The 223,611-nt window shown below is 60.1% G+C and carries 220 protein-coding genes, 1 tRNA gene and 5 pseudogenes (2 of these 226 running past the window's edge); 123 read left to right on the top strand and 103 right to left on the bottom strand.

All coding sequences use genetic code 11. From position 1 onward, the window contains the following. The 3 genes in view from K1X80_RS16950 to K1X80_RS16940 are tightly spaced (at most 11 nt apart) and all read right to left on the bottom strand, a layout consistent with a single transcriptional unit that may run on beyond the window. Positions 1 to 771: the 5' portion of a tyrosine-type recombinase/integrase gene (locus K1X80_RS16950; protein ID WP_220172361.1), read on the bottom strand. The gene continues 294 nt to the left of window position 1, outside the view; only the first 771 of its 1,065 coding nucleotides appear in the window; it begins with the start codon at positions 769 to 771; its stop codon lies off the left edge, out of view. A gap of 4 nt (positions 772 to 775) precedes the next feature. Beyond that, positions 776 to 1,012 carry a DUF4224 domain-containing protein gene (locus K1X80_RS16945; protein ID WP_220172360.1) on the bottom strand — a complete coding sequence of 79 codons (237 nt, stop codon included), beginning with the start codon at positions 1,010 to 1,012 and terminating at the stop codon, positions 776 to 778. Between the two features lie 11 nt (positions 1,013 to 1,023). After that, positions 1,024 to 1,254: a hypothetical protein gene (locus tag K1X80_RS16940; protein ID WP_220172359.1), complete on the bottom strand. Its 231-nt coding sequence runs from the start codon at positions 1,252 to 1,254 to the stop codon at positions 1,024 to 1,026. A gap of 115 nt (positions 1,255 to 1,369) precedes the next feature. On the opposite strand from K1X80_RS16940, the gene K1X80_RS16935 reads away from it, so the two are divergent. Beyond that, positions 1,370 to 1,612 carry a hypothetical protein gene (locus tag K1X80_RS16935; protein ID WP_060772936.1) on the top strand — a complete coding sequence of 81 codons (243 nt, stop codon included), beginning with the start codon at positions 1,370 to 1,372 and terminating at the stop codon, positions 1,610 to 1,612. Positions 1,613 to 1,647: 35 nt separating this feature from the next. Here the strand turns inward: K1X80_RS16935 and K1X80_RS16930 are convergent, their stop codons facing one another. The 5 genes from K1X80_RS16930 to K1X80_RS16910 form a co-directional block, all read right to left on the bottom strand. Then, positions 1,648 to 2,004: a hypothetical protein gene (locus tag K1X80_RS16930; protein WP_220172358.1), complete on the bottom strand. Its 357-nt coding sequence runs from the start codon at positions 2,002 to 2,004 to the stop codon at positions 1,648 to 1,650. A gap of 49 nt (positions 2,005 to 2,053) precedes the next feature. Further along, complete coding sequence (locus K1X80_RS16925) at positions 2,054 to 2,794, bottom strand: hypothetical protein (RefSeq protein ID WP_057959997.1); 741 nt, start codon at positions 2,792 to 2,794, stop codon at positions 2,054 to 2,056. Between the two features lie 83 nt (positions 2,795 to 2,877). Continuing rightward, entirely contained in the window at positions 2,878 to 3,372 is a 495-nt protein-coding gene (locus K1X80_RS16920) for a hypothetical protein (RefSeq protein ID WP_220172357.1), read from the bottom strand. Continuing rightward, positions 3,369 to 3,680 (bottom strand): DUF4406 domain-containing protein, encoded by a 312-nt coding sequence (locus K1X80_RS16915; protein ID WP_220172356.1) that lies wholly within the window; start codon positions 3,678 to 3,680, stop codon positions 3,369 to 3,371. Before K1X80_RS16915 ends, K1X80_RS16920 begins: the two co-directional genes overlap by 4 nt. Beyond that, positions 3,677 to 4,273 carry a hypothetical protein gene (locus K1X80_RS16910; RefSeq protein WP_220172355.1) on the bottom strand — a complete coding sequence of 199 codons (597 nt, stop codon included), beginning with the start codon at positions 4,271 to 4,273 and terminating at the stop codon, positions 3,677 to 3,679. Before K1X80_RS16910 ends, K1X80_RS16915 begins: the two co-directional genes overlap by 4 nt. A gap of 264 nt (positions 4,274 to 4,537) precedes the next feature. Here K1X80_RS16910 and K1X80_RS16905 point away from each other — a divergent pair, with 264 nt between their 5' ends. Then, positions 4,538 to 4,771, top strand: coding sequence for a hypothetical protein (locus K1X80_RS16905; RefSeq protein ID WP_220172354.1), 234 nt, complete (start codon positions 4,538 to 4,540; stop codon positions 4,769 to 4,771). A gap of 60 nt (positions 4,772 to 4,831) precedes the next feature. On the opposite strand, the gene K1X80_RS16900 is transcribed toward K1X80_RS16905, so the two are convergent. Beyond that, positions 4,832 to 5,611, bottom strand: a complete 780-nt coding sequence (locus tag K1X80_RS16900) for a DUF2786 domain-containing protein (RefSeq protein ID WP_220172353.1) — start codon at positions 5,609 to 5,611, stop codon at positions 4,832 to 4,834. Between the two features lie 50 nt (positions 5,612 to 5,661). Here K1X80_RS16900 and K1X80_RS16895 point away from each other — a divergent pair, with 50 nt between their 5' ends. Then, positions 5,662 to 6,093: a hypothetical protein gene (locus K1X80_RS16895; RefSeq protein ID WP_220172352.1), complete on the top strand. Its 432-nt coding sequence runs from the start codon at positions 5,662 to 5,664 to the stop codon at positions 6,091 to 6,093. Here K1X80_RS16895 and K1X80_RS16890 read toward each other — a convergent pair whose 3' ends face one another. Next, positions 6,094 to 6,951 (bottom strand): phosphoadenosine phosphosulfate reductase family protein, encoded by an 858-nt coding sequence (locus K1X80_RS16890; protein ID WP_220172351.1) that lies wholly within the window; start codon positions 6,949 to 6,951, stop codon positions 6,094 to 6,096. Between the two features lie 81 nt (positions 6,952 to 7,032). On the opposite strand from K1X80_RS16890, the gene K1X80_RS16885 reads away from it, so the two are divergent. Then, a complete protein-coding gene (locus K1X80_RS16885; protein WP_220172350.1) occupies positions 7,033 to 7,302 on the top strand; it encodes a hypothetical protein in 270 nt (89 codons plus the stop codon). Between the two features lie 50 nt (positions 7,303 to 7,352). On the opposite strand, the gene K1X80_RS16880 is transcribed toward K1X80_RS16885, so the two are convergent. The 3 genes from K1X80_RS16880 to K1X80_RS16870 all read right to left on the bottom strand — a co-directional run bounded on the left by K1X80_RS16880 (position 7,353) and on the right by K1X80_RS16870 (position 8,952). Then, positions 7,353 to 8,168, bottom strand: coding sequence for a DUF2303 family protein (locus tag K1X80_RS16880; protein ID WP_220172349.1), 816 nt, complete (start codon positions 8,166 to 8,168; stop codon positions 7,353 to 7,355). 43 nt (positions 8,169 to 8,211) lie between these two features. Then, positions 8,212 to 8,559 carry a hypothetical protein gene (locus tag K1X80_RS16875; RefSeq protein WP_169955978.1) on the bottom strand — a complete coding sequence of 116 codons (348 nt, stop codon included), beginning with the start codon at positions 8,557 to 8,559 and terminating at the stop codon, positions 8,212 to 8,214. 108 nt (positions 8,560 to 8,667) lie between these two features. Beyond that, positions 8,668 to 8,952, bottom strand: coding sequence for a hypothetical protein (locus tag K1X80_RS16870; RefSeq protein WP_092239125.1), 285 nt, complete (start codon positions 8,950 to 8,952; stop codon positions 8,668 to 8,670). A gap of 338 nt (positions 8,953 to 9,290) precedes the next feature. On the opposite strand from K1X80_RS16870, the gene K1X80_RS16865 reads away from it, so the two are divergent. After that, positions 9,291 to 9,521, top strand: a complete 231-nt coding sequence (locus K1X80_RS16865; RefSeq protein WP_102618002.1) for a hypothetical protein — start codon at positions 9,291 to 9,293, stop codon at positions 9,519 to 9,521. Between the two features lie 562 nt (positions 9,522 to 10,083). Continuing rightward, positions 10,084 to 10,401 carry a DUF1654 domain-containing protein gene (locus tag K1X80_RS16860; RefSeq protein ID WP_220172348.1) on the top strand — a complete coding sequence of 106 codons (318 nt, stop codon included), beginning with the start codon at positions 10,084 to 10,086 and terminating at the stop codon, positions 10,399 to 10,401. A 54-nt stretch (positions 10,402 to 10,455) separates the two neighbouring features. Here K1X80_RS16860 and K1X80_RS16855 read toward each other — a convergent pair whose 3' ends face one another. The 6 genes from K1X80_RS16855 to K1X80_RS16830 all read right to left on the bottom strand — a co-directional run bounded on the left by K1X80_RS16855 (position 10,456) and on the right by K1X80_RS16830 (position 14,208). Then, on the bottom strand, positions 10,456 to 10,866 hold the full coding sequence (locus K1X80_RS16855) for a VOC family protein (protein ID WP_220172347.1): 411 nt from the start codon (positions 10,864 to 10,866) through the stop codon (positions 10,456 to 10,458). An 87-nt stretch (positions 10,867 to 10,953) separates the two neighbouring features. Next, positions 10,954 to 11,169, bottom strand: coding sequence for a hypothetical protein (locus tag K1X80_RS16850; protein ID WP_220172346.1), 216 nt, complete (start codon positions 11,167 to 11,169; stop codon positions 10,954 to 10,956). Positions 11,170 to 11,358: 189 nt separating this feature from the next. Beyond that, positions 11,359 to 11,925 (bottom strand): hypothetical protein, encoded by a 567-nt coding sequence (locus K1X80_RS16845; protein WP_220172345.1) that lies wholly within the window; start codon positions 11,923 to 11,925, stop codon positions 11,359 to 11,361. Between the two features lie 3 nt (positions 11,926 to 11,928). Further along, complete coding sequence (locus K1X80_RS16840; RefSeq protein ID WP_220172344.1) at positions 11,929 to 12,921, bottom strand: hypothetical protein; 993 nt, start codon at positions 12,919 to 12,921, stop codon at positions 11,929 to 11,931. Between the two features lie 206 nt (positions 12,922 to 13,127). Then, the gene (locus K1X80_RS16835; protein WP_220172343.1) at positions 13,128 to 13,355 is read right to left on the bottom strand and encodes a hypothetical protein; all 228 of its coding nucleotides are present in this window, start codon (positions 13,353 to 13,355) and stop codon (positions 13,128 to 13,130) included. A 4-nt stretch (positions 13,356 to 13,359) separates the two neighbouring features. Further along, a complete protein-coding gene (locus tag K1X80_RS16830; protein ID WP_220172342.1) occupies positions 13,360 to 14,208 on the bottom strand; it encodes an XRE family transcriptional regulator in 849 nt (282 codons plus the stop codon). Positions 14,209 to 14,296: 88 nt separating this feature from the next. Here K1X80_RS16830 and K1X80_RS16825 point away from each other — a divergent pair, with 88 nt between their 5' ends. From K1X80_RS16825 to K1X80_RS16620, 41 genes are all read left to right on the top strand, one after another. Next, positions 14,297 to 14,476, top strand: coding sequence for a Cro/CI family transcriptional regulator (locus K1X80_RS16825; protein ID WP_128876632.1), 180 nt, complete (start codon positions 14,297 to 14,299; stop codon positions 14,474 to 14,476). 83 nt (positions 14,477 to 14,559) lie between these two features. After that, positions 14,560 to 14,982 carry a phage regulatory CII family protein gene (locus K1X80_RS16820; protein WP_220172341.1) on the top strand — a complete coding sequence of 141 codons (423 nt, stop codon included), beginning with the start codon at positions 14,560 to 14,562 and terminating at the stop codon, positions 14,980 to 14,982. A 68-nt stretch (positions 14,983 to 15,050) separates the two neighbouring features. After that, the gene (locus K1X80_RS16815) at positions 15,051 to 15,794 is read left to right on the top strand and encodes a phage regulatory protein/antirepressor Ant (protein WP_258571522.1); all 744 of its coding nucleotides are present in this window, start codon (positions 15,051 to 15,053) and stop codon (positions 15,792 to 15,794) included. A gap of 11 nt (positions 15,795 to 15,805) precedes the next feature. After that, complete coding sequence (locus K1X80_RS16810) at positions 15,806 to 16,582, top strand: helix-turn-helix domain-containing protein (protein ID WP_220172967.1); 777 nt, start codon at positions 15,806 to 15,808, stop codon at positions 16,580 to 16,582. Further along, complete coding sequence (locus K1X80_RS16805) at positions 16,579 to 17,268, top strand: replication protein P (protein WP_220172340.1); 690 nt, start codon at positions 16,579 to 16,581, stop codon at positions 17,266 to 17,268. The genes K1X80_RS16810 and K1X80_RS16805 overlap by 4 nt, the downstream gene beginning before the upstream one ends. A 198-nt stretch (positions 17,269 to 17,466) precedes the next feature. Then, positions 17,467 to 17,784, top strand: coding sequence for a DUF1364 domain-containing protein (locus tag K1X80_RS16800; RefSeq protein WP_220172339.1), 318 nt, complete (start codon positions 17,467 to 17,469; stop codon positions 17,782 to 17,784). Further along, positions 17,781 to 19,076 carry a site-specific integrase gene (locus K1X80_RS16795; RefSeq protein WP_220172338.1) on the top strand — a complete coding sequence of 432 codons (1,296 nt, stop codon included), beginning with the start codon at positions 17,781 to 17,783 and terminating at the stop codon, positions 19,074 to 19,076. Before K1X80_RS16800 ends, K1X80_RS16795 begins: the two co-directional genes overlap by 4 nt. 5 nt (positions 19,077 to 19,081) lie before the next feature. Beyond that, positions 19,082 to 19,405 (top strand): hypothetical protein, encoded by a 324-nt coding sequence (locus K1X80_RS16790; protein ID WP_220172337.1) that lies wholly within the window; start codon positions 19,082 to 19,084, stop codon positions 19,403 to 19,405. Positions 19,406 to 19,408: 3 nt separating this feature from the next. Further along, positions 19,409 to 19,762: an antiterminator Q family protein gene (locus tag K1X80_RS16785; RefSeq protein WP_220172336.1), complete on the top strand. Its 354-nt coding sequence runs from the start codon at positions 19,409 to 19,411 to the stop codon at positions 19,760 to 19,762. 36 nt (positions 19,763 to 19,798) lie between these two features. Beyond that, positions 19,799 to 20,671: a DUF2971 domain-containing protein gene (locus K1X80_RS16780; protein WP_220172335.1), complete on the top strand. Its 873-nt coding sequence runs from the start codon at positions 19,799 to 19,801 to the stop codon at positions 20,669 to 20,671. A 241-nt stretch (positions 20,672 to 20,912) separates the two neighbouring features. Beyond that, positions 20,913 to 21,248 (top strand): phage holin, lambda family, encoded by a 336-nt coding sequence (locus K1X80_RS16775; protein ID WP_220172334.1) that lies wholly within the window; start codon positions 20,913 to 20,915, stop codon positions 21,246 to 21,248. A 316-nt stretch (positions 21,249 to 21,564) separates the two neighbouring features. Continuing rightward, entirely contained in the window at positions 21,565 to 21,744 is a 180-nt protein-coding gene (locus K1X80_RS16770) for a hypothetical protein (protein WP_220172333.1), read from the top strand. After that, positions 21,744 to 22,070 carry an HNH endonuclease gene (locus tag K1X80_RS16765; protein ID WP_220172332.1) on the top strand — a complete coding sequence of 109 codons (327 nt, stop codon included), beginning with the start codon at positions 21,744 to 21,746 and terminating at the stop codon, positions 22,068 to 22,070. The genes K1X80_RS16770 and K1X80_RS16765 overlap by 1 nt, the downstream gene beginning before the upstream one ends. Positions 22,071 to 22,223: 153 nt before the next feature. Beyond that, complete coding sequence (locus K1X80_RS16760; protein WP_220172331.1) at positions 22,224 to 22,712, top strand: terminase small subunit; 489 nt, start codon at positions 22,224 to 22,226, stop codon at positions 22,710 to 22,712. Continuing rightward, a complete protein-coding gene (locus K1X80_RS16755; protein ID WP_220172330.1) occupies positions 22,713 to 24,401 on the top strand; it encodes a terminase large subunit in 1,689 nt (562 codons plus the stop codon). Positions 24,402 to 24,551: 150 nt separating this feature from the next. Next, on the top strand, positions 24,552 to 25,853 hold the full coding sequence (locus K1X80_RS16750) for a phage portal protein (protein WP_138739187.1): 1,302 nt from the start codon (positions 24,552 to 24,554) through the stop codon (positions 25,851 to 25,853). 2 nt (positions 25,854 to 25,855) lie between these two features. After that, positions 25,856 to 26,719 carry a head maturation protease, ClpP-related gene (locus K1X80_RS16745; RefSeq protein ID WP_220172329.1) on the top strand — a complete coding sequence of 288 codons (864 nt, stop codon included), beginning with the start codon at positions 25,856 to 25,858 and terminating at the stop codon, positions 26,717 to 26,719. Between the two features lie 70 nt (positions 26,720 to 26,789). Further along, the gene (locus K1X80_RS16740) at positions 26,790 to 27,986 is read left to right on the top strand and encodes a phage major capsid protein (RefSeq protein ID WP_220172328.1); all 1,197 of its coding nucleotides are present in this window, start codon (positions 26,790 to 26,792) and stop codon (positions 27,984 to 27,986) included. Between the two features lie 184 nt (positions 27,987 to 28,170). Continuing rightward, complete coding sequence (locus K1X80_RS16735; RefSeq protein WP_220172327.1) at positions 28,171 to 28,530, top strand: hypothetical protein; 360 nt, start codon at positions 28,171 to 28,173, stop codon at positions 28,528 to 28,530. 141 nt (positions 28,531 to 28,671) lie between these two features. Beyond that, positions 28,672 to 29,013, top strand: coding sequence for a head-tail connector protein (locus K1X80_RS16730; protein WP_220172326.1), 342 nt, complete (start codon positions 28,672 to 28,674; stop codon positions 29,011 to 29,013). Next, a complete protein-coding gene (locus K1X80_RS16725) occupies positions 29,013 to 29,345 on the top strand; it encodes a head-tail adaptor protein (protein WP_220172325.1) in 333 nt (110 codons plus the stop codon). The genes K1X80_RS16730 and K1X80_RS16725 overlap by 1 nt, the downstream gene beginning before the upstream one ends. A 9-nt stretch (positions 29,346 to 29,354) precedes the next feature. Continuing rightward, the gene (locus K1X80_RS16720) at positions 29,355 to 29,525 is read left to right on the top strand and encodes a hypothetical protein (RefSeq protein ID WP_220172324.1); all 171 of its coding nucleotides are present in this window, start codon (positions 29,355 to 29,357) and stop codon (positions 29,523 to 29,525) included. 3 nt (positions 29,526 to 29,528) lie between these two features. Then, complete coding sequence (locus K1X80_RS16715) at positions 29,529 to 30,032, top strand: HK97-gp10 family putative phage morphogenesis protein (protein ID WP_220172323.1); 504 nt, start codon at positions 29,529 to 29,531, stop codon at positions 30,030 to 30,032. After that, the gene (locus K1X80_RS16710) at positions 30,025 to 30,411 is read left to right on the top strand and encodes a DUF3168 domain-containing protein (protein ID WP_220172322.1); all 387 of its coding nucleotides are present in this window, start codon (positions 30,025 to 30,027) and stop codon (positions 30,409 to 30,411) included. The genes K1X80_RS16715 and K1X80_RS16710 overlap by 8 nt, the downstream gene beginning before the upstream one ends. 55 nt (positions 30,412 to 30,466) lie before the next feature. After that, positions 30,467 to 30,967 (top strand): hypothetical protein, encoded by a 501-nt coding sequence (locus K1X80_RS16705; protein ID WP_220172321.1) that lies wholly within the window; start codon positions 30,467 to 30,469, stop codon positions 30,965 to 30,967. 39 nt (positions 30,968 to 31,006) lie between these two features. Beyond that, positions 31,007 to 31,333 (top strand): hypothetical protein, encoded by a 327-nt coding sequence (locus K1X80_RS16700; protein ID WP_220172320.1) that lies wholly within the window; start codon positions 31,007 to 31,009, stop codon positions 31,331 to 31,333. Between the two features lie 41 nt (positions 31,334 to 31,374). Next, on the top strand, positions 31,375 to 31,584 hold the full coding sequence (locus K1X80_RS16695; RefSeq protein WP_220172319.1) for a hypothetical protein: 210 nt from the start codon (positions 31,375 to 31,377) through the stop codon (positions 31,582 to 31,584). Between the two features lie 54 nt (positions 31,585 to 31,638). Beyond that, positions 31,639 to 31,896, top strand: coding sequence for a hypothetical protein (locus K1X80_RS16690; protein ID WP_220172318.1), 258 nt, complete (start codon positions 31,639 to 31,641; stop codon positions 31,894 to 31,896). A gap of 61 nt (positions 31,897 to 31,957) precedes the next feature. Then, entirely contained in the window at positions 31,958 to 35,395 is a 3,438-nt protein-coding gene (locus K1X80_RS16685; protein ID WP_220172317.1) for a tape measure protein, read from the top strand. Beyond that, positions 35,395 to 35,745, top strand: coding sequence for a phage tail protein (locus K1X80_RS16680; protein WP_220172316.1), 351 nt, complete (start codon positions 35,395 to 35,397; stop codon positions 35,743 to 35,745). The genes K1X80_RS16685 and K1X80_RS16680 overlap by 1 nt, the downstream gene beginning before the upstream one ends. Before the next feature lie 48 nt (positions 35,746 to 35,793). Then, positions 35,794 to 36,498: a phage minor tail protein L gene (locus K1X80_RS16675; RefSeq protein ID WP_220172315.1), complete on the top strand. Its 705-nt coding sequence runs from the start codon at positions 35,794 to 35,796 to the stop codon at positions 36,496 to 36,498. Between the two features lie 2 nt (positions 36,499 to 36,500). Beyond that, positions 36,501 to 37,283: a C40 family peptidase gene (locus tag K1X80_RS16670; protein ID WP_220172314.1), complete on the top strand. Its 783-nt coding sequence runs from the start codon at positions 36,501 to 36,503 to the stop codon at positions 37,281 to 37,283. Next, positions 37,280 to 37,867, top strand: coding sequence for a tail assembly protein (locus K1X80_RS16665; protein WP_220172313.1), 588 nt, complete (start codon positions 37,280 to 37,282; stop codon positions 37,865 to 37,867). Before K1X80_RS16670 ends, K1X80_RS16665 begins: the two co-directional genes overlap by 4 nt. 53 nt (positions 37,868 to 37,920) lie before the next feature. After that, a complete protein-coding gene (locus K1X80_RS28250) occupies positions 37,921 to 42,819 on the top strand; it encodes a DUF1983 domain-containing protein (protein WP_258571520.1) in 4,899 nt (1,632 codons plus the stop codon). Positions 42,820 to 42,909: 90 nt separating this feature from the next. Continuing rightward, entirely contained in the window at positions 42,910 to 43,305 is a 396-nt protein-coding gene (locus K1X80_RS16650) for a hypothetical protein (protein WP_120731913.1), read from the top strand. A gap of 1 nt (position 43,306) precedes the next feature. Next, complete coding sequence (locus tag K1X80_RS16645; RefSeq protein WP_120731915.1) at positions 43,307 to 44,032, top strand: hypothetical protein; 726 nt, start codon at positions 43,307 to 43,309, stop codon at positions 44,030 to 44,032. 38 nt (positions 44,033 to 44,070) lie between these two features. Further along, positions 44,071 to 45,147, top strand: a complete 1,077-nt coding sequence (locus tag K1X80_RS16640; protein WP_220172312.1) for a hypothetical protein — start codon at positions 44,071 to 44,073, stop codon at positions 45,145 to 45,147. Positions 45,148 to 45,149: 2 nt separating this feature from the next. Next, positions 45,150 to 45,518, top strand: a complete 369-nt coding sequence (locus K1X80_RS16635; RefSeq protein WP_220172311.1) for a hypothetical protein — start codon at positions 45,150 to 45,152, stop codon at positions 45,516 to 45,518. A 67-nt stretch (positions 45,519 to 45,585) separates the two neighbouring features. Further along, positions 45,586 to 45,798 (top strand): hypothetical protein, encoded by a 213-nt coding sequence (locus tag K1X80_RS16630; RefSeq protein WP_220172310.1) that lies wholly within the window; start codon positions 45,586 to 45,588, stop codon positions 45,796 to 45,798. A 60-nt stretch (positions 45,799 to 45,858) separates the two neighbouring features. Next, positions 45,859 to 46,284 carry a cell wall hydrolase gene (locus K1X80_RS16625; RefSeq protein ID WP_220172309.1) on the top strand — a complete coding sequence of 142 codons (426 nt, stop codon included), beginning with the start codon at positions 45,859 to 45,861 and terminating at the stop codon, positions 46,282 to 46,284. Next, complete coding sequence (locus K1X80_RS16620; RefSeq protein WP_220172308.1) at positions 46,284 to 46,781, top strand: DUF2514 family protein; 498 nt, start codon at positions 46,284 to 46,286, stop codon at positions 46,779 to 46,781. The genes K1X80_RS16625 and K1X80_RS16620 overlap by 1 nt, the downstream gene beginning before the upstream one ends. Positions 46,782 to 46,993: 212 nt before the next feature. Here the strand turns inward: K1X80_RS16620 and K1X80_RS16615 are convergent, their stop codons facing one another. From K1X80_RS16615 to K1X80_RS16565, 11 genes and pseudogenes are all read right to left on the bottom strand, one after another. Beyond that, positions 46,994 to 47,287 (bottom strand): hypothetical protein, encoded by a 294-nt coding sequence (locus K1X80_RS16615; RefSeq protein WP_220172307.1) that lies wholly within the window; start codon positions 47,285 to 47,287, stop codon positions 46,994 to 46,996. Between the two features lie 746 nt (positions 47,288 to 48,033). Then, positions 48,034 to 48,183, bottom strand: a pseudogene (locus K1X80_RS16610) (hemerythrin domain-containing protein); the annotation flags it as partial. Positions 48,184 to 48,220: 37 nt separating this feature from the next. After that, positions 48,221 to 49,440, bottom strand: a protein-coding gene (locus tag K1X80_RS16605; protein ID WP_197884037.1) for an IS3 family transposase whose coding sequence is annotated in 2 segments (ribosomal slippage) — positions 48,221 to 49,095 and positions 49,095 to 49,440 — 1,221 coding nt in all. Because the reading frame shifts where the segments join, the coding sequence is not laid out codon by codon here. 481 nt (positions 49,441 to 49,921) lie between these two features. Further along, positions 49,922 to 50,428, bottom strand: coding sequence for a hypothetical protein (locus K1X80_RS16600; RefSeq protein ID WP_220172306.1), 507 nt, complete (start codon positions 50,426 to 50,428; stop codon positions 49,922 to 49,924). A gap of 310 nt (positions 50,429 to 50,738) precedes the next feature. Then, positions 50,739 to 51,023, bottom strand: a complete 285-nt coding sequence (locus K1X80_RS28570; protein ID WP_220172305.1) for a helix-turn-helix transcriptional regulator — start codon at positions 51,021 to 51,023, stop codon at positions 50,739 to 50,741. 40 nt (positions 51,024 to 51,063) lie between these two features. Continuing rightward, positions 51,064 to 51,297: a hypothetical protein gene (locus tag K1X80_RS16590; RefSeq protein ID WP_220172304.1), complete on the bottom strand. Its 234-nt coding sequence runs from the start codon at positions 51,295 to 51,297 to the stop codon at positions 51,064 to 51,066. 201 nt (positions 51,298 to 51,498) lie between these two features. Continuing rightward, positions 51,499 to 51,726, bottom strand: a complete 228-nt coding sequence (locus tag K1X80_RS16585) for a hypothetical protein (protein ID WP_220172303.1) — start codon at positions 51,724 to 51,726, stop codon at positions 51,499 to 51,501. Positions 51,727 to 51,889: 163 nt separating this feature from the next. Further along, positions 51,890 to 52,576: pseudogene (locus tag K1X80_RS16580) on the bottom strand (SOS response-associated peptidase family protein). 22 nt (positions 52,577 to 52,598) lie between these two features. After that, complete coding sequence (locus K1X80_RS16575) at positions 52,599 to 52,946, bottom strand: hypothetical protein (RefSeq protein ID WP_220172980.1); 348 nt, start codon at positions 52,944 to 52,946, stop codon at positions 52,599 to 52,601. Between the two features lie 96 nt (positions 52,947 to 53,042). Beyond that, a complete protein-coding gene (locus K1X80_RS16570; RefSeq protein ID WP_220172302.1) occupies positions 53,043 to 53,261 on the bottom strand; it encodes a hypothetical protein in 219 nt (72 codons plus the stop codon). Positions 53,262 to 53,761: 500 nt separating this feature from the next. Continuing rightward, positions 53,762 to 54,124: a ligand-binding protein SH3 gene (locus K1X80_RS16565; RefSeq protein WP_128593582.1), complete on the bottom strand. Its 363-nt coding sequence runs from the start codon at positions 54,122 to 54,124 to the stop codon at positions 53,762 to 53,764. Positions 54,125 to 54,474: 350 nt separating this feature from the next. Here K1X80_RS16565 and K1X80_RS16560 point away from each other — a divergent pair, with 350 nt between their 5' ends. Next, complete coding sequence (locus K1X80_RS16560; protein WP_220172301.1) at positions 54,475 to 55,728, top strand: ferric reductase-like transmembrane domain-containing protein; 1,254 nt, start codon at positions 54,475 to 54,477, stop codon at positions 55,726 to 55,728. A 141-nt stretch (positions 55,729 to 55,869) separates the two neighbouring features. On the opposite strand, the gene K1X80_RS16555 is transcribed toward K1X80_RS16560, so the two are convergent. From K1X80_RS16555 to K1X80_RS16540, 4 genes are all read right to left on the bottom strand, one after another. Further along, on the bottom strand, positions 55,870 to 56,433 hold the full coding sequence (locus K1X80_RS16555) for a histidine phosphatase family protein (RefSeq protein WP_057959918.1): 564 nt from the start codon (positions 56,431 to 56,433) through the stop codon (positions 55,870 to 55,872). 256 nt (positions 56,434 to 56,689) lie between these two features. Then, positions 56,690 to 56,872 (bottom strand): hypothetical protein, encoded by a 183-nt coding sequence (locus K1X80_RS16550; RefSeq protein WP_057441024.1) that lies wholly within the window; start codon positions 56,870 to 56,872, stop codon positions 56,690 to 56,692. Positions 56,873 to 56,932: 60 nt separating this feature from the next. Then, on the bottom strand, positions 56,933 to 57,757 hold the full coding sequence (locus tag K1X80_RS16545) for an endonuclease (RefSeq protein ID WP_258571519.1): 825 nt from the start codon (positions 57,755 to 57,757) through the stop codon (positions 56,933 to 56,935). 83 nt (positions 57,758 to 57,840) lie between these two features. Next, positions 57,841 to 58,308 carry a helix-turn-helix domain-containing protein gene (locus tag K1X80_RS16540; protein ID WP_057959916.1) on the bottom strand — a complete coding sequence of 156 codons (468 nt, stop codon included), beginning with the start codon at positions 58,306 to 58,308 and terminating at the stop codon, positions 57,841 to 57,843. Between the two features lie 71 nt (positions 58,309 to 58,379). Here K1X80_RS16540 and K1X80_RS16535 point away from each other — a divergent pair, with 71 nt between their 5' ends. Beyond that, the gene (locus tag K1X80_RS16535; RefSeq protein WP_057959915.1) at positions 58,380 to 58,901 is read left to right on the top strand and encodes a DUF2938 domain-containing protein; all 522 of its coding nucleotides are present in this window, start codon (positions 58,380 to 58,382) and stop codon (positions 58,899 to 58,901) included. Here K1X80_RS16535 and K1X80_RS16530 read toward each other — a convergent pair. The 3 genes from K1X80_RS16530 to K1X80_RS16520 are packed head-to-tail and all read right to left on the bottom strand — an operon-like array spanning position 58,854 to position 60,334. Beyond that, positions 58,854 to 59,102 carry a DUF6434 domain-containing protein gene (locus tag K1X80_RS16530; RefSeq protein WP_057959914.1) on the bottom strand — a complete coding sequence of 83 codons (249 nt, stop codon included), beginning with the start codon at positions 59,100 to 59,102 and terminating at the stop codon, positions 58,854 to 58,856. The two genes, K1X80_RS16535 and K1X80_RS16530, sit on opposite strands and share 48 nt — an antisense overlap. A gap of 54 nt (positions 59,103 to 59,156) precedes the next feature. Then, positions 59,157 to 59,678: a GNAT family N-acetyltransferase gene (locus K1X80_RS16525; RefSeq protein ID WP_057959913.1), complete on the bottom strand. Its 522-nt coding sequence runs from the start codon at positions 59,676 to 59,678 to the stop codon at positions 59,157 to 59,159. Between the two features lie 50 nt (positions 59,679 to 59,728). Then, positions 59,729 to 60,334, bottom strand: a complete 606-nt coding sequence (locus tag K1X80_RS16520) for a hypothetical protein (protein ID WP_220172299.1) — start codon at positions 60,332 to 60,334, stop codon at positions 59,729 to 59,731. A 145-nt stretch (positions 60,335 to 60,479) separates the two neighbouring features. Here K1X80_RS16520 and K1X80_RS16515 point away from each other — a divergent pair, with 145 nt between their 5' ends. Together K1X80_RS16515 and K1X80_RS16510 are read left to right on the top strand one after the other, a co-directional pair. Beyond that, entirely contained in the window at positions 60,480 to 60,683 is a 204-nt protein-coding gene (locus K1X80_RS16515; protein ID WP_057959911.1) for a hypothetical protein, read from the top strand. Between the two features lie 214 nt (positions 60,684 to 60,897). Next, the gene (locus K1X80_RS16510; RefSeq protein ID WP_057959910.1) at positions 60,898 to 61,230 is read left to right on the top strand and encodes a DUF2790 domain-containing protein; all 333 of its coding nucleotides are present in this window, start codon (positions 60,898 to 60,900) and stop codon (positions 61,228 to 61,230) included. A 313-nt stretch (positions 61,231 to 61,543) separates the two neighbouring features. Here the strand turns inward: K1X80_RS16510 and proP are convergent, their stop codons facing one another. Continuing rightward, positions 61,544 to 63,046 carry a glycine betaine/L-proline transporter ProP gene (proP, locus tag K1X80_RS16505; RefSeq protein WP_057959909.1) on the bottom strand — a complete coding sequence of 501 codons (1,503 nt, stop codon included), beginning with the start codon at positions 63,044 to 63,046 and terminating at the stop codon, positions 61,544 to 61,546. Between the two features lie 273 nt (positions 63,047 to 63,319). Here proP and K1X80_RS16500 point away from each other — a divergent pair, with 273 nt between their 5' ends. From K1X80_RS16500 to K1X80_RS16480, 5 genes are all read left to right on the top strand, one after another. Continuing rightward, entirely contained in the window at positions 63,320 to 64,654 is a 1,335-nt protein-coding gene (locus K1X80_RS16500; protein ID WP_057959908.1) for an EAL domain-containing protein, read from the top strand. 381 nt (positions 64,655 to 65,035) lie between these two features. After that, on the top strand, positions 65,036 to 65,701 hold the full coding sequence (locus K1X80_RS16495; protein ID WP_057959907.1) for a response regulator transcription factor: 666 nt from the start codon (positions 65,036 to 65,038) through the stop codon (positions 65,699 to 65,701). A gap of 113 nt (positions 65,702 to 65,814) precedes the next feature. After that, a complete protein-coding gene (locus tag K1X80_RS16490) occupies positions 65,815 to 66,480 on the top strand; it encodes a response regulator transcription factor (protein WP_057959906.1) in 666 nt (221 codons plus the stop codon). After that, positions 66,477 to 68,864, top strand: a complete 2,388-nt coding sequence (locus tag K1X80_RS16485; protein ID WP_081044264.1) for an ATP-binding protein — start codon at positions 66,477 to 66,479, stop codon at positions 68,862 to 68,864. The genes K1X80_RS16490 and K1X80_RS16485 overlap by 4 nt, the downstream gene beginning before the upstream one ends. Further along, the gene (locus tag K1X80_RS16480) at positions 68,861 to 71,209 is read left to right on the top strand and encodes an ATP-binding protein (protein WP_220172298.1); all 2,349 of its coding nucleotides are present in this window, start codon (positions 68,861 to 68,863) and stop codon (positions 71,207 to 71,209) included. Before K1X80_RS16485 ends, K1X80_RS16480 begins: the two co-directional genes overlap by 4 nt. Before the next feature lie 14 nt (positions 71,210 to 71,223). Here K1X80_RS16480 and K1X80_RS28235 read toward each other — a convergent pair whose 3' ends face one another. Next, positions 71,224 to 71,358 carry a hypothetical protein gene (locus tag K1X80_RS28235; protein ID WP_258571518.1) on the bottom strand — a complete coding sequence of 45 codons (135 nt, stop codon included), beginning with the start codon at positions 71,356 to 71,358 and terminating at the stop codon, positions 71,224 to 71,226. Positions 71,359 to 71,610: 252 nt separating this feature from the next. Between K1X80_RS28235 and K1X80_RS16475 the strand changes: the two genes are divergently transcribed. The 4 genes from K1X80_RS16475 to K1X80_RS16460 all read left to right on the top strand — a co-directional run bounded on the left by K1X80_RS16475 (position 71,611) and on the right by K1X80_RS16460 (position 76,733). Beyond that, entirely contained in the window at positions 71,611 to 72,159 is a 549-nt protein-coding gene (locus tag K1X80_RS16475) for a fimbrial protein (RefSeq protein ID WP_057959903.1), read from the top strand. A 153-nt stretch (positions 72,160 to 72,312) separates the two neighbouring features. Next, positions 72,313 to 72,978, top strand: coding sequence for a fimbria/pilus periplasmic chaperone (locus tag K1X80_RS16470; RefSeq protein ID WP_307830297.1), 666 nt, complete (start codon positions 72,313 to 72,315; stop codon positions 72,976 to 72,978). A gap of 171 nt (positions 72,979 to 73,149) precedes the next feature. After that, a complete protein-coding gene (locus K1X80_RS16465) occupies positions 73,150 to 75,609 on the top strand; it encodes a fimbria/pilus outer membrane usher protein (RefSeq protein WP_309500895.1) in 2,460 nt (819 codons plus the stop codon). Then, positions 75,606 to 76,733: a fimbrial protein gene (locus K1X80_RS16460; protein WP_057959900.1), complete on the top strand. Its 1,128-nt coding sequence runs from the start codon at positions 75,606 to 75,608 to the stop codon at positions 76,731 to 76,733. Before K1X80_RS16465 ends, K1X80_RS16460 begins: the two co-directional genes overlap by 4 nt. Positions 76,734 to 76,753: 20 nt before the next feature. On the opposite strand, the gene K1X80_RS16455 is transcribed toward K1X80_RS16460, so the two are convergent. The 5 genes from K1X80_RS16455 to K1X80_RS16435 are packed head-to-tail and all read right to left on the bottom strand — an operon-like array spanning position 76,754 to position 83,216. Beyond that, complete coding sequence (locus tag K1X80_RS16455; RefSeq protein WP_220172297.1) at positions 76,754 to 78,025, bottom strand: FAD-binding oxidoreductase; 1,272 nt, start codon at positions 78,023 to 78,025, stop codon at positions 76,754 to 76,756. A 2-nt stretch (positions 78,026 to 78,027) separates the two neighbouring features. Then, positions 78,028 to 79,599: an aldehyde dehydrogenase (NADP(+)) gene (locus K1X80_RS16450; protein WP_220172296.1), complete on the bottom strand. Its 1,572-nt coding sequence runs from the start codon at positions 79,597 to 79,599 to the stop codon at positions 78,028 to 78,030. Between the two features lie 55 nt (positions 79,600 to 79,654). Then, positions 79,655 to 80,602 (bottom strand): dihydrodipicolinate synthase family protein, encoded by a 948-nt coding sequence (locus K1X80_RS16445; protein ID WP_057441006.1) that lies wholly within the window; start codon positions 80,600 to 80,602, stop codon positions 79,655 to 79,657. A gap of 44 nt (positions 80,603 to 80,646) precedes the next feature. Next, the gene (locus tag K1X80_RS16440) at positions 80,647 to 81,573 is read right to left on the bottom strand and encodes a 4-hydroxyproline epimerase (protein WP_057959897.1); all 927 of its coding nucleotides are present in this window, start codon (positions 81,571 to 81,573) and stop codon (positions 80,647 to 80,649) included. A gap of 26 nt (positions 81,574 to 81,599) precedes the next feature. After that, positions 81,600 to 83,216: an APC family permease gene (locus tag K1X80_RS16435; RefSeq protein WP_120733440.1), complete on the bottom strand. Its 1,617-nt coding sequence runs from the start codon at positions 83,214 to 83,216 to the stop codon at positions 81,600 to 81,602. Between the two features lie 200 nt (positions 83,217 to 83,416). Between K1X80_RS16435 and K1X80_RS16430 the strand changes: the two genes are divergently transcribed. Then, the gene (locus tag K1X80_RS16430; protein ID WP_169960901.1) at positions 83,417 to 84,184 is read left to right on the top strand and encodes an AraC family transcriptional regulator; all 768 of its coding nucleotides are present in this window, start codon (positions 83,417 to 83,419) and stop codon (positions 84,182 to 84,184) included. Between the two features lie 208 nt (positions 84,185 to 84,392). Here the strand turns inward: K1X80_RS16430 and K1X80_RS16425 are convergent, their stop codons facing one another. Then, a complete protein-coding gene (locus K1X80_RS16425; protein WP_076965387.1) occupies positions 84,393 to 85,355 on the bottom strand; it encodes an IS110 family transposase in 963 nt (320 codons plus the stop codon). 1,057 nt (positions 85,356 to 86,412) lie between these two features. Next, a complete protein-coding gene (locus tag K1X80_RS16420; RefSeq protein ID WP_169989991.1) occupies positions 86,413 to 87,249 on the bottom strand; it encodes a 5'-nucleotidase, lipoprotein e(P4) family in 837 nt (278 codons plus the stop codon). Between the two features lie 126 nt (positions 87,250 to 87,375). Between K1X80_RS16420 and K1X80_RS16415 the strand changes: the two genes are divergently transcribed. The 6 genes from K1X80_RS16415 to K1X80_RS16390 all read left to right on the top strand — a co-directional run bounded on the left by K1X80_RS16415 (position 87,376) and on the right by K1X80_RS16390 (position 94,961). Continuing rightward, the gene (locus K1X80_RS16415) at positions 87,376 to 89,523 is read left to right on the top strand and encodes a TonB-dependent receptor domain-containing protein (RefSeq protein ID WP_220172295.1); all 2,148 of its coding nucleotides are present in this window, start codon (positions 87,376 to 87,378) and stop codon (positions 89,521 to 89,523) included. Positions 89,524 to 89,691: 168 nt separating this feature from the next. After that, positions 89,692 to 90,234 carry a sigma-70 family RNA polymerase sigma factor gene (locus tag K1X80_RS16410; protein ID WP_057959224.1) on the top strand — a complete coding sequence of 181 codons (543 nt, stop codon included), beginning with the start codon at positions 89,692 to 89,694 and terminating at the stop codon, positions 90,232 to 90,234. Then, positions 90,234 to 91,178: a FecR family protein gene (locus K1X80_RS16405; RefSeq protein ID WP_220172294.1), complete on the top strand. Its 945-nt coding sequence runs from the start codon at positions 90,234 to 90,236 to the stop codon at positions 91,176 to 91,178. Before K1X80_RS16410 ends, K1X80_RS16405 begins: the two co-directional genes overlap by 1 nt. A 102-nt stretch (positions 91,179 to 91,280) precedes the next feature. After that, complete coding sequence (locus K1X80_RS16400; RefSeq protein WP_198792209.1) at positions 91,281 to 93,758, top strand: TonB-dependent siderophore receptor; 2,478 nt, start codon at positions 91,281 to 91,283, stop codon at positions 93,756 to 93,758. A 162-nt stretch (positions 93,759 to 93,920) separates the two neighbouring features. Next, positions 93,921 to 94,250, top strand: a complete 330-nt coding sequence (locus tag K1X80_RS16395) for a hypothetical protein (RefSeq protein WP_057959227.1) — start codon at positions 93,921 to 93,923, stop codon at positions 94,248 to 94,250. 462 nt (positions 94,251 to 94,712) lie between these two features. Then, entirely contained in the window at positions 94,713 to 94,961 is a 249-nt protein-coding gene (locus tag K1X80_RS16390; protein ID WP_057440802.1) for a DUF1652 domain-containing protein, read from the top strand. A gap of 3 nt (positions 94,962 to 94,964) precedes the next feature. On the opposite strand, the gene K1X80_RS16385 is transcribed toward K1X80_RS16390, so the two are convergent. Next, positions 94,965 to 95,327: an NUDIX hydrolase gene (locus K1X80_RS16385; protein ID WP_057959228.1), complete on the bottom strand. Its 363-nt coding sequence runs from the start codon at positions 95,325 to 95,327 to the stop codon at positions 94,965 to 94,967. A gap of 138 nt (positions 95,328 to 95,465) precedes the next feature. Between K1X80_RS16385 and K1X80_RS16380 the strand changes: the two genes are divergently transcribed. The 8 genes and pseudogenes from K1X80_RS16380 (at position 95,466) to K1X80_RS16345 (ending at position 107,416) form a co-directional block, all read left to right on the top strand. Next, on the top strand, positions 95,466 to 96,434 hold the full coding sequence (locus tag K1X80_RS16380) for a Gfo/Idh/MocA family protein (protein ID WP_198792210.1): 969 nt from the start codon (positions 95,466 to 95,468) through the stop codon (positions 96,432 to 96,434). A 79-nt stretch (positions 96,435 to 96,513) separates the two neighbouring features. Continuing rightward, positions 96,514 to 97,131, top strand: a complete 618-nt coding sequence (gene lexA / locus K1X80_RS16375) for a transcriptional repressor LexA (RefSeq protein ID WP_057440807.1) — start codon at positions 96,514 to 96,516, stop codon at positions 97,129 to 97,131. Further along, positions 97,131 to 97,741, top strand: a pseudogene (gene imuA, locus K1X80_RS16370) (translesion DNA synthesis-associated protein ImuA). The gene lexA and the pseudogene imuA overlap by 1 nt, the downstream one beginning before the upstream one ends. Positions 97,742 to 97,748: 7 nt before the next feature. After that, positions 97,749 to 99,164, top strand: coding sequence for a DNA polymerase Y family protein (locus K1X80_RS16365; RefSeq protein ID WP_220172293.1), 1,416 nt, complete (start codon positions 97,749 to 97,751; stop codon positions 99,162 to 99,164). Next, a complete protein-coding gene (locus K1X80_RS16360) occupies positions 99,140 to 102,238 on the top strand; it encodes an error-prone DNA polymerase (RefSeq protein ID WP_220172292.1) in 3,099 nt (1,032 codons plus the stop codon). The genes K1X80_RS16365 and K1X80_RS16360 overlap by 25 nt, the downstream gene beginning before the upstream one ends. Before the next feature lie 135 nt (positions 102,239 to 102,373). Next, a complete protein-coding gene (locus K1X80_RS16355; RefSeq protein ID WP_220172291.1) occupies positions 102,374 to 104,503 on the top strand; it encodes a PAS domain-containing hybrid sensor histidine kinase/response regulator in 2,130 nt (709 codons plus the stop codon). A 57-nt stretch (positions 104,504 to 104,560) separates the two neighbouring features. Then, positions 104,561 to 107,098, top strand: coding sequence for an excinuclease ABC subunit UvrA (locus tag K1X80_RS16350; protein ID WP_186625639.1), 2,538 nt, complete (start codon positions 104,561 to 104,563; stop codon positions 107,096 to 107,098). Positions 107,099 to 107,176: 78 nt separating this feature from the next. Then, positions 107,177 to 107,416 (top strand): DUF465 domain-containing protein, encoded by a 240-nt coding sequence (locus K1X80_RS16345; protein ID WP_032857259.1) that lies wholly within the window; start codon positions 107,177 to 107,179, stop codon positions 107,414 to 107,416. 147 nt (positions 107,417 to 107,563) lie between these two features. Here the strand turns inward: K1X80_RS16345 and K1X80_RS16340 are convergent, their stop codons facing one another. The 3 genes from K1X80_RS16340 to K1X80_RS16330 form a co-directional block, all read right to left on the bottom strand. Next, entirely contained in the window at positions 107,564 to 108,934 is a 1,371-nt protein-coding gene (locus K1X80_RS16340) for a VOC family protein (protein ID WP_198817454.1), read from the bottom strand. A gap of 179 nt (positions 108,935 to 109,113) precedes the next feature. Further along, a complete protein-coding gene (locus K1X80_RS16335) occupies positions 109,114 to 109,428 on the bottom strand; it encodes an SCP2 sterol-binding domain-containing protein (protein ID WP_057440819.1) in 315 nt (104 codons plus the stop codon). Between the two features lie 56 nt (positions 109,429 to 109,484). Beyond that, entirely contained in the window at positions 109,485 to 110,195 is a 711-nt protein-coding gene (locus K1X80_RS16330; protein ID WP_198831214.1) for a histidine phosphatase family protein, read from the bottom strand. Between the two features lie 361 nt (positions 110,196 to 110,556). Here K1X80_RS16330 and sohB point away from each other — a divergent pair, with 361 nt between their 5' ends. Continuing rightward, entirely contained in the window at positions 110,557 to 111,579 is a 1,023-nt protein-coding gene (gene sohB / locus K1X80_RS16325) for a protease SohB (protein ID WP_120733419.1), read from the top strand. Between the two features lie 34 nt (positions 111,580 to 111,613). On the opposite strand, the gene K1X80_RS16320 is transcribed toward sohB, so the two are convergent. Beyond that, entirely contained in the window at positions 111,614 to 113,140 is a 1,527-nt protein-coding gene (locus tag K1X80_RS16320) for an MFS transporter (protein ID WP_057440823.1), read from the bottom strand. A gap of 150 nt (positions 113,141 to 113,290) precedes the next feature. Here K1X80_RS16320 and K1X80_RS16315 point away from each other — a divergent pair, with 150 nt between their 5' ends. After that, positions 113,291 to 114,166 carry a LysR family transcriptional regulator gene (locus K1X80_RS16315; RefSeq protein ID WP_170059287.1) on the top strand — a complete coding sequence of 292 codons (876 nt, stop codon included), beginning with the start codon at positions 113,291 to 113,293 and terminating at the stop codon, positions 114,164 to 114,166. Positions 114,167 to 114,176: 10 nt separating this feature from the next. Here K1X80_RS16315 and dhaL read toward each other — a convergent pair whose 3' ends face one another. The 7 genes from dhaL to K1X80_RS16280 form a co-directional block, all read right to left on the bottom strand. Then, positions 114,177 to 114,824 carry a dihydroxyacetone kinase subunit DhaL gene (gene dhaL, locus K1X80_RS16310; protein ID WP_115128449.1) on the bottom strand — a complete coding sequence of 216 codons (648 nt, stop codon included), beginning with the start codon at positions 114,822 to 114,824 and terminating at the stop codon, positions 114,177 to 114,179. A gap of 3 nt (positions 114,825 to 114,827) precedes the next feature. Then, positions 114,828 to 115,829 carry a dihydroxyacetone kinase subunit DhaK gene (locus K1X80_RS16305; protein WP_128592937.1) on the bottom strand — a complete coding sequence of 334 codons (1,002 nt, stop codon included), beginning with the start codon at positions 115,827 to 115,829 and terminating at the stop codon, positions 114,828 to 114,830. A gap of 54 nt (positions 115,830 to 115,883) precedes the next feature. Then, the gene (locus K1X80_RS16300; protein WP_057959239.1) at positions 115,884 to 116,999 is read right to left on the bottom strand and encodes a zinc-binding dehydrogenase; all 1,116 of its coding nucleotides are present in this window, start codon (positions 116,997 to 116,999) and stop codon (positions 115,884 to 115,886) included. A gap of 26 nt (positions 117,000 to 117,025) precedes the next feature. After that, on the bottom strand, positions 117,026 to 117,781 hold the full coding sequence (locus tag K1X80_RS16295; RefSeq protein WP_198817458.1) for an SDR family oxidoreductase: 756 nt from the start codon (positions 117,779 to 117,781) through the stop codon (positions 117,026 to 117,028). Positions 117,782 to 117,917: 136 nt separating this feature from the next. Further along, on the bottom strand, positions 117,918 to 118,925 hold the full coding sequence (locus K1X80_RS16290) for a substrate-binding domain-containing protein (protein ID WP_057959241.1): 1,008 nt from the start codon (positions 118,923 to 118,925) through the stop codon (positions 117,918 to 117,920). Between the two features lie 55 nt (positions 118,926 to 118,980). Further along, positions 118,981 to 119,958 (bottom strand): ABC transporter permease, encoded by a 978-nt coding sequence (locus tag K1X80_RS16285; RefSeq protein WP_057959242.1) that lies wholly within the window; start codon positions 119,956 to 119,958, stop codon positions 118,981 to 118,983. Beyond that, on the bottom strand, positions 119,955 to 121,442 hold the full coding sequence (locus K1X80_RS16280) for a sugar ABC transporter ATP-binding protein (RefSeq protein WP_220172290.1): 1,488 nt from the start codon (positions 121,440 to 121,442) through the stop codon (positions 119,955 to 119,957). Before K1X80_RS16280 ends, K1X80_RS16285 begins: the two co-directional genes overlap by 4 nt. Before the next feature lie 282 nt (positions 121,443 to 121,724). On the opposite strand from K1X80_RS16280, the gene rpiB reads away from it, so the two are divergent. The 3 genes from rpiB (at position 121,725) to K1X80_RS16265 (ending at position 125,228) form a co-directional block, all read left to right on the top strand. Further along, positions 121,725 to 122,186: a ribose 5-phosphate isomerase B gene (gene rpiB, locus K1X80_RS16275; protein ID WP_057959243.1), complete on the top strand. Its 462-nt coding sequence runs from the start codon at positions 121,725 to 121,727 to the stop codon at positions 122,184 to 122,186. A gap of 63 nt (positions 122,187 to 122,249) precedes the next feature. Then, positions 122,250 to 123,230: a sugar-binding transcriptional regulator gene (locus K1X80_RS16270; RefSeq protein WP_029293725.1), complete on the top strand. Its 981-nt coding sequence runs from the start codon at positions 122,250 to 122,252 to the stop codon at positions 123,228 to 123,230. 435 nt (positions 123,231 to 123,665) lie between these two features. Next, complete coding sequence (locus K1X80_RS16265) at positions 123,666 to 125,228, top strand: TerC family protein (protein ID WP_057959244.1); 1,563 nt, start codon at positions 123,666 to 123,668, stop codon at positions 125,226 to 125,228. Here K1X80_RS16265 and K1X80_RS16260 read toward each other — a convergent pair. Further along, positions 125,225 to 125,587 (bottom strand): co-chaperone YbbN, encoded by a 363-nt coding sequence (locus tag K1X80_RS16260; RefSeq protein ID WP_057959245.1) that lies wholly within the window; start codon positions 125,585 to 125,587, stop codon positions 125,225 to 125,227. The genes K1X80_RS16265 and K1X80_RS16260 overlap by 4 nt on opposite strands. Positions 125,588 to 125,893: 306 nt before the next feature. Here K1X80_RS16260 and K1X80_RS16255 point away from each other — a divergent pair, with 306 nt between their 5' ends. From K1X80_RS16255 to K1X80_RS16220, 8 genes are all read left to right on the top strand, one after another. Next, positions 125,894 to 126,739, top strand: coding sequence for a transporter substrate-binding domain-containing protein (locus K1X80_RS16255; protein WP_057440842.1), 846 nt, complete (start codon positions 125,894 to 125,896; stop codon positions 126,737 to 126,739). Between the two features lie 52 nt (positions 126,740 to 126,791). Further along, a complete protein-coding gene (locus tag K1X80_RS16250) occupies positions 126,792 to 127,454 on the top strand; it encodes an amino acid ABC transporter permease (RefSeq protein ID WP_057440843.1) in 663 nt (220 codons plus the stop codon). 12 nt (positions 127,455 to 127,466) lie between these two features. Next, on the top strand, positions 127,467 to 128,117 hold the full coding sequence (locus K1X80_RS16245; RefSeq protein ID WP_057440845.1) for an amino acid ABC transporter permease: 651 nt from the start codon (positions 127,467 to 127,469) through the stop codon (positions 128,115 to 128,117). Continuing rightward, a complete protein-coding gene (locus K1X80_RS16240; RefSeq protein ID WP_057440847.1) occupies positions 128,114 to 128,881 on the top strand; it encodes an amino acid ABC transporter ATP-binding protein in 768 nt (255 codons plus the stop codon). Before K1X80_RS16245 ends, K1X80_RS16240 begins: the two co-directional genes overlap by 4 nt. 15 nt (positions 128,882 to 128,896) lie before the next feature. Beyond that, complete coding sequence (locus K1X80_RS16235; RefSeq protein WP_200659689.1) at positions 128,897 to 129,286, top strand: RidA family protein; 390 nt, start codon at positions 128,897 to 128,899, stop codon at positions 129,284 to 129,286. Positions 129,287 to 129,466: 180 nt separating this feature from the next. Beyond that, positions 129,467 to 130,231: an IclR family transcriptional regulator gene (locus tag K1X80_RS16230; protein WP_057440989.1), complete on the top strand. Its 765-nt coding sequence runs from the start codon at positions 129,467 to 129,469 to the stop codon at positions 130,229 to 130,231. 17 nt (positions 130,232 to 130,248) lie between these two features. Continuing rightward, positions 130,249 to 131,457 carry an amino acid deaminase gene (locus K1X80_RS16225; RefSeq protein WP_120733410.1) on the top strand — a complete coding sequence of 403 codons (1,209 nt, stop codon included), beginning with the start codon at positions 130,249 to 130,251 and terminating at the stop codon, positions 131,455 to 131,457. A 117-nt stretch (positions 131,458 to 131,574) separates the two neighbouring features. Then, on the top strand, positions 131,575 to 132,483 hold the full coding sequence (locus tag K1X80_RS16220) for a sugar kinase (protein ID WP_120733408.1): 909 nt from the start codon (positions 131,575 to 131,577) through the stop codon (positions 132,481 to 132,483). Between the two features lie 37 nt (positions 132,484 to 132,520). On the opposite strand, the gene K1X80_RS16215 is transcribed toward K1X80_RS16220, so the two are convergent. The 13 genes from K1X80_RS16215 to K1X80_RS28230 form a co-directional block, all read right to left on the bottom strand. Then, complete coding sequence (locus K1X80_RS16215) at positions 132,521 to 132,796, bottom strand: peptidylprolyl isomerase (RefSeq protein ID WP_057959249.1); 276 nt, start codon at positions 132,794 to 132,796, stop codon at positions 132,521 to 132,523. Between the two features lie 41 nt (positions 132,797 to 132,837). Then, a complete protein-coding gene (locus K1X80_RS16210) occupies positions 132,838 to 135,387 on the bottom strand; it encodes a PAS domain-containing protein (protein WP_057959250.1) in 2,550 nt (849 codons plus the stop codon). 145 nt (positions 135,388 to 135,532) lie between these two features. Continuing rightward, positions 135,533 to 137,485: an acetoacetate--CoA ligase gene (locus K1X80_RS16205; RefSeq protein ID WP_057959251.1), complete on the bottom strand. Its 1,953-nt coding sequence runs from the start codon at positions 137,483 to 137,485 to the stop codon at positions 135,533 to 135,535. A 100-nt stretch (positions 137,486 to 137,585) separates the two neighbouring features. Continuing rightward, positions 137,586 to 138,359 carry a 3-hydroxybutyrate dehydrogenase gene (locus K1X80_RS16200; RefSeq protein ID WP_057959252.1) on the bottom strand — a complete coding sequence of 258 codons (774 nt, stop codon included), beginning with the start codon at positions 138,357 to 138,359 and terminating at the stop codon, positions 137,586 to 137,588. Positions 138,360 to 138,366: 7 nt separating this feature from the next. After that, complete coding sequence (locus tag K1X80_RS16195) at positions 138,367 to 139,758, bottom strand: GntP family permease (protein ID WP_057959253.1); 1,392 nt, start codon at positions 139,756 to 139,758, stop codon at positions 138,367 to 138,369. A gap of 286 nt (positions 139,759 to 140,044) precedes the next feature. Beyond that, positions 140,045 to 141,451, bottom strand: a complete 1,407-nt coding sequence (locus K1X80_RS16190; protein ID WP_220172289.1) for a sigma-54-dependent Fis family transcriptional regulator — start codon at positions 141,449 to 141,451, stop codon at positions 140,045 to 140,047. 49 nt (positions 141,452 to 141,500) lie between these two features. Further along, a complete protein-coding gene (locus K1X80_RS16185; protein WP_057959320.1) occupies positions 141,501 to 143,078 on the bottom strand; it encodes an ABC transporter ATP-binding protein in 1,578 nt (525 codons plus the stop codon). 14 nt (positions 143,079 to 143,092) lie between these two features. Further along, positions 143,093 to 144,115 carry an ABC transporter permease gene (locus K1X80_RS16180; protein WP_057959255.1) on the bottom strand — a complete coding sequence of 341 codons (1,023 nt, stop codon included), beginning with the start codon at positions 144,113 to 144,115 and terminating at the stop codon, positions 143,093 to 143,095. After that, the gene (locus K1X80_RS16175) at positions 144,115 to 145,176 is read right to left on the bottom strand and encodes a microcin C ABC transporter permease YejB (RefSeq protein ID WP_057959256.1); all 1,062 of its coding nucleotides are present in this window, start codon (positions 145,174 to 145,176) and stop codon (positions 144,115 to 144,117) included. The genes K1X80_RS16180 and K1X80_RS16175 overlap by 1 nt, the downstream gene beginning before the upstream one ends. Further along, a complete protein-coding gene (locus K1X80_RS16170) occupies positions 145,176 to 147,035 on the bottom strand; it encodes an extracellular solute-binding protein (RefSeq protein ID WP_186625652.1) in 1,860 nt (619 codons plus the stop codon). Before K1X80_RS16170 ends, K1X80_RS16175 begins: the two co-directional genes overlap by 1 nt. A 135-nt stretch (positions 147,036 to 147,170) precedes the next feature. Beyond that, complete coding sequence (locus K1X80_RS16165; protein WP_128592944.1) at positions 147,171 to 147,452, bottom strand: peptidylprolyl isomerase; 282 nt, start codon at positions 147,450 to 147,452, stop codon at positions 147,171 to 147,173. A gap of 80 nt (positions 147,453 to 147,532) precedes the next feature. Next, positions 147,533 to 148,603, bottom strand: coding sequence for a 3-deoxy-7-phosphoheptulonate synthase (locus K1X80_RS16160; protein WP_220172288.1), 1,071 nt, complete (start codon positions 148,601 to 148,603; stop codon positions 147,533 to 147,535). Between the two features lie 339 nt (positions 148,604 to 148,942). Beyond that, complete coding sequence (locus K1X80_RS28230) at positions 148,943 to 149,077, bottom strand: hypothetical protein (protein WP_258571517.1); 135 nt, start codon at positions 149,075 to 149,077, stop codon at positions 148,943 to 148,945. Between the two features lie 147 nt (positions 149,078 to 149,224). Here K1X80_RS28230 and K1X80_RS16155 point away from each other — a divergent pair, with 147 nt between their 5' ends. Next, positions 149,225 to 149,974: a carbon-nitrogen hydrolase family protein gene (locus K1X80_RS16155; protein ID WP_220172287.1), complete on the top strand. Its 750-nt coding sequence runs from the start codon at positions 149,225 to 149,227 to the stop codon at positions 149,972 to 149,974. Between the two features lie 19 nt (positions 149,975 to 149,993). After that, a complete protein-coding gene (locus K1X80_RS16150) occupies positions 149,994 to 150,443 on the top strand; it encodes a GNAT family N-acetyltransferase (RefSeq protein ID WP_120734439.1) in 450 nt (149 codons plus the stop codon). Positions 150,444 to 150,479: 36 nt separating this feature from the next. Here the strand turns inward: K1X80_RS16150 and K1X80_RS16145 are convergent, their stop codons facing one another. After that, positions 150,480 to 150,719: a DNA-binding protein gene (locus tag K1X80_RS16145; RefSeq protein WP_057440874.1), complete on the bottom strand. Its 240-nt coding sequence runs from the start codon at positions 150,717 to 150,719 to the stop codon at positions 150,480 to 150,482. Positions 150,720 to 150,800: 81 nt separating this feature from the next. On the opposite strand from K1X80_RS16145, the gene K1X80_RS16140 reads away from it, so the two are divergent. From K1X80_RS16140 to K1X80_RS16120, 5 genes are all read left to right on the top strand, one after another. Then, entirely contained in the window at positions 150,801 to 151,166 is a 366-nt protein-coding gene (locus tag K1X80_RS16140) for a helix-turn-helix domain-containing protein (RefSeq protein ID WP_057959260.1), read from the top strand. 151 nt (positions 151,167 to 151,317) lie between these two features. Continuing rightward, positions 151,318 to 151,959, top strand: coding sequence for a UvrY/SirA/GacA family response regulator transcription factor (gene uvrY / locus K1X80_RS16135; RefSeq protein ID WP_029293774.1), 642 nt, complete (start codon positions 151,318 to 151,320; stop codon positions 151,957 to 151,959). Between the two features lie 16 nt (positions 151,960 to 151,975). Beyond that, positions 151,976 to 153,799: an excinuclease ABC subunit UvrC gene (gene uvrC, locus K1X80_RS16130; RefSeq protein WP_120734438.1), complete on the top strand. Its 1,824-nt coding sequence runs from the start codon at positions 151,976 to 151,978 to the stop codon at positions 153,797 to 153,799. Between the two features lie 32 nt (positions 153,800 to 153,831). Continuing rightward, positions 153,832 to 154,392: a CDP-diacylglycerol--glycerol-3-phosphate 3-phosphatidyltransferase gene (pgsA, locus tag K1X80_RS16125; protein ID WP_057959261.1), complete on the top strand. Its 561-nt coding sequence runs from the start codon at positions 153,832 to 153,834 to the stop codon at positions 154,390 to 154,392. Positions 154,393 to 154,455: 63 nt separating this feature from the next. Further along, positions 154,456 to 154,531, top strand: a tRNA-Gly gene (locus tag K1X80_RS16120). A 325-nt stretch (positions 154,532 to 154,856) separates the two neighbouring features. Here K1X80_RS16120 and K1X80_RS28565 read toward each other — a convergent pair. Then, on the bottom strand, positions 154,857 to 155,186 hold the full coding sequence (locus K1X80_RS28565; RefSeq protein ID WP_408980310.1) for a phage integrase central domain-containing protein: 330 nt from the start codon (positions 155,184 to 155,186) through the stop codon (positions 154,857 to 154,859). A gap of 577 nt (positions 155,187 to 155,763) precedes the next feature. Between K1X80_RS28565 and K1X80_RS16115 the strand changes: the two genes are divergently transcribed. Next, positions 155,764 to 157,890, top strand: a complete 2,127-nt coding sequence (locus K1X80_RS16115) for a TonB-dependent siderophore receptor (protein ID WP_220172286.1) — start codon at positions 155,764 to 155,766, stop codon at positions 157,888 to 157,890. 238 nt (positions 157,891 to 158,128) lie between these two features. Here K1X80_RS16115 and K1X80_RS16110 read toward each other — a convergent pair whose 3' ends face one another. The 4 genes from K1X80_RS16110 to K1X80_RS16095 all read right to left on the bottom strand — a co-directional run bounded on the left by K1X80_RS16110 (position 158,129) and on the right by K1X80_RS16095 (position 161,337). Continuing rightward, on the bottom strand, positions 158,129 to 158,287 hold the full coding sequence (locus tag K1X80_RS16110) for a YeeE/YedE family protein (protein WP_178118094.1): 159 nt from the start codon (positions 158,285 to 158,287) through the stop codon (positions 158,129 to 158,131). Positions 158,288 to 158,363: 76 nt separating this feature from the next. After that, positions 158,364 to 159,647, bottom strand: a complete 1,284-nt coding sequence (gene dctM, locus K1X80_RS16105; RefSeq protein ID WP_057959263.1) for a C4-dicarboxylate TRAP transporter large permease protein DctM — start codon at positions 159,645 to 159,647, stop codon at positions 158,364 to 158,366. Further along, positions 159,644 to 160,276 carry a TRAP transporter small permease gene (locus K1X80_RS16100; protein WP_057959264.1) on the bottom strand — a complete coding sequence of 211 codons (633 nt, stop codon included), beginning with the start codon at positions 160,274 to 160,276 and terminating at the stop codon, positions 159,644 to 159,646. Before K1X80_RS16100 ends, dctM begins: the two co-directional genes overlap by 4 nt. A 65-nt stretch (positions 160,277 to 160,341) precedes the next feature. Beyond that, on the bottom strand, positions 160,342 to 161,337 hold the full coding sequence (locus K1X80_RS16095) for a TRAP transporter substrate-binding protein (RefSeq protein WP_057959265.1): 996 nt from the start codon (positions 161,335 to 161,337) through the stop codon (positions 160,342 to 160,344). A 775-nt stretch (positions 161,338 to 162,112) separates the two neighbouring features. Here K1X80_RS16095 and K1X80_RS16090 point away from each other — a divergent pair. After that, a complete protein-coding gene (locus tag K1X80_RS16090) occupies positions 162,113 to 163,993 on the top strand; it encodes a DUF294 nucleotidyltransferase-like domain-containing protein (RefSeq protein ID WP_057959266.1) in 1,881 nt (626 codons plus the stop codon). Then, complete coding sequence (locus tag K1X80_RS16085) at positions 163,990 to 164,712, top strand: 3'-5' exonuclease (RefSeq protein WP_057959267.1); 723 nt, start codon at positions 163,990 to 163,992, stop codon at positions 164,710 to 164,712. The genes K1X80_RS16090 and K1X80_RS16085 overlap by 4 nt, the downstream gene beginning before the upstream one ends. Positions 164,713 to 164,940: 228 nt before the next feature. Here K1X80_RS16085 and K1X80_RS16080 read toward each other — a convergent pair whose 3' ends face one another. Both K1X80_RS16080 and K1X80_RS16075 read right to left on the bottom strand, forming a co-directional pair. Then, positions 164,941 to 166,608: a BCCT family transporter gene (locus K1X80_RS16080; protein ID WP_057959268.1), complete on the bottom strand. Its 1,668-nt coding sequence runs from the start codon at positions 166,606 to 166,608 to the stop codon at positions 164,941 to 164,943. Between the two features lie 410 nt (positions 166,609 to 167,018). Continuing rightward, a complete protein-coding gene (locus K1X80_RS16075) occupies positions 167,019 to 167,936 on the bottom strand; it encodes a LysR family transcriptional regulator (protein ID WP_057440882.1) in 918 nt (305 codons plus the stop codon). A 126-nt stretch (positions 167,937 to 168,062) separates the two neighbouring features. Here K1X80_RS16075 and K1X80_RS16070 point away from each other — a divergent pair, with 126 nt between their 5' ends. The 6 genes from K1X80_RS16070 to K1X80_RS16045 all read left to right on the top strand — a co-directional run bounded on the left by K1X80_RS16070 (position 168,063) and on the right by K1X80_RS16045 (position 173,820). After that, a complete protein-coding gene (locus K1X80_RS16070) occupies positions 168,063 to 168,821 on the top strand; it encodes a 5-oxoprolinase subunit PxpA (protein ID WP_169960879.1) in 759 nt (252 codons plus the stop codon). 95 nt (positions 168,822 to 168,916) lie between these two features. Continuing rightward, positions 168,917 to 169,162 carry an acetyl-CoA carboxylase gene (locus K1X80_RS16065; protein ID WP_057440886.1) on the top strand — a complete coding sequence of 82 codons (246 nt, stop codon included), beginning with the start codon at positions 168,917 to 168,919 and terminating at the stop codon, positions 169,160 to 169,162. Positions 169,163 to 169,172: 10 nt separating this feature from the next. Beyond that, complete coding sequence (locus K1X80_RS16060) at positions 169,173 to 170,546, top strand: acetyl-CoA carboxylase biotin carboxylase subunit (RefSeq protein WP_057959270.1); 1,374 nt, start codon at positions 169,173 to 169,175, stop codon at positions 170,544 to 170,546. Then, positions 170,543 to 171,415, top strand: a complete 873-nt coding sequence (locus tag K1X80_RS16055) for an allophanate hydrolase subunit 1 (protein ID WP_057440888.1) — start codon at positions 170,543 to 170,545, stop codon at positions 171,413 to 171,415. The genes K1X80_RS16060 and K1X80_RS16055 overlap by 4 nt, the downstream gene beginning before the upstream one ends. Then, positions 171,412 to 172,386, top strand: a complete 975-nt coding sequence (locus K1X80_RS16050; protein ID WP_057959271.1) for a biotin-dependent carboxyltransferase family protein — start codon at positions 171,412 to 171,414, stop codon at positions 172,384 to 172,386. Before K1X80_RS16055 ends, K1X80_RS16050 begins: the two co-directional genes overlap by 4 nt. A gap of 231 nt (positions 172,387 to 172,617) precedes the next feature. Further along, complete coding sequence (locus tag K1X80_RS16045; protein WP_390897818.1) at positions 172,618 to 173,820, top strand: purine-cytosine permease family protein; 1,203 nt, start codon at positions 172,618 to 172,620, stop codon at positions 173,818 to 173,820. 287 nt (positions 173,821 to 174,107) lie between these two features. On the opposite strand, the gene K1X80_RS16040 is transcribed toward K1X80_RS16045, so the two are convergent. After that, on the bottom strand, positions 174,108 to 174,335 hold the full coding sequence (locus tag K1X80_RS16040; RefSeq protein ID WP_081044215.1) for a helix-turn-helix transcriptional regulator: 228 nt from the start codon (positions 174,333 to 174,335) through the stop codon (positions 174,108 to 174,110). 10 nt (positions 174,336 to 174,345) lie between these two features. Beyond that, entirely contained in the window at positions 174,346 to 174,906 is a 561-nt protein-coding gene (locus K1X80_RS16035; RefSeq protein ID WP_057959273.1) for a DUF2975 domain-containing protein, read from the bottom strand. A 207-nt stretch (positions 174,907 to 175,113) separates the two neighbouring features. Here K1X80_RS16035 and K1X80_RS28225 point away from each other — a divergent pair. Both K1X80_RS28225 and K1X80_RS16030 read left to right on the top strand, forming a co-directional pair. Further along, a pseudogene (locus K1X80_RS28225) lies at positions 175,114 to 175,349 on the top strand (IS3 family transposase); the annotation flags it as partial. 342 nt (positions 175,350 to 175,691) lie between these two features. Beyond that, positions 175,692 to 177,203, top strand: a complete 1,512-nt coding sequence (locus K1X80_RS16030; RefSeq protein WP_120733383.1) for a serine protease — start codon at positions 175,692 to 175,694, stop codon at positions 177,201 to 177,203. Positions 177,204 to 177,279: 76 nt separating this feature from the next. Here the strand turns inward: K1X80_RS16030 and K1X80_RS16025 are convergent, their stop codons facing one another. Further along, on the bottom strand, positions 177,280 to 177,798 hold the full coding sequence (locus tag K1X80_RS16025) for a GNAT family N-acetyltransferase (protein ID WP_057959275.1): 519 nt from the start codon (positions 177,796 to 177,798) through the stop codon (positions 177,280 to 177,282). 311 nt (positions 177,799 to 178,109) lie between these two features. Here K1X80_RS16025 and K1X80_RS16020 point away from each other — a divergent pair, with 311 nt between their 5' ends. The 6 genes from K1X80_RS16020 (at position 178,110) to K1X80_RS15995 (ending at position 187,273) form a co-directional block, all read left to right on the top strand. Then, entirely contained in the window at positions 178,110 to 180,683 is a 2,574-nt protein-coding gene (locus tag K1X80_RS16020) for a heavy metal translocating P-type ATPase (RefSeq protein WP_057959276.1), read from the top strand. Positions 180,684 to 180,848: 165 nt separating this feature from the next. Then, the gene (gene cueR / locus K1X80_RS16015) at positions 180,849 to 181,349 is read left to right on the top strand and encodes a Cu(I)-responsive transcriptional regulator (protein WP_120734437.1); all 501 of its coding nucleotides are present in this window, start codon (positions 180,849 to 180,851) and stop codon (positions 181,347 to 181,349) included. Between the two features lie 50 nt (positions 181,350 to 181,399). Next, positions 181,400 to 181,615, top strand: a complete 216-nt coding sequence (locus tag K1X80_RS16010) for a heavy-metal-associated domain-containing protein (protein WP_057959277.1) — start codon at positions 181,400 to 181,402, stop codon at positions 181,613 to 181,615. A 361-nt stretch (positions 181,616 to 181,976) separates the two neighbouring features. Continuing rightward, entirely contained in the window at positions 181,977 to 183,695 is a 1,719-nt protein-coding gene (locus tag K1X80_RS16005) for a hydrogenase maturation protein (protein WP_198817478.1), read from the top strand. 147 nt (positions 183,696 to 183,842) lie between these two features. Further along, positions 183,843 to 186,215: a DUF3772 domain-containing protein gene (locus tag K1X80_RS16000; RefSeq protein ID WP_370693740.1), complete on the top strand. Its 2,373-nt coding sequence runs from the start codon at positions 183,843 to 183,845 to the stop codon at positions 186,213 to 186,215. 11 nt (positions 186,216 to 186,226) lie between these two features. After that, positions 186,227 to 187,273 (top strand): DUF2931 family protein, encoded by a 1,047-nt coding sequence (locus tag K1X80_RS15995; RefSeq protein WP_220172285.1) that lies wholly within the window; start codon positions 186,227 to 186,229, stop codon positions 187,271 to 187,273. A 36-nt stretch (positions 187,274 to 187,309) separates the two neighbouring features. Here K1X80_RS15995 and K1X80_RS15990 read toward each other — a convergent pair whose 3' ends face one another. From K1X80_RS15990 to K1X80_RS15980, 3 genes are all read right to left on the bottom strand, one after another. Next, positions 187,310 to 188,536: an MFS transporter gene (locus K1X80_RS15990; protein WP_220172284.1), complete on the bottom strand. Its 1,227-nt coding sequence runs from the start codon at positions 188,534 to 188,536 to the stop codon at positions 187,310 to 187,312. 281 nt (positions 188,537 to 188,817) lie between these two features. Next, the gene (locus tag K1X80_RS15985; protein ID WP_120733374.1) at positions 188,818 to 189,741 is read right to left on the bottom strand and encodes a LysR family transcriptional regulator; all 924 of its coding nucleotides are present in this window, start codon (positions 189,739 to 189,741) and stop codon (positions 188,818 to 188,820) included. Positions 189,742 to 189,828: 87 nt separating this feature from the next. Continuing rightward, positions 189,829 to 190,746: a LysR substrate-binding domain-containing protein gene (locus tag K1X80_RS15980; RefSeq protein ID WP_220172283.1), complete on the bottom strand. Its 918-nt coding sequence runs from the start codon at positions 190,744 to 190,746 to the stop codon at positions 189,829 to 189,831. A gap of 122 nt (positions 190,747 to 190,868) precedes the next feature. Between K1X80_RS15980 and K1X80_RS15975 the strand changes: the two genes are divergently transcribed. The 3 genes from K1X80_RS15975 (at position 190,869) to K1X80_RS15965 (ending at position 194,330) form a co-directional block, all read left to right on the top strand. Beyond that, positions 190,869 to 192,098, top strand: a complete 1,230-nt coding sequence (locus K1X80_RS15975) for a CaiB/BaiF CoA-transferase family protein (protein WP_220172282.1) — start codon at positions 190,869 to 190,871, stop codon at positions 192,096 to 192,098. After that, positions 192,095 to 192,889 carry a methylmalonyl-CoA decarboxylase gene (gene scpB, locus K1X80_RS15970; RefSeq protein WP_057959285.1) on the top strand — a complete coding sequence of 265 codons (795 nt, stop codon included), beginning with the start codon at positions 192,095 to 192,097 and terminating at the stop codon, positions 192,887 to 192,889. Before K1X80_RS15975 ends, scpB begins: the two co-directional genes overlap by 4 nt. An 88-nt stretch (positions 192,890 to 192,977) precedes the next feature. Next, the gene (locus K1X80_RS15965) at positions 192,978 to 194,330 is read left to right on the top strand and encodes an SLC13 family permease (protein ID WP_057440912.1); all 1,353 of its coding nucleotides are present in this window, start codon (positions 192,978 to 192,980) and stop codon (positions 194,328 to 194,330) included. A gap of 3 nt (positions 194,331 to 194,333) precedes the next feature. Here K1X80_RS15965 and K1X80_RS15960 read toward each other — a convergent pair whose 3' ends face one another. Both K1X80_RS15960 and K1X80_RS15955 read right to left on the bottom strand, forming a co-directional pair. Beyond that, positions 194,334 to 194,954, bottom strand: coding sequence for an FMN-dependent NADH-azoreductase (locus K1X80_RS15960; protein ID WP_057959286.1), 621 nt, complete (start codon positions 194,952 to 194,954; stop codon positions 194,334 to 194,336). Next, entirely contained in the window at positions 194,951 to 195,397 is a 447-nt protein-coding gene (locus tag K1X80_RS15955; RefSeq protein ID WP_120733364.1) for a GNAT family N-acetyltransferase, read from the bottom strand. The genes K1X80_RS15960 and K1X80_RS15955 overlap by 4 nt, the downstream gene beginning before the upstream one ends. A gap of 87 nt (positions 195,398 to 195,484) precedes the next feature. Here K1X80_RS15955 and K1X80_RS15950 point away from each other — a divergent pair, with 87 nt between their 5' ends. Continuing rightward, on the top strand, positions 195,485 to 196,888 hold the full coding sequence (locus tag K1X80_RS15950) for a PLP-dependent aminotransferase family protein (protein ID WP_169989965.1): 1,404 nt from the start codon (positions 195,485 to 195,487) through the stop codon (positions 196,886 to 196,888). Positions 196,889 to 197,000: 112 nt separating this feature from the next. Next, the gene (locus tag K1X80_RS15945) at positions 197,001 to 197,495 is read left to right on the top strand and encodes a DUF2165 family protein (protein WP_169989964.1); all 495 of its coding nucleotides are present in this window, start codon (positions 197,001 to 197,003) and stop codon (positions 197,493 to 197,495) included. Positions 197,496 to 197,643: 148 nt separating this feature from the next. Here the strand turns inward: K1X80_RS15945 and K1X80_RS15940 are convergent, their stop codons facing one another. Then, the gene (locus tag K1X80_RS15940) at positions 197,644 to 198,168 is read right to left on the bottom strand and encodes a ClbS/DfsB family four-helix bundle protein (protein WP_198799333.1); all 525 of its coding nucleotides are present in this window, start codon (positions 198,166 to 198,168) and stop codon (positions 197,644 to 197,646) included. 344 nt (positions 198,169 to 198,512) lie between these two features. Here K1X80_RS15940 and K1X80_RS15935 point away from each other — a divergent pair, with 344 nt between their 5' ends. After that, a complete protein-coding gene (locus K1X80_RS15935; RefSeq protein ID WP_057959291.1) occupies positions 198,513 to 199,370 on the top strand; it encodes an SDR family oxidoreductase in 858 nt (285 codons plus the stop codon). A gap of 154 nt (positions 199,371 to 199,524) precedes the next feature. On the opposite strand, the gene K1X80_RS15930 is transcribed toward K1X80_RS15935, so the two are convergent. Further along, a complete protein-coding gene (locus tag K1X80_RS15930) occupies positions 199,525 to 199,779 on the bottom strand; it encodes a hypothetical protein (protein ID WP_115128397.1) in 255 nt (84 codons plus the stop codon). A gap of 178 nt (positions 199,780 to 199,957) precedes the next feature. Continuing rightward, on the bottom strand, positions 199,958 to 200,899 hold the full coding sequence (locus K1X80_RS15925) for a LysR substrate-binding domain-containing protein (protein WP_057959292.1): 942 nt from the start codon (positions 200,897 to 200,899) through the stop codon (positions 199,958 to 199,960). Positions 200,900 to 201,148: 249 nt separating this feature from the next. Here K1X80_RS15925 and ycaC point away from each other — a divergent pair, with 249 nt between their 5' ends. Next, positions 201,149 to 201,775 carry an isochorismate family cysteine hydrolase YcaC gene (gene ycaC / locus K1X80_RS15920; RefSeq protein ID WP_032861405.1) on the top strand — a complete coding sequence of 209 codons (627 nt, stop codon included), beginning with the start codon at positions 201,149 to 201,151 and terminating at the stop codon, positions 201,773 to 201,775. A 198-nt stretch (positions 201,776 to 201,973) separates the two neighbouring features. On the opposite strand, the gene K1X80_RS15915 is transcribed toward ycaC, so the two are convergent. The 11 genes and pseudogenes from K1X80_RS15915 to K1X80_RS15865 all read right to left on the bottom strand — a co-directional run bounded on the left by K1X80_RS15915 (position 201,974) and on the right by K1X80_RS15865 (position 215,572). Then, complete coding sequence (locus K1X80_RS15915; RefSeq protein WP_057440923.1) at positions 201,974 to 203,311, bottom strand: cation:proton antiporter; 1,338 nt, start codon at positions 203,309 to 203,311, stop codon at positions 201,974 to 201,976. Positions 203,312 to 203,335: 24 nt separating this feature from the next. Beyond that, positions 203,336 to 204,666, bottom strand: a pseudogene (locus K1X80_RS15910) (amidase). Positions 204,667 to 204,812: 146 nt separating this feature from the next. Beyond that, positions 204,813 to 206,483: an NAD(P)/FAD-dependent oxidoreductase gene (locus tag K1X80_RS15905; protein ID WP_057959293.1), complete on the bottom strand. Its 1,671-nt coding sequence runs from the start codon at positions 206,481 to 206,483 to the stop codon at positions 204,813 to 204,815. Between the two features lie 63 nt (positions 206,484 to 206,546). Next, the gene (locus K1X80_RS15900; protein WP_120733354.1) at positions 206,547 to 207,188 is read right to left on the bottom strand and encodes a peroxiredoxin-like family protein; all 642 of its coding nucleotides are present in this window, start codon (positions 207,186 to 207,188) and stop codon (positions 206,547 to 206,549) included. A gap of 19 nt (positions 207,189 to 207,207) precedes the next feature. After that, on the bottom strand, positions 207,208 to 207,972 hold the full coding sequence (locus tag K1X80_RS15895; protein ID WP_057440929.1) for a hypothetical protein: 765 nt from the start codon (positions 207,970 to 207,972) through the stop codon (positions 207,208 to 207,210). 11 nt (positions 207,973 to 207,983) lie between these two features. After that, complete coding sequence (locus K1X80_RS15890; RefSeq protein WP_186625219.1) at positions 207,984 to 209,606, bottom strand: FAD-binding oxidoreductase; 1,623 nt, start codon at positions 209,604 to 209,606, stop codon at positions 207,984 to 207,986. Beyond that, the gene (locus K1X80_RS15885) at positions 209,596 to 210,462 is read right to left on the bottom strand and encodes a class I SAM-dependent methyltransferase (protein WP_057440933.1); all 867 of its coding nucleotides are present in this window, start codon (positions 210,460 to 210,462) and stop codon (positions 209,596 to 209,598) included. The genes K1X80_RS15890 and K1X80_RS15885 overlap by 11 nt, the downstream gene beginning before the upstream one ends. 34 nt (positions 210,463 to 210,496) lie before the next feature. After that, positions 210,497 to 211,426: a GNAT family N-acetyltransferase gene (locus K1X80_RS15880; protein ID WP_057959296.1), complete on the bottom strand. Its 930-nt coding sequence runs from the start codon at positions 211,424 to 211,426 to the stop codon at positions 210,497 to 210,499. 50 nt (positions 211,427 to 211,476) lie between these two features. Then, positions 211,477 to 211,989, bottom strand: a complete 513-nt coding sequence (locus K1X80_RS15875) for a MarR family winged helix-turn-helix transcriptional regulator (protein ID WP_057440936.1) — start codon at positions 211,987 to 211,989, stop codon at positions 211,477 to 211,479. Positions 211,990 to 212,108: 119 nt separating this feature from the next. Then, on the bottom strand, positions 212,109 to 213,854 hold the full coding sequence (locus tag K1X80_RS15870) for an ABC transporter ATP-binding protein (RefSeq protein WP_186625216.1): 1,746 nt from the start codon (positions 213,852 to 213,854) through the stop codon (positions 212,109 to 212,111). Beyond that, positions 213,851 to 215,572 (bottom strand): ABC transporter ATP-binding protein, encoded by a 1,722-nt coding sequence (locus K1X80_RS15865; protein WP_169989776.1) that lies wholly within the window; start codon positions 215,570 to 215,572, stop codon positions 213,851 to 213,853. Before K1X80_RS15865 ends, K1X80_RS15870 begins: the two co-directional genes overlap by 4 nt. Before the next feature lie 440 nt (positions 215,573 to 216,012). Here K1X80_RS15865 and K1X80_RS15860 point away from each other — a divergent pair, with 440 nt between their 5' ends. The 4 genes from K1X80_RS15860 to K1X80_RS15850 are packed head-to-tail and all read left to right on the top strand — an operon-like array spanning position 216,013 to position 222,172. Beyond that, positions 216,013 to 216,897, top strand: coding sequence for an ABC transporter ATP-binding protein (locus tag K1X80_RS15860; protein ID WP_029300575.1), 885 nt, complete (start codon positions 216,013 to 216,015; stop codon positions 216,895 to 216,897). Next, positions 216,894 to 219,722, top strand: a complete 2,829-nt coding sequence (locus K1X80_RS15855; RefSeq protein ID WP_258571516.1) for an ABC transporter permease — start codon at positions 216,894 to 216,896, stop codon at positions 219,720 to 219,722. Before K1X80_RS15860 ends, K1X80_RS15855 begins: the two co-directional genes overlap by 4 nt. Further along, complete coding sequence (locus K1X80_RS28215) at positions 219,674 to 219,997, top strand: hypothetical protein (protein WP_258571515.1); 324 nt, start codon at positions 219,674 to 219,676, stop codon at positions 219,995 to 219,997. Before K1X80_RS15855 ends, K1X80_RS28215 begins: the two co-directional genes overlap by 49 nt. A gap of 33 nt (positions 219,998 to 220,030) precedes the next feature. Beyond that, a complete protein-coding gene (locus K1X80_RS15850) occupies positions 220,031 to 222,172 on the top strand; it encodes a TonB-dependent receptor (protein WP_169989778.1) in 2,142 nt (713 codons plus the stop codon). 119 nt (positions 222,173 to 222,291) lie between these two features. On the opposite strand, the gene K1X80_RS15845 is transcribed toward K1X80_RS15850, so the two are convergent. Then, a protein-coding gene (locus tag K1X80_RS15845) for a TonB-dependent receptor (RefSeq protein ID WP_258571514.1) crosses the window boundary here: on the bottom strand, positions 222,292 to 223,611 show its 3' portion. 708 nt of this gene lie beyond the right edge of the window; the window shows 1,320 of its 2,028 coding nt (coding positions 709–2,028); its start codon lies beyond the right edge, outside the window; it ends in the stop codon at positions 222,292 to 222,294.

Raw genomic sequence — 223,611 nt, 5'->3', positions numbered from 1 at the left:
ACGCGAGCGCCGCTGCTCTATTAGTCGCTCGACCAGTGTGCCCAGGTCATTAAGGTCTCCGGCAGCGGTAAGGCGGATCCGGAGCTTCTTGGCCGTCTTGCCTTGCGACACCTGCAGGAATTCATTCACCGCATCAGCCTCGCGCATCGAAAGCACATCTGCGGTGCGCTGTCCGGTCAGGTAGGCCAAGTCCATAGCATCGCGAAGCTCCAAGGCTGCGACTGCGTACACGGCACTCCAGATCTCCTCAGTTGCGTAGAAATCCCTAGGCGCCTCCTTGTTCTTGCGCACGCCGGCGGCAGGGTTGTTCTCGGTGAGCCCCCACTCCCGCGCAATATTGTAGATGTGCGACAGCAGTGATATTTCCCGGTTGGCTCTTACCTTGGCGGTCCGGCTATCCCTGTACTGCGCGATGATCTGTGGTGTAACCGCATCAATAGGGGCGTCGCTGAACGCTTTGCGCAGTTGCTTCAGGCTCAGGAGATTATCGCTCTGTGTCTTAGGCGCCTTGCCCGGGATGATCTCTCGCTCGTAACGGTCAAGCACCTGGCCCAGCAGGGCTTCTTTCTTCGGTACCGGCTTGCAGTCGAGCTTTGCCCATTCTGCCTTCGCAATTTCCAGGTCACCCCCGAGCGGTATCTCCACCCGCTTCCCGTCTTCATTCCTCCCGTCGTAGTAATACCCAACCCACTCTTTACCGCCTTTCATCGTGCGCACACGCCGAATCATTCGCGGCGGCAGGTCCCTGTTTGCCGCCTTTTTTGCTCGCATGTCTTTATCCTACGTTTGAAAGATTCAGTGACCAGGCTTCGGCCGCGACGTTTTCTGCTGATGGTTTCACGCCGGCCAGTTTCATCCTGGCGTAAACGCGGCCCACCACTGGTCGGCGCGAGCGAGTCAGTACGTATTTCCAGCCGTTGTTGTTGAGCCACTCGATCTGCCTGGACGGGATCATGTAGCCCGTTATTGCCGCGAGCTCTTCCTCGGCAAGCGTTTCGCTTTGCATTTCCATGGTGTGCACCTCTATGCCCGGGGATTGTCATGCGGGCCAGTAGGCCGTGCTGTTTTGATGATGTGGATGATGAAACCGAAGGTGAGCAGCATCCAGGCGACGGTGCCTGCGAATGCTGCGACCAGGGTCTGGTCGGTACCGGTGGAGAGCAGCTCCGGCACCTGCCAGAAAAACCAGAAGGTGGACCCCGCCACGTACAGCACGATGGCTGTCAGGAGTAGGGTGAGTTTCGTTGCGTACATGGGGTGTCCTTACCGCGCTGGGCAGTAGAAAATGATGGCGAAGTGCTGCCATGGTGAAGGGAGTGAATAAGAGTTACAAATACTGTTCAACTTGCTTATGTGTCAGGGAGGGCGCGTGTCACACAATCTCGATGTTCCAGTCGTTCACGCCTATCGGGGGCATACGTTGTTTCTCAAGTTCGAATGGAGGCGACCAAACGATGACGTACCCGCATTTGCGAGAATCATCGAGCCGGCCGCCGTTGCTGGGTTGGGCGAAGTCGCCGCCGAGCTGACGGGTCCATGGCCTGACTATCCGGCGGCACTGGGTGACGCGATGGCAGCTGCGGAGCGATGGATCGACAGCCAGTTACCGTGAGTTCGCTCACCGGCAGGCATGTAGGGGGATTGGGGTTAGGGCTTGGCTTTCGAGGCCCGCTCGCAGTCGGCGGCCAGCTTTAACAGGTTGCGGGTAGTCGGCTTGAACCCTTCGGTGTTGGGGTAGCGCGCGAGCTGGTGGTCGTGCGGGTATTCCTCAAAGGGGCCATGCCACGGCCAGTTCGATTTCCAGTCAGCCCAGACCGTGTAGGCATCCTGGCCGTCGCCCCAGTAGTCCGTGCCAACGCCAACTGAAGGCACGTTGCTCACACGCGTGTTTTGCTCATAAGCCAGTTCGGACGGCTCGTCCTTGTCGATCCAGGCGCGTCGGTACAAAGAGGGATGGGTCCGTACCAGGAGCTTGCTCAGCTTCTTTTCGGTGCGGGCTTTCATTGCCTCGGCCCCTTGTAGATGAAGACGTAGGCGAACCAGAGGGTGGCGATCACGACTTCCTGCTCCGGGTGACATCCTCTTCGGTGACGATATGCGGCGTAACGTCCTTGATCGTGAAGAACTCCGGCTGGCAATGCTTGCGAGCCCACGCCATAAGTGGCCGCATCGCCCGTTCCAGATCCGCCTTCGCCGTTGCGTCGAGTGTTGGGTAGTTGTCCGCCCACTCGCCCGCGTCGCTGTCGTAAGCGCGCTCGCTCATGTGGTCGAGCAATTCACTTTGGTCTGGCAGAAAGGCCGCCGGATCGTCCTTGCATTCGGTTCCGCGATAGACCGTGCCGCCTTCGTACAAGCCCAGGCTGAAGCTGGCCGGGTGTCCATCTCCATCGCTGTCATGGCCATAGTTGTCCTTCAGCAATTCATCAAGGCTGTCGTAATCCCAAGAACCATTCTCACCTGTGAGCGACCACTTCTCGCCGGTTGCGGGCGCTTCATAGTCAGGAATCGCGTTCGCAGCGGCGAAAGGCAGGGCAGCCCGGAACTGTTCCAGGTACTCGCTCGGCTTCGATCCCCAGCGATTAACCAGGCACTCAGCATCAACCGCTGAACCTTCGTCTTCAGGCTCTACAGACGGTTCACCCGGCACCATGAAGAACTCGCGCTCGACATCGTGCAGAAGATCGGAGAAACGTTTGGTGTTTTCGATGTTGGCCAACAGTGTCGACAGTTCGTGGTTTGAGCTGAGGCCGAACACGTTGTAGATGGCGGCCAACTCTGGCTTATGCTTGGGCATGACTTCGTCCTTGCCGCTATAGCGGCTGACTTTGAAGGGGGAGGGGTTACGGGTTTTGCGGTTGGAGTACGGATGTACTCCTGTCAGGTTTTGGCGCTACGCTTGCGAAACTCGTAAACCATGCTGCGCAGACCCACCAGAGACTCCTGCAGGTCACCGCGAGTGGAGTCGATATTCTCAAACAGCTCATCTTCTCCGTCGTCACCGCCCTCATCGGCGGCCAGCAGAGCCAGGCCGTATGCCTGGAATTTCGCCAACACATCATCGGCTGACTGGGCCATGTACTCGGCATGCTCGATGGCATAGTCCTGTGGCGACCGATCAGGCAGCAACAATGCTGCCGGTGCGGGCTGCACGATTACGCGGTCTAGGTCGGCTTGCTGCGGAACAGGGGCGGCGGCGAGCATGGCGGCCCAGCAGAGTTTTGCGCGGAACGCCGCTTGCTGGCAGCCGCTCATCTCTTGGTATGCGTCCCAAACCTTGTAATCGGTGAAGCATTCATTTGGGGCCGACTCAAAACCGTGTATCACCATGTCTTCGGTCGGCTCAACCGGAACCAGTTTCCATTGATTGCTCATACAACCTCCCTCGTTACCAGATCATGGGCATTCACAACCGTCATGCCGAGGTGCTGGGCAATCAGGACTTCGAGCTGGGCGCCCTTCGATTCTTTCCAGCCGGGCAGGGTGGCCACGGTGTCGCAGTCCATCAGGGCTGCAATGTCGCGGCGCATGCAGTCGTTCCAGGTTCCTCCGTCTGGGTTCAGTTCGGCGGGGTTGGTGACGGTGTGGCCGCCGGCGCGCAGGTTGGTGGTCATGGCGTGGAAGGCGGCGAAGTTGAGGCCGGGCAGGCCGGTCATGGGGCCGCTGAGGTAGATGCGTTTCATGCGACCTCCTTCGGCGTGTAGGTCAGCGTGCCGTCGAGGATCGCTTCCTTGATGGCGTTGAACTCCCAGGCGTAATACTGGGATTCGACGTAGACACGCATCCCGTCGCGGTAGTCGTGCTTCTTGCGCCTGATGAATGCTTCGGCGGCTGCGTGGGTGAAGTGGGCGTTGACGTATTCCCAGCGGTCGTCCCAGCCGGTGACCGTGTGGTCTTCCAGTTCGCCAAGGACGTACCACTGATCAGACTCGTCGCCCTTCATAAACTGGCACTCAGACCAGGCCTGCATCTTTTTATTGAGCTGGCTTTTCTGGTGGCTGGACAAACCGTCCCAGTACTCCTTGACCGAGTAGGCCACCGACTCGCCACTGTCCCAATGCACCAGGCGCTTGTCGGTGTAATCCATGTCCACCCCGCAGACGATGCGCCGAGCCTCAACAATGAAGATGGCATCAGCAGTGCAGTGATCGTGGACCCGCTTCCCCTTGCAGTCATGATGCAGGCGCTGGACGAAGTCTGCCCAAGTCGCAGCGTCGAGGTTGTGGCCGGTTGCCAAGCTTCGTGTCGGTTCGGCGATTTGGTTTTCTGTAGGCATGGGGAGTCCTTGCCGGGCCATGCCCGGGCGGTGGAGTGGGGGAGCGGAAAAAGCCCAAGAGGAAAGCTAGGGGGAAGCGGCAGAACATCGAGCATTACCGTCAGCGCACCGTGTTCTGGCTGACCAATATCGAGGGCTCTACCGCATGAAACGACTGACCGATTGGATAAACCTGTTCGCCGCCATCCTTCGCCTGATCGCCGTCATCATCCGTACCGGCTGGCTTTGAGCTACGATGGCCCCTCACTTCAAATGGGCAGGACCATGACCAAGCACGATATTTACGATGAGATCGAAGGCTTTCAGGTTTGGAACTACATGGAGTGCGACAAGGACGAGGAAGGCCGGGAGACCTGGCGTATCAACGTCGAGATAAAGCGCGGTGGTGAAGTGGTGGTTCCGGTTGTTGCCGGTGACCGAACCTATGTTGACCGTGGCCTGGCGCAGGTCGCTGGGCGTGAGGTCGGGGCCCGGTTGATTGCTGGGGCAGGCCTATAGGTTTCTGCGGGTATGGTGAGTTCCGGCCTGGCCATCCCCTGGCGGTTGAGGGGAGGGGTATCAGGCGATTGCGGATAGCGCGAGGACATCCTCACCACCACGCGCGATGCCGGCGTGTAGTTCCACCTTGCTGCCAGCAAGCATCCCGGCGATCTGGGCGTTTAGGTCCAGCTCTACCGCCTTGCCTTTCCTGGACTTCCCGATTTCCTGGGTAGCGAGATATTCGCTGATCAATGCCTTGTCCTGCGCCTGAATCGCGACAAGGCCTTGGCCGGTGGCTGAGTGCCCGAGCGGATCATCTTCGCCTTGAGGCACAAGAGCTTTCAGCTTCGACTGGACCTCCCAAACCCACGCCAGCGCAAAGTGATCGCCGGCAGTTTCTGCCGAATACCGGCTGCGATGGACTCCCGACCTGACGGCCGAGCAGTACTCTTTGCGCGCCTGAGTAAGCTTGGTGTGCAGTGCCTCATACGCGTACAGGGCGATGTTCTGGGCGGGAGAAACGCCGACGAATGTCGCGCACTCAATGATCTGGCCTTTTGCGGAACACCACGTCCGGCGCCGCAGGGTAGTGCAGCTGAATGCATCCGCTACAGCGATGCTTAGCTGCTGATCCCAAGCTGGTCGACGCCTGGCGCGGAACAGGGCTGACTCAACTTCACCGACGTCGCTCAACTTCACATCCATCTCGGTCAGCCGGTACTCGCGCATCAATGCCTGGGCCTGCCGGAGTGCCGTTGCGGCTTCGTTCTCGTTGGCGCTTTGTGCCAGTGCCAGGCAGTGTTTGATCTTGCGGATTGCGCGCTCTAGCTTCTTTTCGTCGGTCTGTTGTGCGGACATAGGGGATCCTCGCCGGGTATATTGCGGATTCATTGAAGAGGGAAACAGGGATGTGGCAGCTACCGAATTACGTTCAGTACCGTCTCGAATTGGCCAAGCAGAGCAAGGCGCAAAAAGAACTCGATAAAAAGAGACCCGCTGAGTCACGACAATCGCATGAGAGCGGAGAGCAGCAATACTACGACCAGCAGGATGAGGAACTGTATGAGTGGAAGCGGCTCATTCAGACTCGTTACTACAGAAACAAAGCGGACAGTCTGTTGGTGCAAATGCCGGGTTTTGATGAAGAGGGTACTTACGAAAGAGTTGAGTGGGACAAGGATAAAAAACGGCCGAGATATTTGACTGACAAGGGATTGAGGCTGGTCCGCTCTGCTATTCGGGAAGAGCAAAAACATCGCAGAGAGGCTGTAGGTTATTGGTTCGGTATATCCGTCGGTGTGATTGGTGCTTTGACTGGTCTTGTCTCAGTGTTTAAATAATTAATCGCCGCAGAAGCAGTCAATGGCTTCGTCGTGGTCGGCGAACATGTCGAATTGAGCGTCGGAGTAGTCGAGCATCTGCTGGTAGCTCGGGCGGTCACTGCGGAATCTGTCCCCATCACCGGTGAACTTGCCGCCGGACACCACCGAGCTTTCCATGCGTGCCCACCATTCGGCCTTGGGCCTGTCGCTGGCGATGATCGAATAGACCTGCTTGGCACCTTTCAGGAAGCAAAGGTCGCAGTTACCTTCGAGCGTGCGGCCGTTGATCGTCGGCAGCATCAGGTCGAATGGCTGACAAGCCCAGAAGTCGGTCACGTCCTGGACGCCTACACCGGCATCGGCCAGAGGCATAACCATGGCGGCCCACTTGCTCTCGCTGGTACTTTTTCGGTGCCGGATCTTCACGACGCGGCGCGGCTCATCGGCGCGGATGCCAGTCATCATGTCCACCGGTGCTTCCTCGGTCGAAAGCCCCAGGCTGCGCAGGTACTTGTGGATGATGCGGATCTTCAGGTCGATGGTGCAAAACCGGGTGACCGGGTTGGGCAGGTACTTGCGTTTGCGGATCAGGGCCTCGAACGGCTCGCCCTGGCGGCTTGCAGTGTCGTAATCCACCACCGCAAATCCCGCGTCATCGTCGCGAAACTCCAACCAGACAATGGGCACCGACCATCGCTCGGCGCACTCCCTAACAAACTGCAGGGTGGCTGGGTGCTCCTTCCCGGTGTTGGCGAAGGTGACGACCAGATCGCTCAAGTCATCGTTGTCGTCCAGCACCTGGCGCAGCATGTAGGCGCTGGTGCGTCCGCCGGAAAAGCTGACGACCGTCGTCCCGGACAATTTGTAGGAAGACATAGGGGATCCTCGCCGGCTGGCGTGATTTGTTGATATGGGGTATTACGGGTGACCGGCATGGAGCCGGATCAAGGAGAGAAAATGATTCAGCGTTCAACAGCGTTTGAGCAGTGGGCTCCACAGCAAGGCGACAAGCTCATTGAGTACGGCCATGAAAACGGATGCTTTTCAGAGATCCGACTGCGCCGCACTCACAATGGGCTCATAGGGCACATGTTCATCGGGGTGTATTGCGAGGACGGGAGAATGATCACTGAGCAAATTCTCGATATTTCCGACGAGACTGATGATCAGGCCTCGGAATTGGCCATGGCGGAAGCGCGTCGCTGGGCACTGAATCCACGACACTAAACAGTATCCGGTGCTGCAAGTAGGAAGGCCGGTCTCCCGGCCTTTGTTTTTTACTTTGGATCGAACGCGCCAAGCGACAAGACGGCGGCCTCGCCGATCTTTTCCTGCAGCACGGATTTGAACTCCTGAGCGATGTCTTCGCGCTGTACCTCTTCGCCCACCCAGCGCAATTTCAACACCGGCTGCGAGCCGCTGGTGATGACCGAAAGCCGAAGGGTGATGACTTGCTCGGTCAGCCCCTCGAATGGGATGGTGCTGAACTGCAGCGACACCGGCAGGGTTTCTTTGCTGCGCGCCTCGATCTGGTCCATTGCACTGCGGCTGGCGCTGGTTTCGCCTACCGTGGTTTCCGATTCGCTCGACGCCTTGATGGTGATGGTGCGCACTGCAGCAATGGCCTTGGCCACCGCGATTGCATTGCCTGCCTCATCAACAGGGGTGAGGTATTGGTGCCAGTCTTCGATCCAGTCGCTCAGGTCTTTTTGGCTAATGCCGCGCCCGCCGATTTGCTGGGCTGCGGTGTAGCCGGCGGTTGGCTTCAGCTTGAGGACGGCGCGGTCATCGGCGTGGCCGGGTTCTGCGGTGGTGCCCAGGTTGAACAGCAGGGCACAGCTCATTGCGTCTTGGTCGATGAAGCCGCGCGCGCCTGGTTCTGCACGTTCAACAACATAGGTGCCGAAATCTGCCAGCGAGTGGGTGCTGTAGGTGCCACGGAAGCGGCTACGGCCGGCCTGGAACTTCTCCAGGTCGATGACTTTCGAGCTTTCCGGCAGCACCACGGTAGGGACCACTGTTTCCAGCTTCTTGCCGTTGGCTTCCAGCGCCGTATCGGTGATGAGCTGAATTGCATCTTTGGTAAGTGACATCGCTTAATTCCTTGGATTGCGGAGGGAGGGTGAGCGGGGTGAATCAGGTGCGTTTGGGAATTGGTGCGTCATCGCGGCTGAACAGTTGGTCATGCTTTTCCGCGAAGAGGGTCACGCGGCCGCCGGTACCCACGTGCATGGGCGTGTCGAGGCTGGTGTTTTCGCTGCGGGTGCCACGCTTGGTCGGCACTTTGTATTCGAGCTTGTGCTTGATCTTCACCTGGTGCGATTCGCCGATTTGGCTGAAGTCCAAGGTGATAACCACCTTCCCGGTCTTGCCGTGGTCAACAACCCCGGCGGCTACTTCGGAAAGGGCGTGGCCGATCTGGCTGGCGAAGGCGCCGCCGTTGAGCTCTTCAAGGAACTCGGCTGTATCGGTTGCAACTGACATGGCTGATTCTCCGGGATGGCCAAGAGGCCGCTGGGTGGAAGGTTGAATTGGGTTTGCCGAAGGCGTTGTCGCACCTGGTTGCTGATGCGCTTCACGGAGTTACGCTGATCACTGCGACCACCCCTCAATGTTGATTTTCTTGCCGTCTGCGCGAGCTTCCAGCACCTGGGCGCGATTGATCGCAGCCTTCCAGGTGAAGCACATGCCCATGACCTTGCCGGTGGAGCGCTCGACGACGTGATAGGCGCCTTTGCCCTTGTTGATCACCTGGTAACGAATCTCTTGCACTGGCTGCTCCTTGCCGATCAAGGCGAACAGGGCGCTGGTGGCGATGGATGCTCGGACACGGAGGGCCGCAAGCCCTTCGGACCGTTGTTGAATTGATGGATGCATGGCTCGACCCTCGATATTGGTTGGCGTGTATTCGTCAGCACCCTGACCGCCTGGCGGGTGCCGGTGGGCCCAGGGGAGGGTGCTGACGGGTAAACACGAGATGTAAAAAAGCCCGAGGATTTCCCGGGCTTTAGGTGCGCTTCGTAGACCTCCCTACGTCACGCAGGCAGACGCTTTGGCGTCTAGGGTGTGTTGTGTTCACATGGCTGCCAATCCTCCGTGCTGGGTGGGTTGTATTCTGGTAGCCATCGGCTAGGTCACCACTGCCCAGGTGACGGGCTTTGCGATAGGCTGAGCGCTCTCACACAACGCAGCCTGCAAAGGAGGGCGAACTTGCTATGCGCAAATTCAAACTGAAGTACGGATTTGACTTTGATGATTCCTGCCCGAAGACCTACGAGAGCGACGAGCCGATCAAGATTGGTGATGCGATCTTCGTGGCGAACGGCTTCTGGCACGCAGTCACGGACATTCGAATTCTGAAAAGAGATATTCAGTTAACTCTTTCGAAATCTTCTCAATCGCCGGAGGAGGCAAAGCTTGTAATGAAGCAGCTATCGTCCGGCTGAGAACGATCGTTGCAAATTTCAAGCAGCTTTGTTTTTCGATGTCCGGGCTAGGGTGCATCAGGCTGAGCTTTGTCCGTAGCCCTGGGTCGCCCTGGCAAGCCAGCGTCATGAGTGCCGCTTCTATGCGGACTTGCAGTGAAGGCGATTCTATTTTCGGTAGATCTTCAGCGCCGCTTTTCATATTCCTATCCTCTCTGTCATCCCAAAGCACCCTCGCAAGAAGGTGCTTCAGTGATGCTGTCCGTCCTATTGCCGCCGGAAGGGGCGGGGCGCATTGCTTGCCGGGTCACTCACTCAGTTCTGGCGTTTCACCATCGAGCAGCCGTACAAGGTTTTCCCTGTCGTTGGCAGGCTTTCGGGCCTGTCTGCTCGCCGGTCGCCGGTAGAGGCAATGCGGTCTGTTGTTTGTTGCGCTGACTGTTAAAGAGCGGTGGCCGTCGTGTACTTGCTCAGAAGCACAAGTCGGCTTGCATTTATAAAAGCATGCTTGTGCATTGAATACAAGCACGCTTGTGTTTATTTTGCTTACTGTATGCATATACAGCATTTTAAGGAGGTGGTTATGGCTAAGCAGAAGAGAAGTCCAGCAGACTCGCCACGGTCAGAAATGACGGGCATGGAGCGGCTGGGTTTGAGGGTGTCATCGATGATCAACCACCCAGTGGCTCAGGCTCAGCGCTGGGTGACGATTCATCGCCTGGACACTGATGGAGATAGGGAGTGGGAGGAGGTTCTGGGCGTGATCGCCGAAACCGACGAGCTTGAGTTGACACTCAATGACGACGGTAGCGTGACGGTGAGGTGGGAGCAGCAAGAGGTCGAGGCGGCGGGCAGGGGAGAGGTTGAGTTTGAGCAGGAAGAGGAGGCAGCGCCGTTCTGATAGGCATGAAAAAGCCCGCTCAGTGCGGGCCTGAATCAAGCAGGGGAGCCGTGCCTACACCGGCAAGTGCAAATCGCCACGGTGAACTATATGCACTTTATTACCATCCGGATCATGCAGGTACGCGCCATAGTAGCCGTCCCCATAGTGTGGGCGTGGCCCTGGTGCTCCGGCATCAGCCCCGCCAGCATTAAGACCTGCGGCATAGGCTTCGTTCACAGCTTCCGCATGTGGTGCGGAAAAAGCCACCATGCTGCCATTCCCTGCTGCGGCGTCGTTGCGGTCAAAAGGGCAGTACACGTAAAAGCGAGGGAGAACGCTATCAGGCTTAATCCAGCATGCCGAAGGCGGTCCACCATCAGGAGTTACAACTCTACGGCACAGGCCCAGGGGGATCAGCACCGCGTCATAAAAGGCGGCGGCCTGATCAAGATCGTTTGTTCCAACGGTGATGTGACTGAACATCCGTGACTCTCCATCACTTTTGATGCGGGAACTCTATCGTGCCATTTTGCTGCTAGAGGCGTACAGCCACCATTGGCGGACAGATCATTAATCAGAGCGTTGCGCGCGCGGCCTAGCCAAGCCCTGCTTGATGTGCCCTGCGTTCTCGCCAATGGTCTCCAGGGCGCCACGCACGTTACCACCGGCCTTGACGCTGCCCTGGCTTTCGACCAGTAGCGTCAGCTCCATAATCGCGGCCTCGAGGGCGAGTTGGTTCTCGTAGATTCGTTCGAGCGTATCGGGGAGGGAGTAGGGGGAGGGCATGGTTTCGTCTCCAATTGAGGGTCTAGAGAGCGTAGACCACGGAATTGAAGGCAAAGAAAAGCCCGCGATGGGGAGTGGCGGGCTTAAAGGTGTTCATAAGGAGCCTGGGTAACCATAGGCGCTCGATTGTGAAAGGGGTGTGAAGGGCAGCTAAGGGAAGCCAGATAGTGAACCGCGCCTAGAAACCCATTACTCCATGAGTTTGTAACCAAGATAGTAGAGTCCCCAAAAAGTGGCTACAGTCATCTGGTAAAACATCAAAAAGTAAGCTAATAAAATAACACCGCTTAGATAGATCCCAACAGGAAATTCCGCATATGAGAATACATAAATTGCCTTCCCATAGCTAAGGAGAAATATTGAAAGTATAACAATTACAATACTTTGGGCTGTAAGAAAAGCAAACAGCATTGCGAGGAATCTCCTCCTCGTTAGGTCCACGATGTTTGTGGTACCCCTGAATCGCACTATGACTTTTGGTGTAGGCTCCGGGATTATATTATCAATGTCCGTCCTTCCAAAGGTAGCAATTGCTGCAAGAGCCGCAATGTAAAATCCTGGTAGTGATTGAACGAACGAAAGTATCAAAGATATTAAATTCCCTGAGCCGTATGCAGCAGCCTGACTTCCTGCCAAGCAAACAGCTGAAACTGTAATGGCAGACAAAACAAGTGGATACAACCAATCAACTATCCATTTATATGGATGTTGTATTGAAAGGTAGCCAAACGGACGAAGTAGCTGTCCTATTAACATTATCTACTCCATTAGCTTGTTAATTTCCCTCAGTATAAACGTATTTATCTTTTCAAAGCTACTGGTATTTACTAGCGGCGTGCTTATTGGATGTCTCTTGACGTACTTTTCACTTGCAACTAAATTCCCGGTACTTGTGGCGATGGTGGCATCCTTCTGAATCCCTGCCTCTGTCTTGAACTTTATTCTGATATGTTTGTATTCAACATCTGACTTGGATACGTTTGCCCTTAACTGTCTAATGGATGAGGCGAGAGTCCCAATCATATCTGGTTTCGGCCTGAGATCCACTGTGCGTTGCCGCTCAATAATACCGCCCTGTTCATCCCATACCGCACCTTCTTTAGAGAAGTTCAATAGTTGAATAGCGGACAGAGTTCCCCCTTCTAAATCATTTTTGAAATCGTCAGATGGGTGGCCTTGCAGCTCTATGTCATGCAGCAGGTGTACAAGCAAGGCATTTCCGTTAGAGTCGCGAGCGCCGTTGTTGTTCGCGATCATATATTCGTTTGGAAAGTCCTTTTTGCACTTCCTGATCAGATGCTTCAAGTATTTCAATATGCTAGTCAGGTGTAGGCCAGAACCATAAACCGCTTCAATTATACAAAGATAGTAGTTATCACCCTTTTCAGGAAGAAGATTGATAACAACGTGAGCCGAGTGCTCCCCGCCATGGCCTGGGGGTTTCTGGTGTACTACTCTACTTTTATTTTCCGGGTCTGATGATACAGAGTCAGGAGCTGACGGATCGCTAATATTGACCAGCATTATAAGCTGCTTATCTGTCAGCCTCAAATCAGACATAAAGTACTTTGGAGAAGTACTAATTCTTCCCTTTAGCAGTAATCTATCTCCGGTTTCGAAAAGCTGCTTTAACTGCAGCGAGATTGCAGTTAGCGTTTTGGGAGTAGCAACGAAGTGCGCAGTATTGCCTTCCGCTCGGGATACACCGAAGGCATTGATTTTCAGATCGTAAAATGTCGCATTCCTGTGCACTTGTTATTCCCTAAAATAATAATTTTTAAAATGTCTTTATATTGTTTTATCTGAAAAATTGTTTGATGCTGTTTCCTGTTTCCTGTTTCCTGTTTCCTGTTTCCTGTTTCCTGTTTCCTGTTTCCTGTTTCCTGTTTCCTGTTTCCTGTTTCCTGTTTCCTGTTTCCTGTTTCCTGTTTCCTGTTTCCTGTTTCCAGCTTCGCAGCCTACTCAGCCTTCCCCCGCGCGATCCTCCCCACCCTCACGTCTTCCGCATAACCCACCAGTCTATCTGCCTCCTCATAAAGAGTACCCACCAGCCCCATTAAGGCTATGGCGTCTGCATCGCTGAGCTTTTCCGCGAGCTTGACTAGGTCGATACAGGACTGCTCAAGGTTGAAGGCAATAGCCTTGAGATCGCGGCGCAGTTGCTGATTGGGTTTGGTCAGAGCCATGGCGTTATACCGGTTGTCCGTTCCACACGTAGAGCACCCGGGCCAGGATATGTGTGTCATCCACACGGATGTCCTCTGGGTCGTGGTGCTTGTTATCCGAGATCATCTTGAAGCGATCTTTGCCTTTCTTCTGCAGGCGCTTCACGTACAGCATCTCGTCGTGCGAGAAGAGGTATATGCCATCCCCAGTGAACTCCCGGATCGTAATATCTACCAGCAGTGGGTCGCGATCCTTGATCGTCGGCGCCATTGACTGCCCCCATCCGGTGATCATCTTGAGGTGGAAGTGCTCTTTGAAAGAAACTCCCATCTCCCTCAAGTGTTTGGGGCTGACCCGTATATCCTGAAGCATCTCTGGGAATTCGTGCGGGATCTGGCCGCCGCCCATCGCTGCGCGCACGTCGTAGTGGGCAATCCATACTTCGTCACCGACTTGGCCCGCCCTGGTGAAGTCGACTTTCACTACATTGGTCGACTTCGACTCAAGCGCCACCTCTTCTACTACCTCGGCGATTCGCGCTCTTGCTTCTTCCGATAGGCCTCGGCCGTGCTTCGCGAGCATCTGCTTGACCAAATCCGCCGAAGAATAATTACCGGCTTTTGGAGCATCCGCGGCCTTTCGGCTCGGCGGCTCACCCTTACCTGACAGCAGCCAGTCGACCGTCGTGTCATAGCCTTCAGCGATCGCGACCAGGTTTTCGTTCTTTATGTTGCCGGTATCACCGGCAAACCACTGACGAACAGCTTCGTAGCTGACCCCGCAGGTGGTCGCTATATCCCTTTTGAATCCTCGCGGCCCGATCTCTGGCTTTCGCGCCAGGACAAGTTTCGCAATTCGATCAGTAATTTTCATGCAAGCAATCTACAAGTTAGCTTGGCAAGCATGCTTGCTTAGTAAACACAAGCATGCTTGAATTGCCGTATACCCAAAGGAGTCAGCCATGAACCGTGCCGACGCAATTAAACATTTCAAAGGGATCGCTCCCCTCGCCAAAGCGCTCGGCATCACATACGAGGCAGTCCGGCAGTGGGGTGAGGAGATCCCCGAGCTACGTCAGTACCAACTTGAACTTGTAACCGACGGCCAATTGAAAGCCGACAAAAAGAAAACCGCTGCATAAGCCGTCCTTGTCATTGATCTGTTGAGCGAATGATCGCCGGGGCTGGCTCCTGCTACCACGGAAACAAATTTGAGGTTTTACGAATGGAAGATTTCTTGAGGGCTTGCCACACCACCATCAAGGAAAGTGGGGCGGAGGAGCTGGCCGGGAAGATGTGTCTTGCGCATGTGAGCCTGCTTCAGCGCTCGAACCCTGATAACTCGGCTCACCACCTGACGATTGAGCATCTGTTCGGCGTCCTACTGCACACCGGGGACATGCGCCCGCTGATGGCCCTCGCTGACAAGTTTGGTTATGACCTGGTCGCCCGCGAGAAGCCGGTAGCCAAGCCATTGATGGTTGCACTCGGCCACCTGTCCGCCGAGTGCGGTGACGTTGGTCGATTGATCTTCGATGCAGCCGCTGACAACCACATCAGCCAGCACGAGAAAGCACAGGGCGAGAAAGCAATTCAGGAGGCAATCGACGCGCTGCACATTCTGCGCGAGTCGCTGAAGGCTGCCTGAATCGCAGGCATAAAAAAACCGCCTGGCAGGGCGGTCCTTTCAACGGCAATGTAACTTGTGGGGCCATTATGAACACCAATACCGCTCCAGGCAATACCCCCCATGTCGCGACACTTTTTCGACATGAACAAAACGTGTCGCGACACACGATGTCGTCACGCGAAATCGCCGAGCTGACCGGCAGCACGCACGACAACGTGCTGAAAACCGTCCGGGCCTTGGTTGCCAAGGGTGTCGTTTCTTCAAACGACACCCCCTACATCCACTCGCAGAACGGTCAGGTCTATCGGGAGTTCCTGCTTTCCCAGCGCGACACCCTGGTGGTGGTCTCCGGTTACAGCGTCGAACTGCGCGCCCGGATCATAGACCGGTGGCAGGAGTTGGAGGCGAGGGCGGAACAGTTCCAGATTCCAGCCAACTATGCTGAGGCTCTGCAAGCGGCGGCCGACCAGGCCAAGGAAAACCAAGCCCTTCGCTTGGTGATACTGGATCAAGAGCCGAAAGTCTCCGCCATCAAACGATTGGCGGCCTCCGGTGGCGCGATCTGTATCAGTGATGCTGCCAAACAACTTCAGGTTCCACCCTCAAAGCTTTTTCAGTGGCTGGAGAAAAACCGGTGGATCTTTCACCGCGGCGGCTCCAAGCGCTGGACCGCCTACCAGCCGCGCATTACTTCCGGCTATCTGGTTCACAAGGTCACCGCGCTGAAGAGCGACCCGGAGACCGGCGGGGACCGTGCTGCCTTCCAACCTCTTGTTACGCCGAAAGGCCTGGCCTACCTGGCCGAAAAGAATATCGGAGCCTCGCTGTGAGTGTTCAAGCAATGTCCTGGGCGCTCTCTCTGCCCACTGAAACCCTGAAAGACTCGAGCGCGCGTCACGTGCTGCTGTGCCTAGCCAACTACGCCGGTTCGAACGGTACAGGTGCCTTTCCGTCCGCTTCTACCCTGGCCCAGGACACAGGGCTTTCCGAACGCACTGTCCGTTACAAGCTAGACGACCTGGAGCAGTCCGGGCTGATCAAGAAAGGCAACCAGGCGATCGCCGCGGTTCACATCGATCGCCATGACCGCCGCCCGGTCGTTTATGACCTTCAAATATTACGGGGTGCAAATACTGCACCCCGTACAAAACGGGGTGCAGATGGCGCAACGGGGTGCAACTCACAACAGAACGGGGTGCAGTCTGGAACAGAACGGGGTGCAGCCACTGCACCCAATCCATCACTTAACCATCAAGGAACCGAAAAGCAGCAGCAGCGCGAGATTGACGAGTTGATCGCTGAGCAAGATCGCCAGGCTCTGGAGCCTCAGGATGATCGCCAGCGCTTCGCCATGTTCGCCGACTTCGTTCCGCCGGAAGACGCGCTGCAGACTCAGCTGAAAATCGCGGGCCTGCCAGTCGACTCGATGACCGACGAACTGCTGGCTGGCTTCAAAGGATTCTTCGTCGCCAAAACATCCGTACTCGATACCGCTGCTGGTTGGTGTTTCAAGTTGGTCGGCTGGATCAAGCGCGAACGAGCCCAGGCCGCCGGATCCTACTCGGTGGAAGAGGGCCCTGCCGGTGAAGACTGGGCATCGAAAGGAGTACGGCTATGAACCGAGCCAAAAAACCTTTGATGGCAAGCCAGTTGGTTGCTCGCCGTCAATGCGATCCAACCTACCAGGGCCCTGACCAGGCTCGGGCCGTTGTTCCTGTCGACCCATCCACCCAGGCTGTCATCGACGACCTGTTCCTTCGGTTGCGTGGGGCATGCGGCGCTTGGCGACAGTCCTGGCCCACCGAGGCCGTCATGAACGCCTCTAAGCTTGAGTGGCTCGGCGAGTTCATGCGCTCAGGCATCAGCCGTATGGAGCAGATCGACCATGGCATGCGGGTAGTGAGTGCGAGCAAGTCAGCTTTTGTGCCGGCGCCCGGTGTTTTTGTCAGTTGGTGCTTTGCCCCTGAAGGCTTGGGCCTTCCGAGTGTCGAATCTGCTTACGCGCAGGCGCTCCGCAACTGTCATCCCGCCATGCGCCATTGTTCCAAGTGGTATCACCCAGCCGTCTACCACGCAACGGCTGCCGCCGGCTTCCACAGCCTGCCTCTGCTCTCCCGTGAGCTGGGCCTGGCGAGCTTCGAAAAGCAGTACCTAAACCAATGCCGTCGAATCTGGCAGGGCGAGAGTCTTACGCCCGTTCCGGTTGCCGAGCTTGCTGCGCCTAAACCAAAAATTACCCCCGATGTAGGCAATAGGGCCTTGGCCGAACTGCGCGCATGCCGCGCCGGAGGTTCCCGTGGTTGATCGTCTGCTGGCAACGCCCGACCCTCACCTGTACCCATACGCGGTCTTTTGCTGCTCGTTCAAGTTCGACCTTGGTGACACCCCAGACCACGCCATGGCGCTTTTCGCTGACCGCAACATGGCTGCTCGATACGGCTGCGGGATGTGGCCTGAGACGTACCAAGTGATTGATTTGCGTACCTCCCAGAGGGTTGCCCCATGACCCGCCAGACCAAGCTGACCAAGCTGACCAAGGCCGCGCGCGGGCGAGATTGCCAGGTCCGCCTTCCTGGTTGCCCAGGCGACACCGAAACCGTTGTGTTGGCCCATTACCGCCTGGCAGGGATTTGCGGAACAGGCATGAAGCCGCCTGACCTGATTGGGGCCTGGGCCTGCGAGTACTGCCACAGCCTGAGCGATGGCCGCACCAACCGAAACATCCTGGGCATGAGTTACGACGAGATCCGCCTCTATCACGCCGAGGCCGTCCTGCGGACTCAGGCCATTTTGATCAAAGAAGGAAAGGTGAGCGCTTGAGCACCCAAATCAAAACCCTGACGGTGAAGCTGTCGGATGCCGAGATCGCCCGGAATGCCAAGCTTGTGCATGTGCGCGACCTGCGGGACGCCGGCCACCCGGCGCTGCACTTCCGTTTTGCCAAGAATCGCACGCGCGGCTCCTGGTACCTGCTCAACAAGCGCAAATGGCATCGCATCGGCGGCTTTCCCGACCTGAACACCAAGCAGGTGATCGCCGCACTGCCGGCGGTGCGCCTGCGGGTTGCTGCCGACTGCGCAGCCAGTGTTTCCGGCTGGGTGACTGTGGGCGAGCTGCTCGATTGGTTCGGTGATCGCATGGCCAAGTCGCGTGCGCTCTCCGACAAGCGCCGGGCTGCGGGCAAGTCGGCCATCAGTTGCCAGCTCAAGCCGCGCCTGGACGATCTGCTGCTGCGCGACGTGAGCGCCCAGACCCTCGACAAGCTGCTGATGTGGCCAGCCCAGGCCGAACTATCGCTGTCCTACGTGCAGCAGCTGTACCGCCTGCTCGCGGTGGCGTTCCGTCAGGCCCGCAAGCTGGACCTGATCCCGGTCAACCCGATGGCGGAAATGAAGTTCGTCAACTTCACCACGGCGCGGATCCTGCCCAAGCCGGCGCGGTTGCGTGACGTGCAGTTGCAGGACCTGGTGAGCCTGCTGGCCGAGCGCTTCGACAGCGCGCCGGGTGACGCCATGCTGGCCTTGATGATGCTGTGCCACGGCACCCGGATCGGCGAGACCCGCCAGTCCCGCTGGGCTGATATCGCGCTGCCAGAGCGCGAGTGGTTCATCCCGGCAGAACACACCAAGACCAAGACTGAGTTGCGGGTGCCGCTGACTGATCAGGTGTGTTCGCTCCTACAGCTGTACCGCACCCGACAAAACGCCCAGGGCTACGAGGGGCCGCTCCTGTTCCCGTCACGCCGTGGCAAGGCACTCAGTGACAACCAGGCGAGCGCGGTATTCACGCGGCTAGGGCAGGGTGCCTGGACCAGTCACGACCTGCGCAAGGTGGCCCGAACCGCATGGACCGACCTCGGCGTCGACGGGCACATCGGCGAGATGCTGCTCAACCACTCCCTGGGCAAGATCGCCTCCACCTACATCAACACCCAGGCCAAGGAGCAGCGCCGCCTGGCCCTGGTGAAGTGGCACAACTGGTTAGATCAGCGCGGCTTCAAGGCGATTCACGCGCAGACAGGCGTTAGATATGAAGATTCGCAAAACCTCGTAGACGCCTTGAACGGCGGGGTCTGCGAGCCGGAACCACAATTTGTTAAGGGCGAGGTTTAAAAATGATGAAAAAGCAGCATGGCCCCGCCTTCAGGGCCACCCCAATCCCGTTGAAGTGGTGCCCGATATGCAAGGGTAAGGCGGTCACCTCGGGAGTTTTTCACGACCTGGCCTGTACTGAATGCCACGCCTCCGGCTGGGTATCTGCGGAGACGGGTGAACCGCTGCCGGTCGATGTATTGGTGACCCAGTTGGGGCTCATGCTGAACATCTACCAGAAGCGCCTCATTGCCGCTGGCAACCGAGTCAATCAGCAGTCAGGCGCACAGCAGCAATACAACGAGAACAACCGCCGTGGCCCAGGTGCCACCAACTTCACAGGGGATTGAACCATGGCCCTCACACCGACCTTTAAAGAACGTACCGCCGAGGATCTGCTGGAGCACTGGGGCCGCTGGGTTGTCCTGGGCTCGGGTGTGTCTTGCTGCGCCTCTCGCGAGAACACAGTGCTGTCGCCGATGATCACCGACGACGACGCACTGCTGATCGATGGACTGATGGGACGCCTGCTAAAGCGATACCCCGAATGCGGCCAGGTGCTGATGAAGTACTACACCAGTCGCGACACGTCGCTTATGGAAGTTGGCAAGAAGATGAAGTTCGGCGAGGAGAAGACGCGTGGGCTCTGGAAAGCCGGCATCGCTTGGATTGATGGGGCTTTAGATATTCGTCGTCAAGCAGCGTAAAAGTAGGGTTTGAGTGCGTCTAGGCATGGTGGCACAATGCTCCTGTTGCGATTTTTCTACCTATTTAGATTTGGAATTTCAATTTTGAGCAATGTTTATAAATATCTTCCTTCAGACCGAATAGGTTTTCTAACTGATTCTCTTATTCGGTTTACACCGCCAGCCGATCTAAATGATCCATATGAATGTTTGCCGGCATTTACGGAATCTAGATTGCAAAATTTAAGTGATAGTCTTAAACGCCGTTTAGACGAGTTGCTGGAACCGCCAAGTGGCAGTGAAGAGTCAAAAGCATTTGCTCGGAAGATCTTTGAACCGATGAAAAATGAAGCATTGGCAAAGTTTGATACGCTCGAGAAGCTGATGGGCCTAAGCTACGATGCGGCTTTGAAGAATATTAACGCTGGGTTGGGTATCCTTTCTCTATCTCGGCGCTGGAATAGTGCTTTAATGTGGTCGCATTACACCTCTTCTTATACGGGGTTTTGTATTGGTTTTCATAGGGGGCATGAATACTTCAGTGGTTTCAAAAGTAAGTCGGGCGATAGATCGCGACTGATGCCGGTTCAATACAGTAATAAGAGATACTATTTGCCGGAAACAGATCTTTCTGATGCAGATATTGATAATGTTCTTTTGGCTAAGTCATCGGACTGGGATTATGAGCAAGAGGAGAGGTTGATAAGTGTTCTCCATCTTGCAACTAAACGGGTCGAGAAGTCTCCCTACCCAGTCGACCTTTTCGAAATCCCATCTGACGCTATATCCGAAATTATAGTTGGCTCTCGAGCAAGTGAGGATCTGGTGGGGAAGGCGCGCTTAGCTGCGAAAAGACTCAATGTAAACCTATACAAAACACAAACATCAATGTCGTCTTATGACGTGGAGAGGGTTGAATTAGCTGTTTAGCTTAGGGCTCGGTATCCAATGAGTTGACAAGCCCGGTCCCTGGATATAGATTTCTCGTTACTTTGCGGTTTTTCCGCGAGCAAAGCCCGACCCTGAGTTGGGTTTTTTGCTTTCTACAGTTCACTGAGCCTCGGCATTTGCCGGGGCTTTTTCGTTTTCGGCTCCACCACGCCCATTGCTCCGAGCTGGGAGTGCTGCTGGAGCCGGACCTAATCGCCCCCCAGATCGGGGAGGACAGCGGATGCCCAACATGCCAGACAAACCGGACACCTGGCTCATCGTGCTTGCATGGCTGAGTCAGCACTCGCCGACGCTTTATGCGGCAGGCCTATCTGCCTTGATGGCTGGTATCAGGATCATTTATGGCGGCGGTACCCGGCGCCAGGCTCTGCTTGAGGCGGCGATCTGCACCTTGATCACGATTGGCCTGATCCCTGTCCTTGAGTACTTCGGGCTCCCGCAGAACCTTGCGACGGCTGCCGGTGTGTTTATCGGGTTTCTGGGCGTTAAGAAGCTGGCCGACTTTGCTGATCGGGTCGCCGACTTCAAGTTTCCTCGGCGCGGTGCGGGACAGTAATCCGCGCCACGTTTTCGAAGGCTGGAGGATGGTTATGCGGTACCGAGATTTGTTTCGCCGGACAGCAAGCGACCTGAAGGTTTGTATCAAGTCCGGCGCGCCGCAGTGGTTGATAGCGTATGCCAAGGCGTCGATGACCAAGGCTGATTACTACCACGCCAGGCGCAGAAACCGCACCTGCCCATTACGAGCGCGGGCAATGAATGAGCTGCTGCAGCTTGGCGACTTGCTGCGGCACTGGAGGCGGTGGGCCTGATGGCTTGCAGTGGATGCGCCGCCCGGCGTGAATGGATCAACAAGATGAAGAGGCTGGCATATGAGCGAGCAAGCGAACTGTTTGCAGGTCGAGATGCTGGCCGAGCTAAAGAAGCAAACCGCGCTGTTGGAGCGAATGGAGAAACAGCAAAGCCTGCTGATCCAGTCTCTGGCAGATGATCAGGGTGAAGATCCTGATGCACCGCCACTCACCTACATGGATGGGAGCAAGGTGAGCTGATGGGTAGGCTATCTACCATCAAACCACGCATGAGCGCGGCACAAGGCAGACCCTTCGCCTTGCCTGCTCCGCCTGAAGGTGTTGACGGCTGGGGTTCTGGCCGTGGTGGTCGGCCATGGAGGCGCATTCGTGCGGCGATCCTTCTTCGCGACAACTACACCTGCCAAGCGTGCGGCCTTATCACTCAGCAGCTTGAGGTTGACCACATCGTCAACAGAGCAAGGGGCGGTTCGGATGATGACGCGAACCTCCAGGCTCTCTGCATCCCCTGCCACAAGCTGAAGACTGCTTCTGAGTCGGCTGAGGGCTCGGGCCGAGCGGTCTGACTGAGCGACGCGCGCCAAAGAGAATCGATGTCGTTTGCGCGCTTGTGGCACGCCAGAACCCTACGGGGCGGGTCTAAACCGTGGAGCCTTTTCCACAGGACACCGCCCCCGACCTCATTTAGAGATTTTTTCCCCCTCACAGGTTTTTTGTTAATGGCTTTAACAACCAAACAGCGCGCATTTGTCGAGGCTGTTAGGAGAGGTGCGTCCAATCGTGATGCAGCGATAGCCGCAGGATACGCGGCCTCCAGCGCTTCGGTCGCAGGTTCGAGGCTGGCAAAACATCCGATGGTGATGGCCGCATTGGTCGGCGCTCCCGTTAACAAGAATGTTAAAGGCAGTGCTCCTGCTCAGACACCTAGGCAGGCACCTCTCGATCTGGAGGAGGGGGCCGAAGCGTTCTCATTCGATGCAGCCAGAGTGCTGTCATTCTCCGATCCGAAAGACTTTCTGCTGGCCACCATGAACGACTTCAGCACTGAGCCGAAGTTGAGAGTCGATGCCGCCAAGGCTTTGATGCCTTTCGTACATCAGCGCAAAGGCGAGGGCGGGAAGAAGGAAGAAAAGGACCAGGCCGCTAAATCAGCGAGCAAGGGTAAATTCGGTGCTGCCGCACCGCCTCAACTGAGATCGGTAAAATAAATGAGCGAGCCCGTCTGGAGTACCAGTTGCCCAGATTGGGAAACGAAGATCGTGAATCGCCAGTCGCTTGTGCCCTTTGCTCCGCTGTTTCCTGAAGAGGCGCGGGCTTGTATGCAGGTCATGGGCGACCTTCGCATTGTGGATGCGCCAGGTAGTCCGCTGATCAGTGAGTCATGCGCCCCTTGGATCGATGATCTGGGGAGCGCCATCTTCGGTGCATACAACGCGGATACCGGAGAGCGCCTCATCAAGGAGTTCTTTCTGCTCATCAGCAAGAAGAACGCTAAAAGCACGATTGCCGCTGCAATCATGCTGACCGTATTGATCCGCAACTGGCGACAGTCCGCAGAGTTCATCATTTTGGCACCCACCATTGAGGTGGCAAATAATGCATATGCCCCAGCCCGGGATATGGTCAAGCACGACGAGGAGCTGAGCGCGCTGCTGCATGTTCAGGATCACGTCCGAACGATCACACACCGCGAATCGGGAGCGACCTTGAAGGTGGTTGCCGCTGACCAGAACACAGTTGGCGGCAAGAAGGCGGCTGTTGTCCTGGTTGACGAGTTGCACCTGTTCGGCAAGAACCCGCACGCAGCGAACATGCTTCGAGAAGCGACGGGTGGATTGGCTTCTCGGCCAGAAGGTTTCGTGATCTACCTCACGACCCAGTCGGACCAACCGCCGGCGGGTGTTTTCCGTGAAAAGCTGATGTACGCCCGTGGCGTGCGAGACGGCACGATTGTTGACCCGAACTTTCTTCCGATCATCTATGAATTTCCGAAGCGGATGCTCGATGCAGGAACACATCGGTCGCCGGAGAACTTCTACGTTACCAACCCAAATATGGGGTACTCGGTCAGCGAAAAATTCCTAATTCGGGAGATGAGCAAGGCGGAGGAAGCGGGGGAGGCCGAGGTGCTTGGGTTTATGTCCAAGCATTTGAACGTCGAAATTGGTCTTGCGCTGCGCTCTGACCGCTGGGCCGGTGCTGATTTTTGGGCTGCTGCGGCCATCCCTGTTTTGACCCTGGACAAGCTGATCGAAATGTCCGAAGTGATTGCGGTGGGGATCGATGGCGGGGGCCTTGATGACCTTCTTGGATTTGCTGCCGTGGGCCGTGACAAGCGAACACGCGATTGGCTGGTCTGGACTCATGCCTGGGCTCATCCGTCAGTGCTTGAGCGGCGAAAGGCAGAGGCACCACGCTTTAGGGATTTCGAGAAGGATGGGAATCTGACTTTGTCTGAGCGCATTGGTGACGACGTTGCCGACGTGGCTGACTTGGTGGAGCAGGTAGAGGCGTCTGGTCTTCTCGATAAGGTAGGTTGCGACCCGGTCGGCATTGGGGCGATTTATGACGCAATGATTGAGCGAGAGATTCCTCCGGAAAAGATCGTTGCGATCAGTCAGGGCTGGAAGCTAGGCGGGGCAATCAAGACCGCTGAGCGCAAGCTGGCCGAGGGAGGAATGAAGCACGGAGGGCAGGCAATGATGGCCTGGTGCGTAAGTAACGCAAAGGTTGAGCCCAGGGCCAACTCCATCCTGATCACAAAGCAAGCCAGCGGGTCGGCCAAGATCGACCCCTTAATGGCTCTATTTAACGCCGTGACCCTGATATCTCTGAACCCTGAAGGCCGGGGCAATGACGACTTCATGGCTGCCATTCGGAACCCGATAATCGTATGAATCCATTGCACGTATTTGTAGCCGCTGCTCTGTGCGGGTTCGCCCTGGCCGTGGCGGGGGTATACGTTCTTGCCGGCTTAGGCTGGTCACTGCTAGCGGGATCGGTGTCCTTGCTTCTCATCGCTGGTTTCGTGCGCAAGGGGCTAACAGATGGCTAAGACTCTTTCGTCAGTCATTGGAAGCGCAGCGCGAAAGCCAAGCGCCTCGGTTGCTGACTGGATCGGCAAGACGATTAAGTTGACGGATGGCGGCTTCTGGGGGCAGTTCCTAGGGGGGCAATCCAGTTCTGGCAAGACGGTAACGGTCGATAACGCGATGCACCTGTCGGCCGTCTGGGCGTGTGTTCGTATTATCTCCACCTCTGTTGCTGGTCTACCTCTAGGGGTCTATCAAAGGGATGCTGATGGCGGGAGAAAGGACGCCCGGGACTTCGCCATTTATGACGTTATCCATAACAGCCCCAACGAGGATATGACGGCCTTTCAGTTCTGGCAGGCCATGGTTTCGGCAATGCTGCTGCGTGGGAATGCCTACGCAGAGATTCTGAGAATTGGTGGCCGAGTGGTTGCTCTGGACTTTCTGTTGCCTTCGCGGGTCGATTTGGATCTGGATGGCGACGGCAGAATTGAGTATTGGTATTCGCCTCGCAAAGGGCCACGTCGCAAAATTGAACGCGCCGATATGCTGCATATTCCAGCATTCAGCCTTGATGGCCGAGTGGGGCTTTCGGCAATTCGTTACGGTGCCGATGTATTCGGTTCAGCAATGTCTGCTGATGATGCCGCCAACGGCACCTTCAAGAATGGGTTGCTTCCCGCAGTAGCTTTCAAGATCGACCGGACGTTGAAGCCTGAGCAGCGCGAAGAGTTTCGCGATTACGTCAAGCAGGTGTCCGGCGCCCTAAACGCCGGCAGATCGCCAGTGCTTGAGCAAGGCATCACGCCAGAAACGATCGGCATCAATCCTGTGGATGCGCAGCTCCTGGAGTCGAGGGCCTACAGCACTGAAGAAATCTGCCGCTGGTTTGGTGTTCCGCCCTGGATGGTTGGCAAGACTGATTCGGGCAGCAACTGGGGTACCGGTCTTGAACAACAGATGATCGCATTCCTCACGTTCAGCATCAGTTCGGTCACCAACCAGATTCAGCAATGCATCAACAAGCGCCTGCTGACGCCGGTCGAGCGGCGCACCTATTACTCCGAGTATGCGCTGGAGGCTTTCCTGAAGGCTGACAGTACAGGGCGTGCTGAGTGGTACAGCAAGATGACCCAGAACGGCGTAATGACCCGAGACGAGTGCAGGGTCAAAGAGAACCTGCCTCGCCACGGAGGAAACGCCGCCGTGTTAACGGTGCAAACCAACTTGGCGCCGATTGATCAACTCGGCAAGACAACCGATGGCCAAGCCGCGCAGGCCGCCTTAAAAAGCTGGCTCGGCCAGAGCGAGGAGTAAACATGCCGAAAGACATCAAGGCGAACAGCATGCGTTGTGAGATTACACCGCGGGCACTTGAGCTGTGGAATCCAGGCATTCAAGCCGCCCTTGAGGCTGACACAGACACAATCACCATCTATGGCATTATCGGTGAGGACTGGTGGGGCGAGGGTAATACGGTGAAGCGCGTAGATGCCGCGCTTCGCGCCATTGGCGACAAACCCGTCACCGTCTACATCAACTCCCCTGGCGGCGATATGTTCGAGGGGATTGCGATATACAACCGCCTTTTGGAGCATTCTCAGGAGGTCACCACGAAAGTGCTGGGGCTTGCCGCCTCTGCCGCCTCGGTGGTTGCAATGGCCGGCGCAAAGCGGGAAATCGCCAAGAGCGCTTTCTTGATGATCCATAACTGCTGGACCTACTATGCCGGTAATCGCCACGCGATCCGCGAGCTCGCCGATACGATGGAGGAGTTCGACCAAGCGATGACCGGTGTTTATGCCGATACGAGCGGGCTGGATGAGAAGGATATCGAGAAAATGCTCGATGCCGAAACCTACTTGAGCGGCCCCACCGCCCTGGAAAAGGGCTTTGCCACGGGGTTGATTTCTGCAGCAGAAGTCAAAGAAACAACGGATGAGTCCCAGGCTCAGGCGCAGGCTGCGCGCAAACTCGATGCAGCCTTGGCTAAGTCAGGCATGCCCCGTAGCGAGCGCCGAAAACTAATTTCCGAGATCAAGACCGGCATGCCCAGCGCTGCTGGCGGCGACACGCTTCGCGCTGTCGTGTCGGGTAAGCCTCGCGCTGCCCTTGATGTATCCGCGTTTGAAGAAACCGCAACCCAGGCGTCAGCACTACGGGATCTCCTCCCCATTCGCTAGACGACTGCATCAGCAACCCGATTATCAACCGCCCAAGTGGCGGTTTTTTCATTTCTGAAGGAAACAAACCATGCCAGTAGATCTGTCCCAAATCGAAGCTTCTCAGAAGCAAACCCAGGCAGACCTGAAAGCCGTTGGCGATCAGATCAAGACTTACGCCGAGCGCACTGAGAAGGAAATCAAAGCCTCCGGCGAAATGCAGACTGAAACCCGAGCCAAGGTTGATGAGCTGCTGACCAAGCAGGGTGAGTTGCAGGCTCGTATGCAGGACGCCGAGCAGAAGCTGGTCAATGCAGGCAAGCAGCACGAGCCAGAGACTCAGCAGTCTGCCGGCCAAATGGTTGCAGCCAAGATGCAGGAGGAGGGCGTAAGCAGCTCTTTCCGTGGCTCGCGCCGTGTGGAGGTGCCGCGTGCAGCAATTACCTCGGCGCCGGCGTCGGGTGGCGCTCTTGTCCCGACTGAACGAGTTGGTGTGATTTTGGCTCCCCAGCGCCGGCTCACCATTCGTGACCTGGTTGCCCCCGGTACCACAGGTGCAAACGCTGTTGAGTACGTCCGCGAGACGGGCTTCACCAACAATGCTGCCATCGTTGGTGAGGGCTTGGCCAAGCCTTACAGCGAACTGACCTTTGGTCTCGAAAACGCGAACGTGCGCACTATTGCCCACTTGTTCAAAGGCAGCCGTCAGATTCTCGATGATGCGGCGGCCCTGCAGAGCTACATCGATGCGCGCGCTCGTTACGGCTTGCTGCTGGCTGAAGAGGCCCAGCTGCTTTACGGCAACGGTACCGGCAATAACCTGCACGGCATCATCCCTCAGGCTCAGGCATATGTAACGCCGGCAGGTATCACGGTAGCTGCTGAGCAGCGTATTGACCGCATTCGCCTGGCATTGCTGCAAGCCACCCTGGCCGAGTTCCCATCTACAGGCATTGTGCTCAACCCAATTGACTGGGCGGCGATCGAGCTGCTGAAAGACGGCGAAAACCGCTACATCATCGGCAAGCCCCAGGAAGGCACTTCGCCACGCCTGTGGAATCTGCCAGTGGTTGAGACCCAGGCAATTGTCCAGGGGCAGTTTCTCACCGGTGCTTTCAGCTTGGCTGCACAGATCTTTGACCGCATGGGTATCGAAGTCTTGGTTTCGACTGAGAACGACAAGGACTTCGAGAACAACATGGTCACCATCCGAGCCGAGGAGCGATTGGCCTTCGCGGTCTATCGTCCTGAAGCTTTCGTGACCGGTCCTCTGGTTGCCGCCCCTTAACTTACTGCCGGCTCAGGTCTCTCTGGGGAGGCCTGAACCGATTGGAGAAACGTTATGAGTCGAGCAAAAAAGAACGAGCCAACTACTGTTTTGCCTCTAGCAACTCAGCAACAAAATGAATCGGAAAAGACACTGACAGCAGGCCAGGAAGTTGTTGCCAGCCAGGCGGCGACCGCCCAGCCTTTTGCTGCTGACGCTGCTGACGCTGCTGACGCTGCTGACGCTGCTGACGCTGCTGACGCTGCTGACGCTGCTGACGCTGCTGACGCTGCTGACGCTGCTGACGCTGCTGACGCTGCTGACGCTGCTGACGCTGCTGACGCTGCTGACGCTGCTGACGCTGCTGACGCTGCTGACGCTGCTGACGCTGCTGACGCTGCTGACGCTGCTGACGCTGCTGACGCTGCTGACGCTGCTGACGCTGCTGACGCTGCTGACGCTGCTGACGCTGCTGACGCTGCTGACGCTGCTGACGCTGCTGACGCTGCTGACGCTGCTGACGCTGCTGACGCTGCTGACGCTGCTGACGCTGCTGACAGCTTGATCACCATCTATCCGCTGAGAAGCTATCTGGACGGTAAGGAAATTCGCAATGCTGGAGGTGACGGCTATAAGTCACCAAAGCATGAAGCCAGCCTTCTGGTTGCCAAGGGATTGGCTACAACACTCAACCCGAAGGCCTGACATGAATGTCATTCCGACCGATGAAGTGATGCGACATCTGCGGGCTGAAGAGGATGATCGTGCGGATGTTGAGTTGTACTTGGCTGCGGCTGAGGACAGTGCCGCTCAGTTCATGAATCGTCGTTTCTTCACTGATCAGACTGCCTTGGACGCGGCGATTGCGGATGGGTCTGCAGGTGATCGCCCGATTCTGATCAACCCAACCATTCGCGCCGCCTGCCTGCTCATTGTCGGCAACCTGTATGGAAACCGTGAGGATGTTGTCGTGGGCACGATCTCCTCCGAATTGCCTGGCGGATCCCGATCATTGCTTATGCCATATCGTATTGGCTGGGGGGTTTAATGCGCGCTGGACGATTGCGCCACTCTTGCACGATGTTCAAGCCTTTACTGACCAAGAACAAATCCGGCGGCTTCGATACCACCTGGACCGAGATCGGCAAGCTGTGGGCAGAGATCGCAATGCCGACTGGGCGTGTATCGCCCATTGCCGAGCAGCTGAAGGCTGTGATCACCGCCGAGATTCGCATCCGGCCCCGGGCTGACGCTATCGCGGGCAACCGCCTTGTGCACACGGTGAAAGGAATCACCACCACTTACTTGATCGGTGCAGCGCTGCTCAACAATGAGCGCGACATGCTTCGATTGCTTTGTTCAAACGTACCCAACCCATAGAGGTGAATCATGAAGGTAATTGCCCTGGGCTCTTTGTCCGGCGCCACTGGCGACCGGGAGAAGGGTGAAGATTTTACGGTCGACGCCAAGCTTGGCGCTGACCTGGTAGCTCGCGGACTTGCAGAGGAAGTGCCAGAGCCTGCCCCAGTTGCTGAAAAGGCCTTCAAGGCCAGGGAGTAGGCCATGGCCAGTCGCCGCTCGCGTATGTCTGGTGACTTCAAGCTTCGCCGAACGTTGCGCACACTCCACCAATCCATGGATAACGAGTTGGCGCCGGTGATGCGTGATAGTGCCGAGCGGATTCTTTCGACGATGAAGAACCTGATCCCGAAAGATACTGGAGCCGCTGCTGCCGCGCTGACGGTGTTTGTTTCCCAAAGTGGCCTTGACGCCCAGATCGGTATCCGTGGCAAGAAGAACAAACAACGGTTCTTCTACCTTCGGTTTGTCGAGTATGGGACCAAGGGATACACCGGCAACAAGCGCGCAGGCGGTCGAGCCCGCCGGCCGACGAACAAGGCAGACGGCTCGCACTTCTTCGGTAAGTACCCAGACATTCCTGCACGGCCTGCTCATCCCTGGCTTCGCCCAGCGAAAGACGTGAATCGGGAGTATGTCGTGGCCAACATCAAGGCAGCCATCGGTCGAACGTTGAGCAAAGCAAGCAAGGGGCTTTCCAATGGCTGACCCATCTGTTGCGTTGCAGGAAGCAATGTTCGCTCGGCTGGAGGCCGAAGTGTCGTGTCCAGTCTTCGACGGCGCGCCCATGGACACCGATATGCCGTATGTATCGTTTGACCGGGAGATCAGCACCAACATCTCGCCTATCGCCGGCCGGAAGCGTCAACAGCGCCTGATCTACCTTTCGGTGTGGTCGGATGCCCACGGCCAGGCCGAGGTGAAGCAGATCCTCGGCGAGGTTGTGGCGGCTCTGGATGAGCGCCGCTTGCCGTTGACTGTTGGTCGGGCCGTATCGGTCAGGGTCGAGCAGGCCGACGCCCACCGCGATGCTGACGGCGTCACGTACCAAGGATCGATCACGGTCCGCGTTATCACCACCCACTAAACCCAACACCCGGCCGCACCGCGGCTTTATCCAATGTGCCCTTGGAGGAACCCCCATGGCCGAAGACAACCTCAACACAGCCGCCGGCTGCCGGATCGGCATCGGCAGCAAGAACGGCGCGGACACCGAAGCGCTCTATAAGGCTGACACCTATGTCGATATCGGCGAAGTGGAAGACCTGGGCGAGTTCGGCGATACGTTCAGCTCTGTGACCTTCACGTCGCTGCGCAATGGCCGCGTGCGCAAGTATAAGGGCACCGCCGATGCAGGTGACCTGACTCTGGTTGTCGGCCTCGACAACGGTGACCTGGGCCAGGCCAAGCTGAAGATCGCTCACAAGGATCGCAGCAAGGGCGACTACAACATCAAGATCACCCTGAACGATGGTGACCCTGATGCAGCCCCGGCGATTTTGCCGACCACGTTCTACCAGCGCGGCAAGGTGATGAACAACACGGTCGCCCCCGGCGCCGCTGACAACGTGGTTCGCCGCAACGTCACCATCGCCATTAACTCCGACATCCTGGAAATCCTCCCGGCACCGGTCACCCCTTAACCCTAGGGGCTTCGGCCCCGACCCCCAAGGATTCGAAACATGAGCAAGACTCTTCACGGTACCGTCGACATCAAGCTCGATGACGAGACGTACATGCTCCAGCCTACGCTTGGGGCGGTTCGGGCGATTGAGGCTCACTTCGGCGGGCTGCGCGGCGCCTCTCAGGCAATCAACGCCCTGAGCATCGACGGTTGCGCGGTGATCATCGCAGGCGGTGCGGGCTTGACCGGCAAGGCCGCAGAGGCTGTCGCCGAACAGGTTTGGCAGGCTGGTGTGCTGGAGGTGTCAGTGCAACTGAATGCTTACCTGGTGGCGCTGTACAACCCGAAAGGCCCGGCTACGGGAAAGTCCAGGCCGGCGGCGTAAGTGCCGTAGAAGACGGCAGCTATGTTGACCGGCTCTACGCGGTGGCCACGGGGTGGCTTGGCTGGCCTCCCGATCTGGCGTGGCGCACGCCAATGCCTGAGCTGTTCCTGGCCATGGACGCCAAGATCGAGTGGGCGCAGATGACGAACCCATTTGGCGGCGGCAAGACGAAACCCAAAGAAGGTAAGCCTTCACCTTCGGCAGTGGCGGATAAGCTGCGGCAGGCGCTGACTGGGCGGCAGCCAGCATGATTGGGCATCAGGAGCTTATTTGATAGGCTGTCGGTTTGAATGGAGGCAAATCAAATGCAAGTCCTGATAGTCGTGCTACTCCTCGTCATAGCCGTTGTATTGGCTCCAGGCTTTTTCCTTGGCCTTGCTGCTGTGGTGATGTCCGCTGGAAACGTTGCTCTGTTTTCACTGGTCGTAGTCGCGATCATTTTGGCCGGCGTCTACTTTTGGCAAAGGCTATCAAACGATCCAGTCAGGCAGCAGGCCAGAGAGGAACGGAGGATTCGCAAGATCACAGATGCCGCCAACAGGAAAAACTCTAATCAGGGATGACTTTCCATTCATTACTAAATTGAACCCGCCACGGCGGGTTTTTTAATGCCCGGAGAAAAACATGGCTGATACCGACGTTCAGGGAATGCTCGTTCGCATCGAGGCCACCACGGCGCAGTTGCGCCAAGAGATGGCCAGGGCAGACTCCAGCGTCGGCCAGGCATCCACCAAGATCGACAAAAGTCTCGGGCGTGTCGACGCTGCTTTTGATCGGGCCGGGGAGAGCGCCCAGGATGCGGCGGGCCTAATAAAAAGCGCGCTGGCGGTTGCAGTTGGGGCCGCCTCGGTCGGCAAGATCATTGAGACTGCCGACTCATTCAGTCAGATGTCCGACCGAATCGGCATGGCCACCAGCAGCGTGGGCGAGTACAACCTGGTGCAGGATCGCTTACTCGACACCGCCAAGCGTACCTATCGACCTTTGGCCGAAGCCCAGGAGCTTTACATCCGCACTGCGGACAGTTTGAGGTCGATGGGTTACAACACCAGCCAGGCGCTGGACGTAATGGACAGCTTCAGCTTTTTGCTGGTGACCAACTCGGCATCGGCGGAAAAGGCAAGCTCGGCAATCGACGCCTACTCTAAAGCCCTCCAAACCGGCAAGGTTGAGGCTGATGGTTGGCAGTCCATCCTTGCAGCGATGCCGACTGTGGTTGATACAATTGCCAAGTCCACCGGGAAGACTGCCGAAGAAATTCGCAGTCTCGGGGCTCAAGGGAAGTTGAGTCTCGATATCCTGACCGAGGGGTTGCAGAAGTCCGCTGAAGCCAACGGGCTGTTGGCTGACAGCATGGGCGTCGCGGTACGCGATGCAATGCAAAACCTCAACAATGCCTTCTCGGTTTACGTTGGGCGGTTGAACGAGACTACTGATGGCACTGGCGTTCTGGCCAAAGGCATCGGCGCGCTCGGGGACAACTTCGAAACTCTCGCCGATATCGCCGGGGTGATCGCAGTGGGTGCGCTAGCAGGCTACGGTCGCCAGCTTGCGGGCTCTGTCGCAGCCTCAGTTTCCGCGACCAGGGCCGCCGTTGCTGATGCGGTCGCTCGCAAGGCCCAGGCCGCCGCCGTTCTGCTTTCGGCTCAGGCCGAGCAACAAAAAGCCCAAACTTCCGTTTTTCTCGCTGAGAAAGAGGCAGTTGCCGCGCGCGGTACTGCCGTGCAGACGCAGATGTCGCTGCAGCTCGCCGAAGCCAGAATGGTGGAGACCCGGGCAACCAATGCGGTGGCTGCGGCTCAGGCGGCCGCAAGTCGTGCATCACTGAGCGTAATGGGTGTTCTTGGCGGGCCTGCTGGTATCGCAGTTCTGGCAATTGGAGCCGCCACTGCGTTCCTCACTTTGCGCGACAACACCAGTGTTTTGGAGCAGAAGCTGGGTGATCTCGGCGACCCTATCGACAAGCTTGTTGAGCGATTCAACAAGCTTAATAGGGCGACACAGTCCGTCACCCTCCGGGAGTTGAAGGCGTCTATTGAGGATGCCGAGGGCGATCTGACCACGGCGGCAGGCTCAATCGCCTTCGAGTTTCAGAGCAGCCTGACAAACGCTGGCCTTGCTGGCGCATCCGGTTTCATGGGGGGTATCGCTCCGTTACCGGCTGAGTTCCGGTCGGCAATGGACATCATCAAGAAAGCATCGGCAGATCAATCATCTGGGATGGTTGTTGACTGGAAGGCAGTGGCTGACCAGGTGCGAGAAGTCCCTGGTGTCACAGCCGAAATGGCTAACGCCCTTGAGAAGAGTGGTGGCGCTGCGGCCGAGAAGGCTGAAGTCATCGCTAAGCTCAAAACCGCGATGGCCGAACTGACCGGGGAGACGGATGCCAACACCCGGGCAGAGCGTGACAATGCTGCCGCCCGGGCGGGCGCTGCCCAGGCCGGCCAGAAGTACCTGGATCAGCTACTAAAGCAGTTGGCCACGGCCCAGGACAAAACCAATCTTGAGGCGGCCAACAGGTTCATCCGTGAGAACACTTTGCTCACTGAAGGGGAGATCGTTGCAATCCGCTCGGCCGCTGCTGCGAAAGATGCGCAGAAAGCATCCGATGACGCAGCTGCCAAGGCCAGCCGGAAGAACGCCACCGAAGGGCAGTCTGCCGCCAAGCAGCAGCTCAAGTCGTTTGAAACCGCCGAGGAAGGCTACAAGCGTCAGATCGAGCTGATCAACACCACGGGCGACAAGCAGAAAGACGCCACCGAGGTGATGAAGCTGTCCTTCGAGCTCCAAGAAGGAAAGCTCGGCAAGCTGAGTGAGGCGCAAAAGAAAAAGCTCCTGGGCATGGCTGCCGAACTGGATGCGCTGAACAAGCTGAAGAAGGCCAACGAGGATGACCTAAAGCTGATGGCGTTCAAGAATGCCCAGGCGCTGACCACCCAAACTACGAAGGACGGGTTTGAGCAGGAGCTGGCGGGCGTGGGGATGGGCGACAAGGCCCGAGACCGGATGCGGGCTGACCTTGCAATGCGGCAGAAGTACGCCGCTGACGTCAACGAGCTGGTTAAGCAGCGCAACAGCGGCGAGATCACGCCCGAGCTTTATCAGAGCGAAACGGCGGTACTGCAGGCCGAGCTCGACAAGCGCCTTCAGGCTCAGCAGGACTTCTACGCTGCCACGGACGAGCAGCAAACCAACTGGATGAATGGCGTCAACGAGGCGTGGGCGAACTATGCCGATGCCGCTCGTGACTATTCGGCCCAGGCGGCGGACATCACCAACACAGCGCTGCAAGAAGGCACCAGCGGACTTGGCACTTTCTTCTCGGATGTGGCCAGCGGCGCCGAGGATGTCGATGACGCGCTGGGCGACATGATCGGCAACTTTGCCAAGTCGATGTTGAAGGCGCTGGGGGATATGGCGGCGCAGTGGTTGATCTATCAGGGCATTCAAATGCTGGTAGGGAAAACAACGCAGTCGAGCGCGGCTGGGATGATGGGCGCGAACGCTCAAGCCATGTCTTTAACGGCAGGCCTCAATGCCTTTGCGTCCACTGCGGCTATTCCGATCATAGGGCCAGCGGCCGCGCCTGCGGCAATGGCTACTGCCATGGCGGTGACTGGCCCCTTGGCCTCGGCCGTGGGCATGACCGCGCTGGCAGGTATGGCGCACGACGGTATCGACTCGGTTCCTGAAGACGGCAGCTGGTTTCTGCAAAAGGGCGAGCGGGTCACCACTGCTCAAACCAGCGCGAAACTTGATGCGATGTTGTCTCGGATCGATAACAGCCTGAGCGGTTCCCAACCCCACGCGCAGATTGGTGTTGGCAGTTTGGAATCGGCGGGCGATGGTCGGGCTGCGCTGGTTGGTTCATCGTCGGACTCTGCGCCGAGCGGCCCTTCGCAAATCATCTTTAGCGCACCAGTTACCGTTCAGGCCCAGCAGGGCATGAGTAGCCAGGAGGCGCAGATGCAGGGTGACTCAATTGGCTCGGCGCTGGAAGCGCGTATGGGCAAATTCCTGGATGCAGAAATGCGCCAGGGTGGCCGGCTTTGGAGGCGATGATGGCTGAGACATTTACCTTTGATGTCGAAGTCGGTACCGACGGAGATATCAGCCAGCGAACGTGGGAGAACGAGTTCGGCGACGGGATTGTCCAGGCCGGGGGCATCGGGATCAACACAAAGAGCCAGGCGTGGAACCTGGTGCACACCGGTGAGGATCTGCCGGGCGAGGAGTTGCCCGAGTTGCTGGCGTTTCTGGATCGGCACGAAGGCTACAAGGCCTTTCGCTATGCGCCGCCAGGCGAGCCGGAAGGCTGGTACCGGGCGAACGGCTACAAGAAAAAGGCACTCGGCGCGAAAATCTACACCGTTACCTTCACCGTTAAGCAGGTGTTCAACCCCCGACCTTAACCCTCACCAAGCCCCGCCAAGTGCGGGGTTTCTTGTTTCTGGGGCGATATGAATTACAACACCGATCTTCAAAAGCTCGAGCCTGGTAACCAGATCAGGCTCTACGAGCTGGATGCCACGCGCCTGGGCGCCACGCTCTGGCGCTTCCATGGTCACGCCCACGAAGGCGACATCATCTGGCAGGGGCAGCTTTACTCGCCGCTACAGATCGAGGCCAAAGGCTTCGATATTCGCGGCGATGGCAGGCCGGCCACTCCCACGCTGCGGGTGGACGACGAGCTGGGCGGTGTGCGTGGGGCGATCACCGCCCTGTGCTTCCAGTTTCGCGATCTGGCTGGCGCCCGGGTCAAGGTGATTGAAACGTTTCGCCACTTCCTCGACGCCGCTAACTTCCCCGACGGCAACCCGGAAGCCAGCGACCAATCGAAAACGAACCTTTGGTTTATCGAGCAGAAGACCGAGGCGCTGCCGAGCATCTCGGTCACGTTCTCGTTGTCGAGCCCCACGGACATGGAAGGCCAGATGCTGCCGGCTCAGCAGATCACCAAGCTTTGCCGGTGGGCCTGCCGTGGCGGGTACCGGCAGGAGGCTTGCGCTTATACCGGCACTGCCATGTTCGACAAGAAGAATCAGCCCACGGACAACCCGGCGCTCGACCGCTGCGGGGGCTGGTGGAGCAGTTGCAAGTTACGGGGCAACACACGCCGCTTCGGCGGATCCATGGGCGCGAGCCTTATCGCAAGTTCGAGGTAGTCATGCGGATCAATCAGAAATTGCAGGACGAGATCCGCGCGCACGCCGAACGCGCTTACCCGGCCGAGGCTTGCGGGGTGCTGATCAAGACTGCTGCTGGCCGTGAGTACGTACCCTGCACCAACCTGGCCACGACTGCCCGCGAGAACTTCCAGATCGACCACAAGGACATGGCCGGCGCCGAAGATCGCGGGGATGTGCTGGCGATCATTCACAGTCACCCGGACCAGGCCCCGACGCCGAGCATGGCCGACCGCGTCAGCTGTGAGCTGCACGAGCTGCCCTGGGGCATTGTGGGCTGGCCCGGCGGGGAGTTTGAGTGGTTCAAGCCGTCAGGCTTCCAGGCGCCGCTGTTGGGCCGCGACTTCTCCCATGGGCTGCTTGATTGTTGGGCAGCGTGCCGCGACTGGTACGCCCGGGAGGTTGGCCTGCAACTGCCGAACTTCGAGCGCGCCGATCTCTGGTGGGAGCAGAAGGATGGGCCGAGCCTGTACGAAGACAACTTCGCGGCCACCGGTTTCTACCAGGTCAATGAAGCGCGGCGGGGCGACATGCTGGTGCTGCAGATCCCGACGCCTGGCCGGGAATGCTACTTCCCGAACCATGCAGCGATTTACCTGGGCGATGAGCCGGCGCTGATCAGCGAGACGGCGCCGAAGCTTGGCGGCTCTGGGCCGTTCATCTACCACCACATGCCCGGCCGCCTGGCCGCCCGTGAAATCTACGGTTGGTCGATGGCCAACCGGGTAAAGCTGATTCTCCGTCACAAGGACTACCGCCCATGACTATGCGAACCATCAAGCTCGGCGGTGTGCTGGGTAAAAAGTTCGGCAAGCAGTTCACGTTGGACGTTCACAGCTTCCGGGATGCCATGGCGGCGCTGTGCATGATGAAGCCGGGCTTTGAGAAGTACCTGCGCACTGCCGAAGAGCGCGGTCTGGTGTTCGCTGTCTTCGTCGACGAGCGCAATCTTGGCGAGCAGGAGCTTGATCTGGTGGGCAGCAACAACGGCGACATCCGTATTCAACCAATCGTCCAAGGTAGCAAGCAGGCGGGCATGTTCCAGACACTGCTCGGCGTGGTGCTGATCGTGGCCGGCCTGTTCACTGGCGGTACCACCTCGACGCTCGGCATGGGCCTTCTGGCCGCCGGCGCCGCTGTCGGGCTTGGCGGTGTTGTGCAGATGTTGTCGCCGACCACCAAAGCCAGCGCCGAGAGCAAGAATGACGACGGCAACAACCCGAGCTACGGCTTCGGCGGCGCTGTCACGACTATCGCCCAGGGCAACCCCTACCCGCTGCTTTATGGAGAGCGGGAGATCGGCGGGGCGGTTGAGTCCGGCGGGGTCTACACCCAAGACAACATTTAACCAATCCCAACACCCAAACCCGCTTCGGCGGGTTTTTGCATTCTGGAGGGCGCATGAGCGCAGCAGCAAAGAAGACGCGGCGTGTAGCCCCTCGCACGCGCCGCGCCGTGATCGGCAGCAAGGGCGGCCAGGCCAAACAGAAAAAGCCGAGCATTGCTCAGAACAGCGTTCCGTCGATCTCTACTGCCCGCATCGTCTATCTCTGGAGCTGGGGCCCCATTGTTGGGCTGGTTGACGGCCTGCGCTCGCTCAAGCTGGACGGCACGCCGATCCAAGCGCCTGACGGGACGATCAACTACCCGGGCGTTAAATGGCAGTTCCGCAATGGCGAGCTAAATCAGGAGCGGCTGGAAGGCAATACCGAGTCCAGCAACGAGATCGATGTCAAGCAGGAGTTGATCTTCGGCACGCCCTGGCTGCACACCATCACCAACTCGGTGAGTGACGCAATTCGCCTCCGCTTGAGCTGGCCAACCCTACGCAGCCAGGATGCCGCCGGCAACATCAACGGCGTGCGCATTGATTACGCCGTGGATATCTCGACCGACAACGGCCCATACGTCGAAGCGCTGGTCTCGGTTGTTGATCGCAAGAACGTCACTGAGTACGAGCGCGCGCACCGTCTGGAGTTGCCGGCGGGCAGCCGCTGGACTATCCGTGTCCGTCGCCTGACTCCCAACGCTAACTCTGATCTGGTGGCTGACCAGATGGTCGTCAAGGCCATCGCCGAGGTTGTCGATAGCGATCAGGAGTACCCGCTCACAGCAGTCAGCAGCATCGAGTACGACGCCCAGACCTTCGGCGGTGATATCGCCAAGATTGCGGCGTTGATGCGCGGGCGCATTATTCGTGTGCCTTCCAACTACGACGCGGAAACCCGCACCTACGCAACATCCGGTACCGGTACGAGCAACGGTATCTGGGATGGCACGTTCAAAGAGGCCTACACCAACAACCCCGCGTGGATCTTCTACGACCTGGTGCTGCACCCGTACTACGGCCTGGGTGACCGGATCGACGCGACGATGGTAGATCGCTGGTCGCTTTACCGCATTGCGCAGTACTGCGATCAGATGGTGCCGGACGGCAAGGGCGGCATGGAGCCGCGCTTTACCTGCAATCTGTACTTCCAGAAACAGGCCGAAGCCTATGCGGTGCTGCAGGACCTGGCCTCAATTTTCCACGGCCTGGCCTTCTGGGACGGCAGCCAGATCGTGGTCAATGCCGATATGCCGGGTGATCCGGTGTACACCTACAACCAGACGCAGATCCTGAACAACGGCGCCATCAAGTACGAAGGCACCCGGGCCCGCGACCGCCATACGCTCTACATGGTGTCCTGGGATAACCCGGACCGGGGTTTCGAAACCGACAAAGAACCGGTTTTTGATGATGAGGCAATGGTCGAACTCGGCGGCATGGTCCGTGAAACTTCCGTCGGCGCTATTGGATGCACCTCCCTGGGCCAGGCCCAGCGCTCCGGGCAGTGGGCAGCCTTGACCGAAAAGCTACAGACCCAAGGCGGTGTGTTCCGTGTTGGCCTCGACGGCGACATCCCGAAGCCTGGCCAGGTGATCGCCGTGGCGGACCCGATGTTGGTTGGTCGGAACAATGGCGGGCGCATATCGGCGGCGGCTGGGCGCGTGGTGACGCTCGACCGTGACACCACCGTGCCGGTGGGCGCTCGTCTGATGGTCAACCTACCCAGCGGCAAGTCTGAGGGGCGGGTAGTGAAGTCTGTTGCCGGTCGTGACGTGACCGTGATGGCGGATTTCAGCGAGCAGCCCCAGGCGGAAAGCGGATGGATTCTTGATTACGAAGACCTGAAGCTGATGCAGTTCTACGTCCGCAACGTCACGCGGCCGGAGTGGCACCAGTTCCAGTTCGAAGTGATCCAGCACGACCCGAGTAAATTCGACGCTATCGACAACGGCGCCGTGGTCGACACCCGGCCAATCACCGGGATTCCTGTCGGTACCCAGGACGCCCCGGCACGGGTGATGCTGAGCCAGCACGTAGTGATCGAACAAGGCATCGCTGTCACCGTCATGTCGATTGCCTGGGACGCGGCGCCAAACGCCGTGGGTTATGACGTCGAATGGAAGTGGGGCGCCCGCGAGTGGGTTCCGGTACCGCGTACCGGTGAACTGATGGCCGATGTGCGCGGGATCTATTCCGGGCAGTACATGGCCAGGGTGCGGGCGGTGAGTGCGCTCAACGTTTCCTCGATCCCTGTCACGTCCGCGCTGACCAACCTAGAAGGCAAGGCTGGCCTGCCGCCGGCGGTGGCGTTCCTGACCACCACCAGCCTGGTCTATGGCATCGGTATCCAGTGGGGTTTTCCACCAGGTGCCGAGGACACCCAGCGCACGGAGGTCTGGTACAGCGAGTCGCCGGACCTGACGACGGCCGAGAAGCTGAGCGACTTCAGCTACCCGCAGGCCACGCACGAAATGCACAGCCTGCTGGCGGGGGCGAGCCTGTTCTTCTGGGCGCGCCTGGTGGACCGCACCGGCAACCTCGGGCCGTTCTTCCCGATCCCTGGCGCGGTCAATGGCCAGGCCAGTTCGGACCAGAGCGAATACGAGAAGTACTTCGCCGACAAGATCGGCAAGGGAGCCCTGTACCAGGACTTGCGCGAAGAGATCGAGTTGATTTCGGGAGATGGCCCTGGCTCGATGAATGCACGCCTGCAGGAGTTGAACACTCAGTTGCAAGAGCAGATTGATGCCATCGCAGATATTGCCGATTCAGCGGCTTACGATCCTGAAAAGCCTTATACGGCAGGTCAAAGCGTGCTGTTCACTGACGGCATTCTGTATCAGGCCAAAGGTGATGTTCCAGCCGGCGCCGCGCCTCCAGATGCAAACTACTGGCTCAACGTGGGGCAAGCTGTAACGACTGCCAACGGCCTCGCCGCGCGTGTCACTACGTCTGAAACCAAGATCACCAACATCGAGGGGGTGAACACCGCCCAGTCAAACCAGATCACCGGGCTGCAAACCAGCCTTACCACCACCAACGGTAACGTCACTGCTGCGCAAAACGCTGCAAACGCGGCCAATACACTGGCAGGCGGCAAGGGCAAGGTGCTGGTGCAATCGGCTGCTCCAGGGGTTGCTGACCAGCTTGTGCAGAATCTATGGATTGATATCACTGGCGGGGCCAATACCCCTAAGCGCTGGAGTGGGTCCGCGTGGGTAGCGGTCACGGACAAAGTGGCGACAGATGCAGCCACGGCGGCAGCCAATGCTTTGTCGGTCGCGAGCACCAAGGCAGATGCGTCGGCGGTCAACAGCTTGACCAATCGAGTAACGGCTACGGAAGGCACGGTAACGAGCCAGGGTTCTGCCATCACCGCCCTCAACAACAGCCTCACGACAACCAACACAAATGTCACCGCTGCCCAGAACGCCGCCAATGCTGCAAACACCCTCGCCGGCGGGAAGGGCAAGGTCATTGTTCAGGCAGCGGCACCGGCTGCTGCCGATCAATTGCCACAAAACCTGTGGATCGATATCACCGGAGGTGCAAACACGCCGAAACGCTGGACAGGCTCTGCCTGGGCGGCTGTTAGCGACAAGGTGGCCACGGATGCGGCTAAGGCTGCATCCGACGCGCTGGCAGTGGCAAACACCAAGGCAGATGCATCGACCGTCACCGCTCTGAGCAACACCGTGACGCAGCAGGGCAACACCATCACGGCGCAGGGTGGGGCGATCACCAGCCTCCGAGCTTCTATCGGCCAGCAGCTGGACAACCTGCTTATCCGGGGGAACTTCGAGGATGGCCTGGCAGATCCCTGGACTACTTATTCGGGGGCTCCAGCGACAGCTGTTGTACCTGTCGTATCCAGCTCAACGGCTTTCAGTAAGGCGATTGCCTTTTATGACAACAGCTTTTGCGGCATCAGCTTCAACATTCTGACTGTGGCAGGTGAGCAGTTTGATGTGACAGCTGAGATTTCCGGGGATGAGATGTCGCCCGGGCAGACTGGCAGCTTCCAGATGCAGTTCTACAGCAGCGCCAACGTCAACTTGGGGTACGTGACAGCATTTTCATTTGCAGCCACCACCGGCAAGGGGTTCAAGCAGTTCTCTGGGCGTATCACTGCACCGGCCAATGCTGTTTCTGCTCGGTTCCTTACCCGGATCATGGCCGCGAATGGTGTGGGTCGGGCTCTGTGGTGCAACATCGCGGCGCGCCGAGTCACGGCAGCAGACGCTGCCAATGCCGCCGCCACGTCGAGCTTGGTTGCCACGGTTACCGATCTTGATGGAAAGGTCACAGCTCAGGCTGCCAGTAACGAGGCACTACGGGCTTCGGTACGCGGCGATGATGGTTCCGGGGAGCTGGCTGCCGCGGTCAAAGCCTGGGAGTCCACGGCTAACTTTGAGATCGAGAAGAAGGTGCAGGCCTCTGCGAATGAGGCGCTGGCAAGAACGACTGAAACCCTACAGTCGAGCATCGGCGAGACCAGTGCGTCTGTACAGACTGTAAGCGAAACATTGGTCAATCTCGACGGGAAGGTATCGGCCCAGACGACGATCAAAGCCCAGACCATTGCCAACGGTAAGAAGGTAATGGCCGGCCTGGCTTTGGGCAGTGACGGGGAAACATCGGAGATCGTGGCGTTTGCGCAGCGCTTCGAGATTGTCGACGAGGTCAGTGGGCAGCTGATAACGCCGTTCGTTGTGAGCGGTGGCCAGGTGTTCATCAACCAGGCGGTGATCAACAAGGCATTTATCCAGGAGATCATCCTGGGCATGACGCTGCGATCTGAGGCGGTTGACTCCAGGGGGCGCCCACTGCTGGAGATTAACGTCAAGGCGGGCACGTTCGTGCTGCGCGGTGATGGTACTGGCGGCTCGATCCTGCTCAATAACAACGGCCTTGCTGTGTATGACGGCAATGATGTCCGCCGGACAATGACCGGCAATCTAAGACTTTGACCTGGTGGTTTTGGAGTTAAGGGTGGGCGGTCGCCTATGGCGGCCGTTGCACCTACATCCCTGGGTTGAAGTTGTAGACGAGGTGTAGATATGGACTTTGGTTTAAGTGTATTTGATGCGAATGGCATTAAAACATTGGGTATGGAGGATTTCACTCTACAGAAATTGGCCGTGATGATAGTTCCTGCTGCTAAGGGTGGAGGGCAGGGTTCTAACTATGAATACATTCTCATGGATGTTCCAGGTTATGACCCCGCGACCTGTTTTGTCACGATCACTCCGAAGGTCTATGCGCCGTATGACCAGCTTGGTTCCCCAGATACTTGGGGCGGCCTGCCTACTTATAGCAATTTGGGAGGGACGCGAATTGCGATTATTACCCAAATTAATTACCGAGAGCCAGACGGTGGTGGCGGCGGGAAAAACCGTGAGATGTGGACGCGCAATATCGTGGAGAGTGTTGTAGAAGTGGTCAAGGTGAGTTGATATGGACGACTACGGTTTTGTCGCTGTAAACGATCAAGGATCTGTCAGCATCAGCAGCGTGTACAAAGTTCTGGTGTTCTCCGAGCGAGGGCAGTTCCGAATCCAGTCTCGCTACACTGACAAGGAAGGCAAAGGGCAGTTTACCTTTGCCAAGCCTATTCTCACCGTGGAGCCGCCCCAAATATTTTTGAGGACGATATCGGCATCACACGCCTCCCTCGGGCTCTATACCTCAATTGAAGGTTCTTCCGGTAACTGGACAGGGTTTCATGTCACGTCAGCAGTTCGTGGCGGTAGCGTGCTACAAGATTACTTAATGGAATTTGTATCTTGTAAGTACTCTGACCAAAGCAGCTCATCTGAATATGGTCTTGAAGTGCGTGATGCGCAAAATCGAATAATGTTTGTGTCCAGCGACAGGGTGGTTCGCTATGGGAAGTTCTCAAAGAACTGGACTGTTGGTAGAGGGACTTTTGTAGATATCTACTACAGCGGTGTATCGGTTGATGCTGATGACTTTATAAGTGTGTCAAGCCTTGATCGTGGGATAATGTGGTTTGCCAATGATTCGAAGTATGCGGGTATCACAATTTTGGAGGGCGGAGTGCCGGTATTGCATATCTTCAATGGCAGGCATCACCTAGATCGATTCTATTGGCAAGGCTCAGAGGGGTTTTATCTGAGTATTCCAATTTGTAAGTTCCCAATAGACCGCTACTACAACTAATTTCAAGTGCCTGTACAGGTGTTTGATTGGAGTAAACTATGAGTTCTTGGTTTTCAGAAGGAACCGTGAGCGTGCAGAACGGGAGCCCGACAGTAACAGGCGTCGGCACCAAGTTCTCGAACTGCCGCTCCGGTGATATGTTTGTTGGCCCTGATCGGGGCATCTATCAGGTGATCAATCCCGCGAGCGATACGTCGCTTTCTATCTCCCCTGCGTATCGCGGTGAGTCCGTTGGCGGCGCCGATTATGGGATCGTGCCAGTCAACGGCTATCCCAAGGCCTTGGCTGACGCTGTGAACCAGTTAGTGCAGCAGTGGGGGGCAACACTCGCAGGCCTTGGCACTGCCTCGACGGCCAATACGCAGATGCACGTCGACGATGAAACGCCAGGGCGGCTCCAGCTTACCGGTGCATTTGGCTGGGGCAGCACTCATGTTCGTACTGTTGTAACGGACCTGAATGCTCTAACTGTTTCGCAGAAGTTCAGCATCAACGCCGATGTGCCGGGCGTTCCACGGCAGCTCTCCGGAACCCTACCATTTGCAGCGGGCTCAACTGGTATCGCATTGACTTGGACTGCCAACCACCAGCAACAACTGGTGTTTAACCGAACCAATGCGCAGATTGCCTATCGCTACAAGAACAGTGGTGTGTGGCAGCCAGATCAGCACCTGGCGCTATACCCGGCTGGTCAATCGTTCCTGTCCGTCGCTCAGGGTGGTACAGGGGGCTCAACTCCAGCGTTGGCGCGCGCAGGCTTACAGCTGGGCACTGCGGCCACTGCCAACATGGGTACTGATCCCGGAAACGCCATGCCTGTCGGTGCGTTTGGTCTGGGCACGCGAGCGAATGCACACACTGTAACCATGAATAGATGGACCACTGATTTTTCCATCATCCAGCCTTCGACCCAGTACAAACCCGTTAACTACGGCACGCTTATCAATATCGGGTATCCCGGCAGCGGTAGCCTCGGTAGCCAGCTCTGGATGGGGGTGTCACCTGGGGGCGTGATCGGCTTTCGTTCCGGAGACTATACGGATGCGGCATTCAATATTATCTACCACACCGGCAACACCACCCGCGCCGCTGATGGCACATTAAAGGCGATCTGAACATGGCAAGAGCAGCAATCAACGTATTGGGCGCCACCGGTGCGACCTATGATTTTGTAACAAACGGCTCCGGCGTTATTTCGTCGTCGCGCGAGTCGGTCGGCGTGTACCGGATTATCGGTTGTCTGGGCATGGTTCCGTTCCCGCCCATCGACGATGGCTGGGGCTATACGGTCAACCAGATTGATAGCCGCGCTGATGTGGATACGGATTTCACTGAGGGCGTGCTGACGGTGACGGTAACGAAGGACGGTAAGCCCTACGATCTCAAGCATATGATCACGCTACACATTCTGGTGCCGGATGCGGAGGTAATGGAGATGCCGCCGGCAGTAGCCGAGTCGGAGTCGGAGGCGCCTGCCGAAGGCTGATCACGCCCGATCACTGATCCCCGCCATCGAGCGGGTTTATTTTTGCCAAAAATACCCGGAGAACACCATGCCTTACATCGTCATCAATTCCAGCAACGCCTTCGATCCCCTCAACCTTATGGAATTCGCCACGGCGGATGAGGCGGATGCGAAGGCTCGCGAGCTTCTGGCCTCGCAGCCCCAGGCCGTTGTGCGTACAGCGCAACTACTGAACACCTACAGCGCCAAGGTAACGGTGAAGGTTGAGGCTGTCCCTGAGATCGTCTCAGCCGCCGAGTAGCCACATACCGAACGGCCTGACACCCGCCCTGTGCGGGTTTTTTATTGCCTGGAGAAAAGCATGACCACTTCCGATAAAGACCGGGACATCCTGGCGCGCACGCTGTGGGGTGAAGCCCGTGGCGAGGGGCTGGCCGGCCAGATCGCCGTGGCCTGGACCATCCGCAACCGCGTGTTCGACGGCAAGGCCAAGTCCTGGTGGGGCGAGGGCTACGCTGGCGTGTGCCTGAAGCCATGGCAGTTCAGCTGCTGGAACCAGAACGACCCGAACTACGCCTACCTCAGCGGTGCGAAGCCGATCCCGGCCGCGCAACTCGCCCAGGCCCAGCGTGCTGCTGACCAGGTGATGGACGACGCGGTACCGGATCCAACCGGCGGTGCCACGCACTACTACGCAACCACGATGCCCAAGGCTCCGGCCTGGGCGGCGAAGGCCAAGCAGACGTTGCGCCTGGGGCAGCACGTTTTCTTCAAGGATGTGCCGTAATGAGGCCCGTCCAGAAGCTGGCCGGGCTGGTGGTGCTGATCCTGGTGCTGATGGCCAGCGCCGCCGGCGTCACCTGGCAGGTTCAAGACTGGCGCTACGGAAACCAACTGGCGGAAATCGGTAAAGCCCAGGCGCTCGCTATAGCTGAGGCTGGCAACACAGCCCGCCAAGAAGAACAACGCCGCCAGTCGGTAGTGAATAAGGAAGCGAGTGATGCGCGAGAACAGAACAAGGCCGCAGGTGTTGATGCTGGTACCGCTGATGCTGCTGGCGAGCGGCTGCACGTCGAAGCCGGTAAGTTTGCCGCCGCTGCCTGCGGCGATCCCGGAGCTGCCAAGCGAGGCGCGTCAGCCACCCGCGCCGCCGTGGTGCTCTCCGAATTGTTCCAGCGGGCTGACAAAAGAGCGGGAGAGCTGGCAGCGGCGTATGACCGAGCCCGAATAGCTGGACTGGCTTGTGAGCGGAGTTACGAAAGCCTTAGAGTTCGAGGCGAATGAAAAGGCCCGCGCGTGGCGGGCCGAAGTCGAGCATCGAGGGGGAGTGGTAGCTCGACTGAGTGAGTGTAGACCAAGTAAGACCTGGCACCAGTCGGCACTTAGGTGGATCCCAGTATGCCGTTACATCTTCGGGGGGCGGTTGCCAGTCACCACGTAAAGTACGTCTATGCCGACTTTCGCTACGAGGGCAAGATAGGTCGCATTTGGGACTCTCAGTCCCCGCTCATATACGCCTTGAGCATTTGCCCCGCCCTCCTTGAGTCGCTCCGCCCAGAGAGTTTCCTGGAGAACACCATTTCTTCAAGGATTTCTCTGGCAAGCCTATTGATACCTACCTCCCCGTGGTACTGGGTTCGATCGATGTTAACAGCTGTGAACTGATCTCTCTCGGGGCCTGTTACATCTATTGATAACGTGTTATCAGCACTTATAGTGCACGTAATCACGCAGTTCGGCAGGCGACTGGCAAGAACTGTCTCTATCTCCAACCTGCTCAAGGTATCCACTGCCGCCTCCAAGTCCAAAAGTGTGAACCTTGTAGAGTAGACACAGCAGAAGAACTGTAAATAGTGGCCTATCGCTCCTTGAGTGCGATGCCTCTCTTGGTCAAGCGTATTTTTGATACGGAGGAGAGAAGAGGTCCAGTTGTATCGGAGTACTCGCTGTAGTGATGGGCGCCGGTTACCAGGTTGAGTCGAAACATTTCACGTAGCCCGAACAAGATTTGCTCTTGATCGCCGGCCAACTCCCCAGAGCTGGTTTCGACCTCGGGGGATAACTGGTCAAGAAGGGAATAAATCAACTGGATATTCTCGGTGAGGTACATAGCTCCACCCTTGTTGTTGTGATAATCGTATGATTTTTTCTATAGTTCAAAATTCAGGCCCGCCCCACGTCGAGGGCAGGTCGCATTTACAGCGTGTGTCGCCGCAGCCCCGTCATTAAGTAAAAAACGTCAGCGCCAGCTTTGGCGACCGCAGCTAAGCAGACTGCGTTCGGCGCTCTAATCCCACGCTCGTAGACGTTTTGGGCATTGACCTTGACGCCACCGGCAACTCCGAGCTCCGCCTGCGTCAAGCTGAGACGAATTCGTTCCTCCCTGAGCCGATCAGTGATCTCTTTCATTGGAGCGCCCTCGCGGCTGAGCTCACACCTTAGCATCCGTTATGATCAGCCTCCATCTGCCGATTGGGAAGGACAGAAGAAAAAGCCCGGCGCTGGGCCGGGCTTTTGTCTTCAATCAGCAGCTTTCTTACGCTGCTTGGGCCGTCAGGCTCTTTTTCAGTGAAGCTTTCATCACTTCCATATGCCCGCCCAGTTCATCAAGCTTTGCCTTACCGAGTAGCTTTTTAGCCTGAGGAAACATTTCAGTCTCCTCTTCCTCGATGTGGTGCTCCAGCAGTGGACTTGCCCCTACCAGACCGGACACCAACTCCCCGTTAAATTGATGCTGCTGCCAAACGCCTAAACTCTCTCGGCGACCGATATTTCAAGGCGCTGTGCGGATGCTGCTCGTTGTAATGCTCGAAGGCAATCGTCAGATTGCGCAGCGCGGTTTCTCGATTCGGTTTGGGCATGTGCGCCACGTAATCACGCTTGATCGTCTTCACAAAGCTCTCTGCCATGCCGTTACTTTGCGGGCTGCGTACCGGTGTGGTCACCGGCTGCAAGCCGATCTGGCGAGCAAACAGACGCGTCTGCTCGGCGATATAAGCCGAGCCGTTATCGCTCAACCACTGCACCGGCGTGCTCGGTAGTTGATCCCCAAATCGCTTCTCCACGCTTTCCAACATCAAGTCTCGGATGTCGTCACCGCTGTAGCCCGTCGGGCTGGCGACCCAGCCGATGGCTTCGCGGTCACAGCAGTCCAGGGCAAAAGTCACGCTCAACTTCGCACCGTCGTCGCAGCGAAACTCGAAGCCGTCCGAGCACCAGCGCGTATCGCTGGTAGTAACGGCAATTCGGCCTTCATGCCGGCGCTGCACGCCAGGCTGCTTGATGCGGCGTTCTAACAGCAGATTGTGATCGCGCATGACGCGGTAAACCCGCTTCACATTGATCGGAGCCAGTGACTGAACTTCACGCTCGCGGCGCAGCAACCCCCAAACACGGCGGTAGCCATAGCTCGGTAACTCGCTGACCTGCTCCTTAATCTCGGCGACCAACTCCGTATCGTTCACGAGCCGACGTCGCCGTACTTTAGGCGATACCGATTGCTTGATCCGAACCGTTAATTGCGAGCGCGACACACCGAGACATTCGCTGACCAGTTTCACTGGTCGTCCCCCGGCAACAAGGGTGAGTGCGCAATCCATTTTCGCGACCGGGCGATCTCCACGGCCTCTTTTAGGACTTCGGCTTCCATCGTCTTCTTGCCCAGCATCCGCTGCAATTCTCGGATCTGCTTGAGCGCATCGCTCAGTTCCGACGCCGGTACAACGGCCTCGCCCGCACTGACCGCCGATAGACTTCCGTCCTGATACAGCTTGCGCCAAAGAAACAGCTGGTTGGCGTTGATGCCGTTGCGTCGGGCCACCACGGACACACTTTGTCCCGGTTCAAGGCTCTCGCGAACCATGGCCAGCTTCTGGTCGGTGCTCCAGCGGCGTCGGCGCTCCTGGCCGAGCAGCTCGCCACCCTTATCATTGCTGTTAGTCATAAACATACCCGTTTGCCTATCCCTTATCGTAAGGGGGAAACGGTGTCCTGTCTTTCATGGGGCTCGTTCAGGCGTTCATTTGCTACCTCACTATCACGGATGATTTTGCCGATCTGCGTCGGCGATGTCCGCTTAGCTATCGCATTTGCCGTGCCAAATATGGCAAATACTCAACCCCTTAGAAGTCAGGAAGTTACGTGCTGTAGTGGCGTTTAGCATTCATGCAGTCTGCCCGAAGCAGTGGTGCGCGTGATGCATATCGCCATGAATATCTCTGACAAAAAAACCACTCAATGGTGGGCTACGGCAGATGGGAAAGGGCAGATATAAGAAGCTCGGCGCTGGGCCGGGCTATAGATGCGTAAGGGATTTATGCGACACGGAGTGCTGAAGTGAGCTGAGCCGAGGAACTGTAAATCAGTACCGATGCGCACTCAGCTAGCGCAGCGGACGCTTTGGATATTTCGTTTGCGGCTGCTTGCTAAAAAATCACCGTTCGGCGAATACCAGAAATAGCATTTTTGACATCAATCATCTTTCCTAGAGCCTGGTAAACCGACGACCAGTATGGGGCATCACCTACGGTACTTATAGTTTGCACAACTTGTATTTCCGCCTTATCGACGTCAATAGCAAAAGGCAACTTAAACTGATGGCCGCTGGCTCCAGTGATCGAGTAGTACCGCTTCACCTTGCCTGGAAAGGTTTTCCGCAGAGCGGCAGAGATCAACTGCTCGAAGCGAGATTCGCTCGCAACCTCCCACTGGCTACAGTGGTAGCTGATCGCAGCCGCCGCATCAATAAGCTGTGTTAGGTAAAATGGAGCCTCGGCCTCGTCGCACGCGACAGAAAGCTCTCCATCGTCCGAAAGATGAACATGTTTCTCCATTGCGATAACGGAAAGCTTACGGCCGAGCGTAGCGGTGGGCTGAATGCCAACCGTCATAGCATTGAAAATGGGTGTCTGCGTTGTCGGAAATTCGTACACGCCCGCGCCCTATATCCTGGACGTAAGCACTTATTAGGTTGCCGTCATACGGGACAGAGACGTGGCTTCCATGTAGATAACGCTATCGCTCAAAGGGATACATGTTAGAGCGAGTGCGCTTCCAAGATCTGCGCAGTTCATAGCAGCCTCAATTGGCCATCATGGCCTATTTCTTCGGGTAAATTCAGTCTGGGTGCGCCAGTGATTCCCTGCAAGACTCAGTCGCTCCGCAATCCTCATCAGCTCTACAGCTGACCACTTGAGGCCTGAGGCGATACCTTGCAGGTCGCGCTTTAGGTCTTGATTGGGGTTACTGAGTGGTATTTCCTAACCTTATATCGTCAGCCAGTCTTGAGCTAAGACGAGCCACCGGTATGCCGGTGAGGTTGAATACTGCCTCAACGAATTCAATGTTGAGTGCTTTCTTTCCACGGAAGTAGGCACCCACAGCCGATTGGGCGACCCCCATCTCTTGCGCGATACGAGATTGGGTTATTCGTTCGGCTTTAGTTTTGCCAATATTATATTCTGCCAACACTCTAACGAGTGCTGAGCACTCGTCCTCTTCCCAAATCCACAAACCACTACCAGACATATCCACTTACCACTTACTCAAGGATGCTAGGTCATATTGGCTATTCAGTTCGCCTAAGCTTGCCGCTCTTAACCTCATCCGCATACCCCGCCAGCTTGTCCTCTGAATCCTGGTAGCTCGCCGCGATCTTAAGCAGTTCTCTGGCCTCATCTTCCTGACCAGCCTCGGACAGCCGCATGGCAGCTTGCATCAGGTCAACTCCCGACCACTTGAGCAGAGCCGTAGCCTCTTTTAGGTCGCGGCGCAGCTGTTGGTTGAGCTTGTTCAGCGGCATGAGCCCCCCTTGGGGTCTTGCTGGCAGTCGCGCAAATGCAGCTGGTACTCGCGATATTCTTGCTCCGTCATTGGCATATTGCCCTGAGGAAGTGGTGAGGGCTCCTCGTTGTGAGCGCTACAGCCAACAAGGAGTGACAGTGCAAGAAATCCCAGCGCTCTTTTCATGACTATCTCTATCTAAAAAACGGTTTTACCATGCTTACTCAAGCCTGGTACGAACTATTTTCCCGCTGTTCACCTCGGCGGCGTATCCCTTGAGAAGGTCGGCGTGCCCATGGAGTCTCGCAATTTGGCCCATTGCTGCCAAGAACCCACTCTCTTCGAGCATCTTGGCCTCTTTGAACAGGCTGTTCGCAGCGTCCTCTATTGCCAAAGCTGCCTCTTTCAGGTCGCGGCGCAGCTGCTGGTTGGGCTTAGTGAGGGACATGCGGCTACTTTCCTGATAGTAATTCGCCCGAGTAATGGGCTTCGAGTATGGGCTTATATAAGAATTAAACTCAAGCTCGCCGCATGCTCAACGAATTGTCGGCAACACCGATGCCTGCGACCAAGGACTGATCGCGCTGAGGCGTGCCAGGCATACGTTAGGGCTAGTGGGAGTTGATTGGCTTGATCAGCGCTTGGCCTTTGTTCCTTACGTTGCCCACGGCCGTATCGACCTTGAACCACTCGAAAGCCTCGGCCGGTTCACCCTGGTGCAACACCATCTGCTAGGCACGCTCCTTGGGTGTAGCCGGGTCCAGCCATTCCCTGGCCAGTTCGGGCGTTAGCACTACGGGACGCCGGTCGTGAATGTCCACCATGCCGCCGGCGCTGTCTGCGGTGATGATCACAAAGCCGTCATGCTCGCCTTGGCCTTCATCTGCGTCGGGTAGCTGACCTATGGCCGCGCACAGCACAGGCGCGCCATCCCGCCGGCGGATCAGGTAGGGCTGTTTCTTTGGCGCGCCTTCATCAACCCATTCAAACCAGTTGTCCACGGGCGTGATTGCCCGGTGTGGCCAAATAGCCCGGAAGAATGGGCCGTAGGCCACTTTCTCGACTCGAGCGTTTATCGCCGCGGCACGGTCCTTGGCCCAGTGCGGCCGCCAGCCCCACCGCACTAGGTCTGCGTGCAAGGTTTCATCTTGCAGGTGGAGCAGGGCGACTTGGGTGGTGGGCGCCACGTTGTACCGCTCAAGCGGTGCGTCACCCACGGAATTCACCAAGGCGTTTGGCATGCTCAGTACCGCAACGAAGTCATGAATTCCGCTGTACTGTGAAAGTCTTCCGCACATCAGCAAGCCCTCGGTAGAAACTTCAGCTTATATCACTCGGCAAAATCTTCATCGGGGTGCTTCCCCAGGCCCCGTTTGTAGCCCGCGCAAGCGCCCATTCAAGTGAATTGAACTTGCTTGTGACAAAACCCAGGTCTGTATTGCAGCTAGCAAGAGCGCTATCGGACGCCTTCAGCTCTGCCCGAAGCTTGTCGCGCTCGGTAGATAACTCAGCGTGCATTCGCACCAGGCCGTAGATGTCCTCTCGGGCTTTGCGAAGCTGCAGGTGCAGTTCCTGAATCTCGTTCTCCAGGAGCAGGGCGTGTTGTTTGTGCATTTCTATAGGCGTAGGGCATCCAAGCCACTCGCAGGTGTCTTCGTCGATGTTCATGATGGGTTAATCTGAAGCTGTATATCCATACAGTAATCGAAATTTGTGCGGGTTGAGGTTGCGAGGCGACGAACTGCAGGTGTTCCCGACGATCAGTTAGGGAGCATTGAGAACGGCCAAGGTTAGCTTGATGAGCTCTTCGTTGCGGTCGATGGTGTCCAGCGCGCCGCGAACGTTGTCGGCTACTTCGGTGCCGCCTTGCTGCTCAACCCAATTCGTAAGCTCCATGATGGCAGCTTCAAGGGCGAGTTGGTTTTCGTTGATTTTGGACAGCAGGGAAGGGAGTAGTGAAGGGAGCAGGTCAGAGTTCGGCATCGGTGTTCCTCCTTGGAGTGAACAGCGTAGCAGTTGGGTTGCTTGGTGGTGGATTGTGAGCGGTCGGCAGGACGCCGAGGGAGGGGCAAATCATTTCCGCAACCTGATGCGCACCCCTTGAGTTATGGGGCTTTCAGCGCGTCGAAAAATGGAGTGATGCGGAAATGATAGAAGGTTAACTTGTTGTATTTAAAGGAAAACTCGGCAGTCTTGAAAACCGGCGAACGTTAATAGCGTTCCCAGGGTTCGAATCCCTGGTTTCCCGCCAAAATTCATACGAAAGCCCCGCGATTGCGGGGCTTTTGTGTTTCTGGGGGTTGGCCATGGCGGGCTTGTATTTGCTCGGTGTTCCATAACTATTATGGAACCGTTCCAGAACTTTTCTATGTTGACGGCTTCGTAGTGGCGCCGAGCCTTCTGTAAGCGCGCTTTGTGATTTCCTGATTGCTGAGCCCCAGCAGCAGGCTTGCGTCGCCGATATCCACGATTCCAGAGATGATTCAATCTTGCAGCCGGACCTTATCTAAGGGCACCCACCCAGTTGCACCGTCTGAAATCCGTACCGCCCATAACCAACCGTTCAATTGACGATTACCTTGCAGTACTTGTCCCTCGACAACATCCAACTCTCTGTTAGTGAAGTCCTCCAGCATCTTTGCGGAGCCGTCCACGTGGCGATCAAGGAGTTGCGCTGGTACAAAGCCAGGTTCTTGGGCCGGGGCAGTGCAAAAATACCAGTCAGGCCAGCCTTCGGGACCATCATATCGCTCCCCAACCAAAACGCCGTCCCCAGTTCGGAGGGTCATAGGTTCAGGAAATTCGCTGACATGTGAGTGAATTACCACATAGCTTGATTCGATCACTATCGCCTCCTTGGGTGGTGTTCGCACGGAGCAGCAGTTGCTCTCCATCGATACAGTTTCCACTCGCTCGACCAGTGCGCCAAGCTCGTTCAGGCAGCCTGGCTACGATAAGGCGAATCCAGAGATTGTTGCCGGTGAGCCCGACACTGGACGACTCACAGAAACCCTGCTCCCGAAGACCGCTGTGGCGAGCGACATCGTGCATAGCTGGGTTCATTCGCATGTTCTCCCTAGATATGACCTGGGTCATCCCCCTATTTCAGTAGCCTGCTAACGTATCAGGCCGCTGACGGTTTCAGGGAGGATGAGGTTCAGCCTACGACACCATATTCATAACGGGAGCGTTCACGGTGAAGAGCTGGCACTGCATACTCGGTATCTTAGTGATTACGACACTAACGCTGCTGATTGAAATACCTGTTGATACTTGGCTCACTTCGGCAACTCTCAGCCTGATACTTGGAGCTTGCGCACTGGTTTATATGGCGGCTTCCTGCCTGTTGGCCAGTCGCTGGAGGGTAGTTGAGAATCTATTCGGCGGCTTGGACCGGGTCTATGAGTCACACAAGTGGCTAGGTATCTGGGCGCTTGTATTCGCCACGTATCACTTTGTATTCAAGGCAAATCTGGATGCCTGGAACAGCGTGCCTATTCTGGAACTGCCAAAATACTGGACGCGGCTAGTGCGCCAGTTGAGCTATGTAGCACTAGGTCTGATCGTACTTCTTGCGTTGAACCGCAATATTCCTTACAGCCTGTGGCGGTGGTGGCACAAGCTCTCCGGGCCATTGTTTCTGGTCGTGATTTTACATTGGTTAAGCTTCAAGTCGCCGATCACTTTGTTCAGCCCTTCAGGCCTCTGGTTGGCGCTGTCCTGCGGGTTGGGTGTGCTGGCAGCCCTTTACAAACTGGTTCTTTACCCCTTTTTTGCCCGTGCTGGCGAGTACAAGGTGAAAACCGTCAATAGGGGCAACAGGGCGCTGCATTTGACGCTGGAGCCCATCCATAAAGGATTTGACTTCAGTGCCGGGCAGTTTGCGTTTCTGGCCATGCAGCAAAAAGGGTTGCGTGAGCCTCACCCTTTCACGATCGCTAGCGCCAACGGTCCGAATGGGCAAATTGAGTTCATTATCAGAGGGCTTGGGGATTACACCAAAAAGCTCTGCGAGTGTGCGAAAGCCGGAATGCTTGCCACTGTCTACGCCCCTTATGGGAGATTTAAACGGGTCTCTCACGCCGAGCGGGAAATCTGGATCGGCGCCGGTGTGGGGATTTCGCCTTTTATTTCCTGGTTGCAAGATCCGAATGCCAAAGACTTCGAAAAGGCAACGCTGGTCTATTGTTTCACCCCCTCGCGCGCCTTCCCGCCGTCCGAAGAGTTGGAAAGTATGGCCACCATGCGTGGTGCGCAATTTGTTCGCAATACGGGGGGGACTGAGCAGTTGGCTGAAACCTTGAGTGACGCGGTGGCTCAAACCAAACCGCACCAAATTCATATCAGTTTTTGCGGCCCCAAAGGACTACTAAGCAGGGTGTATGAACTAATGGATCTCCATCGAATTCCGAAAGCTAATCTTCACTTCGAACTTTTCGACTTCCGTTGATTCGATAGACTGCCTACTGCAGGTCATGCCAGCTGGTCATCCAGCTCCTGGGGGGCAGCTAGGCTGCAATCCCTGGAGCCTGTTAGATGATCCGTAAAAACCAGCCTCTACGAAGCGCGCGTGTTGTTCTCTCGACGGGCCTTACTGCTGATTCATCTGATAGACCACTGTGCTCCAGTAGCGGTTTCCGTTACGAATCTGGCGAGTCCAGCCGTTAGCCTCGAGCTGCTTGCCGATCATTCGATTCATAAATCCATGACCGAGCAACAGGACTGGCCCGGCGCTGGAAAGGTCTTGAAGTTGTCGCGCTGCCTTGCCGGCCCGTAGCTTGGCCTGGCGGGCTGATTCGACCGTTCCCGAGAAACCGCACAACCAGGAAATACGCAGGATAAACGCCCACGTAAACCCAGAGAGCTTCGGCAGTCTCCAGCGGCCATGGGGCAGTTGTGCCTCACAGAACACCGGGTCTACCACTGTAGGCTGAAGACACAACGCCCGTACGGAGGAAAGCGCTCGAGGGGCACTACTCGATACGATTACTCGAGCGGTCGCCGCCAGTTGCATGCTCGCCTGCGGGGCGGGCTGGCGGGTGATTTCAGATAAGTTGTAGTGTTCGATCCAGTGTTTCATTTCGAATAATGAAACCTTGCCGAGCATGGTCAGATTCGGCTGGCCATGGCGCATCAGGATGATCTCCCTGTTCATTGTGTTCACGTCCTTGTCTTGCCGCACATTGAGCCGAAAAGGGTATCAGCTAGCCAGCAGGTATGTGGAGCCACAATCATTAAATCAGGCCATCGGATAAGGGCAATCAGCTGTTAGCCCATCTGTGCTAGTTCCTCCGCCAGGGGATCAATGCTGACTTTTTCTTTGTTTTTATTGTGAGAGAGGGTTTTTATGCCTGACCGCTTCTCTGATGCTTTATTGGTTTAATTAAATAAATCCGTCCCCCTAACATGGCTCACATGCCCAGAGTGGGAATGGTCACCTGGCCACACTCTATGAGTTGGCCAGCGGTCACTTGCAGCCCGTCATTGGGTTTTGCGGCGTACCCGGCAAGAAAGCCGGCGGCCACCAAGGCGATACAGAGCAGGGATCTTCTGAGAATCATCGGGAATTCGCTGAGTTGTTGGTATGAAAACATGCAGCACTGATTCCCGATTATGAAAAAGGTTCCTGGCGCACGGGCTCTGCAAGGCGCCACCTACGACAGCACCACCACACGGGCGCTCTCGAACAGCACCGGACGGACAAGAATTTTGTAGCTGTCAGCATCGAAGGACTGCGGCGGGAGGGTCGGCGCCAATCGGGCTTCGGCCTCCGAGGCATAAGTCCCGATGTACCGCCAGTTGTCCACGACGTGGTATTGCTCCATCTGGCCATGGCGTTCGTGCAGCGCAATGGCCGCGGGGTATGGCCAGCGGTGGACGGCCCAGTGCGCCAATGCCTGCAGCAAACGTTCGGTATGGGCTGCATGGGTTTCGTCGCCCCGGCATGCCCCGGCGCATTTACGGATCTGCGCGCGGAAACAGCCCTTTGCGTTGGCTGGCTCTATACCCAACAAGCTATGACAGAGGCGATGCTCGTCGGCGAGCAGCATCAACGCTTCGATTGCCATGCGCCGGGTGCGGAACAGTCCGTACAACTGTGGCCCCTCAGCTAGCGCGGTGGTGTCGATGATCTCGAGTTTGCCTTGGTGCATGCGCAGCGAGCACAGGCGTCGCTGCCTGCGCAGGCGCTTGTTCTTCAGGGGCTGCAGCTCTTTGATCAGGCGCGACTCCAGCAACAGTGCACCGATTTCCCCAGCGGTCTGCTGGTACTCGATCCGCTGTGCCTGACGCAGCATGCGCGCTTCTTCGGGAGTGTGCAGGTGTGCCAGCAGACGGCTGCGGATATCGACACTTTTACCGATATACAGCGGCATCGAATCGCCTTGCGCGTAGAAAAAATACACGCCGGGCGCACGCGGCGCAGCTTCGGCCTGGGCGCGAAGGTGGGCAGGGTATTCGAAGGGCAGGGCAGGGGGCATCGGTCGTAGAGGCATGCCAAATATAGTGCGGCATCAACTGGCGAAACGGGGTGCCGCTGGTCGGGCACCTTGGTGGACACGCCTCAGGGGGTTCGACCCCCTTTGATCTTGGCGGTCTTGAGGTGTGATTGAGACCTGTTGCTGGTATTTCTCCTCACGCTGCCCGTCTTCACAGCGCTCAGGATTTTTTGAAAGTTCGCGCACTCGATATGCCGCGCCGCAGGGCAGGCCGCAGCACGCCGCAGTCCATCACGTATGGCGCTGAGCTGCTGGATCGTACGGTCCAGCTCATCAGCCTTTTCGGCCAGCCGCTGGTGGTCAATGGCCGGCTGGCCATCCGCGTCCAGCATGGTGGCGATATCGTCCAGGGAAAACGCCGCAGACTGGCCGAGGGTGATCAATGACAGGCGTTCAAGTACATCCGCAGCAAATACCCGGCTCAGGCCACGGCGACCTATGGAGCGGATAAGGCCTTTTTCCTCGTAGTACCGCAGGGTCGAAGACGGTAGGCCGCAGCGGCGTGCCACTTCACCGATATCCATTTCTTTCATGCTTGACCTCAAGTCGACTTGAACTTGCAGACTGCCGGGATCAAAACCGGCCAAAGGCAAGAGGAAATAACATGGAAACCGCTGAGATGGTACTGCGTATGGTGCTGGTTGGGCTGGGGGCCACGTTGATCATGGACCTGTCAGCGTTGATTCAAGCACGGGTATTTGGCAGCGCATCGCTGGACTACAGGCTTGTCGGCCGTTGGCTGGGCCACATGCCCAAAGGACAGTTTCGCCACGCCTCGATTGTGGCTGCGCACCCTACCCGACATGAAAGCCTGATTGGCTGGGGGTTCCACTACGTCACCGGTGTTGTCTTCGCGATGGTGCTTCTGGCATTCCAAGGGCAGGCCTGGCTCTGCAGCCCCTCGCTGATGCCCGCGTTACTGACGGGCTTGATCAGCGTGCTTGCACCGTTCTGCATCATGCAGCCCGCCTTTGGTTTCGGCTTCGCCGCTTCCAAGACGCCGACACCGAACCGAGCCAGGCGCCGAAGCCTGCTTGCCCACCTCACGTTTGGTGCCGGGTTGTTTGTGGCGGGCTGGTTACTGATCCAACTCTTTCCCGGGTCGGTGTGCCTGGGGCAAGGATGATCGAGTCCGATTCCACTGATCCGCCACGTCCCCCATGGTCAAGGGCTCGCTACTCTTGATCCAGGCCATGAACGCCCGATCGAACTTGAATGACTCCCCGCACTCGCCGATCAGGAACTGGCGCACCTTCTGTGTATTCCTGTAGTGCTTGTCCAGTGGGGTGGTGCGGGTGATGGGGCCGGAGTGCCAGTCGAAGCTCATTGCCATTCCTTGGGTGATGTAACGCGTTGCGGGTATGAGAAGCGTGACCCTTGTCTACCGGGAAAGATCGCAGCGCATTACAACCATCCCGATGTCGGCCTTGTCGGTACTGAACGGGATTTCGCCGAGTGCCTCAAATCCGCAGTTTTCATAAAAGCGCTGTGCACTGGTATTGGACTTCAGCACATCCAACCAGATAGAGCCTTCCTTACGGTCTTTTGCGTACTGGTGGATAAGCTGCAAGAGTTGCTTTCCGTAGCCTTTGCCCGCCTGTGACTTGAGGAAGTAAATTTTCTGTAGCTCACTGCCAACCTGACCAGGCAGGGGCATAGGTTTGGACCAGTTGACCTTTGAAAAGCCTACGGCGTGGTTGGTTTCGTCAAATGCGATGAGCCAGCAGTGATGGGCAGGCGACTCGATGGATTTCTGCATTTCGCGGGTCGAGAAATCTTCGTTCAGGAAGTTCTGCATGCCCGCAGCGGTCCAGATTTCAGAGAAATGCTCTCGGTATGTCTTCATGCCGAGTTCCTGAAGGAGGGGGATGTCTTCTATGGTTGCTTCCCGAATGCTGATCACTGCACTGCTCCTTGCCTGAATTGTCGGACGCAGGTCCTGAATTTTTTCACTCAACAGTTAAATACCGGTGCATAGCGCTCTTCGCGTTTCTTGAAGTGAATCGGCGCCATCGGCACTTTTTCACCGTTCACAAATATAGCCGGGAAGGTGAGGGTGAAATCATCCATATCGCCCTTGCCCAGGGCCGTGCCCTTGCCGCTGCTGCTGGATTGCTTCTTGGGGTCAAAGCCGGTTTTCAGTTGTTCGATACTGACTTGATAGGTCTCGCCTGTCGCCAGCGTAACAGTGACCAACGGCGAATCGGCGCTGACCCACAGCGGCGGGTCAGTTTGTTTGTAAGCCGCCCGGCGTTGATCCGGGGTGTCCAGGTTGCGCAGGCGTGGGGGGATGTAAAGCCGGCCAAACAGGCGCAGTTCGGTGTCGGTTGAACGCAGGTTGCCTGGCCAGCTGGATGTTCCGGGTGGTGCTACATAGACCAATACGTGCACCCAATCGAGTTCTTCCGAGAGCGGGGCGTAGCTCATTGCGGCTTTCGGGCCGGGGCAGGTACGTTCGAGTAACGCATGGGTGCCCACTTCCGATTGCGGATGCAGATACGGCCCGCTGCTGCATCCAGCGAGCAGCGCCAAGAGGGGGTAGAGGATGTATTGCTTCATCGGGGGCCAACTCCATTTGCTGTACGGGCGACTATGCCATTTCTGCGGTTGATTCTCATCAGCTCTGTGCAGCATTATTTTGGTGTTTTTCAGGATCGGCGGGTGTAAGTGTGCGGATGCCGTCACCATTTCCAGGGATAAACCAATGAAGTACCTGCGCACCTTGAATGCCGCAATGGAACGCTTTCTGAGCCGGTTTACCCCCACGCAATTCCTGTGCGCCGCCATTGCGTTGACCGCGCTCAACTTCTTATTGGACTACACCGTTGCTTCGTACACCTCTATCTACCTGTCCATGCTCAGCGGTTGGCTGTTTGCCATGAGCTTTCTGAGGTTCCGGGCCCAGTGATGGCGCTGTTTGAGCCTTACCTGAACGGTGATGAGCCTGGAGTCACCCTCGGGGTAGCACAACTGGCCGCGTCGGCGCTTAGTCGGTGATGCTTGTTGCCGTTGCAGGCACTGTTTGGTTGCGGATAACAGAAAGGTAATCATCAAGCTACCTTGCTGACAGGGTCGGTTCGTTAATCTCAAGCCTGGAATGAGTGACTTGAGAGGTAAACCCGATGAACCTGTTGAAACTGAGTATTGCTGCATTGGCGTTGTCATTGTCTACGGTCGTGCTCGCCACGGGAGGCAGTGATCGTGCATTTGAGGCGTTGATGAGCGATAACCAGAAAGCCATGGAGGCTTACGCGTTAAAACATGGCAAGGACCGGCCAGTGGTCCAGGACTATCGCTACGGGATGAAACTGGACATCGCCAAGGTGGTCAGCGTGACCCCGCCGATCCGCTCCTGTGACATCGTACCGTCGCGGATGACCTACGAAGATTCGAGCGGCAAGCTCAACACCATCGAATATAAAGTCATGGGGCTGTGCCGTAACAATGGCCGCTGAAAGGACGCCGCGGCGAGCCGTACGCTGCTGGGGAGTAACGCACCGCCTGCTCAAGAAAATGGCCCCACACGCCGGGTTTTTCTCATAGGGGCAGTCCAGTTCAGCAAGCCAGCTCCCACATCGGATTTGTGGTGGGACCGCAATTCTCTGCCCCAATGAGGTCCCCTGTGGGAGCGGGCTTGCCCGCGATGACGGTGTACCAATCACTATAGTGGGTGGCTGACCCGCCGACATCGCAGGCAAGCCAGCTCCCACATTGGATTTGTGGTGGGACCACAGTTCTCTGTCCCTATGAGATCCCCCGTGGGATCAGTCAGTCAATCCGCGGATGCTGTTGTGCCAGGTTCTTGCGCTTGGCCTCCAGCTCGGCGATCTGCTCGTCGAGGTCTTCGATTTTCTGTTCGATATTGTCGTGGTGTTCCTGCAACAGCTCCCGAGCTTCTTCAATATCCGACGCCGCCGGCGCCGCGCCGCGCAGGGGTTTGTTGGCGGTTTCCTTCATGGTCAGGCCGGTGACCAGGCCCACCACGGCAATGACCATCAGGTAGTAGGCGGGCATATACAGGTCGTTGGTGCTTTCCACCAGCCAGGCCACGGCAGTGGGGGTCAGGCCGGCGATCAGCACCGAGATGTTGAATGCACTGGCCAGGGCGCTATAGCGGATATGGGTGGGGAACATCGCCGGCAGGGTGGACGCCATCACGCCGATAAAGAAGTTCAGCACCACTGCCAGTATCAGCAAGCCTGCAAAGATCAGCCCCAGCTTGCCGCTGTTGATCAGCATAAAGGCCGGAATCGCCAGGGCCAGCAGGCCGATGCTGCCAGCGATGATAAAGGGCCGGCGTCCGACCTTGTCGCTGATAAAGCCGATCAAGGGCTGCACGAACAGCATGCCCACCATGATCGCGATGATGATCAGCACGCCATGGTTTTCGCTGTAGTGCAGGTTGTGTGTCAGGTAGCTGGGCATGTAGGTGAGCAGCATGTAGTAGGTGACGTTGGTCACCGCCACCACGCCGACACAGGTCATCAGGCTGCGCCAGTGTTGGGTGGCGATTTCCTTGAACGACACGCGCGGGCCGCGTGCCAGGCCTTCGCGGTCACCTTGTTCGAGCTTCTCGACATGCTGCTGGAAGGCCGGGGTTTCCTCCAGGGCGTGGCGCAGGTACAGGCCGATCATGCCCAAGGGTAGGGCGAGGAAAAACGGCAGGCGCCAGCCCCATTCCAGGAACTGTTCTTCACCCAGTACCGACGAGATCCCGACTACCACGCCGGCGCCGAGTACAAAGCCGGCAATGGAGCCGAAGTCCAGCCAGCTGCCGAGAAAGCCGCGCTTGCGGTCGGGTGCGTATTCGGCGACGAAGATCGAGGCACCGGTATATTCCCCGCCCACCGAGAAACCCTGGGCCATTTTGGCCAACAGCAACAGGATCGGCGCCCAGATGCCTATCGAGGCATAGGACGGGATCAGGCCGATGGCAAAGGTACTGAGGGACATGATCACGATGGTGGCCGCGAGGACTTTTTGCCGCCCGTATTTATCCCCCAACGCACCGAAGAACAGGCCCCCCAGGGGGCGGATCAGGAACGGCACGGAAAAGGTTGCCAACGCTGCGATCATCTGTACGCCAGGGTCGGCGCCGGGAAAGAACACCTTGCCCAGTACGAAGGCGACAAAGCCATACACGCCGAAGTCGAACCACTCCATGGCATTGCCCAGCGCCGCGGCGGTGATCGCCTTGCGCATCTTGGCGTCGTCGACAATGGTGATGTCTTTCAACCCGATAGGGCCGACACTTTTCTTGCGCGATTTCATACAGGTCACTCTGTTGCTGATCGGTGTCGATGCCATTGTTTTAATGGCATGGTCTATTGGGTCAGATACATGAGGACACTAAATAATTCATCGCTCGACGTTATTTTTCACTAGCGCGCCTATCAGCGCGCATTGGCCAGCTCTGATCCCTACCGATCAGCGCTTCGTTGTGGGTCTCCCCGCGAACAAGGGTACTTTTAGTCCCAGTCCTATTTGCATCTTTTTTGGTACTGCTAAGCTTTTTTTCTGGAAAAGTATCGGGAAATTTTTGTCATGATCGTAAATGCCGCCGTGTCTGAGGAGTTCAACGCCCTACGCGTTATCACGTTGGCAGCTGACGTCACCTGTGCCGATCGGTTAGCCGGCGCGCTGAGCAGTATGGGCGTTACAGCGCTGACCAATGCTCAATCGTTGAAGGACGTGGAGGCATGGCTGTTGGAACAGCCGGTGGACGTCATCGTCTGCGAAATTCTCCCGGGATGTGATGATGGGCTGATGCTGCCAAGCCTGCTCAAGGGGCTGCACGAAGCCGGTGCCGTGGCGCAGTTGCCGAGTATCTTCTGGACCGGCAAAGCCACCTTGAATGCCCAACTGCGCGATGTGAAAGGGGGCAGCGTGACTGCCCCGCATACTGGCACCCAGCAGTTCTGGATCAAGTACATGGGGGGGGTGGCCATCAGTGCGTTGGAGTCTCATGCACGATTGGCCCGGGCTGCAGGGATCCTGGTGGAAATTCTGCGTGAAGGCGCAACCCTGGAACTGGGCGATGCCTTGCGAGCCGTGGTGCTGACCCGGGCGAAACCGGACCCGCAGTTGTGCATGACCACATTCGACGCCTTGGCCGAAGATGAAGTGATCAACGCGCTGACCACGGGGGAGGGATTGCGTTTTGTGTTCCAGCCACAATTCGAGCTGTTGAGCCGGCGTGTAGTGGGGGCTGAGGCGCTGGTGCGCTGGAAGCACCCGCGCTTTGGTGAAATCCCGCCGTCGGTGCTGATGCCGTTGGTTAACCGACTGGGCCTGGACCTGTTGCTGTTCAGCCTGGTGGAAATGTGGAGCATCAGGGCGATGCTGGCGCTCAAGCGTGAAAACATCCTGATCCCCATCGCGGTGAATGCATCGGCAAAAACCATTTGCACCCCACATTTTGCCGATCGCCTTGCCACACGGATGCAGCAGGCCGGCTTACCGAACCGTTTGCTGAAAATCGAGCTTACCGAGGACGTACACGAACCGGATGAGCTTCATCTTTCGGCATCACTGACGGCGATCCGCGCCAAGGGTTTCCAGGTGTCCCTGGATGATTTTGGTACCGGCGCGGCTACGCTGAACCTGTTGGCGAACCTATCGTTCGATGAGATGAAAATCGACGGCTCATTCGTGCGTGCTGTAGAGCAGCATTCCTCATCACGCAAGGTGATTGCGGGCATCGTCAGTTGGGCCGGCCTGCTGAATCTGAACCTGGTGGCCGAGGGCATTGAGGATGAGTCCACGATCCCTTTACTGCATCGCCTGGGCTGCCGCGTCGGGCAGGGTTATGCGCTGGCGCGGCCGATGGAAATCGAGGCCTTCTTGAGCTTCCTGATTGAGCGGGGGAAACACCCGTAAAAATATTTCTGTCCGTCTGGCTCTGGGAGGAGGCGGTTTTTAGGAGTGCTCTTATTTCAATTGTTTCGTCATGGCCTTAAATTTCCATCATCGATTTTTTTATATTGTATGCCGCTGGAGTTAACTGCTCTGCCCATTCGATAACCACTGCTGGATGTCTTGAATCTCAAAAAGTCGACTACTTGCCTGGCAACTTAAAGTTTGCCGGTGGGTGTTGTATTGCCTGATCGAAAGTTCGCCTGTTTGTTTTTAATGTGCGATGGCTCAGTTGCACGGATGGAATTGATGTTGTAGGTCCGTCTTCCCTGGCGGCAACTTACCAATGATGAAATAGCGTTATTTTTCATCTTTTTGCTCGTTATACAGAGTGTCCTGTGATCTATGAAACGCTTACAAATTGCTTTGCTGGATGATCATGCAATCGTGCGACATGGCCTGGTCAATCGATTGCTGCAGGAACCTGATTTTGAAGTGGTCGGTGTCTACGCCCGGACGCGTGAACTGTTGGCAGGGTTGGCCAAGGACCCGGCGCAGGTGCTGTTGCTGGACTATGTCCTGGGGCCCAGCGAGTTGGACGGCGTGTTACTGATTCGAGCGTTACGGGTGAAGTTTCCACAATGCCGCATCCTGGTGTTCTCTACGCACCATGACGCCGCTACCGTGATCCTGGCCTTGCGTGCCGGTGCCCGGGGATTTCTCGGCAAGGGTGAAGACATGGGCCAGTTGGTCGACGCCGTCCGGCTGGTGGCGTCGGGGGCGGTTTACCTGAGCCCGGACATGGCCTACAGGGTTGCCGAAGCCACTGCGGTCAACTATGACGGCGAGGCGCGCAATCGCGAGGATGCGTTGCGCTTTGTCAGTCTCTCTGCCCGTGAGCAGGAAGTGATTCGCTGTTATCTGACGGGTATGACCATCACCGAAATTGCTGAGAAATTCAGCCGTAGCATCAAGACCATCAGCACCCAAAAGGCTTCGGCTTTTCGCAAGTTGGGTGTGATATCGAACAACGAGCTATTCAAGATCAAGCACCTCATTGAAGGTATCTGAACCTGGCGGGTTGGCGCCGTGTCATTTGCCGGTTATTGCATATACTGTTCTATCGTTGGGTATCCCTGTTTTCGGCAGCGCGGTTTGCGCTGGGTTGAGTGGGCTCGATCATAATGAAATCTATACGTATTGCTTTGTTGGATGATCACGCGGTTGTTCGACATGGTCTGGCCAATACCCTGGCGGCCGAGGCGAACTTTGAAGTAGTAGGCATTTATGAGCGCAGCCGCGACCTGATTGCCGGTCTCGCCACAGCGCCTGCAGACTTGCTGCTACTGGATTTCTCCCTGAGTCCCGAGGAGTTGGACGGCGTGTCATTGATCCGTGCCTTGCGAGTCAAGTTTCCTGCTAGCCACATCCTTGTGTTGTCCACCCATCACGACCCGGCGACCGTGGGCCTGGCCATGCGTGTCGGAGCCCGCGGGTTTGTCGGCAAGGGTGAGGACATGGACCAGTTGGTCAAGGCCATTCGCAAAGTGGCGTCGGGGGCGGTGTACCTGAGTCCTGACATGACCTATCGCCTGGCCGAAACCGTCACCAGTGATACCCGCAAAGGCCCTGGCGAAGTGCCCGACGCCCTGATCCTGGCGGAGTTGACCAGTCGCGAGCAGGAGGTCATTCGTTGTTATCTGGCGGGCATGACCATCACTGAAATTGCCGAGAAGTTCAATCGCAGCATCAAGACCATCAGCACCCAGAAAACCACGGCGTTTCGCAAGCTGGGGGTTACGTCGAACAACGAACTGTTCAAGCTCAACAAAATCATTGGCTCGCCATGAGGCGGTGGTGGCTGGGGGGCGTGCTGTTGTGGTCGCTTGGAGGGACCGTCTTCGCTGCTGGCCCGGTTCAACTGAGCGAGCAGGAGCAGCGCTGGATACAGCAGCATCCGGTGTTGCGGGTGGGCGTGGTCGAAGACCTGATACCTTTTGAGTACATGCGTGATGGCACCCTGCAGGGACGCTCAGCGCATTACCTGCAATTGGTGACCGATGCCACCGGCCTTGAATTCACCTATGTCCCGGGAAAGACCATTGAGATACGCGAGCAAATGCTCCTCGATGGCCAGGTGGATCTGCTGTCCTCTTACTTGCGTTTCAGGACTGAGCCGGCCACCAAGGGCCTTGCCTTGCTGACCTACCAGACCACCTCGCCGATCATCGTGACGCGCTTCGAAGACCCGGATATTTTCGACCTCGACCAACTGCATGGCAAAACCGTGATGGTTCCCGACGTGGATCATTACGAAGAGATCGTCGGAGCATCAGGGATCGAGGTCACGCTGATCAAAAGCAAATCGGCCCTGGAGATGCTGACCCGCGTCCGGGACGGCAGTGCTGACGCGGTCGTTGCCACGGAAATCTTCCTGATGCCTTATCTGTACCGCCAGTTCCAGGGCATCCTGGAGGCTTCAGGTGTGGTCGGCAGCCAGATGCTGGATGTCAGCATGGCGGTTCGCTCGGACCAAGCGCTGCTGCATTCGATCCTCGAAAAAGTCCTGGGCTCGATCACTGCCGAGCAACGCAATGAGATGTACGAGCACTGGTATCACGACCTGGGTCTGGATGTTCCAACCCTGGTTGCCGTCTCCAGCCACTACTGGCATGTACTGATCATGGGGGCGTTGCTGCTGGCCAGCCTGTGTGTGCTGGTCTATCGCGGCCATCTCCGGTGGCGTCAGGCTGTGCGCAACGAGCAGGAAAAAACCATGTTTCTGGCGGTCATGGGCCATGAAATCCGTTCGCCTATGAATGCCGTGCTGGCGGCCATGGAGTTATTGGGGCACACCCGGCTCAATGAACAGCAGCGCCACTTTGTGCACCTTGCCAATGGCGGCGCCAATGCGTTGGTGCGTTTGCTGGATAACGTGCTGGACACGCCAGGCTCGGGTGCGCGGGCGTTGCGCCTGAGCATTGAACCGACCGATGTGACGGCGCTGGTGCAGGGTGTAGTTGGCTTGCACCGCCTGCGCGCCCGGGAAAAGCACCTGAGCCTGAATGTGAGCATCCACACCGCGCTGCCCTTGCTGTTACTCGACAGCTCCCGCCTGACGCAGATTCTTCATAACCTGCTTTCCAATGCCATCAAGTTCACCGATGTCGGCGGTGTCGACATCAAGCTGTACCTGTTGGCCCTACCGGCCGGTGGTCAACAGTTGCAAGTCAAGGTGCGCGACACCGGGATCGGTATCAGTGAAGCGGTACAGGCGTCGTTGTTCCGGCCATATGCCCAGGCCAGTCAATCCTACAAGCGCTCCGGTGGTACCGGGCTGGGCCTGGTGATCTGCCAGCAACTGGCGAACTTGATGCAGGGGTCGTTGACACTCAGCAGTGAGCCGGGGGTTGGCACGACCTTCATCCTCTGCGTGCCGGTAACGGTTGCCCCCCAGACTGCTGAACCACCGCAGGTTCAGCAGTCCGCGCCAGAGGCCGAGACGGACGGCCTGCAAATCCTGGTCGTGGAAGACACCCTGGCCAACCAGGAAGTGCTGCGGGCGCAGATCGGCGGCTTTGGCTGCGAGGCGGTGATCGCCGCCGATGCCGCCCAGGCCCACAGCTTGTTCGTGCAGCAGGCCTACCAATTGATTCTGATGGACTGTGACCTGCCGGACCAGGACGGTTACAGCCTGGTTCGCGAACTGCGTGAGTTCGAGCGCGGCTTGGGGCGTCCACGCTGCCCAATCATTGCCATTTCTGCCCTGACCGGTGAACAGCACCTCAAACGTTGCATGGATGCTGGGATGGACGCCGCATTGAGCAAGCCGATACGCCTTGGGCAACTGCGCGAAGTGATCGAGCGCTGGTGCGACGTCACCCTGGCTGCACCTCGTGCGAGCCTGATGGCCCCTCAACTGGATCAGGCGGCGATCAATCGGGAGATGGCCAGTGACCTGGGGAGCCTGATCAAGGCCATAGCGCTCTGTGACCGCCCCAGCGCCGTCCACGTTGCCCATCGTCTGCACGGTGCTGCGCTGATTATGGAGTGGCTGGCCCTGGGGCAGAGTGCCGAGCATCTGGAGCGCCTGCTGCGCGCGCAGGAGGGCTGGGATTGCCCGGCCTACGCCCAGGCCCTGCGGGCGTTGGTTGAGCATTGGCGGGCCTTGGGCGGGGATGCTCCCCTGGAAGTGCTGCCGCCCGCGCGTGCCTCGCGGGTGACCCAGCGATGAACGCCAAATTGCTACGCCTGCTGCTGATAGCGTTCGTGTTGGGAAACCTGGGCGTCGGGGTGCAGGCAGGCCCGACGCCGCTGGACTTGACCCAGCAGGAGCGTGATTGGATTGCCGCCCATCCGGTGCTGCGTGTTGGCGTATTCGATAACTTGCAGCCTTTTGAATACATCAGCAATGGCCAACTCAGAGGGTTGTCAGCCAAATACCTGGGGTTGATTGCATCGCGCACGGGCCTGTATTTCGAACCCGTCACCACCACTACGCGCAGCGCCCGCAAGGACATGCTGATCAGCGGCGAAGTCGATATCTTGTCCACCCGGCGCCGGGATGATGACCCGGCAAAGGATCTCGGGCTGCGTTACACCACGCCCTACAACACCAGCTCGACCGTTATGGTCAGCCGTTTTGACGATCAACCGTTTGCCGACTTGGAGCAACTCGCCGGCAAGCGGGTGGTGGTGCTGGGGCGTGAGGAGGATTACGTCGCTTTTTTGAAGCGTAAGGCCCCGGGGATAACCATTGTTTCAGCCCTGAATGCGCTGGACATGATGGCGATGGTCAAGGACGGCCGCACGGACGCGGCGATTGCTTCGGAATGGCTGCTGATTCCCTACCTGTCCCGCCAATATCATGGGGTACTGCAGATTTCTGGGGTGCTGCCGTCGCTGCATACCGGCGTGAGCATGGCAGTACGTGACAGCGATGTACTCCTGCTGTCTATTTTGGACAAGGTGCTGGCGTCCATCAGCGGCGAAGAGCGCAAGGCGATCTATGACGCCTGGTTTGTGGATATGGACCTGGATATTCCCACCGTCAAGGCCATTGCCGAGCACTACCAAGGTGAGCTGTGGTTGCTGCTGGCCGTGGTGGCAGTGCTCGTCGGGCTGGTCGTGCAAAGTCGCCTGCAACGGCGCCAGGCCATGAACAGCGAACGGGAGAAGGCGATGTTCCTGGCGGTCATCAGCCATGAAGTGCGTTCGCCGATGAACGCAGTGTTGGCCGCCGTGGAACTGCTGGAGCACACCCCGCTCGATGAGCAGCAGCGACATTTCACCAGCTTGGCCAATAGCGGCGCCAATACCTTGCTGCGGCTGGTGGATGATGTGCTGGATATCTCCAAGATGGAAGCCGGGCAACTGGCCCTCAATCTTGAACCGGTGGACCTATGGGCGCTGGTCTTGCGGATAGTCGATGAGCATCGAGCGCAAGCACAGGAAAAGGGCATTGAGCTGCTCGTCACCGGCGAGCGTCCCGGCGCCCCATTGTTGCTGGACGAACTGCGTCTGGCGCAGGTGCTGCGCAACCTGATCTGCAACGCCGTCAAGTTCACCGATGTGGGCCGGGTAGAGGTGCAGTTGCAACAGCTGGAAAAGCCTGCGGTCGAGGTGCGACAGCTGGTGATCCGGGTCATCGATACGGGCATAGGCTTGTCCAAGCAGGCGCAAGCCTCGCTGTTCCGGCCGTATGCCCAGGCCAAGCAATCCTATCGGCGCACTGGCGGTACCGGCCTGGGCCTGGTGATCTGCCGGCGCCTGGTCAGCTTGATGCGCGGCAGGTTGGTGCTCAGCAGCTTGCAGGGGGTCGGTACCCAGGTCGAGGTGTGGTTGCCAGTTGAGCGGGCTGTTTCCCCGCAACTGCCGGCACCTGAGCCTGCGCCGAGCGCGGAATCGGCTAACGGTTTGCAGGTGTTGGTGGTGGACGACTCGCTACCCAGTCGGCAAGTGTTGCAGGCACAACTCGACAGCCTTGGTTGCGCGGCGCTGCTGGCGGCTGATGCCGACCAGGCGGTGGCGTTGTTCAGTGCGCACCGGGTCGATATGGTGCTGATCGACTGTGACTCGCCAGAGGGCGACGCCGAGGGCATGGTCAGCGCGTTTCGTGAGTCGCAGCTCCAACAGGAACGCTCATATTGCCCGATCATCGCGCTCTCGCAATTTAGCGGGAATGAATACCTGCAACGTTGTTTCGATGCCGGTATGGATGGTGTACTGAGCAAACCGGTCCAACAGGCCATGTTGCAGCAGATGATTGAACTCTGGTGCGAAGCAACCCCGGCGCCGCAAGTTGCAGAGTACCTGGAAACTCCAGGGTCGCCGGAGGCTGTGCGCCAGGAACTTAACCGCCTCATAGAACTACTTGCCCTGCGCGATCGCGGCATGGCGCTGGAGGCGCTACACAGACTGCGCACTGCCGCGTTGGACGTCGGCTGGGAGGACTTCGCGGCCACCGCGCAGCGTATCGAAGTGCTGTTGCAGGACGAAGTGAACTGGCCAGCAGAAGCGGTTGCGGGCCATGCCCGTAGCCTGCTTGAGCACAGGGCCGGGCTTCCCTGCGGAGCCTAGGTAGAGTAGGGGCTTCACAGCAGGACAGGCTGATCTGGGAATGAGGCAATCGCCGCGAATTGCATGCCCTGCCGCAACATCTGCCTCACCGCCTCGATAAAACTCGATGGCGGCCACCGGTTGTTCGCTGCTTCTGCATTGATAAACATTGCAGCGCCTGTTTTTAGGAGTGCTCCTATAGACGGGTTACTAATGTTTTTCCATTAAATAGTGCAGTGCGACAGTAAGTTTTATAGTGGTTTTAATTGTTGGGAATTTTCCGTGCTCAATTGTTTTTCAGAGCGCTCCTATATTGAGTTCGATGTGGGCTCCCTAAACTCAGCCCCGCAACAGCACAGAAGCTCTCCGATAAACGGAAGCTTTATAACTTACTGTAGAACATCGCTCTCTCGGAGTTACTCATGAATTACAAAGCTCGCGCCCTCGCTGTACTGGTCGCTGCCACCGCCTCTACCGTTGCTCTGGCTTCAGACGGCAAAATCGATTTCAACGGCGAACTGAAAGCCGAAACCTGCAAGGTTGCGGTTAACGGCGCGGCTGGTGCGAGCCCGTCGACTGTCACGCTGCCAACCGTCTCTACCGCTGCCCTGGGAGCAAAAGGCCAAGTGGCAGGCCAGACCGGTTTCAATATCGAGCTGAGCGATTGTTCTGCCGCGCTGAAAACAGCTGCTGCATTCTTTGAGTCGAGCGGCAGCGTTGATGCAACCAGCGGCAACCTGAAGAACGTGAGCGGTACTGCCACCCAGGTTCAGCTGCAATTGGTTGACGCAACCAATGGCAACGCGATCAAGGCCGGCAACACTGCGCAGGTCACTTCCACCAGCCGTATTGCCATCGATGCAACCTCCAAGGCCGCCATCCTGCCATACGCTGTCCAGTACTACGCTCAAGCCCCGACCACTCCGGGTACCGTAGTTGGCTCCGTGACTTACTCCATCAATTATCAGTAAGTCGCCGCTCATGGACACACGCCCTGTTCAGTGACAAAAGGGCGTGCTTCCAGGCAGCAACGGGATTACGTAATGCCTTGCACATCTGCCCTCAGACAATTGCTCCTGGCAAGCCTTGTGACACTGACGTGTTCCCAGGCTATCGGGGGTGTAGTGATTACCGGAACCCGCCTGCTCTACCCGGCGGACCAGAAAGAAATCACGGTAAAACTCAACAACAACGGCACGCAGCCAGCGCTGATCCAGTCGTGGATCGACACCGGCAGCGTTGAGTCGACTCCGACCAGCTCCAAGGCGCCGTTCCTGCTTTCACCGCCGGTGGCGCGCATCGATCCGACCAAGGGCCAAAGCCTGCGGGTGTTGTTTACCGGGGCTCCCATGGCCCAGGACAAAGAGTCGGTGTTCTGGCTCAACGTATTGGAAATTCCACCCAAGCCCGAGGCGGGTGCAGATATCAATACGCTGCAAATGGCATTCCGTTCGCGGATCAAATTGTTTTATCGCCCGACCGGCTTGCCAGGCACTGCCAGCGAGGCGATCGAGCAGGTGCAGTGGCAATTGGTGCCCGCACGCGATGGGCAAGGCTTGGCCTTGCAGGCCTTCAATCCGTCGGCGTTCCATGTTTCGCTGATCGAGTTGGAACTGGTGGCTGGCGCCCAGCGTGAGCGCAGTGAAGACGGCATGATCGCTCCGGGTGAAACCCGCCAATTTGTGCTCCCAACGCTCAAGGTCCGACCGGCTGCGGGTGCTCAGGTGGAGTTCAGCGCTATCAACGATTACGGCGCACTGATCCCGACCCGTAAAGCACTCAAGCCCTGATTAAACCTCAAGTTTTTTAGTCGCGAGTCATTTATGTCGACCTCTTCCAGCTGCAGGCTTTCTCTGCGGGCGCGGCCTTGCTTCGCCTTGAATCCGCTCTCTGCCTTGATCCTCAGGGTATTGGCCATCGCCCCTGGTGCATGGGGTATACAGGGTGCGCTGGCGCAAGAGGTGCAGTTCAACGATGCGTTCCTGCCTGAAGACTCGCGCAATCTCGACTTGGGCGCCTACCAGACCGGCAACCCGGTGATGCCCGGGCAATACCGTGCAGACGTAGTGCTTAACGGCCAGTTGAACAGCCGCCAGGACATTCGCATCGACGCCCAGGCCGACGGCAGTAAGCCGGTGGTCTGCATGACGCGTGGCTTGCTTGAGCGTCAGGGTGTGGAGATGAGCAAGCTGGCGCCTGAAAGCACTTTGGCGCTGGACAGCCAGGGCTGTGCCGCCGTGGGCAGTCTGATCCCGGGTGCAACCGCGAATTTTTCACCGGAAAACCAGGCCCTCGACCTGAGCATTCCCCAGGCGGCGCTGCGGCGCAATGCCCGAGGATACGTCAGCCCGGAACTGTGGGATCGCGGCGTGACCGCAGGCATGCTCAGCTACAGCTTCAATGGCAGCCGTAACCGTACCCGCAGTGGCAACTCTGACTCGGCATTCCTGGGCCTGCACACCGGCCTCAACCTGGGTGACTGGCGCCTGCGCCACAACGCGTCGATGAGCTGGCAGTCACGTCAGGGCAATAATTACCAAGCCCTGGACTCCTATGCGCAACGCGACATCACCGCGTTGAAAAGCCAACTGACGGTGGGTGAGTCCAACACCTCCGGCGAGATCTTCGACACCCTGTCCTACCGTGGTGTGCAACTGGCCAGTGACGACCGCATGCTGCCCGACTCCATGCGCGGCTATGCCCCGGTGATCCGTGGGATTGCCCGCACCAACGCCCGTGTGACCATTCGCCAGGCCGGCAACATCCTGCTGGAAACCACCGTGGCTCCCGGGGCATTTGTGATTGATGACCTGTATTCAACCGGCTATGGCGGCGACCTCAGTGTCAGCGTGGCGGAAGCCGACGGCACCGAGCAGAACTTCATCGTGCCCTATGCCTCGGTCAGCCAGTTGCTGCGCCCCGGTACCTCGCGCTTCAGCCTGACCGCAGGCGAGACCCGCAATAACTACGTCGACAAGCAATCGCGCCTGCTACAAGGCACTGTGCAATATGGCCTGAACAATACGTTCACCGGATTTGCCGGGATGCAGTCCAGCGATGACTACACCGCCGTGCTCACCGGCCTGGCGTTTGGCACGCCGATCGGTGCCATGGCCATCGACTTGACTCACGCCCAGACCGACCTGGCCACTGGTGCCGCCAAAGGGCAGAGCATGCGGGTGTCCTACAGCAAAAATGTGCTCAGCACGGGCAGTAACTTCACCGTTGCGGCTTATCGTTTTTCTACCAGCGAATACCTGGACTTCAGTAACGCCATGCAACTGCTCGATGCCGAGAAAACGGGGTGGGACACCAGCATGTTCGGGCGCCCGCGCAGTCGCTTTTCGGTCACCGCCGACCAGAGCCTGGGGGAGTGGGGGCAAGTGGCAATCAGCGGCTATGCGCAGAACTACTGGAACCTGCCGGGCAGTGATTTGCAGTACCAGTTCAGCTACAGCAAGCAGTTCAATCGCATCAGCTTCAGTGTGAACGCCAACCGCAGCCGCATGGGCCTGGGGGACATGGAAAACAGCTTTTTGCTGACCATGAGCATGCCTCTGGAATTTGGCGGTCCAGGCTTCAGCCCGCAAATGACCGCACAGGTAGGACGTGACTCCCAAGGCAACTACAGCGAGCAGGCCGGCATCAGCGGCACCGCTGGCGAGGACCGTCAATATGGCTATGGCGCGACGGTCGGCCATGACGGTGCCAGTAACAGCAAGAGCGCGGCCCTCAATGGCCAATACACCGGCGCGCGCGCCATGCTCAGCGCTGCCCTGGGACGCGGTGATGGCTACACCAGCGCCTCGGTGGGCGCGAGCGGCAGCGTGGTGGCGCATGCCGATGGGGTGACCATGACTCCTTATCGCGGTGAAACCATGGCGGTGGTCAGTGCCCCGGGTGCGCAGGGGGCCAAGGTGTCCGGCTACCCTGGCCTCAAGCTCGACAGCCGCGGCAATGCCGTGGTTCCGTACCTGCGGCCATATGAGTTGAACGAAGTGGCAATCGACCCTATTGGTAGCTCGCTGGACGTCGAACTCAGCGAAACCAGCCAACAGGTGGCCCCGCGCGCCGGTGCGGTGGTGCACCTCAAGTACACCACCAACCAGGGCCGCGCAGTGTTGCTCAACGTACGCCTCGACGATGGCAGCAGCCTGCCCTTTGGTGCTGGCGTGACAGATATCGACGGCACCTCGGTCGGCGTGGTCGGGCAGGGTGGCCAGCTCTACGCACGGATCAAGCCGCAAACCCGTCAGTTACTGATCAACTGGGGAAGCAAGACCCATCAACAGTGCGCACTGGTCATCCCGGCGGGCCCCGGCGAAGGGCAGCAATTGCAACAGGTAGACGCGGTTTGTGCGGCCGGTAAGCAAGTCGCTGGCAGCGTGCAGCCCAACACTCTTCAAAAGGTACAGTTATGAACATTGGCGCTTTGATCAAGGCGGGCCTGGCCGTCGCGGCATTGTGGGCGGCGGCGGGGACGGCCATGGCGGTCACTTGCACCTACATGGAGGGTATCCAGCCGGCCGTGGGCTCCATGCCATTGCAGATTTCGGCGATCACTATCGGGCGCGATCTGCCGGTGGGTACCGAGGTATATCGTCAGCGCTTCAGCATGGCTGCGGGCCAGGCGCCCAAGCTTGAATGCCTCTATGCCCCGTATCAGCAGTGGACTGAGATGACAGTCGACTCCCGTTATCCCATGGCCAATGTGTCCAGCGGGACCTACGCCAACAAGGTCTATAGAACCAGCATTCCTGGGCTGGGGGTTGCCTTCAACAGCTCGGGCGGCCTGCTGCCAAGGCAATCTGGCAAGGCATGGACCACATGCACATCTGGCTACAGGTGTGTGGTCCCATTTGACGGGCCTTCGAACTTTGAGCTGATCTTGATCAAACTGGGCGATGTAACGCCTGGTGTATTGGTGGGCAATACGTTGCCGGTCGTCAGTCTGTACGGCAACTTCGGCGATGCGAGAATGCGCGGCTTCAGTATGGGGATCTCCGGCAATATCCAGATTGTCTCGAGTACCTGCCGTACACCGGATGTCTCGGTGCCCATGGGCTCTCATCTGACCTCCAAGTTCACCGGGCTCAACAGCAGCACGGGCTGGACGGATTTTTCCATCGCTTTGAATGACTGCCCGGCGTTCAACGGGATCTATACGACAACGGGGCCGGCCTGGTCATCGCAAAGTGGAAATTTTCCTTCTGGTACGAACATCGGCAGTGGCTCTCTGGTGCGTAACACCCTGCAGTACCGCATCGACCCCGCGCGTACGGCGATCAACACGAATAACGGTGTACTGAGCCTCGACCCTGGCGCCACGGGCAGTGCGCCCGCCGCCACAGGGGTTGGCGTGCAGGTGCAGAACCGCAACGGCAACTCGGTCATCCTTGGAACCAACCAAAGCAGCGGCCTCACCCTGCGCCCCAACGAGGGGAGTTATACGATCCCCTTGCGCGCCCGCTACCTGCAGACGGCGAGCAAGGTAACCCCCGGCCCGGCGAATGCCTCGGCGACGTTTACGATTATTTACCAGTGATTGCTCCTGCTAGGTCTGCGTCAGAACCGATCCAGCCGATAGGCCGCCAATGCCGGCAATCCCTGGGGCTGAGGCACATAAATCGGCGATACCCACTGCGCGATCAGTTCGGCGGTGACGGCCGCTTGCGTCAACCCCAAATGTTGATGCCCGAAAGCAAGCAACACTCTGCCGTCGCACACCCGGTCGATGATCGGCAGCGAGTCCGGCAACGACGGCCGAAAGCCCATCCACGGCGTGGCGTCCTCAGCGCTCAATTCGTGACGCAACAGGCCGTGGCTGAGCCGGTGCAATTGCCAGGCGCGCTGCATGTTTGGCGGGCGGTCGAGGCCGGCGAATTCCACGGTGCCGGCCAGCCGCAGCCCATCGCTCATGGGCGTCATGATGAACTTGCGTTCCAGTGAGGTGACGGCGAAGGGCAGGCGATCTTGTTCATGGGGCAGCATCAGGTGATAACCGCGCTCGGTGTCCAGGGGCACCTTTTTGCCGGTCAGCGCTTGGGTGAGCCTGGCCGAGTGGGCGCCGCAGGCGATCACTACCTGGCGTGCGGCCAAGCGGCCCTGGTCGGTGATCAGTGCAACGCCCTGGGCCTGAAGCTGGCCGTCCCGGACCTGGCGCTTGAGAAAGGTCACGCCGCTGGCCTTGGCGGCCTCGACCAGTTCGCACACCACGCGATACGGGTCGAGGAAATGCCCGGTGCGGGGAAAGAACAATCCCCCCTGGATCCGCTCGCTCAATTGCGGTGCGGCCTGCTGCACGGCGTCGGCCGACCAGCAGTCCACCGGCACGTTCTGCTGGGTCATGCGCGCTTGCAAACCCTCAATTGCTTTCCGCGATTCGGCACGCTCGAACACCAGCAGCGAGCCGTCCTCGCGCATCAACTGTGGCCGGTCGATGTTCGCCAACAAGCGCTGCCAGGCGCCCAGGCTGCTTTCGTTGAGGGCACGGATACCGGCGACCGTGCGCTGGTAGGCGGCGGGGCGCAGGTTTAACAATAGCCGAGCAAACCAGGGCAGCGCACGGGGCAGGTATTTCCAGTCCAGGCGCAGTGGGCCCATGGGGTCCATGAGCATCGCGGGCAGGCGCATCAGGATCGACAGGTCGGCGATGGGGAATACCTGTTCGGTGGCCAAATGCCCTGCATTGCCGAACGAGGCGCCCATCCCCGGTTCCTGCTGGTCGATGACCACCACGCGCCGGCCCTGGCGCGCCAGTTGCAGCGCGCAGGCGACGCCGATGATGCCGGCGCCGACCACCGCGATGTCGATCTCGGTTTGACGATTGTCGAGCATGATCAGGCTTCTCTCTGGCCGTCGAGCAAGCGTCGCAGCCGCAGGGGGTTGCCTTGTTTCAGTGCGTCGGGCAGCAGGCTGTCGGGGAAGTCCTGGTAGCACACCGGCCGCAGGAAACGCAGGATCGCGCCGGTGCCGACCGAGGTCGAGCGCGAGTCCGAGGTCGCGGGGAAGGGCCCGCCATGCACCATGGCATCACACACCTCGACCCCGGTCGGCCAGCCGTTGACCAGCAGCCGGCCAGCCTTGCGCTCAAGTGCCGGCAGCAATGCCCGTGCCTGTTCAACATCCCCCTCATCCAGGTGCAGGGTGGCGGTCAACTGGCCTTCGAGGTGCTCAGTCACTTGGCGCATTTGCGCGTTGTCGGCGCACTGCACCAGGAGCGAGGCGGCGCCGAAGACTTCGGCCTGCAAATGCGGGTTGGTAAGGAAGTCTTGCGCGTGGGTAGTAAACAGCTGCGCCTGGCATTGGTTCGGCCCTTGCGCCGGCAACCCGCTGGCCAGGCAGTGGGCATGCTCAGCCAGTGCGCTGACGCCCGCCTCATAGGCCTGGAAGATGCCCGGTGTGAGCATGGTCTGCGCCGGGCTGCGTTGCAGCAAGTCGCTGGCGAGGCTGACAAACTGCTGCAGTTCCGGACCTTGAACCGCAATCACCAGGCCGGGGTTGGTGCAGAACTGCCCGGCGCCCTGGGTCAATGAGGCGACAAACCCTTGTGCCAGTGCTTCGCCGCGCGCCTTGAGGGCGCCCGTAAACAGGTACACCGGGTTGATGGCGCTCATTTCCGCGTACACCGGAATGGGCTCCGGCCGTGCCTGGGCCGCCTGGCACAAGGCAATACCGCCACTTTGCGAACCGGTGAATCCCACTGCCTTGATCCTTGGGTCGCTGACCAGGGCAATCCCCACTTCGCGTCCGGAACCGTACAGCAGGGAAAACACGCCCTCGGGCAGACCACACTGCTTCACGGCACGGGCCAGCGCGCGGGCCACCAGTTCGCTGGTGCCGGGGTGGGCGCCGTGGGCCTTGACGATCACCGGGCAACCGGCGGCAAGGGCTGAAGCGGTATCACCGCCGGCCACCGAGAACGCCAGCGGGAAGTTACTGGCGCCGAATACGGCCACCGGGCCCAGCGGCACCTGGCGTTGGCGCAGGTCGGCACGGGGCAGGGGCTGGCGGCCTGGTTGGGCGCCATTGACCCGCACGTCCAGCCATTCGCCAGCGCGTACGGTGCGGGCGAAGGTACGCAGTTGCTGGCAGGTGCGGCCCCGTTCGCCCTGGATCCGCGCGTGGGGCAAGCCGGTTTCGGCCACGGCACGCTCGATCAGTTCATCGCCGAGGGCTTCGATTTCGCTGGCGATGGTTTCGAGGAATTCAGCACGCGCCGCCAGGGATGTCTCGCGGTAGCTGTCGAAGGCTGACCACGCCAACGCGCAAGCCTGGGCCACCTGCTCGGTGGAACCGCCGGGATAGGCCGGCTCCAGCGCAGCATCGGTGGCTGGGTTGATCGCACGGATGGCTGTGCGGGTGCCGGGAATGGAGTGCTGACCGATCAGCATATTGCCTGTCAGAGTCATGGCCTGTTCCTGAAAAAAGAAGGGACGCCGCTGTGTAGCAGCGGCGTACGAGCAGTCAGTCGACGTTCTGTTCTGCCGACCAGTTGGCGTACCACTGGCGGAACAGCGCGTACTGGTGCTCGGCATACCGGCGTTGGGCATCGCTGAGCACATCGCTGTCGTTGAAGTGCAGGCTGTATTCCAGGTCGCCATTGAGCACCATCAGGTGCTTGTAATAGAGCACCAGGTCGCAGCCTTCATCGAAGGACGACAGCACCGCCAGCGCCGCTTCCAGCTCCCGGGCCTGGCGCCGGGCCTTGGCATCGCCCTTGGCAGCCTTCTTACTCAGGGCCACCAGTTGCAGGACTTCCCGTGGCAGGGCGTTGCCGATGCCAGTGATCGCGCCGGTGGCGTTGCAGTTGACGAAACCGTGCACCACCTGGGTATCGACACCGACCATCAGGGTCACGTCATCGTCTTTGGAAGTGATGTGTTCGGCCGCATAGCGCAGGTCGGCGCCGCCGCCGAACTCCTTGAAGCCGATCAGGTTCGGGTACTCGCGACGCAGTTCAAAGAACAGGTCTGCGCGGGTGGCGAAGCCGTAGTAGGGGCTGTTGTAGATCACCGACGGCAGGTTCGGTGCGGCGCTGAGGATCGCCGCGAAGTGGGCCTTTTGCGCAGTGGCCGAAGCGCCACGGGACAGCACCCGTGGGATGACCATCAAACCGTGGGCGCCGACCTTGGCGGCGTGGGCGGCATGGGATATTGCTTCACGGCTGTTGACCGCCCCGGTGCCGACAATGGTCGGGATGCCCGCAGCCACCAGGCGCGCCACGCCTTCCTGGCGCTGGGCTTCGGTGAGCAACGGCCAGTCGCCCATGGAGCCGCAATACACCACGGCGCTCATGCCGATGTCGATCAGTTCGCGGCCCTTGGCGACCAGGGCGTCGAAGTCCGGCTGACGCTCGGCGGTGCACGGGGTCATCAGGGCAGGGATGCAGCCGGTGAAAATGTTATCGCTCATGGTTCTATCTCCTTGGAAGGGTCTGTTGTAACGCTGCCGGGTGCTCAAATGCCCCAGGCGAAGGGGTCCTGTTCGTCGATCAGCAAGGTGCTGTCGGCGGTCATATAGGCGCGGCCGGTGATGAAGGGGCGGATGCGTTCGCCCTCCCATTCAAAACGGCCTTCGAATTGGCTGGCGGTGATGCTGGCTTGTACCCAGGGCTCACCGGCCTGAAGCTTTCCATCGGCGGCCAGGCACGCCAGCTTGGCGCTGGTACCCGTGCCGCAGGGCGAGCGGTCGTAGGCCTTGCCGGGGCACATGACGAAGTTGCGGCTGTCGGCCTGGTCGTCATCGGCGAACAGTTCGATATGGTCGATCAACGCGCCGTCTGCGCCATGGATGCCTTGGGCTTCGAGGGCCTTGAGCATGGCCCAGGTGAAGTCGGTAAGGACCTCGACATTGGCCATGTGCACATCCTGGCCGTGCTCGGACACCAGGAAAAACCAGTTGCCGCCCCAGGCAATATCGCCGTAGATCCGGCCATGCCCCGGTACATCCACGGGCACCTGCTGGCGATAGCGATAGGCGGGCACGTTGCGCAGGGTGACCGCGCCGTCCTCATGCAGGGTGGCGCTGACTTGGCCCACCGGCGTGTCGATGCTGTGCACCCCTGGCGCGATGCGGCCCAAGTAGTGCAACGAGGCAATCAGGCCGATGGTGCCGTGGCCACACATGCCGAGGTAGCCGGCGTTGTTGAAAAAAATCACCCCGCAGGTGGCCCCCGGCGAGACCGGCTCGCAGTACAGAGCGCCGACCAGTACATCGTTGCCACGGGGCTCCAGCAGGCAGGCGCGGCGCCATGGGTCGTGCTCGGTGCGCAGGCTCTCGAGCTGCTCGGCGATGGTCTGGCCGGCCAGCTGCGGGAAGCCATTGATGATCAGGCGCGTCGGTTCGCCGCCGGTGTGGGAGTCAATCACATGCAGTCGTTTCATCCAGCTATTCCTTGGTGATTGGCCAATTACGCGTTCGCCGGGTGCATGCCGGTAGTGGGCAGCACGGCTTCGCTTTCGTCGTCTTCGTGTTCCAGTTCTACCAAGTGCGCCGGCACGCCGGTGGCCGCACCCCAGTAGTAGATGCCCATGGCGCAGGCGGCGACGACCAGGGTGTCGAAGGGATGACTGAGCACGCCCAGGCCGCCGAAACTACCGAGTTTCGACAGCACCATGGTCACGGCGTAGAAGCCGATCAGCCACGCGCTGGAGCGCACTTGCTGGGCGATGCTCAGGTGCTGGGTCGGCACCAGGCGGCGGCACAGCAGGTACACCACAAACATCACGATTTGCAGGCCCAGCAGCCAGGACACGGTGTTCCAGCCCGACCAGTAGACGATCAGCGCGGCGATGATGAACGACAGCGGGCCCAGCACACTCATCCACTTGACCCGGAACGGGCGCGGCATGTCCGGTGCATTGCGTCGCAACGCAGCCACGCACACCGGGGCCACGGCGTAGCTCAACACCAGGGCGGCGGACACCACATTGATCAGCGCTTCCCAGGACGGGAACGGCAGGGTCCAGAACACCGACAAGCCAAAGGTCAGCCACAACGCCGGGCGCGGGATGCCGGATTTCTCATCAATACGCGTGAAAATCTTGAAGAAGGTGCCGGTCTGCGCCCAGCCATAGATCACCCGTGGCGTGGCGTTCATATAGATATTGCCGCAGCCGCTGGGGGAGATCACCGCGTCGGCCACCACCAGGTAGGCCAGCCAGCCCACGCCCAGGGCCAGGGCGATATCGCGATAGGGCAGGGCCAGTTCCTTGCTGATGCCGGCCCAGCCATTGGCGAGCATTTCGGTGGGCACGCCGCCGAGGAAGGCCACTTGCAGCAGCACATAAATTGCCGTGGACAGCAGCACCGAAAGGATCAGGGCAATGGGAATGGTGCGTTGTGGGTTTTTCACTTCGCTGGCCACCGAGATGATCGGCGTCAGCCCCAGATAGGCAAAAATCACCCCGCCGGCGGACACCGCCATTTCAATCCCCGACAGGCCGAACGGCGCGAACCCCTGGGAGTGGAAGTTGGCCGGTTTGAAGAAGGTGAACAGCACGCCAATCACCAGCAGCGGCACGATGAACTTGAAAATGCTGACCAGGTTATTGGCGATGGCGAAGGTCTTGACGCTGCGGTAATTGAGCACGAAAAACAGGCAGAGCAGGCCGAACTGCACCAGCCAGCCGAGGGGGGTGGGGTCGCTGGAGCCAGCCTTGGTCAACTCGGGAAACCAGGCGGCGGCATATTGCCTTGCGGCAACCACTTCAATCGCCACCAGGCTGGAAAACGCGATCAGCGTGATAAAGCCCATCAGGTAGCCCAGCAGCGGGCCGTGGGAATACACCGGGTAGCGCACCACGCCCCCGGCACGGGGCAGGGCGGCGCCCAATTCGCAATACACAATGCCCAGCAACAGCACGGCAAAACCGCCGAGCAACCAGGAAAAAATCCCCGCGGGGCCGGCAATGGACGACACGTGACTGGCGGCAAACAACCAACCGGAACCGAAGATGGCTCCCAGGCCGATAAAGGTGAGGTCGATCAGAGACAGCTGTTTCTTGAACTTGCCTTGGGCTGACATAGCGGCGCCTTCTTGTGGGTTATTGGATAGGCATGCAGTGGCGCTACAGTGAACCCATCGGCGCGCTGGCGATTGATGTTTTGCGCGGCTATCAATGACGAATTCAGCACAATTGCCAGGTGGGCAACGGCACTCGACAGGGCCCCGGCCATCGGGCAATCTGCTGGCCCGGCGAGGCGATAAACGAGGCGGTGAGCGGCATGATGCACAACGCGTTTGCAGCCCTGTGCCAGGGCGATGAGCAGCGCCCCCACAGCCTCGAACAGCTGCTGGCGGGCGTGGCCATGCTGTTACCGATGCTCGACGTGATCCCCAATGCGACGATGTTTATAAAGGATGTGCAGGCGCGCTATGTCATGGCCAACCACACCCTGGTGCAGCGCTGTGGCTTGAAAGACCGGCGCCCGTTACTGGGCAAGACCAGCGCCGAAGTGTTCCCCGCGCAGTTGGGGCCGGGCTATACCGAACAGGATCGGCGCGTACTGGAACAGGGCCTGGTACTGGAGGACCAACTGGAGTTGCACCTGTACGGCAGCCGTGAACCCGGTTGGTGCCTGACCCACAAATGGCCGTTGTATAACCGCGAGGGGGCGATCATCGGCTTGGCTGGGATTTCGGTCGACCTGCAATCCGCCAGCGAGACCCACCCGGCCTATCAGCGCCTGGCGGCGGTGGACGAACACATCCGCGCCCATTTCAACCAGCGCGTGACCCTCGGCGAACTGACACGCATCGCCGGCATCTCGGTGGCGCAACTGGAGCGTTACTGCAAGCGCGTATTCCATCTGACACCCCGGCAGATGATCCAGAAAGTGCGCCTGGAACATGCCCATCGCCTGTTGCACACCGAGTTGCCGATCACCGAAGTGGCCCTGCAATGCGGCTACACCGACCACAGTGCATTCACCCGCCAGTTCAAGGCATTGACTGGCTTTACGCCGCGTCAGTATCGGCAGGCCACCAGCTAAGGAGTGGGCGCAAGTCCCTGTGACAGATGGCTTGCCAGCGATAGCGGTGGGTCAGCCAGCATCAATCCCAGCAATGCCGCCGCCATCGCAGCCTCGCTGGGGCTCGACAGCTCCCACCTCGATCTTCAGGGGGTGGAGGATTGCATTTCAGCTGTCACCGCAGGATGCATACGATGCTCAATGTGCTGAAGATCCAATGTGGGAGATTCTATGGTTTTGGGGAAGCCCCCAAAACCGCTTTTGACTGGTATTCGCTCAGGTTTTTCATGAGCGAAAAGGCGATGCGCGCCAGCTTGCGGCCAATGATGACCAGGGCTTGAGTCGTTTTCAGGCCCCTGGCCAGATAACCCTCGTATAAAGGTTTCCAGGCTTCTGACCTGATACCTGCTGACGCCGCGTTATGCAGCAATCTGCGTATCTCTGAATCTCCCTTCTTGCTCAATGAGCGGCGTCCGCTCATTTGCCCGGAATCGGATACTCTCAAGTCCATTCCCAAGAACGCGATGTAAGCGTCAGCACTTTCAAATTCTCCTCGCTGAAACGCCATTACCAGGGCAACCGCTGTCAGAAAACCAATGCCCTCGACGGCTTGGCAGCGCTTGACCTGATGCAAAAGCCCCGCCTCAGTAACAGCATCTAATATCCTTTTCTCAATGAGCCCCTCATGCCTATCAAGACACGCTGAAATGCTCTTGGACGAGGCCTTGAGTGATGGCTCGCCCGCCCAGCTCTGATTCAGTGCAACACGCATTTTCACCAGCGCTGCGCGTCGACGCAGCAAGCTTTGAAGCTTGGTATAAATCTTCGGCGGCGGATTCCAGGCGCGTAAATCAGCCTGTTCATTCTTCAAGTAGCGAGCCAGCAACTGCGCATCACTGAAGTCTGTTTTAGCGCGACCACCTGTGCCTTTGCGGTAATGGCTAAGGCGATATCCATCAATCACGTAAACGATATGGCCCATCGAATGAGCCAAATTGACGGTATCCACGTGATAGATATTGGTGGCTTCAATTGCGATGGCGCTGCCCGCAGGCAAAGACTTCAGCCATGCCTTCAGCTCGCTTTTCTTGTTCGATACGATCTTTGTTTCAGCAGTTTCACTTTGATAAACAACTACTTCGGCTTTAGCGACATCCACTCCAATGATTGATTGCGAGACAGTCATTGCCATGAGAAAAGCTCCGGGTTAGGGTTTACGGGCTTGTCGGGGCTTCACCGTTGCGCTGGCTTGCTTCTATCGTCGGTCATGGCCGATGCATTCCTTATCGGCGCTTTGGTGAAGGGGTGGGACGAAGTCTCCCACGGTCTGTACTGGCTAGAGTCAGATGCTGGCTTTTAGTCCCACCACCCCTACAAGTCTAACCATACAAGCTGGCTTGCCTGCGATAGCGGTAGCTCAGCCAACATCAACCCCAGCAATACCGCCGCCATCGCCGCCTCGCCGGGGCTCGACAGCTCCCACCTCGATCTTCAGGGTTTGGAAGATTGCATTTCAGCTGCCACCGCAGGATGCATACGGTACTCAATGTACTGAAGATCCAAGGTGGGAGCTGGCTTGCCTGCGATAGCGGCGGGTCAGCCAACATCAATCCCAGCAATGCCGCCGGCATCGCCGCCTCGCTGGGGCTCGACAGCTCCCACCTCGATCTTCAGGGTTTGGAGGATTGCGTTTCAGCTGCCATTGCAGGATGCATCCGGTACTCAATGTACTGAGGATCCAAGGTGGGAGCTGGCTTGCCTGCGATAGCGGTAGTTCAGCCAACATCAACCCCAGCAATGCCGCCGGCATCGCAGCCTCGCCGGGGCTCGACAGCTCCCACCTCGATCTTCAGGGTTTGGAGGATTGCGTTTCAGCTGCCATTGCAGGATGCATCCGGTACTCAATGTACTGAGGATCCAAGGTGGGAGCTGGCTTGCCTGCGATAGCGGCGGGTCAGCCAACATCAATCCCAGCAATGCCGCCGGCATCGCAGCCTCGCCGGGGCTCGACAGCTCCCACCTCGATCTTCAGGGTCTGGAGGATTGCGTTTCAGCTGCCATTGCAGGATGCATCCGGTACTCAATGTACTGAGGATCCAAGGTGGGAGCTGGCTTGCCTGCGATAGCGGTAGTTCAGCCAACATCAACCCCCGCAATGCTGCCGCCATCGCAGCCTCGCCGGGGCTCGACAGCTCCCACCTCGATCTTCAGCGGGTGGAGGGTTGCATTTCAGCTGCCACCTTGGATCTTCATTGCTGCAACTGAAGGGCCTCACGCTTGAAAAAGCGCTTCTGCTCAAATGGAATCTCTTCGCGGTCGGCGTAGGGTGCGCTGTACCAGTTGCCGTAGGTGGGATTCGGCAGCAGGAACCAGCGCTGGCCGAACCAGCCTGTATAGGGCTCGACCGCCCGGTGTTGGGCGGCCAGGGTGTTGTGTTCGGCCTGGACGAAATCCCCCAGGGAATCCCCGACCATCAACAGCACCCGCGCCTGGCTGGCGACCCACTGGCGGCGGCAGTTTTTGCCGTAGCCGGCCTGTTCGCAATGGCCGGTCGGGGTGGCGGCCGCCAGTATTTGTTGGTTGCTGTCCACCGGGAAACCACGCAGGCGCAGGTTAGCGACCGTGGCCTGGACCTGGCTGTGTTCGCGGTTGGTCAGGTAATACACTTTGATCCCGCGTTGCTGCGCCGCCTGCACAAACGCCATGGCGCCGGGCAGGGCCTTGGCCTTGGCCTGGTCGACCCAGGTGTTCCAGCGATCATAGGAGTAGACCTGGTTGTTGATGATGTCCCGCGCGTTGAGTGGCACGTTGTCCAGCAGGGTTTCGTCGATATCGACGATCACCGCCGGCGGCAGGCCGCTGAGGTTGCGTGGGGCAAAGGGCAGGGCGTCCCAGTCCTTGCTGGCCAGGGCCACGTCGAGCTGGCGGGTGGCGTTGGCAAACACCTGGCGATAGATCAACTCATGCTCGATGGAGGTTTGGGTCCAGAGCACCGCATCCAGTTGGTCGTTGGCCGGTGGATGCTGTTGGCAACCGACCAATAGTGAAGAGAACAGGCAGATGCTGGCGAAGGTGAGATTGCGCATGAAAGGCTCGGCCTCAAGAGTGAAGGGGCGCTCAGGGCCAGCACATTAGCCTAATCGACGAGGTTTGTGCGTGACCTGCGTATGATCCGCGGCTTCCAACCGCAGACCTCTTCAAGGATACGGCCCATGCGCCTGCGACAACCTCTGCTTGTTCTTTCCCCGCGCTGGCTTGGCTTGGGGGCTGCCCTGACGTTCAGTCACCTGGCCCAGGCCGAGGAGGCGCTGCAGTTGGCGCCGCTGCAAGTCACCAGCACCGAACTGAGCGAAGGCGAAGCGGCCCAGGCGCAACTCAAGCAGGTACCCGGTGGGACCAACTACGTTGACATGGCCAGCGTCGAGCAGGGGCGGGTCAGCAGCAATGAAGACGTGCTCAAGTACCAGGCCGGCATCTATGCCAAGGCGGCGAATAACGAAGGGGTGAAAATCTCCATTCGCGGCTCGGGCATCAACCGTGGCCCCGGCAGCCATGCGTCCGGCCTGTATGAAACCATCGACGGCCTGCCACTCACCGGCCCCGGCGGCACGCCTTATGAACTCAAGGACCCGCTATGGCTCAGCCGCGTCGAAGTGCTGCGCGGTGCCAACGGTTTCGACCGGGGCGCACTGGCCCTGGGCGGGGCGGTCAACTATGTCACCCGCACCGGCTACGATGCGCCCAAGTTGCGCGTGCGCTACGAGGCCGGCAGCCACGGGTATGCCCAGCGGGAAATCAGCTCCGGGCAAGTGCTGGGCGATGCCGACTATTACATCAGCCTGACCGACACTGACTACGATGGCTTCCAGCAACAAAGCGCCGGCAGTGGCAAGGGCGTGGCGGCCAACTTCGGCTACCGGTTCAACCCGGACCTGGAAACCCGCTTCTATTTGCGTTACCGCGAAACCGCCAACGACAGCCCCGGCAAACTCACGCGCCAGCAGATCGAGCACAGCCCGCGTGCGGCCAATGCGCTCAATTTGACGCGCGACTCCAAGCGCTTGCAGCCGGGTTCTACCTGGATCGCCAACAAGACCACGCTGCAGTTGGACGATAACTCCCGCATCGAAGCGGGGCTGGTGTACCACGACTACCCCATGGACCTGCGCGAAGGCACCAACCGGCTCAAGGTGGCGTATACCGATATCAGCGGCACCTTGAACTACATCCGCCAGGACACCCTGCTGGGACGCGACAGCAAGACCACGGTCGGCCTGCGCACCACCCAGGGCCTGCCCAATAACGGTGTGTCGGAGTACGTGCGGGTGCCTGCAGGTGCCACCGCCGGTTTTGCGCCGGGCACCAAGACCCGTGACTACAGCTACCTGGGGTCGGATACGGTGCTGCACGTGAGCAACGACCTGGAGCTGCTGCCCGATCTGTGGCTGACCACCGGGCTGGCGGCGATCTATACCCGTCGCGAAACCGAAGTCACCTATCCCGAGACCCATGCCCCCTTGAGCACTCATGCCTGGGACTATGCCCCGCGCGTGGGCCTGCGCTATGACTTCAACCCGCAATTGCAGGTGTATGGCAACCTGAGCCGCTCGGTGGAGCCGCCGCATGCCTGGTCGATGATCTGGGGTTCCAACAAGTTCTTTGCCGAAGATGTTAATAATCCGGCTTCAGGCTTGGCCCGCGAAGGCGTTAAGCTGCAAAACCAGACCGCCACCACCCTGGAAGTGGGCGGACGCGGCGAAGCCTGGTTCGGCCAATGGGATCTGGCGCTGTATCACTCGCTGGTGCGCCATGAGTTGCTCAGCGTCGAGACCCAGGCGGCTACGCCCAACCTGTCGCAGGTGGTCGCCGAATCCAACGCCAGCCCGACCATTCACCAAGGCCTGGAACTGAGCCTCACCAGCCCGTTGTGGGAGGGCGGCAACACTGGCCGCCTGGCCCTGCGCCAGGCCTACACCTACAGCAGCTTCCACTACCGCGACGACCCGCGCTTTGGCGACAACACATTGCCCGGTATCCCCAAGCACTATTACCAGGCGCAGGTGCGCTACAGCCATCCCAGTGGCTTTTTCAGCAGCCTCAATGGCGAGTACTCCTCGCGGGTGGCGGTGGACTACGCCAACTCCTACTACGCGCGAGCCTATGGCTTATTGGGCGCCACCGTTGGCTATGACGCGCCGAAGCAGGACTGGCAAGCCTGGGTCGACCTGCGCAACCTGACCAACCAGCGCTATGCCAATACCGTGACCCCGGGCTATGACGACCATGGCAAGGATATGGCGCGCTCGACGCCGGGCGATGGCATGGGCGTGTATGCCGGGGTGTCCTGGAGCTTGCGCTAAGCAGGCCATTGCCGGCGAACCCCTCGCCATAAGTCGGGCCTCCTGCACCCGTGGGGGACAGCTGGTCTGGATGTGCCTGGGGTTCGTTGCCGAGCCCTTGCCCTGCCATCGTTTTACTGTCATCGTTTGCGCGATTGGTAATCTTTCTTGTTTGAGAAACTTTTGCGCATGCATGACTTTCCTGTGGCCGATTGTGATATAGCCCGCCGCCAGCAGACACTCACCGCGCTCTACAGCGACCACCATTCCTGGTTGCAGGGTTGGTTGCGCAAGAAACTCGGCTGTTCGCAGCATGCGGCGGACCTGGCCCAGGATGCATTCGTGCGGGTGTTGCTGCTGGCCGAGCCCCACAATATTCAGGAGCCTCGGGCATTTCTCGCGACCACTGCCGGGCGCTTGCTGATTGACGGTGCGCGGCGACGCAAGATCGAGAAAGCCTATATGCAAGCCCTGGCGATCCAGTACGAAGACGCTGGCATGCCCGATCCGGCGACCATTCATGTCGCGCTGCAGGCCCTGGAACGCATTGCGCTGATGCTCGCCGGCCTGCCGGACAAGGCCCGCGAAGCGTTTCTGCTCAGTCGCCTGGACGGCCTGACCTACAGTGAAATCGCGGCCCAGCTCCAGGTCTCCTCCAGCACAGTAAAAAACTACATCTCCAGCGCGCTGGTGCATTGCTACCAGACGCTGCATGGCGCGGATCCGCTTTGATGTCCGCCGAACAGATTGTCAGCGAGGCAGCGCAATGGTTGGCGCTGCTCAATGATGAGAAAGTCAGCGCCGCTGACCGCCAGGCATTTGAAGAGTGGTGTGAGGCTGACCCACGCCATCGGGTGGCTTTCGAGCGCATGGGGGCATTGTGGGGCAGCCTCGATGAACTGCCTGCCGAACCGGCACGGCTGGCATTGAATCAAGCCTTCATCCCACGCAAGCCCGGTTACGCCGTGCGCGGCGGGCAGGTCCTGGGGCTGTTGGGTGTGTTGGTGCTCGGCTGGGCGAGCGTCGAGCAACTGCCACTGTGGATGGCCGACCAACGTACCGGCGTCGGCGAACGGAGCCAGGTGGTCCTGGCCGATGGCAGCCAGGTGCAGCTCAACAGCAACTCGGCACTGGACGTGAAATTCGACGGCCAGCAGCGTGTAATCGAGTTGCTCAAGGGCGAGATGTGGGTCGAGGTGGCCAAGGATGCGCAGCGGCCATTTGTGGTGCGCACCGACCAGGGCACGGCGACCGCGTTGGGCACGCGTTTCCTGGTCCAGCGCGCGGTGGATGGCTCGACCGTGGTCACGGTGATCGAATCAACGGTGGCCGCCAAAGGCAATCACAGCGAGGCGGTGAAGGTCACGGCAGGCCAGCGCGCGATCCTCAAGCAGGGCCACGCCCAGCCGGCGCAAGCGGTAGGCAGCGGCGACCCGGCGGCCTGGACCCGGGGCTTGCTCACGGTGGATGACCGGCCGTTGAGCGAGGTCCTGCAAACCCTGGCCAGCTATCGCCATGGCGTGGTGCGTTTTGATCCTCAGGCGTTGCAAAGCATGCGCGTGTCAGGGGTGTTCAAGCTCGATGACAGCGATGCAGCGCTGGCGACCCTGGCGGATAACCTGCCGATCAAAGTGGAGCATTTCACCGACCTGCTGGTGGTGATCAAACCCCTCTGATCTGCCTGAAGACACCCGTTCAAATAAAAACCGGTCTCATTCATACCCGATTTCCCGACATGGCCGTCATGGAATATAGAACCCTCTTTTCCAGGACCTCTCATGTCACGCTTTGCTCGTCCGTTGCACCCGCTGGCGCTGTCAGTGGCGATGGCTTTTGCCGCTGTGCCCCTGACCATTCACACCGCATGGGCTGATGAAAGCAGCCATTTCTCGATCCCTGCCGGTGACCTGAGCCAGGCCCTCAACCGCTTTGCCGAACAGGCCGGGCTGGTCCTGGCCTTTGATCCGGCCTTGACCCGCGGCAAGCGCAGCAGCGGTTTGAACGGGCAGTTGAGCAGCGACGCGGCACTCGCCCAGTTGCTGGCGGGCAGCGGTTTGCGGGCCCAGGCGCTGTCTGCCCAGCGCTATCGCATCGAGCCGATCCCCCAGGCGGATGGCTCGGTGGAGTTGCAAGCCACCACCATCAGCGGCGCCGAGCAAAGTGAAAGCCCCATCGGCCCGGTGTCCGGCTATGTGGCCACGCGCAGCCTGTCCGGTACCAAGACCGACACCGCGCTGATCGAGACCCCGCAGTCGATCTCGGTGGTCACCAAAGACCAGATGCGCGCGCAGAATGCCGAGAGCCTCAACCAGATCCTGCGCTATAGCGCCGCGGTCGTCCCGGAAACCCGTGGCGCCACCGCCTCGCGCCTGGACCAGTTGACCATTCGCGGCTTCTTGCCAGTGACTTACCTCGACGGCCTGCGCGTGGCGTCGAGCCGCGATGCCTCGCCGCAAAAGGATGCCTTCGACCTGGAGCGCGTGGAGGTCCTGCGCGGCCCGGCCTCGGTGTTGTATGGCCAGGGCAGCCCCAGCGGCGTGATCAATATGGTCACCAAGCGCCCGCTGGATACGCCTTTTCACGAAGTGGGCGTGGAGTACGGCACCTTCAACAAAAAGCGCACCACCTTCGATCTCAGCGGCCCGCTGGATGAGCAAGGGGTGTACTCCTACCGCGTCGCCGGCTTGTTCGATGATGCCGACGGCCAGGTCGAGCACACCGAGACCCGCCGCCAATCCCTGTCTTCGGCCTTCACCTGGCGCCCGAACGAGGACACCTCGCTGACCCTGCTCGGGCATTTCCAGAAGGATCCCAAGGGCGCTTCCTACGGTTCGATGCCGGCCTGGGGTTCGGTGTTGCATAGCCCGCTGGGGCGCAAGATTGATGTCGATTTCTACGACGGCGAGAAAAACTTCGAGAAGAGTGACCGCGCGCATTACTCCATCGGTTATGCCTTCGAGCATCACCTCGACGACGTCTGGACCGTGCGCCAGAACGCCCGCTATATGCGCAGCGAAGGGATCTACCGCAGTATCTACAGCAGCAACCTGCAGGCCGATTACCGCACCTTGAACCGCTCGACCATCGCCACCGATGTCGACATGGATGCCTACAACCTGGATAACCAGTTGCAGGGCAAGTTCGACACCGGCCCGGTGCAGCACACGCTGTTGATGGGGCTTGATTACCAGAACACCAGCGTCGATACCAAGGCCGGTTACGGCAAGGGACCGGACCTGGATATTTTCGATCCGGTATATGGCGCGCCAGTCACCACCCCGGCATTTTCCAGCGACGCCACCCAGCGCAGCGAGCAGACTGGCGTGTACCTGCAGGAGCAGGCGAAGTGGGATAAGTGGGTGCTGTTGATGGGCGGTCGTTATGACTGGGCCAGCACGGATAACAGCTCATTGAGTTTGACCGACGGCAAGAAAGCCAAATCCTCCCTGGACAGCAAAGCCTTCACCGGCCGCCTGGGGGTGGTCTACCTCTTCGATAACGGCCTGGCGCCATACGCCAGCTATTCCGAATCCTTCTCCCCGCAATCGGGCACCGGCTACGGTGGTTCGGTGTTCAAGCCCACCGAAGGCAAACAGTACGAAATCGGCATCAAGTACCAGCCGCCAGGCAGCAACAGCTTTATCACCGCCGCCATCTTCGACCTGCGCCAGAACAACGTGCCGACCATGGACCCGGACCCAACTCACTTGTGCGGCAATGGTCGCTGCCAGGTCCAGGACGGTGAAGTGCGCTCCCGTGGCTTTGAACTCGAAGGCAAGGCCAGCCTCAACGACAATCTGGATATCACGGCGGCCTATGCCTACCTCGATAACCGCATCAGCAAATCCAACAGCACCGTGCGCTATGCGCCGATCACCGACATTGGCGTCGGCCCCGCCGTGCCGACCCAGGGCACCACGACCTATGCTGTGCCGCGCCACACCGCCTCGGTGTGGGCCGACTACACCTTGCATGACGGCAACCTCAAGGGCTTCGGCGTGGGCGCAGGCGCGCGGTATGTCGGCTCGTCCTGGGGCGATACCGCCAACACCCTGAAGGTTCCGGGCTACACCTTGTTCGATGCGTCGGTGCACTACGACATCCCGCACATCAATACCCAGGGCGACAACCTGCGCCTGGCGCTGAACGCCACCAACCTGGCGGATAAAGAGTACGTGGCGTCCTGCTATTCGTACTCGTGGTGCTGGTACGGCTCGCAACGGACGGTGCAGGCCAGTGCGACGTATCAGTGGTAAGTTGAAAAACCGTTCTGCATAGCAGTATCGGAACAGGTCAGTTCGTTTCGAGCTGACCTTTTTATTTCGCTCAGATGCATCGAGAAGGCATTTTAATGGCCCCCAACTGGCCGATGTTTCGCCAAAATCACTTTTATTTTCAGGTGGTTAGGTGGGATGCCAATGCGTAACGTAAAAATCACGCTGATTGCCTTGGCCCTGGCGAGCGGGGCGGCGGCGGCCCAGGGCAAGACGCTGCGCGAAGGGGATCGGTACATGTGCAGTTGGGGCGCGGGCACGGCGGCCAGGGCCCAGGAGCTGAAGTTGGCCGGTGTTTCGCTGTATGCCGCGCGGCAGAAAATCCAGCGGTACAAGTTCGACAAGTCCTGGATGCGCATGATGGCCATGGGGATCACCGAGCAGACCTATGACAGCCCCTCGCGGCTCAAACCGACGGCTGTTCGTTCGAGCTTTTATGAAGAGTGCGTGCGCTACAAACGGGCGCGTAAATAGACACGCTACATACTCGGTTATTAACCTGATAGTTATTAGGGTTTTAACCCGGTAAGTTTGGAAGTTGCACCAAAAAGTGGCACGAAAGATATCGCGAACCCTGAAAAATGTGTGGTTATTGAATGACTTAGCGCTGTTTCAATCCGACGAAAGGCTAATAATCAACTTGTTACAGGTTGTCTCGGTGGTTATTATGGCCGGGCGTTCACCTCCCACGGTTTATGCATTTTTAAATCCCAAGTTTCCATCAGCTACTTGGGATTTTTTTTGTCCGCGATTTGACCTTCATACCTGCCTGGCAGATAAACGTCCGTGGTTTTTCTGGCGCCAGTGCACCAACGCTTTCGCAGAAAAGTGTGGGGTAGCTAACACTTTCGTAGGATTGCCTACACGCGTTGCACAACCTGATCTACCCTGCATGGATCACGTCCATCGCGTCATGTGTGAGCAAGGGTGCCCAGGATGATTCCGATCGCTGAGTTGAGCCGCATCATGGCGTCCGGTTTCGTCCCGCTGTCGTGCGATTGTAGTGTCAACCCCCAGGGTTTCTTGACCATCCGAGTCTTCGAACCGGAGTCCGGTCGCGTCGAGCTGCTGTTGACCGGCGTGTCGCCCCAGGGTCTGGACAGCATCCGTGCCATCTCCAACCTGATTGGCGAACTGCGCACCGAACTCAAGGCCGGGCGCCGTGGGTTTGCGGCATTCGGCTAGGCGTCAGAGCCGGCGCAGAAACGAGCGGACAATGCGCTTGGTGGCGTCGGTGGTGTCCAGTTGCTCCAGGGCACTATAGGCATGCCACTGGCAGTCGGTGATTTCATTGCAGGGCCGGGCCTGGTCGATGTTCACCACTGAGGCTTCAAACACGTGATGCAGCGTGTCACTGGCCTTCAACTCCTGCAGATACAGCAAACCATCCACGTTCAGCCCGGTTTCCTCCTGTAACTCCCGCTCGGCCGCGCCGACTGGGCGCTCATCGCGCTCGACCTTGCCACCGGGCAATGCCCATTTCGACCTGGCCTTGCGCACGAACAGAATGTGCCCCTCACTTTCGCAAATCACCGTTGCGCGTATTTTCATCGTCTGTGCCCCCGCAAGATGATCGTCATAAAAGTGTAATGCAATTGTCATGCTGGGTCTTTATGGGCGGAGGCTGGAGACCGCGCAGGAAAACGCTGATACTGCCCGACTGAAAAAGTACCGATGAAGGAAAGTCATATGAGCACCATCCGCTGGGGCATGATCGGTTGTGGCAGTGTTACTGAAATCAAGAGTGGACCCGCTTTCTACAAAGCGCCAGGCTCGGCCCTGGTGGCCGTGATGGGGCGCCGTGAGGAAGCCGTGCGCGATTATGCGGCACGCCATGGGATTACCCGGTTTTACACAGATGCCCAGGCCCTGATTGATGACCCCGAAGTGGATGCGGTGTACATCGCTACGCCCCCCGACAGCCACCTGGAATACAGCCTGCTGGTGGCGGCGGCGGGCAAGCATTGTTGTGTCGAAAAGCCGATGGCGCTGAATGCCGAGCAGAGCGCCTTGATGCAGCGCACCTTCGAGCGGGCCGGGCTGCATCTGTTTGTTTCCTATTACCGCCGCTCCCTGCCGCGCTTCCAGCAGGTGCGTGCCTGGCTGCAAGAGGGGCGCATCGGCGAGTTGCGGCAGCTGAACTGGACGTTGTGCAAGCCGCCATCGCCCACGGACACCAACGCGAGCAACTGGCGTACCGATCCGGCGATTGCCGGCGGTGGTTATTTTGCCGACCTCGCCAGCCATGGCTTCGACCTGTTCCAGTACCTGGCAGGGGATATTGTCGAGGTCACGGGTTATACCGCGCGCCAGGCCGGGCGCTATGCGGCGGAAGATGCGGTCACCGCCTGCTGGAGCTTCAGCTCGGGCGCGCTGGGGATGGGCTGCTGGAACTTTGTGGCTGACCGACGCGAGGATCGGGTCGAGTTGATCGGCAGCACAGGGCGCATCAGTTTTTCCGTGTTCGACGAGCAGCCGTTGCAACTTGCAGCCGAGGTCAGCGAAACCCTGCATATTGCCCATCACCCCCATATCCAGTGGCACCACGTGCTGGGCATGAACGCGCATATTCGCGGCGAGAGTGTGCACCCGGCACTGGCGATCGAGGCCCTGAAGACCGACCGCATCATGGATCGGGTGTTGCAGCGCAAGCCCTGACGCCGCCCACCCTTGTCGGAGCCGGCAAGGTGTTGGTCTGACTGGCGGCTATTGTCAGGAATTTCCCACAGGAGTACAAATGTACTCCATGACGACTCTCACTCCCCGCCGTTCCGCCATCCTGAACTTCATCCGCGAGCGTATCGCGCAGCAAGGTCAGCCCCCCAGCCTCGCCGAGATCGCCGAGGCATTTGGTTTTGCTTCGCGCAGTGTGGCGCGCAAACACGTGCTGGCGCTGACCGAAGCCGGGTTTATCGAGGTCAACCCGAACCAGGCCCGGGGGATTCGCCTGCTCAATCAACCGGCGCGGCCTGAGTGGCTGGAGGTCCCGGTGCTGGGCCGCGTGGCCGCTGGCCTGCCCATCGGCGCCGACGCCGAAGTGCACACGCGGCTGATGCTCGACCCGGCGACCTTCGCCCGGGTCCCGGATTACCTGCTGCGGGTCCAGGGGGACTCGATGATCGAGGACGGCATTCTCGATGGCGACCTGGTGGGCGTGCGGCGCAGTGCCGAGGCGCTGAACGGGCAGATCGTGGTCGCGCGCCTGGACGGCGAAGTCACCATCAAGCGTTTCGAGCGAGTGGGCCACAGTGTGCGCCTGTTGCCGCGCAACCCTGCCTATCAACCTATTGTGGTTCGTGCCGACCAGGACTTGGCCATCGAAGGCGTGTTCTGTGGCCTGGTGAGGCAAGGTTGATGGGCGCCGTGGTTGCGCTGGACTCGCTGTTCAATGGCGGGCGGGTGTGGAAGGGGCGGCCGGCTGCGCCGCCGGCCAGTGTGCACCCCACCGGGCTGGCGGCCCTGGATGCGGTGTTGCCCAGCGGTGGCTGGCCGGAGGCGGCCTTGAGTGAAATCCTTGTGGCCCAGCAGGGGTGGGCGAGCTGCGACTGGTCTGGCCAACCCTGGCGCGGCTGTCGGCGGCCGGCGAGCGGATTGTGCTGGTGGCGCCGCCGTATACCCCATACCCCCACGCCTGGCAGAACGCCGGGGTGGACCTGCGCCAGCTCTCGGTGATCCAGGCCGATGAACGCGATGCCTTGTGGGCGGCCGAGCAATGCCTGCGCTCCGGCAGTTGCGGCGCGGTGCTGTGCTGGCCGCACAAGGCCGATGACCGGGCCTTGCGCCGTTTGCAGGTGGCCGCCGAAACCGGCCAGACCCTGGCGTTTGCCTGGCGGGCCCTGAGCGAGGCGATCAACCCGTCACCGGCCGCCCTGCGCCTGGCCGTCGAACCGAGCCAGGTGCGGGTGCTCAAGTGTCGGGGCGGCCTCGCCCATCCCGCGCCGATTGCCCTGGCCAGCGGGCACTGAGGTTGGTATGCGCTGGGTGTGCATTGTCTTCCCGCAATTGGCGTTGGACGGGGTCTTGCGTCAGTGTCCCGAACCCGACCAACCCTTGGCGTTGTTGGCCGGCCCGCCGCAACGCCGGGTGCTGCAAACCGTCAATGCCGCCGCACGTGCCCTGGGCTTACGCCCCGGTCAATCCCTGACGGCGGCCCATGCCCTGACCAAGGCTTTTACCTGCGTCGAATACGACCCGGTGGATATCGAGCGCTGCCAGCAATTGCTCGCGGCCTGGGCCTACCGTTTCAGTTCCCAGGTCAGCGTGTTCTATCCGCGGGCCTTGCTGTTTGAAATCGAATCGAGCCTGGGCCTGTTCGGGCCGTGGCCGCTGCTGGAAGCACGCTTGCGCAAGGAACTGACCGCCCTGGGCTTTCGCCACCGTATCGTCGCCGCCCCCAACCCGGCCGCTGCGCGGGTGTTGGCCAATGCCTACGATGGCCTGGCGGTGGCCGATGTCGAGGGTTTACAGCACGCCCTTGGGTCGATGCCGATTGATCGCGTCGGCCTCGACCCGCAAGCCGCCACGGCCTTGTCGCGCATGGGCCTGCGGACCCTGGCCCAGCTGCAGGCGTTGCCCCGGCATACCCTGGCCAGACGCTTCGACGCGGGCGTGCTCAAGCACCTGGATGCCTTGACCGGGCAACGACCACTGGCCCTGGATTTTTATCAGCCGCCGGATCGTTTTGATCTGCGCATCGAGTTGAATTTCGATGTGCAGTCCCACCAGGCGCTGCTGTTTCCCTTGCGGCGCCTGACCGGCGACCTTGCGGCGTTCCTTTGTGGCCGTGACAGTGGCGTGCAGCGTTTTGCCCTGCACCTGGAGCATGCCGAGGCGCCCGACAGCGTGATCCAGGTTGGCCTGCTCAGTGCCGAGCGCGAACCCTCGATGCTGTTTGAACTGGCCCGTGGCCGCCTGGAGCAGGTGCAAGTGGCGGCGCCGGTGCGTGGCCTGCGCCTGCTGGCCGAAGACTTGCCGGTGTTTGTACCGCAGCGCCAGGACCTGTTCGACGAGCGCCCGCAGCAAACCCTGCCCTGGGTGCAATTGCGCGAGCGTCTGCGCGCGCGCCTGGGGGATGAGGCGGTGCAGGGCTTGCGCTTCCATGCCGACCATCGTCCCGAGTGCGCCTGGCTGCCGGGCGCCGACAGCCGTGCCTGCCCGGCCTTGAGCCCGGTGCAACGCCCTGGCTGGCTGCTCCATGAACCGACTCTGCTCGCCGAGCAGGGCCTGCAGATCCTGCTGGGCCCGGAGCGCATCGAGTCCGGTTGGTGGGATGGCGTGGATATCCGCCGCGATTACTACCTGGTGCGCACTCGCAGCGGGCAGCAAGGCTGGGCCTATCGCACCGTGGGTGACAGCGCCGGGCTGTGGCTGCAAGGCTGGTTTGCATGATGGAGGGCTACGCCGAACTGCATTGCCTGTCGAACTTCAGCTTCCAGCGCGGCGCGTCCAGTGCCCGCGAGTTGTTCGAGCGCGCCAAACAGCAGGGGTATCAGGCCCTGGCAATCACCGACGAATGCACCCTGGCCGGCATCGTGCGCGCCTGGCAGGCGGCCAAGGAGGTTGGGCTGGGGTTGATCGTCGGCAGTGAGGTGCGCCTGGAAAACGGCCCGAAACTGGTGCTGCTGGTGGAGGACCTGCAGGGCTACCAACACCTGTGCCGACTGATCACCCTGGCCCGGCGCCGTGCCGCAAAAGGCCAGTACCGCCTGTTACGCGAAGACTTTGCCGAGCCGGTGCCGGGGCTGCTGGTGCTGTGGCTGGCCGACGAGGGCGACACACCTGCCGACGGCCAATGGTTGTGCGAAACCTTCAGCGGGCGGCTATGGCTGGCGGTAGAGCTGCATTGCGCCCAGGACGATGCCCACCGCCTGGCGCAACGCCTGCAACTGGCCGCCAGCCTGCACCTGCCGGCCGTGGCCTGTGGCGATGTGCATATGCATGTGCGCAGCCGGCGCGCCTTGCAGGACACCATGACCGCGATCCGCCATCACCTGCCGGTGGCGCAAGCCGGCCAGCGCCTGCACCCCAATGGCGAGCGGCACCTGCGCAGCCTGGAGGCCCTGGGTGCGCTGTATCCGGCGCACTTGCTCGAAGAATCGCTGCACATCGCCCGCCGTTGCAGCTTCGACCTGAGCCAGTTGCGCTATCAATACCCCAGGGAGCTGGTGCCAGAAGGGCAGAGCCCAAAATCCTGGCTGCGTGCCTTGACCGAAGAAGGCATTGCCCGGCGCTGGCCCGAGGGGGTAGCAGCCAAGACTCTGGAGCAGATCAATAATGAGCTGGAGTTGATCAGCGAGCTGGGCTACGAAAGCTACTTTTTGACGGTGCACGACATCGTGCGCTTCGCCCGCAGCCGTTCGATCCTCTGCCAGGGCCGTGGCTCGGCGGCCAACTCGGCAGTGTGCTTTGCCCTGGGTATCACCGAAATCGACCCCAGCCGCATGAACATGCTGTTCGAGCGCTTCCTGTCCCGGGAACGCAACGAGCCACCGGACATCGACGTGGATTTCGAACACGAGCGTCGTGAAGAGGTGCTGCAATACGTGTTCCAGCGCTATGGCCGGCGCCGCGCGGCCTTGACCGCAGTGGTCAGCAGCTACCACGGTGCCGGCGCGGTGCGTGATGTGGCCAAGGCCCTGGGCCTGCCACCGGATCAGGTCAACGCGCTGGCCGATTGCTGCGGGCGCTGGAGCGATGAAGCGCCGCCGTTGGAGCGCCTGCGCGAAGGCGGTTTCGACCCGGACAGCCCAGTGTTGCGACGGGTGCTGGGGCTGACCCAACAACTGATCGGCTTTCCGCGCCATCTGTCCCAGCACCCCGGCGGCTTCGTGATTTCCGAGCAGCCGCTGGACACCCTGGTGCCGGTGGAAAACGCCGCCATGGCCGAGCGCACCATCATCCAGTGGGACAAGGACGACCTGGACGCGGTGGGCCTGCTCAAGGTGGATATCCTCGCCCTCGGTATGCTCAGCGCGATCCGCCGCTGCTTCGACCTGCTGCGCCGCCATCGCCATCGCGACCTGACGCTGGCGACAGTGCCCCCGGACGATGCGGCAACCTACGCAATGATCAGCCGCGCCGACACGATAGGCGTGTTCCAGATCGAATCGCGGGCGCAGATGTCCATGCTGCCCCGGCTCAGGCCCAAGACGTTCTATGACCTGGTGATCGAGGTGGCCATCGTGCGCCCCGGGCCGATCCAGGGCGGCATGGTGCATCCGTATCTGCGCCGGCGGAACAAGGAAGAGCCCACGACCTATCCGTCGCCCGAGCTGGAGGCTGTACTCAAGCGCACCCTGGGTATCCCGCTGTTCCAGGAGCAAGTGATGCAGATCGCCATTGTCGCGGCGCACTACACACCCGGCGAAGCGGACCAGTTGCGCCGCTCGATGGCCGCCTGGAAGCGCCATGGCGGCCTGGAGCCCCATCGCCAGCGGCTGCGCGACGGCATGCTCAAGAACGGTTACAGCGAAACCTTCGCCGCTCAGGTGTTCGAGCAGATCAAGGGCTTTGGCAGCTATGGTTTTCCTGAGTCCCATGCGGCCAGTTTCGCCTTGCTGACCTATGCCAGTTGCTGGCTCAAATGCCATGAACCGGCGGCGTTCGCCTGTGCCCTGATCAACAGCTGGCCCATGGGCTTCTACAGCCCGGATCAGATCCTGCAGGATGCGCGTCGCCATCATTTGCAGATTCGCCCGGTGGACGTGACCGCCAGTGACTGGGATTGCAGCCTGGAACCCATTGACGGCCAGCAGCCGGCGATTCGCATGGGCTTGCGTATGATCAGCGGCTTTCGCGAAGAGGATGGCCGGCGTATCGAAACCGCCCGCCAGGCCGCTGGGTTTTGCGGGATCGCCGACCTGGGCGAGCGCGCCCAGTTGGACAGCCGTGCCCAGGAACTGCTGGCCGATGCCGGGGCCTTGCGCCAGTTGGCCGGGCACCGGCACCGGGCACGCTGGGACGTGGCCGGGGTGGAGCAACAGTTGGGGTTGTTTGCCGGGGTGTCGAGCCCGCGGGAGGAGGCGGTGCAACTACCGGCTCCCAGTGTCGGTGAGGACCTGTATGCCGACTATGCCAGTGTGGGCACCACCCTGGGGCCCCATCCCCTGGCGCTGTTGCGTGATCAACTGCGTGCGCGGCGCTGCCGCAGTTCACAGGAATTGCAGGCGGTGGAGCACGGACGCAATGTCAGCGTTGCCGGCCTGGTCACAGGGCGCCAGCGCCCGGGCACGGCCAGTGGCGTGACCTTCGTGACCCTGGAAGATGAGTTTGGCAACCTCAACGTGGTGGTCTGGCGTGAGCTGGCCGAGCGTCAGCGCCAGGTGCTGGTGGGCTCACGGCTGCTCAAGGTGGATGGGCGCTGGGAGGCGGTGGGCGAAGTCCGCCATTTGATCGCCGGCCGCCTGAGCGACCTGACGCCGCTGTTGGCGGGGATCAGCGTGCGTAGCCGGGATTTCCACTGACGGGTAGGGCGCACCGACCTAATCGTCCCTCCTGTGGGGGCCGGCTCCTGCAATGGTTCTTCTACACAGTGAAACCATCGCGCCCGGCTATGCTCCAACATTGGCGACTGTCCTCTCTCTGCACTGAGCTGATCCATGCAATTTCTATCCAATACCTACGGCTGTGACGGTTGGGGCGGTGAAATGGCCCAAAGGATTCGTGCCTTTGACTGGTCCACCACTGACCTGGGCCCCATTGATACCTGGTCCACCAGCCTGACCTGCGCGGTGCAGATGCTCCTCGCTTCGCCAGTGCCGATGGTGATGCTCTGGGGCCGCGCCGGGTACATGATCTACAACGACAGCTATTCGGTGTTTGCCGGCGGGCGCCACCCGTTTCTGCTGGGGGTGCCGGTCGAGCAGGGCTGGCCGGAAGTGGCCGAGTTCAACCGGCATGTCATGGACACCTGCCTGGCCGGTGGCACCTTGTCCTATCGCAACAAGGCCTTGATGCTGCTGCGCAATGGCCGCCCCGAGGATTTGTGGCTGGACCTCTATTACAGCCCGGTGGCCGGCGGCGACCAGCATCCGGCCGGCGTGTTGGCGATCGTTGTGGAAACCACCGAGCATGTGCTGTCCGAGCGTTTGCGCCAGGAAGCCGAGGGGGCTTACCGGGTGGCGGACGAACGCTTGCAACTGGCCCTCAATGCCGGGGCGTTGCTGGGGTCGTTTGTCTGGGATGTGCTGCCGGATCGCCTCTCGGGCGACGAGCGCTTCGCCCGTACCCTGGGCCTGTCCATGGACGACGTGGAGCGGGGTGTTTCCATTGCAGTCGCCACCCAGGCCATCCACCCCGACGACCTGGCGCGGGTCAACCGCCTGATTGCCCAGACCCTGGCGACGGGTGGGCCATATAACGTCGAGTTTCGCGTGCGACGCCCGGACGCCAGCTATCTGTGGGTACTGGCCAGCGGGCGCTGCGAGCTGGACGCGGGCGGCCAGCCATTGCGCTTTCCCGGGGTGATCATTGATATCCATGTGCGTAAGATCGCTGAAGAGTCCCTGCTCAAGCTCACCCATAATCTGGAGCAGCGCGTCGCCGCCGAAGTCCAGGCGCGCTCGGCTGCCGAGGAGCAGTTACGCCAGTCGCAAAAGCTCGAGGCCATTGGCGGGCTGACGGGAGGCGTGGCCCATGACTTCAATAATCTGCTGCAGGTGATTGCCGGCAACCTGCACCTGCTGGCCCGCCATGAGCGCGATAACGCCCAGGTCCAACGGCGCGTCGGTGCTGCCCTGGCGGCCGTCGAGCGCGGTGCCAAGCTGTCCTCGCAACTGCTGGCCTTTGCCCGGCGCCAGCCACTGTCACCGGCGGTGTTCAACCCGCGGCGCATTTATGAAGGCCTGGGTGAGTTGCTGCAGCGGGCCCTGGGGGAAACCATCCAGATTGATGTGCAGTTGCCGCAAGACCCGTGGTGCATTCATGTCGATCGCAATCAACTGGAAAACGCCGTGCTCAACCTGGCGATCAACGCCCGGGATGCGATGAAGGGCGAGGGGGTGATCCGCATCACCGGTGAAAACATCACTTTGTCGCCCGAAGATGGCAGCCGCAACGGGATTGCCCCCGGCGAATATGTGCGCCTGTCGGTCAGCGACACGGGGGCCGGCATGTCGCCGGCGGTGCTGCAGCGGGTCTTCGAGCCGTTCTTTACCACCAAGCCTGACGGTCACGGCACCGGCCTGGGCTTGAGCATGGTGTTTGGCTTCGTCAAGCAAAGTGGCGGGCATGTGCAGATCAGCAGCGAGCCAGGCCAGGGCACCCTGGTGCAGATGTACTTCCCCCACAGCCTTGAGCCGGAAAGCCAGGAAGCGCCCGACCAGGTGGAGCAGCAGGAAGGCGGCCGGGAAACCATCCTGGTGGTGGAGGACAACGAAGGCGTCCGCGGCGCCGCGGTGGAACTGCTGCAACAGGCCGGCTACACGGTACTCACTGCCACCGATGGCGATGACGCCATGCTGATGCTGCGCACCGGCTTGCGGCCGGACCTGATCTTCACCGATGTGGTCATGCCGGGGCGGATCAAAAGTACCGACCTGGCCACCTGGGCCAAGGCGCAACAGCCGCCCATTGCAGTACTGTTCACCTCCGGGCATACCCGTGACATTCTTTCCAGCGACCACCTGCTGGGCAACGACATTCATCTGCTGGGCAAGCCCTACAGCCCCGAGGAACTGGCGCGACAGGTACGCTCGGTATTGACCACGCAGGTGAGCTACTGCGATTGAACGTTTACCCCTGTTGCCGGATCCACCCCTGGACCGCTGACTCTTATAAGGTTGACCATGACTTCATCGCGCCACTTGCCGCCTGCCACTGATCTTCTGGCCGCGCGCCCCGGTTTTGTCCGGGTGCGCGGCGCCCGGGAACATAACCTGCGCAATGTCGATGTGGACATCCCACGGGATGCTCTGGTGGTGTTCACCGGGGTGTCGGGGTCGGGCAAATCATCCCTGGCGTTTTCCACGTTGTACGCCGAGGCGCAGCGGCGTTACTTCGAGTCGGTCGCGCCTTATGCCCGGCGCCTGATTGACCAGGTGGGCGTGCCGGATGTGGACTCCATCGAGGGTCTGCCGCCGGCCGTGGCCCTGCAACAGCAACGGGGCACGCCGAGCACGCGCTCGTCGGTGGGCAGCGTGACCACCTTGTCCAGCCTGATCCGCATGCTCTATTCCCGTGCCGGCAGTTATCCGCCGGGGCAGCCGATGCTGTATGCCGAAGACTTTTCGCCGAACCTGCCCCAGGGCGCCTGCCCGCAGTGCCACGGCCTGGGCCGCGTGTATGAAGTGACCGAGGCACTGATGGTGCCCGATCCGTCCCTGACCATCCGCCAGCGGGCGGTCGCCGCCTGGCCGCTGGCCTGGCAGGGGCAAAACCTGCGGGACATCCTTGTGACCCTGGGCTACGACGTCGATATCCCCTGGCGCGAGCTGCCGAAAAAACAGCGCGACTGGATCCTCTTCACCGAGGACACGCCCACGGTGCCGGTGTATGCCGGCTTGACCCCGGAGCAGACCCGCGACGCCCTCAAGCGCAAACTCGAACCCAGCTACCAGGGGACTTTCAGCGGCGCCCGTCGCTACATTCTGCACACCTTCACCCACACCCAGAGCGCGCTGATGAAAAAGCGTGTCGCGCAATTTATGCAAGGCAGCCCGTGCCCCTTGTGCGAGGGCAAGCGCCTGACCAAGGCCGCGTTGTCGGTGAAGTTTGCCGGGGTGGATATTGGCGAGCTGTCGCAACTGACATTGTTGCAACTGGCGCAGCTCCTGCGCCCGGTGGCCGAGGGCAAGGGCCGGGTAAAACTCTCGGTGGAAAAACGCCTGGCCGCCCAGCGCATCGCCCAGGATTTGCTGGAGCGGGTCAGCACCCTGACCGACCTGGGCCTGGGCTATCTGTCCCTGGAGCGCAGCACGCCAACCCTGTCCTCTGGCGAATTGCAGCGCCTGCGCCTGGCGACGCAATTGGGCTCGCAACTGTTCGGCGTGATCTATGTGCTGGACGAACCGTCGGCCGGCTTGCATCCGGCGGATGGCGAAGCCCTGTTCACGGCGTTGGAGCGCCTGAAAGCCGCCGGCAATTCACTGTTTGTGGTGGAACACGACCTGGAAACCATGCGCCGTGCCGACTGGTTGATCGACGTCGGCCCGGCGGCGGGCGAGCAGGGTGGCCAGGTGCTGTACAGCGGCCCACCGGCAGGCCTGGCACAGATTGCAGCGTCACAGACCCGCGAATACCTGTTTGCCGAGCCGCGCCCGCTGAACACCTCGCGCCGTGCGCCGAGCGGCTGGCTCAGCCTGGAAGGGGTCAGCCGCAATAACCTCGACGAGGTGAGCGTGGACTTTCCCCTGGGCTGTTTTACTGCTGTGACGGGGATTTCCGGCTCGGGTAAATCCAGCCTGGTCAGCCAGGCCCTGCTGGACCTGGTGGGTGAGGGGCTGGGTCGGGTGGTGGTCAGCGACGACGAGCCCGACCTCGAAGACCCGGCGCCGCAAACCAGCAGTGGCCGCATCCGCGCGGGCCTGGAGCAGATCCGCCGCCTGGTGCAGGTGGACCAGAAGCCCATCGGCCGCACCCCGCGCTCCAACCTCGCGACCTACACTGGCCTGTTCGATAACGTGCGCAAGCTGTTCGCCGCCACCCCAGCGGCGAAAAAACACCACTACGATGCCGGGCAGTTCTCCTTCAACGTCGCCAAGGGTCGTTGCCCGAAGTGCGAGGGTGAGGGGTTTGTCAGCGTCGAATTGTTGTTTATGCCCAGCGTCTACGCACCTTGCCCGACCTGTCACGGCGCGCGCTACAACCCCCAGACCCTGGCGATTACCTGGCAGGGCCTGAACATTGCCCAGGTGCTGGGCTTGACCGTTGAGCAGGCGGTGGACGTCTTCGCCGAACAACCCAGCGTGCTGCGCGCGCTGCGGGTCCTGCGCGACATCGGCCTGGGCTACCTGCGCCTGGGCCAGCCGGCCAACGAGCTGTCCGGTGGCGAGGCCCAGCGGATCAAACTGGCCACCGAACTGCAACGTACCGCACGGGGCGCAACCCTGTATGTCCTCGACGAGCCCACCACCGGCCTGCACCCCCGTGATGTCGACCGCCTGCTGCTGCAACTCAACCACCTGGTGGATGCCGGTCACACAGTGATTGTGGTCGAACACGAAATGCGCGTGGTGGCCCAGAGCGACTGGGTCATCGACATCGGCCCAGGCGCCGGCGACCAGGGCGGCAACGTCGTCGCCAGCGGCACGCCCCAGCACCTCGCCCAGAACCAAACCAGCCGCACTGCCCCCTTCCTCGCACGCGAGCTGGGGCAAGGGAATTGACCTTGGGCATGACAAGAGGCCCCGGGATGGGCTAGCTTCAAGGTGGACCAGTCATTGATTAACTTGCGGAGGTACTTCATGCCAGTGAAACATGATCTTTATCAGGATTTGGGGTTGAGCAAGGAGGATGTCCAGCAGCGTCGGGCAAGCCACCATCGGTTGGATGTATTGCTCACCCAGTATGACGTTGCCGACAAGGAGGTGCTGGAGGCTGAATCTGCAAGTGCCAATGACGATGATGTGGAGAACCTGAAGAAGAAACGCCTGTTGATCAAAGATAAAATCGTCGAACAACTGGAGCAGACCAAGGGGCATTAGCCAACGCTGGGGGAGGGGGTCCATATTTGTTCAGAATTGCCCCAAGGACAACAACCCCGCCACTGCCTATTATCCCAACCGTTCGCCCGACCCTGGGGCACGTTGACTGCGCATGGAATGCGTTGTGGTGTCGGGCGAACTCTTTTTCTAGGTGCGCAGCACCTGCAGGCAGGCGTCGATCGAGCGCTGCTGGGTGTCTGCATACAGCTGCAACTCATCAAGGGTCTGGCGGCCCAGGGCCTGTTCAAACTCAGCCTGGTTGGCGTTGGCCGCGTAGTGACTCTGCGCCGCATCGCCCAGGTTAGACTGGAAAATCCCCGCCGCGCTGACCGGCAAAAAATCTTCATACACCAACGGTTCGATATCGACGTAACCCGCCTCGATCAACGCGTCCAGACTCTGTGGCGCGTCCTTCTCGGCGGCACGGCCCTTGTCGGTCACTCGGTAGCGAAAGTACGCCAAACCTTGCTCGCGCATGGCCCGATGGTTATCCGGGAAGGCCTGGAAGTGCTGTGCCATCAGTTCGGTATAGCGCTGGGCGTTGGCTTCATTGGGAAAGGCACCCAGTTCGTCCCGCGCGGCGTTGAGCAGTTGGTCATAGAGCGCCCGGCCCTTGGGCGTCAGGGCCACGCCACGTTGTTCGATTTCGCCAAAGCGTGCGCTGTGGCTGCCCCTGGCATCGGTAAAGGCAATGGCTTCGTCGAGGGCCTTGAAACTGGTCTGGCGCAGCAGGATCGGGCATTGGCGGCGGGGTGGGCCTTCGATCACGGCTTTGGGGGTGATGCCTTTGCCGGGCATGTCGGCTTGTACGCGGTCGATGTCCAGGGTGCGTGGGGTCAGGTGATTGATATGCGGGCCCTTGAAGGCCACCACGTCGGCAATCAGCCGGTGCTGGTCGCTGAGTTGCTGGTACTGGGCCGCGCTGACCGTGGCGGTGTGGTGCCAGCGAAAGGTTTCCAGGGCTTGCTGGATAAAGGCCTGGGCATCGCTGGTATTCAGGCCGCCGTCGGCTTCGGCCTGTTCGATCAGGGCCAGGGCCCGTGGGGTGAAGATGGAGCGCTTGGCCAGGGCTGATTCGGCAAAGGCCCGCAGTTCAAGGTTTTCGATCAGCTCCAGGCGCAGCAGCGAGGTGAAGACCCGGAACGGGCTGGTCTGCAAGGCGCTTTCATGCACGGCGCGAAAGGCCGTGGAATGCACCGGCACGCCGGCCGGGGTGAGGTCGTAGTAACCCACCGGGTGCATGCCCATTACTGCAAACAGGCGGCTGATGGTTGCCAGCTCATAGGCGCTGCCCAGGCGGATGGCGCCGTGGCGCTCCATGTCCAGGCGCTGGATTTCGCCAGTGTGCTGCAGTTGCTGCGCCAGGTCTGGATCGCTCGCCAGCACCCGGGCATTGGTTTCGGCCACCAACTCCAGCAGCGCGCCATACAGCGGCACTTCCTCGCGGTACATGTCGGACATGGCCTTGGAGAAGTCCTTGCGGATGGCATCGGGGCTGATAAAGCGCGGGGTAGGCATAGAAAAATTCCTGGCTGCGGTAACGGTGGTGTGGGCCGTAAGCCAGATTTTGTTGGGCGCTGCCCGAGGGCGCAAACGAAGATTCCTCTGGACTTCATTCTGCAAATGAATGAGCGCCACAGGCACACACAAAAATCCCGCCTGGGTAGGCGGGATTGGTCAACCCAGGTTGCCCTGGATCAGGCCGGGAACAGTTCGCTCAGTTTCATCGCCAGCATCATGTCGCCTTCGGCGCGCAGTTTGCCGCCCATGAAGGCCTGCATGCCGTCGGTTTCGCCGCTGACGATACCTTTCATGGTTTCAGCGTCCATCACCAGAGTCACCTGGGCGTCAGGGTTCACGCCTTCTTGCAGTTCGCAGGTGTTGTCCTTGACGATCAGGGAGAAGTTCTGGCTCTCGTCGATACGGAAACCGAACACCAGGTCCAGGCCGTCGGCAGCGGCTGGGTTGAATTTGGCTTTCATTGCTTCTACGGCTTTAGCTACGTCAGTCATGGTTCGATCCTTTTATGGGTGGTGCCAGTGACCTTGGGGTCACGGTTGGCCGCAATTCATCGGAAGGTGATGAGCTGCGGCGCCTTCAACAGTTGCAAGTGGGTATGGCTGTTGAAGGAAGCCAGTGCCACTTCGCGTCCACGGAACTTCAAGTGGTTGAGCGAAGTGTTGACAATCTGCCAGTTCAGCTCGAAAGCCTGGGTGGCAGGTATGCGGGTAATCAGGTGGAGCAGGGCGGTGATGGTGCCGCCAGAAGTAAATACGGCGATCTTGTGGGAACTGTCGGCAGTCTCTAGCAGGCGCTGCAGACCACCCTGGACGCGCTCGACAAACCCCAGCCAGCTTTCCAGGCCAGGAGTGTCGTAGGTGCCGCTCAGCCAGCGTTCGATGATCAGGGCGAAGATACGCTGGAACTCGCCACGGTTATTCTGGGCGTTGCGCAGGATATCCAGGGCTTCGGGCTCGCTGTCGAGCAGGTCCGGGAGCAGGGCGCGGATGATCGCGTCGGCGTCGAATTCGTTGAAGGCACTGTCGATTTCCAGGGGCGGCACCGGCAAGCCCTGGGCGCCGATGGACTCGAACGTGGCATTGGCCGTGTGCTGCTGGCGCCGCAGGTCGCCCGACACACAGCGGTCGAACGTCAGGCCCAGGTCTGCCAGATGGCTGCCCAGTATCTGCGCCTGCTGCACACCCACGGGCGACAGGACATCATAGTCGTCTGCACCGAAGGAGGCCTGGCCATGTCGAATCAAATAGATGCTGCCCACGTCCGTCACCCGGTACGTTGAAAGTCTGGCGAGGTTATGAGGATGCCGGGAAGCTGTCAATGAAAAAACATACGCTTGTTTTAAAAGCCCGTTAGAGGCCGATATCCGTGTGGGAGCTGTCGAGCCTTGGCGAGGCTGCGATGGCAGCGGCACTGTGAGCAGAGATGTTGCCTGGCCCACCGCTATCGCAGCCTCGCCAAGGCTCGACAGCTCCCACAGGGTTTAGCGGTGTTTGTTGGATCCTTTCACGAGCATGAGCCTTGAGAGGCCCGTTTCAAGGGGTTTCAGCTCTGGCTCACCGGCCGTCCCATCGGTATGCTGGGGCAATCGCGCCTGGCGCACCGTTTCTGTAAGGAGTCCCATGGAGTTTTTGGCTGAGTATGCAAGTTTTCTGGCTAAAACCGTCACGTTGGTCGTCGCCATCCTGGTGGTGCTGATCAGTTTTGCGGCGTTGCGCAGCAAGGGCCGGCGCAAGAATGCCGGGCAGTTGCAGGTCAGCAAGCTCAATGACTTTTACAAAGGCCTGCGCGAGCGCCTGGAGCAGACCCTGCTCGACAAGGATCAGCTCAAGGCCCTGCGCAAGTCCCAGGGCAAGGCCGAGAAAAAACAGAAGAAAACCCCCGAGGCCAAGCCACGGGTGTTTGTGCTGGATTTTGACGGGGACATCAAGGCGTCGGCCACCGACAGCCTGCGCCACGAAATCACTGCGCTGCTGAGCCTGGCCACGCCCAAGGACGAAGTGGTACTGCGCCTGGAAAGCGGCGGTGGCATGGTCCACAGCTATGGCCTGGCGTCCTCGCAATTGGCGCGGATCCGCGAGGCGGGTGTGCCGTTGACGGTGTGCATCGACAAGGTCGCGGCCAGCGGCGGCTACATGATGGCGTGCATCGGCGAGAAGATCATCAGCGCACCGTTTGCCATCCTCGGCTCGATTGGCGTGGTGGCCCAGTTGCCCAACGTCAACCGCCTGCTGAAAAAGCACGATATCGACTTTGAAGTACTCACCGCTGGCGAGTACAAGCGCACCCTGACGGTGTTTGGCGAAAACACCGAGAAGGGCCGGGAGAAGTTCCAGGAAGACCTGGATATCACCCATCAACTGTTCAAGAACTTCGTGTCGCGCTATCGCCCGCAACTGGCGATTGATGAAGTGGCTACCGGCGAAGTCTGGTTGGGCGTCGCGGCGCTGGACAAGCAGTTGGTAGACGCGCTGCAGACCAGTGACGAATACCTGGCCAGCAAGGCCAAGACCGCCGAGTTGTTCCACCTGCACTATGCCGAGCGTAAAAGCCTGCAGGAGCGGGTGGGCCTGGCGGCCAGCGGCTCGGTGGACCGGGTGCTGCTGACCTGGTGGAGCCGCCTGACTCAACAGCGTTTCTGGTAACTCACCCACCCTTTAGGCGCCGGTAAGCCGGCACCTACAGGGGATCGCGTCGATCCTGCAGCAGTGGAATCGGATGCCTCATCAGCAGGCCCACCACCAGCGCCCCCAGCAGCCCCAATAGCCCCGCCACCCACAACACCCTGGCAAACCCGCCGACAAACGCTTGCCACGCCAAGGGTTGCACCCATCCCTGCGCCGACTCCGGCAGCAGTGCCATGGCCGCTGGCATATCCCCGGCCACCACTCGCGAGGCAATCCCCGGTACCTGGGCCTGCCATTGCGTACCAAGGCTGGTTTGCAGCAGATACTCGCTATGGCTGGCCAATAGCGCGCCATACACCCCAATCGCCAACATGATCGCGCTGAAACGCATCGTGGTGCTCATGCCCGATGCCATGCCCGCGCGGTCCCTTGGCACGCAGGCCATGATGTTTTTCTGGGTGTCGCCATTGAGCAGGCCGGCCCCGGCGCCAGTCACTGCAATCGCCAGGGCGAACGGCAGATAACCGCCGACATTCACCGCCCAGGCGCTGAGCAGGTTGCCGCTGCCCACCAGGGCCAGGCCGGCCGCCATCATGGTCGCGGGGGCGAAGCGGCTGGCCAGGCGTGCGCCGATCCGCGGGCAGATCAGCATGGTCAGGGCAAACGGCAACATCCCCAAGCCCGAGGCAATCGCGGAAAACCCCAGGCCGTTTTGCAGGTAGAACGGCAGCAGCGTCATCATCACCTGGGCACACCCGGCATAGGCAAACATCCCCAGCAAGGCCCCGATAAACCGTGGGTACTGGAACAGTTGCAGGTCCACCATGGGCCGGCGCTGCAAGCGCTCCACCCACACAAACAGGCCCAGCAGCAACGCGCCGCCGAGCAACCGCGCATAGGTCAGCGGGTTGTCCCAGCCTATGCGATTGGCTTCGATCAGGCCCCAGATCAGGCACAGCAGGCTGGCGCTGAAGGTCAGGCTGCCCCAGGGGTCGAGGCGCGCCGATTGGCTGTCGCGCGATTCCGGGATGGCGTGCAGGACCAGTGCGAGCAAGGCCAGGCCCACCGGCAGGTTGAGGTAGAAAATCCAGCGCCAGCCCATGTAGTGGGTAATCAGGCCGCCAAGGGTCGGCGCGGCGGTCATCGCCACGCCCATGCAGGCGCCCCAGAATGCCCAGGCCTTGGCCCGTTCCAGGTCATCGTGAAAGGCATGGCCGATGGAGGCCAGGGCCGAGGTCAGCAGCAACGCTGCACCGACACCCTTCACGGCACGGGCGATATCCAGCAGCAGCACGCTGGGCGCGGCGCCACAGCCCAGGGAGGCGAGAATAAAAATCCCCAGGCCCCACACCAGGGTTTTCTTGCGGCCGAAGCGGTCGGCAATGCTCCCGGCTGGCAGCAGCAGGGCGGCGAACGCCAGCATATAGGCGCTGACTACCCATTCGATATCGGCGAAATTGGCGCCCAGGTCGCGAGCAATGGTCGGCAGGGTCACGGCGACGATGTTGGTGTCGAGGACAATCAACGAACAGACCCCGGAGGCGGTCAACAGGGTAAGGCGGGGGCTGACCCGGCTCATGGCAGGATTACCTGGCAGGCAACAGGCAAGACGGATTTGACGGGCATCAGGTGGACTCTCTACTGTGGGTGTTCTGTGAGCTTATCGTCGGCGCCCAGTGATTCTGTTAGCCGAGACGAAGCACATCATTACCTTTGAGCTAATCCTGCGATGGAAATACGTCATTTCCGCTACTTCCTGGCCGTTGCCCGGCACCGCAACTTCACGCGGGCCGCCGAGCAACTGGATATTGCCCCACCCACCTTGAGCCGACAGATCCAGGATATGGAGCGCGCCCTGGGTACCCGCCTGTTTATCCGGCGTCAGCGGGATGTCAGCCTGACCGAGGCGGGCAGCGCGTTGCTGGGTGAAGCTGAAGCCACCGTGCGCCAGTTCGAGTTCGCCCAGCGCAATGCCCAGCGCGCCGGGCGTGGCGAGATCGGCCATATCGAGTTGGGCTATGTGGCGTCGGCGGTGTATTCCGGCGTGTTGCAACGCCAGGTGCAGGGGTTTTGTGCGGAGTTTGCCGATGTCAGCCTCAGCGTGCGGGAAAGCCCCATGGCCCTGTTGCCGGGGCTGGTGGCCGAAGGGCGCTACGACATTGGCTACATTCGCTCACCCATGACCCTGCCCGACGGCGTGGAGGCGCTACGCCTGGGCAGTGAGGGTTTTGTCCTGGCGCTGCCACAGGGCTCGTGGCTGCTGGGCTTGAAGGCGATCACCTGCGAGCATTTGCAGAACGAGACCTTCATCCTGCCCGAGCAAATCAGCGGCACCTTGCAGGTGGCCGCGCAAGGCGGGTATGCCCCGCGCCTGGGGCCGCAGCCGGGAGGCCTGGTGGCGGTGATTGCCCTGGTGTCCCTGGGGCAGGGCGTGGCGGTGGTGCCGGAGTCGGTAGTGGGGCATGTCAGCTTGCCGGGTGTGCACTACCGCACCCTCCAGGGCAGCGATGCGTCGTCGTGGCTGTCGCTGATCTACCGGCGCTTTGAAAAAGCCCCGGCGGTGGTGCGGTATATCCAGCACATCAAACACAACCCCACCCCGTAGCAACTGGCCCCTACCGGGTCAGGCGGGGCTGTATCGAGTCTGCCAGCTGCGTGAGGATCAGGCAGCAGGACACCGCCCCCGCATCCAGCACCCCCAGCGAGCGTTCGCCCAAACGGCTGGCCCGGCCGATCTTGGCCACCAGGTCCTTGGTCGAGTCGCGGCCCTGGGAGGCGGCGCTTTTCATCGCATCCAGGGCGTCGCTGAAGGACGCACCCGCCGCCTGCGCCTGCTCAAACGCCTCCACCGCCGGGATCAGGGTGTCCATCAGGCACTTATCGCCGACGCCGGCTTCGGTGATGTCCTGCAGGGAGGTGAGGCCGCCGCGCAGTAGATGGGCGAAGGTCGCGGCGTCGATGTTTTCGCTGCCGCGCACTTCATCGGCCATGCCGATAAACAGGCTGCCATACAGCGGGCCCATGGAACCGCCGATGCCTTCCATCAGGCTCAGGGTCAGTTCATCCAGGGCCTCGGCCAGGGTCAGTTGCCGGCCTTCGAGGGTGCGGCCGCAATGGGCGAAGCCCTTGGCCATGTTGATGCCGTGGTCGCCATCGCCAATCGCGCCATCGACTTCGCTGAGGTATTCACGGTTGGCGACGATCACGCTGACCAGGTCGGTGACAATCGCACTGCCGTCGTGGGTAGAAAAATGCTGGCTCATGGTCTATTCCGCCTGGGTCATGCCGATGGAGCGGCAAGGTTGGTCGATCAGGGTTTTCAGCTCGGCATCCAGGCCCAGCAGGGTCAGGGTCACGCCCATCATTTCCAGGGAAGTGAAGTAGTTGCCGACGTAGCAGCGATGGATCTTCAGGCCCTTGGCCTTGAGCTGGCTTTCGACTTCGGCGTAGAAGATGTACAGCTCCATCACCGGCGTCGCGCCCAGGCCCGAGACCAGCACCACCACGCTGTCATCCTGGCTGAAATCGCGGTCGGCGAGGATCGGTGCAAGCATGCGTTCAGCCATGGCCGCTGCAGACTCGATCGGGATCACCTCGATCCCGGGTTCGCCGTGGTGGCCGATACCCAACTCCATCTGGCCGTCCGGGATCTGGAAGTTCGGTTTGCCCACCGCGGCAATGGTGCAAGGCGTCAGGCCGATGCCGATGGAGCGGCAGTGATCGACCGCCTTCTGTGCGACGCGGATCACTCCATCCAGGTCATAGTGCTGCGCGGCGGCGGCCCCGCCGATCTTCCACATGAAGATTTCCCCGGCGACCCCGCGGCGCTTGGCGATATCGGCCTTGGGTGCCGACGCCACGTCATCGTTGGCGACCACGGTGCGGATCTGCATGTCCTTGCTGGCGGCCATTTTCATCGCCAGCTTCACGTTCATATTGTCGCCGGCATAGTTGCCGTACAGACAGGCCACGCCGGCGCCGTGATCGGCGACACGAAACGCGTCGAAGAAACTCTTGGCGGTGGGCGACGAGAAGATTTCGCCGACGGCCACCGCGTCCACCAGGCCGGGGCCGACGTAGCCGAGAAACGCCGGCTCATGGCCGGAACCGCCGCCGGTGACGATGCCCACGCGGCCTGGGCCGGAAGGCTTGGCCTTGCTGATCACGCGGGGGTTGCTGTCGCATTGGGCCAGTTCGGGATGGGCGACCAGAATGCCGCGCAGCATGTCCTCGACCACTTGGTCCGGATCGTTGATGACTCGATTCATAACGCGGGTTCCTGTTCTTGTTGTCTTGGGCGCAGTCGTTCAAATGTGTTGGGTTCAGGGTTCGAGCACGACCTTCAAGGACTTGTCCCCGCGCTCCATTACCGCAAACGCCTCCTTGAAATCCGCCAGCGCAAACTTGTGGGTCACCACGTCGCGCATGTCGATCTTGCGCTTGCCGATAAAGTCGATGGCCCGTGGGTACATGTACGGGCCCAGGTGCGAGCCGAGTACGTCCAGCTCCTTGCGGTCGCCGATGATCGACCAATCTACCGTGGCCTCGTCGTTGAACACGCTGAATTCGACGAAACGCCCCAGCTTGCGCAGCATCGCCAGGCCCTGGTTCACCGCTTTGTGGTGCCCGGTGGCTTCGATATAGATATCGCAGCCATAGCCGTCGGTGATTTCGCGGATTTTCGCCAGTACATCAACCTCGGCCGGGTTCCAGACTTCGTCGGCGCCCATGCGCAGGGCCAGTTCGGCGCGTTCGGGTTTCATGTCGAGCACGATCAGGCGTTTGGGGTTGCGCATGCGCACCGCGCCGATGATCCCCAGGCCGAGGGTGCCGGCGCCGGCCACGACCACCACATCGTCGAAATCCACATTGGCCCGTTCCGCCGCGTGCAGCGAGCAGGCCAGCGGCTCGATCAGGATCGCTTCGTCCGGCGCGATGGAGTCCGGCACCTGGTGGATGATGCCTTCCTTGGTGAAAATCATGTACTGGGCCATGGCGCCCTGTACGTTGTTCTGGAAGCCATAGAGGTCGTGCTTCTGGCACATCCAGTACTGGCCGTGGTTGCAGAAACGGCAGCCCCAGCAGGGCACGATCTGCTCGGAAATCACCCGGTCGCCGACCTTCACCCCGCGCTTTTCAGCGCCTGGGCCCAGGGCGACCACGCGGCACACAAACTCATGCCCGGGAATCATCGGCGGCTTGACGTAGCGCGGCTGCTCGGCGTCGCCCCAGAACGACGGCGCGCCGCGATAGGTCTTGATATCGCCCATGCAGATGCCGCACAGCTCGACCTTGGTCAGGATCTCGTCGGGGCCTGGCGTCGGTACATCGACGGTTTCCAGGCGATAGTCTTCCGGGCCATGGCAGACCACGGCCTGCATGGTCTTGGGGATCACTGGGTGGAGGTGTTCGGCGGTACGTTCGGTAGCGATGGACATGACAAACCTCACGACGAATAGAAGGATTACTGAATGCTGTAGCCGCCGTCGATCACCATATTGGCGCCGGTGATCATCTGGGCTGCGTCGCTGAGCAGGTACAACGCCAGCCCGGCGATTTCATCCGGCTGGGCAAAACGGCCCGCCGGGATCTGCAATTTGGCCCGTTCGCCCACTTCGCCGGCCCAGGCTTTTTTGCCCAGGGCGGTCTCGACGATGGTGGGGGAGATGGCATTTACATTAATGTGCGGCGCCCATTCCATGGCCAGGACCTTGGTCATGCCGACAATCGCGGCCTTGCTCGCGCAATAGGCCACATGCCGATCCAGGCCGATCACCGCCGCCTGGGACGCCAGGTTGACGATGCGCCCGCTGCCCTGGGCGAGCATGTGCCGGGCGCAGGCCTGGGCCACGAAAAAACTGGCCTTGAGGTTGATATCCAGGGTGATGTCCCAGGCGTTTTCGCTGACGTCGATGGCCTTGTCCAGCATCACCACGCCGGCGCTGTTGATCAGATAATCCAGACGTTTGAAGTGCGCGAACATGTAGTCGATGCTGCTCTGCACCTGATCGAGCTGGCGCAGGTCGACGGCCAGGCCAAGATGCCCGGCACCGAGGCTGGCGGCTACTTCCACCACGGCCGGATCGCGGTCGAGCAGCGCCACACGCGCGCCACGCTCCACCAGCAGGCTGGCACATGCCAGACCAATCCCCGCAGCCCCACCGGTGATCACGGCGCAGCGGCCGCTGAGGTCGAAGGCTTGGTTCCAGAATCCAGACATTGGTTTAACTCCATTCTCAAAAACAGTGGAGATCGGATGTGGGAGCTGGCTTGCCTGCGATGCGCGCATCTCGGTCTGTCAGGGATTCCGAGGTGAGGCAATCGCAGGCAAGCCAGCTTCCACATTGACCGCGTTGCTATTTAGTGCCGCTGACCTGCTGGTACAGCGCATCCGCATTGGCATTGGTGACCGGCACCCACGGCAGGATGTAGTTCTTCGCGGTGCCGTCGGCCCATTTCACGTCCTTGGCATAGCGCTCCCAAATCACCGACTTGGGCTTGTAGTCTTCGCCCGCCAGTTGCCGCAGGGCTACGTCCAGTGCGCCCTGGGACTGGGCCTGGGCGTCTTGCAGGAAGGTGGTGACTTCATCTCGTTTCGCTGCCTGAATCGCGTCCGGCATGCCGTCGATGGAGGTGACAGGCACCTCCTTGGAGGTCAGTCCATGGGACTTGAGGGCCTGCACGGCGCCGAGGGCCATGTCGTCGTTTTGCGCGATCACCCCATTGATGCCCTTGGGGTGGGCGTTCAGCCAGTCTTCAGTCAGGGTCAGGGCCTGGGCGCGGTCCCAGTTGGCAGTCTTCTTCTCGATGATCTTGATCCCGGGGTGTTTGCCCAGCACTTCCAGCTCGCCTTTTTCCCGGTCGATCTGCGCCGACTGGCCAATCGGGCCCTGGATGATCACCACATTGCCCTTGCCCTGGAGTTTGTCGACCATGGCCTGGGCCTGCAGGCGACCACCCTCGACATCGTCGTTGCCCACGTACGGCACGCTGGCGTCGGCGACCTTGGTGTTGGAGGCGATCACCACCACATCATTGGACATTGCCTGCTTCACCGTGCCGACACCGGCCTTGGTGTCGATGGGCACGAAGAGGATCGCGTCGTAGCGCTGGGTGACCATGTTTTCGATCTGGTTGTTCTGGGTCAGCGCGTCATAGTTGCCGTCGAAGACAGTCAACTGCACGGTGCCATCCTTGACCGCCGGATGCTCCTTCAGCTCGCGCACCCAGTTCTGCATGAACTGGCCCTTGAGCCCGTATACGGCGGCGCCGATTTTGTAGGTCTTGCCATCGGCGGCCAGGGTGATGCTGCTGGCGAGCAGGGAGAGGGCCGCCACGGCGGCAAACGATGTAGCGAATTTCATAATGAGAACCCCGTTTATTGTTGTGGTCGTTCAGTTCGGTTCAGAGCAAAAGCGACTAGCGTTTTTTCTTGCGCCACACGTCAATCAACACCGCGAGTACGATGATCAAGCCCTTGGCGACCTGCTGGTAATAGGAGGACACGCCAAGCAGGTTCAGGCCGTTGTTGATCACCCCGATCAGCAGGGCGCCGAACAGCGTGCCGACGATGGTGCCGACGCCGCCGGACAGGCTGGTGCCGCCGATCACCACGGCGGCAATCGCATCCAGCTCATAGGACATGCCGGCCTGGGGCAGGGCGGAGGTGGTGCGCGCGGACAGCACCACGCCCGCCAGGCCGGCGAGCAAGCCCGAGACCACGTACACCGAGAACGTCACCTTGCGCACACCGATCCCCGAGGTGCGTGCGCTTTTTTCGTTGCCGCCCACCGCGTACACATAGCGCCCGTAGGTGGTGTAGCGCAGCACCATCCAGAAGATCAGCGCGACCACCGCAAAGATAATGACCGGTATGCCAATCGGCCCGAGCTTGCCGATGCCCAGGGCCAGGTAGGCGTCCGGCAGATCGGTGACCGGGCTGCCGTCGTTGAGGATAAAGGTCATGCCCCGGGCCACACTCAGCATGCCCAGCGTGGCAACAAAAGGCGGGATCGACAGGTTGGCCACCATGAAGCCGTTGACCATCCCCAGCATCGCTCCGGCGAACATCCCGGCACTGACGGCGGCGAGCAGTCCGTAGCCCTGGGTCGCGACCAGGGCGCTGCACAGCCCGGCGAAGGCGAGGATCGAACCTACCGACAGGTCGATGCCCTTGGTCAGGATCACGTAGGTCATGCCCACTGCCAGGATGCCGTTGATCGAGGTCTGGCGCAGGATGTCCATCCAGTTGCGCCAGGTCATGAAGTATTCGCTGGAAAACGCCATGACCACGCACAGCAGGATAAACACCAGTGGCAGGCCAAAGCGGTCGAGGGAAAGGCGCAGACGGCTGCGCGCGGGGGGGGTCAGTGGCGTGGCAAGGGTTTTGGCATTCATGAGGCAAGACTCAACAAGGCTTCCTGGGAAAGAGCGGTGTCGCTGCTGATAGTCACCAGCCGGCCGCCCTTGAAGACCGCGATACGGTCACTCAGGTGCAGCAGTTCCGGGGCTTCGGACGACACCACGATGGCCGCGCCACCGGCGCGCACGAACTGGTCGAGCAAGTGATAGATCTCCTGCTTGGCACCTTCGTCGATGCCCCGGGTCGGTTCATCGCACAGCAGGCACACCGGTTGGGTCGACAGGCATTTGGCGAGCACTACCTTTTGCTGGTTGCCGCCGCTCATGGACGCCACTGGCAGATCGAGGGAGGTGGTCTTGATCTGCAGGCGCTTGACCATGTCCTCGGCCAGTTGGGTTTCCTTGCGCGCATTGATCAACGACCAACTCGACAGTTGCTTGTACGCCGACAGCGCGATGTTCGAGAGGATGCTGGAGCTGAGTACCAGGCCGCTTTCCTTGCGGTCTTCGGTGACCAGGGACATGCCGGCGCGGATGGTCGCCTTGGGCAGGCCGATGGGCATCGGCTTGCCTTGCAGGGTGACGCTGCCAGCGTCCGGGGTGGTCAGGCCATAGATGCAGTTGAGGAACTCGCTGCGCCCCGAGCCCATCAGCCCGTAGATGCCGAGGATTTCGCCCTGGCGCACTTGCAGGCTGATGTCCTGGAACTCGCCGCTGCGGCTCAGGCCCTGGACGTCCAGGCAGCAGTCGGCGGCGCTTTCGCGGCCGACCTTGTGGTCGATGCGCGTCAATTCCTGGCCGACGATGCCGCGCACCAGGTGGGCGCGGTCGATATCGACCATGCGCCCGCTTTCGACGAAGGCGCCATCGCGGAAGATGCTGTAGTCGTCGGCTATCTGCGCAAGCTCGCTGAGGCGATGGGACACATACACGATCCCGGCGCCACGGGCGGTGAGGCGGCGGATGGCCTTGAACAGGGTTTCGGCTTCGCGCTCGCCGATGGCGGACGTGGGCTCGTCCATGATCATCACCTGGCAGTCATGGCTGAACGCCTTGGCGATCTCCACCAGTTGGATCTGCGCCACGCTCAGGCGATGCATGGGGGCGCTGGCGTCGACCTCGAACTCCAGGCTTTCCAGGAGCTCGCGGGTACGCCGGTGCAGTTCCTTGCTGTCGACGATGCAGCCGGCGCGCCGTGGTTCGCGGCCCAGCCAGATGTTTTCGGCGACGCTCATGTAGGGGATCGGTTCCAGCTCCTGGGTGATCATCGCGACCCCCGCCGCCAGCGCTTCGCTGGGACGATTGAAATGTACGGGAGCGCCATTGAGCAGGATGTTGCCGGCATCACGCTGGGTGATGCCCATCAAGATACTGAGGAAGGTGGATTTGCCCGCGCCATTGCCGCCGCACAGGGCGTGCACGCTACCGGCCCGCAGCGAGAGGCGGCCGTCACGCAGGGCAGGGATGCCGGCGTAGGCCTTGGCGACGTGTTCAGCCTGGAGCAGTAATGGCGTGGCCATCGGCGTGTCCTCGTGCTGTGAATTCTTATTAGGTACACAGTCGTGTTGCTGCGTGATCATATGTGTACCAAATGAAATTCTGATCAGTCAATCTCTTTCACTGGAAACTTGTAATCGCCGGCAATTTCTTAATGTTTGGCGTTTTAGAGGGGTTTGACTGGAAGGTCAGTTAAAACGTGCTTGACAGTTGCGAGGGAATATCCGAGAAATGCCTGATCGAAATTTCACTGAGTGATCATATGATCAGTCTTAAGTTTCACCACGGCAGCGGAGCCTAATGCCATGAACACACCTTTTCCGGTGGCTATCGGATGTGACGAAGCGGGTTTTGAGCTCAAGGAGCTGTTGAAGCGCCATATCGAGACGCTGGGGTATCCGGTGACCGACTTTGGTACCCATTCCACGGCGCCGGTGCTGTACCCGGATATTGCGCTGGCGGTGGCCACGGCCATCAACGGCGGGCAGCAGCGCCTGGGAGTGCTGGTGTGTGGCACGGGCATCGGCATGGCCATCTCGGCCAATAAAGTCTTGGGTATTCGCGCGGCTCAGGCCCATGACACCTATTCGGCGGAGCGGGCGCGCAAGAGCAACGATGCGCAGATCCTGTCCATCGGTGCACGGGTGGTGGGGGCGGAGCTGGCCAAGAGCATCGTCACCGCGTTTCTGGCCTCGGAGTTCGAGGCGGCGCGTTCCGGGGCCAAGGTCGAGCGCATCAACGCCATTGAGCGTGATGGGCATCAGTAGTGGACGTAGCGGGGCAAGAGTCGGGAGAATGCGCCTTTGACGCCGAAACGGAAGCCCGTCCCCATGAGTGACAGTACCCTGCGCACCGCCAGCGATATCGATCTGATGACCGAAGTGGCGATGCTCTATTACCTTGAGAACGTCACTCAGGAAGCCATCGCCAAGCGCTTTGACCTGTCCCGGGCCAAAGTCAGCCGGCTGCTCAAGCGTGCGCGCGATGAAGGGATTGTCGAGGTGCGGGTACTGCAGCATCCGGCGATGAACAACGAATTGGAACAGGCGTTGGTGGAGCGCTTCCAGCTGGACCGTGCGTTGATCGCGGTCGATCACAGTGACGCCGACACCCAGCGCTCCGCCGTGGCCAGCCTGGTGGCCAACTACCTGAACAAGACCCTGGGCGACGGCATGATTGTCGCTGTGGGCATGGGGCGCAATGTGGGGGCGGTAGCCGATAACGTGTTTTTGCCGGTGACGCGCAACTGCACATTTGTCTGCGCCATTGGCGGTTCGCTCAAGGCGGGCGAATACATGAACCCCGACCATATCTGCCGACGCCTGGCCCTGCGTTTTGGCGGCGAGAGCGAAAGCCTGTACGCCCCGGCGCTGGTGGCCAACCCGGAACTGCGCAGCGTGTTGATCAGCAACGACACCGTACGCTCCACCCTCGACCGCGCACGGCGCGCCGATATGGCGCTGATCGGCATCGGCGACATGAGCGAGAACAGCAATATGGTGCGCATGGGCTGGTTCTCACCCCAGGAAATCGCCCAGGCGCGCTTGTCCGGCACGGTGGGTGACATGATGGGTTACGACTTTATCGACATTCATGGCCAGCCGGCGGTCAACGCCATCCAGGGGCGGGTGATCGGCTTGACGGTGCAGGAGTTATTCCGCATTCCCGATGTGGTGGCGATTGCCAGTGAAAACACCAAGGCGGCGGCGACCCTGGGGGCGTTGCGCTCGGGGGTGATCAATACGCTGGCGACCACGGTAACCAATGCCCACACCATCCTGGCGCTGGACGACGCTACCCGCAAAACCTGACCTGTCGCCTCTCAAAATATGGGCACTGGCGTGTGGGGGGGGGCTGGCTTGTGTGGGAGCTGGCTTGCCTGCGATAGCATCGCCTCGATCTAACTGATACACCGAGGTGCCTGCATCGCAGGCAAGCCAGCTCCCACACAAGCCACCACGCAAGACCACGGCACAGGCTTTCGAGGGGCGGCTTTTACAGATCTTGTAATGGTTTTAAATTGTAGGGAATTTGTATTTTTCATGTAGGATTAACGTCCTTTTCTCACTGCAGGATTTGCATGAACACCCTCTCGGAGCCCCCCAGTCGTCTTTCTCCAAGACCGCTACTGCCGACGTTCCCGCTGAAACATCCTCTATTTAGGCTGCTAACCTTTTCCCGGTCATCGGACCGCGTTTTGTTGTGCCCGGCATTCTGAAAATCAATAAAGAGACAGAGACTTCTATATGGAATGGTTAGCGGATCCAACGGCCTGGCTCGGCCTGTTGACCTTGATTGTGTTGGAACTGGTACTGGGTATAGACAACCTGGTGTTTATCGCGATCCTGGCGGACAAGCTGCCACCGGAGCAGCGTGACCGTGCGCGGTTGATCGGCCTGTCCCTGGCGTTGATCATGCGCCTGGGCCTGTTGGCGAGTATTTCCTGGTTGGTGACCCTGACCCAGCCGTTGTTCGAGGTGTTCGACAAGAGCTTCTCCGGACGTGACCTGATCATGCTGTTTGGTGGTGTGTTCCTGTTGTTCAAGGCCACCATGGAGTTGCATGAGCGGCTCGAAGGGCATGTCACCGAGCGCACCGGCAATGCCGCCTACGCGATGTTCTGGCCGATTGTGGCGCAGATCGTGGTGCTGGACGCTGTGTTCTCCCTCGACGCGGTGATTACTGCGGTCGGCATGGTTGACGAGCTGGCGGTGATGATGATCGCGGTAATCGTGTCCATCGGCGTAATGATCGTGGCCAGCAAGCCGCTGACTCGCTTCGTCAATGCGCACCCGACGGTGATCATGCTGTGCCTGGGCTTCTTGATGATGATCGGTTTCGCCCTGACCGCCGAAGGTCTGGGCTTCCACATCCCGAAAGGCTACCTGTACGCGGCCATCGGCTTCTCGATCCTGATCGAGGTGTTCAACCAGATCGCCCGGGCGCGCCGCAAGAAGTCGGCGCAAGGCCTGCGGCCGATCCGTGAGCGCACTGCTCATGCGGTGATGCGTCTGCTGGGCGGTCGCAGCCTGGCGGTGGAAGAAGTGGGTGAGGACGTTACGGACCTGTTGGGCGACTCGCAGGACCATCAAGGCCCGCTGTTCGACCGTCGCGAACGGATCATGATCAGTGGTGTGCTGCAACTGGCCGAGCGGCCGATCCGCACCTTGATGACCCCGCGGGCGAATGTCGACTACATCGACTTGGCCGACGACCCTGAGACGATCCGCCTGAAACTGATGCACTCGTCCTACTCGCGCTTGCCGTTGATCCGTAACGGCGCGGTGGATGAGCCCCTGGGCTTCGTGCATAAGAAGGAGTTGCTCAAGGAGTACCTGGCCGGCAATGAGCCGAACCTGGAACACCTGGCGCGGCGGGCGATCAACCTGCTGGACAGCTTCTCGATCCTCAACGCCCTGGAGCAGATGCGCCAGGAGTCGACGCACATTGCCTTTGTGATCAACGAATTTGGCGATTTCATGGGGGTGTTGAGCATGACCGACATCCTTGAGTCCATCGCCGGTGAGTTGCCCGATGCCAGTGAAGTCGAAGGTCCGGACATCGTCGAAGAGCAGGGCGGTTATCGCGCCAATGGTGCGTTGAACCTGAACCTGATTCGCCAGCGCACCGGGTTCAAGGCTGTGGCCACCGAGGATTACCAGACCCTCGCCGGCCTGGTCATGAGCCTGTTGGATCGCCTGCCAGTGGTCGGTGACAGCCTGGAATACGAAGGCTGGCGCCTGACCGTGGCGGCGGTGGAGGAGCGGCGGGTGACGCAGGTACTGCTGATCCCTGTCGCGCTGGGTTAACGGGGCTTTGCCCGTTTGGTCGGCACACCCCGGGTGTGCCGCTCGAAGGTTCTTTTCAGGGTCTGCTCCTGGGTCTCCCAGGGGCCGAACCCCTTGAGCTTCTCTACCAGCCTGCCGTTTTTCAAGATCAGCAGCGTCGGCGTGCCGGTCACCTCGGGATGCCGTGGGGTCTGGCTGGTGTCCAGTACATAAAGCGCCGCCTGGCGTCGATAGCGACCGGCCACTTTGCTGAACAGTGGCTTGGCCGCGCCGCACGCCGCGCACTGGGGCGATACAAACAGCATAAACACCGTGCGGGGCGTCTGCAGCGCACGTCTATACGCCTGTGCGTCGTCGATCACCGTGTTGATCGGTCCCATGACAGTCTCCTTGTAGGCACTTGGCCAAACCCTAAGTCGGGTGGGCTGGACGGTCTACTGTGAGAATTCACAGGTAACGCACCCAAATGGGATGGACCGCAACGGATTGTGGCGCACGGTAGCAGTGTGTCTGCCGGCGCTGGCGGCGCGGTGGTTCGTCGGTGCCTTCTTATCTCTCTGATTTAAAAACACTTGCGCGCTTCAATAGGCTTCTCCTGCTGGCTGTGGCACACTTTCTGCTGTCTATTCCGTTGTTACATACCTAGTTCCGGTATAGCGGAATAAACAACTTCTGGAGTGCTTGCCATGCATCGCCGACCTTCCGTGTTTAAAGCCTGTGTTTTTCTCTTCGCCGCATCGGCTTGCCTCGCCAGCCAAGTGCAGGCGGACAGCAAGCTCGATGAAGTGCTCAAACGTGGGCATCTGCTCGTCGGTACAGGCAGTACCAATGCGCCGTGGCACTTCCAGGGAGCGGATGGCAAGTTGCAGGGGTTTGATATTGATATCGGGCGCATCGTCGCCAAAGGCCTGTTCAACGACCCGAGCAAGGTCGAGTTTGTGGTGCAGTCGTCCGATGCACGGATTCCCAACCTGTTGACCAACAAAGTCGACATGAGCTGCCAGTTCATCACCGTCACCGCCAGCCGTGCGCAGCAGGTGGCGTTCACCCTGCCGTACTACCGCGAAGGTGTGGGCCTGCTGTTGCCGGCCAACAGCAAATACCAGCAAATCGAAGACCTGCAGGCAGCGGGGGATGACGTCACTGTGGCGGTGCTGCAAAACGTCTACGCCGAAGAGCTGGTGCACCAGGCGCTGCCCAAGGCCAAGGTGGATCAATACGACAGCGTCGACCTGATGTACCAGGCGGTGAACTCCGGGCGTGCCGACGCGGCGGCCACCGACCAGTCCTCGGTCAAGTACCTGATGGTGCAGAACCCCGGCCGCTACCGCAGCCCGAGCTACGCCTGGAGCCCGCAAACCTATGCGTGCGCGGTCAAACGTGGCGATCAGGACTGGCTGAACTTCGTCAACACCGCCCTGCACGAGGCGATGACCGGCGTCGAGTTTCCGACCTATGCAGCCTCGTTCAAGCAGTGGTTTGGCGTTGATCTGCCGACCCCGGCGATTGGTTTTCCGGTGGAATTCAAATGATTGTTGAGCGCGGGGCGTCGCAGCGGGCGCCCCAATCAAGGTAGTGCCGACCATGAACTATCAGCTGAATTTTGCCGCAGTCTGGCGCGATTTCGACACCTTGCTGGCGGGCCTCGGCCTGGGCCTGCAACTGGCCTTGCTGTCGATTGCCATCGGCTGCGTGATCGGCCTTTTGATGGCTTTTGCCATGCTGTCCAGGCACCGTGCGCTGCGGATTCTGGCCTCGGTGTATGTGACGGTGGTGCGCAACACGCCGATCCTGGTGCTGATCCTGTTGATCTACTTTGCCTTGCCCAGCCTGGGCATCCGCCTGGACAAGATCCCCTCGTTCATCATCACCCTGTCGTTGTACGCCGGGGCCTACTTGACCGAAGTGTTCCGTGCCGGCCTGTTGAATATTCCCAAGGGCCTGCGCGAAGCCGGCCTGGCGATTGGCCTGGGGGAGTGGCAGATCCGCGCCTACATCACGGTGCCGGTGATGCTGCGCAACGTGCTGCCGGCGCTGTCGAACAACTTTATCTCGCTGTTCAAGGACACCTCTCTGGCGGCGGCGATTGCCGTGCCGGAACTGACCTATTACGCCCGCAAGATCAACGTCGAAAGCTACCGGGTGATTGAAACCTGGCTGGTGACGACCGCGCTCTACGTGGCGGCCTGCTACCTCATCGCCATGCTGCTGCGTTACCTGGAGCAGCGCCTGGCGATTCGTCGATAAGAGGGGTTTTCCATGTATTGGCTGCATGAGTTGTGGATCGCCCGGGCAACCCTGTGGGCAGGGTTCCAGACCAGCGTGTATTGCTCGGTGCTGGCGATTATCTTCGGCACCCTGATCGGCATCGTCGCCGGGTTGGTGCTGACCTACGGCAAGTTCTGGATGCGCGCGCCGTTTCGTCTGTACGTTGACCTGATCCGTGGCACCCCGGTGTTTGTGCTGGTACTGGCCTGCTTCTACATGGCCCCGGCGCTGGGTTGGCAGATCAGTGCGTTCCAGGCCGGTGCCCTGGGCCTCACGCTGTTTTGCGGCTCTCATGTCGCCGAGATTGTGCGCGGTGCGTTGCAAGCCATTCCCCGTGGGCAACTGGAAGCGGGCAAGGCCATCGGCCTGACCTTCTATCAGTCCCTGGGCTATGTGTTGCTGCCCCAGGCACTGCGGCAGATTTTGCCGACCTGGGTCAATTCCTCCACCGAGATCGTCAAGGCCTCGACCCTGCTGTCGGTGATTGGTGTTGCCGAGTTGCTGTTGAGCACCCAGCAAGTGATCGCCCGGACCTTTATGACCCTGGAGTTCTACCTGTTTGCCGGCTTTCTGTTCTTTGTCATCAACTACGCCATCGAGTTATTCGGGCGCTACATTGAAAAGCGGGTGGCCTTGCCATGAATCAACCATTGCTCAACATCAGCGGCCTGCGCAAGCAATACGGTGCGGTGGAAGTCCTCAAGGGCGTTGACCTGTCGCTGCAGCGCGGCAACGTGGTGACCTTGATCGGCTCCAGCGGCTCGGGCAAGACCACGCTACTGCGCTGCGTCAACCTGCTGGAAGAGTTCCAGGGCGGGCAGATCACCCTCGACGGCGAGTCCATTGGCTATGCCGATGTTGCCGGCAAGCGCGTGCGTCACCCGGAAAAACTCATTGCCCAACACCGCGCCATGACTGGCATGGCGTTCCAGCAATTCAACCTGTTCCCCCATCTGACGGCGTTGCAGAACATCACCCTGGGCCTGCTCAAGGTCAAGCATATGGGCAAGGACGAGGCGGTAGCCCTCGCGGAAAAATGGCTGGAGCGCGTCGGCCTGCTGGAACGGCGCAACCACTTCCCCGGTCAGTTGTCCGGCGGCCAGCAACAGCGGGTGGCGATTGCCCGGGCGATTGCAATGAACCCCAGTCTGATGCTGTTCGACGAAGTGACCTCAGCGCTGGACCCGGAGTTGGTCGGCGAGGTGCTCAGTGTGATCAAGGGCCTGGCGCAAGAGGGCATGACCATGTTGCTGGTGACCCACGAAATGCGCTTTGCCTACGAGGTTTCGGACAACATCGTGTTTATGAACCAGGGGCGGATTGAAGAGCAGGGCCCGCCCAAAGCGGTCTTTGAGCGCCCGCAATCGCCACGCCTGGCGGAATTTCTGAAAAATATTCGTTTTTAATCAAGGAGCAACTTTATGAGCATTACTCGTTACGGCGCCGGCAGCACTGCCGGCGGTGGCCAACCCCGCCCATTTGCCCGTGCGGTGGAGGCCGATGGCTGGTTGTACGTGTCGGGCCAGGTGCCGGCGGTGGAGGGCGAGATTATCAACGGCGGGATTGTCGAGCAGACCCACCAGACCATGAAGAACGTGGTGGCGATCCTTGAAGAGGCCGGCTACGCGCTTGAAGACGTGGTCCGGGTCGGCGTATGGCTGGAAGACCCACGGGATTTCTGGAGTTTCAACAAAGTCTTTGGCGAATACTTCACCCCCGAACACGCCCCGGCGCGGGCCTGTGTGCAGGCGAATATGATGGTCGATTGCAAGGTTGAGATTGATTGCGTGGCCTACAAGAAAAAAGGCTAAATGCCCGATCTCAAGACCACTAAAAATTCAATGTGAGAGTGAATTCGGGTGGGAGCGGGCTTGCTCGCGAAAGCGGTGTATCAGTGCCAGATTTGTTGGCTGACACGCCGCTTTCGCGAGCAAGCCCGCTCCCACACAAAGCGACTCTTACATGGACCTCTTACGCTGATGAAGACCGCCATGACCGAAGACACCATCAAGCGCCGCGCAAAAGGCCTGGACCGAGCGTTCGATATCCTCGATTTTCTCAAGGAAGTCGGCCAGCCCCTGCGCCCCAATGATATTGCCAGTGGCATTGGCAGCCCCAAGTCCACGGTCTATGAACTGGTCGCCTCCCTGCTGGAGCGGCGGATTCTCGAAACCGTGGGCAAGGATGGGCACGTGTACCTGGGCCGTCAGCTGTACTTCCTCGGCCAGGCCCACTTGCGCCATTTCGACCTGACCCGCGAGGCCGATCACGCCTTGCAGGAGATCGTCAGCCAAACCCACGAGACGGCGCAGATGTGCCTGCTCAACGGGCGCAAGTACACGGTGGCGCTGATGCGCGAGGGCGAGCGGCACTTCCGGATTTCTTCGGATATCGGTGAAAACGCGCCCATCCCCTGGACTGCGTCCGGGCGCCTGTTGCTGGGGCATTTGAGCGACCAGCAGATCATCGACCTGATCGACCACGACGACTTTATCCTGCCGGACGGCCAGCGTTTACCCCTGGACACCTTCCTCGGGCAGATCCGCCAGGCCAGCGTCGATGGCTTCTTTTCCTTCGACAGTGTTGCCGACACCTTTACCCACTGCTTTGCCGCCCCGGTGCGTGACGCCCAGGGTGTCGCCATTGCGACCCTGTGCATCGTCGCCCCACGGGCCGACGCCAAGAACAATTACGACGACTACCGCCGGGTGCTGATCGAAAGCGCCAATAACCTGGCCCGTCGCATCAATGAATAGCGAAACGGAGTAACCCCATGTCTGCCTTCAATGCCGTTGAAAAAGGCGCCGCCGCCAGCGGTGCCCACCTGGTACGCGACGTCAGCCTGCCCGCCCTGGTGCTGCACCGCGCGGCCCTGGAACACAACATCCGCTGGATGCAGGACTTTGTCAGCAACAGCGGCGCGCAACTGGCGCCCCATGGCAAGACCAGCATGATGCCGGCGCTGTTTCAGCGTCAGTTGGCGCAGGGCGCCTGGGGCATCACCCTGGCTACCGCGGTGCAGACCCGCGCGGCCTATGCCGGTGGCGTGCGCCGGGTATTGATGGCCAACCAACTGGTGGGCGCGCCGAACATGGCGCTGATCGCCGAGCTGCTGGCTGACCCCGACTTTGACTTCCATTGCCTGGTCGATCACCCGGACAACGTCGCTGACCTGGGCGCATTCTTCGCCGCCCGTGGCCTGCGCCTGAACGTGATGATCGAATACGGCGTGGTCGGCGGCCGCTGCGGTTGCCGCAGCGAGCAAGAGGTGCTGGACCTGGCGCGGGCAATCAAGGCCCAGCCGGCCCTGGCACTTACCGGGATCGAAGGTTATGAAGGGGTGATCCACGGCGAGCATGCCATCAGCGGAATCCGCGAGTTTGCTGCGTCCCTGGTGCGCCTGGCGGTGGATATGCAGAACAGCGGGGCCTTTGACCTGGGCAAGCCGATCATCACCGCGTCGGGTTCGGCCTGGTATGACCTGATCGCCGAGTCTTTCGCCGCGCAAAACGCCGAAGGGCGCTTCCTCAGCGTGCTGCGCCCCGGCAGCTATGTGGCCCACGACCACGGCATCTACAAGGAGGCGCAATGCTGCGTGCTGGACCGGCGCAGCGACCTCACGGAGGGCCTGCGCCCGGCCCTGGAAGTCTGGGCCCATGTGCAGTCGTTGCCGCAGCCGGGGTTTGCAGTGATCGCCCTGGGCAAGCGCGACGTGGCCTACGACGCCGGCCTGCCGGTGCCCCTCAAGCGCTACAAGGCTGGCGTGCTGCCGGCGGTGGGCGATGACGTGAGTGCCTGCAAGGTCACGGCGGTGATGGACCAGCATGCCTTCATGAGCGTGGCGGCGGGGGTTGAACTGCGTATTGGCGACATCATCTCGTTTGGCACCTCGCACCCGTGCCTGACCTTTGATAAGTGGCAGGTGGGGTGTTTGGTGGATGAGCAGTTGCAGGTGATCGGGACATTGCACACCTGTTTCTAGACCGCGTCGCGGCCATCGCGGGCAAGCCAGCTCCCACATTGGGATTTGTGAACACATTCAAATGTGGGAGCTGGCGGGCCTGGGATGAGGCCCCAAAACCCAGCCGAGAATCCAAATATGACCCCACACCCGCGCATCGCCCTGATCGGCGAATGCATGATCGAACTGCAACACCGCGCCGACGGCAGCCTGCAACAGAGCTTCGGTGGCGACACCCTGAACACCGCCGTCTACCTGCGCCGCGAGCTGGGGGCCAGCAGCACGGTGGATTACGTCACCGCCCTGGGCGATGACAGTTTCAGCGATGCCATGTGCCAGCAATGGGCCGCCGAAGGCCTTGGCCTGGACCGGGTCCAGCGCTTGCCGGGGCGCCTGCCGGGTTTGTACTGCATCCAGACCGATGCCCACGGCGAGCGCAAATTCCTCTATTGGCGCAACGAAGCGGCGGTGCGCGATTGCTTCACCACGCCAGGGGCCGAGCCGGTCCTGGCGGCCTTGCCGTGTTATGACGTGCTGTATTTCAGCGGTATCACCCTGGCTGTATTGGGCGAAGTGGGGCGCGTGCGCCTGTTGGCCGCGTTGCTGGAAGCCCGCCAGCGTGGCGCCCGGGTGGTGTTCGACAACAACTACCGGCCGCGTCTGTGGGCCAGTGTCGAAGCCGCTCGTGAGGCCTATCAGCAGGTGTTGGCGCAGGTGGATATGGCCTTGCTCACCGAAGACGACGAGCGTGCCCTGTTTGGCTATGCCGACAGTGAGCAGGTGTTCGCCGCTTATCCAGGGATCGAGGAAGTGGTGCTCAAGCGCGGCGCGGATGACTGCCTGATTCGCCAGGGCGGCGAGCGTTTTGCGGTGCCGGCGCAGGTAGTCGAAAAGGTGGTGGACACCACGGCGGCGGGGGATTCGTTCAGCGCGGCGTATCTGGCCAGTCGGCTCAGGGGTGGTTCACCGCAAGAGGCGGCTTTGGCGGGGCATCGGTTGGCCAGCCGGGTGATCCAGATTCCGGGTGCGCTGATTCCCAGGGACTGATCGTTCCCACGCGGAGCGTGGGAACGATCAGGGTGCTCTAGTCGCGGTAGAACACCTGCACCAGGTGATACCCAAACTTGCTCTTGATCGGCCCATGCACCACCCGCAGCGGTTTCTTGAAAATCACCGCATCAATCACCCCGACCATCTGCCCCGGCCGCACTTCACCCAGATCGCCGCCGCGCTTGCCGGACGGGCAGATGGAGAACTTCTTGGCCAGCACATCAAAGGCTTCGCCCTTGGCAATACGCTGCTTGAGTTGTTCGGCTTCTTCGCTGGTCTTGACCAGGATATGGCGGGCTTGGGCTTTCATCGGGCAGTTACCTTGCAACGGTCGGGCTTGAAGGCGCGGGATTATGCATCAACTTGGCCTTTGACGCCGATCATGCTGCGGATTTTCGTGGCCAACTGGTCGATGGAAAACGGCTTGGCCACCATGTCCATGCCGTCCTCCAGAAAACCCTGGCGCTCGGCGGCGGTCTCGGCGTAGCCGGTCATGAACAGCACCTTGAGTGTAGGGCGGTGCTGGCGGGCGATTTCCGCCAGTTGTCGGCCGTTCATGCCGGGCAGGCCGACATCGGTCACCAGCAAGTCCACCCGCAGGTCAGACTCCAGCAATGGCAGGGCTGCGCGTGCGTCGGCCGCCTGGTGGGCGGTGTAGCCCAATTCATCCAGCAGGTTGACCACCAGCATGCGCACCGCCGCATCGTCCTCGACCACCACCACGGCTTCGCCGTCCAGCGCCACAGGGGCTTCCACGGGGACCTGCGGCGGGACTTTTTCCAGGGCGGTGCCATGCAGGCGCGGCAGGTACAGGCGCACGCAGGTGCCCCGGCCCGGTTCACTGTGGATCGTGACGTGGCCGCCCGATTGCTGGGCAAAACCATAGATCATCGACAACCCCAGGCCGGTGCCCTGGCCGATGGGCTTGGTGGTAAAGAACGGGTCGAAGGCCTTGGCCAGGATTTTCGGGGTCATGCCGGCGCCGTTGTCGCACACGCCGAGCATCACGTAGTCGCCGGCCTTGACCGGCTCCAGGGTGGTGATGTCGGTGCCGTCGAGGTAGCTGTTGGCGGTCTCGATGCTCAGTAGCCCACCATCAGGCATGGCATCGCGGGCGTTGATCACCAGGTTGAGCAGGGCGTTTTCCAGTTGGCTGGCGTCGGTGTTTACCGGCCAGATATCGCTGCCCAGCTGCACCTTCAGTTCGATATGGGCGCCTTTGGTACGGCGGAACAGGTCTTCCAGGGACGCGACCAACTGGTTCGGGTCCAGGGGCCGGCGGTCCAGGGACTGGCGCCGGGAGAAGGCCAGCAGGCGATGGGTCAGGGCGGCGGCGCGATGGGCCGAGGACACGGCGGCGTCGGTGAAGCGGCCGATCTCATCGCTACGGCCGGCGGCGATGTAGCGCTGCATCAGGTCCAGGCTGCCGATGATCCCGGTGAGCATATTGTTGAAGTCATGGGCGATCCCACCGGTAAGCTGGCCGACCGCTTCCATTTTTTGCGCATGGCGCAGCGCGTCTTCGGCACGTTCGCGCTCGAACATCTCGTTTTGCAGGCGCTGGTTGGCTTCGGCCAGGGCCTGGGTACGCTGGGCCACGCGTTCTTCGAGGTTGTCGTTGAGGTGGCGCAGGGCTTCCTCGGTGAGTTTGCGCTCGGTCTCATCAATCACAAAGATGTAGAAACCATTGACCGAGCCATCGGCGCTGAAGCGTGGCAGGTACTTCATCAGCGCATGCCGGGGCCGGCCATCGCGATGGGGGGTGACGGTAATGAAGCTGCAGGCCTTGCCCTTGAGTGCGGCGGCGATCTTATCGGCGCGCCCGGCATAGATCTCGGCGCCGATCACTTCGCGGATGGTCTTGCCATACAGCTCTTGCGGGGTCAGGCCATACCAGTCGAGGTAGGCGCTGTTGTTCAGGCGAAAGCGTTCTTCGTGATCGACATAACCGATCAGCACCGGCATCGCGTTGATGATCAACTGCAGCTCGGTCTGGCTCTGGCGCAGGGCTTGCTCGGTGTGCTTGCGTTCGGTCAGGTCCAGGGCCGCCCCGAGAAAGCGCGTCGGCCGGCCGTGGTGATCCTTGTAGCAGCGGCCACGGGCAAACACCCAGCGCACCTGGCCGTCGGCCTGGAGCAGGCGATATTCCTCGGCGTACTCGGAGCCATGGCTGATGCAATGCTTGATGCTGCGGGCCACCATGCCACGGTCTTCCGGGTGCACGCCTTGCAGGTAATCACTGATGGGCAACTGCCGGGCTTTAGCCGGATCAACCCCATGCAGCTGGGCAAAATGGCTGTCGGCGATAAAGCGGTCTTCGCTGATATCCCAGTCCCAGGTGCCCACTGCATCGGTGGCGGCCAGGGCCAGTTGCAAGCGTTGCTCGGTATCGTGCTGGGCCTTGAGGCTGGCCTCGGAGCGTTGTTGCAGCTCCTGGGCGAGTTGCCGGCGCTCGTTGGTTTCAATCGCCGTCACCAGGACCCCGGCGACCCGGCCGCGTTCGTCGCGGATCGGGCTGTAGGTCAGGTCCAGCCAGATTTCCGTATCACGGTGATTGCGCTGCAGGATAAAACGCTGCTCGCTGAACGTACGCACCTGGCCGGCCAGTACGGCGCTGTAGATCGGGGCGGTGAAGTGTTGCATCTCCGGCCAGACCCGGTGGGTCGGCTGGCCGAAGGCCTGGGGGTGCTTGTTGCCGGCCAGCAGGGCGAAGCCATCGTTGTAGATCTGCGTGAGTTCGTCGCCCCACAGCAACAGCATCGGCATCGGTGAGTGGATGACGATATCGACTGCCGTGCGCAGGCTTTGTGGCCAATGGCTGGCATCACCGAGGGGGCTTGTGGCCCAGTCCAGCCGTGCGATCAGGGCCGCGGCCTGGCTGCCGGTGGGTGATCCGTTCATGTGTAAGTGTCCCGCGCGTAACGCTTGAAGAATGACAGAGGCCGATTATCCCGTGCTGCGGAAACGGCTGCCTACCCCTCGAAAAATAGCATGCTTGAGGGGTTTATCTTCAAATGAGTGTGTGGGCGCTGAAACCTTTCATCCTTTATGCCAGCTCAGGGCGGTCGCGAAACTGCTCCAGGGCTTCGGGGTTGGCCAGGGCATCGGTGTTTTTCACCGGTTCGCCATGCACGACATTTCTTACCGCCAACTCGACGATCTTGCCGCTGATGGTGCGCGGGATGTCGCTGACACTGAGGATCTTTGCCGGCACATGGCGCGGCGTGGTGTTGGCGCGGATCACCTCGCGGATCTGCTGCTCAAGCGCGGCGTCCAGGTGTTCGCCGTCATTGAGGCGCACAAACAGCACCACGCGCACGTCGTCCTGCCAGCGTTGGCCGATGGCCAGGCTTTCCAGGACCTGGGGGACTTTTTCCACCTGGCGGTAGATTTCCGCCGTACCGATGCGCACGCCACCGGGGTTGAGCACCGCATCCGAACGGCCATGGATCAGCAGGCTGCCATTGGCGCGTTGCTCGGCATAGTCGCCCTGGGCCCAGACGCCGGGGAACTGGCTGAAATACGAGGCGCGCAGTTTTTCCCCCTGTGGGTCATTCCACAGGCCAATGGGCATGGCCGGGAAGTGCCGGGTGCACACCAGTTCGCCTTTTTCACCGACCAGCGCCCGGCCCTGGTCGTCCCACACTTCGATGGCCATCGCCAGGCTCTTGCACTGCATTTCGCCGCGCCGTACCGGCAGCACCGGGTTGCCGATGACAAAGCAGGAGACGATATCGGTACCGCCCGACATCGACGACAGGCACAGCTCCTGTTTGATGTCGCGGTACACGTAGTCGTAGCTCTGGGGCGACAGTGGCGAGCCGGTCGAGATCAGGCCCTTGAGGCTACCCAGGTCATGGCTGCGACGCGGTTGCAGGCCGGCCTTTTCCAGGGTGGCGAGGAATTTCGGGCTGGTGCCGAACACGCTGATGCGCTCCTGGTCGATCAGGTCAATCAGACGCTCCGGCCCCGGATGAAACGGTGAGCCGTCGTACAGCACTACCGTGGCGCCGATGGCCAGGACCGAGACCAGCCAGTTCCACATCATCCAGCCGCAGGTGGTGTAGTAAAACAGGCAGTCGTCGCGTGACAGGTCGGCGTGCAGGCCATGTTCCTTGAGGTGAGTCAGCAGCACGCCGCCGGTACCGTGGATGATGCATTTGGGCACGCCGGTGGTGCCGCTGGAGTAGAGGATGTACAACGGATGGTCGAAGGGTACGGCGACAAACTGCGGTTCGCCGCCGGGGCGGTAGAAGTCATCCCACAGGGCGACGTTGGCCTGGGTCGGGTAATCCTCGACGCGCGCCTCGGGTCGGGCGTAGGGCACGATGATCAGGTGTTGCAGGGACGGCAGGCGGTCGAGGATTTCATTGAGCTTGGCGCTCTGGTCGATCAGCTTGCCGGCATAGCGATAACCGGCGCAGGTGATCAGCACCTTGGGCTCGATCTGGCCGAAGCGGTCGATCACCCCTTGGGTGCCGAAGTCCGGCGAGGAACACGACCAGATCGCCCCGAGGCTGGTAGTGGCAAGCATGCCCACCAGGGTTTGCCAGGTATTGGGCATGCACGCCGCCACCCGATCACCCAGGCCCACGCCCGCCGCTTGCAGGCTGCGTTGCAGGCCGGCGACGTGGCGGGCCAGTTCGGCATAGCTCAGTTGTTCGCGCTGGCCGTCTTCGCCGATAGCGACCACGGCGGGGTGGTCATCGCGGCGGCGCAGCAGGTGCTCGGCAAAGTTCAGGGTGGCGCCGGGAAACCACTGGGCGCTGGGCATCGGCGTGCCTTCCACCAGCACGGTGCTGGGTGGCGTACGAAACTGCACGTCGAAGAACTCGACAATCGCCGCCCAGAAATCCGGGCGCTGGTCGATGCTCCATTGGTGCAGGGTGGGGTAATCGTTGATCTGCAAGGCGTGGCGATCATTGATAAAGCGCCGGAACTGGTCCATCCGGGTGGTGTGGATGCGTTCCGGGCTGGGTTGCCAGAGGATATCGGACATGGCGCACTCTCTTGTTCTTGTATGAAATCTGCCAGGCACCACACATCCAAACTGTGGGCGCAGGCAAGCCAGCGCCTACAGGGGATGTGTGGTGTTTGGGTTACTGGGCCAACCACCCACCATCAATATTCCACGCCGCGCCACGCACCTGGCTGCCGGCTTCACTGCACAGGAACAGTACCAGTTCACCCAGTTGCGGTGGGGTGACGAACTCCAGGGAGGGCTGCTTCTCGGCCAGCAGATCATGCTGGGCCTGTTGCGGGTCTACGCCTGCAGCAATGCGATCGTCGATCTGCTTTTGCACCAGCGGGGTCAGGACCCAGCCGGGGCAGATGGCATTGCAGGTCACATTGCTGGTGGCGGTTTCCAGGCCGACCACTTTGGTCAGGCCGATCACCCCGTGCTTGGCCGCGACGTACGCGGCCTTGCCGACCGAGCCGACCTGGCCGTGTACCGAGGCGATATTGACGATCCGCCCCCAGCCCTTGGCCTTCATGCCCGGCAGGCTCAGGCGCGTGCTGTGGAACACCGACGACAGGTTGATCGCGATGATCGAGTCCCAGCGCTCCACCGGGAAGTCTTCCACTGCCGCCACATGCTGAATGCCCGCGTTGTTCACCAGGATGTCGATGCCGCCGAACTCGCGCTCGGCGTAGGCGACCATCTCGGCGATTTGCGCCGGGTCGCTGACATCCGCCGGGTGATGGCCGACTTTGCCGCCGAAGGCCTGCACCTGGGCGATCACCGCGCTGGCATCGCCGAACCCGTTGAGGATCAGATTGGCGCCGGCCTTGGCCAGGCTCAGGGCAATCCCCAGGCCGATGCCGCTGGTGGAGCCGGTGACCAGGGCGGTCTTGCCGTTCAATGTCGTCATGAAAACCTCACACAATGCCGGTGGCGTAGAAAGTACCGATCACCACGAACACCGCGAGGGTCTTGATGATCGTGATGCCGAAAATATCCTTGTAGGCTTCGCGGTGGGTCAGCCCGGTGACCGCCAACAGGGTAATGACCGCGCCGTTGTGCGGCAGGGTGTCCATGCCGCCGCTGGCCATGGCCGCGACCCGGTGCAGCACTTCCAGGGGGATATTGGCGGCATGGGCCGCGGAAATAAAGCTCTCGGACATGGCCGCCAGGGCGATGCTCATGCCGCCGGACGCCGAGCCGGTGATGCCGGCTAGCAGGGTCACGGTAATCGCTTCGTTGACCAGCGGGTTGGGGATGCCCTTGAGCCAGTCCGCCAGCACCAGGAAGCCTGGCAACGAGGCGATGACCGCGCCGAAGCCGTATTCCGAAGCGGTGTTCATCGCCGCCAGCAGCGCGCCGCTGACTGCGCTTTTACTGCCTTCGGCCAGCTTGCTCTTGATCGCCTGGAAGCCGAACACCAGGACCATGATGATCCCCACCAGCAAGGCCGCCTGCACCGCCCAGATCGCGGTGAGCTTGGCGATTTCGGTGGTCACCGGTGCGCTCATGCCCGGCAGGGCGAGGCTGTGGGTCTTGCCGTACCACTGCGGGATCCAGTGGGTGAACAGCAGGTTCATCACCCCCACCAGAATCAGCGGCGACAGGGCGATCCACGGGTTGGGCAGGCTCAGGTCTTCGGCGGTTTCCGGCTCGTTGCGCAAGTCGGTGCCATAGCCTTCACCGGCACGCTGGGCCTTGTTGCGCTGGCGCGCCAGGTACAGCATGCCGGCGCAGAACACAAAGATCGTGCCGATCACGCCCAGCCAGGGCGCAGCCCAGGCGGTGGTGTTGAAAAAGGTGCTGGGGATGATGTTCTGAATCTGCGGCGTGCCGGGCAGGGCGTCCATGGTGAACGAGAACGCGCCCAGGGCAATGGTCGCCGGGATCAGACGCTTGGGGATATTGCTCTGGCGGAACATCTCGGCGGCGAACGGGTACACCGCAAACACCACCACAAACAGCGACACGCCGCCGTAGGTCAGCAAGGCACACACCAGCACGATCACCAGCATCGCCTGGCGAGTGCCGAGCAAGCGGATGGCGGCCGCGACAATCGAGCGCGAAAAGCCTGACAGCTCGATCAGCTTGCCGAACACCGCGCCGAGCAGGAACACCGGGAAATACAGTTTGATAAAGCCGACCATTTTTTCCATGAACACCCCAGTAAAGGCTGGGGCAACGGCGGAAGGGTCAGTGAGCAACACCGCGCCGAGGGCGGCGATAGGGGCAAACAGGATGACGCTATAGCCACGGTAGGCAGCCAGCATCAGCAGCGCGAGCGCCGCCAGGGCAATGATCACACTCATGGTGTGTCTCCATCGGATTGTTATTGTTGTGGGGTGTAGCTGTAGGAAGGGGCTATAGCGGGAAGCGTGCCAAGTTTGTAACTTATTGATATATATGGATATTTATAATTTCTGAGCTGTGGTTTTCATGCTGAGTCTCTATTTCAAGACAGATGAAATTCCAATGTGGGAGCGGGCTTGCTCGCGAAAGCGCTGTGTCAGGCAATGATTTTGTTGCTGATAGACCGCATTCGCGGGCGAGCCCGCTCCCACATGGAGGTGTCTTTGTTGTGAGATTTATGTCTCTTTATTGAGATTGCTCGATGCCCAGCGCCACCATCTTCTTGTACAGCGTCGAGCGCCCGAGCCCCAATTGCTTGGCGGCCTCGATCACATTGCCCCCGCATTGGCGCAACGCTGCACCAATCAACTGCCGGTCAAACCGCTCCCGCGCCACGCTGAAGGTTTCGACCTCTACGGGCGCCACAGCGCTACGCTCCACCGGGCTGAAGGTGCCGATCGCCGCACGAATCTCCTGCGCATCCAACACCAGGTCATCACTGAGCAACGCGGCGCGCTCCAGTACGTTGCGCAGCTCGCGGATATTCCCCGGCCAGGCATGCTGGGCCAGCAGTGCCAGGGCTTCGCGGTCCAGTTCATGCTGGCTGCGCAGTTCTTCGAGGATTGCTTCACTCAACGCCGGGATATCGTCCAGGCGTTCGCGCAGGGGCGTGACTTGGATCGGCAACACGTTGAGGCGGTAATACAAGTCAGCGCGAAACTCGCCACGCTTGATCGCCGCTTCCAGGTCGTTGGAGGTCGCGGCAATCACCCGCACGTCGCTGTGGATCATCTCGTTGGAGCCCACCGGCTCAAATTCTTTCTCCTGTAGCACCCGCAGCAGTTTGCTTTGCAGGGGCAATGGCATGTCGCCGATTTCATCGAGAAACAACGTCCCGCCCTGGGCGATTTGCAATTTGCCGGGGCGGCCCTTGCGGTCGGCGCCGGTGAAGGCGCCGGGCGCGGTGCCGAAGAACTCGGCTTCCAGAAGGTCATGGGGGATGGCGGCGCTGTTGATGCTGACAAACGCTTTGTTGGCTCGGGGTGACGCACCATGGATGGCCTGGGCCAGCAGCTCCTTGCCGGTGCCGGTCTCGCCCAGCAGCAACACCGGCGACTCGGCACTCGCGCTGCGCCGCGCCCGGCGCTTGACCTCGAGGCTGGCAGCGCTGGTGCCGATAAAGTGTGCGAAGTTGTACTTGCTCTGGCGTGAGCGCAGCAGCGAACGGGTCGAAGCCAGTTCCTGTTGCATGCTCAGGTAGCGCTCGATCATCGGCGAGAGGTTGCGCAACTCATCGAACAGGGCAAAGCCGATGGCGCCGATGACCTTGCCGGCATCGTCGTGGATCGGCAGGCGCATCACCACCAACGGGCCTTTGGGCGTGTCCTGGATATCCAGGAGGATCGGCTGGTCACTGCGCACCACCTGGCGTAACAGGCTGTTGGAGATCACCTGCTCGCAAGGTTGGCCGATGGCCTGGTCGGCGCTTTTCAGGCCGAAGCGCTTGGCGTAGCGCTCGTTCATCCACACGATGTTGGCGTCGCGGTCGACAATCACCGTGCCTTCGCTGGACTGCTCGATGATCTCGAACAGGGACTGGATCGCCAGGCCGCGAACGTGCGGGTAGTCCTTGAGGCTTTCGGTGGTGTTCATGGTCGGGGCGCCAAAAATAAAGGATGAGTTCAATGGTAGGAGCCTGCTCCTACAGGGGAGCGTGCGCGGCAGCAAGCAGCTCTTGAGTGTAGGGGTGCTGTGGCGCGGCAAAGACGTCAGCGCATGGCCCGCGCTCAACCACCTGGCCATCCTTGATCACGATCATATCGTGGGCCATGGCCCGTACCACGGCCAGGTCATGGCTGATAAACAGGTAGGTCAGGGCGTATTTTTCCTGCAGTTCACGCAGCAGCGCCACCACTTGTTTTTGCACGGTGCGGTCCAGGGCCGAAGTCGGCTCGTCCAGCAGCATCAAGGCCGGGCGCAGCACCAGGGCGCGGGCGATGGCTATGCGTTGGCGCTGGCCGCCGGAAAATTCGTGGGGGTAGCGGTGACGGCTGGCCGGGTCGAGCCCCACATCCTGCAGCACTTTGATCACCTGGGCGTCACACTCCTGTGGGCTGCATGGCGCGTGTACTTCCAGGCCTTCGCTGATGATCTGCTGTACCGACATGCGCGGGCTGAGGCTGCCGTAGGGGTCCTGGAATACCACCTGCATCTGCTTGCGCCACGGGCGCATCTGTTTCTGGCTGAGGTTGTCGAGAGCCTCGCCCTGGAAGCGGATGCTGCCGCTGGAGTCGAGCAGACGCAGGATCGCCTGGCCCAGGGTGGACTTGCCGGAGCCGGACTCGCCGACGATTCCCAGGGTCTTGCCCCGTTGCAGGTCCAGGCTGATGCCGTCCACCGCCTGCAGGTACTGCTTGCGCCGGAACAGCCCGCCACCGATGGGGAAGCGCACACTCAGGCCGGCGACCTGCAACACCGTCTCGCGCTGATCCTGGCACAGCGCGGTACCGACCGGTTCGGCATCCAGCAGCAGGCGGCTGTAGGGATGTTGCGGGGCATTGAACAGGGTTTGGCAGTCGGCCTGCTCGACAGTTTCCCCGGCCTGCATCACGCACACGCGCTGGGCAATGCTGCGCACCAGGTTGAGGTCGTGGCTGATCAGCAGCAGCGACATGCCCAGGCGTTGCTGCAAGGATTTGAGCAGCAGCAGAATCTTGCGTTGCACCGTCACATCCAGGGCGGTGGTCGGCTCATCGGCGATCAGCAGTTCCGGTTCGCAGGCCAGGGCCATGGCGATCATCACCCGCTGGCGCTGGCCACCCGACAGCTGGTGGGGGTAGGACTTGAGGCGTTCCTGGGGGTTGCGAATGCCCACCAGGTCCAGCAGTTCGAGGATGCGTGCCTGCGCCGCCTTGCCGCCCAGGCCCTTGTGCAGCAGCAGGGTTTCGCCGATCTGCTTTTCGATGCTGTGCAAGGGATTGAGGGAGGTCATCGGCTCCTGGAAGATCATCGCGATGCGGTTGCCGCGCAGCTTTTGCAGGGTGCCGGCCTCGGCGCCGATCAGCTCCTGGCCGCGATAGCGCACCGACCCTGTGGTAACGGTGCCGGCCTGAGGCAGCAGTTGCAGGATCGAATGGGCGGTCACCGACTTGCCCGAGCCCGACTCGCCCACCAGTGCCAGGCACTCGCCGGGGCGCACATCCAGGCTCAGGTTGCGCACCACGGTCTGGCCGCTGAAGGCGACGCACAGGTCGCGGATCTCGATCAGGTTGTCAGTCATGGATGCATCGCCCTTCATGATCGTGGGTCGAAGGCGTCACGCAGCGCCTCGCCGATAAATACCAGCAGTGACAGAATCAGCGCCAGGGTGAAAAAGGCCGTGAGCCCGAGCCACGGTGCTTGCAGGTTCTGCTTGCCCTGGGCGATCAACTCACCGAGGGACGCGCTCCCCGCCGGCATGCCGAAGCCGAGAAAGTCCAGGGCGCTGAGGGTGGAAATCGCCCCGGTCAGGATAAAAGGCAGATAGCTCAGGGTGGCGGTCATCGCGTTCGGCAGGATGTGCCGGCGAATGATCTTGGCGTCGCCCAGGCCCAGGGCGCGTGCGGCTTTCACGTACTCCAGGTTGCGCCCGCGCAGGAACTCGGCACGCACCACATCCACCAGGGCCAGCCAGGAAAACAGCGCCATGATCCCCAGCAGCCACCAGAAGTTCGGCTCGACAAACCCCGAGAGGATGATCAGCAGGTACAGGACCGGCAGCCCCGACCACACTTCAAGGATGCGCTGGCCGAGCAGGTCGACCCAGCCGCCGTAATAGCCCTGCAAGGCGCCGGCGGCAATGCCGATGACGGCGCTGATCAGGGTCAGGCCGAGGGCGAACAGGATCGACACCCGCGCGCCGAAGATCACCCGCGCCAGCACATCGCGGGACTGGTCGTCGGTGCCCAGCCAGTTCACCGTGGACGGCGGGCTGGGGGCTGGGCGGGTCAGCTCGTAGTTGGGCGTGTCGTCGCTGAAGGGGATCGGCGGGAACAGCATCCAGCCGCCGTCTTGCTTGATCAGTTGCTGCACGTAGTCACTGCGGTAGTCGGCCTGGAATGGCAGTTGCCCGCCGAACTGCTGCTCGGTGTAGCGCTTGAACACCGGGAAATACAACTGGTCCTGATAGCTGAGCACCAGGGGTTTGTCGTTGGCGATCAACTCGCCGCCCAGGGTCAGGATAAACAGGCCGATAAACAGCCACAGCGACCACCAGCCCCGGCGGTTTTGCTTGAAACGTTCGAAGCGGCGACGGGCCACGGGAGACAGATTGAGCATCAGGCGTTCCTCGCGGCGAAGTCGATACGCGGGTCCACCAGGGTGTAGCAGAGGTCGCCGATCAGTTTTATCAGCAGGCCAAACAGGGTGAAGATAAACAGCGAACCAAACACCACCGGATAGTCCCGCGACACCGCCGCTTCGTAGCTCATGCGGCCCAGACCGTCGAGGGAGAAGATCACCTCGATCAGCAGCGAGCCGGCGAAGAACACACTGATAAACGCCTGGGGGATCCCGGAGATCACCAGCAGCATGGCGTTGCGAAACACATGGCAGTAGAGCACGCGCCGCTCGCTCAGGCCTTTGGCGCGTGCCGTGACCACGTACTGACGCGTGATTTCATTGAGGAACGAGTTTTTGGTGAGGATGGTCAAGGTGGCGAAACCACCGATCACCAGGGCGCTGACCGGCAGCACAAGGTGCCAGAAGTAATCGGCGATCTTGCCCAGGGTGCTCAGTTGCTCGAAGTTCTCCGACACCAGGCCGCGCACCGGGAACCAGTTCAAGGTGCTGCCGCCGGCAAAGACCACGATCAAAAACATCGCAAACAGGAAGGCCGGCATCGCGTAGCCAATGACGATGGCGGTGCTGCTCCATACATCGAAACTGCTGCCGTGGCGCACCGCCTTGCGGATCCCCAGGGGGATCGACACCAGGTAGGTGATCAGGGTTGCCCAGAGGCCGAGGGAAAGGGTCACCGGCAACTTTTCCAGGATCAGGTCGATCACCGTGGCGCCGCGAAAGAAGCTGTTGCCGAAATCCAGCTGGGCATAGTTCTTGAGCATCAGCCACAGGCGTTCGGGGGCGGACTTGTCGAAGCCGTATTGTTTTTCGATGTCTTTGATCAGCTTGGGGTCAAGGCCGCGACTGGCGCGGGAGCCACTGCTGACGCCGTCGCCGGCCGAGCCGCCGACGCCCCCGCCGCCAATCCCCTGCAAGTGGGCGATGGCTTGCTCCACCGGCCCGCCGGGCGCGGCCTGGACGATCACAAAGTTCACCAGCAGGATAATCACCAGGGTCGGGATGATCAGCAGCAGGCGCCGCACGATATAGGCAAACATCAGTGGGCACCTCGCGGCTTGCTCAGTTCGGCTTTCATCTGCTCATTGGTCAGTGGCGTGGGGCTGACTTCCCACCACGATTCCAGTGCTTCGTCGTTGCTGGCCTCGATGGCCGGGCGACCGAAGCGGTTCCACCACGCGGCCGAGGTGCCGGGCGGGTAGTAATTGGGGATCCAGTAGTAATTCCATTGCAGCACCCGGTCCAGGGCATGGGCGTAGCTGAGCATCTGTGCCTGGGTGGTGGCGCGTACCAGGCCGGTGACCAGGGTATCGACCGCCGGGTTTTGCAGGACGATGTAGTTGTTGCTGCCCGGGTCGAACGCCGACGACGAACCGAAGTAGTTGTACAGCTCCATGCCCGGCGAGGTGGTGACCGGGAAGCCGGTGACGATCATGTCGTAGTCCCGGGTCATCAGGCGGTTGACGTACTGGGACGAGTCGATGCGCCGGATGTTGAGGGTGATGCCGATCTGCGCCAGGTTGCGTTTATAGGGCAGCAGCAGGCGTTCCAGGCCGTTTTGCACATTGAGGAAGGTGAACTCCAGGGGCTCGCCGGCGGCATTCACCAGTTTGTCGCCCTTGGGCGTCCAGCCGGCGTCTTCCAGCAGGGCCAGGGCTTGTAGCTGCTTGTCGCGGATCATGCCGCTGCCGTCGGTGGTCGGCGCCTTGAACACCTGGGTAAAGACTTCGTCGGGGATCTGCCCGCGCAGGGGCTCGAGAATCGCCAGCTCCTGGGCGTCGGGCAATTGAGTGGCGGCCAGTGGGCTGTTGGAAAAGTAGCTTTGCTGGCGGATATACAGGTTGCGCATCATCTGCCGGTTGGCCCACTCGAAATCCCAGAGCATGGCCAGGGCCTGGCGCACGCGGCGGTCCTGGAACATCGGTTTTTGCACATTGAACACATAGCCCTGGGCTGTTTGCGGGGCGTGTTTGGCCAGGTGCGCGCGTTGCAGGCGGCCATCGTCCAGGGCCGGGCCGTTGTAGCCGATGGAATAGCCGGTGGCGGAGAACTCGCGATTGAAGTCGTAGGCACCGCCGCGCAGGACCTGGCGCGCGACTTCGGTATCGCCGAAGTACTCCAGACTCAGGCGGTCGAAGTTGTACAGGCCGCGGCTGACGGGCAAGTCCTTGCCCCACCAGTCGGGATCGCGCTGGAAGGTGATGGTACTGCCGGCATTGATTTTGCTGACCTTGTACGGGCCGCTGCCCAGAGGCGCTTCATAGCCGCCACCATTGGCAAAGTCGCGGCTCTTCCACCAATGCTCGGGGAACACCGGCAGGGTCGCGAGATCCAGGGGCAGGGTGCGGTTTTCATTGCTGGCGAAGTCAAAGCGCACTTGCAGCGGGCCTTCGACCTCGACGTGCTTGACGTCGGCAAACAGTGTGCGAAAGCGCAGGCTGCCCTGGGTCATCAGCAGGTTGTAGCTGTAGCGCACATCTTCTGCGGTGATCGGCTTGCCGTCGGCAAAACGTGCCTTGGGGTTGAGGAAAAATCGCAGGTACAGGCCGTCCTCGGCGCGCTCCATCTTTTGCGCGACCAGGCCGTAGACGGTATAGGGTTCATCCAGTGAGCGGTAGGCCAGGGGCGAATACACCCAGCCGTCCAACTGGCTGACGCCGATGCCTTTGTCGATATACGGCAGCACATGGTCGAAGCGACCGACCTCGAGGGCCGAGCGCTTGAGGCTGCCGCCCTTGGGGGCGTCGGGGTTTACATAGTCAAAATGGCTGAAGCCGGCAGGGTACTTGGCTGGCTCGCCGTAGACGGTCAATGCATGTTGCGGGGCTGCGAACGAGGCGGTACTCGCCAGCAGCAGGGCCAGGGTAGAGCCAACGAACGTGAGGAAATCCAGTCGCATTATCAGCCTTGAGCACCGGGTGAAGAAGGAAGGGGACTTGTACCCTAACCGTGCGCGGGTCGCCAGTCACCTGGTGACCCCGCAAACACAACGGCCCACCAAAAGGCGGGCCGTTGAGTGCTGCGAAGACGTAGATCAGTCCTGGCGGCTGGTCACTTCCAGCAGGTGATAACCGAACTGGGTTTTCACTGGGCCTTGCACGGTATTGACCGGTGCGCTGAATACGACCGCGTCGAATTCCTTGACCATCTGGCCAGGACCGAACGAACCCAGGTTGCCGCCGTCGCGGCTCGATGGGCAGCTGGAGTTGGCTTTGGCGACTACTGCGAAATCAGCGCCGCCTTCGATCTGGACTTTCAGTTCGTTGCACTTGTCTTCGGTGGCAACCAGGATGTGACGGGCGGTGGCTTTGGCCATGGTGGGTAACTCCTTGAATAAAAAAGGTGAGCGTACCGGATTCAGGCGGTTATTTCCCGGCAAAGTTCCACTGATTTACATCAGGCTCGATCGCGCAGACGTGCGGCTGCTTCACGCAGCAACTGCTCAGTCCCGTCCCAACCCAGGCAGCCGTCGGTCACCGAGACGCCGTAGCGCATCGACGGGCTGAGCGGCTGGCAGCCTTCGAACAAATGACTCTCCAGCATCATGCCGATCAGCGAGGTGTCGCCCTGCAAGCGTTGCTCCAGCACGTCATTGAATACCGCCGGTTGGCGCATCGGGTCCTTGCCGCTGTTGGCGTGGCTGCAATCGACCATGATCCGCGTGGCCACTTTGCTTTTGGCCAGGTCGGTCTTGACCTGGGCCACGCTCTGGCGATCGTAGTTCGGGCCACGGTGGCCGCCGCGCAACACCAGGTGGGTGTCGGCGTTGCCCGGGGTCTGGATGATCGCCGGATGGCCCTGGCTGTCGACGCCGAAGTGGCGGTGCGGGTGGGCCGCCGAACGCATGGCGTCACAGGCGATGGCTACGCCGCCGTCGGTACCGTTCTTGAAGCCGACGGGCATGCCCAGGCCGCTGGCCATTTCCCGGTGGATCTGCGATTCGGTGGTGCGGGCGCCAATGGCCACCCAACTGAGCACATCGTCGAAGTAGCCGGCGGCCATCGGTTGCAACAGTTCGGTGGCGACCGGCAGGCCCAGGCGCAGCATTTCGCGCATCAGTTCCCGCGACAGCGTGAGGCCGGCGGCCATGTCATCGCTGCCATCCAGGTGCGGGTCGTAGGCCAGGCCTTTCCAGCCGATGGTGGTGCGCGGTTTTTCGACGTAGGCGCGGATCACCAGCAGCATCTGGTCACTGACGTCATTGGCCAGCTTCTTCAGATTGCGCGCGTATTCCATGGCGGATTCGGGATCATGGATCGAGCAGGGGCCGACGATGACGAGCAGGCGGGAGTCTTGACCATTGAGAATCGCGCGGATGGCCTGGCGATGAGCGTTGACTTGCTCGGTCAGGAACGGGCTCAGGGGCAATTGGTGCTTGAGCTCAAGGGCGCTGGGCAAACGCTGGGTCAGCGCTTCATTGGCGCTGAACAGGGTGGTAACGGGCAGTGCGGCGATAGAGGAGTTCATGATTTCTGCTTCCTGGGCAAGCGGCGGGCTGTTCCCGCGCGCTCTGCCCTACTGGGGTGTTCGACAATTGGCCGTATTGGCTGCGTGTGTTGGCTTGCCACCAATAGGTGACCGATCGGAGGCGGCAGGCTGTCCCGAACGGAGCTTGCTAAATCGCCAGGCGGTGCAGGTGTCGTAACGGTAATAAGTGGTGAAGTTCATGGTGTGATTTCCTTTAAGTTCGGTGTGTAGCAAAAATTGTTCAGGGCTGGAAAAACAAAACCCCCGGTCGGGGAGCCGACCGGGGGTTAGATTTCTCTGGCAGGCGACCCCTTGAGTAGTGGGCGCCGATTTCAGGTATCAGGCGCGCCAGTGGCTAAACCAATACCCAAAATAAAAGCTGACCAGTGCGCTCAAACCGTTCACGCGGGTAGCCACGACCGAACGCTGGGCGTCGGCAGTAGGGCAGGCCTGGGTGAGAGTGAGTGGCAACATGGTGTTTCTCCAAATGATGGGGTGGAGCTTAACTGAGGGATGCCGCTGGATTCAATCAGTAATTTCTATCGCGATGAGCGACTTAGCGCTATGGCGCAAGTCCCGATATGCTGGATGGATAGTCCCAATGATTGCCAGGATGCGAGCATGACCGCTTTGATTATTGCCAGTGCCCAGACCTGTTCCATTGCTGGCGACCTGGCGGCCAATATCCAGCGTCACCTGGCGTTGATGGTTGCGGCCGCCGAGCACGGCGTACAACTGCTGGTGTTTGCGGAGTTGTCCCTGACCGGTTACGAGCCCGCGCTGGCGCGGGAGCTGGCGATTGCGCCGGACGATACGGTGCTTGCGCCCCTGCGAGAGCTGGCGCGTGAGCTGCAGATGACGGTGGTGGTGGGTATGCCGATTCGCTTGGCGTCGAGCAGCGGGGTGCTGATTGGTGCGCTGGTGTTGGCGGCGGATGGCTCATTGGCGGTGTACAGCAAGCAGCATCTGCACCCCGGTGAAGACGCGGCATTTGTGCCGGGCTCGGGTGGCAAGGCGTTGGTGTGGGGCGAGGACCGGATTGCCCTGGCGGTTTGCGCTGACTTTTCCCACGCCAGCCATCCGCGTGATGCGGCGGCGCTTGGGGCTACAGTCTATGCAGCGGGTGTATTGATCAGCGAGGGCGGTTACGCCGCAGATAGTGCGTTGCTTCAGGGGTACGCCAGCGAACACTCGATGGTGGTGCTGATGGCCAATCATGGCGGGCCGTCCGGTGGCTGGGTGTGTGCCGGGCGCAGCGCAATCTGGGGGCCTGATGGCGAGTTGATTGCGGCTGCGCCGGGGGTGGGCGACGCCTTGGTAATAGCCCGCAGGGAGGCCGGCAACTGGAGTGGTTGGCAGGTCATGCTGTAACGCAATGGAGTACGCCGCGATGGCATTCACCCTCAAGGCCGCATCGGATCAGCACTTGGCCTTTGCACGCAGCCTGACGCATCAGGCGATGGGCCATTACTATCGGCAGTACGATCTGACATGGTCCGACAAAGGCTTCGACACCGCCTGGGCCGGGCGGGAAAACTGGTTGATTTGCCAAGAGGACAGGCTGGTGGGGTTCGTCAGTCTGAGCCGCGATGACAACGCGCTGTATATTCGCGAGCTGCACATACTCGAGGATTTTCGCCGCCAGGGCGCTGGCAGTTGGGTGCTGGAGCAGATGTTCGCCAAGGCTCGGGCCGAAAGCCGGGGTTATTTGCGATTGACGGTGTTCAAGACCAATCCGGCAAAAAGGCTGTATCAGCGTCGGGGCCTGAGTATTGTCGGTGAGGAGGGCTGTTTCTGGCGGATGGAGTCTGTTTGTCTGTCAGCGCAGTCGTCCCGGTAAACCTCGCGCTCAACTTGAATCGGTGCATACTGCTCTTTAGGAGCCGATCTCCTGATCATTGCACAGGCTTTGCGCCTCGTTAAGGATGATCCCCTCTTTCATGCCCAGAAGGACCGCCACCTTATGGGCTTCTCCACGCCGCCCCTTTTTGCGCCCAGCGAGCACTTGATAGGTGGTCGCCGGGTCCACGCCATGTTCCCTGGCGAATGCCTGAACCGACTTGCCTTGATGTTCCAGCCAGGCTTTGGCTTGTGCAGCAGTACGGATTCCGGGCATAGTTCAAAACCGTTCAAGTTTGTGCAAAATGAGATGACGTCGTCACCTCTTGGGGTGTGCCATAAAGGATATTACATCCAAATGAGTGGAATAGGTTCGCGCTTAAGGCAAGAAAGAGAGCGACTGGGCTTGTCGCAAAAGGTTTTTGGTGAAATAGGAGGTGTGGAGGCAAACGCACAGGGAAAATACGAAAGCGGTGGGCGCGCGCCGAAGGCCGATTACCTATCCCGCGTGGCAGAGAAGGGTGTCGATATTCTGTTTGTTTTGACAGGTAGCCCGACGCCCATCCACTTGGACAACCTGAGCCAGATCGAAGAAAAGGTCTTGGGTAACTACCGTGCGATGTTTAAAGAGGACCAGGATGCAATCCGCAGACTGACCAGCACCTTGGCAGAGCATTCCTCAGCGGCGAGTGGAAAACCCCGGTCGATCCTCAAGGAATCCTGACCTTTTGCCCAGGAAACACCCCCGCCTGCCGCTCGGCAGGCGTTCGTAGTGTATTGAAACTCTATATATATGACGCGTTCAGCTAGGTCTGTGCCTTGGTTTTTTGCTAAGGTGCTCAGCAACCTATAAGACCATTTCGCGAGGTGTCTGCTTGATTAGGGTGCTAGTAGTCGATGACCATGATCTCGTTCGTACAGGCATTACACGAATGCTGGCTGACATCGATGGCCTGCAAGTAGTCGGTCAGGCCGAGTCGGGGGAGGAATCCCTGATCAAAGCGCGTGAATTGAAACCCGATGTGGTCTTGATGGACGTCAAGATGCCGGGGATTGGTGGTCTTGGTGCGACCTGCAAACTGTTGCGCAGTCATCCGGACATCAAGGTCGTGGTTGTTACGGTCTGCGAAGAAGACCCTTTTCCTACCCGGCTTCTGCAGGCTGGCGCAGCAGGTTATCTGACAAAAGGCGCGGGGCTCGCGGAAATGGTCCAGGCTATCCGCCTGGTATTTGCCGGCCAGCGCTACATCAGTCCGCAGATTGCCCAGCAATTGGCGATCAAGTCCTTTCAGCCGGTCAGCGACTCGCCGTTTGATGCCTTGTCCGAGCGCGAGATTCAGATCGCCCTGATGATCGTCGGCTGCCAGAAGGTCCAGTCGATTTCCGACAAGCTTTGCCTGTCGCCGAAAACCGTGAACACCTACCGTTATCGAATTTTCGAGAAGCTATCAATCAGCAGTGATGTTGAACTGACCTTGCTGGCGGTTCGCCACGGCATGGTGGACGCCAGCGCCTGAAATGCAAGCCTCTGAAATAAACACCGTGTTTGATCCGAGTGCATTTCTTGCGACCTGCAGCGGCCGGCCAGGCGTGTATCGCATGTTCGACAGCGAGGCGCGCCTGCTGTACGTGGGCAAGGCCAAGAACCTCAAGAAGCGCCTGGCCAGCTACTTCCGCAAAACCGGCCTGGCGCCGAAGACGGCCGCCCTCGTGGGGCGTATCGCCCAGGTCGAAACCACCATCACGGCCAACGAAACCGAGGCGCTGCTGCTTGAGCAGACGCTGATCAAGGAATGGCGGCCGCCCTACAATATTCTGCTGCGTGACGATAAGTCCTACCCGTATGTGTTTCTGTCGGACGGTGACTTTCCGCGCCTGAGCATCCATCGCGGGGCGAAGAAGCACAAGGGTAAGTATTTTGGCCCTTACCCCAGCGCGGGGGCGATCCGCGAGAGCCTGAGCCTGCTGCAAAAGACCTTCTTCGTGCGCCAGTGCGAAGACAGCTTCTACAAGAACCGCACCCGCCCGTGCCTGCAATACCAGATCAAGCGTTGCAAGGCGCCCTGCGTCGGGCTGGTCGAGCCTCAGGAATATGCCGAAGACGTACGTCACTCGGTGATGTTCCTCGAAGGGCGCAGCAACGCCCTGGCCGACGAACTGTCCGGCGCCATGGAGCAGGCAGCCAGTGTCCTGGACTTCGAGCGGGCCGCCGAACTGCGTGACCAGGTGTCCCTGTTGCGACGGGTGCAGGACCAGCAGAGCATGGAAGGCGGTACCGGTGATGTCGACGTGATTGCGGCCTTCGTCAATCCGGGCGGGGCTTGTGTGCACCTGATCAGCGTGCGTGGTGGCCGGGTGCTGGGCAGCAAGAACTTCTTTCCCCAGACCGGGATCGAGGAGGAAGTGGCCGAGGTCATGGCCGCGTTTCTCGGCCAGTACTACGTCAGCAGTCCCGAGCGCGACTTGCCGGGTGAACTGATCGTCAACGTGGTTCACGAAGACTTCCCCGCATTGATTGACGCCATTCACGCCCTGCGCGGCCGCGAGCTGGACATCAGCCACCGCGTGCGCGGCACCCGTGCGCGCTGGCAGCAACTGGCGGTGACCAACGCCGAACAGGCCCTGAGCGCGCGCCTGGCCAACCGCCAGCACGTTGCCGCACGCTTTGAAGCGCTGGCCGACGTGCTCAAGCTTGACGAGCCACCGCAACGCCTGGAGTGCTACGACATCAGCCATTCCAGCGGCGAGGCGACCGTGGCGTCCTGCGTGGTCTTTGGTCCGGAAGGGCCGATCAAGTCCGATTATCGACGCTATAACATCGAAGGCGTCACCCCAGGCGATGACTATGCGGCCATGCACCAGGCCCTGACCCGGCGCTTCAGCAAATTGAAGGACGGCGAGGGCAAGCTGCCGGATATCCTGCTGGTGGACGGCGGCAAGGGCCAGTTATCCATGGCCCGTGACGTGCTCAACGAGCTGGCGGTGCCCGACCTGATCCTGCTCGGCGTGGCCAAGGGCACGACGCGCAAGGCCGGTTTCGAAACGTTGTACTTGAATGATGCCGCCCATGAGTTCACTTTGAAGGGCGATTCACCGGCATTGCACCTGATTCAGCAGATTCGCGACGAAGCCCACCGTTTTGCCATTACCGGTCACCGCGCCCGACGTGGTAAAACCCGGCGTACCTCCACCCTGGAAGGGGTGGCGGGGGTAGGGCCGAAGCGGCGACGCGAACTGTTGAAACATTTTGGTGGATTGCAGGAATTGTCCCGTGCCAGCATTGAAGAAATAGCCAAAGCCCCCGGAATCAGTAAAAAGCTCGCTGAGTTGATTTATGCAAACCTACACAGCGAGTAGAATGCCTTCTCACCTCGTAGCCAGTTGTGCCGATGAATATCCCTAATCTGATCACCGTTCTACGCGTTCTGCTCATACCGATTTTCATTTTGCTGTTTTACCTGCCTTATGATTGGAGCTACATGGCCTCCAGTTCGGTCTTTGCCTTTGCGGCCGCGACCGACTGGCTGGACGGCTACCTGGCACGACGCCTGGAGCAAAGCACGCCGTTTGGCGCGTTCCTCGACCCCGTGGCCGACAAGCTGATGGTTGCGGTGGCGCTGGTGCTGCTCGTGCAGGAGCACGGCAACCTGTGGCTGACCCTGCCGGCGGCCGTGATCATCGGTCGCGAGATCGTCGTCTCGGCCTTGCGCGAATGGATGGCCGAAATCGGCGCACGCGCCCACGTGGCCGTGTCAAACATGGGCAAATGGAAAACCGCTGCGCAGATGCTGGCGCTGGTCATCCTGCTGGCCAACCCGTCGAGCTTCACCTTCTGGGTGCTGCTGGGTTATGCCTTGCTACTGATCGCCGCCGGCCTGACCCTGTGGTCCATGCTGCAATACCTGCGCGCCGCCTGGCCCCATCTGCGCACGACCGTGGAAAAGAAATAAAACTTTTTTGAATCAAGGGGTTGACGGGTGGTGAGGATTCTATAGAATGCGCATCACCAAGACGCGGGAATAGCTCAGTTGGTAGAGCACGACCTTGCCAAGGTCGGGGTCGCGAGTTCGAGTCTCGTTTCCCGCTCCAAACATAGCACTGCAGAGTTCCACTGAATTCTGCAAGTGATTGAAATAAGGACCTTCGGGTCCTTTTTTCGTTGTGGCGCGAACCACTGAAATCCAGCTCCATCCAGTGCGTTAAGTCCCGAATGAGGATCTTGGATTTGGATGTGCACTGAATCGGTTTTTTGCTGGAGCAGCATGGATAGCGAGACGAGCATCTGGCCCTGACTCTGTTCAGGAGTTCGCTATGGCACTCTCGGATACGACCGTTCGGCAAGCCCGAATCACTGGCAATGACTGCACGATACTTCACTGGTTCTGCAGGCCGTCAGGATGGTAAACGGAGGGCTTTAGCGCTGAGCGCTTCTGCTTTTTCGAGGGTCTTCATGAAGGCGGGAAGCTCTGTCCATGCCAATGCTGCATGGTGCTTCACTGCACGTACTTCGGCGCGAGGAGGCAGCAGTTTGTCCCCATCGAGCAGGATTCTCACCTTCGCGCAGCCCCACGGCTTTGACCGCATCTACAACCCGTTCGATGCGGTTGCGCACACGGCTAGCGGTTTCGGGTATCACTGTCCAAATCGGCTTAAGAATTTTCAGTACGTGTTGAGTGCCAATTTCCTGCGTTGGAAGTTTGCCTATTTCTGCGAACGCATAGGGTGTCCTGCCATTGCTGTGCATGCTTGGTATTTTTCCAGCCTGGTTTGTGATCGACGATGTAGCCGAGTGCGACCTCTTTGAAAGTGGTTGCTTTCGCCTTGGCGGCATCCTGCGCTAAACGCTCAGCCTCTTTTTAGAGCCGTCGCCTTTCCAGTTCTTCATTCCGATGGGCAAGCGGATCGACGGCAGACTTGCCTCGGGGTGCCTGCCCAGTCCCATATCTCGACTCTTACCAGCCAATTTGTACCGAAAAACCCAGCTGGCGGCTGCCACCCGTTTTCGTTCCTGTCCATTCAGGCGAGGTTGTGCTCATACGCACTGTTACTTTGAGCATACAGAGCAAAATCACCCTGCTCTGCGAGTCTCTGCTTGATTTTGGTGGTAATCCTGCTGGTGGGCCTTTCTCTTTATCAGAGCAGTGTCAAACGCTGCTCCTACTTACAAGTCGTTTTTTCTGGTTTTTCGGCCGATACAAAGCAGGTATTCGATAGTTGGTAAATGAGAATCCCTGTTAAATGTGAACGATTGGTATATTGTGTGCTGCAAATTTTTTGGCAGGTTTACTTTCCATTCGGCTTATCCATTAGGTCTAACTTCCATGCGTCGTACCTTGATTTCCCTTTGCGTGCTTCAGGCGTTTTCTCCTTTTGTCTGTACGCAGGTTGCCGCTTCCGAAAATGCCAGCCTTGAGCTGCAAGCCATCAATGTCACGGGCGAAATAGACGCTGAGACGGCTCAAGGGCCGGTCAAAGGGTATCGCGCTACACGTTCTGCAAGTGCGACACGCACCGATACCGCTATCCATGAGACACCTCAGTCCATCAGCGTGGTGCCCAAAGACGTGGTAGAGGATATTGGTGCAACCCGCTTGCAGGAGGCCTTGGAGTATGCCGGTGGCGTCGGCCGGGCGAACAACTTCGGTGGGCAAGGGCTTACCAGTTTCACCGTGCGGGGCTTTACAACCGCAGAGTTCTACCGCAACGGTTTTCCGATTAACCGGGGCTATCCAAGCATGCCGGACGCCAACAGCATTGAGCGTCTCGAAGTGCTTCGCGGGCCAGCGACCATGCTTTATGGCCGGGGCGATCCCGGCGGTACCTTCAACGTGGTCTCCAAGCAGCCTTTACCTGAGCGTACGGTCACATTGGGTAGCCAGTTGGACGATCAGGGTATGAAACGTGGCACCCTTGATGCTTCAGGCCCGCTGGATGAGCAAGGGCGTCTGGCTTATCGCCTGAACCTGGTGGGTGAGGGAGGAGACACCTTTCGCGACCATGTATCCACCGAGCGCTATGGGGTGACGCCTGTCCTGAGCTGGCAGGTCACGGACGACACCAAGGTGATTTTCGAAGGCGACTTCATGCGCAACAACCAGCCGCTTGACCGAGGCCTGACCCGCTTCGCCAACCAGCACGGTACGCCGTCCCGCGACACCTTCTGGGGTGAAAGATACGCCGGCAATCTGCACAACGATAACAACATGGCTCAGCTGCGTTTCGAGCATATGCTCAACGACAACTGGACCCTGGGCGGTGGTTTCCAGTGGCTGGACGGGACTATGAAGGGTAATGCTGTTGAGGCTAACGGTGCCAACAGCTTGAATGCCGATGGTCGAACACTCCAGCGCAACTTCAACTACCGCAAGCTGGACTGGACCGATAAAGACTATCAACTGAACCTGACTGGGCACTTTTCTACGGGTGGCCTTGATCACACGTTGCTGACTGGCGTCGAGTACGAAGATTACGACTACAAGTCGATCATTCGACGCTCCAGCGGCGATTTTCCAATTGACATCTTCAACCCGGTCTATGGCCAGCCACGTCCGGCGCTGACTCGTACGCCGACCCACGACAAAGAAAACCTCAAGACTTACGCAGCTTTCGTACAGGATCAAGTGGCTCTGACCGAGCGTTTAAAGGTGCTCGCTGGTGCGCGCTTTGAGCGCTTCGAGCACGAGTACGAATCCTACGTGCCCGGCGTAAAAAACTGGAACTCTGCTGACAACGCCGTCACCCCGCGCGTCGGCGTGATGTATGACCTCACTGACACTGTCGCGATCTACGCGAATGCCGCGCGCTCGTTCAAGCCCAACGCGGGTGCCAGCCGCCAAGGCGGCGGGTTTGAGCCGGAGAAGGGCAAGTCTTACGAGATGGGCGTGAAGTGGGAAGCGCTTGACCAGCAGCTGAGCGTCGACGCGGCGATCTACCAGATCGACAAGAAAAATGTCCAGGGGGACGACCCCGTTGACTCAGCCTTCAAAGTCGCTACAGGCCAGGTACGCAGTCGCGGCTTCGATTTGAATATAGCCGGCAACCTGACGCCCGAGTGGCGGGTGATCGGCGGCTATGCCTATGTGGATGCTGCAGTGACCAAAGACACTACAGTACGTACCGGGACGCGCTTGGCGAACATTCCGCGCAACAGCTTCAGCCTGCTCAATGTGTATGAATTCCAGGATGGCGCGCTGAAAGGGTTGGGCCTCGGCGGGGGAGGTAAATACGTGGCCGAGCGTGCCGGCCAGACCGCCAACAACACGTTCTCGATGGGGGCTTACACGGTCGTAGACTTGCTTGGCTACTACAAGGTCAACGAAAAGGTCAGGCTCAATCTCGACATAAAGAACCTGTTCAATCGTGAGTACGAAGAAGGTTCATTCCTGAATTTCTACGCCTACCCGGGTGAGCCACGTACGGTGCAAGTGGGGATTTCTTACACCCTTTAGCCAAATCAGAACGCTGCTCGCTGGGGCATTATCGAAAATCTCAAGTCCACCTTTGCTCAGGTGGGCTTACACCTATCGATGAAAGCGCTTTGCGCAATGGTCTGCCCCGCGTGCCTTGGCCTCTCGCATTGAACCGCAATCAGCGAAAAACGAAAAAAGAGAATCTCTGTCGGTCCCTATGCGCTGTTTAATGTAAGGAATAGGGCTTGTGTGGCCTCCTTATACCAATACGAAATCATCAACAGCCCCAGCACAAATGTAGCTCGCCGGCGACATCCCCGGGCACCGGGCGTAGCAGACCGCCGACGATGCCGCTGATGCCGGCGATACGTCCATTGAACAGTATCAACAGCACGGCGCCCGTACCGATCAATAAGCCACCGCCCCATGCACTCATCGGTGTGGCTCATATCGATCATAGCGATTTCCTTTTAGGGACCTCGCGGAGGATGCCTGGTTGGGGAGGGCGGGCATTAATTCATGCCCAGCCAGTTGGGCAGTGCCAGTGCAATCCAGGGTACATAGGTAATCAGCACCAGGAACAGCAGCAACAGCACCAGCCAGGGCATGGCTGCCTTGATGGTGGCAGGCACTGACATGCCGGTCACCGCGGACGTCACGAACAAGTTCAGACCGACCGGGGGTGTGATCAAGCCGATCTCCAGATTGACCACCATGATGATCCCAAGGTGAATCGGGTCGATACCCAGCTTTATGGCAATTGGAAAAAGGATCGGCGCCAGGATCAGGATAATGGCCGAGGGCTCCATAAAGGCGCCAGCCACCAACAAGACAATGTTCACCACCAGCAGGAAGGTCACCGGTGTCAGCCCCGCCTCGATCACCCAGGCCGTGATTTGTTGGGGTAACTGCTCGGTGGTTAATACATGAGCAAAGAGCATGGCGTTGGCAATGATGAACATCAGCATGATGCTCAACTTGGCGGCGTCCAGCAGCACTTTAGGGGTCTCGCGAAACGTCAGATCCTTATAGACGAACAAGGCGATGAACGCTGAATACACGGCAGCAACGGCGGCGGCTTCCGTCGGCGTGAACATCCCGGTGTAAATGCCACCCAGGATGATCAGCATCAACAGCAATCCCCAGATGGCTTTACGCGCAGCACTCAGAAACTCACGCAGGGTTGCACGTGGCAGGGCCGGTAAGTTTTTCTTAACGGCGACGATGTAGATCGCCACCATCAGCGTTATCCCCAGCAACAGGCCTGGTATGACGCCGGCCATGAACAGCTTGCCAACGGATGTCTCGGTGGCGGCGGCATAAACCACCATCACAATTGAGGGTGGTATCAGGATACCCAGTGTGCCCGCGTTACAGACGATTCCCGCGCCGAATGCCTGCGGGTAGCCAGAGCGCACCATGCCGGCAATGGCGATCGAACCTACCGCCGCAACCGTCGCGGGGCTGGAGCCGGAAAGGGCTGCAAACAGCATGCAGGCCAATACGGCGGCGATGGCCAGCCCCCCACGAATATGGCCGACGCAGGCGTTGGCAAAGTCGATCAGTCGGCGTGCGACGCCGCCGGTGGTCATGAAGGCGCCTGCAAGCAAGAAAAACGGAATCGCCAGCAGGGTGTAGTGCTCCGACGTTTCAAACAACTTTATTGCAAGGGAACGTACTGAGTCTGGGCTGAAAAATACAAGGGTCAGCGAGCCCGCCAAGCCCAAGGAAATGGCAATGGGCACACCAATGAACATCAATGCGAAGAGTGCCGTGAACAGGAAGGCAATGGTCATGGTTTATTGTCCTCGTGCTCGGTCAGTTTCATCACGTCAGCGGCTTCATCGGCCAGGCCGAGACCGGTTTGGCGGTGCAGCAGGATGCGCACGAAAATTTCAGCGAAACGGATGAAAACCAATGCAAAACCCACGGGGACAATCAGCCCTATGTGCCACTGCATGATCCCGAAATGGCCAAGGTCCTCGGCGCCTATTCCCGCCGACATCAAGGTATGAATCCACTCGAAGCTGGCCGTACTGAACAGGCCGGCATAGAGCAGGCAGCAAAGACAGGCCAAGATTCCAATGAGCCGCTGGACGGGTTTACTCGCCAGCTTTACCAGCGCGTCAACGCCAATATGCCCGGCGGTGCGCACGCCATAGGACAGGCCGAAGAAGATCAGCCAGCCGAACAGCGCCTTGGTGAGTGCGGTGCTCCAGGTCATGGCTTGAGCCATGCTCATGACGCCATCACCCATGGCAAACAATACGTTACTGGCGCCTTCCCAGTTGTCGGCAAGACGGTAGAAAAGCGTATAGAGATTGTTGAGAATGACATAGACGAACGTTACCAATGTCATGGCGGCCAGAAGGAAGACAATGAAGCCTTCCTCGAAGTGTTCCCAGATGCGCCGAAAGGCCTGCATGGATGGCATCTCCCGTATCGTAATGACTGGCAGGTGCTACCACGTCGGTAACACCTGCCTCCCGGTCATTGAGCCGTGTTGGCGGCTTGCGCAGCGGTGATCAGCTCAGGGCCAATATCAGCTTCGAATTTTTTCCAGACGGGTTTCATCGCGGCTCGCCATTGCTCGCGTTGCTCAGGAGTCAAGGTAATGATTTCGGTGGTTTTGGCGGCAATGATGCTTTGCTTGGCGTCCTGATTGAGCTGTTCGGCCTCTTTGTTAACTTGCGCGGTAACCTGCACGATGATCTTGTCCAGTTCACTGCGAATATCCGGCGGCAGACCGTCCCAGAACTTGGTGTTAGTGATCAGCATGTAGTCCAGCACACCATGGTTGGATTCGGTGATGTATTTCTGTACCTCATGCATTTTCTGGCTGTAGATGTTCGAGTAAGGGTTTTCTGCACCGTTGACTACACCGGTCTGCAAACCCTGATACACCTCGGCAAAGCTCATTTTGCGCGGGTTGGCGCGCAAGGCCTTGAACTGCTCCTCAAGCACGGCGGAAGCCTGCACCCGAAACTTCAGGCCTCGGGCATCCCCAGGAACACGCAGCGGTTTGTTGGCCGACAACTGCTTCATCCCATTGTGCCAATAGGCCAGGCCGGTGATGTTTTTACTCTCCATGGACTTAAGCAGTCCTTGGCCCTGCGGGCTCATCTGGAAGCGGTCAACTGCAGCGATGTCATCAAACAGAAAGGGCAGGTCGTACAGCTGGAGGGTCTTTGTGTATTGTTCGAACTTGGCCAATGACGGCGCAATTAACTGCACATCCCCCAACAACAGGGCTTCCATCTCTTTGCCATCACCAAACAACGATGAGTTGGAATAAACCTCGACCTTGACCTTACCGGGTAAGCGTTCCTCTACCAGCTTCTTGAACATCAGTGCGCCCTGGCCCTTGGGCGTATGGTCGGCGACGACGTGTGAGAACTTGATGATGACTGGATCAGCTGCCATGACTGCACTCATGCTCCCTAGAGCAAGCGTGCAGGCGAGTGCCTTACAGATGGATTTGAACATTTTGGGGGAATCCTCTTATTTTTGTATTTTTTGGCCAACGCTCTGACGCGCATTCGGTTATACGGCCAAGACTCCAGTCTAGGCAAAAACATCACTTAGTGCAGGAGCGCAAGCGTGGCAATGGAAAGCGCCACTGAGCAGTTTCCGAATCTTCTGCCCCTGTGCGACACCCGCGGTGTCAGATTGGGCCAGGTCCTGGGGGGCGGCCTCCTAGTATTCGCCCAGTTATACCGCCCGATATTGCTTCTAGGTAGTTTCCGAGACTATTCAATAGCCTGCACAGGTCGCTAACTTGGGGGTATGCCGTACTGGAGTAGAGCGCACTTTTAGACAGGCGTTGCCCGGCCGCTAAACTTGCGTGTCTCGCACCGTGTTCAGGGTCCCGAAAAATAAGGTTACTGAATATGTCGGAGACGCCTACTCCCAATAGAACCCTTTATCCGCTCTGAAGGCCTCATCCTGGCAGGTGGCGCAGCGGTCGCGCAATCGCTCATCTCCTGCGCAATCATCGCCGGCAGGATGCCCATAAATATTTGTAACTTATGTGCTTTGGCGATAGCACCTGCGCTATGCATTCAGCGAATGCCGCTCCTGCCGGTATTGCCAATATGACGGCCAGCCGTTGCGCAGCAGTTATTGCAACTCTTGGCGTAGATTAGACGTGGCGCTTGATCCTTGTATCGGGATGTGATGTGGTGGGCCACACAGAAAGACGACTGTCCTTTGTCATTTAGGGCGCTCGCAACTTTAGTTCTTTTGAGCATTTCGAGGTTTCATGCAAATCGAGTTACAGGAGATTAGCGACCACCTCTATCGTTTCGCTCCATTTGATACGCTACCAAAGGAAACGGTAGACGCCATCGCCCGGCGGGTAGAAGTGAGTTATTTCAAGGCCGGCAGTGACATCCTTGAAGCGGGCGCAATCATTCATGACTTGCACTATGTCCGTAGCGGTGCGGTGGAGATTTACCGGCGCAATGGCGAACTCTATAACCGACTTGTCGAAGGCGACCTCTTCGGTCAGGCCGGTTTGTTGCGCAGTAACAAGGTGCGTTTTCCCGCCAGAGCCTTGGAAGATAGCCTGATCTATTACATACCCGCCAATATCTTCGCTGAACTGTGCGCACAGCATGATGCTTTCGCCGACTTCGTTGAAGCTGAGGGGCATTCCAGGCTCAAGACTGCCGTAGAGGCGCAGGGGCGGGCGAGTGAGCTTATTCAGCTCAAATGCCGAGGCCTTATCTCTCGGCCCTTGGTGTGGGTCACGTCGGATACCTGTGTCGGCGACGCGGCAAAAATCATGACAGAGCAAAGTGTTTCTTGCGTTCTGGTGATGTCATCAGCGGGCTTGCAGGCGGCTGAAATCCAAGGGATTGTGACCGATCGGGACCTTCGCACACGCGTTGTCGCTGAAGGCCGAAACGCTGACGAAACGTCTGCCCGAGACATCATGACGGCCGAGCCGGTAGCGATAGGCGCAGACGACTCAGTGTTTGAAGCGATGCTGGTGATGTTGCGCCGTAATATTCACCATCTGCCGGTGGTCCATCTTGGCCATCCGATCGGGCTGATCAACCTGTCGGATATCATCCGCTACGAGTCACACAGCAGTTTGTACCTGGTAAACAGAATCTCTAACCAGACGTCGGTCGACGGTTTGAAATCGCTTTTGCGTGACCTGCGCGGAACCTACATCCGCATGGTGCGTGATGGCGCGACGGCGCACATGATTGGCAGCGCGATTTCTGGTATTGGCCGAGCCTTTACCCAACGTTTGCTGGAGCTCGCAGAGAAAAAGCTGGGGCCGCCTCCGGTGCCTTACTGCTTTATGGTGCTGGGCTCCATGGCACGTGATGAGCAGCTATTGGTGACGGACCAGGACAACGCCCTGGTGCTCGACGACCGCTTCGATCCGATCCAGCACGATGCATACTTCCGCGCGTTGGCGACGTTTGTGAGTGATGGCCTGGCCGCGTGCGGTTACAGCTATTGCAAAGGCGGGATCATGGCGACGAACGATCAGTGGCGTCAGCCGCTGAAGGTATGGCGAAGTTATTTTGATCAGTGGATCGAAAAGCCTAATCCGACGACGTTGCTCAATAGTTGTATTTTTTTCGATCTGGATGGTGTGTTTGGCGAACTCGAGCTTGTTCAGGAACTTAAGGTTCTGTGTGCTCGAAAATCCAGCGCACATCCTGTTTTTCTAAGTGCCATGGCTCGAATTGCCCTTAACCGGACACCGCCATTGGGCTTTTTCCGGACCTTTGTGGTTGAGACAGATGGGCAGCATAAACGGATTATCAACCTCAAGGGGCGAGGCACTGCACCGCTGACTGATCTGATCCGTATCCACGCGCTCGCGTGTGGCAGTACCGCGCAGAATTCATTTGATCGCATGGATGCCATCGCGAACAGCAACGTCATTCCGCCTGAAGCATTAAAGCAACTCCGATACGCGCTGGAGTTCCTGTCGATGGTGCGAATTCGACATCAGGTTGACGCACTGGAGCAGGGAGCTGCGCTTAATAATTACATTGAGCCTGAGCGCTTTTCCAATAGTGAGCGGCATAACCTCAAAGAGGCGTTTCAAGTCTTGAGTAATGGCCAGAATTTCTTGCGCTTCCGTTATCCCTCCAAGGGTCGCCTGTCCTCATGAACCACGTGAAAGCGCAGCCCAATCATAAAATGCTGGAGTGGTCCGCGCGGTTTGAGACGCTGGCAGGCGAGGCCGTTAACAGCCGCTTGCGACAGTTCTATCAAGCCGGCGCGGTCTCGGCACAGGCATCCATTGAAAGCGTGCAATTGCTGGCCTTGGACGTAGAAACCACCGGCCTTGATGCACAGGCTGACAGTATTGTGAGCATCGGCGTCATGCCGTTCACGCTGCAGCGCATTTATTGTGGGAGTTCGCTTTACTGGGTGATAAAGCCAGCGTCCGAGCTGAAGGAAAAGTCAGTGACGTTTCATCACATAACCCATGCTGAAATTTCAGATGCTCCCACCTTTGAGCGGGTGCTGGCGCCATTGCTGGAGGCCATGGCAGGTAAGGTGATGGTCGTCCATTACCGGAATATTGAGCGGGCCTTTCTGGATCAGGCAGTGCGTAGCCATTTAGGGGAGGGGTTTGAGTTTCCGGTCATCGATACGATGCAGTTAGAAGCCCGTCTACACCGGCGAAAACGCGGGTGGTTCGCCCGACTTATGGGGCGCTCACAACCGTCCATAAGGCTGGCGGATAGCCGAGCGCGCCTTGGCCTTCCGGCTTATCACGCTCACCATGCATTAACCGATGCCCTGGCGACGGCAGAACTGTTGCAGGCGCAAGTAGCGACTCATTACTCAACGTCCACGCCTGTTGGCGAGTTATGGAACTGAGTCGCCGCTTGAAAGTGAAACGCTTGCGGCTGTCTGACGGACCTTCCTGAGGCCTCCGCTTGGGCCGATGGATCTCGCTTTGAGATGCATTTGGGTGTTGGGCCTGCCGTCATTATCCGCCTTGAGCAAATGGGCATTGACTCGCTAGCGGTACTCAGGGTGACGCCATCTGCGCAGACGATGGCGTCACGGGGGGGGGGCTGCGCGCTGACAGCGGCAGCCTATTTGCTAGCGAGGCTCAGACATCAGTCCTTTCACGAGGGATATGCACCCCAGCATTAATACGATTGCGAAAGGCAACCCTGTAGACACTGCCATTGCCTGCAATGCCACAAGACCGCCGCCCAGCAGGAGAGCAATAGCAATAACGCCCTCGATCACTGCCCAGAACACACGTTGAGGCACCGGCGCATCCACCTTGCCGCCGGCGGTGATTGTGTCGATTACCAAGGAGCCTGAGTCCGAGGAGGTAATAAAGAACACAATGACCAGAACGATGCCCAGGAATGAGGTGATCTCTTTAAGCGGCAACTCCCCCAGCATGGCAAACAACTTCAGTTCCAGCACAGCGTCCTTGACGCCCATCAGGCCCTGTAAGGTCGTTTGGTCAATGGCCGTTCCACCGAACGTTGTCATCCACAGCACAGACACCACTGAGGGGACGAGCAAGACCGAAATCAGAAACTCTCTGACCGTTCGACCACGACTGACGCGGGCGATAAACATCCCTACAAACGGCGACCAACTGATCCACCACGCCCAGTAGAAGGCTGTCCAGCCTTGGGTGAATTGAGTGTCAGTGCGGCCGAATGGATTTGACAGCGCCGGCAGGTATTCAACATACGTCACCAGGTTACTGAAGAACCCGGTGAAGATGGCCAGGGTCGGCCCCACTACGATGATAAATACCAGTAAGAGAAACGCGAGTCCCATATTGATCTGGGAAAGCATTTTGACGCCCTTGTCCAAACCGGAAAGGACTGACCACAGCGCGATCAAGGTGATGCCAACGATCAGGACAACTTTGCTGAGATTTGTCGATTGTATCCCGAAGAGATATTCAATCCCCGCAGCAGCCTGTTCTGCGCCAATGCCCAGAGAGGTCGCCAACCCAAATAGTGTGGCGAATACCGCGAGAATATCGATGAGATGCCCCGGCCATCCCCAAACGCGCTCACCCAGTAACGGATAGAAAATTGAGCGTATCGACAGCGGTAAGCCCTTGTTGTAAGAAAACAATGCCAGGGACAACGCCACAATTGCATAGATCGCCCAGGGATGAAGTCCCCAGTGAAAGATCGTAGCGGCCATGGCCAAGTCGGCGGATGCTTTCATATCGCCTGCTGCACCGCCCAACGGTGCCCAGTCCGTACGCACTCCGCTCGCATCGACGGTCACGCCTCCCATGGATGCCGCGTAATGCGACATGGGTTCGGCTACGCCATAAAACATCAACCCAATGCCCATGCCCGCGGCAAACAGCATTGAAAACCATCCGACGTAGGAGTGGTCTGGTTTGGCATCTCTGCCGCCCAAACGCACCTTTCCCAGCGGGGAGAAAATCAGCGCAATGCACAGCACCACAAAAACATTCGCAATGCTCATGAAGAGCCAGGCGAGGTGGCTGGTTAACCAGTTCCGGATGGCGCTGAAGAGGGGCTCTACTTCATTTTGCAGTGCCAATGTCAAAATCACGAACAGTAAAATTGTGGCAGCTGAAATGATGAATACTTTGCCGTGGATATCGAGCGAGAATGAAAACTCTCCCTTGATATTGTCTTGACCGATGACGTAGTCAGTGTCGATCAGATTGGCAGCCCCACTAGGCGCAGGAATACCGTCCTCACTGGGGACGTTTGGGGTGTTCGGTCGATCATCCGTAGGCTTTTCAACCATAAGAATCTCCTTGTTGTTGGCACGTCTTAACGTGTAGTTGTGATTATCCCCGCTGTTCCTATGGTAAAACGAGATGTAAGCGCGTTTATCCTAACAAGCTTTGAGAATAAAACCGGCAAAACTTGCCTATTGCACAGCCCTTCGATCGAATAGTTCACAACCACATGACTTGATTTTGGGCTTCAATCTGTTCGATTGAGTGCAATGAACAGGTTTGCGCGGGCCAGATCAATGCCCCATCAGCTTATGTATCCCGTCCGGTTTGGCGTGAGCGCCAAAGCGTTCCACGATCGTGAAAGTTGCCCGCTTCATACCGATGAGGTTTACGTGAAGTCCTTCGCGACGCCGCTTCAGTACGGGTAGCCCACCGTGCGTGGCTCCCGGTCATCCTTGATTAAAATCGCAAGTTTTCAGCGTCGTGCGAAATGCTGTTGGGGCGTTAGAAATGTGTGGTGGAAATAATTTCGAAATGCGTGCATCGCCGAGCTGAATTCACGTTCGCGATGCCACGCCAGGCCGACGCTCATGGGGGTCACCTGATCGGAGATGGTCAGGGTTTCAATGCGCTTTCCTTCCAGCGACCAAGGGCGGTGTACCAGGTCTGAGAGGATCGCAACGCCGTTACCATTGGCTACCATGCTGCGCACCGCCTCGACGGAACTGGTGCGCACTTTGACGTCCGGCTGAAAGTTTGCGAGTTCCCAGTAACGCATTGCACTTTGTTCGGCTTCGTCGACGGTCAGGAGAATGTAGGGCTCTTGCGCCACATCGGCGAGGCTCACGGCCGAGCGCTCGCAAAGGGCATGGCCGCTGGGCAGCCATAGCCGGCGCTCGGAGTTGAAGAGCGTCTCCGAGACGATGTCCGGGTGGGTCAGGTTCGCGGTGAGCACCACTGCCATGTCGAATCGACCTTCCAACAGACCCTGCTCGATGGCCGTGCGTTCTTGTTCGTGCACTTCGATGGCCACGTCCGGATGCCAATGCTCAAGCCGTTGCAGGTGGTGTGGCAAGAAGTAACCGATCACCGTGTAGCTTGCCGCCAAGCGCAATACACCACTGGCGCGGATGTCCGGCAACGGGCTGTTCAACGCATCATCGACGCTGCGCAGAATCACGTAGGCCCGATTCAAAAAGTGCCGCCCGGCATCGGTCAGGCTCATGCCCTGGGCCGAGCGCTGGAACAACAGTGTACCGAGGATGCCTTCCAGCTCCTTGATCGCCGTGGTCACGGCCGATTGGGAAATATTTAACTGAATCGCCGCTTGAGAAATTTGCCCGATCTCGGCGGTGGCGACGAAATAGCGAATCTGGCGCAGGGTCAGTGACATAGGCTCTCCTGGTGAGCGCGTATCTGTTTTTCAGAAGACAGCCTATCTGATAATAGATCTTCCCAAGGGGGAGAGAAGGAATCTAACGTGGCCTGCAAGAAGTCACAAGCGTTGGGAGCAAGCGTCATGCAGGCAGTAGATTTCAACTCGGACATGGGCGAAGGGTTTGGCCCTTGGACCATCGGCGATGGCGTCGACAATGAGCTGATGGGCTTTATCAGTTCGGCCAACATCGCCACCGGTTTTCATGCTGGCGACCCCAGTACCATGCGACGTACCGTCGAGCATGCCAAGCGTTTGGGCGTGGCTATCGGCGCGCATCCGGGGTTTCGCGACCTGGTTGGTTTTGGCCGTCGGCACATCAATGCGCCGGCCCAGGAACTGGTCGATGACATGCTCTATCAGTTAGGCGCCTTGCGTGAGCTAGCCAGGGTTCAGGGCGTAGCCTTGCAACACATCAAGCCCCACGGCGCGCTCTACATGCACCTGGCCCGGGACGAAGAGGCTGCGCTTTTGCTGGTGGAGAACCTCCAGCGTCTGGAGCCGGAGTTGCTGCTGTATTGCATGCCCGGTTCCGTGATCTGGCGGATTGCCACGGACCTTGGCCAACCTGTGATTCGCGAGTTCTACGCCGACCGCGAATACGACCTCAGCGGCTCCATCGTCTTCACCCGCAACGTGCGGGCTTACGACCCGATCCAGGTCGCCGAGCGAGTGCTGCGTGCTTGCCAACTGGGCGTGGTGCGCACCGTCGAGGGCGAAGACCTGGCGATTGAATTCGATTCCATCTGTTTGCACAGCGATACGCCGGGCGCCCTGGCGTTGGTCGAAGCAACGCGTCGTGCCCTCGATGACGCGTGTATAGAGGTCCGATCACCGCGCTGAGACCGAATAAAAATACTTGGCACACACACGTCTGGGTTTGCCCACCCAGGTACTTTTTTGCCTGCCTTTCTACAACTATTCCAAGAGGAACAGACATGGCCGAACACAGTGTAATCACCCCGTTGCCGGGGTCCTTCTACCGCAAAGCGACTCCGGAATCGGCGAACTACGTCGAAGTGGGCGCTCAGGTCAGCGCCGATACGGTGATTGGCCTGATTGAGGTCATGAAGCAGTTCTCCGAACTGACCGCCGGGACGGCTGGTCGTCTCAGCGCATTCCTGGTAGAAGACGGTGATCCGGTGGAGCCGGGTCAAGTCATCGCAACACTCGACGTCGAGTGAGGGCGCGATCATGACCCAAGGTATTCATAAATTACTGATCGCCAACCGTGGCGAGATCGCGGTGCGGATTATTCGTGCCGCCAAGGCGCTCGGGATTCCCACCGTGGCGGCGTGCAGCGAGGCGGACGTCGACTCCCTGGCGGCGCGCATGGCCGATGAAGTGCACATTCTCGGCCCGGCCCGTGCTGACAAAAGTTACCTGAACGTAGAAGCCTTGCTCGGTGCCTTGACATCCACGGGCGCCAACGCAGTGCATCCCGGTTATGGCTTTCTGTCAGAGAACGCCGATTTCGCTGAAGCAGTCGTGTCTGCCGGTGCCATTTTCGTCGGCCCGAGCGCGGAGACGATCCGGCGCATGGGCGATAAAGCTGAGGCTCGGCGCACGGCGCAAGCCGCTGGCGTACCGGTGGTGCCGGGTTCGCCGGGTGAACTGTTCGACGTTGAATCGGCGCTCAAGGCTGCCGAATCCGTTGGTTTCCCGCTGCTGATCAAAGCTTCGGCCGGTGGCGGCGGGCGCGGTATTCGGCTGGCGGAAAATGCCGAGCAATTGAGTGAAGAGTTCCCCCGTTCCCAGCGCGAAGCCCAAGCGGCGTTTGGCAATGGAGCGGTGTACCTGGAGCGGTTTATCAGTAGGGCCCGGCATATTGAAGTGCAGGTACTGGGCGACGGTCATCACGCCGTGCATTTGTTCGAGCGCGAATGCTCGTTGCAACGGCGCCGGCAGAAAATCTTTGAGGAGGCGCCGTCGCCAGCCCTCAGCCAGCAGCAACGAGAGACCCTCTGCGAAAGCGCCGTGCGTCTGACCGAATCTTTGGGCTACAAGGGCGCCGGTACTCTGGAGTACCTGTATGACGACGCCACTGGGGAGTTCTTCTTTATCGAGATGAACACGCGGATTCAAGTGGAGCACCCGGTCAGTGAACTGATCACCGGCATCGATTTGGTCCAGGCCATGTTACGCATCGCAGGCGGCGAGCCGCTCGGCTTCAAGCAGAGCGACATCCGACTCAACGGCGCGGCCTTGCAAATGCGCCTGAACGCCGAAGACCCGGCGCGGGATTTCTTCCCGAGTCCAGGCCTGGTCGAGGAGCTGATCTGGCCGAACGGCGAGGGCATTCGCGTCGATACGCATCTGTATCCAGGCTATCGCGTGCCGCCGTACTACGACTCGCTGCTGGCCAAACTGATTGTTCACGGCGCGGATCGCGCTGAAGCCCTAGGCCGAGCGCGAGTCGCGGTGGCAAACACCACGCTTACCGGCATGGCCAACACCTTGGCGTTGCACGGCGAATTGCTGGAACAACCCTGGTTGCACAACGCCGACTTTCACACGGGCACGCTGGAAACCTGGTTGGCCGAGCGCGGCAATGGAGGCGAATCATGAGTACTCCCGTCCGCTACAGCTTTGGCGCTGATGAACATTTGTTTGCCGAAGTCAGTGACAGCATGTCCTTGGACGCCTTCTTCAAAGGACTGGCCATCACCCGCGCCGTGGAACGGTTGGCTCTGGATGGTGTGCTCGATATCTGCCTGGCTAACGCATCATTCCAGATTCGTTTCGACCCGGATCGCATCGCCCCTCACACCTTGCTCGAAGCGGTACAAATCGCCGAGACCGGGGCCGTCGCGGAGCGCACGTTGCAGACGCGGATCATCGAGATCCCCGTGCTCTACAACGATCCCTGGACCCACGAAACCCTGATGCGTTTTCGCGACCGCCATCAAGACCCGAGCGCCACCGACCTGGAATACGCCGCACGCATCAACGGCCTGGCCGACGTCGATGCATTCATCGCGGCCCACAGTGGCGCACCGTGGTTTGTCTCGATGGTGGGCTTCGTTGCCGGGTTGCCGTTCATGTTCCAGATGGTTGAGCGTGAGCGCCAGTTGCAAGTGCCTAAATACCTGCGCCCACGCACCGACACGCCAAAATTGACCCTTGGCCACGGCGGTTGCTTTGGATGCATTTACTCAGTGCGCGGCGCCGGCGGCTATCAGATGTTTGGCGTTACGCCCGCGCCGATCTACGACCCGCAACAGAACCTTGCGTACCTGAAAGAACACATGGTGTTTTTCCGTCCAGGCGACATTGTGCAGTTCAAACCGATGGACCGCGAAGCCTACGACCACGCGGTCGCCGAAGTGGAAGCCGGTTGCTTCGAGCTGCGGATTCGACCAGTCGAGTTTTCGCTGGACGCGTTCCTTGCCGATCCTGTCGGCTATCCCAAGTCGCTGCAGGAGGTATTGGCATGATCAAGGTCCTCAAACCCGGCCTCGCCACTTCTGTGCAGGACCTGGGCCGCGAAGGGTATTACCACTTGGGCATTCCGCCGTCCGGCGCGCTTGATCAATACGCCTTGAGCGTGGCCAATCAATTGGTCGGCAACCCCGCAGGAGCGGCGGCCCTGGAGTGCACCTTGCTGGGCCCTGAGTTGGAGTTTCAGCAGGATGCACTGGTGGCGGTCAGTGGCGCGCACATGACGCCACGGGTCGATGGCGTGGAAATGCACCACGACACCGCGTTCACGGTGAAGGCCGGGCAAGTGCTGCGCTTTGACTTTCCCAAGGCCGGTGCCCGCACTTATGTGGCGGTGGCCGGCGGCATTGATGTGCCGGTGGTGCTCGGCAGTCGATCCACCTACGCGCTCGGTGCGCTCGGCGGTTTTCAAGGGCGACGGCTGAATGCGGGGGACGAATTGCCGGTCGGTATCGCCAGTGGCAAGGGGCTCGCCGGGGCCAGTTTGCCCATGGCGTTACGGCAAGCATTGGGGGGCGAAATCACCCTGCGGGTAGTGCCCGGTTTGTACTACCACCGTTTGACCGAATCGGCGGCGCAGAGCTTTTTCGCCGAACCGTGGACGGTCGGTTCGGAAGCGGACCGCATCGGCTATCGCTTCAAGGGTGGCAGCGCGCTGAGCTTTCAGCCCCGCGAGCAGCCATTCGGCGCCGGTTCCGATCCGTCGAACATCGTCGACAGTTGCTACCCGATCGGCTCGATCCAGGTGCCCGCCGGGCTTGAACCCATTGTGTTGCACCGTGATGCGGTGTCCGGTGGCGGCTACGCGATGATTGGCACAGTGATTAGCGCCGACCTCGATTTGATCGGCCAGATGCAACCCAACCAGAAAGCCCGCTTTGTTGCGGTGACCCTCGAAGAGGCGCTGGAGGCACGACGATCCTATAAGAAAAAACTCAGCTGCCTGAACAAGCTGTTCCCTTCCTGATCCTGCCCGCCGCATAGCGCGGGCCATGCCAAACGGTATGCCAACGCCGTACTTCGGTGCGGTGACGGCTGCCCGCGCTTCAACCTTTGACTGGTTTTGGAGTTCACGCATATGGCTGCTGTATCGCAATCGAATCAAACCGGGCAAGACCCGGCCCATCAGCCCGTCCCGACCGAAGCACGCATGGGGCGATTATCCCTGACTATGGCTTGGTGGGCGGTGTGCAGTGCGATGTTTTACATCGTCGTGGGTGCGTCATTGGCGTTGTCGTTCGGTACGCGCAATGCGCTGATCGGCATGGTCCTGTCGGTGATCAGCTATGGACTGATCAACAGCGTGCTCAGCCGCTTTGCGATTCGCAGCGGTCTGTCGGTGGCGTTGTTTTCACGACTACTGTTCGGCAGCACTGGGGCGTGTCTGGCGACGCTGATTTTCTTCTCGACCGCGATCTATTACGCAGTGTTTGAAGGTTCGGTGATCGCCGTGGCGCTCAACCACCTCTATCCGCAATTGGCCTATCCGCTTGCCGCACTGGTAGTGGTGCTCTACAGCGTGCCGCTGATACTGGGTAGCGTGCAGCACTGGCTGGACAAGCTCAACGGCGTGTTGCTCCCGGTGTACCTCGCAGGTTTGCTGGTGGCGGTGGGGCTATCGATCAGCCGGTATGGCTACCAGCCTCAATGGCTGGATTTCGGCCCGGCAACGCCGAGTGCATTCGGCTGGTGGGATTGCTTTGTCGCTTACATGGGCGTCTGGGTGCTGATGCTGTTCACCTTTGACTACGCACGTTTTGGCAAGCCTGAAGACGCCGAATACCACGGTCGCTGGAACTTTGGCATGCCATTCTACGCGGTGACGTTTCTGCTCAACGGCGCGGCGGGGATCTATCTGGTGAGTAGCATTCCCCATGAAGGTGCGCTGAGCGAAGTGTCAGTAGTGATGGCGATTCTGCAGTTGATGGGCCTGTGGGGGTTGCTGTTCGTCTGGGCTACGCAAACCCGGATCAACACCGCCAATTACTACTTGGCGACGCTGAATATGCAGGCGTTCTTCGGGCGTTTTGGCGCGCGCGGTTCATACCTGATGTGGGCAATAGTGGTCGGTGTGATCGTCTATGGGTTGATGCTGGCGGATGTGTTTGCCTACCTCCTCAAAGCGTTGGCGTATCAGGGGATTTTCGTGGTGGCCTGGGTCGGCGTGGCGTTGGCCAAGATCCTCTGCGAGCACAGTGATGTGAAGGCGCTTGAGCGGGTGGCAGCCTTCAATCCGGTGGGTTTGACCGCATGGTTTGGGGCTACAGCACTGGGACTGGCGTTGATGTTTGCAGGCGGTGAGCTGAGCCGCTTTTCCGCCCCCTCTACCGTGATCGTTGCGTTTGCATTGCAGGCAGGCTTGTCCCGCCTAAGCCATTCACGGTGGAGGTACGCAGAATAGGATTTTACGTCGGACTCACCGGCACCCACGGAGCAGGGCGGGCGCCGGTAGGCTGATCCGACTTCATTCCACTTGGGTTTTCCTTGACCCTTTCCCATGCAGCAGCACTCGACGCGGCCTGGGCTGCTGTTTCCAACAATAAACAGTAGCTGTTTTGAGCCGGTCGTATCCAAAATAGTCTGCAAACTCCAAATCACAACTATTCAGAAAGTGAATGCTGGAAGTTGGCGTGTTTTGAGCGCGTACCAGACTCTAACTCGCAGTTGATCTCCCGTGGTGGGCATTTGCTAGACGACAACAGAAACATGTGGCTCCGGTTGGTACACTAGGAGATCTCCAGGCTGACAACTTAAATGGGCACAGATCGCCTCAAGTGTAGCTAGACGTACTCCTTTGACCTTGCCTTGCTTTAATAGGGATAGATTTTGTTCGGTGATACCAATTGCGGCGGCAAGGTCTTTTGATTTAACTTTGCGTTTTGCTAGCATTACATCTAACTCAATAATGATCGTCATTATGCTGGCCTTACACAAAGGTTTGATTTTCGGAACTTACTTCACTCGCTTGTGCCAAAATTCGCGCGATCACTGCGATACATCCGGCGAGAAAGAGAGCGATAAAGTCCGCTGGTGTAAAGCTGATGGTAAGTAAGCGTTGACCGGGTGGAGCATGTAAGGTGACCAGAATACTCAATATTGGTGTGCATAAGAAACTTGAAACCACCCAAAGAATGACCCCCCTTCCAACTTTCCCTAAGTGAACGGCAGCATTATTGGAGAAATACTCGCTCCGGGCATACCCCTGGAACAGGCGGCGGAGGTGATTCAGGCCGCTGGCCAAGGCGATCAAAGGCACGCTGGAGATGACGATCGCGCCGAGTATTTGCCACCAGGCGAGCACTTCGATTTTTACCGCGAGTTGGGTCAACATCACTCCGCTCAGGGAAAATCCAAGCCCTAATCCATCGTTTGACCCCAATGTCGGAAATACCCACAGTGCGGCATTGAGGATGAGCATGCAGGCTATGAGCGTCAGTGTTAGAGCAGCCATACGCTGGCTAAAGGAAGCAAGGCGGTTAATGGGCATTTTTTAAGCCTTTTTGATGGGTGGAGCTCGATTTTTGCACAAGAAATTACTGTATTACAATAATTATTTATTGAAATAGAGCCTTTTGTGGTGTGTTACCGCCCCTGGCACCTGCCTGGTTGTAGTGGAGGGATAGGGTCTGAGCGCCCAATGACCCACCGTGTCTACAAACGGGTCAACGCCGTGCTTTCTGACAAAGTCGAGAAACAGGTCAACGAACGGTGGCCGAGTGTGAGCAGTCGAGGAAAATACCAGGGCAATGCAGCGACGGAGGATTTTTTAGAAGCCTGCAGAAAGAACGCATTTGCAAGAGAATCTACAGAGCTCGGGATATGGCCCAGGTCGATGTGCTCGATTAGATTTAAGCGTTTTACAACCGAACGCGTCGTCACCGTCACCTGGGCGGCGTCAGTCCTGATGCCTTCGAAAGTGCCTCAGTTTGAGGCTGAGGAATGTCTACTGTGCCGCGGGTAGCTCAAAGACAGGTCTCAAGCCAGTTTCTGGTGGTGAGCCCGGCGAGTCATTTGCTGAACATCTCGCCCTGAGTCCAACCTTCAGAAGGCTGGAAGCAGGGCGCTTTCAGATGCAGCCGTCCGGTAGGCCAAGATTACACCCTTGCAACATTGACGGCCGGTCTCTGGTGGTGACGGCTTCACGCGGGCGTTGTTGGCACGTGCATGAGTACTTCCTCGGTCGTTCACTGTAGCAACCCGATATGTCACATCAGTGATAAGTGCCGAGTAAATTCAGCGCAAATCACTGTTGCAACACTTCGAGGCTCTATCATGCTGACCCGTTGTTTTATCCCCTTTCTATTTCTTTTGGTTTCTTGTATTGCCGGACAAACCCACGGCAGGGATCTGGCTGAAGGACTGACCGAACAGGACCCGTCTGTGGCGTTGCAGAACCACGACCTGCGCTATGGGCTGTGGTCCGGCATTGGACTTATGAAAAATGCAATCGGGCAAAGCTGCAATGCGGTTCTGCTGGATACTCGCGACCGGCAGAATAAAACCGTTGGCCCCGCCTATGTATTGACGAGTGGGCATTGTGTTTACTTCAGCTACGGCACGGCTTCTATCAACCAAACCGTAGAGGCGAGCATCACCTTCAACTATTTCCACGATACTCCCGCGCAACACCGGAAATTTCGCATCAAAACAGCGCATTGGAGCAGTATGGTCGGCACTGATCTGGCGGTTCTGGAGCTTGATGCGCCATTGGCTGCCCTCATTGCAGAGGGGGTCATGCCACTCAAGCTCGCGGCTCATCAGCACACTGGAGAGCGGGAGGTCATCAATGTCGGATCCCCGACCGGGTTTCGCCAAAAAGGCTTACGCATGAGTGCGTGCAAGGAAACGGCAACAAATAGCTTTGTCGAGCATCCCGGTGTATTTCCTGGCGCCATGAAAAACCGTTGCCAAGACCTTCAGTACGGAAGCTCCGGGAGCCCGATGCTCGATCGGGGTACCAACGAAATTACTGGCATTGTCAGCAAGGTCGCTGCTGTCATCAAAAAGGACATCCTCAGCAACTGTCTGAATACCTCCGCGTGTGAAGCGGCCAAGTTTAACTATAGCTATCCAGCGAACGACCTTCATCATTGTTTTGTCGATGGCCAGTTCTTGAATAACACGCGGGACTGCCAACTGAAATCCGTCGAACTCGTCCTTGAAGAGCCTTGGAAACTCAACCCCTACGTGCATTTGCAGCAGGGTGTGAACGGGCTCAGTATTTGGCCCACGTGGAACATCAGATTCTCGGTCAACGATCCCTACTATCGATTCAAGGCCGTGCGCGAGGTCAGGGAGTGTCGATCTCCCAGCGACTATCACAACGCCGTAGCGTCAACGGATGGTTACATCAACCAGGCGATCGGGCCGGCGCTGGGGGCCCATGTGTTGTGCATCATTGGGATACAAAACCGCAGCGAGCCCCTGACGCCAGCCTTGCTCCACAATGTTTTCACACACTCCGTATTTTTGACCGCCCCAACGCCGACACCGCAGATCAGCCTGAGCTACAACGTCAACTGGGACGACCAAACCACAGACTTCACCCATCACTACTTCTACGTGGATGCTTCAGAACGGGCTTTGTGCCAAGACATCGACGACGTCCGCTATGCATTGGCCAACGGCAGCAACCCTTACCAGGTGTCACAGCTCCCCATCACATTGTGCAGCTATGCCCGCAACCTTGCTGGTCAGCCGTCCGCCGTCCGTACGGATGTAATCGAAATATCAAGGTATCTCCCTCCCCAGCAAACGGTGAAGCCATCACCGTCACTACGCTAAGAGCTCATCGGTGACGATAAAAACGTCCCCGCTTGTTCACAAGGAGTGTCAGTGGGACGTTTACCGCGTAAACGCCTTAAGCCACTGGCCATGCCATGGCACACCGACTGCCCGGCGCGAATCCGTGCTGGTACTCATCGCTCACTACGGCCGCTAGCCTCTGATCCAGGTCTGCGGTGGCTTTGATCTGGAATCCCAGGCGGGCATAAAAGGGGGCGTTCCATGGCACGCTCGTGAATGTCGTGAGCGTTACGAAACTCAGTCTGTTGGCGCGGGCATAGTTCTTTGCGGCCTCAACCAGACGCCGCCCCCAACCTTGTCCCTGCACCGCGTGCATCACGGATAACTCATAGATGTGTAAATCATTGCCGTGGCGCGCAGCGCTGAGAAAGCCTTGTGGCCGGTTTTCGGCGTCCAGGGCGACCCAGCAGGTCGAGAGCGCGATACGTTGGCGATGTTGCTCAACGGACATCGGGGGGGATTCAGCCAGCCAACTCAACCCATCAATCATGCGGAAGGCTTGAGCTGCGGAAATTTCGATGGCAGGCAGGCGTTGTGCATCTTCCGGTACAGCAACGCGAATAATCGCCGGCATGGGTCGCCCTTGGTGAGGTGAGACTGAACTGGAAAAACCAGCGTTGGAGGGGTGAAGATATCATGCACTCAGAGCCTCAGGCTCAGTGGTTTTGATGGCCGTCGAACTCATCAGAGGCCGGTCTAGAGCGGTTGCCGGTATCGCTCAAGGTCCGCGCGCAGGCTCTTACGCTCCGCGTGCGGTAACGTCATCCGCAGTCCAGCTGTCACACCAAACGCCAACCTGGCGAAACAGATGATGCAAAAGCCTTGACCTTTCCATCATGGGAAGCTTCAGGCTTGCTTCATCAGTAACATTCAAGGGGTATTGCAATGGCTACGGTTTCCCATCAGCAGGGGTCCAACCCATCCAGTTCGCGGGAGGTGCGCCTGAGTCTGCCGGTCGAGGGCATGACGTGCGCATCCTGCGTCGGTCGGGTCGAGCGCGCGCTGAAAGCGGTGCCTGGCGTGCACACGGCCGCCGTCAATCTTGCCACCGAGCATGCCAGCATCACCTTCACCGGGGCGCCCGATCCCCAGGCGGCGGTGCGTGCCATCGAGAGCGCAGGCTACAGCGTGCGTGAAGAGACGACTCATCTTGCGATAGAAGGCATGACCTGTGCGTCATGTGTGGGCCGGGTCGAAAAGGCCCTGGCTAAAATCCCCGGCGTGCTCGAAGCCACGGTTAACCTGGCCACCGAGCGTGCCCGGGTGCGCCACTTGGGCGGCGCAGTCTCCACGGCAGACCTTGAAGCAGCAGTGGAGCAGGCCGGCTACAAGGCCCGCCGCTTGTCCGCCGAGTCGCCGAGCGAGGGCGACCAGGATGCCGCGCGGCGCGACAGCGAAGCTCGGGAGTTGCAGCGCTCCATGTTGATTGCAGCGCTCCTCACTTTGCCGGTCTTCATCCTTGAGATGGGTTCGCACCTTATCCCTGCCATGCACCATTGGGTGATGGGGGTCATGGGGCAGCAGACGAACTGGTATGTACAGTTCGCGCTGGCCACCCTCGTGTTGTTCGGCCCAGGGCTGCGGTTTTTCCGCAAAGGCGTACCGGCGTTGCTGCGAGGGGCGCCAGACATGAACTCGCTAGTCTCTGTGGGCACCGCGGCGGCTTACGGTTATTCGCTGGTCGCGACGTTTATTCCCGAGGTTCTGCCGCAGGGCACCGCCAACGTCTATTTCGAAGCCGCAGCGGTGATTGTGACCCTGATCCTGCTGGGCCGCACGTTGGAGGCGCGCGCCAAGGGGCGAACCTCACAGGCGATCAAGCGGCTGGTCGGTCTTCAGGCGAAGACCGCGCGCGTGGAGCGCAATGGCGAAATATTGGAAGTTGCCCTTGATCAGGTGACGGCCGGCGACATTGTCTTCGTCCGTCCGGGGGAGAAGGTCCCGGTCGACGGCGAGGTGATTGAAGGCACCTCGTACGTTGACGAGAGCATGATCAGCGGCGAACCGGTACCTGTGTCCAAAAGCGTAGGCGCCGAAGTCGTTGGCGGCACGATCAACAAGACCGGTGCGTTCAGTTTCCGGGTGACCAAAGTGGGGGCCAACACCGTCCTCGCGCAGATTATTCGCCTGGTGGAAGAGGCGCAGGGCTCCAAGCTGCCGATCCAGGCACTGGTGGACAAGGTCACGATGTGGTTTGTCCCGGCGGTGATGGCGGCGGCCACGGTGACCTTCCTGGTCTGGCTGATTTTTGGCCCGACGCCGGCGCTGACGTTCGCGTTGGTCAACGCGGTAGCGGTGCTTATTATTGCCTGCCCCTGTGCCATGGGGCTGGCCACGCCGACCTCGATCATGGTCGGCACGGGCCGCGCAGCCGAGCTCGGGGTGCTTTTCCGCAAGGGCGAGGCATTGCAGGCGCTACGCGATGTGTCGATTATCGCCCTCGACAAGACTGGCACGCTGACCAAGGGCCGGCCTGAGTTGACCGACCTGGTTCCCGCCGAGGGCTTTGACTACGACGAAGTATTGGCACTTGTCGCGGCGGTGGAGACACGCTCCGAACATCCGATTGCCGAAGCGATTGTCAGCGCGGCAAAGAGCAAGGGCATCACGCTTGCACCGATTGAGGCCTTCGACGCCGTACCGGGCTTTGGCGTGACGGCGAAGGTCGCCGCGCGCACGGTCTCTGTGGGGGCTGACCGGTTCATGACGCAACTGGGCCTTGATGTGACGGGCTTCCAGTCGACTGCCCAGCGTCTCGGCGAGCAAGGCAAAAGCCCGCTCTATGCGGCGATTGATGGCCGCCTGGCGGCGGTGATCGCGGTTGCCGATCCGATCAAGGAGACCACGCCCGAAGCGATCAGGGCCCTGCATGCGCTGGGGCTCAGGGTGGCGATGATCACCGGTGACAATGCGGCCACGGCAGCGGCAATCGCCAGGCAACTGGGCATCGATGAGGTGGCGGCCGAGGTGCTGCCCGACGGTAAGGTCGCGGCGCTGAAAAAGTTTCGCAGCAAGGGGGCGCGAGTTGCCTTTGTGGGTGACGGGATCAACGACGCACCGGCACTCGCCGAAGCAGACGTCGGGCTTGCCATCGGCACCGGCACCGATGTGGCCATCGAAGCCGCTGACGTGGTGCTGATGTCGGGCGACTTGCGCGGCGTGCCGAACGCCATCGCCCTCAGCCAGGCGACGATCCGCAACATCAAGCAGAACCTGTTCTGGGCCTTCGCCTACAACGCGTTGTTGATACCGGTTGCGGCGGGCGTTCTGTACCCGCTGAACGGCACGCTGCTGTCGCCGATCTTCGCCGCGGCGGCGATGGCGCTCTCCAGTATCTTCGTGCTTGGCAACGCACTGCGGCTCAAGCGCTTCCGAGCACCGATGACAGTAGAGAGCAGCGCCGAGGCGCCAGTGGGTGGGGCGGCATTGGCCAAGCCACGCCTAGCGAATGAGCACTGATATCAGGCTTGGGTTTGAACACGATTGAGGAGGCTGTAATGGCCAGTGAACCTCATCCGAGCGTGATTGTTTAAGGACACGGCCAAGCGTACTCATGCGCCGTGTGCAGGTGAGTTCCCGAATTTGCGGTGAGTAGTTGATAGGTTCCCTCAGGAGGAGAGAATGATGAATATCGGTCAAGCAGCCAAGTTCTCCGGCGTTTCGGCTAAGTCGATTCGCTACTACGAACAGATTGGTTTGGTACCCAAGGTCAGCCGGTCTGATGCCGGCTATCGAAACTACGGTACACAGGATGTGCAAAACCTGCGTTTCATTCGCCGCGCGCGTGACCTTGGCTTTTCGGTCAGGCAGATCTCCGAGTTGCTGGTTTTGTGGGGCGACCCTGATCGCGGCTGTATCGACGTCAAGGCCATGGCCCTGTCCCATGTGGCCGGGTTGAAGGCAAAGATTGCTGACCTGCAGGCCATGGCGCAAACCCTAGAGCAGTTGGCCGAGCAATGCCATGGCAACGATCGTCCGGATTGCCCGATCATTGCCGGTTTGGCGCAGCGCACAGCCGCCGTGGCGATGGAACTGCGCCCCAGGGCTCCTCAGAATCCCCCCCGGTTTGGGGGGGATACGGCGGCCTCATCCCAGCATCGCGCCGCGATGCAGATGCATTTGTAAGCGCTGGCAAGGCTCACATTCACTCTTCAGAGCAACTTCAGGAGTTCCACATGCTGCGTTTTTTCATACCAAACATGACCTGTGGCGGCTGCGCCAGGTCCGTTACCCGGGTACTGCTGGGCGTAGACCCGCAGGCCCAGATCAAAACTGATCCGCCCACACGTGTGGTCGTGATTGACAGCACTCTGGATGCGCACACGCTGCTCACGGTGCTGAGTGACGCCGGGTATCCGGGTGAGCATCTGCCGCAAGCGATATCCAGCTGATCGTTGCCGGCGTAGCCCCGCAGGGCTGGCGCGAGATCAGATTTTTATCAATAAAAAGCCGGGAGATTGTCTCCCGGCTTTTGTATTTCCCACGTTTAGAAAGCCGTCACAAGGTGTCAGGAGGCTACGCCTGCAGCCCAAGCAACCAGTACATCAGCAAGATCAGGCGGGTAGCTGCTGAGCGGGTCAAGCTGGGTGCATTGGCTAACATGCACGCCACTCAAATCAAGCCGATGTGCTGACACAAGATTGACCTCGATCATCTGCCTCCCCCGATACTCCCTCTACTCTGGCACCTCCATATAAGGCCAAGGATGGCTCAAGGAGCCTGCGGCCATGCATTCTCAAGGAAGAGTCAGTCATGCAGTCATTGAAGATCATGTTGTTGTCATCGGCGTTCAACGGGTTGACCCAGCGGGCCTGGCTGGACTTACGCCAGTTGGGGCACGCGCCCAGTGTGGTGCTGTTCACCGATGAAGCCTCGGTATGTCGGCAGATCGAGGCATCGGCGGCGGACCTGGTGATTTGTCCGTTTCTCAAGGACCGCGTACCGCAACAACTCTGGAGCAATCCTGAGCGCCCGGTGGTGATCATTCATCCGGGCATTGTCGGCGACCGTGGCGCCAGCGCGCTGGACTGGGCAATCACCCAGCAAGTCAGGCGCTGGGGCGTCACGGCCTTGCAGGCGGTGGAGGAAATGGACGCCGGTCCGATCTGGTCGACCTGCGAGTTCGACATGCCCGCCGACGTGCGCAAATCCGAGTTGTACAACGGCCTGGTGAGTGACGCGGCGATCTCTTGCATCCGCGATGTGGTGGAGAAATTCGCCAGGGGGTTCGTGCCCACGCCCCTCGATTACACGCAGCCCGACGTCGCTGGGCGTTTGCAGCCGAATATGAAGCAGGCTGACCGCACCTTCAGTTGGTACGATTGCGCACGGTTTATCAAGCGCAGTATCGACGCCGCTGACGGCCAGCCCGGGGTGTTGGCCAGCCTCGCCGGCGGGCAGTATTACCTGTATGACGCGCACCTGGATGCGCGCCGCGGCACGCCGGGCGAGATCCTTGCGGTACAGGACGACGCGGTATTGGTTGCGGCCGGCGATCACAGCCTGTGGCTCGGCTCGCTCAAGCGCAAGGCCTTGCCCGGCGAGGAAACCTTCAAGTTACCGGCCCGCCATGTGTTAGCCGGGCAACTGGCTGATGTGCCGGTGCTGGACGGCTCGCTCGCCAACCAAGGCTTCGACGAGATGGCGTATCAGCCGATTCGTTACCGAGAAACCGGTCATGTGGGCGAGCTGACCTTCGAGTTCTACAACGGTGCCATGAGCACTGAACAGTGCCAGCGGCTGGTCGCAGCGTTGCGCTGGGCCAAGGCTCGGGACACCCAGGTGCTGCTGGTCAGGGGAGGGCGCGGGAGCTTTTCCAATGGTGTGCACCTCAACGTGATTCAGGCGGCCGAAGTGCCAGGGTTGGAAGCCTGGGCCAATATCCAGGCCATCGACGATGTCTGCCGCGAGCTGCTGACGGCCCGGCAACTGGTGGTCAGTGGCCTGACGGGCAGCGCCGGAGCCGGCGGTGTGATGCTGGCGCTGGCCGCCGACATCGTCTTCGCCCGGGCGGGGGTGGTCCTTAATCCGCATTACAAGACCATGGGCTTGTATGGCTCCGAATACTGGACCTACAGCTTGCCCAGGGCGGTCGGCAGTGAAGTCGCCCACAAGCTTGTCGAAGAATGCCTGCCGATCAGCGCCCTCCAGGCCCGGCACTGGGGAATGGTCCAGGACATCGGCCCACGCTGCCCACGTGCATTTGGCTTATGGCTGCTGCAACAGGCCAGCGACGCGTTGACCGATGAAAGATACGCCCTGCATCGTGCGCGCAAATCGAACATGAACCTTGCGCAGATTGAGCGCTGCCGCGAAAACGAGCTGGCACAGATGCGGTTGGATATGGTGGAAAACCGCCAGCAGTTTGCCGAGAAGTGCCGCAACTTCGTGTTCAAGCGCAAAACCTGCCAGACCCCGCAGCGCTTGCAGGCGCCGTGGGCATTGGCGCCCAGGGCCACACTGGTTGACTGAGAGGAAAACGCCGCATCTACTCTTTTACCGCCAGGGCGGAATTTCCTTTCTGCCGTGGCGGTCCATAATGCCAATGGAAAAAAGACAGAAAAGGGTGAATTGATGCGGCGAATTTACAGGGGCGTCATCTGCCAGGCCTTGCTGGCCATGGTTATGGCTATCAGCCTGCCGGGATGGGCAGATGCGGCCGCCACGCCGGCGCCAGTAGAGGTCGTCGACAGCCTGGTGCTGTTGCCCGAAGACGCCAACCTCAAGCAGCTTGGCCAGCAGCTTGAGCTGATTCGCCAGAGTGTCCCCATCAGTACCAGTGACGAAAAGCTGGCGGAATTTCGACAGGGCGCACTGCAGGTGCAACAACTGGCCGGGGCATTGCTCACGGTGCGCGCCACCGAGATGGAGCGCATTGACGATCAACTCAAGGTATTGGGCGCGGCCCAGCCGGGAGAGGCGCAGAGCCTCACCGAGCAGCGGGATGCCCTGACCCGAAAAAAGAACAGCCTGCTTGAGGATGAGCAGCACGCGAAGCAACTGAGCCAGACGAGCCGCGAACTCGCCGCGCAGATCGTCAACCTGCGGCGCAATCTGTTCAATTCCCAGGTCACCTCCCGTACCGATTCGCCCTTCAGTCCCACATTCTGGTCGACCCTGATCCGCCCCACCGCTGAAGACCTGCAGCGCCTGGACAACCTCAAGGCCGAAGGCATCGTTGCCCTCAAGAGTGCCATCAGCCCGGAGCACCGCTGGGCGTTCTTCAGCACGCTGCTGGTGGCGGTACTGATCTGGAGTTTCGGCCGGCGCCTGCTCGAGCATCTGCTTACCTGGGCGATGATCCGTTGGCTGCCGGAGGGGCGCCTGCGGCGCAGCACGTTGGCGGTGGCGGTAGGCTTATCGTCGATCCTGACGATCATGGGGGCCGTTTCGCTGATGCGCTGGGGCCTGGAAAGCAATGCGGTCCTGAGTGAAAACCTGGGCCGGCTGTCCGATCACCTGGTCACCCTGGCCACCTTCTGTGCGTTTATTGCCGGCCTTGGACGCGCCTTGCTGATGCTGCCACGCCCGTCCTGGCGGCTGCCGGCCATTGCCGATGAAATCGCCAGTGCCCTGGGGCCTTTCCCGGCGATTCTGGCGGTGGCGCTGATGCTGGTGGCGACCGAGGAGCGGATCAACAATGTCACGGGCGCCAGCCTGGCGCTGACCGTGGCGCTCAATGGCCTGACCGCCCTGACCACCGCGCTGATCTTCATCGCCGCGCTACTGCGCGTGCGCCACGTGCGCAAAAAACTCGAGTTGCAGCGCCCGGGCGGGCTCGTCGGCATGTTGCCCTTTGTCGCGTCGATGTGGGTGGCGGTGATTGTCCTCGCGTTGTTCACCGGGTATCTGTCCCTGGCCTACTTCCTTACCGTCAAACTGTTGTGGGTCAGCGTCGTGGCGGCCACGGCCTACCTGTTGATCGCCTTTTTTGGTGACGTCTGTGAAACCCTGCTTTCGCCCAGGCAGCCCAGCGGCCTGGCACTGGCCAACGCCCTGGGGCTGTCGCCACGGCACCAGGCCCAGGCGTGCACGGTGCTGGCGGGCGTCGGCCGTACCTTGCTGCTGCTCACCGCCGTGATGGCGGCCTTCCTTCCTGCGGGCTCCAGCCCCAGTGAGTTGCTCCAGGGCTTCAGCCAACTGGGCGAATCCAGCAAGACCCTGGGCAACCTGCAGATCGTTCCCCAGGACATCCTCATTGCGCTGCTGATGTTTGTCGTCGGCTTGTTCGCCGTGCGCACCTTGAAGCGCTGGCTGAGTGAGCGGTTGCTGCCGGAAACCAACATGGATGCCGGCATGCGCGCGTCCCTGGTGACCCTGGTGGGTTACCTCGGTTTTGTGTTGTTGAGCCTGCTGGTGATGTCCACCCTGCGGATCAACCTGACCAGCCTGACCTGGGTGGTCAGTGCCTTGTCGGTGGGCATCGGCTTCGGTTTGCAGGCGATTGTGCAGAACTTCATCTCCGGGCTGATCCTGCTCACCGAACGGCCGGTGAAGGTCGGCGATTGGGTCAGCCTGGGGGGCGTGGAGGGCGATATTCGCCGGATCAACGTCAGGGCGACCGAGATCCAGATGTCCGACCGCTCGACGGTGATTGTGCCGAACTCGCAGTTCATCTCGCAAAACGTGCGCAACGTCACCATGGGCAACGCGCTCGGTGTGGTGAGCATCACCCTTACCTTGCCGCTGGATACCGATGTGCTGAAGGTTCGCGAACTGCTGATGCAGTCGTTTACCGAGCACGAGGCGATTCTCGACACTCCCGCACCTTCGGTCACGTTCAAGGACCTGGCCAGGGATGGCTTGATCATTGGGGTCAGCGGCTACGTCAACAGCCCGCGCTCGGTGTCCGGCACCCGCAGCGACTTGCTGTTTATCCTGCTAGCGCGCCTGCAGGACATGGGGATTACATTGTCTTCGCCCCAGAGCATGGTGCTGATTCCGGGAGAGGCCGGTGCAGTGGCTGGTGATGTTCCTGTGAGGCAATCATGAGGTGGCAGTGCGTGACACTGAAAAGCCCGATAACCGTGATCGCTGCGGTCGTGTTCTGTTTTTCCATGGCGGCGTGCAAGAGTAAAGACATGCCTGAAACCTATAGCTGGACGGGAACTGTCTCTGCACCACAGGAATACCCCATGGAGGTATACGGTGGCGCCCTGGTCGCTGAGGGCTTTACCTACGGTTTTGATGCGATCTGGGGCACGCAGAACACCGGTTGGGGGAGTCCTGGCGGAACCATGACCACGGCGCTGGAAAAAAAGGCAGTGCCCTATCAACTGGAATTCACGTGGTACTCGCTGGTGGAGAGAACGTTCTATAGCGGCCAATGGAACTTGGACCCACAGAAGATAAAGAGCCTCCTGGATGAGGGCTTTATTGATCAGGACACCCATAAAAAAGACACCTACAGCACGTTTATCGTGGGGTTGGCGCCACAGGGCAGGGTGGTGCTCTGGATGAGCGGGGCGGGAAACCAGAAGGAAGTGGGGGTCTTTCAGGCGCAGGCCACAAACCTTACCAAGGAGAGCGCCTACAGCAATGCCCAGTACATGTTCAAAGACGGCTATGCAGACCGCATGCTCAATGATCCATCCTATAAGACCTTCAGTGCCGATATCCGGCAAAAAATAGCCACGCAGGGCTATCCCCCGGCAAACATCTACGACACCTACCGGGAGAAATACAGCTGGAGGCCTGTGGTTGTGCTGCAGCAAGGCGAATGGCTAGATTTTGGATTCAGCGCCTACAACGGCGAGCAGGAGAATCTTTTCGGAAAGGCCCTACTCGACAATCACTATGTAAAACGGGCCATTCCAACGTTCTGCGGGTTCTATTGGCGCAATGGCAACAGCCGGTATGGCGTCTGGATTGACGCATTCGATGAAAAAGAAATCTTCGATATTTTCCAGAAACTGGGCAAACAAAAAGACATAGACCTGCTGGTGAAGGTTGACGCGCAAAACACCCGGGTTTCCCTGGCATTAAGGGCGGGCGCGCAAGAGTTTCCCATCGGCAAAGCCAAAGTCAGGCTGTCCCGTAAAATCGAGTAGGCTCCCCCGCCTGAGGGGAGAGCCAGGTTTCACTGCTCAGCAGGGCTGGGCCGCAAGGCTGTTGCTGACATTGCGTCCCAGCACCAGCACCGTCACAAAACCCAAGCCCACCAGCACCGCGGCAAGGCTCAGGAGCACCGAGCTGCCCAACTGGTCGACGATCCGCCCACCGAAGAATGAACCCAGGGCAATAATCACCTGGAACAGGGCGACGAAGAGCGGCATGCCGCGTTCGACATCCTTGGGCGCCACGACAAACATCCAGATACTGGCGCAGGCCGGGAAGGCGCCGAAGGCAAAACCCCAGAGCCCAATCAACATGGCTGCGCCGGTCATGCCGGTGGCGAAGTGGGGGAACAGGGCGGTGCTGGTGCCGATCATCAGCGCCACCAGCAACAGGGTGTGACGTACGCTGCGGTTGGCGGCAAAGCCGGCAAAAATATTACCCGCGACCCCAGCCACGCCGAAGAGCAACAGCAACGAGCCAATCGTTGGGCCGTCGAAGCCGGCACTGTGCTTGAAGAATGGCGCCACATAGGTGTACGCGGCAAAGTGCGCCAGGCCGATAAGCAATACTGCGATCAATCCGACCCGCGCTTGGGGGTTGATAAACAAGGCGGGCAGGTCGCGGATGTGGATGGCTTTCTCCGGGTTGAGTCGTGGCAGCAGAAATATCTGCGCCAGGAGGACCGGGACGCCCATCAGCGCGGTGACCAGGAAGGTCATGCGCCAGCCCATCAGGCCGCTAAGCCAGGTGCCTACGGGCACGCCCAGCACGGTGGCGAGGGTCACGCCGACCATGATGATCGAAGTCGCCTGGGCGACGCCCACACCCTTGGGCGCCAGCCGGCCGCTGAGGGCGATGGCGGTCGCCCAGAAGCCGCCGATGCTGATGCCCAGCAGTACGCGGCCCAACAGCAGCAGGCCAAAGTCGCTGGCAAAAGCCACCACCGAGTTGGCGATGATCATGATCAGCGTCAGGCCGATCAATAAATAGCGACGGTCCATGGTGCCAATGCTGACCGACAGCAAAGGCGCGGCGAGGGCGGCCATGATGCCGGGCAGGGTCACCATCAGCCCGGCGTGACCGGCAGTGATACCCAAGTCGCTGGCGACATCATTGAGCACACCCACCGGCAGAAACTCACTGGTTACCAGGGCGAAGGCACCTACGGCCACGGAGAGAATCGCCAGCCACTGCTGTTTGACACTCTGTTGATTATGTTCGGGAAGGCTGCGAGGGGCCTGGTGGGCACTTGGCATGGGTGAAAATCCGGGGGAAATGCAGCCTGAAGCCAGGCCGGGGGGAGAATGTGGAGGCGATTATAGGAATCAGCGTGGGTAATTAAACAGGGCGCTCGGTTTGATAGTCATCATCAATGCAATCAATGCCGCCCCGGCGATGGATTGGGGGAGATGCTGGTGCGCCAGGCGCAGCAAGTGCAAGGTCACGCTATCCGGAGCCAGGCAGATGACCACGCTGCCGGCGGCAACCGCGCCATGGGAAATACTATAAAGTCTCTGCCCAATACTTTTGGCCGCGACTAATCGGTGGTCGCTGGCACAGCGGTGGCGCCGAAGTCGAGCAGGGAGATAAAACTGTCGAGCAACGGTGATTGGTTGTCGGTGTTCCAGCTCAGGTACAGGCCGATGGCCGGGTTGGGGGCGGCGCCGACCGGGCCGATCCGGCGAAACACGACCTTGTCGCGCATGATCGAGTTGGCAATCGACTCCGGCACCAGGGCAACGCCGAAGCCACAGGCCACCAGGCCGATCAAGGTATGGAGCTGCGCGGCTTCCTGCACCACCCTGGGGTAAAAACCGGCGGCTTCACACAGGGCGATCAACTGGCTGTGATAGCCGCTGCCCAGGGCCTGGGGGGTGAACACGAAGTCTTCCCCGGCGAAGTCCCGCAAGTCGATCTGGCCAGCGTCAGCCTTGGAGTGGTCGGCGGGCAATGCCATCACGATCTGTTCGTCCAGCAACAGGCGCGACTCGACGTTTTGCGCCGCAATCGGCAACTTGCGCATGAAAGCAATATCCGCTTCCCCCGACACAATGGCCTTGGCCTGGCTGGCGGAGGGCATCTCCTTGATGACCAATTGCACCTTGGGGAAGGTCTCGCGAAACCGGCGCAGGCTACTGAGCAGTGACGCGTAGTAGGTGATCGACACCGCAGTCACCGTCAGTTTGCCCGCAATCCCCTCGGCTACCTGGCGCGCGTGCTCGATACCCCGCTCCAATTCGTTGAGGGTGCTGTAGGCGGCATCGAGGAATACGCCACCGGCCGGGGTCAGTTTTACCCCGCGTTTGCTGCGGGTAAACAGGCTGAACCCCAGCTTGCCCTCCAGGCGGTTGATGGCCTGGCTCAGCGGCGGTTGGGCCATGTGCAGGCGTATCGCCGCCTTATGAAAGTGCAGCTCTTCAGCCACGGCAATGAACTGGCGCAGCAGGCGGGTTTCGATCATGTCTTCTGTTCCTTCATTTGAACCGATCAGTGGGCCAGGCGCGGCAATGGTACCGTTTATTGGCCCGCGTCGAGCCCCAGCCTCTTGTCACTGCCCGTCCGCCCACCCCGGCTGGCGCCCGAACGCCTCGAACAGCTCAATGATGGTTGCCTTGACCTTCTGTACCGCATTGCTCTCGACCACCGTGTCATGCCAGCACAGTGAAAGATCGCGCTTGAACAGTCGATGATCGATCCTGGCCAGCTTGAGCCGCTGTTGCCCCAGCTCGGCATGGGCCGCCGCCCACGGCAGGACCGTGACACCCAACTGCGCCTTGACGGCTGAGAACAACAGGTCGGTGGAGTTGGCTTCAAACTCAACCTCGCATTTGAGGCCGGCCTCCTGCAGGGCAAACTCGACCCGGCTGCGGATGGTATTCGGCGCACACGGCAGCACCAGCGGCATTTTTGCCAATGCCTCAATCGACACCGGGTCTTCGGCCAATTCAAATTCCGGCCAGGCCACCAAATACAGTGTTTCAGTTAACAGCCGCTGGAACGCCATGCCTCGGGTTTCGACCACATCAACGTTCACCGCCAGTGCCACCCGCCCCACGGTGATCAGGCGCCCCAGTTCGGCGCTGGGGGCGTCAATCAACTCCAGCTTGATGCCGGGATATCGCTGGCCAATCGCGCGCGCCAAGGGAATGGCCAGCATGCGTGCGGTACTCGAGGGCATGCCGACCGAGACTTTGCCCTGGGGGAAGTCGGCGTCCTGGCGCAGCATTTCCCGGGTGCCATCGGCTTGGCGCAGCAGCTCGATGGCGTGCCGGTAAAGGGTCTGCCCGGCTGCCGTGGGCACCACGCCATGCACGCTGCGCTCCAGCAACTGCATGCCCATATCCAACTCCAGGTTACGCATCTGCTGGCTGATGGCCGGTTGCGCAATATGCAGCGCTTCACTGGCGCGGGTGATGTTGCCGCACTCAATGACTTTGATGAAATAGCGCAATTGGCGCAGGTCCATAGGTGCCTCTCACGTCATATGATTTTCCGATGAAGGTAGAGGAATATCATATTTTAAGTTTATGAGATACGACGCCTAGACTCGGTTCACCACCCACCAAGTGCCCGTTACTGGAGAACTCTATGCAAGCTTTGCACGGCGTGAAAATCGTCGACCTGAGTCGCGCACTGTCGGGGCCGTTCTGCACCATGGTGCTGGCAGATCTGGGCGCCGATGTGATCAAGGTCGAGTCCGGCCCCGATGGCGACATGAGCCGTACCTGGGGGCCCTTTGACCGGGGCGTGAGCACCTACTATCTATCGTGCAACCGCAACAAGCGCGGCATGTGCATTGACCTGCGCAACCCCAAGGGGCTGGCCACCCTCCAGCAACTGATTGACGACGCCGATGTGGTCATCGAGAACTTCAAGCCCGGCACGCTGCACAGCATGGGCCTCGGTTATGAGGTGCTCAGCGCCCGCAATCCGCGACTGGTGCTGGGCAGCATCAACGCCTTTGGCGCCGATGGGCCGATGAGCAGTTGGCCGGGCTTCGACCAGATCGCCCAGGGCTACTCGGGGCTGATGAGCCTGACCGGTTTCGGCGATGGCGACCCGACGCGCACCGGCACCGCTATTGGCGACCTGACGTCGGGCATGTGGCTGGTGACAGCCGTGCTGGGCGCGCTGCTGGAGCGCGAGCGCAGCGGGCGTGGCCAGCATGTCAGCACCTCGCTGTTGGCCAGCCTGGTCGGCTTGTTGAGTGTGCATGGCCAACGCTACCTCAGCCTCGGGGACGTGCCGCGCCGCACCGGCAACGCCCATTCGGTGATTGCGCCTTATGGCGTGTTCCAGACCCTGGATGGCCCGCTCAATCTGGCGCCGATTACCTCGGCCATGTGGGGGCGCCTGTGCATACTGCTGGATTTGCCCGGGCTGCCGGACGATCCACGGTTCGCCACCAATGAAGCGCGGGTCGAACGTCGTGATGAATTACGCGATATTCTCGAAGACCGCTTGAAAACCCGCAGCAAACGCGAATGGACCGCTCTGTTTGTCGACGCAGGATTACCCGCAGGCCCGATCAATACCCTCGATGAGGTGTTCGCCGACCCACAGGTGCTGCACAGCCAACTGACTGAAACACTTACCCATCCGACCCTCGGTGCCCTGCGCCAGGTGGTGACTCCAGTGTTTGGCAGCACTGCCAGCGGTGCCAGCCGCCCACCGCCACTGCTGGGTGAACACACCGTCGAAATCCTGCGTGAAGCCGGCTTCGACAGCACATCCATCAACGCACTGCTCGACGCAAAGGTCGTGTTCCGGGACTCCGCCGACAGCCCCTGCACCCAATCAACAGGAACCGCACAATGAATCCCGCTGCTACTGCCACCGTGACCGTCCACCCAGTCGATGAGCGCATCGCGCGACTGGTCTTCAGCAACCCCGCACAACGCAATGCACTCAGCGCACAACTATTGCAGTCACTCGATGAGAGCCTGCAGACCCTGGCGGCACAACGCATCCCGGTGGTGATCCTGGGCAGCGAAGTCGGCCAATCGGTATGGAGCGCCGGCCACGACATCCGTGAGCTGCAACACGACCGCGACCCGATTGCCTACGGCAAGCCGCTGGAACGGGTCATACGTCGCATCCGTGCTTATCCCGGAGTGGTGATCGCCCTGGTGTCCGGCTCGGTGTGGGGTGGTGCGGTGGACCTGGTGATGAGCTGCGACCTGGTCGTCGCGGACCCCAGCGCCAGCTTTGCCATGACCCCGGTAAATATTGGCTTGCCGTACACCACCAGCGGCTTGCTGCGCTTTTTCAACAATTTGCCGATTCATGTGTTGAAGGAAATGTTCTTCACGGCGCAGAAGCTTGATGCGCAGCGTGCGGAACGCTTTGGCCTGGTCAACCGCCTGGTCGACAGCGATGTATTGGAAGCGACTGCGCTGGAGCTGGCGCAAGGTATTGCCAGCAAGGCGCCCCTGGCGGTTGCGGCGGTCAAGGAACAGCTGCGCATCCTTGAAGACCTGCAACCGATGCCGGTGCAGGCGATGGAACAGATTGCCGAACTGCGCCGACAAGCCTGTGAAAGCGCCGACTTTGGCGAAGGCCTGGCAGCCTTTGCCGAGCGCCGGCCGGCGGTGTTCGGCGGTCGCTAGAACACGCGTGCGGTAGCGCCACATCCCGAAAAAATAATAACAAGGGCGGTACCTGCGGGGCCGTCCGACTGCGGGGAGTCAGATTGCAATGAATAATGAGCTTCTGTCGATTCTGGTGTTGGTGGTCATCTTCGGCATCGCCAGCGTGTTGCCCATCAACATGGGCGCGCTGGCCTTTGCGGCGGCCTTTGTCGTCGGTTCGGTGATATTGGAAATGACCCCGGCGACGATCTTTGCCGGGTTTCCCAGTGACCTGTTCCTGACGCTGGTCGGGGTCACCTATCTGTTCGGCATCGCGCAGAACAACGGCACCATCGACTGGCTGATCGAGCGGGCGGTGTTGATGGTGCGTGGACGCGTCGCCTGGATCCCCTGGGTGATGTTCGTGGTGGCGGCATTGCTGACCGGTTTCGGCGCGCTGAGCCCGGCGGTAGCCGCGATCCTGGCGCCGATTGCGCTGAACTTCGCCGTGCAGTACCGCATCAACCCGGTGTTGATGGGGCTGATGGTGATTCATGGTGCCCAGGGCGGCAGCTTTTCGCCGGTGAGCATTTTCGGTGGCATCACCAATCAGATCGTGGCGTCGTCCGGGCTGCCCTATGCGCCGTTCACGTTGTTCATCACCAGCTTGCTGTTCAACCTGGGGATTGCCATGGTGGTCTTCGTCGTGTTCGGCGGTTTGCGCAGCGCGCGCCTGTCGCTGGCACCGGTCTCGTTCGGCCCCACGTTGCATGCGGCGGGTGCATCCCTGGCGATTCTTGGCCATGGCGGTACGCCGGCTTCCCCGGCCTATCACCGCACCGACCTGACCGGCGCCGGTGCGCCGCTACAGGCTGTCAGTGGCCTGGACGGGGCCAAGCTATCGACACTGATCGGCTTGTTGGCCCTGGCGATCTCGGCGCTGGTGTTCAAGTTCAATATCGGCCTGGTGGCGATGACGGTCGCGGTGGTGTTGGCCATGTTCGCACCCACGGCGCAGAAGGCGGCCATCGACAAGGTCAGTTGGTCGACGGTGCTGCTGATCACCGGGATCATCACCTACATCGGCGTGATGCAGACCATCGGCACCATCGACTATGTCGCCCATGGCATCTCCGGGCTGGGTGAGCCGCTGCTGGTGGCGTTGCTGCTGTGTTTTACCGCCGCGATCATCTCGTCCTTTGCGTCGTCCACGGCGTTGCTGGGGGTGATCATTCCCCTGGCCGTGCCCTTCTTGAGCCAGGGCCATATCAGTGCGGTCGGCGTGGTCGCGGCCATCGCCATTTCCACCACCATCGTCGATACCAGCCCGTTCTCCACCAACGGCGCACTGGTGGTTGCCAATACACCGCCGCAGGAGCGCGAAAAAGTCTTGCGCAGCCTGCTGATCTACAGCGCAGTGATTGCCCTGGTCGGGCCGTGTGTTGCCTGGCTGACCCTGGTGGTGCCGGGCCTGCTGTGACGATCAGGTACCCATCAGTGGGTTGAACAGTGACTCCAGTGACAGCCGGGCACGGCTCTCCTGGAGCGCTGCTTGGACCGCTTCCTCACCGAATACCAGGCCCTGGAGGTAGGTGAAGTGCGGGTCGAACAGCCCGAGGGTGCCCAGTACCTGGCGCAGGTAAGGTGTCAGGAAGTCCGGTTGCCGTGCCGACGCGCCCTGATGAAAACCACCGGAACCCACCAGCACATACACCGCACGGTTGCTCAGCAGACCGGTCTTGCCCTCGGGCCCTGAGCTGAATGTGCGGTGAATACGCAGGACGTAGTCGATCCACAGCTTGAGTGCAGCGGGCAGCGTGAAATTGTGCATTGGCGTGGCAATCAGCAGGATATCGCAGCCTTCCAACTCGCGGATCAGCGTTTCGGAAACCTCGAAAGCCGGCGCGTCGAACGGCGTGGTCGTCGCCAGGCCCCGGGCGTAATCCATGCCCAGCGGTGGCAGTGGGTGTGTGCCCAGGTCGCGTTCGACCAGTTCGAGCCTCGGATGGCGCTGGCGAAGGGTGTCCACCAGTTCCAGTGCCAACTGGTTCGCATGGGAAACCTGGCCATTGGGGCTGGCGTTGATCAATAGAACACTCTTCATGCCGGACTCTCTGTGTGAAGGCGTTGGGTGAAGTGTATGCCGTGGGCCAGCAGCCCTTGGCGAAAGTAGAAACGTTGGGCCAGCGGCATATGCAGCCCGGTGTCCAGCACAAAATGCGCGCAACCGCGCTGCACGGCTTCTTCGCGCACGGCGTCCAGCAGCCGTGCGCCGAGGCCACCGCGCTGCAGGTCGGGGTGTACCACCAGGTCATCGACGTAAATGAAGCGCCCGTAGAGCAGGTTCTCCAACTCGCGGTAACCGGCCAGACCCACCACCTGCCCAGCTTCCCATGCAGCCAGTAGACGGTAGCCTTGCCCGACCTGGCGCAGCAGTTGCGCGACATAGTGGGCCGGGTTGGCGACATGGGGTCGCAGCACGTGCATCAGGTTGAAACTGGCCGCGAAGGCCTGCTGGTCCTCCAGATGCCCAAGGGTATAAGCCATGTCGGTCGTCCGTTGTAGAGAGGTAGCTGACCTTAAAGCCCCGATGACTTAAGCTACAGGGCCGAAAAGTGCATAAATGACTAGGCCATGATTCCTCCCTTTACGCTGGACCGTAGCCAGAGCGCGCCGATGTATCGCCAGCTTTACCAGCGATTTCGCGAATCCATTGCCGATGGCCGCCTGCGCCCGGGGGATCGCGTGCCTGCCGTACGCGCGTTGGCGGCGCAGTTGAACCTGGCGCGTGGCACGGTAGAAGCGGCTTACCAGTTGTTGATAGGGGAGGGTTACCTGATTGCGCGGGGCGCCGCCGGGACGATTGTCACGCCGCAACTGGCTGCCGTTGCCTCGCCCGTACTCCAGGCCCCGGTTGCTGCGCCGCAGTACTCGTCCAATCATTGCGGGGCGCTGCCGTTGGCACTGCAGATGGGGCTGCCCGCACTGGATGCATTTCCCCGCAAGCTCTGGACCCGGCTGGCCGGTCGTCAACTGCGCCAGGCCGGCCTCGAGGGGCTGGTGTACCCGGACCCGCGTGGCCATGCAGCATTGCGCACAGCCATTGCCAGCTACCTGGGGATTGCCCGAGGGATTGCCTGCCGCCCGGAACAGGTGTTCGTCTGCGCGGGCTATCGCGCGTGCCTGGACCTGATCAGCCACACGCTGATGCGCCCCGGCGATCGCTGCTGGCTGGAAGAGCCGGGCTACTTCATGGCGCGCAACACACTCCGGGAGGCCGGCGTGCAGTTGGTGCCGGTTGCCGTGGATGAGCAGGGGCTTGATGTCGCACAAGGCATCGCCCGCTGTGCGGATGCACGCTTTGCCGTGGTCACGCCGACCCACCAGAGCCCGCTGGGGGTATCACTGTCCCTGCCGCGCCGGCTGGCACTGCTGGACTGGGCCAGTCGCCAAGGCAGTTGGATCATCGAGGATGATTACGACAGCGAATACCGCTATCAGGGCCGGCCCTTGCCTGCGCTCAAGAGCCTCGATCAGCAGGGGCGGGTGCTCTATACCGGCACCTTTAGCAAGGTGTTGTTTCCGGGCCTGCGCCTGGCCTATCTGGTGGTGCCGCAGGCGCAAAGCGACGCCTTCGCCCGCCAGGCTGACCGCCTGCACAACCACTGCCCGCAGCTTCTCCAGGCGACGGTCAGCGCCTTCCTCTACGAGGGGCACTTTGCACGGCATTTGAAAAAAATGCGTACGCTCTACGCGCGCCGCCGCCAGTGGCTGGTCGATGCGCTACAGCAACAGTTCGGCGAACGGCTGTCGATCAACCTCCAGGCCGGAGGCATGCACCTGATTGCGGGCCTGAGTGAAGGGGATGATGTGGAACTCGCCCAGCGTGCCCGGGCCATTGGCCTCGCTGTCGAGCCGCTGTCGCAGTGGTACCTCGAGGCCAGGTCCAGGCACGGCCTGGTACTGGGTTTTACCAACATCGCCAGCGCCGAACAGGCTGCCGCGGTGGCGCTTCGATTGGCTCAAGTCATCACTTAGGTGGTGTGCCGGAAAAAGGCTTTTATCGCTAGGTAAAACCCTACAACTGTGTGTCTCGAAGGCACTCAAAGGACGTGCTAGCGTAGCCCTTTCATTGCCCTGGGAAGCAAACATGACCACCCGCTACGCAAAAATCGTCCTGACCCTGATGCTGGCGGCCTTCGCCGCGCTGGTGGCGTTCAACAACCTTACTGATTACGGCTCCAACTTTGCCTTCGTCAAGCATGTGTTGAGCATGGACACCACCTTTCCGGGTAATACGGCCATGTACCGGGCAATCACTACACCCTGGCTGTGGCATGGCGCCTATGGGCTGATCATCGCCGGCGAAGCCTTGACTGCCGTATTATTGGCCCGTGGGGCGCTGGCAATGTGGCGGGCCAGGCTAGGTACTGGCCGGCAGTTCGATGCCGCCAAACAGGTGGCCATTGTCGGTTTTACTGCGGGCCTGCTGGTGTGGTTTTTCGGCTTCATGGTGATTGGCGGTGAGTGGTTCCTGATGTGGCAATCCCATCAGTGGAACGGCCAGGAAGCGGCATTCAAGTTCTATATGGCGCTGCTCGGGGGGCTGATTTTTCTCAACCAGGCGGAGGCTGATCGCGACTGAAGCGCCTCATACGGTCCGCGAACGAATTTGACGAACATCCGTTCAGGGACGTGTTCGTCAAGGTGCTCGATGCTCCCGCTGGGGATAAACCCGGCCTTTGCGATCATGGCCTGGGAAGCGGTGTTGGAGGCAGGGTGCGAAACCGTCCCTATGCAGGCTGAGGATTGGGGCCTTCTGCCTTAAGCCATTTGCGCAAGCGCCCACGTGCATTGTCATAGGGGGAGGCGGTGTTGAACTGGATCATCCGCCCCATCGTCCAGTGCTCGTACCACGGGCATTCATACAGCTCGGCATTCTCGCGGCTCTGGATGCTGGACACGATCCGCTGCTTTGCGCTGTCGAGCCGCTCGAGCAATTGCTCAAAAGGGATGCCTTGGTAGTCGCGGTAGAACTTCTGTGCAAGCTGGCCCAACTGGTTCCACTTGAAGCCGGTTTCCGGGAAGTCGATGACAGTGCCGGCGGCGTCCGCGTCCAGCCACTTGAGCACCAATTCATTCCAGCCCACCAGGTAGGCGACCAGATTGGCGACGCTCATCTGCGTCCCCTTGGCATGCCCCTCCAGGCTGCATTCGTTGACCCGGGGCATGGGTACCCGCCGGATGACGCTGAGTAATTTTTCATAGGTTGCATTAATGGCATCGAGCAACTCTTGTTTGTCTTGAGGGACCGCCATAATTCACCCGCACTGTAAAACTGCATCCTGCCTCAGCGTGGGGGGCGAGATCTACACCCACTGCCCTCGATCCTGCCCCATGACCGTCTGCGTGCCCCGTGTGCCGGTCCGAGGCGCCTGTATCGGCCGGACTAGAGTCGGCCGCAGACGACTGCCTTTCTCAACGGCGTTTCGAGAGACTGCTGGTCGATGACGACCCATTGGTACTGATCAGCAGTGGGGCGATGCCGGATATGACGGGTAGACACCGGCCGCCCTGACGCTAATCCGGATTTCGCAATTTGATCTGAACTAACGCCCCCGGGGTGTCCTCGCAAGAAGAGGAAAACCCAGGAGGAACACTGATGATCAACTATCCAAAACCCCCTTTCGCACCTCAACAGCAACCTGTGCCGGGTGATCAACGCCGAATGGATCCCCAGCCCGATTGCGGTGAACAAACCTATAAAGGCTCAGGCCGGCTTGCCAACAAAATCGCCTTGATCACCGGGGCTGACAGCGGCATCGGGCGCGCCGTGGCCATCGCTTTTGCCCGGGAAGGCGCTGACGTAGCGGTGTCATACCTGGACGAACACGAGGACGCAAAAGAGACTGCGCGCTGGGTCGAGGCGGCCGGGCGCCAATGCCTGCTGCTGCCGGGAGATCTGAGGAACCTGGCGCAGTGTGCGGCCATCGTGAATGACACGGTGGAGACGTTCGGGCGCATCGACATCCTGGTCAACAATGCTGCGTTCCAGATGTCCCACGAAACCCTTGAAGAAATCAGCGATGAAGAATGGGTAATGACATTCGATGTCAACGTGACAGCGATGTTTCGCATCTGCAAGGCCGCGCTGCCCCACATGGCCGAGGGCAGTTCCATCATCAACACCAGCTCGGTCAACTCCGACACCCCCAACCCGACGCTGTTACCTTACGCGGCCACCAAAGGCGCCATCGCGAACTTCACCGCCGGGCTGGCGCAGTTGCTGGGTAAGCGCGGTATCCGCGTCAACAGCGTTGCACCGGGGCCAATCTGGACGCCCTTGATCGTATCGACTATGTCGCAGGAGGCGGTGAAGCATTTCGGTGCCAATACGCCCCTCGGTCGGCCAGGCCAACCGGTCGAGGTGGCGCCGATTTACGTACTGCTGGCGTCGGACGAGGGCAGTTACATCTCCGGTGAACGTTATGGCGTGACCGGCGGCAAGCCGATTCTCTGACGCGCCCCTGGTGCTGAACGAAGCGGCGCAGGTCACTGATCCGCCGCGACTTTCAAGGCCTCGGCGCACCCCCAATTCACCGCCGAATTGTGGGTGTGTATCGCCACCTCCGAGCCGGGGATCGGTCACTATCCGGGCATTCTCGCCAAGGCGATTACCCCTCCGGCGGCAGGTGGGATGATTGCCGGGATACCACCATTTCCTCGAGGATCTCCCGGACAAGCCTATTGATTCCCGACTCGGCGTGATACTGGGCACGATTGATGCTCGCGATGGTGAATTGATTGGCATCTGGCGCTAAAACAGTCACTGAGAGGCTGCCGTCCGGGTTGATCAGGCAGGTGACGACACAGTTGGGTAGGCGACTGGAAAGAGCACTTTCGATCTCTGTTTTGGTGAGCGTTTCCATGAGTTCACTGTGTAAGAAGGAGCGGCAGGGCAAGGCTAGCTCAAAAAGACGCTGCGTAAATACTGGCAGGGTAATGGCAGTGCCTGATGGCGCCACGGTGCGGATTTGTGTGGCGCGATAGTGGACGTTTCGTTGTGCCTCGCCCGGGAGTAAAACAGCGGCCAGGCGCTTCGTGGCTCTAGCTGGACTCATCGAAGTTTGACGTTCTCGCGGCCTGGCTTTGCTGGTGTTTTTCAAACGCCTGCGCCAGAAAGTCGATCAAGGTACGCACCGACGGTAACAGCCCGCGCCTTGAAGGGAAGACAGCGCTGATCACGCCTTCGGTGGGCTGCCAGTCGGGGAGCAGGCTGACCAGGCGGCCGTCGTCTATCTCATCCTTGACCACGGCCAGTGGCAGGTTGGCGATGCCCACGCCCAGCAGTACCGCACTTTTCAGGGTCGGCATGTCGTCACTGACCAGCCGTGGGGTGTGGCAGATCTCAGCCCTCATGCCTTCTGGCCCGGTCAGCCCCCAGGTGTATTGCAACAGCGGGCTGCCCCAGTTGATGGTCGGCAGCCCGGATAAATCCGCAGGGAGTAGGGGCAATGGATGCGCCTGCAAAAACGCCGGGCTCGCTACCAACACCTGGGGGCTTCTGGCGAGCAGCTTCATCACCAGGTCGCTGCTTTCCAGGGGCGGGAAACACAGGTTCAGCGCAATGTCATAGCCCTCGCTGATCACATCGACCTTGCGGTTGAAACTCTTCACGTTGAGTTCAACGCTGGGGCACTGCGCCATGAACTGGCCCAGCATCGGCGCTACCCAGTAATTGAGCAGCGCGGTGGTGCAACTCAGGCGAATCACTCCGCGCGGCTCGGCTTTGTTGAAGGCGATCAGCTCCTCGGCGGACTCTGCCTCGGCGGTCATTGCCACGCAGTGGCGGTAGTAGGCCTGGCCAATATCAGTGACCTGGAACTGACGGGTGGAGCGTTGTATCAGGCGTGCCCCCAGCCGCGCTTCCAGCTGGCTGACCCGGCGGCTCAAGGTCGACTTGGGCATGTTCAGCGCCCGACCGGCCGCTGCGAAACCACCATGCTCAACCACCTTGGCGTAGAGGAAGAGCTCATTCAGGTCGAACATGGGTATCGTTCCATTTTTGAGATGGTGAAGTTTAATTCAACCACTACCGAGCACCTAGTGTGATGACTAAAGTGGGACCCTGGTTTTTTCCTACAACCATCAGCGGGGCACGCGAGGACGGTCAATAGGCGGGTTTTGTCAGTGAAAGTGGTTCAGTGACGACGAGCTAGACTCCCAGCGCCATAAACACCGTTGACTCTTTCCGGTGCGGCCCATTTCGGGAAACACCTTTTTACCAGGAGCATCATGATGTCTAAACCCTACGTTCGCCTGGACAAAGACAACGCAGCTGTCCTGCTGGTTGACCATCAGGCTGGCTTGCTGTCACTGGTCCGCGATATCGAGCCCGACAAGTTCAAGAACAACGTACTGGCCCTGGCTGACCTGGCCAAGTACTTCAAGCTGCCGACCATCCTCACCACCAGTTTCGAAACCGGCCCCAACGGCCCGCTGGTGCCCGAGCTCAAGGCGCTGTTCCCGGACGCGCCGTACATTGCCCGCCCTGGCCAGATCAACGCCTGGGACAACGAAGACTTCGTCAAGGCCATCAAGGCTACCGGCAAGAAGCAACTGATCATCGCTGGCGTGGTGACCGAGGTGTGCGTGGCGTTCCCGGCGCTGTCGGCCCTGGCCGAAGGCTATGACGTGTTTGTGGTGACCGATGCCTCCGGCACTTTCAACGAACTGACCCAGCAATCGGCCTGGGCCCGCATGACCGCCAACGGCGCGCAACTGATGACCTGGTTTGGCCTGGCCTGCGAGCTGCACCGCGACTGGCGCAACGATATCGAAGGCCTGGGGACCTTGTTCTCCAACCACATCCCGGACTATCGCAACCTGTTCACCAGCTACAACGCGTTGACCGAGGGCAAGTAAGCCCCAGCCCCCACCTCCTGCAGGAGCCGGCTTGCCGGCGAAAATCGTCAACGATAATGCGGGCAACCTGCAGAAACGCAGCCAGTTTGCGTTTTTCGCTGGCAAGCCAGCTCCTACAAAAAGCCGGGGCTCATCTGACCCTGTAGGAGCCGGCTTACCGGCGAAAACCGTCGACGATGACGCCGGGTGTCAGGTCTCTTATTTCACCGCAGGTTGGCCCACCGGTATACGTCGCTCTTCACTCGTCAGCAGGCGGATCAGGGGCGAGGCGATAAAGGTACTGATGATGGCCATGATCACCAGCATGGTGAAGTACTCCTTGGGCAGCACGCCCAGGTCATAGCCCACGTTGAGCACCACCAGTTCCATCAGCGCCCGGGTGTTCATGCACACGCCGATCAGCGCGCTGTTGCGCGGTGTCTCGCCCAGCCAGCGGCTGGCGCCGTAAGCCCCGAAGAATTTGCTGGCGAACGCCACCAGGCACACCAGAAAGCAATTGAGCAGCGCCGTGTCGCCGTTGAGCGAGCCGATGTCGGTGCGCAGGCCGGTGTAGGCAAAGAACACCGGCAGGAAAAACGCATTGACCAGACCACTGACCTTGGCATTCCACTGTGTGACAAAGGGCCGGTGGGTGTGCAGGGCGACGCCGATGATAAAACCGCCAATGATCGAAAATACGCCGATCAGGTTGGTAATCACTGCACTGCCAAACAGCACGATCAGCATCAGGGAAATACCCTGGGCCGACAGCGGCTTGCGCTCCAGGTCGCCGATGATCCAGCGCAGCACCAAGGGCCGCACCACCCACAGCACCAACACGATAAACACCGCCAGCGCGAGGATCCTGCCCAGGGAGGCCCACACACTGAAATTGGACGCGATGATCGACGTTACCCCACCGAGGATCAGCCAGCCGCACACATCATCGATGGCCGCCGCGCCAATCGTCAGGGTGGCCACGCGGGAGCGGGACAGCCCCAGTTCCATGAAGATCCGCCCAAGGATCGGCAAGGCGGTGATCGACAACGCCGTGGCAAAAAACAGTTGGAAGGCCAGCAGTGGCGGCTTGTCGCCGACGATCTGTTGCCAGAAATACTCGGCCACCAGGAAGCCACTGGCAAATGGCACCAGCAGTCCACCCAGGCTGATCGCCATGATCGAGCGTTTACGCCCCTTGAGGTGGGCGCCGAATTCAAATTCCAGGCCCACCTGGAACATCAACAGAATCAGGCCGACCTGGGCCGTGGCGACAAAGGCGGTGGAGGTTTGCGGCACAAAGATACTGCTGAGCAGTTCCGGGAAAAAATACCCCAGCAGGCTCGGGCCCAGGACCAGCCCGGCGAGAATCTCCCCGGCCACCGGGGTTTGCCCCAGGCAGCGGGTGCTGAGCCAGGAGATCAGGCGGCTGGCGCTGAAAATCACGATCAGTTGGATCAGGAACAACAGGGTCAAATGCTCGGCCTGGGAGCCCACGGCCGATTGCCCGCCCGCAGGCGCAGGGGCTTGTAGCGTGATAGCGCTGGTGTTGGTTTGCATGGGGAGGTCCTAGTACTTGAGGTGTCAGAGCGGGGGCTTGCGCCAGCCGCCGAATTCCATTTCCAGAAAGCGCGCGGCTTCCAGTAACAACGCGTCCTGGCCCAGCCCGGCCACCAGTTGCACGGCCACCGGGCAGCCCTGGTCGAGGCGCCCCATAGGCACGCAAAGGGCCGGAAAACCGAGGACATTGAACAGCGCGCAATAGCCGATATCGAACGGGCGCTTCAGGGCACTGCCATGGGCCGGCGCCACGCTCGGGGTGGCCGGCAACACCAGAATGCTCTGGCCGTCGAACAACCCGGCCAGGGCCTGCTGCAAGTGATCGCGCTGCTTCAGGAACCGCGCGAGCCCCGGGTTGCCCAGCTGATCGCCGCAGCTGTCCATCAAGCTGGCAAGCAGTGGCCCCCGGGAGAACTGCGGCCTGCCAGCCAGGGCTGCATACAACGCCCGTGGATAATTCAGTGGCTGCCCATCCCCGAGGTAGTCGGCCAGGTGAATATGGGTCTCGCACTTGAGTACGGCCAGCCAGATAAAAAACGCGTTGGTTAAACAGCTTTCACTCCAGGCTTGCACCTCCACACCTTGGTCCGCATAACGCTGGCCGGTCTCGATCACCGCAGCAGTCACGGCGGGCGAGAGTGGCGTGCCCCATTTGACAGGGGCCGGCAGGCAGATGAATACGCGCTTGAGCGGTGTCGCCTGGGGCGGTTGCTGGTAGCCGGAGTGGATATTGCGGTCGATCCCGTCGCTGCCGGCGATGACCTCCAGCACTACGCCCAGGTCCTCTGCGTACCGGCACAGGGGGCCCGCTGCAAAGTGGCCGGCAACGGCTTGGGACACCGGCAATGACCACCGCTGGTCATCCAGCGGCAGGTGCCCACTCAGCGGCACCAGCCCCCGTGACGGCTTCAAACCAAAAATCCCATTGAACGCCGCCGGGATGCGGATCGAGCCGCCGCCGTCGGTGCCCAGGGCAAAGGGCACGCATCCGCTGGCGACCATCACTGAGTCACCGCCGCTGCTGCCACCGGCGGTGCGTGAGGTGTCGTAGGGGTTGAGTGTGCGGCCATACACCAGGTTGTCCGTTTCGGGCCACAACGCCATCTCTGCCTGATTGCCCAGAGCCAGGGGATGGCGCCGGCCGCCAGCAGCCGCGTGGCCACCGTGGCGGTGCTGCGGGCGCGGGTATTGCTGCGCAGGCGTGAGCCGCAGGTCTTGGGGGCCCCCGCAAGGCCCAGGCCTTCCTTCATGGAGAAGGGCACGCCGTGCAAGCGTCCCAGTGGCCGCCCCTTGAGCACATCCTCTTCGGCCCGGCGGGCAGCGTCGCGGGCAGCCTCGAACAGGTCGACCGCCATCGCATTGCACAGTGGCTGGACCTGCTCCAGGCGCGCAATGCATTGCTCGATCAGTTCCACCGGCGATATCTGCTTGCCGCGAATCAACCACGCCAGTTGCACGGCACTCAGGTCCAGCAGGTCAGTGCGGACCTGCGCCATGCCGTTCATCCGCGACGTACCAGGTCGAGGAAGCCACCTTCCTTGCCAAACGGCGACTTCAGCAGCTCCGGCGACTCGCCATATTTGTAGAACAGTGAAGGGCGCAGGCGCAGGACCGCAGCCCGTGCCAGGTCCTGCACGGCGCCACCGCCATGGCGCAGCAACAACTTGAAGTGGCGTGCGGACAGCGACCACTTGACCATTTTCATCAGCCGCACCCGCAGCAGCGCCGAGCGCAGGTAATAGTTGGAGGCGTAGATCGGCCGTGCGCGGTTCTCCGCCCTGTACAGGTCGAAGTTGATGGTGCGTGAGTAGAGGTTGGGCATCATCTCCGGGCTCAAGCCCGGGTTCGAGCGACGGATCTCTTGCAGCAGGCAGGCAAACGGCAGGGGCGAGGGTTGCATCTCGCGGGTGTAGCGCGGCAGCAGGTCGGCAAATTGCTGGGCCTGATGACCATCGAGAAAATCCCCGGTCATGTACATCGGCAACACCACGTGGAAGTACGCCATGTTGGCGAACAGCAGGGTCCAGCCCATCATGAACGGGTCGTCCATCACCTCGTACCACTTGCTCCAGGTGTCCTGCAGGGCCAGTTGCGCCTGGATGTGCGACTCCAGGCAATTGACGTAGGCGGGTGTCAGGCTGCCGTGGATATCCTTCTCGATCATCGCAGCGACTTGCGGGATCTGCTGCGCCACATAGGCCAGCCCGGCGCTGTTGGCCGGGTCGAAGGTAAAGGCTGCGTCGCCCAGCAGGAACCAACCTTCGGTCGAGTAGTATTGCCGCGCCTCGTACATGTAGTTGTGCATGGCCTGGGTATCGACCAGTTGGCCCGACTCGATCAACTCGGTAATCACCGGATGGTCGGCCATGACTTTTTCCTTGAAGGCCTCCAGGGTGCCGATTTTCTGCTCGATCATGTCCGGCCGGTAGGTGATGCCGATGCTGATCATCTCGTTGCCGTCGTCGCTGCGCATCGGGATCATCCAGATCCAGTAGCCCTTGCCATAAAAATGATGGGTCACGTAGTACGGGTCGTAGCAGTGATGCTTGTCCTTGTGCGCGGTGATGCTGGACAAGATGCTGCGGTCGAAGTCCTTGAGCCTGAGCCAGAAGGTACTGCGCTGGTACGTCGCTTCTTTGTGCAGCTTGAGCTTTTTCGCCATGAAGCGATTGCGGCCGGTGGCGTCCACCACCCAATCGGCGGTCAGTTGCTGTTGCTCATCGGCGGCACTGCGCAGGGTCAGCAGGTGGGTGGCGTGCTCACCGGCATTGAGGTCGACGGCAGTGACATCGGCCTCAATCATTTGTACCTGCTGATCACCGACAATCTGGCGCAGGTCCTTGTCGAAACTGAAACGGTTGAGGTTGTAGGCCGGCATGCGGATCACGCCCGGAGCCTCGTGCACCACGTAGTTGCGGCACTCGGGGTTGTTGCGCAGCTTCAGGTAATAGGTCAGGCCGTACTTGTGGTAGTGCTTTTCTTCCAGCAGGCGCCCCAGCCCCAGGCCCTTGAAGAAGTGGGTAGTCAACTCGACTGTGGACTCGCCGACGATCGGGCGCTTGCGGTCCGGACGCCCGATCAGGATGACTTCGACACCCGGTAACCTTTTTTTGAAGTACAGCGCGGCCAGGTGACCGGCTACACCGGCCCCCATGATTGCGATTCGTTTCATGTCGTCAGTCCCTGAACAAGTGGGTTCGCCAAAGGCGTGGGTGCCTTCGGCGAGGGTTGCCGGTTATACGCGGCTGGCGGCCGTGATCAATTCCTGTGGCTCTACCCGTTGCGAGTAGTCCACGTTGACGAAGGCGGCGCGGATCAGCCCGTCCTGGCCGATCACAAAGGCGCTGGCCAGGGGCAAGGTCAGGGCGTCGGAGCCGTTGAATAGCTTGAGGTCGGCACCCAGGGAGCGGTAGACCTCATCCAGCTCGTCTTCGAGCTTGAACACGATGCCGTACTGGCGCGCCAGCTGGTTATCGGTATCGCTGAGCAACAGGTATTTGATGCCGAGGGCTTCGCGGGTCTTGCGCGTGAACTCCGGCGTTTGTGCCGACACGGCCACCAGGGTGGCGCCCGAGGCGGCAAGGTCCCCGACCATCTGCTGGTAGGCGGTCAATGCCTGGCCGCAGAAGGGGCACCACAGGCCACGGTAGAACACCAGCACCAATGGGCCTTTATCCAGCAACTGGCGTAGGTCCACATCCTGCTCGTCAGCATCCTTGAGCACCGCCAGGGGCGCCTTGTCGTTGACCTTCAGAGCCTTGTCGCCCAAATGGCTGTCGAGCAGCGTTTGTAGCGATGCCTGGAACTTGTGCAGGACCTCGGCAGGCAGCTGGGCCATCTGGTCCTTGACGGTTTGTAGCTTTTCTTTAAGCGACATTTGTGACTCCTGTTCACATCTATTGAGAAAGGCTGCGGGTAGCCCGGGTAAAAATCCTGGTGGCGGCTTTGCCGCTGGGTGGGTAGCGCTCGAACAAATGCTGCACCCAATCCGGCCGGGTCTTGCTGGCGTCGTTGATCCAGTTGGCGACCGAGTCCTGGGCGTATTTGTCGGTTTCATCGAGCATGGCAATCAGCAAGGGTTCGGCCATCTGCGGCTCGGCTTTGAGCGGGGCGATGTGCTCGCACCAGACCCCACGCGGGCGCAGGATTTCAACGCAGAAACGGCGGATCAGCGGGTCATCGCTGCGGGCATGGCGGCGTAGCATCTCCAGTGCGCCCGTCAGGTCCCGGGCCAGCAACGGTCGCAAGGCAATCCAGGCCCATTCGCGCACGCCGAAATGCGGGTCGGTGGCGAATCGGAACTGGCTCAGCAAAGCCTGCTCCGGTTCGCTGTTGCGTTGGCAGTAGGCGTTGGCAAAGGCCGCCCAACTGCGCACGGTGTCCGACGGATGCTCCAGCAGCAGGCCCCAGGTCTGCTCGCGCAGGGGCAGGGCGGCGCTCTCCAGCCACTGCCCCAGCGCAAGGCCCAGGGCGGCGACTTTCTTGGAAATGCCCAGAGCCTGGCCGGCCTGGGCTGCGCTGTAAAGTGTTCGCGCCAGAGACGGCTCCAACTGCGCGCCAAGGGCCGCTGCCAGCGCTACCTGGTCAACGGCCAGACACTCGCCCAGATTGCGGGTGGCCAGGCGGCCCTGGTCAATCAGGTCCTTGCGTTCCTCACTCATCTCGATACCACCTACGCGGTCATGGCCTGGTCAGGCGTTGGGTTTGTGGCGCAGTAACGCCCTGGTGAAAGCAGGTTGCCCGGATCCAATGCGGCCTTGATCCGCGCCCCGAGCTGCCAGGCGGGCCCCTGAGCGTCGGTCAGCAGGTGCATGAAGCTGGCGGGCACGCGATACGGCAATACGCCCTGTGCCTTGCCTTGGGCGAACAGTTGGCGATAGCACTCATGGGCCCGGGTTGACGCCTGGGCGTCCGCACGATCGAACAGCAGCGGTACGGTGCAGTCGATGGCACGACTCGACAGGCTGGTCAGCGTCACCGGGCAAGGCATTTGCTGCTGGCGGCACCGACGCTCCATGGCGCGCACAAAATCGGCGACCTCCTGGATTTTCAGCGGCAGGATCGGTGCGTACCAGATCAGCCCGCAGTTATCCCGCGCCGGGTTCAGGGGCGCATCGGGCAGCGGCTTGGCGCCGGCAGTGTAGGCCAGCGGCAGGGCCACTTCGCTGGGCTGGCCTTCCATCAGGTCGATGCCTTGCAGCATCTTGCCCAGGGTCCGCTGCCAGCGCCGGGACCAGCCGCCGGGCAGATGGCCTAGCAAGCGTCGAGCGGTGGTCAACTGACCACGGCTCTTGAACATCGATTTGCTGGCGAAAGCCTCAAGTTCACGGTTGATCATGTGTTTGAGCGGGGCGTACTGGGCTTTCTGGCAATAGATCGAACCGACGCCCATCCACGCCGGCAGGCCCAGGGCTTCGGCGGCGGCCCGTTGCTGCTCTTCACTCATGCCCACCACCTGGGTGTCTTCGCTGGCCATGGTCAATAGCCGTGTGCGGTTCATCAGGTTGATACCACCAATCTGCCCGGGGGCCAGGTCCAGCATGCGCTTGATCCCTGCCAACGCGGCTTCCAGCCCTTGCTCTTCATCCACCCAGAAATAAAACGGCTGGATAACCTCGGGCTTGCGCACCAGGGCAATCGACATTTGCGTCACCACGCCCAGCCCGCTCTGGCTGAACAGCCCGTCCAGGTACGGCCCCACACCCCATTTGAAGCAGGGCGCCGTGACCCCCAGGGCCATTGGCGAGCGGTACAGCGTGCCGTCTGCCAGCACCGCTTCGATGCCGAGTACCGCCTGAAAGTGATCGGTATGGGGGGTGATGCCAAAACCGCGCTCCAGTGCATTGCCCAGCACGCTGCAGGTCGGGCCCGCGCCGGTGACGGGTGTCAGCCAGGGCAAGTTGTGCTCCTGTAGATAACGGGCGAGATCGCCCTGGGTCACCCCTGGCTCCAGGGTCACCACCGACAGCTCCTCATCGAACCCCAGAACCCGGTCCATCCCGGACAAATCCATCAGCACACAGCGGGCGTCGCTGGTCGAGGCGCTGCCATAACCCCAGTTGTGCCCGGTGCTGATCGGATGCACGGCAACCCCATGACGCTGTGCGATCACCATACATGCCGAGACTTGCTCGGTTGAGCGTGGCGCAATCACCACCCTGGCATACGCGGGGGAACACATGGTGTCTTGCCCGAAACGCTCGATGCTTGCCGGGTCGACGCGCACACCCGCGTCACCGAGAACCTCGCGCCATTGTTGCTGGGCAAATGTCAGGTGGGCGGATTCAAAAGGCACTGGCCAGGCCTCCCAGGCGCAGGAACAGGCGCAACTGGTTCACATCCGCCTGGCGACTGGCGGGTAGCGCAGTGTAGCGGCGGCGGAACTCGGGTTTCATTACCTTCACGCAGCGTCGCTTGGGCGTGCGAATCACCATCATCAACGGGCTGAACGCGGTGCTATAGACCTTGGCACACGGGCCCAGGTAACTGGCGGCCAGGGTCTGGAACTCTTCCAGCGAGAAAGCCGCGAGCAGCGAGTTTCGATAGTCCAACAGGGTTTCCGCGTCCGCGCCGTCGCTGGCGCGCTGGACAAAGTAGTCGACGGACTCGATGGTTTTCAGGCGCCCGAAGTCATTCAGGTAAATCGCCCGGTCATTGCGCAGTACCCGGGAGATATTGCGAAAAGTACCTTCCAACTGGCCAAGGTTTTCCAGGTGATGCAGGGCCATCGACGAGATCACTACATCCACGCTGCGGTCAGCGATCATGCTGAGCCGAGTCATGTCATCTTCAACCAGTTGCACGTTGTCGATGCCTTGCTGATGACACGCTTCACGCGCCACTTCCAGCATGTTCTGCGACAGGTCCATGCCAATGAATTCGGCCCGTGGGTTGAGCCGTGCGACTTGCAGCAACAGGGCCGCCGGGCCGCAGCCGATGTCCAGCACCACGTCGCCGGGCTTGATCAGCGCGCACATCTGCGCACAGTGATAAAGGTGGGTGCCGGACAAGGCCTGGCCCTGGGCCGCACTGTCGGCATAGGACGCCACACTCTGTTGTGCTTCCATGACCAAGGCCGGTTCGGGTATGCGCTCGAACGGTTGCTTGATCGTTATTTCCCTGAATATCGCGCGCAGCAATCCGCTGTCCATACTGCTTCCTCCATGAAATGACGTTTGAACGTGCTTACGCCAGGGCCAGTGCTCGCTGGACCCGTGGCGACAGGTTTCGGCCATGCACGCCACAGCGCGCCATATGCGTCAGCACTTCTTGCGCGTCCCAGCGGCGTACGCTGCCGGTAGCGGGCAGGCGGATATGGGCGTAGTCACTGCGGCAGAAAAAATCGAAGAAGTGCGTGCGCTGGCCTTCGACGGAAAACCCCAGGGTGGGGCGCTGATAAGCCTGCTGAAAAATCGCCGGCGCGTTGCCCAGATCCAGACACAAGGGCAGCGACAGGGCGTTGTTTAGCTTGGTGTAGGGCTGCACCCGGCCCATGGGGGAGAAGAACAATACATTGCGATAAAACGCCCCCGCCCGCGGATGCACGGCGATCAGCAAGCGCTGTACCCCGCGAAAATGCATGGCCCAGCGAAACATCGCATTGTAGAGCATCAAGGGCACCCCTTTGCCTCGGTAACCTGCAGCCACCGCCAGGGTGCCGACCTCTGCCAGCCGGCCGCCGGCCAGGCGCTGCATGACGACCTCGTTGCCATGGACTTCTTCCAGGGGCAAACCGAGCATGGAATCCTCGATCAACGAGACGGTGCCGACGATCTGTTGATCCTTGATCGCCACAAAGGTGGTGGTGCCCGGCAACAGGTGGAACGCCGAAAAGCGCATTCCGGCCCGGCACACTGTGGAGATACCGCGCCGTGCATAGCTGTCGTTGACCAGGCGCAAGGCCTCTTCCAGTTCGAACAGACTTTGCACCGGGCGAAACTCAAAGCCTTCGATGGCCAGGGAATGGCGGGCGATACGCTTGATAAACAAGCGCCGGTAAAGCGTGGGTGGGATGTAGCGTTCCAGGGAAACCATGCTGTGGCGGATGACATCGACGCCACTGTGGATCCGTGGCTTCCTGCCGAAATTGGTCATCACTCGCTGACTGTGCAGCATCAAACACCTCCTTGTGTGACTACCGCGATTGAAGCAATTGAAACCCGGGCCTAATGCTCATCCGGCAGTTGCTGGGACAGTGCGTGGCTGGCCGAGATGCAATAGATCGACTCGGACAATGCCTGGCGCTGCTCAATGCTCAAGCCCTGGATGATGCCGCTGATCCAATCCGTGTGTTCGGCAAACACCTCATCGACCACGCGTTTACCGTCGGTGGTCAGGCTGATGATCAGCTTGCGTCGGTCGGTCGGGTCGGTTTTGCGCTTGATAAACCCGTCGCCCTGCAAGCCATCGAGCAAGCCGGTAACGGTGCCGGTGGTAATTGACAGGCGGGTCGCCAACTCCAGCGGCGACAGCTTCCCGCCGGCACTCTTGAGGGTGAGCATGATGACGAAGCGGCCCTCCGACAGGTTGTAGCGAGCCAGGCGGATGGCACACACACGATTGATCGCGGCCGCGGCCGACAGCAGCTCGAAGCACAGCTTGACACTGTCCCTGACCTCGGCTGGCACCCCATCAAGCTCGCGCAGCATGATGTGGTGTTTGTTCTCTAAAATATTCATAAGGCGCAGTTTATCTTGGTGCCTTACTAAGTCAACATTTTGTTTAATGTCGATGCTGGGCGCCTTCGTCACCGGGATGCGTGTCGCTTTATAGGGCGCCATCGCGGGTAAGCCGGCTCCTACAATGAGGGCCGCTCCTGTTTCAGTCGCCAGCCGCCGGCCCGTTGACGCTCGTGCCAAAAACCGGCGTAGCGCCCGTTGTGGGTGAGCAACTGACGGTGAGTACCCGACTCCACGAGGCGACCTTCATCGAGCACCAGGATCTGGTCGGCAGCCATGATGGTCGGCAAGCGATGGGCGATCACCAGCACGGTGGCACGCTGGATCAGCGTGCCAATGGCGGCTTGCACGTAAGCCTCATTCTGCGGATCGAGTGCTGCCGTGGCTTCATCCAGCAGCACAATCGGCGCGCGCTTGAGCAGGGCACGCGCCAGGGACACGCGTTGGCGTTCACCGCCGGACAGGCTGGAACCCCCTTCACCGACCGGGGTGTCCCAGCCTTGTGGCAGGCGCGCGACGATCTCATCGACGCCAGCCAATGTTGCCGCTTGCGCCAACTGCCGAGGGCTGGCATCCGGGTTGCCGACGCGGATGTTGGCCTCCAGGCTGCCGCCGAACAGATACACGTCCTGCATCACCAAAGACAGCTGCCCCATCAGGGCTTCGCTGGACAGCGCGCGCACATCCACGCCGCCCACCTTGACGCTGCCCTCGCTGGCATCGAAGAAGCGCATCAGCAGGCGGGTGACAGTGGTCTTGCCCGAGCCCGACGCGCCGACAATCGCTGTCATCGTGTTGGGCTGGGCGCTGAAACTCAGGTTCTTGAGCACCGGCGGGCCACTGGGGTAGGTAAAGCCCACGTGTTCAAATTCGAGGCTGCCGGGGGCGCTCATGGGTTGGCTGTGCGCCGGTTCCGCCAGAGGTGGTTGGCGCAGGATGCTCACCAGTTGCTCCAGGTCGTTGCCGGCCATACGCAACAAACCACTGCGCGCAGCGGCCTCCGCCAGGGGCCCGACAAACCGCGCGGCCAGGGCCAGCAAGGCCACCAACTCGATGGCGTCGATCTGTTGGGTCACGGCCAGGGCAATGCCCGCGCCAACCAGCAGGGCGAACGCCAATTGCACGCTCAGGCCTCCGGCCAGCAACTTGGGAAAGGTCTGCGCCAGCACCGAGCCCCCGGCCTGTTGTTGTGCGTGGTTGGCCGCCTGCAACGGCTGATAGCCGCCCTGGGCCCGGCCAAAGGCGCGCAGCACTTGCTGGTAGCGGGCAAATTCCACCACGCGGTTGCCGGCTTCGCTGGCGGCGGCTTCGACCCGCGCGTCATTGGCGCCAATGGCATTGGCCGACCAGTGATGGGTGAAATAGATCAGCGGCGCGCACAGCAGCGCCGTCAGCCCCAGTCGCCAGTCAAACACAAACAGGGTCAGCGCGACTGTGGCAGGTACCACCACGCCGGATACCACCGGGCCCAGATAATGGGCAAACAACCCGGTGACCATCAGCGTGCCGCTGGTGGCGCTGCGCGACAGTTGGCCGACCTTCTCGCTGTCGAACCAGCCCAGGGGCAGGCGCATCAGGTGTTGGCCAAGGCGCTCATGCAAAGTGGTAAGCACCAGCAGCGCCAGGGCGAACCCCTGCATCGCCTGCTGGTAGTGGGCAATGCAGGTCAGCACCACCATCGCCGCGAGGCCGGCGAGCCAGGTCATGGCCGTCGGCAGGTCGCCGGCAAACAGCGCGTGGAGGATCGGCACCAGTAACGCCACCGCCAAGCCTTGCAGCATGGCACTGGCCACCAGCCAGGCGAGGTAGCGATACAGGCGCGTGGCGTGGGCCGGGCCCAACAAGGTCGACAGGCTGCGGATCATAACGAGGCCTCCAGCGCACTGGCGTGCCATAACCGAGAGTAGGCGCCGTTGGCCTGCAGCAGTTGCTGATGGCGACCACATTCCACAACGCGACCCTGATCGAGCACGACGATTTGGTCGACATCGCGAATACTCGCCAGGCGATGGGCAATCACCAGTACCGTGCGCCCTCGCGCCAGCGCAGAAAGCGCATCCTGGATCAGCGCCTCGGATTGCGGATCGGCGTGGGAGGTGGCTTCGTCGAGGATCAGCACCGGGGTATCCGCCAGCAGCGTACGGGCGATTGACAGGCGCTGGGCCTCGCCGCCGGAAAGAATCGCGTCTTCGCCAATCACGGATTGATAACCTCGGGGCAGGGCCAGGATGCGCTGATGAATCTGCGCCGCGCGGGCGGCGGCCTGCAATTGCTCATCGCTGGCACCGGGGCAGCCCAGGCGCAGGTTATCGGCCACGCTGCCATGCACCAGTTGCGCATCCTGCAAAACAAAACCGACGTGCCGGTACAACTTGCCCGGGTCGATCTGCCGCACATCGACACCGCCCACCAGCACCCGGCCAGCGTTGACGTCATGAAAACGCGGCACCAACTTGGCCAGGGTCGATTTACCGGCACCGGAACTGCCCACTAACGCGGTGACCGTACCGGCCGGGCAATACAGGTCGATGCCCTTGAGGATCGGGTGCGCTGCGTCGTAGCCAAACTCGACCTGTTCGAACCTCACATCGTGCCCCGCCGGTTCGCGGCAGTGGGCTGGCGTGGGCAGTTCTTCTACGTTCAACAGGGCTTCGATCCGCCCGGCGGCGGCCTGGGCAGTACGCTGGGCGGCCAGGCTCTGGTTGATCACCAGCAGGGACTGTGGAATGACCACCGCCACCAGCGTTTCGGCAAACAATTGCAGTGGGGTGATCCAGCCGCGACTCAACCACAGGCTGCCCACCCCCAGGCTCACCAGCAGAATCACCGGCACGCTCAGGGCCATGGACGAAATGGCTTCCAGGCGCAGCAAGGGCCGCACCCAGTCGGCGTACTGCTGGCCGAACTGGCTGACTGCCTGTTGATAGCCGTGATGGGCCTGGCCGACGCGACCGAATGCCTTGACTACGGAAATCCCGTGGACGAACTCGACAATGGCTGCGCTGATACGGGTCATGCTCTGATCCAGCAACTGCATCTTGCTGCCGAAGCCGCGCATCATCAGGGCATAGGCCAGGCTATAGAGCGGCAGGGTCAGCACTGCCAGCAGCGCCAGTCGCCAGTTCAGGCTGGCCAGCCACACCAGCCCTGCCAGGGGCGTGACGATGGCGGCGGTACGTTCCACGGCGTGGTGGGCGATCAGGTGATGCAGGTCTTCAAGATCGTCCTGGACTACCTTGCGCACTGCGCCGGAACTCGACTCGGTGTACCAGCCCAGCGGCACGCGTGCGAGCTTGCCAACCAGCGCTTCGCGCAGGCTGGCTTGCAAGCGATGGTCGGCCAGGTGTGTCAGCCACAGGGCGGCGCCGCAGGCCATCCAGCCGACACTCAGGGCAATCACCACCCAGCTGGCGCACAGCCACAGGGCTTGCTGCTCAGCAGTGCCGGCCAGTAGCAGGCGTGCCAGCTCGGTCAAGGCAATAGAGGGCACCAGGTTCACCAAGGCCCCGACGGCGGCGAGCGCCACGCCAAGGCGAATCAGGTGGTTGACCGGGCGTTGCAGGGTGTCTAGGGCGCTAGTCATGGGGTTTCCGTTGGCGTTTACACGGGCAACGATGCTAATCGCTGTCACTTTGGCCGCTACCCGTATCGAGTCGATTGCCCCTCCAATCCGCATGCCGGTGTCGGGCTTGAGCACCTCTGCGGTGGGCCGCGGCGCTGGTGACTGCGCGATACGGTTGGAAATTGACTTGAATCGGGTAGAGCGCACCCGCGTGCGTGGCTACCGTCCCGGGCTGTCCCTCTTAAACATAGGTATCTACACAACTTTGCCGTAACGCCTAAATCCAGGCAGATAGCCCAGTTGTGGCAAGCCCGCTCGCCACAGGGGAGTTCGTCAGTTTCTGAAAGTTGTGTAGATACCTATGCCTCTTAAGGGCAATCATTCCCAAACAAGTGCCGCCCGGCAGGCCCGCTGTCCCTGGATCGGGAGCCGGTATCGGCGCGCTGCCCATGGAGTTGCAGATGTCAGTCGATTCGGGTTTGCAGGTGCGCGGCCTGCGCAAGCGCTACAACAACGGCGTACAAGCGCTGCGCGGCGTGGACCTGAGCGTCGGCCCCGGTATGTACGGGTTGCTCGGCCCCAATGGCGCCGGCAAAAGTAGCCTGATGCGCACCTTGGCGACCTTGCAGCAGCCCGACGCGGGCAGCATCCATTTGGATGGCGTGGATGTGCTGGCCGACTCCAACCACCTGCGTCGCCGCCTTGGCTACCTGCCGCAACAACTGGGGGCATATCCGGGCGTCAGCGCACGCGATTTGCTAGACCGCTTCGCCTGGCTCAAGGGCCGTACCGATAGTCGCCAACGCCGCGCAGAAATCGAAGGCCTGTTGGCCAAGGTCAATCTGCAGGATGCCGCGCACCGTGCGCTGGCCACTTACTCGGGAGGCATGCTGCGCCGATTTGGCATCGCCATGGCGCTGGTGGGTTCGCCGCGCCTGCTGATTGTCGATGAGCCGACGGCGGGCCTTGATCCGGCGGAGCGCAACCGGTTTCACCGGGTGTTGGCGGACGTGGCTGCTGAGTCGATTGTGTTGCTGTCGACCCATATTGTCGAAGACGTCGAGAACCTGTGCAGCCGCCTTGCGGTGTTGGCTGGCGGGCAGATCCTGGTGGAGGGCAGCCCTCAGGCGTTGCTGGGCGCGGAGCAGGGGCGCCTGTGGGCGGCGTCTTTTGGGCGTGGCGAAACCTTGCCGGCGGCCTTGCACGTGGCGGCCAGCCCCGAGGGCAGTCGGGTGATTGTGCAGGGTGAACGGCCGGCCGACCCACGCTTCATGCCCCACGCACCACGCCTGGAAGATATTTATTACCTGGCGCTGGCCCAGGCCGGCGAGGCGGTCGACGCATGAGCACCTTCGCCCTGATGATGCGTGAAGCCTGGGTGGAAGTGCGCGCCGGGCTGCGCAGTGGTATTCCCTTGCTGGTGTTTTTGGGCCTGGCCGGCTACCTGTTGATGTCCCTGACTAATGCCGATTACGTGCAGAAAATGGGCGCCAGCGACATCCCGCGCAATGCCCCGAGCCTGATCTACTTGATGGCCTGCGGCTGTATGTTTTTCCTGTTTTTTGCCTGGGCCTGGGTGTTCGCCCAGCCCGCCCTGCGGGACCGCAAGGCGCAACTGGAGGAGGTGTTGCTGGCTCTGCCGGTGTCGTTGCCGGCGTTGTTATGGGGGCGCTTCATCGGCGCCGCCGTGGTCGGTGGGCTGCTGGCCAGTTCGCTGATTGCCGGTTTCTTGTTGAGCCCGGTCCTCGCCTGGCTGGGTTGGGTGCCGGCGGCGAGTATCGGCGCACCGGCCTGGTCGGCACTGGGCTTTGCCTGGGCCGCGTTGCTGTTGCCGGTCAGTACCGGCGTGGGCGCTCTGTATTACTGGCTGGCGCTGCGCAGTCGGGGCCTGGCCGCGCCGTTTGCCCTGGCGACGGTGTTGATGTTGCTGTGGATGTTCGCGGTGGTGGTGCTCAAGGGTGGGCATATCAACCCGCTGCTGGCGGCCAGCCTCGATCCGTCGCTGTTTACTTTCGCCCAGGCCCAGGTGGAAACCTGGACCGCAGCGCAAAAATCCCAAGCTCTGCTGGACCTCACGCCGGGGTTCTGGCTCAACCGGGGCCTGTGGTGTGTACTGCCGTTGCTGCTGTTGGCCTGGTCCCTGGCCCGCGCGACGCGCCAGGGCTTGATGGGCCGGCGCAGCGGTGCGGTACTGGCAGAGCCACCGATGCAACTGGCCCTGGATGTGTGCTTGCCTGGTCCGGTGTTGGCCAGCCACTGGCCGCGGGCGCTATGGCGCGAAACCTGTTGGCAGACCCGCCAGGTGTTTGCACGCAAGGTCTGGTGGCTGGCCCTCGGCCTGCTGGTGGTGATGGGCGTGCTCAGCGGCCTTGTGCATGGGGTGTGGCATGCCCGTGGGCCGATGGTGCCGCGTGCTGACTTGACGTTGCCGCTGCTTGCCAGCGCGTTGTTCCTGGTGATTGCCTTTATGGTGGCGGCGCTGGTGGGCCTGATCTGCCGGCGTGATGATGTACAGGGGCTGGGGGCAATGCTGCACGCCACGCCGGCGCCCGTGTGGTTGCGTACCTTCGGTCAGGTGCTGTGTGTGGTGCTCGCCACGCTGGCGCTGGCCTTGGTGCCTGGCTTCGCCAGCCTGGTGATCAGCGCGGTGGTTGCGCCAGCCAGCCTGGCCCCAGGGTTTGCGCTGATCTACTCACTGTTGGTGTTCGCCCCACCATTGTTGGAGTTGGCGATGCTGACGGTGCTGGTGCATGCGCTGATCCGGCGGTCCGGCCTGGCATACGCCACGTCGATGTTGCTGACGTTTTTCCTGGTGCTCAATCACGAACTGGGACTGGTAAGTTACCCGGCCTATGAAATGGCGATCCCGGGTCACGTGGCGTTGTCGGCGTTGACCGGCTGGGCCCCATGGCTGGCCTATCTCGGCACGCTGGCCAGTTGGAAGCTTGCGCTGTGCCTGGTGCTGGTTGCACTGGCGGCGCTGGCAGTGCCCCATGGACCGGAGCGGCGGCGTCTTGCCGACCTGGGTGCGCGGCTACGCGGCGTGCCCGGTGTGTTGCTGGCAGTGGGTGTGCTGGTGATGTTCGGCAGCGGTAGCGTGTTGCACCGCCAATTGGTGGTACAGGGCGATTACCAGACCGCTGCCCAGGCCCGTGCCGACAACGCCGCCTGGGAGCAGCGCTGGCTGGGCGGCGCTGGTGCCTTCCAGTTGGCCGGCGGGCAATTGCAGTTACAGATCGACAGTGCCCAACGCCACGTGCAAGGGCAGTGGACCCTGGAGGGCGTGATCGCCGCCAATGGCCATCTGGATGCCGAGTTGCCAGCGGGCCTGCAGGTGACGGACGCCAGGGTGATGGGCCAGTCGGTGGTGGTTGAGCAAGCCCATGATCATCTGCGGCTGGCCCTGGGTGCCTGTGCGTCGAGCGGTTGCCAGGTGACCTTGCACTGGACCCTGAGTGCCAACGGTTGGTCGAGCGAAGGCGAGGGGATCTGGCTGAGCCCTCAGGCTGTATGGCTGCAAGCGCGGCGGGTGGTGCCGCGCCTGGGCCTGGACCCGGAACGTGGCTTGCGTGCGCCAGTGCAGCGTCTGGCCGCCGGCTTGCCTGCTGTGGCACCCGTGCTGCCCGAGGGGGCGGCGGTGGCCGCGCAAGCGGTCGCACCGGCCGGGGCCTGGCACTGGACCATCGATGCCCAGGGGCAGTCCCTCAGTGGTCGCAGTGAACAGCCGTTGGATTTCGCCTATGCCCTGACCTCGGCGACCGTGACCCATGAACTGGACGGTGTACGGGTGCTGGCCGATGCCAGTCGCCAGACCACCGCCCGCGAGGTGCGCGAGGATCTTACCGCCATGTCTGCCTGTGTCGCGCAGCATCTGGGCGCCAGTCCACCGGTCAGCGAAGTGAGCCAATGGCCCAGCGGCATGGGAGACAGTCGCCTGAGCAACGGCCACCTGCTGCTGGCCCAGACCCCGGACTGGGACGTGGCGCCAGCCGGCATCGGACGCTGGGCACGACGCGCCCACATCGCCGAACTGTTGGCCCGCCAGCGGCTGCTCAGCGCCAGCGACCTGCGCGAACAACCGGGTCATGTATGGCTGAGTCAGGGGTTGCCGGAGCGCTGGGTTTGCTGTGTGTCGGCGAAGTCGACGGTCCCCAGGCCCGTGCCGCACTGATCGGGCTCAAGGCCGATGACCTGACCCGCTTGCTGGGCAGTGACGGCGAGCCGATCGGCACCCTGGCCAGTGCCCGGCAGCAGGGCTGGGCCGCGCCTTATGCGGCCCTGGCCAGCCTCGACTGGGCTGCCAGCCAGAGCGCTGCGCAACTGCTGGACATGACTGCACAAATCCTTACAGGCCAGGGATGGCCCCCCTTGATTCAAGGGCTGCTGGGTGCGCCCTCGGATCAGGTGATCGCCCAGGCGCGCCAGCGTTGGGGCACGTCGCAATGAACCTATCCCTCTCTTATCTGCCTGGAGTTTTGCATGCTTGATCAGTGGCTACTCAAACCGTTACACCACCCGCAGGGTTGGCGCGCCAACGTCCTCACCCAAGCCCTGGCGCTGGCCTTGTCCAGCCAGGCGTGCAGCGCGTTTGCGGCCGACTACCAGCCTCCCGCGCAGGCCCTGGAGCTGGCGCCGGTGACCGTCAGTGCGCGGTTGAACCAGGAAAGTGCCAGGGACATTCCCTTCGGCCTTTCGGTGCTTGACAAGCACACCCTGCAAACCCGGCGCCTGCGCACCCTGGAGGACGCGTTGCGCGGCACTCCGGGTGTGGATGTCAATTCCTGGGGTGGGGCGAATGACGCCAATGTGCGGATTCGTGGCGTGGGTTCGCTGAACCAGATGAGCATGGATGACGGCTCAGTGGTGCTGAACGTCGATGGCGTCCCGATGTCGGTGCGCAACGCAGCCATGGCCACCCTCGATGCGCAACAGGTCGAAGTGCTCAAGGGGCCCCAGGGCACCTTGCTGGGGCGCAACAGCGAGGCCGGGGCGATCAACGTCACCACCCGCAAACCCACCCGTGAGGTAGAAGGCTATGTGCGGGGTGAAGTCGGCCAGCAAGGCCAGTTCATGAGCGAAGGCGCGGTGGGCGGTCCCTTGACCGAGACCCTGGCCGGGCGCATTGCGGTGCGTCGCAGTGGCTTCGATAACTGGGTCGACAACCAGCAGGATGGCGACCCGATGACCACGCCTCGCGACCTGGCCTTGCGTGGCAGCCTGCTGTGGGACAACGACGCGGGCATCACTGGGCTGCTGGTTGCCGAACGCCAACGCGCCGAGCACTACGCCGGCCTGGAAATGCTGCGGCCCTTTGGCGACAGCCCACGCCTGGACTACACCCCCGGCGTATTTGACGGCAACCAGAAGGCCAATGAGCGCTATTCCTTTGAGCTCAACCACGATCTGGCGCAAGCGCGGATCACCTCGATCACTGCCCACACCAGCACCGACTTCAATGCCGTCAAGGGTTATGACCGCAACATCACTCGTGCACTGTACGGCTCACCCTTTGAGTACCTCATTGAGGACTCGGCCCACGAACGGGTCTGGAGCCAGGACCTGCGCCTGGGCTCTCTGCCAGAGGCCGAAGTGTTCTGGGTGGGTGGGGTCAATCTTTCCCGTTCCGAGCGCAATTTCGACTCGAGCAACTTCACCAACGGCGCGCTTCAGCAACGTGAGTTCAGTACCAACAGCTACGCGGCGTATGGCGAGATCACCTTCCCGATTGCCGAGGACTGGAAACTCACCACCGGCCTGCGCCACACCTGGGATCGCAAGACCTACGGCGGCGAATATACGAGTGCAGGCAATCGGGCCAGCGACAGCCGCCAACTGCAAGACAACTACAGCACCGGGCGCGTGGCGCTGGCCTATGCGTTGACGCCGCAGACCAATCTCTATGCGGTGCTTTCCCGTGGCTACAAGTCTGCAGGCTTCAATGATTACGCGACCTCGGTCGCGGACAGTGAGCCGTACAAGGCGGCTAAGGTCAGTGCGGCCGAAGTAGGGTTCAAGCATGAAAGCGAGGGCGGTGCGCTGAGCCTGGAGGGCGCGTTGTTCTTCACCCGGGTACGCGATGACCATTTGCTGGGGTATGACTTCAAGACCGTGGCCGTCAGTGCGGTGAATGCCGACACTCGCAGCAAGGGCGCCGAGCTGTCGAGCACCTGGCACGTTACTGATCAACTGACCCTGGGCAGTGCCCTGAGCTACACCAATGCGCTGGTGACCTCCGATGCGCTGGGTGTTTCTGGCGGCGACGTGGTGGCAGGCAGCCGGGTGCCGGACGTGCCGTTGTGGAGTGGTAATTTCAGCGTGGCCTGGCACAAGGATCTGCCCAACCTCCTGGGCCTGCCGGCACCGCGGCTCAATACATTGCTCAATTACCGCCTGCAGAAAAACCGTCCGGCAGACCCGCAGAACCACTATGACCTCAAGGGCTACGCCAAGCTGGACCTACACCTGGGCCTGGAAAGCGGCGGCTCGGAAGTCTACCTGTGGGGCGACAACCTGCTGGATGCACGCTATGACTTGTACGGTTCGTACTCCACCGACCAAGTACTGACCGGGATGCCGGCCAGGGGACGGTCGGCGGGCGTGGGTTACAGCTATTCGTTCTGACAGAGGCTTAGCCAACAAACCCTGTAGGAGCGGGCTTGCCAGCGATGGCGTCGGCCCTGCCAAGGATGTTGGCTGACCTGCCGTCTTCGCTGGCAAGCCCGCTCCTACAAGGGGATTGATCAGAACTGATAGGTGTAGCCGACGCCCAGGGTACGACGGCGCGCGGGTGCGCCGTAGGCCACTGGGTCGCTGTAGAAACCATAGGTGTCGTAGGTCTGGTTCAGCAGATTGTCGGCATAGGCATATACCTCGCCGAACTTGCTTTGCAGACCGGCGCGCAGGTCGAGTTTCTCGTAGTTATCCAGGTTGAAATGGTTCTGCGGATCGGCCGCCCGTTCGCCCACCAGGTGGTAGTTGAGGCTGGTGTTGAGGGTGGTGTCACCCAGGCCAGCGAAATTGCCCAATGGGTGCTCCCAGGCGACGTTGAAGTTGCCACTCCAGCGGGGTACATCCGGGGTCCGGTTGCCGGCGGCGACGTCACCGGCCTGAATGCCATTCACAGCACTGGTGATTTTCGCGTCGAGGTAGGTGGCACTGGCGGCCACGGTCAAGCCGTAGTCGAAGCGCCAGCTGCCTTCCAGTTCGGCGCCACGGCTACGGGTGTCGGCATTGAAGGCATTGGTGGCGAAGGTTGCGGCGTCGTACCCCAGCAGATGGTCGTCGTGTACGCGAGTGAAGAACAACGCGCCGTTGAGGCTGCCCCGATGGTCATCGGTTTGACTTTTGAAGCCCAGTTCGGCTGCCTTGCTGACAGCCGCCTTGTAGGGTTCGCTGTCGCTGACCTGTGACGCGTAATCATTGAAACCGCCGGATTTATAGCCTCGCGCTAATTGCACATACACGTTGGTTTGCGGGGTAAGCGCATAGCTCAGGGCGGCGCGACCGGTGCCGTAGTTGTCCGTGAGTTTGCGTGAGTCATTGACTGAAGCATTTCCAGAGAAATACTCGCCGTCATAGGTCTTGCGGTCCCAGGAGTGACGATAGCCGGTGGTCAGTTTCAACTGCTCGGTCAAGGGGAAAGTGACTTCGCCGTAGCCGGCATAGGTGGTCGTGGTGAAGTCGCGAAACTTGGCGCCCGAGGTGCCGTAGGTATTGCGCGGGGTGTCGTAGGTGCGCTCGTTGCGCGCGGCGGCCAGCCCTGTGACCCAGAACACCTCGACGCCCGGCAGGGAGCTCAGGTGCACGTCCTGGCTCCAGGAGCGCTCAAAGGATTTGTCCACCACCCAAAACTCGCTGGGGGTGCCATAGAGCGCGCCCATCAGCTTGCTGTCATAGGCGATCAGCCCTTCGAAGTCGGCGGTGGAGGTGGCGCTGGTTGAGGTCAGGCGGCTGTTGGCGAGGTCATGTTCGACCTTGATCGTATAACGTTCGGTGGTCTTGTAGTTGTCGTCGAACAGGCCGGGAGTGAGGTCCAGGCTCGGGTCGCTGCCGTATGGGCG

The organism is Pseudomonas sp. So3.2b, from assembly GCF_019464415.1.
GTDB lineage: Bacteria > Pseudomonadota > Gammaproteobacteria > Pseudomonadales > Pseudomonadaceae > Aquipseudomonas > Aquipseudomonas shahriarae.
Note: the sequence above shows the minus strand (reverse complement) of the source record. Positions and strands in the feature narration are given on the sequence as shown.

What these genes read in the sequence shown, in the direction of transcription:
- K1X80_RS16430 (WP_169960901.1), top strand. Translation starts at nt 83,417, where the DNA reads ATGATGCACAACGCGTTTGCAGCCCTGTGCCAGGGCGATGAGCAGCGC.
- K1X80_RS16365 (WP_220172293.1), top strand. Translation starts at nt 97,749, where the DNA reads ATGCGCTGGGTGTGCATTGTCTTCCCGCAATTGGCGTTGGACGGGGTC.
- K1X80_RS16705 (WP_220172321.1), top strand. Translation starts at nt 30,467, where the DNA reads ATGGCCGAAGACAACCTCAACACAGCCGCCGGCTGCCGGATCGGCATC.
- K1X80_RS16185 (WP_057959320.1), bottom strand. Translation starts at nt 143,078, where the DNA reads ATGACTGACAACCTGATCGAGATCCGCGACCTGTGCGTCGCCTTCAGC.
- K1X80_RS16115 (WP_220172286.1), top strand. Translation starts at nt 155,764, where the DNA reads ATGCGTCGTACCTTGATTTCCCTTTGCGTGCTTCAGGCGTTTTCTCCT.
- K1X80_RS16670 (WP_220172314.1), top strand. Translation starts at nt 36,501, where the DNA reads ATGCGGATCAATCAGAAATTGCAGGACGAGATCCGCGCGCACGCCGAA.
- K1X80_RS16200 (WP_057959252.1), bottom strand. Translation starts at nt 138,359, where the DNA reads ATGACGACATTGAACGGCAAGACCGCCCTGGTCACCGGCTCCACCAGC.
- K1X80_RS16700 (WP_220172320.1), top strand. Translation starts at nt 31,007, where the DNA reads ATGAGCAAGACTCTTCACGGTACCGTCGACATCAAGCTCGATGACGAG.
- K1X80_RS16455 (WP_220172297.1), bottom strand. Translation starts at nt 78,025, where the DNA reads ATGCTCGACAATCGTCAAACCGAGATCGACATCGCGGTGGTCGGCGCC.
- K1X80_RS16345 (WP_032857259.1), top strand. Translation starts at nt 107,177, where the DNA reads ATGCCAGTGAAACATGATCTTTATCAGGATTTGGGGTTGAGCAAGGAG.
- K1X80_RS15905 (WP_057959293.1), bottom strand. Translation starts at nt 206,483, where the DNA reads ATGAAACGAATCGCAATCATGGGGGCCGGTGTAGCCGGTCACCTGGCC.
- K1X80_RS16720 (WP_220172324.1), top strand. Translation starts at nt 29,355, where the DNA reads ATGAAGGTAATTGCCCTGGGCTCTTTGTCCGGCGCCACTGGCGACCGG.
- K1X80_RS16140 (WP_057959260.1), top strand. Translation starts at nt 150,801, where the DNA reads ATGAGTGGAATAGGTTCGCGCTTAAGGCAAGAAAGAGAGCGACTGGGC.
- K1X80_RS16245 (WP_057440845.1), top strand. Translation starts at nt 127,467, where the DNA reads ATGTATTGGCTGCATGAGTTGTGGATCGCCCGGGCAACCCTGTGGGCA.
- K1X80_RS16485 (WP_081044264.1), top strand. Translation starts at nt 66,477, where the DNA reads ATGAGGCGGTGGTGGCTGGGGGGCGTGCTGTTGTGGTCGCTTGGAGGG.
- K1X80_RS16905 (WP_220172354.1), top strand. Translation starts at nt 4,538, where the DNA reads ATGACCAAGCACGATATTTACGATGAGATCGAAGGCTTTCAGGTTTGG.
- K1X80_RS16690 (WP_220172318.1), top strand. Translation starts at nt 31,639, where the DNA reads ATGCAAGTCCTGATAGTCGTGCTACTCCTCGTCATAGCCGTTGTATTG.
- K1X80_RS16285 (WP_057959242.1), bottom strand. Translation starts at nt 119,958, where the DNA reads ATGAATGCCAAAACCCTTGCCACGCCACTGACCCCCCCCGCGCGCAGC.
- K1X80_RS16190 (WP_220172289.1), bottom strand. Translation starts at nt 141,451, where the DNA reads ATGAACACCACCGAAAGCCTCAAGGACTACCCGCACGTTCGCGGCCTG.
- lexA (WP_057440807.1), top strand. Translation starts at nt 96,514, where the DNA reads ATGTACTCCATGACGACTCTCACTCCCCGCCGTTCCGCCATCCTGAAC.
- K1X80_RS16460 (WP_057959900.1), top strand. Translation starts at nt 75,606, where the DNA reads ATGAACATTGGCGCTTTGATCAAGGCGGGCCTGGCCGTCGCGGCATTG.
- K1X80_RS16625 (WP_220172309.1), top strand. Translation starts at nt 45,859, where the DNA reads ATGACCACTTCCGATAAAGACCGGGACATCCTGGCGCGCACGCTGTGG.
- K1X80_RS16520 (WP_220172299.1), bottom strand. Translation starts at nt 60,334, where the DNA reads ATGAAGCAATACATCCTCTACCCCCTCTTGGCGCTGCTCGCTGGATGC.
- K1X80_RS15850 (WP_169989778.1), top strand. Translation starts at nt 220,031, where the DNA reads ATGCTTGATCAGTGGCTACTCAAACCGTTACACCACCCGCAGGGTTGG.
- K1X80_RS16255 (WP_057440842.1), top strand. Translation starts at nt 125,894, where the DNA reads ATGCATCGCCGACCTTCCGTGTTTAAAGCCTGTGTTTTTCTCTTCGCC.
- K1X80_RS16815 (WP_258571522.1), top strand. Translation starts at nt 15,051, where the DNA reads ATGAACACCAATACCGCTCCAGGCAATACCCCCCATGTCGCGACACTT.
- K1X80_RS16065 (WP_057440886.1), top strand. Translation starts at nt 168,917, where the DNA reads ATGGCCGAACACAGTGTAATCACCCCGTTGCCGGGGTCCTTCTACCGC.
- K1X80_RS16240 (WP_057440847.1), top strand. Translation starts at nt 128,114, where the DNA reads ATGAATCAACCATTGCTCAACATCAGCGGCCTGCGCAAGCAATACGGT.
- pgsA (WP_057959261.1), top strand. Translation starts at nt 153,832, where the DNA reads ATGAATATCCCTAATCTGATCACCGTTCTACGCGTTCTGCTCATACCG.
- K1X80_RS16745 (WP_220172329.1), top strand. Translation starts at nt 25,856, where the DNA reads ATGCCGAAAGACATCAAGGCGAACAGCATGCGTTGTGAGATTACACCG.
- dhaL (WP_115128449.1), bottom strand. Translation starts at nt 114,824, where the DNA reads ATGAGCCAGCATTTTTCTACCCACGACGGCAGTGCGATTGTCACCGAC.
- K1X80_RS16885 (WP_220172350.1), top strand. Translation starts at nt 7,033, where the DNA reads ATGATTCAGCGTTCAACAGCGTTTGAGCAGTGGGCTCCACAGCAAGGC.
- K1X80_RS16210 (WP_057959250.1), bottom strand. Translation starts at nt 135,387, where the DNA reads ATGAACGGATCACCCACCGGCAGCCAGGCCGCGGCCCTGATCGCACGG.
- K1X80_RS16090 (WP_057959266.1), top strand. Translation starts at nt 162,113, where the DNA reads ATGCAAATCGAGTTACAGGAGATTAGCGACCACCTCTATCGTTTCGCT.
- K1X80_RS16665 (WP_220172313.1), top strand. Translation starts at nt 37,280, where the DNA reads ATGACTATGCGAACCATCAAGCTCGGCGGTGTGCTGGGTAAAAAGTTC.
- dctM (WP_057959263.1), bottom strand. Translation starts at nt 159,647, where the DNA reads ATGACCATTGCCTTCCTGTTCACGGCACTCTTCGCATTGATGTTCATT.
- K1X80_RS16770 (WP_220172333.1), top strand. Translation starts at nt 21,565, where the DNA reads ATGAGCGAGCAAGCGAACTGTTTGCAGGTCGAGATGCTGGCCGAGCTA.
- K1X80_RS16405 (WP_220172294.1), top strand. Translation starts at nt 90,234, where the DNA reads ATGTCCGCCGAACAGATTGTCAGCGAGGCAGCGCAATGGTTGGCGCTG.
- K1X80_RS16040 (WP_081044215.1), bottom strand. Translation starts at nt 174,335, where the DNA reads ATGACGATCATTATTGAGTTAGATGTAATGCTAGCAAAACGCAAAGTT.
- K1X80_RS16495 (WP_057959907.1), top strand. Translation starts at nt 65,036, where the DNA reads ATGAAACGCTTACAAATTGCTTTGCTGGATGATCATGCAATCGTGCGA.
- K1X80_RS16760 (WP_220172331.1), top strand. Translation starts at nt 22,224, where the DNA reads ATGGCTTTAACAACCAAACAGCGCGCATTTGTCGAGGCTGTTAGGAGA.
- K1X80_RS16055 (WP_057440888.1), top strand. Translation starts at nt 170,543, where the DNA reads ATGAGTACTCCCGTCCGCTACAGCTTTGGCGCTGATGAACATTTGTTT.
- K1X80_RS16755 (WP_220172330.1), top strand. Translation starts at nt 22,713, where the DNA reads ATGAGCGAGCCCGTCTGGAGTACCAGTTGCCCAGATTGGGAAACGAAG.
- K1X80_RS16000 (WP_370693740.1), top strand. Translation starts at nt 183,843, where the DNA reads ATGGTTATGGCTATCAGCCTGCCGGGATGGGCAGATGCGGCCGCCACG.
- K1X80_RS16280 (WP_220172290.1), bottom strand. Translation starts at nt 121,442, where the DNA reads ATGGCCACGCCATTACTGCTCCAGGCTGAACACGTCGCCAAGGCCTAC.
- K1X80_RS16680 (WP_220172316.1), top strand. Translation starts at nt 35,395, where the DNA reads ATGGCTGAGACATTTACCTTTGATGTCGAAGTCGGTACCGACGGAGAT.
- K1X80_RS16515 (WP_057959911.1), top strand. Translation starts at nt 60,480, where the DNA reads ATGAAGTACCTGCGCACCTTGAATGCCGCAATGGAACGCTTTCTGAGC.
- K1X80_RS16925 (WP_057959997.1), bottom strand. Translation starts at nt 2,794, where the DNA reads ATGCCCAAGCATAAGCCAGAGTTGGCCGCCATCTACAACGTGTTCGGC.
- K1X80_RS16150 (WP_120734439.1), top strand. Translation starts at nt 149,994, where the DNA reads ATGGCATTCACCCTCAAGGCCGCATCGGATCAGCACTTGGCCTTTGCA.
- K1X80_RS16305 (WP_128592937.1), bottom strand. Translation starts at nt 115,829, where the DNA reads ATGAATCGAGTCATCAACGATCCGGACCAAGTGGTCGAGGACATGCTG.
- K1X80_RS16920 (WP_220172357.1), bottom strand. Translation starts at nt 3,372, where the DNA reads ATGAGCAATCAATGGAAACTGGTTCCGGTTGAGCCGACCGAAGACATG.
- K1X80_RS16900 (WP_220172353.1), bottom strand. Translation starts at nt 5,611, where the DNA reads ATGTCCGCACAACAGACCGACGAAAAGAAGCTAGAGCGCGCAATCCGC.
- K1X80_RS16800 (WP_220172339.1), top strand. Translation starts at nt 17,467, where the DNA reads ATGACCCGCCAGACCAAGCTGACCAAGCTGACCAAGGCCGCGCGCGGG.
- K1X80_RS16715 (WP_220172323.1), top strand. Translation starts at nt 29,529, where the DNA reads ATGGCCAGTCGCCGCTCGCGTATGTCTGGTGACTTCAAGCTTCGCCGA.
- K1X80_RS16060 (WP_057959270.1), top strand. Translation starts at nt 169,173, where the DNA reads ATGACCCAAGGTATTCATAAATTACTGATCGCCAACCGTGGCGAGATC.
- K1X80_RS15960 (WP_057959286.1), bottom strand. Translation starts at nt 194,954, where the DNA reads ATGAAGAGTGTTCTATTGATCAACGCCAGCCCCAATGGCCAGGTTTCC.
- K1X80_RS16155 (WP_220172287.1), top strand. Translation starts at nt 149,225, where the DNA reads ATGACCGCTTTGATTATTGCCAGTGCCCAGACCTGTTCCATTGCTGGC.
- K1X80_RS15955 (WP_120733364.1), bottom strand. Translation starts at nt 195,397, where the DNA reads ATGGCTTATACCCTTGGGCATCTGGAGGACCAGCAGGCCTTCGCGGCC.
- K1X80_RS16845 (WP_220172345.1), bottom strand. Translation starts at nt 11,925, where the DNA reads ATGTTAATAGGACAGCTACTTCGTCCGTTTGGCTACCTTTCAATACAA.
- K1X80_RS16095 (WP_057959265.1), bottom strand. Translation starts at nt 161,337, where the DNA reads ATGTTCAAATCCATCTGTAAGGCACTCGCCTGCACGCTTGCTCTAGGG.
- K1X80_RS16160 (WP_220172288.1), bottom strand. Translation starts at nt 148,603, where the DNA reads ATGAACTCCTCTATCGCCGCACTGCCCGTTACCACCCTGTTCAGCGCC.
- K1X80_RS16250 (WP_057440843.1), top strand. Translation starts at nt 126,792, where the DNA reads ATGAACTATCAGCTGAATTTTGCCGCAGTCTGGCGCGATTTCGACACC.
- K1X80_RS16030 (WP_120733383.1), top strand. Translation starts at nt 175,692, where the DNA reads ATGCTGACCCGTTGTTTTATCCCCTTTCTATTTCTTTTGGTTTCTTGT.
- K1X80_RS16235 (WP_200659689.1), top strand. Translation starts at nt 128,897, where the DNA reads ATGAGCATTACTCGTTACGGCGCCGGCAGCACTGCCGGCGGTGGCCAA.
- proP (WP_057959909.1), bottom strand. Translation starts at nt 63,046, where the DNA reads ATGAAATCGCGCAAGAAAAGTGTCGGCCCTATCGGGTTGAAAGACATC.
- K1X80_RS15895 (WP_057440929.1), bottom strand. Translation starts at nt 207,972, where the DNA reads ATGAGTGAGGAACGCAAGGACCTGATTGACCAGGGCCGCCTGGCCACC.
- K1X80_RS16875 (WP_169955978.1), bottom strand. Translation starts at nt 8,559, where the DNA reads ATGTCAGTTGCAACCGATACAGCCGAGTTCCTTGAAGAGCTCAACGGC.
- K1X80_RS16480 (WP_220172298.1), top strand. Translation starts at nt 68,861, where the DNA reads ATGAACGCCAAATTGCTACGCCTGCTGCTGATAGCGTTCGTGTTGGGA.
- K1X80_RS16295 (WP_198817458.1), bottom strand. Translation starts at nt 117,781, where the DNA reads ATGTCTGGATTCTGGAACCAAGCCTTCGACCTCAGCGGCCGCTGCGCC.
- K1X80_RS16555 (WP_057959918.1), bottom strand. Translation starts at nt 56,433, where the DNA reads ATGAACAGGGAGATCATCCTGATGCGCCATGGCCAGCCGAATCTGACC.
- K1X80_RS28570 (WP_220172305.1), bottom strand. Translation starts at nt 51,023, where the DNA reads ATGTCTGGTAGTGGTTTGTGGATTTGGGAAGAGGACGAGTGCTCAGCA.
- K1X80_RS16220 (WP_120733408.1), top strand. Translation starts at nt 131,575, where the DNA reads ATGACCCCACACCCGCGCATCGCCCTGATCGGCGAATGCATGATCGAA.
- K1X80_RS16420 (WP_169989991.1), bottom strand. Translation starts at nt 87,249, where the DNA reads ATGCGCAATCTCACCTTCGCCAGCATCTGCCTGTTCTCTTCACTATTG.
- K1X80_RS16380 (WP_198792210.1), top strand. Translation starts at nt 95,466, where the DNA reads ATGAGCACCATCCGCTGGGGCATGATCGGTTGTGGCAGTGTTACTGAA.
- K1X80_RS16005 (WP_198817478.1), top strand. Translation starts at nt 181,977, where the DNA reads ATGCAGTCATTGAAGATCATGTTGTTGTCATCGGCGTTCAACGGGTTG.
- K1X80_RS16550 (WP_057441024.1), bottom strand. Translation starts at nt 56,872, where the DNA reads ATGTTTTCATACCAACAACTCAGCGAATTCCCGATGATTCTCAGAAGA.
- K1X80_RS28230 (WP_258571517.1), bottom strand. Translation starts at nt 149,077, where the DNA reads ATGTTGCCACTCACTCTCACCCAGGCCTGCCCTACTGCCGACGCCCAG.
- K1X80_RS16025 (WP_057959275.1), bottom strand. Translation starts at nt 177,798, where the DNA reads ATGCCGGCGATTATTCGCGTTGCTGTACCGGAAGATGCACAACGCCTG.
- K1X80_RS15860 (WP_029300575.1), top strand. Translation starts at nt 216,013, where the DNA reads ATGTCAGTCGATTCGGGTTTGCAGGTGCGCGGCCTGCGCAAGCGCTAC.
- K1X80_RS16890 (WP_220172351.1), bottom strand. Translation starts at nt 6,951, where the DNA reads ATGTCTTCCTACAAATTGTCCGGGACGACGGTCGTCAGCTTTTCCGGC.
- K1X80_RS16350 (WP_186625639.1), top strand. Translation starts at nt 104,561, where the DNA reads ATGACTTCATCGCGCCACTTGCCGCCTGCCACTGATCTTCTGGCCGCG.
- K1X80_RS16225 (WP_120733410.1), top strand. Translation starts at nt 130,249, where the DNA reads ATGTCTGCCTTCAATGCCGTTGAAAAAGGCGCCGCCGCCAGCGGTGCC.
- K1X80_RS16685 (WP_220172317.1), top strand. Translation starts at nt 31,958, where the DNA reads ATGGCTGATACCGACGTTCAGGGAATGCTCGTTCGCATCGAGGCCACC.
- K1X80_RS16620 (WP_220172308.1), top strand. Translation starts at nt 46,284, where the DNA reads ATGAGGCCCGTCCAGAAGCTGGCCGGGCTGGTGGTGCTGATCCTGGTG.
- K1X80_RS28235 (WP_258571518.1), bottom strand. Translation starts at nt 71,358, where the DNA reads ATGTTTATCAATGCAGAAGCAGCGAACAACCGGTGGCCGCCATCGAGT.
- K1X80_RS16270 (WP_029293725.1), top strand. Translation starts at nt 122,250, where the DNA reads ATGAGTGACAGTACCCTGCGCACCGCCAGCGATATCGATCTGATGACC.
- K1X80_RS16860 (WP_220172348.1), top strand. Translation starts at nt 10,084, where the DNA reads ATGGCTAAGCAGAAGAGAAGTCCAGCAGACTCGCCACGGTCAGAAATG.
- K1X80_RS16915 (WP_220172356.1), bottom strand. Translation starts at nt 3,680, where the DNA reads ATGAAACGCATCTACCTCAGCGGCCCCATGACCGGCCTGCCCGGCCTC.
- K1X80_RS16035 (WP_057959273.1), bottom strand. Translation starts at nt 174,906, where the DNA reads ATGCCCATTAACCGCCTTGCTTCCTTTAGCCAGCGTATGGCTGCTCTA.
- K1X80_RS16630 (WP_220172310.1), top strand. Translation starts at nt 45,586, where the DNA reads ATGCCTTACATCGTCATCAATTCCAGCAACGCCTTCGATCCCCTCAAC.
- K1X80_RS16590 (WP_220172304.1), bottom strand. Translation starts at nt 51,297, where the DNA reads ATGCCGCTGAACAAGCTCAACCAACAGCTGCGCCGCGACCTAAAAGAG.
- K1X80_RS16570 (WP_220172302.1), bottom strand. Translation starts at nt 53,261, where the DNA reads ATGCCGAACTCTGACCTGCTCCCTTCACTACTCCCTTCCCTGCTGTCC.
- K1X80_RS16335 (WP_057440819.1), bottom strand. Translation starts at nt 109,428, where the DNA reads ATGACTGACGTAGCTAAAGCCGTAGAAGCAATGAAAGCCAAATTCAAC.
- K1X80_RS16895 (WP_220172352.1), top strand. Translation starts at nt 5,662, where the DNA reads ATGTGGCAGCTACCGAATTACGTTCAGTACCGTCTCGAATTGGCCAAG.
- K1X80_RS16110 (WP_178118094.1), bottom strand. Translation starts at nt 158,287, where the DNA reads ATGAGTGCATGGGGCGGTGGCTTATTGATCGGTACGGGCGCCGTGCTG.
- K1X80_RS16145 (WP_057440874.1), bottom strand. Translation starts at nt 150,719, where the DNA reads ATGCCCGGAATCCGTACTGCTGCACAAGCCAAAGCCTGGCTGGAACAT.
- K1X80_RS16575 (WP_220172980.1), bottom strand. Translation starts at nt 52,946, where the DNA reads ATGAACATCGACGAAGACACCTGCGAGTGGCTTGGATGCCCTACGCCT.
- K1X80_RS16010 (WP_057959277.1), top strand. Translation starts at nt 181,400, where the DNA reads ATGCTGCGTTTTTTCATACCAAACATGACCTGTGGCGGCTGCGCCAGG.
- K1X80_RS16650 (WP_120731913.1), top strand. Translation starts at nt 42,910, where the DNA reads ATGGACTTTGGTTTAAGTGTATTTGATGCGAATGGCATTAAAACATTG.
- K1X80_RS16785 (WP_220172336.1), top strand. Translation starts at nt 19,409, where the DNA reads ATGGCCCTCACACCGACCTTTAAAGAACGTACCGCCGAGGATCTGCTG.
- K1X80_RS16880 (WP_220172349.1), bottom strand. Translation starts at nt 8,168, where the DNA reads ATGTCACTTACCAAAGATGCAATTCAGCTCATCACCGATACGGCGCTG.
- K1X80_RS16395 (WP_057959227.1), top strand. Translation starts at nt 93,921, where the DNA reads ATGCGTAACGTAAAAATCACGCTGATTGCCTTGGCCCTGGCGAGCGGG.
- K1X80_RS16810 (WP_220172967.1), top strand. Translation starts at nt 15,806, where the DNA reads ATGTCCTGGGCGCTCTCTCTGCCCACTGAAACCCTGAAAGACTCGAGC.
- K1X80_RS16675 (WP_220172315.1), top strand. Translation starts at nt 35,794, where the DNA reads ATGAATTACAACACCGATCTTCAAAAGCTCGAGCCTGGTAACCAGATC.
- K1X80_RS15985 (WP_120733374.1), bottom strand. Translation starts at nt 189,741, where the DNA reads ATGATCGAAACCCGCCTGCTGCGCCAGTTCATTGCCGTGGCTGAAGAG.
- K1X80_RS16340 (WP_198817454.1), bottom strand. Translation starts at nt 108,934, where the DNA reads ATGCCTACCCCGCGCTTTATCAGCCCCGATGCCATCCGCAAGGACTTC.
- K1X80_RS16205 (WP_057959251.1), bottom strand. Translation starts at nt 137,485, where the DNA reads ATGTCCGATATCCTCTGGCAACCCAGCCCGGAACGCATCCACACCACC.
- K1X80_RS16290 (WP_057959241.1), bottom strand. Translation starts at nt 118,925, where the DNA reads ATGAAATTCGCTACATCGTTTGCCGCCGTGGCGGCCCTCTCCCTGCTC.
- K1X80_RS15990 (WP_220172284.1), bottom strand. Translation starts at nt 188,536, where the DNA reads ATGCCAAGTGCCCACCAGGCCCCTCGCAGCCTTCCCGAACATAATCAA.
- K1X80_RS16540 (WP_057959916.1), bottom strand. Translation starts at nt 58,308, where the DNA reads ATGAAAGAAATGGATATCGGTGAAGTGGCACGCCGCTGCGGCCTACCG.
- K1X80_RS16390 (WP_057440802.1), top strand. Translation starts at nt 94,713, where the DNA reads ATGATTCCGATCGCTGAGTTGAGCCGCATCATGGCGTCCGGTTTCGTC.
- K1X80_RS15875 (WP_057440936.1), bottom strand. Translation starts at nt 211,989, where the DNA reads ATGAATATTTTAGAGAACAAACACCACATCATGCTGCGCGAGCTTGAT.
- K1X80_RS15930 (WP_115128397.1), bottom strand. Translation starts at nt 199,779, where the DNA reads ATGGAAACGCTCACCAAAACAGAGATCGAAAGTGCTCTTTCCAGTCGC.
- K1X80_RS16475 (WP_057959903.1), top strand. Translation starts at nt 71,611, where the DNA reads ATGAATTACAAAGCTCGCGCCCTCGCTGTACTGGTCGCTGCCACCGCC.
- K1X80_RS16385 (WP_057959228.1), bottom strand. Translation starts at nt 95,327, where the DNA reads ATGAAAATACGCGCAACGGTGATTTGCGAAAGTGAGGGGCACATTCTG.
- K1X80_RS16445 (WP_057441006.1), bottom strand. Translation starts at nt 80,602, where the DNA reads ATGAGCGATAACATTTTCACCGGCTGCATCCCTGCCCTGATGACCCCG.
- K1X80_RS16545 (WP_258571519.1), bottom strand. Translation starts at nt 57,757, where the DNA reads ATGCCCCCTGCCCTGCCCTTCGAATACCCTGCCCACCTTCGCGCCCAG.
- K1X80_RS16765 (WP_220172332.1), top strand. Translation starts at nt 21,744, where the DNA reads ATGGGTAGGCTATCTACCATCAAACCACGCATGAGCGCGGCACAAGGC.
- K1X80_RS16835 (WP_220172343.1), bottom strand. Translation starts at nt 13,355, where the DNA reads ATGGCTCTGACCAAACCCAATCAGCAACTGCGCCGCGATCTCAAGGCT.
- K1X80_RS16645 (WP_120731915.1), top strand. Translation starts at nt 43,307, where the DNA reads ATGGACGACTACGGTTTTGTCGCTGTAAACGATCAAGGATCTGTCAGC.
- K1X80_RS16820 (WP_220172341.1), top strand. Translation starts at nt 14,560, where the DNA reads ATGGAAGATTTCTTGAGGGCTTGCCACACCACCATCAAGGAAAGTGGG.
- K1X80_RS16230 (WP_057440989.1), top strand. Translation starts at nt 129,467, where the DNA reads ATGACCGAAGACACCATCAAGCGCCGCGCAAAAGGCCTGGACCGAGCG.
- K1X80_RS15965 (WP_057440912.1), top strand. Translation starts at nt 192,978, where the DNA reads ATGAATAATGAGCTTCTGTCGATTCTGGTGTTGGTGGTCATCTTCGGC.
- K1X80_RS15915 (WP_057440923.1), bottom strand. Translation starts at nt 203,311, where the DNA reads ATGCAAACCAACACCAGCGCTATCACGCTACAAGCCCCTGCGCCTGCG.
- K1X80_RS16730 (WP_220172326.1), top strand. Translation starts at nt 28,672, where the DNA reads ATGAATGTCATTCCGACCGATGAAGTGATGCGACATCTGCGGGCTGAA.
- K1X80_RS16940 (WP_220172359.1), bottom strand. Translation starts at nt 1,254, where the DNA reads ATGTACGCAACGAAACTCACCCTACTCCTGACAGCCATCGTGCTGTAC.
- K1X80_RS16750 (WP_138739187.1), top strand. Translation starts at nt 24,552, where the DNA reads ATGGCTAAGACTCTTTCGTCAGTCATTGGAAGCGCAGCGCGAAAGCCA.
- K1X80_RS16855 (WP_220172347.1), bottom strand. Translation starts at nt 10,866, where the DNA reads ATGTTCAGTCACATCACCGTTGGAACAAACGATCTTGATCAGGCCGCC.
- K1X80_RS16500 (WP_057959908.1), top strand. Translation starts at nt 63,320, where the DNA reads ATGATCGTAAATGCCGCCGTGTCTGAGGAGTTCAACGCCCTACGCGTT.
- K1X80_RS16265 (WP_057959244.1), top strand. Translation starts at nt 123,666, where the DNA reads ATGGAATGGTTAGCGGATCCAACGGCCTGGCTCGGCCTGTTGACCTTG.
- sohB (WP_120733419.1), top strand. Translation starts at nt 110,557, where the DNA reads ATGGAGTTTTTGGCTGAGTATGCAAGTTTTCTGGCTAAAACCGTCACG.
- scpB (WP_057959285.1), top strand. Translation starts at nt 192,095, where the DNA reads ATGAATCCCGCTGCTACTGCCACCGTGACCGTCCACCCAGTCGATGAG.
- K1X80_RS16215 (WP_057959249.1), bottom strand. Translation starts at nt 132,796, where the DNA reads ATGAAAGCCCAAGCCCGCCATATCCTGGTCAAGACCAGCGAAGAAGCC.
- K1X80_RS16635 (WP_220172311.1), top strand. Translation starts at nt 45,150, where the DNA reads ATGGCAAGAGCAGCAATCAACGTATTGGGCGCCACCGGTGCGACCTAT.
- K1X80_RS16535 (WP_057959915.1), top strand. Translation starts at nt 58,380, where the DNA reads ATGGAAACCGCTGAGATGGTACTGCGTATGGTGCTGGTTGGGCTGGGG.
- K1X80_RS15945 (WP_169989964.1), top strand. Translation starts at nt 197,001, where the DNA reads ATGACCACCCGCTACGCAAAAATCGTCCTGACCCTGATGCTGGCGGCC.
- K1X80_RS15980 (WP_220172283.1), bottom strand. Translation starts at nt 190,746, where the DNA reads ATGGACCTGCGCCAATTGCGCTATTTCATCAAAGTCATTGAGTGCGGC.
- K1X80_RS28565 (WP_408980310.1), bottom strand. Translation starts at nt 155,186, where the DNA reads ATGCACAGCAATGGCAGGACACCCTATGCGTTCGCAGAAATAGGCAAA.
- K1X80_RS16085 (WP_057959267.1), top strand. Translation starts at nt 163,990, where the DNA reads ATGAACCACGTGAAAGCGCAGCCCAATCATAAAATGCTGGAGTGGTCC.
- K1X80_RS16790 (WP_220172337.1), top strand. Translation starts at nt 19,082, where the DNA reads ATGAAAAAGCAGCATGGCCCCGCCTTCAGGGCCACCCCAATCCCGTTG.
- K1X80_RS16945 (WP_220172360.1), bottom strand. Translation starts at nt 1,012, where the DNA reads ATGGAAATGCAAAGCGAAACGCTTGCCGAGGAAGAGCTCGCGGCAATA.
- K1X80_RS15855 (WP_258571516.1), top strand. Translation starts at nt 216,894, where the DNA reads ATGAGCACCTTCGCCCTGATGATGCGTGAAGCCTGGGTGGAAGTGCGC.
- K1X80_RS16450 (WP_220172296.1), bottom strand. Translation starts at nt 79,599, where the DNA reads ATGACTCTGACAGGCAATATGCTGATCGGTCAGCACTCCATTCCCGGC.
- K1X80_RS16440 (WP_057959897.1), bottom strand. Translation starts at nt 81,573, where the DNA reads ATGAAACGACTGCATGTGATTGACTCCCACACCGGCGGCGAACCGACG.
- K1X80_RS16180 (WP_057959255.1), bottom strand. Translation starts at nt 144,115, where the DNA reads ATGCTCAATCTGTCTCCCGTGGCCCGTCGCCGCTTCGAACGTTTCAAG.
- ycaC (WP_032861405.1), top strand. Translation starts at nt 201,149, where the DNA reads ATGTCTAAACCCTACGTTCGCCTGGACAAAGACAACGCAGCTGTCCTG.
- K1X80_RS16080 (WP_057959268.1), bottom strand. Translation starts at nt 166,608, where the DNA reads ATGGTTGAAAAGCCTACGGATGATCGACCGAACACCCCAAACGTCCCC.
- rpiB (WP_057959243.1), top strand. Translation starts at nt 121,725, where the DNA reads ATGAACACACCTTTTCCGGTGGCTATCGGATGTGACGAAGCGGGTTTT.
- K1X80_RS16020 (WP_057959276.1), top strand. Translation starts at nt 178,110, where the DNA reads ATGGCTACGGTTTCCCATCAGCAGGGGTCCAACCCATCCAGTTCGCGG.
- K1X80_RS15950 (WP_169989965.1), top strand. Translation starts at nt 195,485, where the DNA reads ATGATTCCTCCCTTTACGCTGGACCGTAGCCAGAGCGCGCCGATGTAT.
- K1X80_RS16865 (WP_102618002.1), top strand. Translation starts at nt 9,291, where the DNA reads ATGCGCAAATTCAAACTGAAGTACGGATTTGACTTTGATGATTCCTGC.
- K1X80_RS16415 (WP_220172295.1), top strand. Translation starts at nt 87,376, where the DNA reads ATGCGCCTGCGACAACCTCTGCTTGTTCTTTCCCCGCGCTGGCTTGGC.
- K1X80_RS16640 (WP_220172312.1), top strand. Translation starts at nt 44,071, where the DNA reads ATGAGTTCTTGGTTTTCAGAAGGAACCGTGAGCGTGCAGAACGGGAGC.
- K1X80_RS15940 (WP_198799333.1), bottom strand. Translation starts at nt 198,168, where the DNA reads ATGGCGGTCCCTCAAGACAAACAAGAGTTGCTCGATGCCATTAATGCA.
- K1X80_RS16435 (WP_120733440.1), bottom strand. Translation starts at nt 83,216, where the DNA reads ATGTCAGCCCAAGGCAAGTTCAAGAAACAGCTGTCTCTGATCGACCTC.
- K1X80_RS16510 (WP_057959910.1), top strand. Translation starts at nt 60,898, where the DNA reads ATGAACCTGTTGAAACTGAGTATTGCTGCATTGGCGTTGTCATTGTCT.
- K1X80_RS28250 (WP_258571520.1), top strand. Translation starts at nt 37,921, where the DNA reads ATGAGCGCAGCAGCAAAGAAGACGCGGCGTGTAGCCCCTCGCACGCGC.
- K1X80_RS15935 (WP_057959291.1), top strand. Translation starts at nt 198,513, where the DNA reads ATGATCAACTATCCAAAACCCCCTTTCGCACCTCAACAGCAACCTGTG.
- K1X80_RS16320 (WP_057440823.1), bottom strand. Translation starts at nt 113,140, where the DNA reads ATGAGCCGGGTCAGCCCCCGCCTTACCCTGTTGACCGCCTCCGGGGTC.
- K1X80_RS16530 (WP_057959914.1), bottom strand. Translation starts at nt 59,102, where the DNA reads ATGAGCTTCGACTGGCACTCCGGCCCCATCACCCGCACCACCCCACTG.
- K1X80_RS16870 (WP_092239125.1), bottom strand. Translation starts at nt 8,952, where the DNA reads ATGCATCCATCAATTCAACAACGGTCCGAAGGGCTTGCGGCCCTCCGT.
- K1X80_RS16170 (WP_186625652.1), bottom strand. Translation starts at nt 147,035, where the DNA reads ATGCGACTGGATTTCCTCACGTTCGTTGGCTCTACCCTGGCCCTGCTG.
- K1X80_RS15870 (WP_186625216.1), bottom strand. Translation starts at nt 213,854, where the DNA reads ATGATCCGCAGCCTGTCGACCTTGTTGGGCCCGGCCCACGCCACGCGC.
- K1X80_RS16050 (WP_057959271.1), top strand. Translation starts at nt 171,412, where the DNA reads ATGATCAAGGTCCTCAAACCCGGCCTCGCCACTTCTGTGCAGGACCTG.
- K1X80_RS16490 (WP_057959906.1), top strand. Translation starts at nt 65,815, where the DNA reads ATGAAATCTATACGTATTGCTTTGTTGGATGATCACGCGGTTGTTCGA.
- K1X80_RS16300 (WP_057959239.1), bottom strand. Translation starts at nt 116,999, where the DNA reads ATGTCCATCGCTACCGAACGTACCGCCGAACACCTCCACCCAGTGATC.
- K1X80_RS16805 (WP_220172340.1), top strand. Translation starts at nt 16,579, where the DNA reads ATGAACCGAGCCAAAAAACCTTTGATGGCAAGCCAGTTGGTTGCTCGC.
- K1X80_RS16165 (WP_128592944.1), bottom strand. Translation starts at nt 147,452, where the DNA reads ATGGCCAAAGCCACCGCCCGTCACATCCTGGTTGCCACCGAAGACAAG.
- K1X80_RS16585 (WP_220172303.1), bottom strand. Translation starts at nt 51,726, where the DNA reads ATGTCCCTCACTAAGCCCAACCAGCAGCTGCGCCGCGACCTGAAAGAG.
- K1X80_RS16710 (WP_220172322.1), top strand. Translation starts at nt 30,025, where the DNA reads ATGGCTGACCCATCTGTTGCGTTGCAGGAAGCAATGTTCGCTCGGCTG.
- K1X80_RS16930 (WP_220172358.1), bottom strand. Translation starts at nt 2,004, where the DNA reads ATGAAAGCCCGCACCGAAAAGAAGCTGAGCAAGCTCCTGGTACGGACC.
- K1X80_RS16070 (WP_169960879.1), top strand. Translation starts at nt 168,063, where the DNA reads ATGCAGGCAGTAGATTTCAACTCGGACATGGGCGAAGGGTTTGGCCCT.
- K1X80_RS16910 (WP_220172355.1), bottom strand. Translation starts at nt 4,273, where the DNA reads ATGCCTACAGAAAACCAAATCGCCGAACCGACACGAAGCTTGGCAACC.
- K1X80_RS15880 (WP_057959296.1), bottom strand. Translation starts at nt 211,426, where the DNA reads ATGCTGCACAGTCAGCGAGTGATGACCAATTTCGGCAGGAAGCCACGG.
- K1X80_RS15900 (WP_120733354.1), bottom strand. Translation starts at nt 207,188, where the DNA reads ATGTCGCTTAAAGAAAAGCTACAAACCGTCAAGGACCAGATGGCCCAG.
- cueR (WP_120734437.1), top strand. Translation starts at nt 180,849, where the DNA reads ATGAATATCGGTCAAGCAGCCAAGTTCTCCGGCGTTTCGGCTAAGTCG.
- K1X80_RS15885 (WP_057440933.1), bottom strand. Translation starts at nt 210,462, where the DNA reads ATGGACAGCGGATTGCTGCGCGCGATATTCAGGGAAATAACGATCAAG.
- K1X80_RS16780 (WP_220172335.1), top strand. Translation starts at nt 19,799, where the DNA reads ATGCTCCTGTTGCGATTTTTCTACCTATTTAGATTTGGAATTTCAATT.
- K1X80_RS16825 (WP_128876632.1), top strand. Translation starts at nt 14,297, where the DNA reads ATGAACCGTGCCGACGCAATTAAACATTTCAAAGGGATCGCTCCCCTC.
- K1X80_RS16100 (WP_057959264.1), bottom strand. Translation starts at nt 160,276, where the DNA reads ATGCAGGCCTTTCGGCGCATCTGGGAACACTTCGAGGAAGGCTTCATT.
- K1X80_RS16315 (WP_170059287.1), top strand. Translation starts at nt 113,291, where the DNA reads ATGGAAATACGTCATTTCCGCTACTTCCTGGCCGTTGCCCGGCACCGC.
- K1X80_RS16045 (WP_390897818.1), top strand. Translation starts at nt 172,618, where the DNA reads ATGTTTTACATCGTCGTGGGTGCGTCATTGGCGTTGTCGTTCGGTACG.
- K1X80_RS16355 (WP_220172291.1), top strand. Translation starts at nt 102,374, where the DNA reads ATGCAATTTCTATCCAATACCTACGGCTGTGACGGTTGGGGCGGTGAA.
- K1X80_RS16775 (WP_220172334.1), top strand. Translation starts at nt 20,913, where the DNA reads ATGCCCAACATGCCAGACAAACCGGACACCTGGCTCATCGTGCTTGCA.
- K1X80_RS16260 (WP_057959245.1), bottom strand. Translation starts at nt 125,587, where the DNA reads ATGGGACCGATCAACACGGTGATCGACGACGCACAGGCGTATAGACGT.
- K1X80_RS16195 (WP_057959253.1), bottom strand. Translation starts at nt 139,758, where the DNA reads ATGAGTGTGATCATTGCCCTGGCGGCGCTCGCGCTGCTGATGCTGGCT.
- K1X80_RS16075 (WP_057440882.1), bottom strand. Translation starts at nt 167,936, where the DNA reads ATGTCACTGACCCTGCGCCAGATTCGCTATTTCGTCGCCACCGCCGAG.
- K1X80_RS16725 (WP_220172325.1), top strand. Translation starts at nt 29,013, where the DNA reads ATGCGCGCTGGACGATTGCGCCACTCTTGCACGATGTTCAAGCCTTTA.
- K1X80_RS16425 (WP_076965387.1), bottom strand. Translation starts at nt 85,355, where the DNA reads ATGGCAATGACTGTCTCGCAATCAATCATTGGAGTGGATGTCGCTAAA.
- K1X80_RS16830 (WP_220172342.1), bottom strand. Translation starts at nt 14,208, where the DNA reads ATGAAAATTACTGATCGAATTGCGAAACTTGTCCTGGCGCGAAAGCCA.
- K1X80_RS15865 (WP_169989776.1), bottom strand. Translation starts at nt 215,572, where the DNA reads ATGACTAGCGCCCTAGACACCCTGCAACGCCCGGTCAACCACCTGATT.
- K1X80_RS16175 (WP_057959256.1), bottom strand. Translation starts at nt 145,176, where the DNA reads ATGTTTGCCTATATCGTGCGGCGCCTGCTGCTGATCATCCCGACCCTG.
- K1X80_RS16740 (WP_220172328.1), top strand. Translation starts at nt 26,790, where the DNA reads ATGCCAGTAGATCTGTCCCAAATCGAAGCTTCTCAGAAGCAAACCCAG.
- K1X80_RS16400 (WP_198792209.1), top strand. Translation starts at nt 91,281, where the DNA reads ATGTCACGCTTTGCTCGTCCGTTGCACCCGCTGGCGCTGTCAGTGGCG.
- K1X80_RS16410 (WP_057959224.1), top strand. Translation starts at nt 89,692, where the DNA reads ATGCATGACTTTCCTGTGGCCGATTGTGATATAGCCCGCCGCCAGCAG.
- K1X80_RS15925 (WP_057959292.1), bottom strand. Translation starts at nt 200,899, where the DNA reads ATGTTCGACCTGAATGAGCTCTTCCTCTACGCCAAGGTGGTTGAGCAT.
- K1X80_RS16850 (WP_220172346.1), bottom strand. Translation starts at nt 11,169, where the DNA reads ATGCCCTCCCCCTACTCCCTCCCCGATACGCTCGAACGAATCTACGAG.
- K1X80_RS15975 (WP_220172282.1), top strand. Translation starts at nt 190,869, where the DNA reads ATGCAAGCTTTGCACGGCGTGAAAATCGTCGACCTGAGTCGCGCACTG.